Genomic DNA, 226,962 nt, shown 5'->3' with positions numbered 1-226,962 from the left:
GAGTTGACGACAGCTCCGACCGATTATGTGAGCTTGCCGATGCCGGTCGACCCGCGGCTCCGGCGCATCGCCGAGGCTCTCGTCTCGAATCCTTCCGACAAGGCGACAGCGACGCAATGGGCGTCTCGCGTCGGAGTCGGGGAACGGACGCTTTGCCGGCTGCTGCATCGGGAGACGGGCATGAGCTTCGGTCGCTGGCGCCGTCAACTGCATGTCCTCATTGGTCTGCGTCGGCTGCGCGCCGGGCAGACGGTCGACACCGTCGCCTTCGAGCTCGGCTATGAGAGCGCCAGCGGCTTTACGGCGATGTTTCGGAAGACCGTCGGCAAGCCTCCGGTGCGCTATCTCACGGATGGCTACGGAGCCGTCGCGCACACGTCTTGATCATCGCGGCGCTCTGAATCCGGCGATATCCGGCGCGCGTGCGCCTGTTCGGCGCGCCGCGAATGCTTTGCGCCGACAGGGCGACAAGCCGGCCGCCGCCCGCCGAAACTGCGACGCAGCGCTACAGCAGATAGTGGAAATTGGCGGACGCGCTCGACGCCGGGCCGGTCGTCGTGTCGTCAATGACGACGTCATCGCATCTCTTTTCGAACGAGGCGCTGCCTCGCCAACCAATGGTCCCGCGATCAGCTGCGGCCCTCGACGCTGGGTGCGCTGCATCATCCGATCCATTTCGAAGCCGATGCGCCGCCGTGTCGGCGCCGTCTCAGAAGACCGCTGTTGGTCGAATGACGATGTTCTCCCGAGTCCGTTTTGCGAAATGAATTGTCGTTGCGGTGCAATGCAGCGTGAGCATCGCGCCGATAGCTTGACGGGATCGGCTCGGAAACCTGTCGAGACTATCGGATCGCTGATGTCGCGCGGCTGTCGCCGTATCCGCGCTCGGCGCTTCGCTCGCAGACTTTGTGGCGGCACAAGCTCAGTGGCATCGGAATCGCTACCTCAACGCCTCGGAAAAATGGTGCGCATCGCTCTCGCAGAGGCTTTCGGAGTGCGACGCGGGCCCAAGACCGCTGCGGCCGAGGCCGCATTCGCGCCGCCGCGGATCGTGTTTCGACGACGCTACGCGAATGTCGTCGAGCTGAAGCGCCGTTTCGGCGACGATCCCGGAGAAGCCTCGAGAGCAATTCGCATCGCAGCCGCCGACGGCATCCCGGCGGCGCAGACGGTGTGGGGGCAGTTGTTGCTCGACGGCGAACTCGTCGTCCGCGATCCGGTCGCCGCATTCCGCGCTTTCTCGATCGCCGCGGACCGAGGCGATCTCGAGGCGCTGAACATGCTCGGCCGCTGCCACGAGCATGGCTGGGGCGTCCCTGCAGACCAGGACCGCGCGGCCGATTGCTTTCGACGAGCAGCGGCGCGCGGACATGTTTGGGCGAAGGTCAATCTCGCCCAGATCCTGATGCGTCGGGGCCTTATCGAGGACCGCATGCGCTGTTATGAATTGTTTCGCAGTGCGGTCGCCGCCGGCAATCTGAAGGCCAAGAATTCACTCGCCCGCTTCCTCGAAGAAGGCTGGATCGGCGAGCGCGACCCCGCCGGCGCGGCCCGTCTCTATCGCGAGGCGGCGGAGGAAGGCGATCACTGGGCGCAATTCAATCTCGCGACGATGCTATTGTCGCAGAATGCGCACGCCGAGGCGCTCGAATGGCTGACGCGCGCCGTCGCCGTCAGCGACAACGGCTTTCGTCGACGCGTGGCGCCCATGCTGCTGGCGCAAAGCCGGCCGGCCGTCCGCAACCTCGGCCTCGACGCGCTCGCGCGCTGTGCCGCAGCCGGCGATCCCCGCGACATCGAGGCTTACCGAGCAGCGCTGGCGGCCCGGTCGTCGGACGGTCTTCATCTCCACCTAGGCGCTCGGTCGAATCCTGCGCAGACCGCCGGCGCGTCGATGGCGTCGACGCTCGAGCGCGGCGCTTCGTTCGACCAGCGCTCGACGTTTTCGGGAACTTGGGAAAGGGACGACACATGAGGCAAGCACAGACTTTACGACAACTTGCTTCCGGCATGAAGGTCTCGGCGGGGGTCGCGCTCGCATTCACAGCGCTGCGCGCCGATGAGGCCGAGGCGCAGGAGGCGTTGCCGACGATCGACATCGGCGCCAGTCCGACGCAGACGATCGACGTCGACGCCAGCTCGGCCTCCGCCAACACGCTGCGATCCTCCACCGGAATCGATCGTCTTCCCGGACCGGTTCAGAGCATTCCACAATCCATCACGGTCATCCCGCAGACCGTCATTCATGAACAGCAGGCGACGACGGTCAGCCAGATCCTTCAATACGTGCCCGGCGTCACAGTCGCGACAGGCGAAGGCGGTGGCGGCATCACCGGCGATCAATTCCGTATCCGCGGCTTCGACGCGTCAGGCGATGTCTATGTCGACGGCCTGCGCGATTTCGGCTCCTACATTCGTGACAGCTTCGCCACCGAGAGCATCGCCGTGCTCAAAGGACCGTCCTCACAGACCTTCGGCAATGGCACGACAGGCGGCGCGATCGCGCTCGAAAGCAAGAAAGCGCATCTTGGAAACGAGTACTCGTTCGAAGCGATCGGCGGCTCGGGCCCCTATGGTCGCGCCGTGCTCGACGTCAATCGCCAGATCGACGAAACAACGGCGGCGCGGATCGTCGCCATGGGCAACAAGCAGGATATCGTCGATCGCGACCACGTGTATTCGAACCGCTGGGGCGTTCTCGGCTCGCTCGGCTTCGGGCTCGGCTCCGAGCACAGCGTCATCGTAAACTATTTTCACCAGCACAGCTCAGCCCGCCCTGATTTCGGTGTCCCCATAGTGAGCAATGGGACGGCGGTCGGCGAGCCCGTCACGGAATATGGCGTGCCGCGCTCCAATTTTTTCGGTCGCCAGAGCGATCACGACGTGATGGACGCCGACGTCGCGAGCGTCCTCTACAAGGGCGAATTCGGCAATTGGCTGACCATCACCAACAATGCGCGTTTTGGAAATTACACGCGCAATCTCAGGATGACGCCCGTCAAGTGCTCACAGGGCAATTTCCCGATTACCGCAGCCAGCACTTGCGCCGTCGACGTGCTCGCAGGCAACCTCGACACCGCCTACGAGATCTGGCCGTTCGCCGGCACGAAGCAGACCAGCTACGGAGGCGAAAATGTCACCACCGCGATCCTGCGGTTCGATACCGGAGGCTTCCGGCACCAGCTCATCGCAGGCGTCGACGTGTACGTCCAGCGCGCGAGCACTGACTTCTACGCGCCCAGCGGACCGGAGCCCGCCGGTACGCTGCTGACCCCGATCTATCAGAACTCGCCGGGATTTTCGGTTGTCGTGTCTGCTGGCCGGGGCGCCGCGACGCGGAGCTGGGATGTCGGCCCCTTCATCAGCGACAGAATATGGATCACTCCCCAAATATCCGTTCTGGGCGGAGTGCGCTGGGATCATTATCACGTCCAGGGCGTGACAGCCGGGACGCCGGTGCGAACCACCACGGAGTTCGCCAGCCCCAAGGCCTCCTTGATCTGGGAGCCGACGTCGCAGCAAACTTATTATTTCAGTTTCGCGCGGTCGTTCACGCCCCGCGGCAACAATATCACCTCGCTCAGTTCCCCTCTTGGTCTTTCCCAGTTCGGCACGCTGGCGAATCTGCAGCCCGAATCTGACGACACGCTCGAAATCGGCGGCAAATGGAGCTTGCTGGATGACCGCCTCGGGGCGACCGCGGCGCTCTTTCGCGTCGACAAGGACAACGCCACCTACACAGATCCGACGTCAGGCCTAAAGTCGACCACAGACGACAAGGTGCGGGTGCAGGGGATCGAGGCGGGGCTCACGGGAAATGTCACGGACGCCTGGAACGTGCAGGCGTCCTACACCTATCTGGACGGCAAGATTCGTTCGTCTTCGATCAACGCCTTCAATCCGGCGCCCACCGACGGCAACAGGATGCCCTATGTCTCGCGGCACGGCGCTTCTCTGTGGACGAGCTATGACGTCGCGCCCCTGATCCGCGGGCTTCCTGAAGCCCGAAATCTTCCCGGTCGGCTTCTCGTCGGCGGCGGCCTCAACTATCGTTCCGACTACTATGTCGATAACGCCAACCGGCTGCGCATTCCTGCGGTGACCACGGTCGATGCGATGATATCCTACGATTTCGACCGACTTCATTTCGCGGTGAATGTAACCAACCTCACAAACCAGCTCGCGTACAACTCGGCATTCGGCAGCGGCTACGCCACTCCCGTTTCGGGACGTGCGGTCACGGCCACCGCCGGCGTCAAGTTCTGATACGGCGCGCGGGTCGAGGCCTATGGGCTCGTCACAGCGGAGCGCCGCAGCCTCCGCCGTTTGGCGGGGGCTGCGAAACAAGCATGATAGGCAACATATGTTGATCCAGATTCCCGACGTGCTCACCGCCGACGAAATTGCGAAGGTGAGAGGCGTGATCGAGGCCGCCACTTGGATCGACGGCAAGGTTACGGCGGGCCAGCAGGCAGCGCAGGCAAAATGGAATCTGCAAATTCCAGAAGACTCCGCTGCCGCCCGAGAGGCCGGCGAGGTGATCCTGCGCGCGCTCGGACGCAACTCCGTCTTCAACAGCGCGGCTCTGCCGCTGCGAGTCCTGCCGCCGCTGTTCAATCGCTACGACATGGGCATGAAGTTCGACGTTCATGTCGATGGCGCCATTCGCGCCATCCCGGGCGCCGGGATGCGCATGCGCGCCGACATTTCCTCGACGCTGTTCCTGACGCCGCCGGAGGACTATGATGGCGGCGAGCTGGTGATCGAGGATGTCTACGGCAGTCAGGAGGTCAAACTGCCGGCGGGGCACATGGTCGTCTACCCGGCGACCAGTCTGCACAGGGTCAATGCGATCACGCGTGGCAGCCGTTGGTCGTCGTTCTTCTGGACCCAGTCCATGGTGAAGGACGATGGACGCCGGACGCTCCTCTACGATCTGGACAGGGGCATCATGGAAATGCGCCATCTCCTGCAGGGAGAAGCGCATGCGACCGTCGCTCTGACGAGCGTCTATCACAATCTCCTGCGGCATTGGGCGGAGCTGTAAGCCGCCGCGCATTCGTCCGCAGTGAGGATCGACGCGAGCGTCGCAACGCCGGCCTCGATCGCCGCGCCCCTTCCACTGCAGCTTCTGGTACCTCGCGCGGAGAGGAGAACCAGCCGCCCCGCCGGCGTCGCCTCGGCGCGCTGCGCGGCGAATTTCCATGCCGGGGTCCGTGGCCGATCAATGGCCGGTTTCAAATATAACCAGGCATGCTTGCGCAATGACGCCATGACGCAACTCCGCTATGAACTCGATCTGCATTTGCAAGGTCAATCCCGGGCAAGGAGTCGATATGACGGATTCGTTGAGCGCCACGCCAGATTCGGAAGCGCCCGGCCGGCTGACGGCGCTGCTGGTGAGACTGCTGTTCCGGCAGGCGACGGTCTCGAAGGTGGAGACGTTGTCAGAGCATTTCCGGCGGATCACTTTCGTCGGCGACGCGCTGAAATCTGTCGCCTGGGCGCCCGGCGCGAAAATCCAGATCAGCGTTGGCGGAGGCGCGAACCGCACCTACACGCCCATCAACTGGGACAGTGTCGCGGGCCAGACCCAGATTCTCGTCTTCACGCATGGCGACGGTCCCGGCTCGGCCTGGGCGTCGACGGTGCAGGAGGGCGAGGCGTGCGCGTTCTTCGGGCCGCGGCGCTCGCTCGATCTCGAGCGCGTCGGAGACGACCTGGGCCTCCTGTTCGGCGATGAAACCACTTTCGGCTCGGCGCTGGCGTTCGCCTCGAGTTATGGCCCGGAGGGCGCCCCCATCTTGCTGTTCGAGGTCTCTTCGGTGGCGGAGTCGGAGCGGGTCTGGCGGAGTTGCAGCCCGCTGCGCGCCACCTTCATTCCCCGCGCCGCCGGAGAAACGCATCTGAACGCCGTCGCAGCCGAATTGCGGACGATCATCTCCGACTGGGCGCCTGATGCCTACATCTTGTCGGGTAAGGCCTCCTCGATCCGCCGGGTCCGCGGCATCCTCGAGGAACATGCCATCGCGAGGGCGCAGACCAGCGTGAAAGCCTATTGGGCGGCGGGAAAGAAGGGGCTCGACTAAAGCGATCCTACCCCCGGCAGCTCTCCCGCCGCACTCGCTTTCGACGAAATTCAGGGCTCGAGATTGAGAGAGATGTCGCCGCTCTGCTGAGCGGCCGCCATGCCGCGAGAATTCGTGACGTTCTCGAGCAGCGCGGCGTCGTCGTACTCGACGGGCTCCATCTCGATGACGCGCAGCAACACGCCTTCACCAGGACTATTGGCGAGCTGCTGCTTTCGTATCAACAGCGCGCGGAATGAAGCAAAAGCTCCGTCCGCCCAGCGATCCTTGGTAGGGAGCCTGGCGGCTGTGACGGAATAGTCGAAATTGCACGGATGTGTTCGGCACCGCCAACGTCAAAGACGCCTCGTCGGCGGCGATGATATCGACTTCGAGCGCCTCTCCTGGGCGGTCTATGTCAGTGAGAGTTATTCTTCTTTCCACGATAGATGCTCCCAAAACGAATTTTTGAAATTGATCAACGTCAATCGTGCTGCTGATCAGGAAACGTTAGCTCCCGATGGCGCAAGCGCAATGCGTCGCCGCAGCCGGCGCACCGAGAACGCGATCGACTAACTGTCCGTTCGTCGCATTCTCATGTTTTCCAACGCCTCTCGTATCATTTCGTCGACCGCGAAGCGGACATTGCTCTCGAGCGCGTCGAGCCCGTCTCTGCCGATCAGATAGAGAGCGTCGTCGACGTGCGACTCAAGGAAGTAGCGGGAGATGATCGGCTGGTCGAAACCCGCGCCTCTCGATCTCGCTCTGATGCTCGCCATTGCTGCGTCACGCAGCGCGCGAGCGAACTGCTCGCGCGTGCTCAACAAAATCGTCGCCAAAGAGACGGCGTGACCCAGATGCTTCTCACGCATATTCGGACTCTCGGTCGTTTACGGACTCGCCCCCTCTGCCGCGCCGGCGCTTCCCCTCCTCGAACCGGACGCTACCATTTGTAGAGTATACTCCGTAGCTAAATACTCTTCAAGCTGGCTGGTTCTCGTCATGAAAATGCGAGAGACGCTGGCGCGCAATCTGAGGAAATATCGACGGGCACAACGCCTGTCGCAGGAGGAGCTCGGCCATCGGGCGGAGCTCGACCGCACCTATATCAGCTCGATCGAACGCTGCGTCTATTCGGCGACAGTCGACGTGGTCGGTCGCCTCGCCGACGCTCTCGGAATCCCGGCGCTCGAGCTTCTGAGGCCTGCGAGCGAAACTGCGGAAGCGAAATCGTCGTCCACGACATCGACTGAAAGCGCGAGCACGAAGGCGCAGCCCAAGAAAGGCGCGAAGCCGGCTCGCAAAAGTGCGGGGCCGGCGCAAAGACGGCACATTCGGAAGAAGCCGGGTCCATAGCCGAGCGACCATGGACCCGAGCGCGAGGATCACATCGGCGAGACCGCCGCCTCCGGCGACGCCAGCCGGGCGATATCTGCGAGCGCCGAGCGCAGTTCGGGCCAGGGAAATTCGGCATCTGTCGGGCTCGGCTCGCCGAGCTGAATGAGGATAGCGAGCTTGGCCGCGACACCCGGCAGGCTGGCGGCTTTCGTCTTCGGGACCGACGCTACAAAATCGCGCTCCTTGCCGAGAGCGGCTCGAAGTTCGGCGTCGACGGCGTCGAAGCCGAGCGTCGCCGCCGCCTCGTCCCATCGCTTTTGCCGCTCGTCGAATGCCGCGAGCAGCGCTTCTCTCTCGATCGCGGGCTCATTCGCGACCAGCTCCTCGATCTCGTCGACCGATTGAGCGATTTTCGGCTCCTCCTCGCCCGAAATGCGGATCGCGACCTCGGGGATGCCGACCGAGTGAATGAGCTTCTTCTCGATCCGCTGCCACTGGCGCGTCAGCGCGATGACCTCAGTGTGATTGGCTTGCCAATTCCGCCAAAGCTGCAGCGCAGGGTCGGACGGCGCCCCTCCAGTCGTCTTCCCGGACGGCAAGACGCCGGTTCCTCGCAAAATGGCTCGCCAGCTAACGGCGGGCGGAGTCGTGCTATCTTCAGAATCAGCCATGATCCAGGCTCCTCAGAAGCGTGGGTTGTGGTCAGGCCGGGCGGGATGTTGGTAGCATCCCGTTCGGCCGCTGCTCATGAAATTGCAGCCGGGAAAAGGTAAGCCGGCTAGAACATTTTAGCAACGCATATTGGAAAACGCGGGCCTCCATATCTTTGCGCCGCAGAGCGGTCGGGCTGTTCGGGACGGCGCATCGATTGAGGAGGAATCGGGTCCGTTCGCCGAAAAACCTATAGCTTGCAAAGCGATAGCCGCTCGATAGGCGGCCTTTAAAAGGCCATTTATTTTCAATGAAGTAGGAAGCATTAGAACGGCCGATGGCGGCCCTGTCGCCGGCATATCCGATTCTGGAAATCAGCTTGTGAAACCGGGCTTTTCAGGTGAATTCGGAGCTTCGAGATCTGAAATGGGCTCTTGTCGCCTCGCGGCATCGAAGCCTCCGGCAAGCGGCGGAGACGCTGAACACGCGTCAATCCACCCTCAGCCGTCGATTGCACGATCTCGAATGTGAGCTCGGCGTGGATTTGTTCGAGCGCACGACCGGCGGAACGAAGCTCACCCCGGTCGGTCGGGAATTTTTGGATTTGGCGCGGCCCCTCGTCGACGAAGCGGACCGCCTCTTCCTCACTTTCAAAACGCGACGCAATGGCGGACGCAGGCCATTGCGAATTGGGATCTGCTCGTCGCTCTCAGCGGGCAATCTGCGGGAGACGCTCGCGGAGTTGCGCCGCCAGATCGCGGATGCGGATATTCTCTTGGTCGATGGCGCCAAGGAGGGATTGCTCGGCGAGCTCGTCGCCGGCGCGATCGACGTCGCCATATTGACCTCCGGCGGCGGAAGGTGGAACGACCGCGTTCTGCCGCTCTGGGGCGAACGGGTCGTCGTCGCCGTTCCGGAACATCACCCGCTCAACAATCGGCCAGCGATCAAATGGCGGGAGCTTTGCGACAATCGGATATTGCTGACGCGGAGCGGCGTCGATTCCGAGCTCGAGCAATTGCTGAGCGTGAAGGCCGGCGGCTCGGATTCTTTGCGTATCAGCTATCAGGATGTGAGCCTCGACAGGCTGCTGAGCCTCGTCGGCGCCGGCTATGGCGTCGCGCCGCTGCTCGAAGGCGCCGTCGGCTTCGTCTGCCCCGGAGTGGCCCATCGCGAGCTGCATGGCGACTGTGGGCAAATGCGGCTTCAGTTCGCGGCCTATTGGAAAGAGACGAACGGCAGTCCGATGCTGCAACCATTTCTCGATCTGTTGCGCGCCCGCTATCCCGACCTTTCGGTTTCCGCGACATCGGATTGAGGTTTCGTACGCGTTCGAGTCTTCGCGAAGGCTCTGTCGGTCGCGATGAAGCGCTGAAGCATGGGTACGATCAGCTTGAGTGGATCGGCGATGTTTTGCCCATTGGCTCTGCCGAGCGCGTCCGCATAGGCGGTGAGATCGCGATGCAGAGACGCGGGAATCTCGACGGTGATTTTGACAGGCTTGTCGTCGGCGAGCGGACCGAGCTTCAATTTCGTCACGGCGCCGTTCCTTCCTTGTATGGAGCCAATAGAAGATCCCGCGTCACCAGCACACGGACGGGGAAACCCGGCCGGATGGTGAGAGTGGGCTGGACATTGAGCTGGCGTTGAATGAGCAATTGCCCGGTCTGGCTCGCGCTGTTGGAGCCGCCGCGGCGGATCGCCTGGATGAGGCTGTTCTCGCTGTTCGTCGTTCCGGCTTCGGCGCCGACGCTGAAAAAAGTCGAGAGCGCGGCTCCCTTGAGCAGCATGTCCCAATGATCGTCGACCTCGTCCTCGAGGCCGGCATAGCCCGCCGCATCGGCGCCGGGCTGCCGCTCCAGCACGATCGAGGTTCCATTGGGCATGATGAGCCGTGTCCAGGCGAGGAGCACGCGCCTTTGGCCATAGGCAACGGAACTGTCATATTGGCCGATGAGCTTCGCGCCCTGGGGGATGAGCAGAAATTTCCCCGTGGGACTGTCGTAGACCGCCTCGGTCACTTGGGCGGTGATCTGTCCGGGCAGATCGGAGCGGAGGCCGGTGATGAGCGCGGCCGGGATGACAGTGCCGGCCTGGACGATGTAGGGCGACGCAGGCTTGGTGAGCCGATCGGGACTGACAGTGCGGCGATCGGTGGAAGCAGTCAGAAAAGCGGTCTTGCGATCCTGCATGTTCTGGGCAGAGCCGGCGTCGACAGAAGACGGCGCCGCGACGCCGGCGTCGGCCGCGGAAATCGTGGTCGGAGCGATCGGCGTGATCGGCCTCTCGCGCTCACTCGTCTGAGCAAAGAGCCGGCTCACGCGCGCAGCCTCACCTTCCTGCGCGCGGCGCTGCGCTTCGGGATCGGAAGCCGATGCGCCGACGATCGTCGTATTGGCGGCCACGCCAGCATTCAGAATGGGCCGGCCGAGATCGCCCGGCAGAGGCGGTCCGAGCGGCGGCGCCGGGCGCGGCAATCCGGTATAGTCCTTGGGCAGATTCGCGAGGCCGTCGGCGGCGGGACGATTTTGCGTGTTGTAGAGTTCCTGGGTCGCGCCGGTCCTGTCGCGAGGCTGCAGAGCGTAGCCGAGCGCGCTGGCAATCGCGAGGGCGACGACGCCCGCCATGCCGATCAGCACCTTGCGCGATAGCCGCGTCACGCGCGGACGTTCGCCTCGCAGGCGAAGGTCCGGCGTGACCGGCGGCGACGCGGCGAACCGCTCGTCATTCGAGTTCGACGTCATGACCGAGGCCTTCCGTCGGTGCGGACGATGCGCACGCGCCGTTCGCTGTCCGCATCGCCGAGGCGCAGTTCTGCGGCGGCGAAGAGGCGATCGACGATGTAGTAATTGCGGCTGACACGATAATTGACCAGCTCCGAGCCGCCGGCCGGACCGATGACAAAGAGCGGCGGCGTCTCGCCCTGGCGAATGCCGGTCGGGAATTCGATATAGACCTTCGATCCGTCGTCGAAGGCGCGCAGCGGCCGCCAGGCGGGAGTGTCGCCCTGGATCGCGTAGCGGAAGTTCAGCGCGGAGACGTCGACCCCGGTTGCGATCGGCACAGCGGACTCCGCAATGGCGTTCTGACGGCGCAGAGCGATGAGCTGGTCTTCCGGGTATTGCCAGGAGACCGAGGCCATATAGGTCTTCTCGGTCGATCGCAGCTCGAGCAGATAGGTGCGCCGATCTGTGTTGACGACGAGATTGGTGACGAGGTCCCGCCGCGTCGGCTTGACGAGGATGTGAATTTTTTTGGTCGCGCCCGCGCCGCTCTCCGTGTCGCCGATGATCCAGCGGACCGTGTCGCCGGCGGCAACCGGTCCGGAGCCGACGAGCTGCTCGCCCTCCTGCAAGGCGACGTCAGTGATCTGTCCTGGCGCGGCATAGACCTGATAGAGCGCGCCGCCCGAGAAGGGATAGACCTGCACGGCATTGATGAATCCGTCGCGTATAGGCTGCACGCGGGCGGCGGCGTTGGCCTGATTGACGCGCACGGCCGGATCGGCAGGCTCGGGCGGCGCCTTGCCGCCATGCAGCGGTTTCAATTGCCCAGGCAAGGGAAGCGGCTTGGCGAGGGTGACGATTTTCACCGGCGCGGGCGGATCGGCGGAGAGCCGCGCCGGCGCGGCGTCATCATAATCGATATCCGGCGGAATGAATTTCGCGCATCCGGCGAGCGAAGGCGCGGAGATGAGGAGAATCGCAAAGCCGGCTTTACGGAAAGACGCGTTTCCTTCTTTCCGAAAGCGCATGTTCACGGCAATGCGCAGAGCCGGATCGCCGGCATTCAGGAAATTCGGCCGGGTCATTGTCCGAGCTCCTTGGACCAGTTGATGGCGTTGACGTAGACGCCAAGAGGATTCTTTCGGAGGCGATCGGCATCGGTCGGCGGCTGGATTATGATCGTGAGGATCGCCGTCCATCGCGTGGTGTCGGCGAGCGTGCCGTCCTGATAGCGGCGCTCGATCCAGGCGACGCGGAACGAGTCGGTCGAGGCGCGGATGACGCTGGAGACGTCGACTGCGATCTGCTGCTTGCCGAGCTTGGCGAATGGATCATTGGCGCGGGCGTAATCGTTGAGCGCGGCGGCGCCGGCCGTCGTCGTGAAGTCATAGGCCTGCAGCCAGCTCTGTCGGACGACGACCGGGTCGGCGGGCGCGGCGCGCACGTCCTTGATGAAGCGGGCGAGATACCAGGCGATTTGCGGATCGGACGGCGTGTAATCGGCGGTCGCCGGCGCGATGGCGCGCGCCTCGCCGAGCCGATCGATTTCCACGACCCAGGGGACGACGGTCCCATGGGTCGACTGCCAGACGAGACCGGCCGCGAGGCCGCTGGACAAGAGCAAAGAGCCGAAAGCCATCAGCCGCCAGTTCTTCGCCTGGACGCGTGCGGAGCCGATGCGCTCGTCCCAGACTTGCGCGGCTCGCTGATAGGGCGTTTCCGGTTCTGGCGTGCGCCCATAGCGCACCGAGGCGCGTCGGAACATGGTCTATTCCTCTTGTGAGAGATCGACGGAATGGCCGCCGCCGTGGCTGTCGCCGGACTGAATGACATGCGCGGCGGTCGTCGCGCCGTGGCTTGCGAGCTGATTGCGCTTCATGCGCCGCGCCCAGGCGGGCGGCGCATTCCCGGGCGGAGCGCTGATTGCTCCGTCACCACCTGCGCCTGTGGTCGCCGAGCCGCCGGTCGCCGTGAAGGCGGCGCGGGCGCCGGCGGAATAGTTCTCGGCCAAGGAATTCGTCGCGCGAGCGGCCGCGCGCCGGAAGGGAGCCGCTGCGACGGCGCCCGCCGCCTTGCCGACGCCGGCGAGCCCTGCGGCGACAGCCGAAGGCCCGGACTCCCCGGCCGAGCCGAGCGCATAGGCCGACGCCGCTCCGCCGGCGAGCCTCGCGCCGCCGCGCGCGGTGGCGGCGGCTCCCGAGGCGGCGGCCGTTGCTCCCCTTCCGGCGAGGCCGAGCGCCGCGCCTCCGAGCATTCCTGCGCCTGCGACGGCGACGCCGGTTCCGACCGCTGCGCCGGCGCCGAGCTGCGGCGCGCCGGAGACGAGGCCGGTGGCGATGCCGGGACCGAATATGCCGAGACCGAGCATGGCGAGCGCGGCGAGCACGACGGAGAGCGTCTGCTCGATCGTCGGCTGCTCGCCGCCGTAGCTCGTCGTGAATTGTGAGAAGAGACCCGAGCCGACGCCGACGATGACGGCGAGCGTCATCACCTTCACGCCCGACGCCACGATATTGCCGAGCACCTTCTCGGCGAGAAAGGCGGTCTTGTTGAAGAGCGCGAAGGGAATGAGCACGAAGCCGGCGAGCGTCGTCAGCTTGAACTCGATCAGCGTAACGAAGAGCTGCACGGAGAGAATGAAGAAGGCGATGATGATCAGCAGCCAGGAAATTATCAGCACGGCGATCTGAACGAAATTGGCGAAGAAGGACGCAAAGCCCATCATCTGACTCGCCGCGTCGATCAGTGGCTGGCCGGCGTCGAGACCGACCTGGGCGAGACGGCCGGGCCGCAGGAAATCGGCGGTCGACACCGAAGAGCCACCGGCCTCGAGGCCGACGCCAGCGAAACTATTGAAGACGATTCCCGAGAGCTTGTTGAAGTTGGTGATCAGGAAAGCGAAGAAGCCGATGTAGAGCGTCTTCCTCACGAGCCTCTGGATCACGTCCTCGTCGGCGCCCCAGGCCCAGAACAGGCCGGCGAGCGTGATGTCGATCGCGATCAGCGTGGAGGAGAGATAGGCGACCTCGCCCTTCAGCAGGCCGAAGCCGGAATCGATATAGGTGGTGAAAGTGTTGAGGAATGTATCGATGACGCCGACATTGTTCATGGCGCGGCGCCTTTCGATTTGGAGGGGGACGTAGAGGAAACGGCCGGCGCGGCCGTGGGAGGCGTCGGCCGCGCCGGCCTGCCGAAGAAGCGGCGGCGGTTCTCCGTCCAGACCGCCTCACAGCGCTCGTCTTCGGCATCCTGGAGACCGAGCGCGCTGCATCGGCGCAGCTCGGCGGAAAGATCGTCCGGATCGATGGCGAAGGCCGTGCTGGCGTCACGAATGATCGGCGGCGCATCGAGCGCAGAGAGCGTCGCGACCAATGTGGCGATCAGAATGAGGATCGCGCCGGCGCGCCATACGTCCCATCGTTCCATGGCCGCGCCTCAATTGCCATGGAACATGGTGACATTGCCCGGCTGATAGCCGGAGCGCGTCGAAAAGCGCCGGTATTGCTCCCGTCCTTGCGACTCCGTCGCCGTGATGCGCGATTGCTCGAGCGCATCGGCGCGGCTCTTCGCCGCGACCACGGCGACGAGATCGGAGAGTTGCTGCGATTGCAGAGCGAGCAACTGATTGCCGGCCTGGGCCGCTTGCAGCGTATCCCTACGCCGTGGGCCGCCTTTTCAAAATCGATGGAATAGAGCGAAGCTGCGCAGCTAAGTCGGCTTTATGAGCGAGGCAAGCTGCACAGCATGGGTCGGATGACATTGATCACGGGCGGCGAACGACGGCGCCGATGGAGAAACGAAGACCGGACGCGGATATTGGCGGCGATCGCCGAGCCGGGCGCGGTGGTCGCCGATGTGGCGCGGCGCGAGGATGTTTGCACGAGCCTCGTCTACAAATGGCGGCGCGCGGCGCAGCGGGAGGCGAGCGCCGCTGTGTGCGGATTTTCGCCGGTGATCATCGAGCCCGCTCCGCGAGTGGCGACGTCACAGGAACAGCCGCTGCAAGAATCCGCGGCCGGCGTCGTCGAAGTCGAGCTGAACGACGTGCGTGTGAAGATCAGCGCCACGGCGCCGTCTTCCGTGATCGCTGCGACCTTGAAGGCGCTGCGCTCATGATTCCCTTGCCTGCGGGTTGCCGGGTCTGGATCGCCACCGGCCATACGGATATGCGACGCGGCATGCAGGGCCTGGCGCTTCAGGTTCAAGAGCAGTTGCAACGCGATCCTCACGCCGGTGACCTCTACATTTTCCGCGGGCGCCGCGGCGATCTCGCAAAAATCCTCTGGCACGACGGGCTCGGCCTGTCGTTATACGCCAAGCGGCTCGACCGTGGAAAGTTCATCTGGCCCTCGGCGAGCGCGGGCGCGGTGTCGATTTCGGCCGCCCAGATGGCCTATATGCTCGAGGGAATTGATTGGCGAAATCCGCAATCGACATGGCGTCCAGCAAGCGCGGGATGAGCGAAAAAGCTGGGGTCGGACGCATTTTGGGGCGCCACAAATCGAAAGATTTGTGATTCACTCGCTATATGGACGCCATCGGCAAAGCCCTGTTGGACGAAAACGCCGCGCTGAGAGCCGAGCTCGCCGTCGCGCGCGCGAAGGCGTCGGAAGACATGGCGCTGATCGCCGCGCAGAAGCTTCAGATCGCCAAGCTGGAGCGCCAGATATACGGGCAGAAATCGGAGCGGTCGGCGCGTCTTCTCGAGCAATTGGCGCTCATGTTCGAAGAGCTGGAAGCGAGCGCGACGGAAGACGAGATCGCCGCGGAACAGGCGGTCGCGAAGACGACGGCGGTCGCCGGCTTCGCGCGCAAACGGCCGGAGCGCAACACCTTCCCGGAACACCTGCCGCGCGAGCGCGTCGTGATCGAGGCGCCGACGAGCTGCGCCTGCTGTGGCGGCCAGCGCCTGCGCAAGCTCGGCGAGGATGTGACGCAGACATTGGAGACGACGCCGCGTCAGTGGAAAGTGATCGAGACCGTGCGGGAAAAGTTCTCCTGCCGGGACTGCGAGAAGATCACGCAGCCGCCGGCGCCATTCCATGTCGTTCCGCGCGGCTGGGCGGGGCCGAGCCTTTTGGCGATGATCGCTTTCGAGAAGTTCGGCCAGCATCAGCCGCTGAACCGTCAGGCGGATCGTTATGCGCTCGAAGGCGCGCCGATCGCTTTGTCGACCATGGCCGATGCGATCGGCTCCATTTGCGCCGCGCTCGAGCCACTGCGCCTTCTCATAGAAGAGCATGTTCTCTCTGCCGAGCGCCTGCATGGCGACGATACGATCGTGCCCGTGCTGGCGAAGGGCAAAACCGACACCGGCCGCTGCTGGGTCTATGTGCGCGACGATGCGCCCTTCGACGGCGCCGGACCGCCCGCTGCGATTTTCTATTACTCGCGTGATCGCAAAGGCGAACATCCGCAGACCCATTTGGCGAACTACTCCGGCATTCTGCAAGCGGACGCCTATGACGGCTACAACAAGCTGTATGCAGCGGAGCGCAAGCCTGGTCCGATTCTCGAAGCGGCGTGTTGGGCGCACGCGCGGCGCCCGTTCTTCGTCATGGCCGACATCGATGCGAACGTCCGTCGCAAGGCGGCGGGGAAAAAGGAGATTCCTTTGTCGCCGATCGCGATAGAGATCGTGCGCCGCATCGATGCGCTGTTCGAGATCGAGAGGTCGATCAACGGCAAGAGCGCGCAAGAACGCCTCGCCGTTCGCCGAGCGTCGAGCCGACCTCTCGTCGACGCGCTCGAGAGCTATATGCGCGAACAGGTCGCCAAGCTCTCGCGTGGACATGATCTTGCCAAAGCGATGCAATATATGCTGAAGCGATGGCCGGCCTTCACGCTGTTCCTCGACGACGGGCGCGTTTGCGTCTCGAACAATGCAGCCGAGCGTGGACTGCGGGGAATTGCTCTGGGACGAAAATCATGGCAGTTCTGCGGGTCTGACCGTGGAGGCGAGCGCGCCGCCGCTATGTATGGGCTCATCGTCACAGCGAAGATGAACGGCGTCGATCCGCAGGCCTGGCTCGCCGACGTCCTCGCGCGCATCGCCGCGCATCCGGCGCATCGGCTCGATGAATTGCTGCCGTGGAACTGGCGCCAGAAGGATAAAGCTGCGCCGGCGCTGGCGGCCTGACCATGCACGTCAACAAGGTCTCTCACGTCACGACCATCGATCGTATCGCTGCGCAGCTCAGCGAAAGCGTCGACTTCCTCCATGACGTCGCCAATGAAATGGAGCCCGAGGATGGCGTGATCTGGGTCTATGGCCTCGGCGACCTCGAGATCCTGGCATTCACCGACTTCGGCATCGAAAACCTCGTCGAACTCATCAAAATCCACAAAGAGATGAAGTTGCCTCGAGAGCGCTGACGCGACGGTCCTGCGGCCCACGGCGAATGCTTACGGCTCTGCAGAAGCCCGCGACGTGAAATATCCTCGGCCAGCTCCTCGACTGAGACGCCGGCCTTCACCTTCCGCACATTGGCCTGCGAGAGGGTCAGCTTGTTGAAGGGGATATCCTGCGACTGGTTCAGGACGATTTTTGCTTGGGCAGTTGTCATAAGAGGTCTCCATGACGGGCCAGCCGAAAGACTCTCTCTCGACCTTCAACCCTGTCATCGTGGCCCCTTCCTCCTCTAACTCTTCAGTCGACGACGCCATACGTCGGCAAACGTCGGACGCTTGTCGCTTCACCCACGCTTCAACAAGCCGCGCGCCGACGACTTCGGCAGCTGCGGGCACAGTGCCCGGCGCGGCTCATGTGTTGACCGGAATCTCCACGACCGGTCGCAGAGCTTCCAGTTGCTTGGCGTATTTGCGGACGACTCTATCGTAAAGATCGCCGAGATGTTTGGCATGAACACTCACGACCAGCGCGTAAGGCAAGGCTTCCTTGGGCGCAAAGTCACGGCCTGCCTGACGGGCGTTATAATGTATGTCGAGTACCGGGTTCCGCAGGGTCTTGCCCATGAAGGTCACGCTGGTGTGAAGGCAGTTTTCCCATTTCCACGCGTCGCGCCGCAGCTCGTCCTCCATCAGCCCGCTTTGCGTCTTGCCGAAAAAGCCTTTGCTATCCGGATGCGCCTGCTTGGGGTCCTTGCGCTTCTGGTCATGGGGCCTGAAGGTCGGCTCAAGGCCGGCGCGCGTGTAGTTCCCCGGATGATGCGGATCGACCCCGGTCGGGTAGCAGAGCGTTGCGGTGATCGTGACCTTGCCTGGAATGGTGCCGGACGGCACCGGGATTGGCGCACGGATGTAGCGCGCGGGCGCAATGATGCCTTGATAGACGACGCGCACCGTGTCGTCGTCACAGAGAACAATCTCGTCCAGAGAACGGGCGACGCGGCCACGGCCAACGTCTTCGCAGGGAAAGTCCGACGGCTCTGTCGTGTGAACCAGCAGCGCGCGAATGGCAAGGATACCGAGGTTCGTGCCGAAATGCGCCCGCACGCCCGCGCCAAGTCGCATCACCGACGGCGCGGAAAAAGACGTGCCCTCGGTTGCTTCCAGCGCCAGCTCTCTGCCGTCATGCACGACGATGAAGGGACGTTGAAGATTTCCGCCGAACTCCACGAAGTCAGGCTTGACAACACCGGGACTGCGGCCCGGGCCAACGGAGCTGTAGACGCAACGCTGCCACGGCGTCTCGTAATTGTCGCAGGCACCGACCGCGAGCGCGTTGACGCAATCGGAAGGAACCTGGATGCGATTGAGTCCGTCCTTCGCTGGGCGGCTTCCGTTATTGCCGACGGCGATGGTCGCAAGCGTGTCGCCGTGCGACAGGCGATCATCCAGCACTGCCGTCCAAGCGTGAACGTCGTCGTCCTCGACGGGGGGATATGGGCCGATGCTGAGGTTGATGAAATCATACTTCTTATTCACCAGTACGCTGTCGATGCGGCCAAGGACTTCATAGAGCTCGTGCGGATCCTGGCCCGGCATCGTGTCGAGAACGCGGTAATGATCCACCGGCGCATAGGGACGGCCGAGCGGCTTAGATGGATCAATGTGTCCGAAGAGAAACGCCGAGGTCACGCCGACGCCGTGCTTTTGAAATTCGTCCCATGCAGCCCCAATACCAGGTGGATCAATCGGCTTCGCCCACTTCGTCACCGGATGGCCCTTGGGAAGACCACCGTCGAAAATGGCGACGCGGATGCTTGGATCAACGGGACCTTTCGTCGAAAGCTCAATCGTCTCCATCGGAACACGCGATGAACGAAAGCTCGGGCGCAGGATACGCAGCATCGGCATCTGCCGCACGGCGCGGACGGGCGTGAAGGTCGCGATACGCTCGACCGCCTCCACAGGCGCTTCAAGCTCAACGAAGGATAGGCCACCGGCATCGAAGCGGCGGCCGAGCGGCTGCTCGAGCCCAATCTTTTTCAGATATTCCTGAAATTGCGTGACGACACCCTTCACGCCGCCGCTGCTGTGCAGGACAACCTCGAAGACAACCTTCCCTGTTTTTGGCACGCGGCCCTTGACCTTATCGCGCGCCGTCGGCGCTGATATCTGCTCAATGGACGGCAAGTCTTTGGCGCCAACAGCGTCCTCGGCGAAGTTGACCAGCTGCGAGCGCCAGGCGCGAAACGCAGACCGTGGCCCCATGACGAACAATTCCGTCGTGATCGCCTCCTCGGGTTCGCGGCCTTTCGATCGCTTCTCCGGCGTGATGCGGCGAGGCCGGCTTCCGACCGGCTCCAGCCCGACCGCCTCAAGGAGTTTTTCAGGGAAGTAGGATTTGGCGATGTATTCCGGGTTGAGCGTTACCGCCGCGACGGCGGCATCATTCGGGCAGGCTTCCGGCGGCAGGTGATCAATCCCGCGCACGACGCGGGCTAGCATCGGCACAATTCGGTCTTTGGCTTCCGCGAAAGTGTAGGGGTGGCTTTTGGGCGCGCCGCCGCGCACGCCCGCGACGTCTTCAACGAGGCGTTCGCCCTTGCCGAGCAGGAAGTTCCGCTTCGCCATCGCCTAGCTTCCTTCTTTCGGTTTTGCCTTCGTCTTCGAGGCGGCAGTCCGGCTCCGGATCGTATCCCGCGCGACGCCGGTGAGTTCGCGGGCCCGGCGCTGCGAAAGCAGCCCCTGATCGACGAGCGCCGTGGCCAGATTGATCCGCTTGCTTCGCGCAATGGATTTGCCCGTCACGAGGCCCGCAAGACTCTCTTCCAACGGCATACCCCCGAGCGCCGCGCTGCGCCGTGCTGCCGAAAGACCGCGCTCAATGTCGCTGAACGAACAACCGTCGAACGCCACCGCGAGCAGACTACTCCACTCCCCGGCGGCCGCGAAATACGGATGCAAGGAGCTTTCGACGAAGCGTACGATCGCCTCCTGGTCGGGAAGCGGAAACTCCACATGCAGTTCGAAGCGACGCCAGATCGCGGGATCGAGCAAATCGGGGTGATTCGTCGCCGCCAGCAATACACTTGACGACGGCCAATCATCTATTTGCTGGATGAGCACCGTGACAAGCCGCTTGAGCTCGCCGATCTCGCCATGGTCGTCACGCCGCTTGGCAATCGTATCCAGCTCATCGAGAAGCAGCACGCAGTCGATTGTCTTGGCATATTCAAGGACGTGCCGCAGGTTGATGCCCGTCCGCCCCAAGAGGCTGCTCATCACCGCCGCGAGATCGAGGATGAGCAGCGGGCGCTTGAGTTCGCGTGCGACCCATCGCGCCGCCATAGTCTTGCCGACGCCGGGGGGACCGAGGAACAGCGCCGCCCGCGTCGGATCAAGGCCCGCTCGCGCGAGCGCCTGCGGATTTTTCCGCTCCTCGATCAACTGGCGGAGCGATACTTCTAGGCTCGGGGCGAAGACCGGCTCGTGGTCGAGCACGGGGTCGGCCTCGACGCGCATGAGGTGAAGCCGCGAATCGAGATCAACCGGGAGGGGGATCTCGGCCTGTCGGCGCAACGGCGAGGCCTGCGAGGGCGACTCGTGCAGAAGTGTCGTCAATGCTTCCGCAAGCGCGGGCATAAGGAGATGATACCGCTTGACGACCCGGCGCAAGATGACATGGACATCCTGCGGCCGCCCGGACAGCGCGATGCGGGCCAGCTGCAGAAAGTCGCTTTCAATATCCATCTTCTTATTCTCTTGGGTCATCGGCCTTCCGGGTCTCAAACTATGGGATACGGCATGTTAGAGACCGGTGGACGAGTTTTCAAACATTGATTCATAAGTCGCCCATAAAATAGATAACTCACTTAACTCCAGCTAGTTATAACCGGACGAAATTGGCGCCGGCTTTCATCCGGCGCGCCGGCGCAAGCGATTCCACATCCTTCGCCACCATGAGACCGGTGGCGCGGCGCTGGTTGGCGCAGGTTTCGGCCGTGGCCGCAACGCCTGCGTGCGGATATCGAACATGGGGTCGCCCGTCTCATCGGGTGGATGGTGCGAGCACACATGATTCTTCAAGTGATCCATGCGCTGGTTGCGATTAATGGTTCCGCGATTGCCGTCATAATCGAGAAAAACGAAGCTCGGCGGATTCGGGTACCAAGCGGTCAGTAACTGCGTGAGCAATCCGACCGCGGTTGACGCCAGCACGCCGTTCGACCACACGACCTGCGGTCGCGAGCCGGCCGCGCCATAGAGCTTGGCCTCCTGCGCCAGCCTCTCATCTGTGATGAAGCCACAACAGCGCATGCAGGGCGCGCCGGGCATCGACAGGATTACCTGCCCACTCACGAGAAATCCCTTTCCGCCAAGCTCGTGCACATCCATGCCGATATCGATGTACGGAATAAGGTGTCGGCGTGCAAATCGCTCCAGTTGTTCACGCTCCTTAAAGCTGTCCACCGCGCCAACGATGACGTCGCAAAGCTTCAGGTCATCAACAGCGGCGCGCCAGTCCGCCTGCACCGACACGATCCGCGCCGCGGGCTGCAAGCCGCGGATCAAGCGCTCGGCAATCGCGACCTTCGGCACGTCCGTCGCCACATCGGCCAAGGTGCCGCCGATCAGGCGGTTGGTATTGGTGTCTTCGATGAGGTCCGGATCGGCGATAACGAAACCGCCGATGCCCATATGCGCGGCTTGCTGGCCGACGTGTGAGCCACCGCCGCCCAAACCCACAATGCCGATGGTGGATGCTTCGAGGATGGCGTCGCTTTGCGGGCCAAGGAAGCTTTGCCGGTCAAGGCGGCTCATGCGGCTCTCCAGGTGCGAATAGGCGTGCCGACTTCGGAGAAGACGGTGATGAAGGGCTGGGGCGATTTCCGATCCAACCATACTTGACCAAAGGCGGCGGTATCACTCAGCACGATGGCGCCATGCGCGCTGTGCGGCGCGACGGAAACGAAATTCGGAATAAACTTCGCATTCTCCCGGATATCCGTACCACTAAAACCGGGAACGCCGAGCCCGCCGTGCGTATGGACATGAAATATCGCGGCGCGGTCATTCATTGCCCACTGCCGGGCGCGCCGGATGGCCTCGGCACTCATCATGGCGCCGACGCTCGAATCACGGAGGTATTCGTCATCGCGCACTGGCTGATAGGCGCGCGCCAAAATGAGTAGCTCATCATGCGCTGCCGCCATGCCCGCCGCGATGAAGCCGACACGCTCGTGGGCAAAGGGATGCGGGCGCTGAAGATCGATACGGATGGTTGCGAGCAGCGCACGCGTAATCTTGAAACGGATATTCATTCGACAGCCCTCAAATGCGCCAGCAACATCTGTGTCCATCGCAGCGAGGCCGGCACATAGTTCCACGACGGTGCCCACCAGTTCCGCTCGACCAGGCGATGCTGAGTCCAGTTGCTTCCCCGGTCAGCGATCTGCCGCTCGAAGAACAACCGCGTGACGTAGCCCGAGTGCATGAACGGCACGAGCAAGAGGTCCATGCGGAAGGCTTTCCCGCCGGCGGCGGTAAAGCCGAAAGTCGGCAACAGCGCAACCGGCTGGCCGCCCTCCTTAAGGAGGACGGCACTGCCATGCATCGCCTTTAGCTGCGCGAGTTCCTTGGCGCTGTCGCTCATGACGAGCCCCCGCACGGGACCTGCTCGAAGAACCGCATGCCGTTCTTGAGGCGGGTCTTCTCATCCGGCTTCAGCGGCGTAAGGTTGCCTTCCTCGTTAATGACTTCGAGGATATAGCCCTCCTGGACGCCGAACCGGATTTTCAGCTGCTCCGTGGTGTAGACGCCGCGGGGTAACTCGCGTAGCTCGTTTTCGAAGTACACTGTCACGAGAGTCTTTTCAGTCCGCAAGTGCTCTGTGCCGGCGCCGCCAAGATCGAGCACATCCGCTGCCGCGAGGTCCACGTCATGGCCTTCACGTTCCAGCACGATGATCTCATCGTCCGGCACATGCGCAACTGCGCGCAGTTCGGGCTCCGGGATATTGGCCACGCCCCACTCGAAGCCATGGCCATTGAGCGTGAAGCGGAAGATGCGGTCGCTTTTGAAGGCGCGGAACTCTTCAGCGCCTTCCACCGCTAGATCAACCGTCTCATCGAGACCTACCGACTGGCTGCTATGGCGCAAGAGCTGGATGAGGACGTAATCTCCCGCCGGCATGCACCCCGCTTTGTCGAGGACCCGCTCGCCCTTGGGGGTCGGCACCGAGAACTTCACGATTGTGCCGTTCACTTCGGTGAAGAACAGGCCGTCCGCGCCGGGGCGACGCGACACTTGGCAATTTGCCTTTTCATTGCGGCTCTGGCCGCTTGAAACCATATTTTCCATGGCGTTTTCATTCCTTTTCTTTCCCCGGCACCGCGCCGGACACAATGCTAAGATACGGCAGCACGCTAAGAGTGTCAAGCAAATATCAAGCGCGCTTGACATTTCAAGCAGAAAGGCGTAATTAGCCGTGGTGAAACAATTACCTAAATGGGAACCCTAACCATGGCCAAGAAGAGCGTGGGGGCCGAGATCAAGCTCACGCTGGGGCAGTATCTCGCCTCCATCCGCAATGACCGCGGGATCACGCTGCGTGAGGTGGAAAAGCGTACCGGCAAGATTGTCTCGAACGCCTACCTCAGCCAGATCGAGAATGATCAAATAAAGAAGCCAAACCCGAACATTCTTAATGCGCTCGCCGAACTTTACGCCGTTCCTTACGAAGAGCTAATGGAGCGCGCCGGCTTCGTCGTGCCGACACGATCGCGGGGCAGCGACCAACGCCATGGCCGCGTCGCGACCTTCGCTGGCCACAACCTCACGTCTGAAGAAGAGGCGCAGCTTCATCAGTTCCTCGGCTATCTGCGCAGCAGGAAAAAGCCGGATGGCCAAAGCTGACGACAGCAGCATTGATCCCGATGCGTTGCGCGCCGTGCACGTCGCTGCACGGCGCGCCCTCGACCGAGCCTCCGCCTGGGAGGTCTACCCAACGCCGACAGCCGTCATCCTGGAAGCCGCCAATCTCCGCATCGCCCCGGCAAGCGCATTCGATCCGCTTCGCCTCATGGAATACCTCGTCGGCAAGGCCGAGGCGGCAGCAAACGCACTCAAATCGGCGATCTCGAAAGTCTTCGGCATCTACGACGCTGGCGAAGACCTGATCCATATCGACGATACGGTCAGCGCCTCGAAACAAAATTTTCTCAAGCTGCATGAGGCTGGCCACCATGAGTTGCCGACCCACCGCAAGCTGTTTCGCTTATTCCAAGATTGCGAGAAGACGCTCGACCCCGAAACCTCCGATCTGTTCGAGCGCGAAGCCAACAACTTTGCGCGCTTCGTCCTGTTTCAAGGCGATGGCTACGCCGCACTCGCCGCGGATTGCAAGCTGGAGATCAGAACCCCGATAAAGCTTGCAAAAAAATTCGGCGCCTCCGTCTACGCGTCATGCCGCGAGTTCGCTCGTACCCATTCACGGGCGTGCGTCGTCTATGTCCTTGAGCCGATCACCTATTGCGATGGCGCAGGAACCCGTGCAGAGGTGCGACGCATCGAGGCCTCACCTTCCTTCCTTGAGCAGTTCGGCAGGCCGAGCGAACAGGTGATTACCCTTGATCATTCGCTTGGGCGCGTCCTTCCCATCGGGCGGAAAATGACGCGCCCGACCACCGTTTCGATCACCGATCGCAACGGCCAAGCACATGAATGCGTGGCCGAAGCGTTCGACACCACGTTCAACGTCCTCATTCTCGTTTATCCAATCAAAGCGCTCACCCGCAGCGTGATCATTTTCTAGCAAGGCCGGATGACGGGTTTTCGGCTCGCGGTGCCTCTGGAAGACACTCATGACGGATGACGCGCCAGAAGAGCCGGTTTTGAATTCGCCGACACCCTCAAGGACGGGCGAACTCTGCGCGACGATTGCACGGGCGAAAGTCGCGGACTTCTGGCACCCGCAATTCATTCCGCAGGCCGACGATCCAACGGCCACTGTCACGTTCTTTCTCGTCGGAGGTAAAATTTAAGCAGTCACGGCAGGACTTGTCCAAATCGGGGGCAGGAAGCTGCACAGTTCCGCAGTCGACGGGGCCTCGGACTTTCGACGATAGACATACGCCATGTCACCGATCATTTACATATTGACATGTCACCGTACGATGTCATATAAATATGTTATCGAATGGTGTCATTATGAATATCCGAACTGCCCTCGAACTAGGCGCTGCGATCCGCGAGCGCCGCCGCCAGTTGAACCTCGACCAGGATAGACTGGCGAAAATCGTTGGCGTGAGCCGAAAATGGATCATCGACGTCGAGAAAGGCAAGACGCGGGCGGAGATCGGGCTGATTTTGCGTACGCTCGACGCCCTGGGGATCAGTGTGTCGCTCGACACGACCGAAACCGGGGTGTCCGGAGCCAATACACCCGACGCAATCGAAACGCCCGACATCGACAGCGTCCTTGATCGGACGCGGGATCGCCGATGACAGCCGAACTCCTCGCTCTCGCCAATGGCCGCAAAGTCGGGCGCGTGATCCGCGACCCGCGCGGGCGTCTGGCCTTTATCTACGAGGAGACATGGCGCGCCGCACAGGGCGCCTATCCGCTTTCGCTCTCGATGCCGCTCACCGCAGAGAAGCACGGTCATCAGCCGATCGACGCTTTCCTGTGGGGGCTGCTGCCCGACAATGAAGCCGTGCTCGCCCGGTGGGCGCGGCGGTTTCAGGTGTCGGCGCGCAATCCCTTCGCGCTTCTCTCCCATGTCGGCGAGGATTGCGCCGGCGCCGTTCAGTTCGTCCGCCCCGACAGGGTCGATGCGATCCTCGGCGAGGAGCCGGGCGCGGTGGAATGGCTGAACGAGGCGGACATCGCCGAACGCCTGAGAACGCTTCGGGCCGACCATGCCGCATGGCGAACGCCGAGCGACACGGGGCAGTTCAGCCTGGCGGGAGCCCAGCCCAAGACCGCCCTTCTTTGCGAGAACGGGCGATGGGGCGTCCCGTCGGGACGCACGCCGACGACCCATATCCTCAAGCCGCCTACCGGCGAATATGACGGCCACGCCGAGAATGAGCATCTCTGCATGTCGCTCGCCAGCAGGCTCGGCCTGCTCACCGCGCGTTCACGCGTCCAATGGTTTGGCGACGAGGTCGCCATCGTGATCGAGCGCTATGACCGGGATTGGACAGATTCGGCGATCATCCGGGTTCATCAGGAAGATTTTTGCCAGGCGCTGGCGATCCCGCCGACACGCAAATACGAGAATGAGGGCGGACCGGGCGCACGCATGGCCGTCGATCTCCTGAGAACCGTGTCGGGCCGCCCCCAGGAGGACGTGCAACGCTTCGTCGACGCCATCATTTTCAACTGGCTGATCGCGGGAACCGACGCTCACGCGAAGAACTATTCGCTGCTGATCGGCGCCCAGGGGCGGGCGCGGCTTGCCCCGCTCTACGACATCGCCAGCATCCTGCCCTACGGCTTCGATCCCCACCGGGTGCGTCTGGCGATGAAAATCGGTGATACCTACAAGCTCCGCGACATCGGCGCGCCGCAATGGCGAAAGTTCGCCGGGCAGCTTCGGCTGAACGCCGACGAAGTTCTGCACCGCATACGGGAAATGGCGGCGATGCTCCCCGACCACCTGGCGGATGTGCGCCGAGCCGCCGAGTCCGACGGAATCGCTCATTCAATCGTGGCTAGGCTTTCCGACGCGCTGACGGAACGCGCCGACCGGTGCCGTCAGGTCATAGGTGAGTTATAGAAAGGCGTTCTATCGCTCATGGGGCGCATCCGGAAGGCGGTTTGATTCCGTTTGCGCGCGTAGCCGCACCCATCAAGGAAGCGGTTCGTGGCTCGAAAGCGGCCTAATAAGCGGACAAATCAAGGACTTAAAGAAGGGATGAATTTTCATAACTTATTGATATAAATATCATTATGACAGAAGCGAAAGCGGCCAAATAAGCGGACATTCAGCGGTCGTGGATCGTGGCGAACCCACCAGCCTGACGATGCCCATGCGTCTGCCGAAGGACTCGCGCCATCGCGGCGCATTGCTCGACCGGGCGGTGGAGCTGGCGAGCAAATCGGCAGGCTTTCGCCGAAGTCTTCCCAGCGGCGTCTTCGGGGCTCCATTCGGCCATTATGCCCTTTCGAGGCATGGCATTTCATAACTTTCCTGTACTTGAAGTACGCGAAAGTTAGAAACCCATGAGGCACTTCCAACCCCGTCCAACAGGAATGTCCCACGCGGCGTGCAACATGGGAGGAAGGGCGCCCGCGCAGGGCTCCGAATTCGGGTTAACGGCGGTTAACGGATGGGCTCAGGCGTGATTCCCTATCGGCGGAGTGATTCTGGAGCCGCCGTGATGAGCCTCGCCTTCGCAGTTTTCAAAGAGAAGTCGCGTCTGAAAGCGCTTCTCGACCATTTCTCGATCATTGACGACCCGCGCGAGCCCTGGCGCGTCGCGCATCCGCTTCGCGAGGTGCTGCTGCTCGTCGTCTGCGCCTCCATGGCCGATTGCGATCACTTCGACGCTATTGCATCTTGGGGCAAGGCCAACATCGGCTTCCTGCGCCGCTATTTGCCTTATGAGCACGGCGTGCCGGGCGGACGCTGGCTCACCCTGCTCATGAACCGCGTCGATCCGGCGCTGTTCTCGGCGGCCTTCACTGGCTGGGTGCGCGAGACCTGGCCGGAGCGACCCGAGCTCATCGCCATCGACGGGAAGACCTCGCGTCGCAGCCATGATCGCGCCGAGGACAAAGCCCCGCTGCATCTCGTTTCCGCCTTCGCCACCACGAGCCGCCTCGTGCTCGGCCAGGAGGCGGTCGAGGGCAAGAGCAATGAACTATCGGCCATTCCCGTCCTGCTCGATCGCCTTTCCGAAGGCGGCTCGCTGAAAGGCGCGCTCGTCTCCATCGACGCCATCGCCACCAACGCCAGGATCGCCCAGGCGATCGTGGACAAGGGCGCCGATTATCTGCTGGCGGTCAAAGCCAATCAGCCGACCCTGCGCGCCGAGATCGAGAGCGCTTTTTCCGCCGCGACGCGGATCGACACATGCGTCGATTTCGACAAGGGCCATGGCCGCATCGAGCAGCGCAGCGTGAGCGTCATCACCGAGATCGACTGGCTGAACGGCGAGCGCCGCTTTCCGGGCGAGCTGCGCCTGCCGAACGCCGCGACGATCATTCGCGTCAAATCGCAGGCCGAACTTGCCGACCGCGGCCGCTTCGAGACGCGCTATTACATCTCCTCGGCCCTTCTCCCAGCGAAGCGGGCGGGCGAGGCCGTGCGCGGCCATTGGGGCATAGAGAACCAGCTGCATTGGGTGCTCGACGTCGTCTTCGCCGAAGACCAATCCCGCTTGCGCAAGGGCCATGGCGCGAGAAACATGGCCGTCGTCAGGCATTTCGCCATCAATATGATCCGCACCGCCCCCGAGCCCGAGAACAAGCCCATGAAACCGCAGCGCAAGGCCACAAAGCCCACACGCACCAGCATCAAGCTCCGCAGAAAAATCGCCAGCTGGCGCGAGGATTATCTCGCCATCGCCTTGGAAGCCTCAGCCCGTTAACCCGGATTCAGAGCCCTGGGCGCCCGCGCAAGGCTGTTGATCTCGAACAACAACCGGTGTAAATAATGAGCGAAATCAAGCTCTTCGCCCGCTCCAAAAATCTCAATGAAAATCAAATGATTAAAGAGCGCCCTTCGGGGCGTTTTTTGCTTACATCGTCAGCGTGACGGCCTCATTTAAGCAATTTTGTAAGCAGGAGAGAGCATTTGCGGATATCGCGGTGCGGTTTTCCGGCGCGTGGAGCAGCGAGCCCCCGGTTGTAGTGGGTCGATGCGTTTGTCAGCCTGAGCAGGTCAATCCGTCGACGATCGACCGTATGAGCGTCGCTCTGGAGCATGCCGGCGTGGAATTCATTCGCGGGAATGGCGACGGCAGCATGCGGTTGAAGAAATATTTCCATCTACCAAGAAGCGTCACTTGATCTTGTCGAAAATGTAATCAGCCCTCGCCCTGTTGTCTCTCTGATTCGTATGCATCAGGTGGTTCCGAACTTCTACCAAGTAGCGACGCCCCCTTCCGGTTTCGGCCATCTCGTCGATTAGCGACATCGAGAGAGCGTCGTCGTCTGTTAGCCGGCCGAAAATCTCGGGATCGAGGTGGTCGGTGACGAACCTTCGTACCACGGTTGCTTTCAGCCGAGAGCAGTAGTCGGATTGAAACCAGCCGCCCCAGTCCAGACGCCACGTGACGAGGCGCTCGACATCGTCGTGGAGACGGTTCTGGTCCAGCGCGCGATACAGTTGGGTGTAAGCAAAGCAGATGAGTTCCGCGCGTGAGCGGGATCTTGGGCCGAGAGCCCGCGCCATCAAAAAAGCGGCAAGATAGTCTTCATCGCTTTGGCTGATTGGCTCCGAGGCGCTCCTCACGGCTATCAGCCAAGGATCCTCCCCATAATCGTTCGGCACTCCGTCCGGACCGCTCGCCCGTGCCAGAGCGACGAGCGTTGAACGGCGCGAGACCCGTCCGGAAGCCAGGACCGCCGCGGCCTTGTTGGCGTTGCGAAGCAGAGCCTCAAGCCATGCAGCCAAGACAAGCTCATCGGCTTCGCCCGACTCCAACGCCAGAACGAGATCGCCGGGATCGACCCGTTCAATGATCAGGGAAGCGGGCCCGAATCTTCCTGCCGCGAGCAGCGCGGCTGCGACTCTTCCTGCGGCGGCATCCTTCACGAGGCGAACTAGGCCCTCTTCGATGTCGGGGATCCGCCAGAAGTCGATGCGCTCAAGCAAGCAGGGCCTAGCCTCGACGATTTGCCGAGCGATACGTGGGTTCTCCTTCAGGCCGACGACCAGTTGGTCCGGATCAATGTCTGAGAGCGCATCCGCAGAAGCTCGACCCAAGACCCCGCCTGAAGTGATAGCCTCGACGATACGAAGGGGCGATCGTCGCCACAGTGCGGTGCCCAAGCCCTTGGCAAAAGCCGTATGCTCGTTTGGATTGCTTCCATGTTCGAGCGTATCGACCAGGAATTCGAAGACATCCTCGCTGACAGCGTCGACCTCGTCGATCGCCCTGCGAGCGACCATCGTCCGCACGGATCGCGCTTGGCGGGATCCTAGGCCGTCCAGGCTGCCGAGCGCCTTGACCGCCCTAGAAAGGTCTGGGGGGCTCGTCTCAAACATTGCCGAATATAGGCCGCACAGCGGCACCATCGCCCGGCGGCCTCCGTCCACGTCGCCGCCGGTTCGCCGAAGGAATTCGGCGCTTCCGAGTTCAGCGTCTCTTCTGGTTTCAAGGTCGACTTGTCTCGCGGCGACCGTGTGGGCCGGGTGTCGTCCGAATGGTTCTCCCGGCCGGACGACGAGCGATACCTGTCGTTGTCGGATCTGTTGGCCGCCGTTCGCGGCCGCTCCGAACGGAGCCACGTCCGAACGGTGGAGAGCGCGGCGATCCGGGTGGAGGCGCGTCGCGCCGACGCCGAGCGCCTTACGCTGATGCTGCCCGGCTCGGCCTCTCCGGTCGCGCCGACGCATTGGAGCTTCGGCCAGCTCTGCTCGATGGTCGGGGCGCCCGCCGGTTATCTGCGCGAGCTGCCGGCGCCGCTCGCCGGCGTCAATCTTCAGCACGGTCTGCTTTTCGCACCGCGCCGAGCTGGTCAAGACGCTCGAGGCGGAGGACGGCAGGATCGCGCTCCGTGCGGTCACCGGTCCGGACTACGGCCGTATTTGGGATCATGAACTCGTCGCCGCGGTGATGAAAATCGCTGGAAACGGCACAGGCAACACGCGCTGGAAAGTGCCCGGCGTTCTCGACTGGGCGACGATGACCTATAATCCGTTCGTCGACGTAACCAAGGAGACGACGACGCTCTATGCGAGCGATCGTGACGTTTTTCTCTTCCTCGTCGACGACACGCATCCGATCGAGGCCGGCCGTTTGCCGAACGGCGATCCGGATTTGTATTTTCGTGGTTTTTATTGCTGGAACAGCGAGGTCGGATCGAAGACGCTCGGCATCGCCTCGTTCTATCTACGCGCGGTTTGTATGAATCGAAATTTGTGGGGCGTCGAAGGATTCGAGGAGATCAGCATTCGGCACAGCAAATTCGCGGCGCAGCGCTTCGCCCATGAAGCGGCGCCGGCGCTCGAGAATTTCGCGCGGTCGTCACCGGCTCCATTCATCGCGGGCGTGAAGGCGGCGCGTGAACGCATCGTCGCCCGCAAGGACGACGAACGGGAGACGTTCCTACGCAAGCGCGGCTTCAGCAAGGCGGAAACGGCGAAAGTGATCGCCGCCGTTCTCGAGGAGGAAGGACGGCCGCCGGAGAGCATTTTCGATTTCGTGCCGGGCATTACCGCTGTCGCGCGCTCCAAGCCGCATCAGGACGCGCGGCTGGAGCTCGAAGGCCGCGCCAAGGCGCTTCTCGCGCGCGCCGCCTGACGGCCAGATATCGCTGCGCCGGATGCTTTCGGCGCAGCGCCTCGACGACATTGGTGGCGCAGCCCGAACCCGAGAGGTAGAGGGCTGCGCCGCTCTTCGTGACGAGCGCAGGATCGAGAGAAAGTCTCTCGGCCGCTCGTCGCGGAGTTGATCTCATGGCAACCGCGGTTCAGAAAACCCACCTCAGCGCCTCACGCGACATTCCCTTCAATAAGCTCCTCCTGTCCCAGTCGAACGTCCGGCGGATCAAGGCCGGCGTCTCCATCGAAGAGCTCGCCGAAGACATCGCCCGACGCACGCTGTTGCAGAGCATCACCGTCCGTCCGGTGCTCGACGCCGACGGCTCGGAGACCGGCGTGTTCGAGATCCCGGCCGGAGGCCGGCGCTATCGGGCGCTCGAGCTTCTGGTGAAACAGAAGCGCCTAGCGCGCACCGCTCCGATCCCCTGCGTCGTGCGCACCGACGGAACGGCCGAGGAGGATAGTCTCGCCGAGAATGTCCAGCGTGCGCCGCTCCATCCACTCGATCAGTTCCGGGCGTTCCTGACTCTGCGCGAGAAAGGTCAGAGCGAGGAGGAGATCGCCGCCGCCTTCTTCGTCGCCGTCGCCGTCGTCAAGCAGCGCCTGCGTCTCGCTTCCGTGTCGCCGAAGCTGCTCGATGTCTATGCCGAGGACGGCATGACGCTCGACCAGCTCATGGGCTTCACCGTGAGCCCTGACCACGAGCGACAGGAGCAGGTCTGGGACGCCATTCAGCGCTCCTACAATAAAGAAGCCTACCAGATTCGCCGCTTGCTGACCGAAGGCGCGGTTCGCGCCTCGGACAAGCGCGCGCAATTTGCCGGCGACGATTATGCCGCGGCTGGCGGCGCCGTCATGCGCGACCTGTTCCAGAGTGACGATGGCGGCTGGCTGCAAGACGTCGGCCTTCGCGATCGTCTCGTCGCCGAGAAGCTGGAGCGCGCGGCGGAGGGCATCCGCGCCGAGGGATGGAAATGGGTCGAGGTCGCGACCGACTTTCCTTACGGCCATACCTATGGGCTTCGTTGCATCCAGGGCGAACGTCCGCCTCTGACGCCGGAGGGGGAGGCCGCGCTCGAATCGTTGCGGATCGAAGCCCAGCAGATCGAGGCCGCCTTCGCCGACGAGGATCAAATTCCCGAAGATGTGGATCGTCGTCTCGGCGAGATCGAAACCGCCATGGCGGAGATCGAAGACCGTCCGGTGGCCTACGATCCTGACGATATCTCCCGAGCCGGCGCTTTCGTCAGCATCGACGGCTCCGGCCGGCTGCGCATCGAGCGAGGCTATGTTCGTCCCGAGGACGACGCGCAGATCGCTGAGCCGACAGTCGCCGATTCGGATGGCGATGCCAACGCCGACGCCTCTTCGGCGGTGGCGTCGGCGGCGTCCAGGGCGGTCGAGCCCGACGGCGACAATACGGTTCGATCGGAGCCGGCGGAGGAAGAGGACGAAGGCATTCGGCCTCTTCCCGACAAGCTTCTGACCGAGCTCACGGCCTATCGCACGCTGGCGCTGCGACGGGCCATCGGCGACGATCCGGGCGTCGCCATTCTCGCTGCACTGCATGTTCTCTGTCTCAAGCTGTTCTACCGCTACGGCTCGGACTCCTGCCTGGAGATCGAGCCGAAGAACGTCGCTTTCGGCAGTCTGGCGCCCGGCCTCGGCGACACGCCGCTCGCCGCCGCTGTCGATTCCCGCCATCGCGATTGGTCGTCGCAACTGCCCACGGAACCCGGAGATTTGTGGACTGCGCTGACGACGCTCGATGTCGCGGCGCGGCAAACGCTCTTCGCGCATTGCGTCTCGCTCAGCGTCAACGCCGTTCACGAGGCCTGGAACCGGCGGCACCGAGCCGTCGTCCATGCCGACCGCCTCGCGCAGACCTTGTCTCTCGACATCGCCGCTGCGGGCTGGACGCCGACCGTCGATAATTTTCTCCGCCGCGTGACCAAGGCGCGAAGCCTCGGCGCCGTTCGCGAGGCGAAGGGCGAGTCCTCGGCGCGAAAGATCGAGCATCTGAAGAAAGGCGACATGGCGGCTCAAGCCGAGCAGATGCTCGTCGGAACAGGCTGGCTCCCCGAGCCGTTGCGCACGCCTGGTCATGCGTTCCAGCAGTCCGAGACTGCCGACGCGACTCGTCACGATGATGAGCCGGTCGAAGAATCGGCGACGATCGAGAGCGAAATGGCTATCGACGAAGACACGGCGCAGAGCGATGCTGAGGCCGGGTCAACGGACGATCCCGAGACCTTCGCCGAATAGACCTCCCCGAGGCCGAACCGAGGGACTCGCCAGCAATGGCGGGTCCCTTTTTCTTTGGAGGAGGCCATGTTCGATTCACCGGCCGAGCTGGCGCAGCGTCTCGCGCGTGACGCGGAGGCGGTATGCCGCCATTATCTCTACGGGCGCCGCGAAGGTCGTTACTGGCTTGTCGGCGACGCCCGCAACACGCCAGGCCGCAGCCTCTTCGTTCGATTGATTGGTGCTGACAGCGGCAAAGGCGCAGCAGGGAAATGGGTGGATGCCGCCTCGGCGGAACATGGCGACTTGCTCGACATTATCCGTGCGAGCTGTCGTCTCTCCAATTTCCGCGACGTCGCCGACGAGGCGCGGCGCTTCCTCGCTATGCCGCGCTTTGAGCCACGTCCAGACCCGGCGCACCGCCGACCGCAGACCGCATCGAGAGGCTCACCCGAATCCGCACGCCGACTGTTCGCCATGGCTGAACCGATCCGCGGCACGATCGCGGAAACGTATCTCCGCAAACGCGGCATTACAATTTTGCACGAAGCCGCCCGTCTTCGCTTCCATCGACGCTGCTACTATCGCCGACAGAGCGACGGCGAGGTCGAGCCATTGCCGGCGCTCATCGCCGCCGTCACCGATCTTTCCGGAATCGTCACCGGCGTGCAACGCACATGGCTCGATCCGACTGGCGACGACAAGGCGTCGGTGGACACGCCGAGGAGAGCGATGGGCCGTCTCCTCGGCAATGGCGTCCGCTTCGGCGTCGTGGACGACATCATGGCGGCAGGAGAAGGCGTCGAAACCATGTTGTCGCTTCGCTGCGTTCTTCCCACTCTGCCGATGGTCGCAGCTCTGTCGGCCAATCACCTCGCCGCCCTGATACTTCCTCACACGTTGCGCCGTCTCTATGTCGCGCGCGACGACGATCCGGCAGGAGACATGGCGGCCGAGACGTTGAGGAAACGAGCGGCGGCGAACGGGATCGATGCGATGATTCTCTCGCCGACGCTCGACGATTTCAACGACGATCTGCGCTACCTCGGCATGGATGAATTACGGGCAGCTCTCCGCATCCAATTCGTGCCGGAAGACGTCGCGCGCTTCATGAGCCCGGCAGAGAGCGCCACGGCCGACCGAGCGCGAGTCGGCGCGACTCGACTTCGCGCATGATCGAATACCTGTCCCCCTTCGGAAGAGCCGCGTCCACGGCCTTCGAGAGGGGCTATGTCCCGCGGCAATCGATCCGGCCGTGCAACGGCGGGCGACGACAATTTTCCGCCGCCGGATAAATCCGGCTTTGCATCGCGACACAAAATTGCCGCCGCCCGCCGTCCTCCGCTCCGCTTCGGCCGCTCGGCGGTGCAAGCCGGCTCTGTCTTGCCGCTTCGGACGCCCACGAAGGCCGCGATGGGCGCGGCCGATCCGACAGAGGGCGACGCCATGACGATCAACCGCGACGATGCCGAATACGAGCCCCCGCAGGCCTCATCCCCGATCGACCGCGTTCTCACCGAGCTTCAACTCTATGGCCACCGTCCCTTCCAGGACGAGCCCGACAGTCGGCCCCTGCCCGAAGCCGCCGCCATTGCCGGCGCGACCGCGGACATGTTCGACGCGCTCGTCGCGACCCTCGCCGACACCCGACTCGAGCCCGATCTCGAAGACCTGCTCTGGTCGAGCGTCAATCTCTTCCACCGGCCCGTCAGGGCACCGAATCCAGGTTAACGAACTTCCGCTCCTAGGGCGATGGCGAGATAATCCTCGCGCCAGCTCGCGATTTTTCTGCGGAGCTTGATGCTGGTGCGTGTGGGCTTTGTGGCCTTTCGTTGCGGCTTCATGGGCTTGCTCTCGGGCTCTGGCGCCGTGCGGATCATATTGATGGCGAAATGCCTGACGACGGCCATGGTCCGCGCGCCATGGCCCTTGCGCAGACGCGATTGGTCCTCGGCGAAGACGACGTCGAGCACCCAGTGCAGCTGGTTCTCTATGCCCCAATGGCCGCGCACGGCCTCGCCCGCCCGCTTCGCCGCTACGGTATGCACACATCTCGGAGGTTCCAACCTTTGGCGATGGCGTGAAAATATTCCAGGCCGTGGCGCAGCGTGATCGGCCCTGGCGGTTTCGACGACGGATAGCCGTTCCAGCCGCCCAGGCGGGCGATGATCCAGGCGGCCCAGGCCAGGCTATGGCGCTGGTGCGGGTTCTTCTGCAGCGTTGTCCTGCCTCGGTACTGGCCGGCGAGGCCGTCGAGCACGGCGATCTCCGGCGCGCTGAAGGCGATCGTCGCCGATTCGCCGCTCTTGCCGTCGCGCGCCTGCACGAGCTGCAAGGTCGTCGCCGCCGCCTTGGCGGCGATGGCGGCGAGCTTGATCAGGCCCTCGGCGCTGGCGAGCTGGCTGTCCTCGAGCTGCAGGCCATGCGTCTTCATCAGCCGGAACAATTGCTCGATCGTCCAGCGCAGCCGGTACCAGTCGACGATTTGCCAAGCCGCCGCCACATCGGCGACCGCGTGGGTGGTGAGCAGGCGCCAGCGCACCGGCTCGACGCCTTCGGGCGGGTCGAGCTCGACCACCTCGACGACCCGCAACGACACCGTCTCGGGCAAGCCGCGCGCATCCGGGCCGTCGGGGCGCACCACCTCGGCCGAGGTGAAGCGCAGGCTCAGCACCGCTCGGCGCGCCTCGCGCTTGGGCGTGGCGAGCAGCTCGACGGCGCGCGTCGAAACGAAGTCGAGTTTCGCCATGACGCTCGACAGCGTGCCCCCGCAGGCGACGGCGCGGTCGTGCATGGCGCGCGCCAGCACATGAAAATCATCGCCCGGCAGGCGCGCCCAGCAGGCGTAGATGTCGCCCTCGCGGTCGTGCGTCACGGTGACCATGGCGGCCTGCGCCAGCACAGTCTCGGCCTGGGCGCCGGTTTCGATCCAGCGGCGCGATTCCTTGTCCTTCAGCGCGCGCTTGGCGTGAGGCGTCTCGACCCGGCCCTTGCTGCGCGTGCGAACCGAGCCGCCGACCAGGCCCAGGCAGCTGCCATTGTCGGCATCCACCGCCACCATCGCATGCACCAGCACGCCGCGGCCCGAGCCTTTGCCGATCTCGCCCAGGCCGCGCCGCCGGCCCGGCTTGGTCTTGAAGTTGATCTCGCTCGTATCCTGGATGGCCAGCACATGCCTTCCGGCCACCGCCGATCCTGTCTGCTCGCTCCAGCCCTCGATCAAACGCTCGGGCGTCACTTTCTCGTTGGCCAGGAAGCGGCCGAAGGCGACCTCCTGGGCGCGATCGCCCGCGCTGAGCCGACGCAGGCAGATGGTTTGGCGCACGAGGATGCGATCGAGCAGCACCGCCCCCTTTATCGAGACGGCAATCCCCGAACCGGCCCAACGACAGATTTTCAAGCGTCATGGCGACACCCCGAAATGATACGACGTGTCGAGGACAGAATCACACGCCAAGCGCGCGCCGCCAGCGGAATTTCACAGGTGAATCAATTTGCCGAGCTCAGCCGCCTTGTCGTCACCATAACGAGATGTGTGCATGCCGTAGCGCAAGCGGGGAGAGGAGGCGGGAGGCGTCGTCGCCTTCACCCGAACGCATCGCTCGCGACAACCGCATCGCGCGCGGCGCGGGAGAATGAACGCGCGGCGAGAGTCGGCGAATTGAGCAACATGAAAGTCACGTCTCGCCGTCGTCGGCGATCGGCAGATAAACCGTGAGCCGCGTCCCTCCTTCCGGCCGCTTCTCGATGGTCATGCGGCCGCCGAGCGCCTGCACGCGCTCGCGCATGCCGATGATGCCGAGCCCCAATTGCGGCCGCTCGGGAATGCCCTTGCCGTCGTCCTCGACGACGATGCGCAGCGCTGCGCCGCACTCCTCCTCCGCGTCGCCCTCGACCGACGATTCGAACGGCGCGAATTCGATGGCGACGCTGGCGCGGCTGGCGCCGGCGTGGCGAAACACATTGGTCATCGCCTCCTGCGCCACGCGATAGGCGGTCGAAGCGGTCTGCTCGTCCAGGGTCGTGAGATCATGCGGCGCGATCAGCTCCACCGCCACGTCGGGACGCGCGACCTTCCAGGAGGCGATGAGCCCGCCGAGCACGTCGCTGAGGCCGAAATCCGCGAGGCCGCGCGGCCGCAAGCGTCCGAGCAGCCCGCTGATGAGGCTCTGCAGCGCCTCGCAGGCCTTGCCGACATTGGCGGTGATCTGGCGCAGCCGGCCGAGGTCGGGCGCGTCGCTCTCGGCGAGCTCGCCGATCGCATGGGCGCCGGCGCGGATCGAGAACAGGCACGGACCCGCCTCGTCATGGAGATCGCGCGCGATCGCCTTGCGCTCGTCGTCCTGCACGCGCATCAGCTCGCCGAGCAGCGATCGGTTCTCGGCCTTCACCTGATCGAGCGTCGTCGCGAGCGAGTTGACGGCGCCGGCGATGCCGCGGAACTCGCTCGCACCGGCAAGCGCGACGCGCACATTGCTCCTTCCCGCCTCCAGCTCCGACAAGGCCTTTTGCATGTGGCCGAAGGGCGTCAGCGAGCAGCGGACGATGACGAGCACGATTGCGAGTATCGCCGATGTCGCGAGCAGGCTGACCAGAGCGAGCCAGGAGACGTCCGACCAGATCTCGGCGAGCTCGTCGAGCGGATTGGACATGATGGCGATGCGGCCGTAATCGACGCCGCGCACCCGCACCGGAATGATCGAGACGCGCGGCGGAACGTCGACCAGCGCGACGAACCAGCCCGGCAGCTCCGCCGCGCTCGCCGGCCGCCGCGCGAGCGGCTCGAGCGGCGAACCGCCCACTGGCAGAACGCGCACATCGACATGGCGCAATGTTCCGAGGCTCTCGTAGAAGCGCTTCAGCGCCGGGGCGGGATCGCTGGTCTCCTGGATGCTCGCGACCGTCATCAGCACGAGCTCGCGCGTCAACCGCAGGCTGGTCTCGTCCTCGGCGCGAATGCGCGGCCCCGCATGCAGGATCAGAATGCCGACATTCACCAGCAAGGTGGCGACGAGCACGACGCCGATGAGCCAGCTCAACCGCGCCTTGAGCGACAGGGATGACATGTGAGACCGCCGGGTTCGCCGAGGAGAAGAGTTGGACGCGGAGCGCTTCGGCCGGGCGCGCCATGAAGCTCGGCCATTCGTCCAAACATCGGAAGTTTATTGACAAGTCAGCCGAGATTTCAACATAGTCTTCCCGCAATCGCAAAGAAGGGCCACGATGCGCGTCCTCATCGTCGACGACCATCCCATGGTGATCGAGGGATGTCGCGGCATGCTCTCGGGGCAGGCCGATATAGAGGTCATCGAAGCGCATGACGCCGAGGCGGCGCTGAAGTCGCACGCTTCCTCCGCTCCGGACGTGACCGTTCTCGACATCAACCTCCCCGACGCTTCGGGTTTCGATCTTCTGCGCTCTCTGCTGGAGCGCGACGCTCAGTCCAAGATCATCGTCTTCACGATGAATGACGATCCGATGTTCGCGGCGCGCTCGATCGAGCAGGGCGCGCGCGGCTATGTGGCCAAGAACGAGGACCCCGCGAGCTTCGTCAAGGCCATTCGCGCGGTCGCCGGCGGCGAGCGCTATCTCTCCGGCGATCTCGCGCTCAAGGTCGCCTTCTCGGACAAGCGCACCGGCAATCCGCTCGACGTGCTCAACGAGCGCGAGCTCGACATTCTGCGCCATCTCGCCGACGGCAAGGACATGACCGAAATGGCCTTCGCGATGAAGGTGTCCTACAAGACCATCGCCAACAGCTGCGCGCTGCTGAAGCGCAAGCTCGGCGCGCGCTCGCGCTCCGATCTCATTCGCATCGCGGTGGAGAACCGCTTGTCGAAGAAGCTCGGCTGACGCGAACGAGCGAGCCTGAAGGCTCGCGGTCCAAGCGCCGAGTCTGGACCGCGAGCCTTCAGGCTCGCTCTTCGATAGACGCGCTAACGTTCCACCGCGCCGAAACGCTCCTTCAATATCCGCAGCGTCTCCGCTCTGTCGGCGCCGCCGCGGCGCAGCGAGAAGTAATAGCCGCACAGCTCGCCATAGGTCGCCTTGCCGCGCTTCGCGTCGACGACCGCCGAGAGCTGCTCGATGAGGCTCGCATAGTCCTCCTTCATGCCGGCCTCGGCGAGCATGTCGGCGAGCTGCGCGGTGCGATTGGCGACCATGCGCGCGGATTCGAGAAAGGACGCATCGGCGCGCGCCAGGGCTCGGTTGAGCGTCTCGACGCGCGGGTCCGTCGGCGACGCCGCCCGACCCTGCTCCTTGCTCGCCAGCCAAATTGCCGGATCGGCTTCGTCGCGCCGCAGCCATGCGCCCGGCGTCTTGTCCTCGACGCGAACCGCATCGCTCGACGGCGCGTCGTTCTTGCGCTCGTCGTCACACGCGCAGAGCGCGAGACCGACGAACGCGACGACGACGCGCGAACGCGATGTCACACGCGTCATTGCGAGGAGCGACGCGACGAAGCAATCCAGAGCCGCGGGGCGGCGTCTGGATTGCTTCGCTGCGCTCGCAATGACGGGACGTTGGAACGGTCGCGCTCCCATCGCGAGATACGCCTTATTTTCCTTCGACCTTGCGCTTCAATCCTTGCAGGCCCGACGACAGAAATTCCGACATCGCCGTGCGCGCCGCGTCGTCGCTCAGATTTTCCGGCGGCTCATTGCCGGTGTCGCCGCGATAGAGACGGCCATACCATTGCACATCGCTGCCGCCGCCGGCCGCCGGCTTGATCGTGAAGGTCACCGAATAGGAGCTGATCGGCAGCACGTCGAGATTGGGATCGGCCATGCGATAGGAATATTTGAACGCAGCCGGATCATATTCGTCGAGGCTCTCCTTGAGCACGCCGCCCTTGCGGAAGGTGAGCTCGCGCTCCGCGCCGACGGCGTCCCCGCCGGTCGCCTTCACGCTCGCAATGTCCGGATGCCAGGCGGCGAGCCCATCGAATTTGCCGGCGACGGCCCAGACGGCCTTCGGATCGGCGGCGATGGTGATCGACTCGTTCACCTTGATCGGCGTCGGACCATGCGCGAGCGCCGGCGAAACCAGCAGCGCGGCGAGCAGCGTCGTGACGATTGCTTTCATGTTTCTCTCCTTTCGGGGCGTGCGTTTCTGCTTCGACGCGCCGCCGACCATTCGAGCACGGGCGTCGCGAGAAAGGCGACGAGCAGCAGCGCGCTGGCCGACGCGCCGAAGACGGGACGCAGATCCAGCATCGCTTCGCGCCGCCGCGGCGTCGCGGCGGATTCATAGGCGCGCGCCAGCGCTGCGGCGCCTTCGAGATGCGCATAGGCGAGCCCGGTGGTCTGCGCGAGCGTGCGCAGATAGGGCTCGCGCACCGACGAGAGATGCTCGACGCCTGCCGCCATGGTCGCGCCGAAGGGCGCGTTGCGGGCGTTGTAGCCTTCGCGCTGCTCGGCGCCCGGCGGCGGCAGGCCGTGGCGATTCTCATGCGGCACGTCGTCCAGGCCGTAGAAGCCGATCTCGCGGCCTTCGTCGTTGAATTTCGGAATCGGCGACAATTCATAGCCGCCGACGCCGACGATCAGCCCTCGCGTCTCCCCCGGCGCGCCGTCGAAGCTCGGGCCGCCGGACGCCGGCAACGGCGGCGCCTCTTGTCCGTCGGTGAAGAACAGCAGATCCGCGTGCAGCTCCTTCGCCAAATCGATTGCGCGATAGAGACCGGCGGCGATATGGCTGTCGCCTTCCCAGCCCATGCGCCAATCGAGCGCGTCGATCGAGGCGCCGATGAGCGCGAAATTTCCGCAGGTCTCGATCGGCTCATAGAGGAGAAAGGGCCGGCGCTCCGCGAACACGCCGAGCGCGACGCGCGAGGCGCAGGGAAGGCCAGCGATCGTCTCGCGCAGCGCCGTCTTCACCGCGTCGAGCCGGCTCTGCGGACGACCGCCCGCGGCGTAATCGCGCGTGTTCATGCTGCCGGTGATGTCGACGACGAGCAGCGCGTCATAGCCCGGGCGCGCGACGGCGAGGCGCGGCGCGAGGAAGCTCGACGCCAGCAGCGCCGCCGCGGCGAGCAGCGACCAGAGCCGCGGATCGCGCCAATCGGGCCGCATCATGGCAGGCCTTTCGGCGCGCCGGGCGTGTCGGTCCAGAGCTTCTTGGGATCGGCTTGCAGCTCGTCGCCCTGCTCCTGCTGAAAGGCCGGATAATCGCGCACGAGGCGCGAGGCGACGTCGTAATTATATTTGGCGTCCCAGAAATCGGGAACCAGCTGCAGCGCGCGCCGATAATCGCGCTTCGCCAGATTGACGAAAGGCGGCGCGGCGTCGAGCTCGCCGCGCTCGATGAGCTCGAAGGCCTTGCGTAGCAGCGCATTGGCGACGAGATAGCGCGCGCGCGCGAGGAGGGTCGCGGCGGCGCCGCGACGCTCGAGCGCGTCGACCAGCAGGCGGGCGCGATCTGGCTCGTCGCGCTTGGTCAGAAAGGCGATACGCGCGAGGAGAGTTTCGGGCGCGGCGTCCTCGCCGACATCGATGTCATGGCCGGCGCGGAGGCGGTCGATCACGACATTGGCCGCGTGCGCGTCCCGCCAGCGCGTCGCTGCGAGCGCGGTCGCCGCCGCGAGCGCGCAGAGCGCGAGGACGAGCAGCGTCGAGCGCTGCTCCCGCCACAGGCTCGCGGCCGCGCCGCGCGCCTGCGCGAGCTGGACTCGCAGCGTGGCCGCGATCATGCGCGCTCCTCCCGCATGGGCAGGCGCGCTTCGCTCAGCTTGGCGAGTAGCAGCGCGAGCGTCGCAGCGAGCGCGACGGCGAGGAGGATGCCGCTCAGCTCGTCGCGCGGGCGCTTTTCGACATAGAGCACAGGGCGTCGCTCCAAACGGTCGATCTGCGCGATCGCCTGCTCCGTCGCCTCGGGGCCTTCCGCCTCGAAGGCGCGATAGGGAACGCGCAGCGATTTGAAGAAGAGATCGAGATGACGTTCGGGCGCGGCTTGCGGCGTGTCGAATTCTGGGTCCGGCTTGTCATAGATGCCGGCGCTGCCGGCGGTGCGCAGAAACAGCCAATAGAGATTGACATTGGCCTTCTTCATCTCCGCGCGCAGATCGTCCTGGATGCGCGGATCGATCACGCCGGCGCCGTCCGAGACGAGCACGATGGCGCGCGAGCGATCCGGCGCGCCGGAGCCGATCAGCGCCAGCGCCATTGCGAGGCCGCGGCCGATATTGGTGTAGTCGAGGCCCGGGCGGTCGACGGCGTCGATCGCCGCGGCGATGGCCTCGCGATGGTCCGACATCGGCATCAGCAGCATGGGCGCCGTGGAGAAGCCGACGACGCCGACGCGATCATGGCCGCGGCGGTCGACGAATCCCTGCAGCAGGCGCCTGGCCGCGGAGGCTTTGGATTCCTCGCTCCCCGAGGGCGTGCGGCCGGCGAAGGTCTCGTTCATGCTGCCGCTGCGATCGATCAAGAAGACGACGTCGGCGCCTTCGCCGACGCGCTCATATTCCGCGCCGGAACGATAGGGGCCGGCGGCGGCGAAGATCGCGGCGCCGAGCGCGCCCACGCCGAGCGCCTTGATCGCGATAGCAACGAAGCGCGACAGCGCGTCGCGCGGCGCGGCCTCGCTAGAAGAGATGCGCGAGGCGCGCAAGGGAGAGCGCAGCAGCGGCGCGAGAGCGAGAGGCAGCAGCGCCAGAACCCATATGTATTCGACGCCGAAGCCGGTCATCGCGCGCGCTCCCGCCGCGCGAGGGCGCGGGCGACCGCGGCGATCTCGGCCATGTCGTCGTCGCGCGCCGCAGCGTCGCCATAGAAGAGCCGCTCCGACAGATCGAAGAAGCGGCGCAGCGCCGCCTCCGCGGGCGCAAATTGTGGATGGGCGTCGAGAAAGGCCGGAAGGTCGGACGAGAGCACGCTTCGTCCCGCGGTCGCATCGATCGCTCGATGCAGGCTCTGCATCGCCTCGATGGTTTGCGCGGCGTCGGCCGGACGCCATTCCAACGGGCCGAGGCGCCGGGCGAGCCGCGCGAAACGGCGCACACTTCGTGAATGAAAGGGCGGAATGGCGCGGTCGCGCGCGACGAGGAGAAGAGCCAGCAACGTCGCTGCGGCGAGAGCCATGGTGACGCGCTCGCGCTCGCGCTCGCCGATGCGGGGCGGATCGCCATCGGGACGCAGATAATCGACCGCCTCTTGCGCTTTCGTCGGCGTGACCTCGCGCAGCGGCGCGACGCCGACCGACCAGGAGGGAACGGACAAGGGCTCGTCGCCGCCCGGACGCGCGACGATCAGCGTGAAGCCGGGGATTTTGATGTCGCGCACGTCGAGCGACACATAGAAGGTCTGATAGGTGAGATGGAGGCGCCAGCGCCGGCCCTCGGCGGCGGCGATGGGCTCGAGACGACTGTCGCGCAGATCGAGCGAGATGGTCAGCGGGCCGGGGCTCGGCAGCGAGGCGGGGCGCAGGTCGGCGTCCGCCTCGGCGCGAATGTCGACGAAGGCATGAATGAGATCGCCGACGAAATAGCCGAAGGGCCGCTCCGAATGAATCTCCGCGGTGGCCGCCTGCGCCGCTGCGCAGGAGACGGGGAGAGCGAGGAGCAGAGCAAGGAACAGCGTCGCCATTCGCATCGCGCGCCTCACGCCGCCGTCAGGCCGCGGCCGAGCTCGAGCGCATCGAAGCGATCGCGCAGAATGATCGGCGGACGCGCGCGACCATTGGCGAGGCGCGCGATCTCGGCGAAACGGCGGCGTTCGTCATCGATCCAGCGGGCCTGCAGCGCCGGGCGCATCACTTCGAGGCGGCGCGCGCCGGTCTCCGCGTCGACGAGCTCGAGCAGCCCCCAGCGCGGCGGCGTCTCCTCCGAGGAATCGACGATGGCGATGGGGATCGCATCATGCGGCGAGAAGGCCGCGAAGGCGCGGTCGATCAGCGCCGCCGGCCAGCGGAAATCCGAGATCAGAAACACGAGCCGCCGCGCGGCGCCGAGCGCGGCGGCGGCGTCGAGAACGCCCTGCGCCCCGTCGCCGCTGGCGCGCGCGGCGCGCAGGCTGTCGGCGGCGCGCAGCGCGAGCGGTCGCGATGCGCTCGCTGGAAAGAGAAGCTCTTGCCGCAATGCGCGATCACAGCCGATCAGTCCGAAGCGGTCGCCGATGCGATTGGCGGAAAAGGCCAGAGAGGCGACGAGATCGGCCGCGATGTCGTGCTTGGCGCCAAAGCCCATGGACGCGGACAGATCGACGATCGCATAGACGTCGATGGCCTGCCGCTGCTCGAAGCGCCGCACATAGGTTTCGCCGAAGGGATCGCGCAAGGTCGCGCGGAGGTCGATGCGGCGCGCGTCCGGGTGGCGCAGAAACGGCGTTTGATCGCGAAACACGCCGAAGCCGCCGACCTCGCTCGACGCATGCGCGCCGATCCGATTGGACAGGAACCGCCCGCGCGGCCGATAGGCGATGTCCTGCGGCGCGGTCATGGCGTCGGCGTCGCGTCGAAGACGGCGCGGCACAGCCGCTTCACCGGCTCGTCGCCGCGCATCGCATAGATCGGATCGACGAAGATGCGATGCGCCATGACCTCGATGAAGATCTCGCGAATATCCTCGGGGACGAGATAGTCGCGGCCTTCGAGAAAGGCGCGCACGCGCGCCGCGGCGACGAGAAAGGCGAGGCCGCGCGGGCTCGCGCCGCCCTTGACGAGATGAGCGACGTCGAGATCGGGCAGGGAGACGGAAGCGCCGGCGGGATCGAGCAGAGCGGTCCAGAGGCGCAGGACATAGCGTTGCAGCGCCTCGCTCGCCGTCACTTGTTCTTGAATCGCGCGCGCGACATCGACGACGGCGCGATAGTCGAACGAGCCGGGCTCGACGCGCCGCACCAGCGCGTCGGGATCGTGAAAGCGCGGGTCGAACAATAATTGCCGCCGCGTTTCCTCGTCGCGCGGCGCGGCGACGGCGATCTCCATGAGAAAGCGGTCGCGCGCCGCGGCCGGCAGCTCGAAGGTCTCCTCCCGCTCGATCATATTGCGGTCGGCGAAGACCTGGAGATGTGGAAAAGCATATTCGCGATCGAAGGCGGAGACGCTTCGCTCGGCCATCAGCCGCAGCAGCAGCGAATGCACTTGCGGACGGGCGCGGTTGATCTCGTTGAAGAAGAACACCGAGAGGCGATCGGCCTGGCGCAGCAAGGCTCCCGGCTCGACGCGCGGGCGGCCGTCGTCGGCGAGATAAGTGTGATAGAGCAGATCGGTCGGCATCATGTCGACCGTGCCTTCGACACGGACGAATTCGCCGCCGAGCGCGCGCGACACGGCGCGCAGCAATGTGGTCTTGCCGACGCCGACATCGCCCTCGAGCAGCACATGGCCGCGGGTGAAGATCGATATTGTGATGAGCCGGATCGCGCGTCGCTGGCCGATGACGGCCTTCTCGATCTCCTGCTCGAATCGATGGGCGCGTTCCCGCCATTGAGCGAGCGATCCGTCGATTGTCATGCTCACGCGCGCGCCCTTCGATCTGCATCGGCAGCGCGGCCACGATCTCGGGAAGGACACGATGCGTTGTTGTCGAATGACATCGTTGGTCCAGATCGTGGCCGCGTGTTCTCTCGTCCAGAGCGTTGACGCTCTAGCATTCTCTCGTTCGAGCGAATTCCGATCGATCGAACGAATCGATCGGAACGCGCTCTAATCATTCGCGGCGACGTCCGATCGCTCGGACGACGCCGTTCGGGCGAATGGCGCTCGCCGCGAAGGGTGATGATTTCCTTATTCGGCCGGGATCTTGTCGACCTCGTAGATCCATTTGCCGCTCTTCTTGAAATAAGCGATGCGCTTCTGATTGCGCGCTTCCATGCCCTGGATGGAGGTCTGCTGCTTGGCGAGTTCCTTGGGGTCATGCTTGGGATCGTATTTCGAGCCCGCGATCTTATCGGGGAAGCCGGGCTTGGGCTCCCAGCAATTGCCGGCGGCCTTGCATTTGGTGCCGTCATAGGCGAGCGCCGCTCCGAACGGAGCCGAGCACAGCGCCGCCGCGAGAGCGAGCGCGACTGTCCGATGCTCAAACTTCATTTGCTTGTCCTCCCTTTATGATACAAGCGAAAGCGCGCTCGACCCGCCGAGCGCGCTCTCCCTTATTTCCCTTTCGCCGGGGCGCAGAGGCCGGGGGCGTCGTCCGGGAATGTTTCGCCCTGCTGATAGGGCTTGTAGGCCTTCTTCTGCGCTTCGGTGAACCAGGGCGCATCGGCGACGCCGTCCTTGTAGAGGTGCCGGACCCAAGCCATCACCTTCAACATTTCGTCGAGCGTCAGATTGCCGTATTGCGGGCCCATCGACGCTTGCGCGCCGCCGAAGATGGTGGAGAACAGGCCCACATCGGTCGCATTGTCCGGATAGGTCCAATAGCTGTCGTTGAGGCCGGGACCGATCTTGCCCTCGCCGAGGTGGCCATGACAGCCGGAACAGGCGGAGAGGAAAATCTGCTCGCCCTGCTTGAGACAGCTCTTGTCCTCGATATAAGGATCGACGCCCGTCTCCAAGAATTTCTTCACGCCGGGCGTGTCGCGCCCTTCCGGTAGAGCCTCGTTGAAGTCGAGGGGCTCGCCGGTGACCGTGTTGTGAAAGCCGAGTGACGACGATTGGCCGAGGGCCGTTGTCGCAATCGAGCTCATCAACGCGCAGCACAGCAGAATGGACGCGCTTTTCTTGTTCCTGGTCACGATATTTTTCTCTCCCTGCTCTCGATCCGCAAGATGGCTCGATCCGATATTGCTGGATCAATCAATGAGCGAGCGAGAGAAGCGGAACGCCTTCCGCTTCGAGAATCGCGTCGATCTTCGGCTTTGCGGTCGTCAACGCAGCGTCGATCTGCGCGAGCAGCGCCGTGTCGTCGCGGCGCACGCCGACCGACTGATCGAATTGCTGCGGAACTTTCTCTCCATTGCTCTTGGCCGCATCGTCCGCGATCGATTCGACGCGCAGAGCGGTCGTCGACGATTTGACGTAGCGCGCGACGTCGGGCGCGAAGGCCACGGCGATATCGGCCGAGCCGGTCGCCACCTCCTGCACCATGCGGCTCGGATCGATCTGCGTGTACTGATTGCGCGCCGAACGGAAGTTCACGAGCGAATAGAGGTAATTCATATTGTTCTCGTAGAGGCCCATGTCCTTCATCAGGACCTCGCCGGGCGAGCCGAAGGCGACAGCCAGATGGCCGAGGCTCTTCAGCCGCGCGTCGTTCCAGGACTTGATGTCGAGTCCCCGATCCGCGCGCGTCACGAACACATAGCCGGCGCGATAATAGGGCTTGGAGCTGGCGACGCGCGGATCGCCGGTGTCGAGGCCGATGACGACGTCGCAGAGCTTCTTGTCGAGAAGGTCGCGCACGACATAGATGGCCGGCCGGTCGGTCCAGACGAATTGCGGCTTGCGCTTCATCGTTTCGGCGACCACGACCGCGATCTTGTTCTCGAGGCCGGTTTCGTCGGCCATGGACAGCGGCGGCTGATTCTTCGATGCGCAAATCCGCAGCGCGTTCGGATCGGATGGCGGCGCGAGGGAGGTCGACGCAGACGGGGCGGGCTCCGCATTCTGAACGCCGAGAGACGCGGCCCCGGCGGTCGCGCTCCACAGCAGCGTCGGCAGGCAGAGCGTCGCGATCGAGCAGATGTTACGAGTCATAGGTCACCCCGGAAGCCATTCGCGGCACAGGCGTCCGGACGCGAAAGCGCCCGGACGCGAATCTTCTTGCCGATGCGATCGGCGGCGATGCGGCGAAGGGTCAGTTCGCCTTGTACTCGCCGAGGTTCACGTCGTCATAGGGGCCATTGCCGTTCAGCGAGAACACCATCACGCCGCCGCCCATCTGCGTGTAATTGGCGAGCTGCTTGAAGGCGCCCACCGCGCCGAGGCCAGCGGTCGGGTCCTGAAGGTCGAACACGAGGCCCACTCCCGGCCAGCCGCCGACGCCGTACAGGATCGCGACATATTCGACGCCCTTGTGCTGATAGACGATCGGATGGCCGATGACGCCGGACGGCAGCTTGAACTTCCACAGCAGATCGCCGGTGTCGCTGTTGCGCGCCTTGATGAAGCCGTCGAGCGTGCCGTAGAACACGACATTGCCCGCGGTCGCCGCAGTGCCGCCCCAAACGGCGAAGCGCTCCATCTTCTCCCATTTGAACTTGCCGGTGATGGCGTTGTAGGCCTTGATCTGGCCGAGACCCTCGCCCTTCTGCCGATCGCCCTTCGGACCCGGAAACATGTTGAGCGTCGCGCCGACGAAGAACTGACCCGCGCGATAGGGAAGCATGAAGGGCTCCCAATCCATGCAGATGTGGTTCACGCCGAGGAAGAACAGCTCCTTGGTCGGATCATAGGAGTCGAGGCCCTGGTTGTGATAGCCCATGGCCGAGGGGCACACGTCCTTGGCCAAATGATCCATGCGCGTGCCATATTCCGGATCGCGAACCGGCAGGCCCGATTTCAGATCGACCTTCTTGAACACATTGACCGTGTCGTCGATCTTGTCGGCGGAGACCAGCGTGCCGTCGGTGCGGTCGAGCGTGTAGACGATGCCGTTGCGGTCCGGATGGGTCAGCAGCTTGCGCAGCTTGCCTTCCTTGTCCTTCTGCTCGCTGAGCATCATGAAGTTGATGCCGGCGTAGTCCCACTCGTCGTGCGGCGTCTTCTGATAGCCGAACTTGGCTTCGCCGGTCTCGAGATCGCGGCCCCAAATGGTCATCGTCCATTTGTTGTCGCCCGGGCGCATCGTCTCGTTCCACGGCGCCGGATTGCCGCTGCCGTAATAGACGAGATTGGTGTCCGGATCATAAGCGAACCAGCCCCAATTGGTGCCGCCGCCGATCTTCCAGGCGTCGCCTTCCCAGGTCGCGGTGCCGAGGCCCTTCTGGCCATAATGCGGATTGGCCTTGTTGAAGTCGTCGCCGATCAGCACGTCGGAGTCCGGGCCGGTCGCATAGGCGCGCCACTTCTGCTCGCCGGTGCGCACGTCATAGGCGGTCATGTAGCCGCGCACGCCGAGCTCGGCGCCCGAGGAGCCGATGAGCACGATGTTCTTATAGACATGCGGGGCGACGGTGAGCGTCGAGCCGACCTTATAATCGGAGTTCTCGATCTTCCACACCAGCGCGCCGGTCTCGGCGTTGAGCGCGACGACATTGCCGTCGAGCAGCGTCTTGATGATGAGGGAGGGCGTGAAGCCGTCGGTCGGCCAATAGGCGAGGCCGCGATTGACGATGTCGCAGCAGGCGACGGCGCGGGCCGCGGCGTTCTGCTTCGGCTTGTCCTGCCAGAGGATGCGCGTCGGATCGTCGAGATTGAGCGCGAAAGTGTTATTGGGGAAGGAGGTGTGGATATACATCTTGCCGTCGACGACGATCGGCGAGCCTTCGTGGCCGCTGAGCAGGCCGGTCGAGAACGACCACGACACCTTCAGATTCTTGACATTGTCGGTGTTGATCTGGGTCAGCGCGCTATAATGATTGGCGCTGTAGTTCTTTCCCTGCATCACCCAATTGTCTTCGCTCTTCGTCAGAGCCTCGAGCTTGTCCTCCGCGCGCGCCGGGGCGGAGAGCGCGAACGGCGCCGCGAGCAGGACGCTCACGAGGGATACGGAATTCAGCAGCTTCCTCATCGACGAGTCCTCCTGCGACGGGCGCACGCGCCTCGTGGCGCTTTCGTCGAGCGCTTTCGTCGCCTCGTAAAAATAGATTTGACGGTCGTGTGGTCCGAAACCGTCTTGGTTTTTGCGTCCATCCCTTCTCCACTGGGGAGCTCGATGACGGAATGGGTGGACCGCGAGCATATAAGTTTAGCCGCGTTGCTCTGTCTGCATGATTTATCGGTCATGTCGGACGGGAAAAACATGCAATAAAGACGGAAAATCTCTCGCATCGCCGCGCCGCGCAAAAACGGCTAAATTTGCTCATGAAATCGCGACGCGCACATGCGATTCGAGAAGCAGACGAGGAAGTTCGAAGCATGAGCTCGAGGCGTTCGCCGGCTTTGGCGCCGTTGTTTCTCACCACGCCGGCGCGGCGGCTCGGCGTTGTCGTTTCATCGATCGCGACACTGCTCGCCGCCGCGATCCTCGCTTCGCCGGCTCGCGGCGCCGGATCGGCCGCGATCGAGGAGGCCGCGCTCTATCCGCGCGATGATCGGCGCATCTTCGGGCGCGCCGATGAGGAGCGCTTTCGCGGCGCCGGCGTGCTGATGTGCTACACCGACGCCGGGACGCTGGAGCGCGCCGCGGCCGGATGGCTGATCGGCTCGCGCGATCTCGTCGTCGTCAACGCGCACAACTTCATCGATCGCAGCGGCGCGCCGACGCGCCCCGTGGGCGACTGCTTCTTCCGCATCGCCGGGCTGGACCTCTATTTCGATCCCGAGACGCTGCGGCTCGGGCCGCCGCAGGGCGCGGCGCTCCACATCACCGATGATTGGGCGCTGCTGCGGCTGCTGTGGCCGGCGCCCGAGGCGGTCGAGCCGCAGCCGGAGCCGGATGCGAGCGGCGTCGCCGCCGGCGCGCCCCTGCGGGTGGTCATGGTTTCGCCGGCCGGACATGGCAACACGCGGCTCGCCGCGACGCTCGAGGATTGCGCCATCCATCGCATCGACGAGGCGACCGAAACCCACATTCGCCGAGCCCGTCACGATTGCAACGACGGCTATGGCGGCTCGGGCTCGGGTCTGTTCGACGAGAAGGATCGCCTGATCGCCATGCACAGCGCCTCGCTCGATATGAATGCGCGGCGCGCCTTCGACATCGAGACGCATTATGGCTCGGCGCTGCTGTTCGAGGGCGATCTGCTCGCGGCGATAAGGGAGCAGCTGCGCGCGCCGAGGTGATGCGCGATTGAGACGATAGGCGAAATGGTGGGCGGCACAGGGATTGAACCTGTGACCCCTCCCGTGTGAAGGGAGTGCTCTCCCGCTGAGCTAGCCGCCCGGGATGGCCCACCTGTACGAGACGATCCCGCCTCCCGTCAAGTGCGCGCTATCGACGAAACCTCGCCTTTCTCCCCGGCCGCGCGTGCTATAGGCGGGCGATGAGCTTTCCGCCCCCTTCCCGACGCAGCGCCGTCGCGCCCTTCATCGCCATGGACGTCCTCGCCGAGGCGCGCGCGCTGGAGCGGCAGGGGCGGCGCATCGTCCATATGGAGCTCGGCGAGCCCGGCGCGCCGGCGCCGCAGGCCGTTCGGGCGGCGGCGGAGCGCGCGCTGCGCGAAGGAGCCATCGGCTATGCCGAGGCGCTGGGGCGGCCGGAGCTGCGTCGGCGCATCGCCCGCCATTACGCCGACGCCTATGGCGCCGAGGTTTCGCCGGAGCGCGTCGTCGTCACCACCGGCTCCTCCGGCGCCTTCGTGCTCGCCTTTCTGGCGGCGCTGGACCCGGGCGCGCGCGTCGCCCTCACGGCGCCCGGCTATCCGGCCTACGCCAATATTCTCGCCGCGCTCGGGCTCGAGCCGGCCTTCATCGAGATCGCCCGCGAGACTCGCTTCGCGCCGACCGCGGCGGCGCTCGAGGCGGCGCATCGCCAGCGGCGGCTGCAGGCGGTTCTGCTCGCGAGTCCGGCCAATCCCACCGGCGCGATGATCGAGAGCGGGGAGCTCGCCAAAATCTGCGCATTCTGCGCGGAGGCGGGGGTCGTTCTCGTCTCCGACGAGATCTATCACGGCCTCTCCTATGCGCAGCCATGCGAGACCGCGCTGACGCATTCGCGCGAGGCGATCGTCGTCAATTCCTTCTCCAAATATTACGCCATGACCGGCTGGCGGCTCGGCTGGCTCGTCGCGCCGGAGGGGCTGGTGCGGCCGATCGAGCGGCTGCAGCAATCGCTCGCCATTTCGGCGCCGACGCTGGCGCAGATCGCCGCGCTCGACGCCTTCGAGGCGACGGCGGAGCTGGAGGCGGTGAAAGCCGGCTATGCGCGCAGCCGGGCGCTGATGCTGGAGCGTCTGCCGCAGCTCGGCTTCGATGATTTCGCGCCGCCGGACGGGGCGTTCTATTTTTATGTCGACGTCTCGCGCTTCACCGCCGATTCGGCCGCCTTCTGCCGGCGCATGCTGGAGGAGGCGGGCGTCGCGGCGACGCCGGGCGTCGATTTCGACCGCGCGCGGGGAGGGCGGGCGGTGCGCTTCTCCTATGCCGGGCCGGAGGCCGAGATCCGCCTCGGCCTCGATCGCCTCGCGAATTGGCTGGGCAAGAGCGGGGACGCGGCGTTATGACGCGTCGTCGACCGGCCATTCGCCGGAGAACACGCCGCCCTCATTGTCATGCGCCTCGACGCGGATCGTCCTCGCGCCATTGGGCTTGTAGGAGAAGCGGAAGGCCGGGTCCTCGGAGAGCGAGATGCCGCCCTCCATCGAGAAGATCAGCGCGTCGCCCTGGCGCACCTCCACCCGATCGATGAAATGGGCGGGGATATAGGCGCGCGAGATCGGGTCCATCTGCAGGCCGGAATTATTGGGATGGCGGATCATAATCTGCGCCTCGCGGCGGGCCGGGTCGGCGCTCGAGAAACGGCGGAACTTCATCTTGCCGAGATTGGCGGCGGCCTCGTCCTGATCCTTGATCGCCGGCGCCGAGCAGCCGCCCGAGGCCTTCACGAATTTGACCACCGAATGCAGCGCTCCGTCGGCGGTCTCGGCGACCACATGCACATTGGTGTAGGAATTGACCCGCACGCGAGTCTCGATGGAGGCGACGGCGGCGCCCTCGCCGATCGTGAAGGCCGCGGCCATGGGCATCGGATTTTCGTCGATGACGAGCGTCGCCTTGCGCACCGCGGGGTCGACGAGCGTGATGGTCATCGGCACGATGGCCGCATCCTCCGCCCGCACCGGCGCCTGCAGCGCCACGACGCCCTCATGCGCCGCGATCGGCCGGTCGTGGAAGATGTCGGTGACGAGGCCGGGCCAAGGATCGATTTTGGGCGCCTGCGCGAACGCCGCGCCGGCGAGCAGGCTGGCCATGACGGCCGCCGTGAGGCGGAGCGCGGTCCGCGAGCCTTCCGGCTCGCCGCCGCTGCGAGGCTTCCGAGCCGGAAGGCTCGCGGTCCGGCGGATCATCTCTTTCCTCCTCGTTTTCGCCAATCTACCTCTCGATAGGGAGCGAGCTCAAGGGCTGTCCCATTCGAGCTCGGCGAAGCCCGCCGTGGCGTTGCGGACATTATAGTCGTGGAAGAGGCTCCAGGCCGATTTCTCACTCTGCGCCGCGCTGGTCGCGGCGGCGCCGAGGCTCTCGCCCGCGGCGATGGCGGCGCGCAGATCGCGGGTGAGCCGTTGGAGATAGGCGGCCTGCGCGTCGAGCGCCTGCGGCCAGGGAGCGACGGCCGGCCCATGGCCCGGCACCACCCGCCTCGCGTCGATGCGCCGCAGTTCGTCGACGACGGCGAGGAAGCCGAGGAGGCTCCCGTCGACCACCGGCACATGGCGCAGGAACAGCAGATCGCCCGCGAACAGCGTGCCGCTCGCCGCGTCGAGCACGGTGAGATCGGCGTCGCTATGCGCCGTGCGCCAGGCGCGCAGCTCGATGCTGCGGCCGCCGAGATCGAGCGTCGTCACGCCGTCGACGGTGAGGGTCGGCGCGATGAGCGCCACCTCGTCGATCAGCGGGCCGAGCGCCGCGCGGAAAGAAGAGAGATAATGCGGGCCGCGCGCGGCCAGCGCCCGCGGCAGGTTCTTATGGCCGACGAACAGGGCGCCCGTGTCGCGGAAGGCAATATTCCCGAAAATATGATCGGGATGGACATGGGTGTTGATGACGTAGCGAAGGGGCTTCGTTGTGCGCTGCTGCAGTGCAGCGAGGAACGCGCGACCCTCCGCGGCGCTGCCGCCGGTGTCGATCACCGCGACCGCCTTCTCGCCGACGATCGCGCCGAGATTGGCGATGTCGCCGGAGTTCTCCTGCGTCATCAGGGCGAGCTGTCCCTGATGGACGAAGACGCCCGGGGCGACCTCGTTCAAATCGAACGCGCCGGCGCTGCGCGCAACGAGACAGAAGAGGGCGATGGCGAGCGCTGTTCGAGTGCATTGCAGCATGGTCGAGTCTGCGTCCTTTCTAGATGTTTCCCGCAAGAAACGAGGAAGTTTCGGCATGGCTTTTGGGGATTGCGCTTCAATCCTGTGCGACATATTATCCCGCCGTTTCCAACCCAAAAGACGGTCTTCGGCCGGGAACCGAAGGTCGTCTCGACGGAGATACGGCGGGGCTGCGGGCGCGGCGTTTCCGCCTCGTCGCAGTGGTGCGAGCCACGAGGAAACGGCTTCCCAAAGCCAATGGGCGTCTTCGAAAAAGGCGCGATGACGGCGATGTGACCGGGCCATGCGCGCGGTGATGTCGTCAGGAGGAAAAGCTCATGCAAAAGCTGTTGTTGTCGACTTCGGTAGGGATCCTCGCGCTGTTCGGAGCCGGCGTGGCGTACGCCGCCGACGAGCTGCTCGAGCTCCAGAAGAACCCGAAGGATTGGGTCGCGCCGACGGGCGACTACGCCAATCTCCGCTATTCCAAGCTGAAGCAGATCACCACCGAGAACGTCGGCAAGCTCGCCCCGGTGTGGAGCTTCTCCACCGGCGTGCTGCGCGGCCACGAGGGCGCTCCGCTGGTGCTCGGCGACGTGATGTATCTGCATACGCCGTTCCCCAATATCGTCTATGCGCTCGATCTCAACAACGACGGCAAGATCATCTGGAAGTATGAGCCGAAGCAGGATCCGAGCGTCGTTCCGGTGATGTGCTGCGACACCGTGAACCGCGGCCTCGCCTATGGCGACGGCAAGATCTTCCTCGCTCAGGCCGACACCACGCTCGTCGCCCTCGACGCCAAGACCGGCAAGCTGGTCTGGTCGGTGAAGAACGGCGATCCCTCCAAGGGCGCCACCTCGACCGCCGCTCCGCATGTCTTCAAGGACAAGGTGTTCGTCGGCATCGCCGGCGGCGAGTTCGGCGTGCGCGGCAGCATCACCGCCTATAACATCAAGGACGGCTCGCTCGCTTGGCGCGGCTACTCCATGGGCCCGGACAGCGACACGCTGATCGACGGCGAGAAGACCACCCATCTCGGCAAGCCGGTCGGCAAGGACTCGGGGCTGAACACCTGGGAAGGCGACCAGTGGCAGATCGGCGGCGGCACCACCTGGGGCTGGTATTCCTATGACCCCGAGCTGAACCTCGTCTATTACGGCTCCGGCAACCCGTCGACCTGGAACCCGTCTCAGCGTCCGGGCGACAATCGCTGGTCCATGACCCTCTGGGCGCGCGATCTCGACAAGGGCACGGTGAAGTGGGTCTATCAGATGACCCCCCACGACGAGTGGGACTATGACGGCATCAACGAGACGATCCTCGCCGACCAGACCATCGGCGGCCAGGCTCGCAAGACGCTCGTCCACTTCGACCGCAACGGCTTCGGCTACACGCTCGATCGCGTGACCGGCGAGCTGCTCGTCGCCGAGAAGTATGATCCGGCCGTCAACTGGGCGACCAAGGTCGACATGGACAAGAGCTCGCCGACCTATGGCCGTCCGCAGGTGGTCGCGAAATATTCGACGCAGCAGAACGGCGAGGACGTCAACACCAAGGGCGTCTGCCCGGCGGCTCTCGGCTCCAAGGACATGCAGCCGGCGTCCTTCTCGCCGGACACGGGCCTGTTCTATGTGCCGACCAACCACGTCTGCATGGACTATGAGCCGTTCCGCGTCAGCTACACCGCGGGTCAGCCCTATGTCGGCGCGACGCTGGAGATGTTCCCGCCGGCCGGCGAGACCAACATGGGCAATTTCATCGCCTGGGACGCCCGCGTCGGCAAGATCGTCTGGTCGAACAAGGAGCAGTTCTCGGTGTGGTCCGGCGCGGTCACCACGGCCGGCGGCATCGCCTTCTACGGCACGCTCGAGGGCTATCTGAAGGCCGTCGACCTGAAGACCGGCAAGGAGCTGTATAAGTACAAGACTCCGTCGGGCATCATCGGCAATGTGATGACCTATCAGCACAAGGGCAAGCAGCATGTCGCGGTGCTGTCCGGCGTCGGCGGCTGGGCCGGCATCGGCCTCGCGGCGGGCCTGTCCAAGAGCAATGAAGGCTTGGGCGCGGTCGGCGGCTATAAGGCGCTGTCCGACTACACCGCCCTCGGCGGCGTGCTGACGGTCTTCGCTCTGCCCGACTCCGCTCTGCCGATCATCGCTCCGGCGAACTGAGGCGGCGGCAAAACGTTCTGGCGCTCGGCGAAACGCCTCTCGGCGCGTCGCCGGGCGCCCGTGTCTGTGTAGAAGAATCATCGGGAGGATGAGGTAATGAGACTGCCGCTCGTCGGGGCCCTCGCCCTGAGCGTCTGCATCAGCGTTGGAACTGCCGCGCGGGCCGAGCCGCCGGGAGACCCGACCGCGGTCAAGGAAGTGGACGGCAAATTTTTCGACAAGAACGGCGACCCGACCTACAAGGTCCAGGACGACGGCACGGTCGATTGGTACACCTTCTCCGGCTATCGCCGTTATCATGCCGAATGCCACGTCTGCCACGGCCCCAACGCCGAAGGCTCGACCTATGCGCCGGCGCTGAAGAATTCGGTCAAGAACTTCAATTACGCCGAGTTCTACGGCATCGTCGTCAGCGGCCGCGAGAACAAGGTGGCCGGCAATGACAGCGTGATGCCCGCCTTCGCCGACAACAAGAACGCCATGTGCTACATCGACGACCTCTATATCTATCTGCGCGCCCGCTCGACCGAGGCGGTCGGCCGTGGCCGTCCGGAGAAGAAAGCGGCCAAGCCCGCGACCTTCACCGAGGCCGAAGCGAAGTGCATGAGCGGCAATTGAGCCGAGGGCGGACGGCCGGCGGCGGCATGGGCCGGAGATTCGCTTATGACGATGCGTGAGATCGCTTTCTCCCTGGTCGCCGTCGCGGGCCTGCTCGCGACGGCGACCGCGAAGGCGCAGGCGCCCGAGCCGTTCGGGCGTCCCGGCGCGAGCGACGCGAAGGGCGCGATCGAGCTGATCGACCCCAAGGTGCTGCGCGTCTGCGCCGACCCCAATAATCTGCCCTTCTCCAATCGCGCCGGCGAAGGCTTCGAGAACAAATTGGCGCAATTCCTCGCCGGCAAGCTCGGCAAGGATCTCGCTTATGTCTATTATCCCGGCGCGACCGGCTTCATCCGCAACACGTTGAACGCGCATCTTTGCGACGTGGTGATGGGGATGCCGCAGGGCGACGATGTCGTCCAGCCCACCAATCCCTATTATCGGACCTCCTATGCGATCGTCACGCGCGCCGGCGCCGATCTCGACGGTCTGAAGACGCTGGCCGATCCCCGCCTCGCGCAGAAGGGCCGCCACATCGGCCTCGTCGCCAACACGCCGCCGGGCAATGTGCTGGCGCGCCTCGGCCTGCTCGCCGCGGTCAAGCCCTATCCGCTGGTGGTCGACACACGCGTCGACGCGCCCGGCGCCGATATGATCCACGATCTCGAGGCCGGCGCCATCGACGTCGCTATTCTCTGGGGGCCGATCGCGGGCTATCATGTCAAGCGATCCAATGGTCGGCTCGTCGAGACGCTGCTGACGCAGGAGCCGGGGGCGCGCATGAGCTTTCGCATCGGCATGGGCGTGCGTCATTCCGATCAGGAATGGAAGCGCGAGCTCAATCGGCTCATCGCGCAGAATCAGCGCGAGATCGACAGGATGCTCGCCGACTATGGCGTGCCGCTCATCGACGAGGCCGGCGCGCCGATCGCCGTCGAGCCATGAAGCTCGGGGCCGTCGCCGCCGCTCTCGTGCTCGTCTTCGCGGCGACCGCGGCCGCGCAGACGCCGGCCGAGCCGCCCGGCTATCGTCTCGACGATTATCGCGCTCCCGTTCCCGCGACGCTTCGAGGAGCGCGCGTGCTCTCCACCGACGAGGCGCTGGCGCTGTGGCGCGACAAGACCGCCGCCTTCGTCGATGTGCTGCCGCGCGCGCCGAGGCCCGCGGGGCTGCCGAAGGACGCGGTGTGGCGCGATAAGCCGCGCTTCGACATTCCGGGCAGCGTCTGGCTGCCGGACACCGGCTTCGGCGCCCTGTCCGATGCGACGTTGCGCTATTTTCTCGCCGGGCTCGCGCGTGTGACCGCTGGCGACAAGAGCCGGCTGATCGTCTTTTATTGCCTCGCCGATTGCTGGATGTCCTGGAACGCCGCCAAGCGCGCCCTCACGCTCGGCTACGCCAATGTCGGCTGGTATCCGGAGGGCGCGGACGGCTGGGAAAAGGCGGGACATCCGCTGGAGCCGCGCGCGCCCGAGTCGCGAGGGGATTGACGCCTTCGCCGATGCGATGCAGTCCAAATTGATTGGAGAGCGCGCCCGAAGGGTCGCTCTTCTGGACGGGTCCCTGGATGCATATTAAGGGGCCGCCTCGCCGCTCCGGCTTGCTTCGCTCGGCTCGATATTTTCTGACGGCCGCCGCCTTGCCGGCTTCGCTTTTGCGCGCCCGTATCAAAGGCTTGACCATGCGCGCTATTAGCATTACATACAGTTACATGAATATCCCGAGACGACGCCCCTATCGCCAGACGGCCCGCGCCGCCGCGTCGCAAGACATGGCGCAGGCGATCCTGCGCGCGTTTCGCAATTTGCTGCATGAGCGATGGTATGACGAGATCTCGCTCGACGATGTCGCCGCCAAGGCCAAGACCACGCGACAGACCGTCATCCGCCGTTTCGGCGGCAAGACCGGCCTCCTCTCCGCCTTCACCACCAGCATAAGCGGAGAGATCGAAGCCAAGCGCTCGATCGCGCCCACCGGCGATATCCGCGACGCCGTCGCCGTCCTCGTCGCCGATTATGAGCGCAATGGCGCGATGGTGCTCCGCTTTCTCGCGCTCGAGGGCCGGCTCGAGGAGGTCGAGCCGATGCTCGAGACCGGCCGCAGAGGTCATAGGCGCTGGGTCGAGAGCACCTTCGGCGCGCGCCTCGATGCGTTCGGAGAGGCGGAGCGCCGCGACCGGCTCGCGCAGCTGCTGATCGCCACCGACGTCTGGAGCTGGCTGCTGCTGCGCCGCACTCAAGGGCATGACGTCCCCGAGACCGAACGACTGCTCACCGCGATGATTTCGAAGCTTCTCGTTTGACAGGACTTCCCATGCGCAATGACGATTTCCCCAAGGCCCGCATTCTCGTGCTCGGATGGGAGGGAGGCGGCAATGTGCCGCCGATCCTCGCCGTCATTCGCGCGCTCGCCGCGCGTGGCCATGATCTGCGCTTCATCGGCGACGACTGCCTCTTGGCCGAGGCCCGCGGCGCCGGCGCGCGCGCCCAAGCCTGGCGGCGCGCGCCGAACCGGCCGGACCGCTCGGCCTCGAGCTGCTTCGTGCGCGAATGGGAGCAGCCTGACGCTCTGGCGGGCGTCCGCGCCTGGGCGCGGACGATCTTCCTCGGGCCGGCCGAGCTCTACGCCATGGATGTGGTCGACGCCGCGCGAGAGGAGCCGACGGACCTCGTCATCGGCGCCGATCTGCTGTTCGGCGGCATGATTGCGGCGGAGGCGCTCGGCCTGCCGCTGGCGCTGCTCTCGCCCAATGTCAGCATCGTCCCGCAGCCGGGACATCCGCCTTTCGGCCCCGGCTTCACGCCGGCGACCAATGAGGCGGAGCGCCAGCGCGACCGGGAAGCAGGCGCGATGGTCGAGCAGATGTTCGACGGCTTCCTGCCGCAGATCAATGCGGCGCGCGCCCGCTTCGGCCTTTCGCCGCTGCCGCGAACGCTCGACCAGTTCCGAGCCGACCGCCTGCTCCTCGCCACCTCGGGCGCCTTCGATTTTCCGGTCTCGCGCCTGCCGGATCATGTCCGCTATGTCGGGCCGATCCTCGAGCAGCCGAGCTGGGTTTCGCGCTCGACCCCGGTCGCGCCGGGCGACCGTCCGCTCGCGCTCGTCTCCTTCAGCACCACTTATCAAAAGCAGGAGGCGGCGCTCGAAGCGACGCTCGACGCGCTGGCGACTCTGTCCATGCGCGGGATCGTGACGCTCGGCAAGGCGCTAGCCGGTCACGAAATGACGGCGCCTCCCAATGTCGAGATTCGGGACGGCGCCTCGCATGACGACATACTTCCTCACGCGGCCTGCGTCGTCACCCATGGCGGGCATGGCACGACGCTGCGCGCGCTCGCCGCCGGCGTCCCGGTTCTCGTCCTGCCTATGGGCCGCGACCAGAACGACAACGCCGCGCGCGTCGACTATCACCGCCTGGGGCTGCGCCTGCCGCCGACCGCCTCCGCCGAGGAGATCGCGCGCGCGCTTCGACGGCTCGTCGAAGAACCGCATTTCGTCCGCAACGCGAAGAGGTTCGCACAGACGATCGCGGCGGAGGGCGGCGGCGCCGAGCGCTGCGCCGACGAGATCGAGGGGCTGATCCGCGCCCCCTTTCTTCGCCACGCCGTCGGCATGTAGAAGCCCACGCGGCAGTGGACTGGAACGATCGCTCACGCCCCGCGCGGCGGCGTGAGCGGCCGGCCCTCGACGTGTCGGGAGCGCAGCCGGAACGCCAGCATCAGCTCGACGATGCCGATCGCGATGGCGTAGGCGCCGATCCACCAGGCCAGCACCACCGCGCCGATCACCGGCGACAGCGCCACGAACAGGCCGAACACGATGGAGAGAATGCCGGTGAGCGCGAGCAGCCAGCGGCCGTGATCCTCTTTGAGGTCGAAGGCCGAGCCGAGGAACAAGCCGCCGGCGATGATCTCCTCCACGCCGAACAGCAGCACGAAGACGAAGGCCGTGATGCCGGGCCAGAAGGCCGCAAACAGGCCGGCGGCGATCTTCACGAGGCCGGCGAGGAAGATGAAGAGCCAGGCCTCGCCACGCCTCGCCGCGCGCGCCGCCGAGACGATGGTGGCGACGCCGTCGACGAAGGCGAAGGCCGCGAACACCAGCACCAGCGAGAGAATGGTGACGCCGGGCATGAAGAGAGCGATGAGGCCGAAGATGATCGCCGCCAGCCCGCGCAGGGCGACCGCCCACCAGTTGCGGGCGAGAGTGGCGTTCTTGGCGGTCAGCCGGTCCATGCCGAACGGTCCGCCGGGGAACGGCTGGTCGAAAGCGCTGCTCGTGCTCATGCGTCGTCTCCGCGGAAAAACTCGGGGAGGGTCGATGAAAAGCCGAGACGCCGGGACGCGCCATGACATCCGTCAGTTTTCAGTGGGCCGACGTGAAAAAACACGGTGTGCGGGCCGCCCTCGATGCGAAGGACGCGGTCTGCGTCACTGCGCCGCGCCGCCGGCCCGCGCCGGCCATTTTCGTCCGAATCGGAGGGCGAATGTCGGTGTTTTGTCGCAGCACATTGCAAAGGCCCAGTTTTCCCCGGCTGTTTGCCTCGAGACATTTTCGCAGCCCTGTTGCCGAAGTGACACAGCTGCAAAGAAAGAACAGTGAAAGGACGAGTTTTTGACCTAGATCAAATCTTCTTTCGTCGATTCGAGGCAATTTGACGTCCGACTCGGGCATACGGCATCCGACTCGGATCGCGACGCGTCGCATCCCAGAACAATCGACGGGGGACCCTGATGAGAGCACTGTTGCGCGGCGCGCTCGCCGCACTGATGTCGGGCGCCATGGGCGCGGCGGCCTACGCCGCCGATCTCGGGGCTCTCAAGGAGCCGCCGCCGCCGCCTCCGCCGGCCTTCGACACCTATCAGCCCTTCCAGATCCGCGTGCGCGCCTCGGCCATCGTGCCGGACAGCGGCGGCGCGACCGTTTATGACAGGCTGGGTCTCGTTCTGCCGTCGGTCGGCCTCAGCGCCGGGGCGGGCAGCGTCGTTCCGGGCGCCACGACCAGCATCTCCTGGTCGGTGGTCCCCGAGCTCGACGTCAGCTATTATCTCACCAAGAACATCGCCATCGAGGCGATCTGCTGCATCTCGCGCCAGCATGTCCAGGGCACGGGCACGCTGTACGGCGCGAGCTTGGCACGGACCTGGGTGTTCCCGCCGTCGCTGATCCTGCAGTATCACTTCACCAATTTCGGGGCCTTTCAGCCCTATGTCGGCGTCGGCGTGAACTACACCGCCTACTTCTCCGAAGCCGGCAATAATCTCTGGTGGCTGAACACGCCGAGCGCCGGCGTCCTCCCCGCCACCTTCACCTCGCTCAGCATTACTCCTTCCTGGGGCGTGGTCGGCCAGGTCGGCTTCGACTACATGTTCACGGAGAATTTCGGCTTCAACGTCGATCTCAAGCGCATTCTCATGGAGCCGAATGCGCATGGCGTGATCAATGTGCCGGGCACCGCCATCTATGTTCCGATCGACGCCAAGGTGAATATCGATCCCTGGATCGCCAGCGTCGGTCTGACCTTCCGCTTCGGGGCCGGCCTCGTGCCGCCGGTTCTCGCCAAATACTGAGGCGGGAAGACGAGCCGCTCGATTTCGAAAACCGGCCCTTCACGGCCGGTTTTCTTTTGGTTTCTTCCGCGAAGACATCGCGACTTGTTCCGCGCCGCAGGGCGGCGTTAATCTTTCGATAGTACGTGTTCGATTCGGTTCGTTCCCATCGTCGCGGGCGTGCGACCCTCGGACCTTCGAAGGATCAGAACATGGAACATTCGAGCGACGGCGCTTTCACGGTCGACGCCGCCGAGGAGCCGGTCCCCGTCGCGGACGAGGCGCCGAGCCCACGCGGCTTCGTCTCCGCCCCCGCCTTGCAGGTCACGCAGGGCAAGCGACGCTTCTATTCGCTCGTGCTGCCGAGCCGCGTGCTCGCCGCGACCTGCGCCGTCGAGGCGCGGCTCGAGAATCCTCTCGATGGCTTCCAGCGCCTTCTCGACAAGAAGCGGGCGCGCGAGATCGCCGATTATGTCGACAGCGGCTTCGGCAGCGTGCCGAGCGCGGTCATCCTCTCCGCCCAGCCGCGCGCCGAGCTGCGCTTCGACAAGCGCCAGGGCGAGCTGAGCTTCCGCAGGCACAAGCGCTCCTTCCTCATCATCGACGGACAGCATCGCGTCTTCGGCTTCAATCTGGCGCAAAAAAGCGTCGAGGTGCCGGTCGTCGTCTATAATCGGCTGACGCGCGCGCAGGAATGCCAGCTGTTCATGGACATCAACACCAAGCAGCGGCCGGTGCCGCCGGAGCTGCTGCTCGACATCCGCCGCCTCTCGGAGACCGAGTCCGAGTCCGAGGCGCTGCTGCACAATGTGTTCGATCGTTTCGCCAATGAGGCGGACAGCGTCCTCGCCGGCCTGCTGAGCCCGTCGGAGCGCCGCAAGGGCAAGATCTCGCGCGTGACCTTCAATTCTGCGCTGAAATCGATCGACGGAGCCTTTGTCGACGCCGACGCCGCCGACGTCTATCGCGTGCTCAACACCTATCTGCAGGCCTGCGTCAACGGGCTGGCGCTCCACGGCGTCGCCGACAATATCGTCAATCCGGCGCTGTTCAAGGCGCTGATCCTGCTGTTCGCCAATGTCGCCGAGCGCGTCGCCGACCGCCATGGCGGCAAATATACGCTGCAGAATTTCGAGGAAGTGCTGGGGCCGTTCTTCCGCCGGCTGAAGAAGAACGAGCTGCCGCGGCCCTCGACCGGACATCTCGCGCTCTATGAATCTTATCGCAAGACGTTGAGCTCGGGCTTCTCGCTCAAGCAATGGCTGTTCGCCTGAGCGGCTCGCGTCAGTCTCGCTCCTCCGGCGCCTCGCCACCACCGGCGAGACGATGCGCGTCGTGCCGCTTCTGCTCGAGCTCCGCAGTGGCGGCGGCGAGGTCGCGCTCGCTCTTGGCGCGGCCGAAGGCGAGCCGATTGGCGGACGCCTCGGCCTCGCGCAGCCGGCGCGCCTGGTCCTTGCGGGCGCGTCGTAGATTGACGATCTCGCCCATGCGCCCTCAAGTTTTCTTGCGGAAGGCGTCGATGGAGACGATCTTCGCCTCCTCCTCGCCCTCGGGCGCAGCGCGCTCGGCGGCCTTGGCCGGTTTGGGCGCCGACGGAACCGCCGCAACGCCGGGCGGGCGCGTCGGGAAGGGCGCGGGCGTCTCGTCGCGCGGGGCGGAGGAGGACGCTTCCTCGACCTCCCATTTCAACCCGAACTCCACCGACGGATCGGAGAAGACGGTCACCGCCTCGAAGGGGACATAGAGCTGCTCGGGAATGCTGCGGAAGGAGAGGCACACCGAGAAGCCACGCTCGTCGACGACGAGATTGGAATATTGGTGCTGCAGGATGATCGTCATCTCATGCGGCCATTGCTCGGCCAGACGGCTCGAGATTTTGACGCCCGGCGCCCGCGTGCGGAAGCTGATGGTGAAATGATGGTCGCCCGGCAGACGTCCGGCGAGAGCGGCGTCGGCCAGGACCTTGCGCATCACGCCGCGCAACGCATCCTGCAGGAGAAGATCATATCTTATGAGGTCGGTGGACATGTGGACCCGAGCCGAAATCCTCTATTGGGCGCAGCCCAGCCAGTGAGGAAGTGGAGGCTTCTGTTGCCAGGCGCCTCCGAGCCCCGCCTAGAGGTGCAACCCCCTAGGGCTTTGAACCCAGTACCTTCACCGCATTACGCGGCGACGGCCACCGGAGCATAGTTGTCGTTGGCAACTATAGGATTGACCCGATAACGGCGGTATCATGCCGAGCGAAAAAACACCCTTTACACCCTCGTCGATCCTATTTCGCCCCCGCCCCAGGCCGCATCGCGCACACTGCATTCTGCAGGTCACGGCCTCGGGTGGAGGCGCCGGGTACCGCCCCCGGGTCCGATAGGCTTATTCCGATGCTCGTTTATCGCCATAGCCGCCGCGAACGACGGCAATGGACAATATACGCATCCATGGGCCGCTCGGAAAGGGGCTGACGAACAAAGCCTTCCGGTCCTCCCCTATTTTCGTCGGCGACAGCGCGCGGCGAAGCGCCCGCCGAAGCCCGGCGGGCGCCCCCTTGTCCGGCCGAAGCCGAGCCGCCGTCAGTTCCGCTCGACGACGAGCGCGTCCTTCACCAGAGCGAATTGCGCGTCGGACAGGATCTTGTGCTTCACCAGCTCCGTCGGCGCCTTATAGGGGCGGCCTTTGACGATCGCCTCGGCGAGCTTGCGGTCCAGCCCGTGGGTCGCGGCGAGCTGCTCCACCGACGCCTTGTTGATGTCCAGCGTGACGGCCGCGTCATGCTTGGCCGGCGCCGGCGCGACCAGCGGATTGGCGCTCTTGGCTGCGGGCGGGGTCGCGGTCTCGGCCAGAGCCGGGGCGGCGGCGACGAACATGGCGATGGCGAGAATAGCGTTCGGCTTCATGATGACTTGGCTCCTCTGATCGGGACGATCTCCCGATCGACGAGACGCATCATGCTGCGCGCCGCTTGAACCGGCTTTGAATGCGACGTTCAGCCGCAATTCATCGGCGCGGGCCGCGCGTCATTTGGTCTGAAGGCAGGAGACTGCTGCGGGCAGACAGGCGGCGCCCACCATGGAGCAGGCGGCGGCGCCGTCGTCCTGCCGCGCGCAAACGAGGCAGCCGTCGGTCCATTCGAGGCAGGACGGGTGGTCTTCGCCATAGGCCTGCGTCGGCTTCTCTTGCACCGGCTGCTCTTGCGACGGCGCATCCTCGCCGCGCGCGGGCGCGATCAGCAGCGCCGAGATCAGCGCGAGAAGCGCCGCGGGCCTCATGCCTCGCCGACGCGCTTTTGCGCGCTGAAGCCGGCCGCGTCCATGGCGAGATGAATCTTGTTCTGCAGCCCGGCGTCGTCGCGCTTGGCGATCAGAGCCGCATTGTCCGCGAGCGCGTCGCAGAGCGCGCGGACCCAGGGCTCCTCGCTCTTGGCGAAATCATTGAGCACATAGGAATGGACGAGCGCCTTGTCGCCCGGATGGCCGATGCCGAGGCGCAGGCGCTTGAACTCGGCGCCGATATGGGCGCCGATCGAGCGTAGCCCATTGTGGCCGGCGGCGCCGCCGCCCGTCTTCACGCGGCATTTGGCCGGCGGCAGATCGAGCTCGTCATGGAGCACGACCACATCGCCTATCGTCATTTTGTGAAAGCGCAGCGCCTCGCCGACAGCGCGGCCCGACTCGTTCATATAGGTCTGCGGCAGCAGCGCCAGCACGCGTTCGCCGGCAATGGTCCCCTCGCGGACGAGGCCCTGGAAGCGCGTGCGCGGCGGCGAGAAGCCATGCGCGTCGGCGATGGCCTCGACGGCCATGAAGCCGATATTGTGCCGGTTCTTCGCATAGGCGCGGCCCGGATTGCCGAGGCCGACGAGCAGCAGCATGGCCTTGGGCTCCTCGTGGTCCGCTGCATCGAATTCGCTGGGTTCAGAGAGCGAGCCTGAAGGCTCGCGGTCCAGTGACCGCGCTTGGACCGCGAGCCTTCAGGCTCGCTCTTTTTGCCCCGTCGGCAGCGGCGATAGGCAGTCGGCGGCGGGTCGAGCCCGACTGCCCGATGCCGATCGCCGACTGCCGATTTCATTATTTCTTCTTCGGGGCCGGGGCCTTGGCGGCCGGAGCCGCCTTCGCAGCCGGAGCCGCCTTGCCGCCCTTGCCGCCCTTGCCGGCGGCGGGCGCCGCGGCGGCAGCCTCTTCCACGACCAGCGGCGGCGTGATCGAGACCACGGTGAAGTTCTTGTCCGGATTGGTCGGCTTGCAATTCGGCGGCAGGGTGAAGGCCGAGATATGCAGAGCGTCGTTGAACTCGAGCCCGGTCAGATCGCCGGTGATGCCGTCCGGAATATTATCCGCCGGCACCCACATCTCCACCGAATGATAGACGACGTTGAGCGAGCCGCCGCGCTTCAGGCCGGGCGACGCCTCGTGATTGATGAAATGCACCGGCACGTCGATGCGCAGGCGCGAGCCGGCGCGCAGGCGCAGGAAGTCGACATGCAGCGGCGTGTCCTTGACGACATCGAGCTGATAGTCGCGCGGAATGGCGCGCTCGGTCTTGCCGTCGATGTCGAGCTCGAAGATCGTCGTGAGGAAGTGACCGGCGTAGATGAGCTTGGTCAGCTCCTTCTGATCGAGCGACAGCGGCGTCGGCGCGTCGCCGCCGCCATAGATCACTCCTGGAATACGGCCCTCACGGCGAACGCTGCGGGCGGCCCCCTTGCCTGTCCCGCTGCGCACCGCGGCCGCGAGTTTCTTGACCTCGGCCATTTCGGTGTCCTTTCAAAGAAAAACGCGCCCATCGCCTCCAGGGGTGTCGGAAAGCAGGCGCGCGGCGCAGCTTATAGGCAAGGCGCGGGACGGTGGCAAGGCGGGGGAGTGGTCTCGCGACGCCTGGGCCGCCCTCATTGCGAGTGAAACGAAGCAATCGAGAGCCGTCGGGCGAGTCTTGGAAGGTTTTCGCCCCGCGGCTGCAGGATTGCTTCGCCTTCGGCTCGCAATGACGGGCGCCGCTGGTGGAACCAAAGCGGTTTCACACGAGCTCCGCCACCGCCCGCTCCGCCTCCTCGATCGCCGCCATCGTTCCGACATGCAGCCATCTGCCGTCGAGCGGCGCGCCATAGAGGCGGCCCTGTGCGGCGGCGCGGAAGAAAAACGGCGCGAGCGGAAACACCTCGTCCGACACATCGGCGAAGAGCTGCGGCTTCACGACGCCCACTCCCGCATAGACGTAATCGGCCGTCTCTCCGGCGCCGCGCTTCGTCAACCGCCCATCGGCGTCGCGATGAAAATCGCCGGCCCAGTCGACGCCGACGCTGCCCACGCGCGGCGCGAGCAGGAGCGCGACGTCCATTCTGTCGCCGTCCCAGAGCTCGGCGAGGCGAAGGAGATTATCGGCGCGCGCGCCGATCCAGAAGGCGTCTGTGTTGCAGATGAAGAAGGGCTTTTCTCCGATGAGGGGCAGGACCTTCTTGATCCCGCCGCCCTGATCGAGCAGCAGCTCGCGCTCGTTCGAGATCACGATGCGCGGCTCCGTTCGGCCCTGCAGACGATCCTCGATCTGGTCGGCGAGGTGATGCACATTGACGATCGCCGTGGCGACGCCGGCTGCGGCGAAAGCGTCGAGCGAACGATCGAGAAGGCTGCGGCCGGCGACCTCGACGAGCGGCTTGGGAACGCTGTCGGTCAGCGGCCGCATGCGCGTCCCGCGCCCGGCGGCGAACACCATCGCCGTATCAGGAACGAAACAGCGCGGGGAGATGAGCGACATACCAGGCCTCGAGATCGGCGAGCGCGGGATGGCGCAGGCCCTTGCGCAGATAGGTTTCGACGCGGGGAAGATGGGCGAGATATTGCGGCTTGTGGTCGCGCTGGTCGAGCCGCGCGAAAATGCCCAGAATCTTCGTCGCCCGCTGCGCGCCGAGAATGGCGTAGGCGCGCGCGAAAGCCGCCATGTCGAAGCCGGGATCGGCCTCGCGCCGCAGCCGCGCATAATGGCCGAGCAGCCGCATCTCCAGCTCCTCGGGAACGTCGACGCGCGCGTCCTGCGCCAGCGAGGCGACGTCATAGGCCGGATGGCCCAGCACCGCATCCTGAAAGTCGATGACGCCGACGCGCGCCAGCCCCGCGCGATCCGCGAGCCAGATGAGATTGGGCGAGTGATAGTCGCGCAAGGTCCAGGTCGGCGCCGCCATCACGATCTCGATCAGCGACTGCCGCCAGAGATTGACGAAGGTCGCCTTGGAGCCGGAGGAGAGGGTCGGCCCGCCGAGGCGGCTCGCATACCATTCGACCAGCAGCTCGATCTCGATCAGCAGCGCGTCGAGATCGTAGGAGGGCAGGCGATAGGAGCCGCCGCCGGGAAGCGGCAGCACGTCGGGAAGATCGCGCGAATGCAGCGCGGCGAGCACGGCGACGGCCTCGACATAGCGCTCGCCGATGGGCGCGCCGGCGGCGAGGACGCCGTCTCTTCCGAGATCCTCGAGCAGAACGAATCCGGCCTTCAGATCGAAAGCATAGATCTCCGGCGCGGAGATTTTTTGCGCGCGCAAGGCCTCGGCCATGGCGACGAAGGGCTTCACCGTCTCGGCGAGCTTGGCGATCGCGCTATAGGATTTGCCATAGCGGATCGGCGGCCCGTCGGGCTTGGCCGGCGAGATCATCAAGATGGCGCGCTCGCCGCCGGGCCTGCGCAAGGTCTCATAGACGCGCGAGGAGGCGTCGCCCTGCAGAAAGGCGCGTTCGGCGTCGCTCCAGCCGGCGCCGGCGAGAAAGGTCTCCAGCGATTTGAACGCGGCGAAGCGGCCGGCGAAAGCGCCATGCGCGACGATGGCGATGCGGCGCGCGTCGGGCGCGTCCGGCGAGACGAAAGACAGATCGACGGCGAGCCGGTCTCCCGAGAAGAATGTGGGCGCGCGCTCGGGCCATTCGACGAGCACGATGGCGTCCTCGCTCGCCTCCTCGAAGCCGAGCGCCTCGAGCTCCGCCTCGCCGGAAATGCGATAGAGGTCGGCATGCAGCAGCCGATAGTCCTCGCCTTCATAGGTCTGCATCAAGGTGAAGGTCGGGCTCGGCGTCTCCAGCGTCGGATCATCGGCGAGAATGCGGATGAGCGCGCGGGCGAAGCTCGTCTTGCCGGCGCCGAGATCGCCCGAGAGCGTCACGAGGCGCACGCCGTCGCGAATGATCGGCGCGAGACGACGCGCCAGAGCCGCCGTCTGCGCCTCGTCGGCGACGTCGATGATCCATTCGGCGGCGTCGCTCATGAGGCGCGTCCTCGCTCGCGCGTCTCGTCCGGCGTCGCGGCGCTCTGGTCGGAGCCCTCGTCGGTCGGAAAGATGCAGGTGACCGTGGTTCCCTCGCCGAGAGCCGAATCGATCAGCACGCGGCCGCCGTGCAGCTCGGTGAAGGCGCGCACGATCGAGAGGCCGAGGCCGACCCCGCGATGGCGCGAGCCCGCCGTATGGGACTCAAATCGATCGAACACTTTTTCCAGAGCCTCCGGCGCGATGCCGCGCCCGCGATCGGCGACCTTGAGCACGATCTCGCCCTCGCGGCGCAGCGCGGCGAGGGTAATGGTTTGTCCCGGCCGTGAAAAGCCGATGGCGTTGGAGAGCAGATTGAAGAGAATCTGCCTGATGCGCTTGGCGTCGCCGCGGAAGCAGCCGACGTCGCCGGTGGCGACGATCTTGAGCTCGATCGTATTCTCGGCGAGCCGGTCCTGCACGCCCTCGGCCGCCGCGCGCATCGCATCCTCGACATCGACGTCGCCGAGCTCGAGCGCCATGGCGTCGCTGTCGATCGTCGCGAGATCGAGAATGTCGTTGATGATGGCGAGCAGCGCCGCCGATGATTTGCCGACATAGCTCAGATATTCGAGCTGCTTGGCGTTGAGCTCGCCGGTCGATTTCTCGCCGAGCAGATGGCTGAAGCCGATGATGTTGTTGAGCGGCGAGCGCAGCTCATAGGAGACGTGATGGACGAAGTCGTTGCGGATCTTCTCCGCCGCAATCAAGGCCTCGTTGCGCTCGGTGAGCGCGCGCTCGACATTCACGCCCGCCGTCACATCGACGAAAGTGAGCAGCGCCGCGCCCTCGGGAAGCGTCTGCGCCGTGCAGTCGAGCACGCTGCCGTCCGAGCGCGCGATGCGGCGGGTGAAGCCCTTGCGCATTTCCTGCAGGCCGGTGACGAAGCCGCGCAATTCGCTCCAGGTGTCCTCATTCGCATGCAGCTTGGCGCAGAGGCCGGCGACGGCGTCGAAGCGCGGCTTCTCGTCGAGCGCGTGCTTGTCGAGCCGCCACAGAGCGACGAAGGCGGGATTGCAGAAACGCAGGCGCCCGTCGGCGCCGAACACGGCGACGCCCTCGCGCAGATTCTCCAGCGTCTCGTTCTGCATGCGGTCGAGCGCATGGAAACGCGTCTCGAGGAAATAGCGCTCGCTCACATCGTCATAGAGATAAGTGACGCCGCCCTGCGGATTGACATTGACGACGACGCGCAGCGTGCGCCCGTCGGGCATGTGCCAAATGTGCTCGTGATGCTCCTCGGAGGAGCGATAGGCTTCGAGCAGGCGCGATTTCCAGGCCTTGTAGTCGGTCTCCACCGGCAGCCGCTGCTCGGCGCGCAGACGGTCGAGAATCTGGCTGTCGCTCGGGCCCTGATCGAGAAAGGCGCGGTCGAGCGGCGGCCACAGCCGCTCATAGGCGGCGTTGCGATAGACGAGCCGCTTGCGCCGGTCGAAAATGGCCACGGCGATCGGCAGCTGATCCATCGTGCGCGCATGCGCCTGCATCTGCTGCTCGAGATCGGAGCGCATGGCGTCGATCTCGTGGCGGTCGAGCGCGAGCGCGGCGGAGGCGCCGTGAAAAGGCGCCTCGACGACATCGAGCCCGTGCCGCTCGCCCGCGACGACAGCGGTGACGCGCGCGCGAAACACCTCGTCGCGCGTGCGCGCGACCGTGGCCTCGGCCCGCGCCTGATGGTCGATGAGCTCGATCTGACGGCGCAGCGCGTCGGCCGGGCTCTCCGCCTCCACGGCGGCGGCGTAAGCGGCGTTGACGAAGGAGAGGCGACCGTCGGCGGAGCGCATCCACACCGGCGTCGGCAGCGCCTCCAGCATGGCGTGCAGCCCTTCCGCCTCGGCGACGCAGCGCGCATGGCGCTCGCGCAGCGACAGCAGCTCCAGCCGATCGCCCGAGACCTCGCGAATGCGCAGCACGGCGCGGCCGGCGACGGCGCGGCCTTCGGCCTCGAAGCGCCTCCCTTGCGGACTGGCGACGGCGAGGCGGAAGCCTTCGCCGCTCTGGCGCAGCCAGCCGATCCTCTCCTCGAGCTCGCGCGCGTCCTTCATCGTCAGCCAGGTGCCGAAGGCGAGCGGGCGGCGCGCGAAGGCGGCGTCGCCGAGGCTGTTCTCCACATCCGGCTCGCTGGCGGCGCCGTCCCAGGAGACGAGCAGCTGCGGCTCGCTCGCCAAGAAGGTCTCGGCGCGGTCGAGCTTGCTGCGCGCGGCCTCCAGCTCCGCGGCCAGCCGCGCCTGCCCGCGGCTCCATCGCTTTCGCTCCGTCAGATGCGCGAGGGCGACGACGCTAGAGAACAAAACAAGTCCGAGGCTGAGCGCGAGATTGGCGAACTCGCCGCTGTCGCCGGCCGCCAGCAATCCCGCCAGCGCCTGCGCGCGCGCGGGGCGCGCCAGCAGCATTCCGCCGGCCAGCGCCAAGGCCGCCGATCGCCGAAGCGCGCCCGCTCGGCGGCTCCGCCGGCGCTCGGCGGGCGGCTGCGCTTTCGGCCCGAAGGCCGTCCTGTCGTGCATGCGAACCGGTCTCCACGTTCGATTGCAAAGGCTCATCGCAAACAAACGCCGCAAGCCGTTCGCGCGCCCGAGCGACGCGCCCTCCCGAATCGTCACCAATCTATGACGCGTTGATGGAAAGGGAAACGCGCGACGCGACCGGGAGCATTCTCACGTAAGGGTTTCGCCGAACTGGCGTCGGCGTCGCCAGGCGAAAAAATTTCGCCGCGGCGCAAGGGCCGCGCCCGCTTCATATACCGGTCTCGCCGATCATGGTATCCCTCTGGCATGAGCACGAAGATCGAACAGACGCGCGAGCGTCGCCTCGAGATGCTGCATATGCAGGTGATCGAGGGCAATCCTCTGACGCACGAGGAAATCGTCGGCCTCTCCCATCTTCGCGCGATCGCCGTCTGTTTCGAGATGTCTACTGCTGGGCCGGCTAGACGGCACGGACCGCGAGCCTCCAGGCTCGCAAAGATCTCGAACAAATCAGCCTGATTGCGGATAAAGGCTCATATTCCCGGTTCATCGGAGCGCGCGGCCATGACGACGCGGAGATCGCCGAGGGGATGGCATTGTCGCGGCTATCTTCCCCATTTCGAGACGCCGGAGCGCGCGCAGCATGTTGTTTTTCGGGTGGCTGGCCCTCTGCCCAAATTCGTCTCGACTTGCTCGAACGATGCGGAACGGATGCGCCGATTCGAAGAGTGGCTCGACAGCAGCGCTGACGATGGCGCGCCTCTTCTGCAGCCCGACAATGCGCATCTCGTGTCGGCGTCGCTACGCGCCTTCGACGGCGAGCGGTATGACCTGCACGCGTGGTGTGTCATGCCCAACCACGTGCATGCGCTGGCGACGTTTCGAGAGGGCACGCGTCTCGGCGACGTCGTCAAAAGCTGGAAGATCTTCACCGCGCGCCGCATCGTTCGGGCCGATGGCGATGCGGGAGCTTTCTGGGCGCGAGATTATTTCGACCGCTATATGCGCAGCGCGCGCGATTTCGAAAGCACGGTCGGCTATATCGAGAACAATCCGGTCGTCGCCGGACTCGTGTCGCGGCCGGAAGACTGGCCGTGGTCCTCCGCCGCGCAGAGTCGAGGATAGGGCGGCGCGAGCGTGAACGAGTTGCGCGGCGATGCGAGCCTGGAGGCTCGCGGTCCACTTGCCTGCGAAAAGCCCCGCTTCCGAAAGAAGCGGGGCCGCATCGTCAATACCGATAATGCTCCGGCTTGAACGGGCCGTTCTGCGGCACGTTGAGATAGGCGGACTGCTGCTCCGTCATCTTGGTCAGCTTCACGCCGATCTTGGCGAGATGCAGCGAGGCGACCTTCTCGTCGAGATGCTTGGGCAGCGTGTAGACGCCCACCGGATATTCGCCCTGCTTGGTCCACAGCTCGATCTGCGCCAGCGTCTGATTGGTGAAGGACGCGGACATCACGAAGGACGGATGGCCGGTTGCGCAGCCGAGATTCACGAGGCGGCCTTCGGCGAGCAGGATGATGCGCTTGCCGTCGGCGAACTCGACCTCGTCGACCTGCGGCTTCACATTGTGCCATTTGAGATTGCGCAGGCCGGCGACCTGAATCTCGCTGTCGAAATGGCCGATGTTGCAGACGATGGCGCGGTCCTTCATGGCGCGCATGTGCTCGGTGGTGATGACGTCGACATTGCCGGTCGCGGTGCAGAAGATGTCCGCGCGCGTCGCGGCGTCTTCCATCGTCGTGACCTCATAGCCTTCCATCGCCGCCTGCAGCGCGCAGATCGGATCGATCTCGGTGACGAGCACGCGGCAGCCGGCGTTGCGCAGCGAGGCGGCGGAGCCCTTGCCCACATCGCCATAGCCGGCGATGCAGGCGACCTTGCCGGCCATCATCACATCGGTGGCGCGGCGGATGCCGTCGACCAGCGATTCGCGGCAGCCGTAGAGATTGTCGAACTTCGACTTGGTGACCGAATCATTGACGTTGATCGCCGGCCACAGCAGCTTGCCTTCCTTGTGCATCACATAGAGACGATGCACGCCGGTTGTGGTCTCCTCGGTCACGCCCTTGATGGCCTCGGCGTTGCGCTTGTAGAAGCCCGGATTGGCCTTCAGGCGCTTCTTGATCGCGGCGAAGAGGACTTCCTCCTCCTCATTGGTCGCCTTGTCGAGGAAGGCGGTGTCGCCATTCTCGGCGCGCAGGCCGAGGTGGATGAGGAGGGTCGCGTCGCCGCCGTCGTCGAGAATCATGTTGGGCGTGCCGCCGTCGCCCCATTCGAAGATGCGATGGGTGTAGTCCCAATAATCCTCGAGGCTCTCGCCCTTGATGGCGAAGACCGGCGTGCCGGCGGCAGCGATGGCGGCGGCGGCGTGATCCTGCGTCGAATAAATATTGCAGGACGCCCAGCGCACATCCGCGCCGAGCGCCTTCAGCGTCTCGATCAGCACGGCGGTCTGGATGGTCATATGCAGAGAGCCGGCGACGCGCGCGCCCTTCAGCGGCTGCGACGGGCCATATTCGGCGCGCGTCGCCATCAGGCCGGGCATCTCGGTCTCGGCGATATCGAGCTCCTTGCGGCCCCATGCGGCGAGGCCGATGTCGGCGACGACATAATCGTTGAAATGCGTGGTCATGACGCTCCCTTCTGGCGTTGCCTCGCGCGGGCGGCGAGCGCTGGTGCTGCCGCCGCCTATAGCAAGACGGGCGAAGGGATGCAATAAAGATATAAACAAGTCTTTATGTGGGCGGATGAGGAGGGGCGGGTGGCCCCGCCGCGGCTTCACGACCGGCGTCGTCCTCCGCTATCCGTTATTGTGGTCGCACGAGGCCGACTCGGTCTGGAAAACCAGCAAAAGCTTTACTTTTGCAAAACTACCATTCTGGAGCAACTATGTTGAAAACGTCTTTAGCGTACGCACGTAAAACGGTAGCGCTTGAGTTGGTTATTTCAAGCCGATGCGTGCCCGGATTTTGCGGGCAACGTTCCGTAATCAACCTAAAATAGTTTGCGTCAGTTACGACCAGACAGTCCCCATATCTTTCATCAGGCCATGCTGCTAGTCGGGTCAAATTTGTCGGGACATTATCAGCGAAATCGAACCTCGAATTTGGAAGCTGGTGTTTTTGTAAAAAGGCATCACTAATCCAGCTCTGCAAAGTAGCAATGGTGAGAGCATCAGATTGGTCAGCAGCAGCCTTCAAGTCATCATTGGTCTCGTCATCAGGAAATAAGAGAGTAACATCCACTCCCATATCGACAAGAGCGCTAACTAACGGCTTGAAATCGAGGTCTCCAGTTATGAGCGTACACGATGTAAATAGCCCGCGGCTTGCCATCGAAAGAGCGTCAACCGCGAGCTGAACATCCACCATCTTTTGCTCATTACCTCGCTTGCGGCGATGTCGAGCTTCACCAGTACGAACGTGATATCTTGGTTGCCTGTCAATTTCAGATAATTCCGAATTCTTTGGTACCGCTCGCGCGTTAAATATTGCCTCGTCCTCTCCGGCTTTTGGAACGGGAATGGCATCGTAATAAAAAATCTTACGACAAGAGTCGCCCAAACGCCGCCAATCAAGAGGCGGCCTTGCGCCAGAAAAGTACGTATCGCCTATTTTACTAACGATACGATTTAGGCATTCTCCGTCAATAAACATATATCTGATGTTTATTGTGCTTGGCATTACCATCACAACGCCTCATAGACTTGTGGACTACAGTTTCACGCGGATAGCCTCGAAATCCTTCTCCTGCTCGCATTCAACCATCACGCGAGGTCGGCTTGCGTCGCCTACCGGAAAGGCGAGGGCAAACGGGCCTCCCCATGTGGACGTCACGCTCCCTGGCGCGGGAGCGTCCCTCGGCCGGTGCGGGAGCGGAGCAGCTTGCGCTCGAATTCAGCAAGTCCGCGGACTTCCGTCAACATCAATCAGCTGCGGCGTCGTCGTGTCCGCCCCTTGCAACCCTCGCAGAGCCGGAAGTCACGCAGCACCTGCCTCACCCGCTTTCAGAAACGAAAACTGACAGCATCCCGACAAACCTCACGGCGTCTGCAACAGCTTCGGCGGCATGTTCGTTGGAGATATGCGAGCCCGCGCCGGTCTCGTAATCGGCAATAGCTTTCAGATTGTAGGCGCGCCCGAGAAAGGCGCGGAGGTCGAGGTCGAAGCGCGGATCGTCTTTCACCAAACGCGCGAATTCGCCCTGAACGCTCGAATGCTTCTTGAAAACACGGTCGTGCCTCTCGAAGATCAGTGCTTGCGCGGCATGGAAGCCGGCGAGATAGGCGGTGCGCCCAGCGGCTTCGTTCAAGCTGACGCCCAGCATCGTCTCGGCCTGTCGCAGAAGCTCATTCGCTTTTTCGAGAAAGGCGCCGGTCTGGGGCTTCATAAATCGAGCCCTTCCGCGCGGATTTCATGCATCAAAGGCATGCGCACGTCGTCGTAGGTCGTGGCCGGATAAGGCAAGGCGTGAATGACTCCGCCGGTTTCGTAGAGAATCGCCGTGCCGAGATCGGCGAGCCGGTTCATCTCCACGAAGCGGTCGGGCATGTCGCGCAAGAACACGGCAATGTCGTAATCGGAATCCGGTTGCGCTTCGCCCCGCGCACGGGAGCCGTACAAGACAGCGCGCGCCAGCCGGTCGCCATAGGTCTCGGCAAGCGCGGTGCGAAAGCGCGCGAGGATCGGGTCGGTCGGGCGCGGGGTGGGCATGGGGAAAGAATGCCACAAGCGGGTGATGGTTCACACCAGAAAGCCGCACCAACACTGATTTTCAACTCACCCGCCCCGCTTGACGCCCGCCCCCCATTGCGCGACCCTCTCCTCGCCCGGGGGAGCCTCGCCCGGCCGCTCCGGCGGCCGCAGGAGGCTGAGAGGCCGATGAGCGACAGCGGCTCGGCGACCCTTCGAACCTGATCCAGTTCGCGCTGGCGTAGGGAGGTCGCATGCACCCGATTTTCGAGCCGAAGGGCTCGCGCGCGCCATGCTGATCCGTGTGATCGGCGCCGGCGTCGCCGGCCTTTGCGCCGCCTTCGAGATCGCCCGCGCCGGCCTCGCCCGCAGCGCCGCGGTCGAGATCGTCGAGGCCGCGGCCGCGCCGGGGCTCGGCTGCTCTTTTCACGCCGGCGGCATGATCGCCCCCTGGTGCGAGGCGATCGAGACCGAGCCGCTGGTGGCGAAGCTCGGCGAAGAGGCCCTCGCTTTCTGGACGCAAGACATTCCGGTCGCGACGGTCGCCGGGACCCTGCTCGTCGCCCATGAGCGCGACCGCGGCGAGCTCGCCGATCTCGCCCCGCGCGCCGCGCATTGCGAGCGGCTGGGCCGCGAACGGTTGGCGGCGCTGGAGCCGGCGCTCGCCGACCGCTTCTCGCAGGCGCTCTATTTTGCGCAGGAGGCGCATCTTTCGCCGCGCGCCGCCATGCGCGCGCTGCATGAGCGCCTGTCAGCCATGGAGAATGTGACGCTGCGCTTTTGCGCGCCGGCGACGGCCGAGGCGCCACGCGCCGATTGGACCGTGGATTGTCGCGGCTTTGCCGCGCGCGACGCGCTCGAGGATCTGCGCGGCGTCAAGGGCGAGATGCTGATGCTGCGCAGCGAGGAGATCGAATTGTCGCGGCCGGTGCGGCTGCTGCATCCGCGTCATCCGGTCTATATCGTGCCGCGCGGCTCCGGCCTCTATATGGTCGGCGCGACCATGATCGAGAATGAGGAGCGCTCGCGCGTCACCGCGCGCTCGCTCGTGGAGCTGATCAATTCCGCTTTCGCCATTCACCCCGCCTTCGCCGAGGCCGAAATCGTCGAGACCGGCTCGGATGTGCGGCCGGCTTTTCCCGATAATCTGCCGCGCATTTCGCAACGCGGCAAAATCCTCTATATAAATGGTCTCTATCGTCACGGCTTTCTGCTCGCGCCGGCGCTGGCCCGCCGCGCCGCCCAATTTATTTTCAACGGCCATATTTATCCGGAGGTGATGCATGCGGATCAGGGTGAACGGAGAGTCGATCGAGATCGAAGCGCCGACGCTCGAGAAGCTGCTCGATGAGCTGGGCTATGGCGACAAGACCGTCGCGACGGCCGTCAATCAGAACTTCGTGCGCAACAAGGACCGCGGCGAGACGCTGCTGGTGGAGGAGGACATGGTGGAGATCGTCACGCCGCGGCAGGGTGGGTGAGGCGAGACCGAACCGAATAACGTCACCCATTCTATTCATGAGAGCGAGCCTGAAGGCTCGCGGTCCAGTGACGCGCGCGGACCGCGAGCCTTCAGGCTCGCTCTTCGCTTCCTCATCACCCAGCGGAAAGCTGCTGCTCCTTGACCAATGAAACGGCGTCTCTCCTCCTCTACGACATCCCCGTGGCCTCGCGCTTCCTGCTCGGCACGGCGCGCTATCCCTCGCCCGCCATTCTCGCCGAGGCGATCCGCGCCGCGGGCGCCGAGATCGTCACCGTGTCGTTGCGGCGCGAGGCCGGCGCCTCGCGCGCCGGCGAGAGCTTCTGGTCGCTCATTCGCGAGCTCGGCGTGCGCGTTCTGCCCAACACCGCCGGCTGCCGCACGGCGAAAGAGGCCATCGCCACCGCGCAAATGGCGCGCGAATTATTCGCCACCGATTGGATCAAGCTCGAGGTCATCGGCGAGGAGGACACGCTGCAGCCCGATGTGTTCGGGCTCGTCGACGCGGCGCGCGCGCTCGCCGACGATGGCTTTTCCGTCTTTCCCTACACGACCGAGGATCTCGTCGTCGCCGAGCGGCTGCTCGACGCCGGCTGCCGCGTGCTGATGCCCTGGGCGGCGCCGATCGGCTCGGGCCGCGGCATCAATAACCTCTTCGGCTTACGCGCCTTGCGCGCCCATTTCCCCGATGTGCCGCTGATCGTCGACGCCGGCCTCGGCGCGCCGTCGCAGGCTGCCGCGGTGATGGAGCTCGGCTTCGACGCGGCGCTGCTCAACACCGCTGTTTCGCGCGCGCGCGATCCGGTGGAAATGGCGCGCGCTTTCGCGCTGGCCATCGACGCCGGCCGCGCGGCGCATGTCGCCGGGCTGATGACGCCGCGCGACATGGCCGAGCCGTCGACGCCGGTGCTCGGCCGCGCTTTCGACGAGGGGCGCAAGTGACGCTCGATCCGTTCTATCTCATCGTCGACGACGCCTCCTGGCTGGAGCGCCTGCTGCCGCAAGGCGTCCGCCTCGTGCAATTGCGCGTGAAGGACCGCGAGGAGAGCGAGCTGCGCGCGCAAATCGCGCGGGCGCGCGATCTCTGCGCGGCGCATGGCGCACAGCTCGTCGTCAATGATCATTGGCGCCTCGCCATCGATCTTTCCTGCGACTACGTCCATCTCGGCCAGAGCGATCTCGACGCCGCAGACATCGACGCGCTGCGCGCCCATGGCGTCAGGCTCGGCGTCAGCACGCATGACGACGCCGAGCTCGAGCGCGCATTGTCGCTCGCGCCCGATTATGTCGCGCTCGGGCCGATCTATCCGACGCTGCTGAAGCAAATGGCCTTCGCGCCGCAGGGGCTGGAGCGCATCGGCGAATGGAAGCGCCGCATCGGCGCCGTTCCGCTCGTCGCCATCGGCGGACTGACGCCGGAGCGCGCCCGTGCGGCGCTCGCCGCGGGCGCAGACAGCGCCTGCGTCGTCACCGATATTTTGCGCGCGCAGGACCCGGAGGGGCGGACGCGCGAATGGATCGCGGCGACGCGGGCGTAGGGCGAGCCTCGATCTCGAGGCCAGCGCAGCGATGCTGGGGCCGTCTTTGCGAGCGAAGCGAAGCAATCGAGAGCCGCGGGGCGGCCCCTCTATTGCTTCGTCGCTTCACTCCTCGCAATGACGCCGTCCCAATCGTCGCTGCGCGCTCCTTTGCGCCTACCGCTCGACGATGCGCGAGGGCGTGCGCATCGTCACCAGCTCCTCGGCGAGCGAAGGATGCAGCGCCATGGTCTGATCGAAGTCGCTCTTGCGCGCGCCAAGGCGCAATGCGATCGCCAGCAATTGCGCCATCTCGCCGGCCTCGGGCCCGAGAATATGCACGCCCAGAACCCGGTCGCTCTCGCCGTCGACCAAGATCTTCATGAACACTTTTTCCGCGCTCTTCGACAGGGTCGCGCGCATTGGGCGGAAGCTCGTCTCATAGACGAGGAGGCGCTTCGTCTGCGCGCCCGCCTCCGCCTCGGTGAGGCCGACCGTGCCGATCTCCGGCGTCGTGAACACGGCGGTCGGCACCAGCGCATGATCGACCGCGACATCGAGCCCGCCGAATGCCGTATCGGCGAAGGCGTGCCCCTCGCGAATCGCCACCGGCGTCAGATTGAGCCGATCGGTGACGTCGCCGACCGCATAAATGGAGGGAACGCTGCTGCGCGAATAAGCGTCGACCACGATCGCGCCATTCTCCTTCAGCGCGACGCCCGCCGCTTCGAGGCCGAGCCCCTGCGTCAATGGCGCGCGGCCGGTCGCGACCAGCACGGCGTCGACCTCGAGAGTCTTGCCGTCATCCATGGCGACGGCGAGGCAGTCCGCCCGCTTCTCGATGCGCGTCGGCAGCGCGCCGGCGTGCAATTCGACCCCGGCCGCGACGAGCCCGTCGCGCAGCAGCCGGCGCAAATCCTCGTCGAAGCCGCGCAGCGGCAGATCGGAGCGCATCGCAAGATGCGTCTGCGCGCCGAGTCGCACGAACACGCTCGCGAATTCGACGCCGATATAGCCGCCGCCGATCACCAGCAGGCGCCGCGGAAACTCGGCGAGATCGAAGATCTCATTGGAGGAGATCGCATGCTCGATCCCCGGTATTTGCGGATGCACGGTGGGCGCGCCGCCGGTGGCGACGAGAATATAGCGCGTCGTGACCCGGCGGCCGTCGGCGAAGGCGACCGCATTCGGCCCGGCGACGACGCCGCGCTGGCGAATGATCTCGACGCCGGATTTGTCGAGATTTTGCGCATAGAGGCCGGAGAGGCGGGTGATCTCCGCCTCCTTGGCGGAAACGAGCGTCCTCCAGTCGAAGCGCGTCTCGCCGACCGTCCAGCCGAAGCCCGCGGCATCGGCGAAGTCGTCGTGGAAGCGGCTCGCCATCACATAGAGCTTCTTCGGCACGCAGCCGCGGATCACGCAAGTGCCGCCGATGCGGAACTCCTCGGCGACGGCGACCTTGGCGCCATGGCCGGCGGCGATGCGCGCCGCGCGCACGCCGCCCGAGCCTGCGCCCAGAACGACGAGATCAAAATCATATTCCGTCATGTCGAACCCCGATCTCGGGCCCGCCGGCGCTCACTGGACCGCGAGCCTCCAGGCTCGCTCGACCCGGCCCGGACGCCTAGAGCTCGTGGCCCTTCTTGCGCATCTCTTCGCGCACGCGCGCCATCATGTCGACGGAAATCTTCTGCGACCACGCCTGCATGGCGACGAACATGTCGTTCATCAAAAAGGGCTGCGAGCCCACATATTTGCGCCCCGACGGGCTCTTGAAGAAGGCGGAGACGTCCTCGAGCTCCTTTTGCGTCAGCCGCTGCGCGTAGAGATGCGCGGCGCTGTCGATCATCTCGTCGACCTTCTTGTCGAAATCCGGCCGGATCTCGGCGAGCACCAGATTGAGGTCGGCGACGAGCTCCGGCCGCGTGCGTGTGACCGAGAGCGCGATCTGCTCGAGATATTGCGGAATGATCAGCTGGAAAGAGGAGGAGATGCCGGAATCGAGGATGACGGCGCGGGCGAGCGCGATCTGCGCCGGGGTCGCTGCGAGCGGCGCGGCGGAGGAGGAGACGGGCGGCGCGACCGCGGCGGCGGGCGATGCGGGCGGGCGCTTCTCGGCGCCGTGAGCCAGAGGAGTCGCGAGAAGGAAAAGAAAAGCCGCGCGCAAGAACACCTATGACGTCTCCATGCCGAAGAAGAAAAAACGCCTGCCGGCGTCAATCGAGCCGGCCGAGACTCTCCACGCCGCCCGGGCCGGCGACGACCACCGCCGTCGCGAGCCCGAGAAACAGCCCATGCTCGACGACGCCGGGAATGGCTGCGAGCCGGTCGGCCAGGGCCTCGGGGGCGGGGATCGCGCCGAAAGCGCAGTCGAGCACGAGATGCCCGCCGTCGGTGACGAAAACATGGCCGTCGGGCCGCGATCGCAGCCGGACCTCGCCAGAAAGGCCGAGCGCGGCGGCGGCGCGCTCGACATGGCCGCGCGTGGCGCGGGCGCCGAAAGCGTCGATCTCCACCGGCAGCGGAAAGGCGCCGAGCGTTTCGACCCGCTTCGTCGCATCGGCGACGACGATGAAGCGGCGCGACGCCGCGGCGACGATTTTTTCCCGCAGTAGCGCGCCGCCGCCGCCCTTGACGAGGCGCAAGGAGGAATCGAACTCGTCGGCGCCGTCGACCGTCAAATCCAGCTCCGGCGCCTCGTCGAGCGTCGCCAGCGGAATGGCCAGCGCCTCCGCCTGCGCCCGCGTGCGCTCGGAGGTGGGCACGCAAAGGATGTCGAGCCCCTCGCGCACGCGCTCGCCGAGCAAAGCGACGAAATGGGCGGCGGTGGAGCCGGTGCCGAGCCCGAGCCGCATGCCGGGCGCGACCGCGGCCAGCGCCGCGGCGGCCGCGCGCTTCTTCATGTCATCGGCGGCGTCGACCGGCATGGCGGCTCTCCTGATGCGTGGCGGCGCAAGGGCGATAGTCGGTTCGGCGGCGTAAATCAATGGCGGCGCAGGCCGGCTTCGTCGCTGCGCTCGCGAAGACGGCCCAATGAAGAAACATGACACTCGCATTCGCGCGCGTCCGCCTCATTTTAGCTTTCGACGAACCCCTCGCTGCGAAGCCGGAGCCGATGATGAGCAGCACAGCCGATTGTTTCAGCCGATCCTATGACGAAGCGCGCCACAAATTTCGAGCCGCCGCCGAGGCGGCCGGCGCCGCGCTCGATGTGTTCGAGCATCCGGGTCGAGGGCCCGAGGGCGAGGTCTTGACCACGGATGTCGCTTGGCTCGGCCCTCCGGACGCCGATCGCGCGCTGGTGCTGATGTCCGGCACACATGGGGTGGAGGGCTATTGCGGCTCCGGCGCGCAGATCGACTTTCTGCGGCGCGGCGAAACGCCGGGCGTCGGCGTCCTGCTCATCCACGCCATCAACCCCTGGGGCTTCGCCTGGACGCGGCGCGTCAACGAGGACAATATCGATCTCAATCGCAATTGGGTCGATTTCGCTACGCCGCCTGCGTCCAATCCGGGCTATTCGGAACTCGCCGAGGATCTCTGCCCGTCGCTGTGGACGCCGGAGACGCAGCAAGCCACGACCGAGCGACTGCTGGCGTGGCGAGCGGCCAAGGGAGAGCGCGCCTTTCAAAAGGCTGTCAGCATCGGTCAATACACGCATCCGCTCGGCCTGTTCTATGGCGGAACGGGGCCGAGCTGGTCGCGGCGCACGCAGGCGGCCATCCTCGCAAAATATCTCGCCGCGGCCCGCCGCGTCGCCGTCATCGATTATCACACCGGCCTCGGGCCGGAGGGCTATGCCGAACTCATTCTCTGCGCGCCTCCCGGCAGCGCGGAATTCGCCCGCGCCGCCAGCTGGTATGGCGCCGCCGTCACCTCGACCAAGGGCGCCGAGGCGACGGATGCGGCGCAATCGGCGTCGGAGGATGTGATGGGCGACAATCTGGTCGGCTCCGCGCAGCTTCTTCCCGGCGCCGAATTCACCGGCGTCGCCTTCGAGGTCGGCACGGCGCCGCTTTTCGAGGTTCTGCAGGCCCTGCGCGCCGACGCCTGGCTGCATGCCCATGGCGATCCGCGGTCCGACGAGGGGAGACGGATCGAGGATCGGATGCGGGCGGCCTTCTACAAGGAGACGGATTTCTGGAAAGGAATGGTCGCCGGCCAGTCGCTGGCCGCCATCCGCCGGGCGATTGCCGGCTTGACGCGTTAGGAATTGTGTCGGCCGAAACGAAGATGTTTCGAAGAGCGAGCCTGAAGGCTCGTGATCCAGAGGGCCGGGCTTGGACCGCGAGCCTTCAGGCTCGCTCTTCGGGGATTTCAGATGACGAGAGGGATTTCAGCATGATCGTCGAACAATCGGTCGGCCCGGTTCTGGAAGTGGCGCGGCTCGATGTGAGGCCGGGACAGGAGGCCGCGTTCGAGCGCGCGATCAGCGCGGCCCGTCCCCTCATCGCAGCGACGCCCGGCTTCGTCTCGATCGAGATCCGCAGATGTTTCGAAACGCCGTCACGCTATCTGCTTCTCGTCGCCTGGGAGCGGCTCGAGGATCACATGATCGGTTTTCGGCAATCGGATCGATACGCCGAGTGGAAGGCCTTGCTCCACCATTTCTACGATCCGTTTCCGGTCGTCGAGCACTATGCGGCCGCTCAAGATCTCGACGCCGGCGACTCGGCTCGAATGTGAGCGTTCGCCTCACTTCGCCGGCGGCGTGCACACCACCGAGCTCTCATTGAGCACGAAGCAGATGGACATCAGCCCGCTGCGCAGATCCACGCGGAACACGCCGCCCTCGCCGGTGTGGCGCGAGGCGATCAGCGCATATTCGCTGAAGGGACCGGCCTTCGCCCCCTCGCCCGGCGGATAGCAGAGCGTCACGCCGACCGCGGCGTTTTCCTTTAGCCCATATTGGCAGGCGCCGACCTCGCCGCTGGCCCGGTCGAGCCGGAACACACGGTTGAGATCGGTCTGCGGCGCGGCCAAAAACTCGTAATTGCCGGCCTGCGCGACGCCGGGCGCGGCGAGACAGACGAGGCCGAGGATGGGGAGACGAAAGGTCTGGCGCAAGGTTAAACTCCACCGGCGAATCACCTGCCGCAGTCTACACGCCGATGCGTCATTCGCGAGGCGCCGGCGGCATTGGAGCGATTTCCGATCGAACGGAAAGCGCTCGAACGAAAAAACTGGACCGAGGGGCTCATGAACGGCGCGCCGATCCTGGTGTTCGATCTCGACGGCACGCTGGCCGACACGGCCGGCGACCTCATCGGTACGCTCGGCGTCCTGCTGCGGCAGGACGGCCATCCGCCGCTCCCCGCCACGGCGGCGCGCGCGCTGGTCGGCGCCGGCGCCCGCGCGCTGATCCAGCGCGGCTATGCGGCGAATGGCGCCGAGCTCGCGCCCGAGCGGCTCGAGTTGCTGTTCCACCTGTTCCTCGCGCTCTATCGCGAGCGGATCGCGCTGGAGACGCGGCTCTTTCCGGGCGTCGAGGCGGCGCTCGAGCGTTTCGCCTGCGCCGGCTGGCGCCTCGCCGTCTGCACCAACAAGCCGGAGGAGTTGTCGATTCTGCTGCTCGAGCGGCTCGGCGTCGCGCAGCGATTTTCGGCGATCTGCGGCCGCGACAGCTTCCCCTTCCACAAGCCCGATCCGCGCGCGCTGACCGAGACCATTCTCCGCGCCGGCGGCGACTCCGCGCGCGCCGTGATGGTCGGGGATTCTCAGACCGATATCGACACGGCGAAAGCCGCCGGCGTGCCGGTCGTCGCCGTCGATTTCGGCTATACGCAGACGCCGGTGGCGGATTTTCGTCCCGACCGGGTGATCTCGCATTTCGACGATCTCTGGGAGCAGGTCGCCTCCCTCGCCGCGCCCGCCGTCGTCCGATAGGTCGGCCTCAGGCGGCGTCGACCGTCTCCCGCTCGCCCTGCGTCGCCGCGGCGATCGTCTCCAGATACCAGCGATAGGTCGCGGCGAGCCCGTTCTCGAGCGAGATCTCCGGCGCCCAGCCGAGCGCGCGGATGCGGCTCGAATCCATTATCTTGCGCGGCGTGCCGTCCGGCTTCGTGGTGTCGAAGACGAGGCGGCCGTCGAAGCCGACGACCCGCGCCATGGTCTCGGCGATCTCGCGGATCGCCACCTCGGAGCCGGCGCCGCAATTGATGTGCGGATAGTCGTCGTAATGGTCGAGGCAATGGACGACGCCGCGCGCGAGATCGTCGACATGCAGGAACTCCCGCAGCGGCGTCCCCGTGCCCCACACCACCACCTCGCGGGCGCGCGACAGCTTCGCCTCGTGCAGCTTGCGCATCAGCGCCGGCAGCACATGGCTGGTCTCGAGATCGAAATTATCGTTGGGCCCATAGAGATTGCAGGGCATCACGGAAATATAGCGGCGACCGTGCTGGCGCCGATAGGCCTGGCAGGTCATGATGCCGGCGATCTTGGCGATCGCATACCATTCATTGGTCGGCTCCAGCGCGCCGGTGAGCAGCGAGTCCTCGCGGATCGGCTGCTCGGCGAATTTGGGATAGATGCAGGAGGAGCCGAGAAACACGAGGCGCTCGACGCCGGCCTTGTGCGCGCCATGGATCACATTGCTCTGGATCGTCAGATTGTCATAAATGAAATCGGCCGGATAACGGCTGTTGGCGAGAATGCCGCCGACCTTGGCGGCCGCGAACAGGATCGCCGTCGGCTGGCTGGCGCGCAGCCAGAACTCGACCTCCGGCTGGCTGCGCAAATCGAGAATGGAGCGATCCACGGTGATGACATTGCGTCCCTGCGCGCGCAGGAGGCGCGTCAGCGCGGAGCCGACCATGCCGCGATGCCCGGCGACCCAGATCCGTTCTTCTCTCATCGAAAACCTCTCGCCGATCGCGACATGATCGCTTCTCTGCAAATGCATTGTCTGTGACTTACGTATCCTGGATCAGCAGTTCCCATCGATCGAGCGCATATCGGCGCGCGAGACGGGAATCGAGAAGCTTTCTGGCGTTCGCGCCGATGCGCTCTGCTCTGGCGGCGTCGCGCTTGTACTCGAGGATGGCCTCGGCGAGCCGGCGGTCGTCGCCTTCTGCGACGACGGCGCCGCAATCGTTCTCGGCGATCAGCGAGGCGAGCTCGCCCTGCGGATCGCCGATCGCGATGACGCCGCGTCCGGCCGCGGCGACGCCGTAGAATTTGCTCGGCACGATCAGCCCCTCCATGGCGGGGCGCAGCGAAATCCAGTGAATGTCCGGCAGCGCCAGCGACATCGGCAGCAGCGCCTCGTCCTGATAGGGGCGGAACATGAACATCGCCCCGAGCCCTCGCGCCGCGACCTCGGCCTCGAGATCGCGGGCGAGACGGCCGCCGCCGATGAGCAGGAACAGGAGATCGGCCTCGCCGCGCAGCCGCTCGGCGGCGTCGAGCACGGTGAGATAATCATGGGCGCGGCCGAGATTGCCGGAATAGCCGACGACGAACGTGTCGGCGAGGCCCCAGGCGCGGCGCAGCGGATTGTCGCGCCGCGCCCGCGGGGTGATGGCCTCGTCGTCGCACCAGTTGGGAATGATCTCTATGCGCTCCTCGGCGAGGCCGAGGGCGCGCAGCCGCGCGCCCATGCGCTCGCCGATGGCGACATTGCGCACGGCGCAGGCGAGGCTGTGGTCGCGCGCGGCGCGCAGCAGCGGCGCGGCAGGCGAGAGCGCGCGCATGCCGAGGCCGAGCGCCACCTCCGGATAAAGGTCCTGCAGCCAATTGACGAGGCGGGCGCCGCGCGCGCGCGCGACCGGGGCCAGGGCGGCGGAGAGCATGGGCGGATCGGTCTTGACGACGACATGATCGCCCGGCCGCGCGAGGCGCGCCACGGCGGCGGCGAAGCTGCGATACATTGCGAGGCAATCGAAGGCGCGGCCGGGAAGCGAGTGCCGGCCGAAGCGCGGCGCGCAGGTCCGATGCACGGCGACGCCGCGAATGGTCTCGACGGGCGCGAGCCGCGCGTCGGGATCGTCATAGAGCCCGCGGCTGGCGACGACGCTCACATTCATGCCGCGGCCGGCGAGATGAAAGGCGAGATCGGAGAGCATGCGGCTGGTCGCGGACTGGTCGGGCGCGAAGAACCGATTGACGAAGATGACGCTCTGCGCGGCGGTCATGGCGCGGCCTCGAGACGCGCGCCGGCCGCCGCCGACGGCGCATGCTGCCGGCGCATGGAAATTCCCTTTTGCGAAAAGGCGTTGTGAAAAGTCCTCAGCGCCGCCACTCTGCGCGCGGGGGCGCGGCGGCGAAAGCTGTGGGAGGCGCGATCAGGGCAAGTCCGGACGAACGCGGAAATCCGGGCCTTTTCCGACGCCTCGCGGGCGCGTATAGAAGCCGAGCGCGAGACAGCCGCGAGCGCGAGACCGCTCGCGGCCGCAGGGGCCGGTTTAGCTCAGCTGGTAGAGCAACTGATTTGTAATCAGTAGGTCGCGGGTTCGAATCCTGCAACCGGCACCAATAAAATCAATATCTTGTGAGCCTTTGGAAGGGTCGAGCAGCCAACGAGATTTATTTTTAGAAGCCGTTTAGAAGCCGGCGAGGATCGGGCCTTCCGGGGTGAATGATCTGCCCGAGCGGGCCTCCGTCAGGCGTCTCTCCTTTTTCCAGGCGACGCACCACGGCGTGGGCAAACAGTCGACGGAATGCAAAAGCAATCCGTCTCGAGTCGGCGCTCCCCATGCTCGAAGGCGAGGCGCTTTGCCGTTCCCGCAGCCCCAGAATCTCACTTGCGTATGATGGCTCCCGCGCTACGCGCTTCGGTTCCTCCAACACGAGCGCGCTAGCCATCGATGTGCAAAGAAGAGCCCGCGTGCGATTGGGCGAGCGCGGCGCGGGCGGTGGCCACTGCGCGGTCCACATCGCTCTCGCTCGTGCGCCAGTTCACGACGCTGACGCGCATGGCGCGGCGACCGCGCCATGTCGTGCCGGAAAAGAAGGCTTCGCCTATGGCGTTGATTTTTTCGATGATTTCGTCCGTGAAGGCGTCGTTCTCTTCGGGCGTGTCGCCAATGCGGTTGAAGCGCACGAGGCCCTGGTTCAAGCTCGCCGGAGACAGCACCTCCACTCCGGCGAGGGCGCCGAGCCCGTCCACCAGCGCCTCGCAATGCGCGCAGCAGCGATCGATCAGGGCTTCGACCCCCTCGCGTCCCAATTCCTTCAGCGCCGCATAGACGGGGACGCCGCGTGCGCGCCGTGACCATTCGGGATTCCAGTCGATCTGATCGCGTGCGTCCGATTGCGCCGCGATATAGGCGGCGCTGGTCGTCATCGTGGCGCGATGGGCCGCGCGATCTCTGACGATCGCGATCCCGCAGTCGAAAGGGACATTGAGCCATTTGTGGCCGTCGGTCGCCCAGCTATCGGCCAGCTCCACGCCCGACAAGCGATGGCGATGCGCGCGGCTCGCGCGTGCAAATAGCCCGAAGGCTCCGTCGATATGGACCCAGAGCCCCGCCGAATGCGCCATCGGAATGAGCTCGGCGAATCGATCGCAGGCGCCGATGTTGAGGTCGGCCGCATTCAAGACGAGGATCGCCGGACCGGTCGAGCGCGATATCGCCTGTTCCAACGCCGTCGGCGCGATCCTTCCCGAATCGTCGGTCGCGAGCGGCTGGATCGCCCGGCGGCCGAAGCCGAGAAAGCGCGCCGCGCGATCGATCGAGCCATGTCTTTCCTCACTCGCCAGAATGGTCAAACGAGGTGCGCCGAAGAGTCCGTCCTGCTCCACGTCCCATTCGGCGCGCTTCAGCAGCGCATGGCGCGCAGCGGCGAGGCAGGTCGTATGCGCGAGCTGACAACCGGTCGTGAAGGCGAAGGAGGATTCGCCCGGCAGATCCAGTAATTCCTTGATCCATGCGCCGGCTACGTCCTCGATGACCGAGGCGGCCGGGCTGCAGGCGTAGAGCGCCGCATTCTGGTCCCATGTCGAGACCAACCAATCCGCGGCCAGCGCGGACTCCACGCCGCCCCCGATGACCCAAGCGAAAAAGCGGCCGCCGGCGCTGCCGAGCATTCCGTCGCCGGCATGACGCGTCAACCATTCGACGACCTCTTCCGAACGTGTTCCGAGCTCCGGCAGCGGTCCGCCGAAGATCGCGGCGAGGTCGTCGAGCGTCGCGCGCGCCGCTGTCGGCCGCTCGTCGAGGCCATCGATCCACGCGGTCGCGGCGCGGTAAGCGCGGTCCAGAGCTTTGCTCATGTGTTGCGGTCTCTCGTGAGCGTGTCGGTTCGCTCGCGAGCTTAGGCGTCCGACCGGAATGCGCACTCCGGAACTTGTGGTCAAATCGCGGTCGTCGTCTCGTTTAGGCGGCCGGACGGATTTGGCGGCAGGAAGCGGAGCGGCGATCCTCATCCTTCGAGCTATGTTTGCGGCGAGGACAGTTCGGACAAAAATGAAAATGGATCGACCAGCTCTCCATGCTGAAGAGATGCTTCGGGCCGTGGCGATGCGCGACAGGGCCTATGAGGGCCGGTTCCTCTATGGCGTCGAAACCACGCGAATATTCTGCCGCCCATCATGCCCATCGCGCGCCGCGAAACCGGAAAATCTCCGTTTCTTCGCGGATGTTCCAGAAGCGCAGGCGGCGGGCTATCGCGCGTGCAAACGTTGCAGGCCCGAGGAACGACCTTTCGATGTCGAGAAGGCGCAGGAAATCGCCCGCCTCATTGAAAAGCGCGCGGAGGAAGCCTTACCGCTCTCCCGACTCGCAGCCGCGGTCGGCTTATCCCCGACCCATATGCAAAAGCTCTTCAAAGCGGTGTTCGGCGTCTCGCCCAAAGCATATCAGGATGGTCTGAGAGCGAGACGTTTCAAGGAGCTTCTACGAGACGGCGACGGCGTAACGGGCGCCATTTACGAGGCCGGCTATGGCTCGCCGAGCCGGGTCTACGGCGAAGGGCGGCGCAATATCGGCATGGCGCCATCGGCTTATCGAGCAGGCGGCGCCGGCGAGACGATCAGCTACGCGTGCCGGCATTGCGCGCTCGGCCAGCTCATGATGGCCGCCACCGATCGCGGCGTCTGCTTCGTCATGTTCGGCGAAAGCGAAGCGGCGCTTTTGGACGCCTTGGCCGCCGAGTTCCCAAAAGCGCGGCTGCAAAAGTCGATCGAGGCCGATGGCGAACGGTTGAGCCGGTGGATCGACGCGCTCGACGCGCATCTTTCGAGTCGTGGACCGCGCCCCGAGCTGCCACTCGATCTTCGGGGAACGGCCTTCCAGCTGCTCGTCTGGCGATTTCTGATCTGCATTCCGGAAGGGAATGTCGTCAGCTACGCCGATGTGGCGGCAGGAATAGGCAAGCCGAAAGCGCATCGCGCCGCGGCGTCGGCCTGCGCGGCCAATCGCTTGGCGGTACTGGCGCCGTGCCACCGTGTGCTTCGTGGGGACGGCGGCCTCGGCGGTTACCGGTGGGGCGTCAACCGAAAGCGAGCGCTCCTCGATATGGAGCGCGCCGGCCTTCCCGAGGCGAGAAAACGATAGGTTCGGATATCGCGAATGCCTCCTGCGGGTCCTGGTCCGGTCGGTCAGGCGGCGTCGGCACGACGCATCGGCTGTTTATATTTTGGGGAAATGTTACAGAGTCGGCTGGCCAGCCGACTGACGGCGACGGCTTGCGGGAATGGCTGCGTAAGCTTTGGTTGCGGCGCTATCGAAGAGCAGGACGGATGACGATGTCGATAGCGGCGGGCGGCACAACTCGGGTGCGCTCCGCGCTGAAAGGCAGCTTGGTCGAATCCTGCGCGGCGAACCAGTCTAAGACCGTCTGCGCGGGCTTAGGCCGCATCAGCTCGGAGACGACGTTGGTGTCGAGCAAGATGATGGCGTCGCTCATGAGATTTACGGCGGTTTGCGGATCGGCCCGCGCTCGGGAAGGTCCAACCCCACGCCGCCGATGGCGGCAAAGCGCGCGTGAATAGCTTCACCGAGATTTTCATTCGCGAATTATAGGCCTATTTTATAGTGTTAAAACAGATACCTGTTAGAAGTAGAAAAAATCGTAGCAAGGCACCAGCAAGGGGGGGCCTGCCGAGCTTCTGAATCGGCCGATATGCGGTTGTCGGTAAGAGCCAGCGGCGAGGGTTTGCCGAAAATGGCGCCACCGATTGATCGAGTCGAAGACGCCGGCGAGGCGTAAGCGGCTGCCTTGCCTTCGCGCAGACCACGTTAGGCGACACTACGAAAATGCCGGCGATCTCGGCACCCCAGACGCGCCACTCGTTGTAGTCGTTCGGCGCGACATTGAAGGTGTCTTCAAAGCTTTCCAGTGTCAGCGGCACGCCGCCCGACGCTTCTTCGCGGCCAGCGAACTGGGAGGAGCCGAATCCGGTCTTGGCCACCGACAGAATCTGGTCGGTTGCCGTCGGCCGAAAGATCAGTCCGACTTCGCCGGGGAGGCCCATCTCGTGGCCGGGCCAGACGACGCAACATGAAAGAGCCCAGAGGTCCTTGTTGGCGATGGCCGCCAGGAGGTCGGTTGGAAACGTCCCTCCCTCGCGCATGTTCGCCTGGTGGGGAAAGTGGACGATCAGCGCGCGCCGTGTCGCGCCAGCCCCTCAAGTAGCGACTGAAGGTCCATGCACGATTGCTACTGTAGGCAGGTGAAGGTCAGTCCACGCGCCTTCGCCCAGCCGTGGATGAATTGCCGAATCTCTTCGGTCCGGGCGACCGGAGGAACTTTGCCGTCGCGTATCGACACTGTAGCGCTGTGACCGAGTAGCCAGGGCGTGAGCCCCAGACGGTCGTAGCTCTCGCCAACGTCGTTGCGCCCCGGATTCAGCCATTGGACAAAAAGATCGAATTTCTCCTCGACGACATAGTCGAGGGTCTTCCGAACCGCCTCAGTGTATTGAATCGAGCAGATTACGATGCGGCAGTCTTGGTTCTCAAGGATATCGCTGGCGTAGAGTTGGCGTTCCTCCGGGGATCCGCTGATCAGGAAGACCTCGACGCCCTCCCCGCCGTGGAGGTTGAGCGTGCGTGGGTACTGGCCCGTCCGGACCGTCGCCCCAAACAAGGTGTTCCAGGTGGTTGACTTGCCGGAGTTCCGGTGGCCTAGGACGCCAACGAACAAGCGCTCTGTCATGACTGCCTCGCGGTAGGGGGCCGATAGTGACCTTCGAAACGACATGTTTCAACCCTCGGTGATCGGATCGGCGAAATTCTTAAGGTTGCCCCGACCGCGCCCGCGCAGGACCGCCAATGTCCGAAATTGACATCACCGCCCTCAAACGCCGCGGCCTCTCTTTTCTTCGACTGAGCGCCGCGGAGTGGCGCGAGCTTCAGGAAACCCGAGGACGCGGCACCAAATTCACGTCGGTCTTTCCTCACGCTACCGCCCGAGCCGGAAGGGCCAGAGCGCCTGCGATTCTGTTGATCGAAGGCGGGAAGGCAGGCGCCGGCGGGATGCTCGATCCGACTGAAGAGGTCGATCCCCAGCTCAAGCTAGCCTGGATCAAATCGATCCAGGCCGTCGCCACCTTAGAGTCGCGGGTCTCCTTCGACTACGTCCTACCGGTAGTCCCTGCAACTTTGGAGGCCCTGATCGGGGACGACGTGCCGAGCCGACACAAGGCGGCCGCTTACCGCCATCTCCGTTCAAGGAGTGCATTTGAGGAGGTGAGTCCAAAATTTGGCGAGTGGCTGTTGGGTCGGCTTGCCGGCCGCGAGGAAAACTATCGCGCCTTCCGCCGTATGATGACGCTCGTTGCACCTCCGCGCCAATTTCGTAACGGCGTAGCACTCGAACAGGACGCCCTCGGCCTCGCGTTGAAAGCGTTCGGGGTGCAAACCGCCGAGGCAACCGCCCTGGCCCTGAGCGAACGGCCGACTGCTCTCGCTGGCGCTCGTCTGCAAGAGGATGTTGTGATCGAGCACGATGCTCGCTGGATTTCCGGCTGGACGCTCGACTCCAGCGACGTCACGGGCCGTGCGGTCTTCACCCAGGGCCACGAAGAGCTTCAGGTGTTCACCGCCAACAAGCAACCACTCGAGCAGCTGTTCGGCGTCGACCTCATTTATTTGAACGAGATGCGGCGCTCCATCGTCATGGTACAATACAAAATGATGGAACCCGTGGAGCGCACGAAGCGCCAAATCGACACGGGCCTAGGAATAATCACACAAACGGACGAACCGGAATGGGTCGTGCCAATCGACGACCAGTTTCGCGAGGAGATGGCGCGGATGGCTTTGTTCGATCAACCAGACAGCCCTAGTAGATCTTATCGAATGACCCCCAGCCCGTTCTTCTTCAAGCTGGTCCGCCGATATGGCTCGACGGGGGGGGCCGGTATTCTGCTGAGTCTTCGCCATCTGCAGCATCTGATCGAGGAAGGCCAGCTCACCGGGCCGCGTGGCGGCTTACGGATACTCTACAGCGAACTCAACGGCCATTACCTCCGCAGCGAGACCTTCGTGGATCTGATCCGCTCAGGATACATCGGTTCCCACAGCGCGACCACGGATCATCTGGAGACGCTGATCACAGTCGCCCTTGCAGAGGGCCGAGGCGTGGTAGCCGCCATCCAGCGGGTTCTACCTGACCCGCGGCATTCGGATTTCGCTACGATGCCCGATGAGCACTAGACCGGCGAAACCTACATGTGGATGTCCTCGGACGCGTGCGATGGCGCCGATCCGGCAATCGGCTTCCATGATCGGTTGCCCAGCCGCCCGAGGGCTCGCGGCGATGGCCGCGTAAGCCTTCGCTGCGGCGCTGTCGAAGGGCAGGACGCGGCCCGCGAAATCCTCGGTGATCATGATGTCGATGGTGGCGGTCAGACTGTCGCGGCGCTTGCCGGCGGGAAGGATCGCCGCGCCCGTGTGCAGTTCGGCCTCGCTCACCGCGCTGAAAAACAGCTTGGTCGAGTCCTATGCGGCGAACCAGTCCAAGACCGCCTGCGCGGTTCATAGGCCGCATCAGCTCGGAGAGGGCGTTGGTGTCGAGCAGGATGACGGCCTCGTTCATGAGAACGATGGCGGTTCGCGCATCGGGCCGGGCGCGGGAAGCTCCAACTCCACGCCGGCGATAGCGGCGAAGCGGGCGTGAATAGCCTGGCCGAGATTCTTCGGCGCGATGACGCCGCCGATCGCGCGACGCAGGATTTCCCGCGCTTCTTCTTCCATGGAGCGGCCATGTTCAGCCGCGCGCATACGTAAGCGCCGCTTCAAATCGTCGTCCAGATTGCGGATTGTGATGCTTGCCACGACAGCCTCCAGCATGGCGTCGTCAGCAACATGGGCAATGATTGCGCTGCAATCAAGTTTGGCGTTGCCGGATGGATCGCGCGACGTGAATTTCGCTGGTCGCTTCACGCGGACCTTTTCTGGCCTCGCCAGCAAGGGGAACGAAGCAAAAGCTCCGTCCGCCCAACGATCCTTGATAGGGAGCATTGCGGCTGTGGCGGAATAGTCGAAATTGCACGGAGGTGTTCGGCACCGCCAGCGTCAAAGACGTCTCGTCGGCGGCGATGATATCGACTTCGAGCGCCTCTCCAGGGCGGTCTATGTCAGTGAGAGTTATTCGTCTTTCCACGACAGATGCTCCCAAAACGAATTTTTGAAAGTGATCAACGTCAATCGTGCAGCTGGCTCCTGATGGCGCAAGCGCTATGCGTATGCCGTCGCCAGCGTACCGAGACCGCGCTCGACTAATTATCCGTTCGCCGCATTCTCACGTTTTCCAACGCTTCTCGTATCATTTCGTCGACTGCGAAGCGGACATTGCTCTCGAGCGCGTCGAGCCCGTCTCTGCCGATCAGATAGAGAGCGTCGTCGACGTGCGATTCGAGGAAATAGCGGGAGATGATCGGCTGGTCGAAACCTGCGCCTCTCGATCTCGCTCTGATGCTCGCCATCGCAGCGTCACGCAGCGCGCGAGCGAACTGCTCGCGCGTGCTCAACAAAATCGTCGCCAAAGAGACGGCGTGACCCAGATGCTTCTCACGCATATTCGGAACTCTCGGTCGTTTACGGACTCGCCCCCTCTGCCGCGCCGGCGCTTCCCTTCCTCGAACCAGCGGCTACCGTTTGTAGAGTATACTCCGTAGATAAATACTCTTCAAGCTGGCTGGTTCTCGTCATGGAAATGCGAGAGACGCTGGCGCGCAATCTGAGGAAATATCGACGGGCGCAACGCCTGTCGCAGGAGGAGCTCGGCCATCGAGCCGAGCTCGACCGCACCTATATCAGCTCGATCGAACGCTGCGTCTATTCGGCGACGGTCGACGTCGTCGGGCGCCTCGCCGACGCTCTCGGAATCCCGGCGCTCGAGCTTTTGAGGCCTGCGAGCGAAAGCGCGGAGGCGAAATCGTCATCCGCGACATCGGCTGAAGGCGCCGGCACGAAGGGGCAGCCCAAGAAAAGCGCAAAGCCGTCTCGGAAAAGCGAGGGGCCGGCGCAAAGGCGCGCCACTGCTCGAAAGAAGCCGGGCCCGTAGCCAGCCGAGCGACCACGGACCCGAGCATAAGGATCACATCGGCGAGACGGCTGCTTCTGGCGACGCCAGCCGGGCGATATCCGCGAGCGCCGAGCGCAGTTCCGGCCAGGGAAATTCCGCATCTGTCGGGCTCGGCTCGCCGAGCTGAATGAGGATGGCGAGCTTGGCCGCGACACCCGGCAGACTGGCGGCTTTCGTCTTCGGGACCGACGCCACAAAATCGCGCTCCTTGCCGAGAGCGGCTCGGAGTTCGAGGTCGACGGCGTCGAAGCCGAGCGCCGCCGCCGCCTCGTCCCATCGCTTTTGCTGCTCGTCGAACGCCGCGATCAGCGCTTCTTTCTCGATCGCCGGCTCGTTCGCGACCAGCTCCTCGATCTCGTCGACCGATTGCGCGATTTTCGGCTCCTCGTCGCCGGAAAGACGGATCGTGACCTCGGGTATCCCGACCGAGTGAATGAGCTTCTTCTCGATCCGCTGCCACTGGCGCGTCAGCGCGACGACCTCAGTGTGATTGGCTTGCCAATTCCGCCAGAGCTGCAGCGCGGGGTCGGACGGCGCCCCTCCAGTCGTCTTCCCGGACGGCAAGGCGCCGGTTCCTCGTAGAATGGCGCGCCAGCTAACGGCAGGCGGAGTCGTGCTATCTTCAGAATCAGCCATGATCCAGGCTCCTCAGAAGCGTGGGTTGTGGTCAGGCCGGGCGGGATGTTCCACCATCCCGTTCGGCCGCTGCTCATGAAATTGCAGCCGGGAAAAGGTAAGCCGGCTAGAACGTTTTAGCAACGCATATTGGAAAACGCAGGCCTCCATATCTTTGCGCCGCAGAGCGGTCGGGCTGTTCGGGACGGCGCATCGATTGAGGAGGAATCGGGTCCGTTCGCCGAAAAACCCATAGCTTGCAAAGCGATAGCCGGTTGATCGGCGGCCTTGAAAAGGCCATTTCTTTTCAATGAAGTAGGAAACATTAGAACGGCTGAGCGCGCCCTGTCGTCGGCATATCCGATTCTGGAATTCAGCTTGTGAACCCGGGCTTTTCAGGTGAATTCGGAGCTTCGAGATCTGAAATGGGCTCTTGTCGCCTCGCGGCATCGAAGCCTCCGGCAAGCGGCGGAGACGCTGAACACCCGTCAATCCACCCTCAGCCGTCGATTGCACGATCTCGAATGTGAGCTCGGCGTGGACTTGTTCGAGCGCACGACGGGTGGAACGAAGCTCACCCCGGTTGGCCGGGAATTTCTGGATTTGGCGCGGCCTATCGTCGACGAGGCGGACCGTCTCTTCCTCACATTCAAGACGCGACGCAATGGCGGACGCAGGCCATTGCGAATAGGGATTTGCTCGTCGCTTTCGGCCGGCAATCTGCGGGAGACGCTCGCGGAGTTGCGCCGCCAGATCGCGGATGCGGATATTCTCCTGGTCGACGGCGCCAAGGTGGGATTGCTCGGCGAGGTCGCCGCTGGCGCGATCGACGTCGCCATACTGACCTCCGGCGGCGGAAAGTGGAACGACCGCGTTCTGCCGCTCTGGGGCGAACGGGTTGTCGTCGCCGTTCCGGAAAATCACCCGCTCAATAATCGGCCAGCGATCCAATGGCGGGAGCTTTGCGACAATCGGATATTGCTGACGCGGAGCGGCGTCGATTCCGAGCTCGAGCAATTGCTGAGCGTGAAGGCCGGCGGCTCGGGTTCTTTGCGTATCAGCTATCAGGATGTCAGCCTCGACAGGTTGCTGAGCCTCGTCGGCGCCGGCTATGGGGTCGCGCCGCTGCTCGAAGGCGCCGCCGGATTTGGCTGCCCCGGAGTGGCCCATCGCGAGCTGCATGGCGACTGTGGGCAAATGCGGCTTCAGTTCGCGGCCTATTGGAAAGAGACGAACAGCAATCCGATGCTGCAACCGTTTCTCGATCTGTTGCGCGCCCGCTATCCCGACCTTTCGGCTTCCGCGACGGGTTGAGGTTTCGTACGCGTTCGAGTCTTCGCGAAGGCTCTGTCTGTCGCGATGAAGCGCTGAAGCATCGGGACGATCAGCTTGAGCGGATCAGCGATCGTCTGCCCATTGGCTCGGCCGAGCGCATCCGCATAGGCGGCGAGATCGCGATGCAGAGAGGCGGGAATCTCGACGGTGATTTTGACCGGCTTGTCGTCGGCGAGCGGACCGAGCTTCAGTTTCGTCACGGCGCCGTCCCTTCTTTGTATGGAGCCAATAGGAGATCCCGGGTCACGAGCACGCGAACAGGAAAGCCTGGGCGAATGGTGAGAGTGGGCTGGACATTGAGCTGGCGTTGAACGAGCAGCTGCCCGGTCTGGCTCGCGCTATTGGAGCCGCCGCGACGGATCGCTTGGATGAGGCTGTTCTCGCTGTTTGTCGTTCCCGCTTCGGCGCCGATGCTGAGAAGGGTCGAGAGCGCGGCTCCCTTGAGCAGCATGTCCCAATGATTATCGACCTCGTCCTCGAGGCCGGCGTAACCCGCTGCGTCAGCGCCGAGCTGCCGCTCCAGAACGATCGAGGTTCCATTGGGCATGATGAGCCGGGTCCACGCGAGGAGCACGCGCTTTTGGCCGTAAGCGACGGAGCTGTCGTATTGGCCGATGAGCTTCGCGCCCTGAGGAATGAGCAGAAACTTTCCTGTCGGACTGTCGTAGACTGTTTCGGTCACCTGGGCGGTGATCTGTCCCGGCAAATCGGAGCGGAGGCCGGTGATGAGCGCGGCAGGGATGACAGTTCCCGCCTGGACGACGTATGGCGATGCGGATTTGGCAAGCCGATCGGGACTGACGGTTCGCCTGTCGGTCGCAGCAGTCAGAAATGCCGTCTTGCGATCCTGCATGTTCTGGGCAGACCCGGCGTCGACAGATGGCGTCGCGACGGCGCCAGCGTCGCCCGCGGCGATCATGGTCGGAGCGATCGGCGTAATCGGCCTCTCACGCTCACTCGTCTGAGCAAAGAGCCGACTCACGCGCGCGGCCTCACCTTCCTGCGCGCGGCGCTGCGCCTCGGGATCGGACGCAGATGCGCCGACGATCGACGTATTGCCGGCCGCGCCGGCATTCAGAATGGGCCGGCCGAGATCGCCCGGCAGAGGCGGTCCGAGCGGCGGCGCCGGACGTGGCATTCCTGTATAGTCCTTGGGGAGGTTCGCGAGACCGTCGGCGGCGGGACGATTCTGCGTGTTGTAGAGTTCCTGGGCCGCTCCGCTCCTGTCGCGGGGCTGCAGCGCGTAGCCCAGCGCGCCGGCGATCGCGAGGGCGGCGACGCTCGCCATGCCGATCAGCACCTTGCGCGACAGCCGCGTCACGCGCGGGCGTTCGCCTCGCAGGCGAAGGTCCGGGGTGACCGGCGGCGATGCGGCGAACCGCTCGTCATTCGAGTTCGACGTCATGACCGAGGCCTTCCGTCGGTGCGGACGATGCGCACGCGCCGTTCGCTGTCGGCGTCGCCGAGGCGCAGTTCTGCGGCGGCGAAGAGGCGATCGACGATGTAGTAATTGCGGCTGACACGATAATTCACCAGCTCCGAGCCGCCGGCCGGACCGATGACGAAGAGCGGCGGCGTCTCGCCCTGGCGAATGCCGGTCGGGAATTCGATATAGACCTTCGATCCGTCGTCGAAGGCGCGCAGCGGCCGCCAGGCCGGACTGTCGCCCTGGATCGCGTAGCGGAAATTCAGCGCGGAGACGTCGACGCCCGTCGCGATCGGCGCAGCTGACTCCGCAATGGCGTTCTGACGGCGCAGAGCGATGAGCTGGTCTTCCGGGTATTGCCAGGAGACCGAGGCCATATAGGTCTTCTCGGTCGATCGCAGCTCGAGCAGATAGGTGCGCCGATCTGTGTTGACGACGAGATTGGTGACGAGGTCCGGCCGCGTCGGTTTGACGAGGATGTGAATTTTTTTGGTCGCGCCCGCGCCGCTCTCCGTGTCGCCGATGATCCAGCGGACCGTGTCTCCCGCAGCGACCGGCCCGGAGCCGACGAGCTGTTCGCCCTCCTGCAGGGCGACGTCGGTGATCTGTCCGGGCGCAGAGTAGACCTGATAGAGCGCGCCGCCCGAAAAGGGATAGATCTGCACGGCGTTGATGAATCCATCGCGCACCGGCTGCACACGGGCGGCGGCGTTGGCCTGATTAACGCGCACGGCCGGATCGGCGGGCTCGGGCGGCGCCTTGCCGGCGTGAAGCGGTTTCAATTGCCCAGGCAAAGGAAGAGGCTTGGCGAGAGTGACGATTTTGACCGGCGCCGGCAGATCGGCGGAGAGCCGCGCCGGCGCGGCGTCATCATAATCGATATCCGGCGGAATGAATTTCGCGCATCCGGCGAGCGAAGGCGCGGAGATGAGCAGAATCGCAAAGCCGGCTTTACGGAAAGACGCATTTCCGTCTTTCCGGAACCGCAGGTTTGTGGCGATGTGCGAAGCCGGATCGCCGGCTTTCAGGAAATTCGGCCGGGTCATTGTCCGAGCTCCTTCGACCAATTGATGGCGTTGACGTAGACGCCGAGCGGATTCTTGCGGAGGCGATCGGCGTCGGTCGGCGGCTGGATGACGATGGTGAGGATCGCCGTCCATCGCGTCGTGTCGGCGAGCGCGCCATCCTGATAGCGGCGCTCGATCCAGGCGACGCGGAACGAGTCGGCAGAGGCGCGGATGACGCTGGAGACGTCGACGGCGATCTGCTGCTTGCCGAGCTTGGCGAAAGGATCATTGGCGCGTGCGTAGTCGTTGAGCGCCGCGGTGCCCGCCGTCGTCGTGAAGTCATAGGCCTGCAGCCAGCTCTGCCGGACGACGACTGGATCGGCCGGCGCGGCGCGCACATCCTTGATGAAACGGGCGAGATACCAGGCGATCTGCGGATCGGACGGCGTGTAATCGGCCGTCGCCGAAGCGACGGCGCGCGCCTCGCCGAGTTGGTCGATTTCCACGACCCACGGGACTACGGTCCCGTGCGTCGACTGCCAGACGAGGCCGCCCCCCAAGCCGCAGGACAAGAGCAGCGAGCCGACAGCCATCAGCCGCCAGTTCTTCGCCTGGACGCGCGCGGAGCCGATGCGCTCGTCCCAGGCTTGCGCGGCTCTCTGATAGGGCGTCTCCGGTTCGGGCGTGCGCCCATAGCGCACCGAGGCGCGTCGGAACATGGTCTATTCCTCTTGTGAGAGATCGACGGAATGGCCGCCGCCGTGGCTGTCGCCGGACTGAATGACATGCGCGGCGGTCGTCGCGCCGTGGCTCGCGAGCTGATTGCGCTTCATGCGCCGCGCCCAATCGGGCGGCGCATTCCCAGGCGGAGCGCCGGTTGCGCCGTCGCCGACCGCACCTGTGATTGCCGAACCGCCCGTCGCGGCGAAGGCGGCGCGAGCGCCGGCGGAATAGTTCTCGGCCAAGGAACTCGTCGCGCGAGCGGCCGCGCGGCGGAAGGGAGCCGCTGCGACAGCGCCCGCCGCGCGACCGACGCCAGCGAGCCCGGCGGCGACAGCCGAAGGCCCGGACTCGCCGGCCGAGCCGAGCGCATAAGCGGAGGCGGCCCCGCCGGCGAGCCTCGCCCCGCCGCGCGCGGTTGCCGCCGCTCCCGAGGCGGCGGCCGTCGCTCCCCTTCCGGCGAGGCCGAGCGCGGCGCCTCCGACCATTCCGGCGCCCGCGACGGCGACGCCGGTTCCGACGGCTGCGCCAGCGCCGAGCTGCGGCGCGCCGGAGACGAGGCCGGTCGCGATGCCGGGACCGAATATGCCGAGACCGAGCATGGCGAGCGCGGCCAGCACGACGGAGAGCGTCTGCTCGATCGTCGGCTGCTCGCCGCCATAGCTCGTCGTGAATTGCGAGAAGAGTCCCGAGCCGACGCCGACGATGACGGCGAGCGTCATCACTTTTACGCCCGAGGCGACGATATTGCCGAGCACCTTCTCGGCGAGAAAGGCGGTCTTGTTGAAGAGCGCGAAGGGAATGAGCACGAAACCGGCGAGCGTCGTCAGCTTGAACTCGATCAGCGTGACGAAAAGCTGCACGGAAAGGATGAAGAAGGCGATGATGATCAGCAGCCAGGAGATCATCAGCACGGCGATCTGAACGAAATTGGCGAAGAAGGACGCAAAGCCCATCATCTGGCTCGCCGCGTCGAGCAGCGGCTGGCCAGCGTCGAGGCCGATCTGGGCGAGCCGGCCGGGCCGCAGGAAATCGGCGGTCGACACAGATGAGCCGCCGGCCTTGAGGCCGACGCCGACGAAGCTATTGAAGACGATTCCCGAGAGCTTGTTGAAATTGGTGATCAGGAAAGCGAAGAAGCCGATATAGAGGGTCTTCCTCACGAGCCTCTGGATCACATCCTCGTCGGCGCCCCAGGCCCAGAACAGGCCGGCGAGCGTGACGTCGATCGCGATCAGCGTCGAGGAGAGATAGGCGACGTCGCCCTTCAGCAGGCCGAAGCCGGAATCGATATAGGTCGTGAAAGTGTTCAGGAAGGTGTCGATGACGCCGATGTTCATGGCGCGGCGCCTTTCGATGCAGCTGCGGCCGGCGCGGCCGTGGGAGGCGTCGGCCGCGCCGGCCTGCCGAAGAAGCGGCGGCGGTTCTCCGTCCAGACCGCATCACAGCGCTGGTCTTCGGCATCCTGAAGGCCAAGCGCGCCACAGCGGCGCAACTCGGCGGAAAGATCGTCTGGAGCGACGGCAAAGGCAGCGCCGGCGCCACCGATGAACGGCGCAGGCGCATCGAGATCGATCGCAAAGAGCGTCGCGATCAATGTGGCGATAAGAACGAGGATCGCGCCGGCGCGCCATATGTCCGATCGTTCCATGGCACGCCTCAATTGCCGTGGAACATGGTGACATTGCTCGGCTGATAGCCGGAGCGCGTCGAAAAGCGCCGGTATTGCTCCTGTCCTTGCGACTCGGTCGCCGTGATGCGCGATTGTTCGAGCGCATCGGCGCGGCTCTTGGCCGCGACCACGGCGACGAGGTCGGAAAGCTGCTGCGATTGTAGCGCGAGCAGCTGATTGCCGGCCTGCGCCGCCTGCAGCGCGCCCGTCGCCGTCTGGCTGGCGGAGGTCAGCGACGACATGGTGGAGCCGTTGCTCGAGATGTTGCCGACGACGCCAGCCTGTACCTTCAACGAATCCTCGAAGGCGGCGACGGAATTGCGCCAGCGCGTCTGCGCCGTGGCGATCAGTCCAGCGCTGGAGGCGCTGGTCGACGCCGAACCATAGGTCGTCACGAAGGCGGTCTCGATCTGCTGGACATCGAAGGCAATGTGCTGCGCCTGGGCGAGCAGCGACTGCGTCTTTTGGATGGTGGTCTGGAGCTGGCTGAGCGTCGAGAGCGGCAGGCTCGCGAGATTGCGCGCCTGATTGGTCAGCATCTGCGCCTCATTGGCGAGGCTCTGGATCTGATTATTGACCTGCTGCAGTTCGCGCGCGGCGGTGAGCACGTTCTGCGAGAAATTGCTCGGATCGTAGACGACAATCTGTGCGGACGCCGGATTGGCGACGAGTGAGAAATAAAGAACCACGGCACGGAATATGGCGGCGCGACGGCAATGAGGAGCGACCATCAGGAAAACTCCAGATTGGTGATGTCCGGGATGAGGTCTGCGGCCCATTCGAGGCCGCGCTCGATCAGCCATCCACGCAGGAATCCATCCGGCCCGTGCTCGGCGAGGATGCGCTGGATCTCGGCGTGGTCGCTCTTGGAGGAGGCGGCGCAAAGAGCGAGGCCGATCGGTCCGAGCCCCAATTCGAAGAGGCGATTGCCTCTCCGCGATTGGCAGTAATAGTCGCGCTTCGGCGTCGCTCGGGCGATGATCTCGATCTGGCGATCGTTGAGGCCGAAGCGGCGATAGATCGCGGTGATCTGCGGCTCGATCGCCCTTTCGTTCGGGAGGAAGATGCGGGTCGGACAGCTCTCGACGATCGCCGGTGCGATCGGGCTATTGTCGATGTCGGAGAGCGACTGCGTGGCGAAGACGACGGAGGCGTTCTTCTTTCGTAAGGTCTTCAGCCATTCGCGCAGCTGACGCGCGAAGGCGGGATCGTCGAGAACCAGCCAGCCCTCGTCGATGACGAGCAAGGTCGGACGACCGTCCAGGCGCTGCTCGAGGCGATGAAAAAGATAGGTGAGGACCGCTGCGGCGGCGCCGGCGCCGATGAGTCCTTCCGTTTCGAAGGCCTGGAAATTGGAGTAGCCGAGGCGCTCCTCTTCGGCGTCGAGCAGCCGCCCGAACGGACCACCGACACAATAGAGCTGAAGCGCCTGCTTCAGGTGAGTCGATTGCAACAAGACGGCGAGACCGGTGAGCGTGCGTTCATCGGGCGGTGACGAGGCGAGCGAGGTGAGCGCCGACCAGATATGTTCTTTCGCCGTCGGGTCGACAGCGGCGCCTTCCTTGGCGAGGATCGCGGCTGCCCATTCCGCCGCCCAGGCGCGCTCGGCCGCGTCGTCGATGCGGGCGAGCGGCTGCAGCGACACGCTGTCCTCGGAGCCTGCCGACAGGCCGCCGCCGAGATCGTGCCAATCGCCGCCGCAGGCGAGCGCCGCTGCGCGGATCGAGCCGCCGAAATCGAAGGCGAAGATCTGTGCGCGCGCATAGCGGCGAAACTGCATCGCCATCAGCGCCAGCAGCACGGACTTTCCGGCGCCGGTCGGACCGACGATCAGCGTATGGCCGACGTCGCCGACGTGCATCGAGAAGCGGAAGGGCGTCGAGCCCTCGGTCTTGCTGAAGAGCAAGGGAGAGGCGCGAAGGTGCTCGTCTCGATCTGCTCCCGCCCAGATGGCGGAGAGCGGAATCATATGTGCGAGATTGAGCGTCGAGATCGGCGGCTGGCGGACATTGGCGTAGGCGTGACCGGGAAGAGAGCCGAGCCAGGCTTCGACCGCATTCACGCCTTCCGCTATGCAGGTGAAGTCGCGGCCTTGGATTGCCTTCTCGACGAGGCGCAGCCCTTCGGTCGCGATCGCCGGGTCGTCGTCCCAGACGGCGACAGTGGCGGTGACATAGGCCTCGCCGACATCGTCGGCGCCGAGCTCCTGCAGCGCGACATCGGCGTCGGCGGCCTTGTTCGCCGCATCGGAATCGACGAGGGTCGAAGTCTCGTTGGTCATCACCTCCTTGATGATGGCGGCGACGGATTTGCGCTTGGCGAACCACTGCCTCCGGATCTTGGTCAGCAGCCGAACGGCTTCCGTCTTGTCGAGCAGTATGGCGCGCGTCGACCAGCGATAGGGGAAGGCGAGACGATTGAGCTCGTCGAGAATGCCGGGATGGGTCACGCTCGGAAAGCCGACGATGGTCAGAATGCGCAGATGCGCGTTTCCGAGCCGGGGCTCCAGCCCGCCGGTGAGCGGCTCGTCGGCGAGCAAAGCGTCGAGATGCATCGGCGTTTCCGGGACGCGGACGCGCTGTCGATGCGTCGAGATCGTCGAATGCAGGAAGGTCAGCGTCTCGCCGTCGTCGAGCCATTCCGCCTCGGGCATGAAGCTCTCGACCAATTGCAGCACGCGGTTCGTGCGATCGATGAAGCCGCGCAGCAGTTCCCATGGATCGACGCCGTCTTGCGCGCGGCCTTCATAGAGCCAATTTTCGGCGCGGGACGCGTCCTCCTCCGGCGGCAGCCAGAGGAGCGTCAGGAAATAGCTGCTCTCGAAATGCGCGCCCGCCTCCTCGAAGGCGTTCTGTCGCTCGAGGTCGACGAGCGCCGAGGCTGCGTCGGGAAAGCGGTCGTGCGGATAATGCTGCGCCGGCGCCCGATCGGCTTCGACGAAAACGGCCCAGCCGGAGCCGAGGCGGCGCAGCGCATTGTTGAGGCGGGCGGTCACGCCGACGAGCTCGGCGGGCGTCGCGCTGTCGAGATCGGGGCCACGGAAGCGCGCGGTACGCTGGAACGAGCCATCCTTGTTGAGGACGACGCCTTCGGCGACGAGGGCGGCCCAGGGCAGGAAATCGGCGAGGCTCGTCGGGCGGCTGCGATATTCGGCGAGATTCAGCATGGCGGCCTCACACGCCGAAATAAGCGGGATAGCGAAGGTGGCGGCGCACGACCTCGACGAATTGCGGATCGCGCTTCGCCGCCCAGACTGCGGCGCTGTGACTGACCGCCCAGAACAGAGCGCCGGGAAGCCAGAGGCGGAGTCCGAGCGCGATCGCCGCGGCGAGCGTGCCATTGGCGATGGCGACCGCCCGCGGCGCTCCGCCGAGCAGGATCGGATCGGTCAGCGCCCGATGCACGGGGACGAAGAAGCCGGGAACGTCCTCGGCGCTGTTGAACCCGCTCATCAGATCAGCGCTCCTCCGGAGAAAGAGAAGAAGGAGAGGAAGAAGGAGCTGGCGGCGAAAGCGATCGACAGGCCGAAGACGATCTGGATCAGACGGCGGAAGCCGCCCGAGGTGTCGCCGAAGGCGAGCGTGAGGCCGGTCACCGTGATGATGATGACCGAGATGATCTTGGCGACCGGGCCCTGGATGGATTCGAGAATTTGGTTGAGCGGCGTCTCCCACGGCATGGAAGAGCCGGAGGCGTGGGCCGAAGAAGAAGACATCACCGCACAGGCGACGATGGCGGCGAGAATGCGTCGGCCAAATCGGCTATTCGGAGCAAAGGGCGTCATGATTGGTCTCCTGCGACATGTGCGGCGATCGGAAGGACTCGGTAATCGCCGGTGGATGGATCGAGGCCGGCGACGGTCACGAGCTCGGCTAGGCGCCGCTCGCCGCCGCGGCCTTGCAGAACGGCGATGACATCGATGGTCTCGGCGATCAGCGCGCGCGGCACGGTGATCACGGCTTCCTGAATGAGCTGCTCGAGGCGGCGCAGCGCTCCGAGCGCCGTGCCGGCGTGAATGGTGGCGATTCCGCCGGGATGTCCGGTGCCCCAGGCCTTCAGCAGGTCGAGGGCTTCCGCGCCGCGAACCTCGCCGATCGGAATGCGGTCTGGCCGCAGTCGAAGCGACGAGCGGACGAGATCGGAAAGGGAGACGACGCCGTCCTTCGTGCGCAGAGCCACCAGATTCGGTGCGCGGCATTGCAGCTCGCGCGTGTCCTCGATCAGCACGACTCGATCGGCCGTATGCGCGATCTCCGCGAGCAGCGCATTGGCGAGCGTCGTCTTGCCGGTCGATGTGCCGCCGGCGACGAGAATGTTCTTGCGGTCCGCGACGGACTTTCGAAGCGCATCCGCCTGACTGGAGGTCATGACGCGGGCGCGTGCATAGTCGTCGAGCGTGAACACCGCGACCGCTGGCTTGCGGATCGCGAAGGCGGGCGCCGCGACGACGGGCGGGAGCAGTCCTTCAAATCTTTCCCCCGTCTCAGGAAGTTCCGCCGAGACGCGCGGCGATCCGGGATGCACCTCCGCGCCGACATGATGGGCGATGAGCCGCACGATGCGCTCGCCATCAGCGGCCGACATTTTGCAGCCGCTATCCTCGAGGCCGCTCGACAATCTGTCGATCCAGAGACGGCCGTCTGGATTGAGCATGACCTCGACGACGGACGGATCTTCAAGGAAGCTGGCGACGGACAGTCCGAGCGCGGTGCGGAGCATGCGCGCGCCGCGCGCGTGAGCCTGTGAATGGAGAAGAGAAGCCGCCAAATCCGCCCCCGCTTCGGTCGATCGCGCGAGGGCGATCCACCGTGGGGATGATTAGAAAGGACAGGAAACCGGCGTAATCAACAAGGCTTCGGTCCTCGTAGCAACCCGTCGTAGCCCAGCGAAAAAATACTTGCTTCCTATTCGCGAGGATCGCTCGGAGTCTCGTCGGCTTGCTCTTTGCGGAGCATGTCTTTTGGAATCTCGTCGAGCAGCGTCCGCCCCTGATTGATTCGCCGCCCCAGCGCTTCGATGAAGCCTTCGTAGCGTTCCCGCCCTTTCACCTGGGCGGCCGCTTGCGCCTCCGGCGGCAAGGGTGGCGTGACGGTCAGCCAGAAGCGGACGAACAGCGCGAGCGCTTCGGTCGAGAGCCCGCTGTTGCGTTCGAGGCGTTGAACTTGACGCGTCAGCCGGTCCAGCCGCCGCGTGAAGGCGGCCTCCATGCGATCCGCGCCGTCGGGCGACAGGAAAGATGCGACCGCGGCCTCGACGATGGCGGAGCGCGTCAGACGCTTCTGCGCGGCGAGCTCGTTGATCCTCGCGATCATCTCCACCGGAAGCGAGACATTGAGGCGGTCGCGCATTATCGCCTCCTACAGATCGAGGCCGTCGGCCGGGTCCATCGTACCCTGGCGTGCGAGGCCGCTCATGCGCTGCCGGATGAGTTCTTGCTGGCGCGCCGCCTGCTCGGGCGTATCGTCGATGATGGCGAATTCATTCGCGTCGCGGCGCGACGGCGTCGTCTCCTTCACAATCGCGACATGATCGGGCAGCTCCGGCTCGCGTCGTAACCCGCCATTGGCTTCGTCCTCGGCTGTCGACCGCGCGAGGAGGTCGGTTGCCGGGCGCTGGATTGGCAGGGCGGACCAGTCATCCGGCCGGTGCGCGTGAGGCGCGTCTTTCGGCGGCGGCAGAATCCGCTCGGCGAAGCGGCTGTCCTCATAATAGCGCGCTTTCTTCGCGCGGATCGGATGCAGGCCCGACATCATGACGATCTCGTCGGATGGCGGAAGCTGCATGATCTCGCCGGGGGTGAGCAGCGGGCGAGCCGTCTCGGAGCGCGACACCATCAAATGACCGAGCCAAGGCGAGAGCCGATGCCCGGCGTAGTTCTTCATCGCCTTCATCTCGGTCGCGGCGCCGAGCGCGTCGCTCACGCGTTTCGCGGTGCGCTCGTCATTGGTCGCGAAGGACACTCGCACATGACAATTGTCCAGAATGGAGTTGTTCGCCCCATAGGCCTTCTCGATCTGGTTCAGCGATTGCGCGATCAAGAAGCTCTTGATGCCGTAGCCGGCCATGAAGGCCAATGCGCTCTCGAAAAAGTCGAGCCGTCCGAGCGCCGGGAATTCGTCGAGCATCAGCAGCATGCGGTGACGGCGGCCCGTCGGGCGCAATTCCTCGGTCAGGCGTCGTCCGATCTGATTGAGCACGAGTCGGATCAGCGGCTTGGTGCGGCTGATGTCGGAGGGCGGCACCACGAGGTAGAGCGTGGCCGGACGTGGGTCGGAGACGAGATCGGCGATCCGCCAGTCGCATTGGCGAGTCACTCTCGCCACAACCGGATCGCGATACAATCCGAGGAACGACATGGCGGTGCTGAGGACGCCCGAACGCTCATTGTCGGATTTGTTGAGAAGCTCGCGCGCCGCCGAGGCGACGACGGGGTGCGGTCCGGCGTCGCCGAGATGGCGCGTGGTCATCATCGCCCGCAAGGTCGTCTCGATCGGCCGGTTCGGGTCGGATAGGAAGGCGGCGACGCCGGCGAGCGTCTTGTCGGCTTCGGCGTAAAGGACGTGGAGGATGGTGCCGACCAGCAGTGAGTGGCTGGTCTTCTCCCAATGGTTCCGGCGTTCCAGCGATCCCTCCGGATCGACCAGAACATCGGCAACGTTCTGCACGTCGCGGACTTCCCACTCGCCCCTGCGCACTTCGAGCAGTGGATTGTAAGCGGCCGAGTCGCCGTTGGTCGGATCGAACAGCAGCGCGCGGCCGTGTTGCGCGCGAAAGCCGGCGGTGAGCTGCCAGTTCTCGCCCTTGATGTCGTGGACGATGGCCGAGCCCGGCCAGGTAAGCAGCGTCGGCACGACGAGGCCCACGCCCTTTCCGGATCTGGTCGGGGCGAAGCAGAGGACATGCTCTGGCCCATCGTGCCGCAGATATGCGGTGTCATGCTGGCCCAGCACGACGCCGTCGGGGCCGAGCAGGCCGGCGGCCTTCATCTCGTCGGGCCGCGCCCAGCGGGCGGACCCATAAGTCTCGGCGTCGTCGGCCTCGCGCGCGCGCCAAATCGACATGGCGATCGCCACCGCGATGGACAGTGGTCCGGCCGAGGCTGCGATATAGCCGCCTTCGACGAAAATCGCGGGCGCATAGGCGTCGAAGGCATACCACCACCAGAAGAAGGCGGGCGGCGGATAGACGGGGAAATGGGCGAACTCGAACCAGGGATGTCCGAGCTGCGGCTGGAAGCCGAGGCGCCACGCGGTCCATTCGGTCGCCGCCCATATCGTCGTCAGCACGATTAGCGATATGACGAGGATCTGGCCCCAGAGAATCCTGGTAGCGGACAAGGACGCCTCCATTCGAATAGAGCGAGACGTCGAGACAAAGACGCGGTCCGAGCGCATTCAAGCGTGTTCGCGTCGCGATCGTAGCGTGGCGAACCGAGACGAAAAAATACTGGCGTCGTGAACTGGCGGTCGACGCTCGCCGAGCATTATAAGCCCAATCCTCGTTTTCGGCCGATGCTCCATTCGATGCCGCCGCCGTCTCGCGCCGTCCCGGAGACATGCTGGCCGAGCTTTTTCTCGAGCGTGGGCGACCAGGGCACGAGCTGGAAGCCGAGACCGTCGTCGATCATGGCGAAGTGCCCGGAAGCGAGCACGAGGCGCTGCCGATAAACGCCACAGATTTGATTGCCAGCCGTGGCCTGGGTGTGCGGAAGGTCGGTCTCGGCGGAAAGCTTCGCAGCGGCGTCATTCAGCTCGCGGCCGCGCAGCGTCGCAAGCAGGTCGCGCTGGAAAATGACCTGCCCGCCTCGGCGCTGAGCCAGTCCTTCTGCGATGAGATATTCGGCGCGCGCCTTCATGGCCTCGCGGACCTCGCCGCCGAATCCACCCATCGCCAGCGGCGTCGGCGCGCGCTCGATGAGACGGTGATCGAGCCATGTCGCCCCCAACGCACCGATCTGGCGATCCAGATCGAAATCCGAGCGTGTCGCCAGCACGAGCGTCGGCTGCGGATCGTCGGCGCCGCCGAAGCGCCGCACCTCGACGACGCCGCCGATTGGCGGGGCATGTTCGAACGCCTCGACGCCGCGGAAGCGGACATGATGAGCGCGGCCGTCGGTCCCATCGATCACGGCATAGGCTTCTCCGCTCAGCTCGTCGTGCAGTCCTTTGTCGACGAGCCGCCCAAGGATCGGCGTCTCCGAGGGTCCCGCGTCGACGACATAGTCGGCGACGCCGCGATCCTGGCCGCGCTCGCCGAAGGCGCGATGCATGGTTTTGATGATGTCGCCGCGCATTCCGAGATCGCGCAGCGCGCGTTCCGCCCCCAATCCGATCATCCATCGGCCTGGATCGGCGGAGGCGGCGAGTCCCATTCGTTCGAGCTTCTGGGCGCGGCCGACCATCAGGCGACGCAATTCAGGATCGTCTGGACCAGGATTCGCTGGGCGCAGATCGACCAGACCCGTTTCGTCGGCGGCGAAGCGGATGGCGGCGTCCAGCCGCGTCCAGCGATCGGCGTCGACCTCGCGCTCGAGCGCCGAGCGGATCGCATGTTCGGGGCGTGGACCGAGTTCGACGGCGACGAGGTCTTCCGCGCGCGAGCGCAGGCCACGGCTGATATAGTCGCGGGCGATGACGAGATCACCGCCGGTCTTGTCGACGCCACGCACCAGCAGATGGACATGCGGGTTGTCGGTGTTCCAATGATCGACGGCGACCCAGTCGAGCTTCGTTCCAAGATCAGCCTCCATCCGGCCGGCGAGATCGCGAGTGAAGGCTTTGAGGTCCGTCATCTCGCTGGCGTCCTCGGGCGAGATGATGAAGCGGAAATGATGCCGGTCGTCTTCGCATCGCTCGGCGAACGCCCGGTCGTCGGCGCGATCGTTCGCGGCGTCGAACATGACGCCCTTCTCTCCGTCGCGGCTGACGCCGTCGCGTTTCAGATAGGAAAAATGCGCGGACAGCGGCGCCGATCGAAAGCTGCGGCCCTTATGGCGAACGACGCGCGCCTTGACGATGACGCGGCGGCCCGGATCGAAGAGGCGGGCGCGGCCGAAGGCGGCGCGCCCGCGCCCGAAGCCGGAGCCGCCTGCGGCAGCGGATCGCGCGCCGCTATGCGGCGTCGCAGGTCCGGCCTTGCGTGCGGCTTTCAGAACCTCAGCGACGAAGCTCTTCGGCTTCGGCGCGCGCGTCGTGCGGACCCGCCCCGGCCGGACGCGGAAGTCTTTCTCCTCCCGGCTCATCGGATCGCCTCGCCGAGGCGAACGGCAGCCGTCAGAACGTAGTGTGCAGGTCGAAACCTTGAAACTCCATGTGGATTTGCCGAAACCCGCCAACGACCGACCGGCCTGCCCGACGAAAGACGAGTCGCGACAGCGACTTGTCTGCCGGCGTGGCAGGCGCTTTTATCTCGCCTTAGCCCGGTCGTGTTCTGCGCTGAATTGCCTTCTGCCGTTCTCTCTTCGTGACATCGCGCTCTGAAACGCTGGAGTACGAAGCCGCCGCGAATGGCGCTCACAATGCGTTTGCACGTTTTCAACGCCGGGCGAAGGACGGCGATGAAGCCCGTCGATGCGCGAAGGTCGGCAGTTCGACTGCAATAGCGGTGTTGATTCATTGCGCGTGCTCCGTCGACGAGAGCGCGACGAACAGGCCGTCGGAGCGAGGCGCGATGGCGGACATATCACGCGTGGCGGTGACAGCCCCCGTGTCGGACGCTGTCCGAATTGGCGTCGGATGATTGAGGGCGCGATGGCCGTCGTTCTTCCCGACGAACAGCGGCGCCTTTATCCACAGCGACAGACCAGAGACGAAGCGAATGGCGGGTCGAGCGCTATCATTTCCCTCTATGAGAGGAACGAGCGTCGCGACATAGGCGACGGTCTCGGATGGCAATGAACGACGCCCGTCGAGATAATCCTGGTAGCGGCGCGGTCCCGCATTATAGGCCGCGAGGAAGCCCGGCGAGCCGTAGCGATCGTGCAATTCGCGCAGGTACGCGGCGCCGGCGAAAATGTTGTCGTGTGCGTCGAAAGGATCGCCGGCAAGAGTGTAACGGCTGCGCAGTTCCGTCCAAGTGTCCGGCATGATCTGCATGAGCCCGATCGCGCCCTTGGGTGAGATAACGTCTCGTCGGGCGCGGCTTTCGATCGCCATGACGGCGCGAATCCATGCCGCGGGAATGCCGAAGCGCCGCGCCGCGTCTGTGACGTGGACGGCATAGGGCTCGCCATCGGTCGAGCGCTCGATCGGCGCTGCCTTTGCGGGCAGGACTCCGCCCAGTGTGCAGGCCGGGGCGAGGCGGATAAGGAGAAGAAGCGTGAATCGCGCGCGCGTGCAGGCGCGGTTTGGTCGGACCGATTTGCTCATGAGCGGGAGTGCGGAGCGCATGTGGTCAGTCCCGCTCGCTGCGCTTCTGGAGTCGGGTCCAGTGCAGAAGCCAGCTGGACTTGTCTTCGCTCGACTGGAACAGATTGGCGCGGATCGGCTGCGCCAGGGCTGGATCGTCGAGGAGCAGCGAGACATAGTCGCCGGCCTTTTCGCCGACGCGTTTCCATGCTGCGCCGATCTCTGGTCCTTCGTCATCGTCGAGCAGGATGCGATAATCCGGCGCGTTCTCCGCACCGCCGTGGTCGGAGAGAACGAGAATGATCTGAGCGTCGAGCGATAGCGTGCGGATGGCGCCCGAATAGCCCGACGTGGTGCGCGTGAATCGACCAATCTGCGTCATCGGAATTCTCCGTTGCTGGTAGGATCATGGGGTCGTCACTCGACGGCGGCGCGCCAGACAAAACGGCTGTCGCCCTCTTCGTCGGTCCAGATAGGAACCGCGCGAGCGACGATCGACGCGGCGGGGAATGGACCGAAGTAGCGGCCGTCGAGGCTGTCCTGGACGGTCGGATTCATGAGAAAGACCTCGCCCACCCGCAGCGTTCGGCAGCCGGTCCATCTCGGCAGCGGACGACCGAAGCGATCACGATCTCGCGCTTCGCCGACGTCGACGCCATCGACGGTGACGGCGAGGCCGGCGCGGCATACAGACTGTCCGGGGAGCGCCAAGACATGCTTCAAGAGCAGCACGCCTTTCGGCAGGAAGCCGCCGTCAGCGAGGAAGCTCACGATGGGTTCCGGCGGGCGAACTGCCACCAGCTGCATAGCCCGGAGTCGGCCCGTGGCCTGAAGCGCATAGAGCCCTGTCGGCGTGCTCGCCGTGGCGTTCCAGACGAGCCATGGCGTGACAGGAACCAGGGACTGGCCGCCGATCAGTAGCACGGAGGAGAGCGTCGCCGTGACATAACCGATGCGCATCATGGCGCGACGCTCCGGCGCTTCAGCCAGGCGTCATGCTGCTCGCGCGTGTAGGCGCGCGGCTCGTCGCCGACGGCGAGACGGTTGTGCAAATGCCGCCAATAGTCGGGCGACGCGTCCGCGGGATCGACGCCGATCGCCTCTATGGCGTCGATCGCCTGGAGCGCTCGCTCGACCCTCGGCCATGCGTCGACGCGCAGCAGGATCTCGCCACCGGGCCGCACGAAAGGCAGCGTCTGATAGCGCTCGCCGGCTCCGACGGCGCGCACGACGTCCATCCGCGAAATCACCGTGCCGTAGTCGTTCGACGCCCATCGGACGAAGCAGAAGATGCTGCCGGGAGCGAAGCTGGCGATGCGGCGGCGGCGGTCGAGAACCTTGTCCGCTGCGCGATGGCCGAAGCGAATTCGGAACTCGATCTTCTTCTCGATCCAGGTCAGCTCGACATGGGTGAGAGGCGCGGCGCCGCGACGCGGCGCCGCTTCGACGCGAGCGGATTGCGGCTCGTTGTCGTTCATGATGTCTCTCCGGGATCGTCGGGAAATTCGCGCGCGAGCAGGTCGCGCAGCATGTCGGCGACGGTGACGCCGCGCCGAAAAGCGGCGACCTTGATGCGGCCGCGGAGCGCCGGAGTGACGTCGATCGTCAGGCGTGCGGTGAATCCGCTGGCGTCATTTGGGCGTCGGGCGGGAGCGTCGGCCGATCTGATCCAGCCCTCGGCGTCGCCGGGACGCGCCGTGAAGCCGCGCTTTGCAGGGCGCTCGTTCATGCGGCGCCTCCGTCGACGAACCGCGAAGCGTTGCGTGCATATCCCGCGAAGATCGTCACGGCGCGATCCTCCCGACCTCGGCCGCGAGCGCGACGATTTCGCGCGCCGCCGGCGTGTCGTCGGCGAGCTCTGAGACGAGACGGCCGGTCTGCGCGGCGTCGGCGAAGGCGATGCGTTGACCGATGGTGGCGGAGAGCGCCGGTGGATCGTGATCGGCGAGCGTCTCGACCGTCTCGCGCGCGATGACGGTGCGCGCGGCGTAGCGATTCAGGACGAAACGGGCGGCGAGTTGCGGACGATAGATGCGCGCCTCGCCGAGCAGGGCCAGCATCTCGGCCGACGCCCAGCCGTCGAAGGGCGACGGCTGCACCGGGATCAGCGCGAGATCGGCGGCGAGCAGCGCCGAGCGCATCAGGCCGGCGACGCGCGGGGGACCATCAATGACGAGATGGTCGACGCCGCGCGCCAGCTCGGGCGCTTCACGATGGAGCGTGTCGCGCGGCAGGCCGACGACGGTGAACAGCCGCGGGAGGTTCTCGCGCGCTCGCTGCTGTGACCAGTCCAACGCCGAGCCCTGAGGATCGGCGTCGATCAGCGTGACGCGCTTTCCTTGCCGAGACCATTCGCCGGCGAGATGCAGGGCGAGCGTCGTTTTGCCGACGCCGCCCTTCTGGTTCAGCAGCGCGACGATCATGACGCGTCTCCTTCCCTCTCGTCGAAGGGAACAGGCGCCTCGAAAGTCGCATCGTCCGTAAAGCCGGATTTACGGAAAGTCGTATCAGGCGTATTCTTTTCAAACGGATGTTTCGGTGCGCGCGAACGCTCGGATGTGATTTCCACACCGGCCGGGCGCAAACAAAAGTTAGAGTCTCTGTTAGACTCTAAGTTAAGAGCCGGGATTTTTTCTTCGGGCCAGAGGGTTAGCTGCCCTCCGCGCGCCCGAAGTCCCGATAGGGGTGCGCCCGAAATCCCGATACCAAGCGCGCCCGAAGTCCCGAGTGTTTCCACAGGTTTATCCACAGGGGCTGTGGATAAGTCGATCGGCAGGATGTGCAGCAGCTCGCGCCGACCCTCGTGTTCGATCCGCAGGCGATAGCCGGGCAGCGACTGCCGGCGCACGATGAGCCGGATGTCGATCGCGAAATCCCTGAGCCTCGCGAGGCTGCCGGATTTTTGATGCAGATGCGGGATGTCGAAGTTCCAGCCCTGCTTCTGGCGGCCGGCGTGCTTGCGGGCGACGCGATAGAGCCAGCGCTCGACGCCGCCCGTCAGCCGGAAATAGGCAGGGTCGATGGCGAGCACGAGCGATCGGTCGATGACGCCGCGGTAGAACCATTCCGGGAGAACGAATTCCATGCCTTCGACGCGGCCGTCGCGCGTCACGCACTCCTCCCACTCGTTGATCCAGGAGAACTGGCTTCGACGCCAGTGCTCGCCGTTGCGAATGGTGGTGCAGATCGCGGTCGATTGCAGGCGGGTGAGCGCGCCCTTCAGCAGCTTGTAGTCGCGGGCGCCGGTCGCGCGTCCGACCGCCTTGAGGAGCTGATAGGGCGTGAAACGCAGGAATCGGGACGTGGTGAGTCCCTGGTTCTCGGCCTCGACGATCTGGCTCGCCGCCCAGATCAGCACGTCGGCGTCCCATATGGTCGCCATGCCGTGCTCTGGCATGGCGAAGACTTCCACGCGCGCGCCGGCCGCCTCGTAAAGGATCGGCGTCGTGCGCTTCGCCTTGGCGAGCGAGAAGAACGGCCGCTCCATGAGATCGCGCTGATCGCGGGGGGATGCGTCCCCCGTCGCTATGACGAAGGGGTGGAGCCGGCTTCGCTCGCTCGAGATGACGGGGAGGCGGCGCGACATGGCGGCGTCGCCTCAGCGGTGGGAGTTCAGGCGGGCGATGCGCACGCCGGTGTCGACGCGGACGGCGTCGCGCGCTTCGACATATTGCGGATCGGACGTGGAGCGGCAGGCGGCTCCATCGGCCCAGGCCTGCAGGTCTTCGATCGCATAGACGACGCGCCCGCCGAGCTTGCGGAACGTCGGGCCGGCGCCGTGACAGCGGTATTTTTCGAGCGTGCGCGCGGAGAGGCTGAGCATTCGCGCGGCTTCATGCGTCCGGACGAAGCGCGTGGCGGCCTCGGGTGATTTGTCGCGCAAGAGACGCCTCCGTAGCGGTGAGGTGCGCCGCAGGGAGGTCGCGGCGTTTCGAGATCAACCTGGCGGAGAAGAGAAGCGCAGGGGGAGGACGAAGTTTTGAGGTCGGTCCGTGTCCCCCCTTCCGCGAGGCGCACGCTGGATGTCCTAGGAAACGGAGAATGCGGAAGGGCCGTCAGCCGCCGCGCAGCAGCCGCTTGTAGCCGCCGTTCATCAGCGCGATGGAATCATGGATGAGACGGTTCGCCTTGCGGCGCGTCGCCGAACTCTTCCACTCGAGCGCGGGAAGCGCAGCGTCCTCGGCGTCGATCAGGGATGCGGCGATGTCGCGTGGCCCCGCGCCGCCGAGCCGGAAATCCAGCGTGTGCAGCAATAGGATGAGACGCGCGCGCCGCTGCGCGGTCAATTGTAGCGCGCGAGGTAGCGGCCCTGCGGCGCCACCCTGAAGGCGGCGAACGAATCGCGACGCGACTTCGAGCCGGATTTCGAGTGACGCGTCGAGCGGCAAAATGATCGCGGGACGGCTCGGCGCGCGTTCGTTCATCCAGACATGAATCTCGCCTCGGGCGTCGCCGATCACGACCTGCCTGTCCCCCTCGTCGGACCTGTCCGCGACGACTTTGCCGAAGGCGGTCGGATCGAAGGTCCCATCCGCCGCGAAGCGGGGCGGCGCCGAAGCGATGATCAGCGTGCCAGGGTCGATCTCAGGGAGCCAGAGCGCAGGTTCCCTTCCTGTCGGAGTTTCCGGGTCATGAGCGAAACTGCAACCCCCAGCGACGCGCGAGGCTCGAAAGGGCGGTCGCTTCGTCGACGGCGCCGCGTTCGATCCGCCTCAGCGTCTCGCGATGATCCTGGCGATATTCCGGGTTTCTGCGCAGGAATTCGAGCGCGAATCCGGAACGGTCGAGATCGTTCAATTGCTTGACAGAATCGGGGGATTTCCAAAAATTCGTCGGCATGAAGCGCTCCTCGGCTTGGCCTCGTAGCTCGAGCGGCGACTTCGACGATTCCGGAATGGCAGAACCAAAACTAGCCCAAAGCGTTGCATCGCGTGCCGCGAGCGCCCGTGACCTTTTTATGGCAGGCGAGAAGAGAGCCTATTGCGGGCGCGCGCCCAAAAGCTGCCGATAGCCGGCTGCGGACATCCATCTCGCCCTGGCCAAATGGCTCTCATGGACGATCTTCGCCCGTTCCGCCTCGCGCTCCGGGTCGATCCCGAATATCACCGCGATGACCTCGCGCCAGTCGGCGCCTTCGTCGGCAGCGTCGAGCAGTCGCAGGTAGGTCGTGAGGTGACGTTCGTCGTAGGCGTTCACGTGCTCGGTGAGAGGCGGACGATCTTCGAAGGCTGGCGTGCTCATTGCGGACCTGCCTGTCGCTCTATCCCGGCGAATTAATGGCGGGATCGCAGGATTATATCCCAGGATTGGTTGGGGTTCTATTCCAATGGTGATGCAATCGGCGCATCGCGTTGTTCGCTGGGAATGCTGACTCGCAGGTTCGGCAAAGGTCGAGCGTAGCTCTGTCGCCAACGAATAGGAATGTTCGTTCCTGGAATGAACGTTCTTGACTCGATTTCCATGCCACCATGGAAATCGAGGAGGTCATAGCGACAAATGTGCGTCGCCTACGCAACGCCAGGAAATGGACGCAGGAAGCGCTCGCCGAGAAGGCGCAGCTGAGTTCGCGCTATGTCGGTGCGATCGAGCGCGCCAATGTGTCGGCGAGGGTGAAGGTCATAGGTCGGATCGCTGATGCATTTGGCGTGGAGCCCGCCGAACTTCTCAAGCGCAGCAAGCCGAAAGCTCGCGGCTGAGTTCGGCAGACGACCGAAGGCCGGCCGGAACTAGCGCAACGGCTATTTGGCGCAGGAGCGGCCATTCTCGACGGACAGACTGAACACCTATCGTCTTCCTGCTCTGGAGCTACTTTGCTCTCTTGAGCGGGCTTATTTCGCCGACATCTGTGAAGCCGAGGGTTTCGCCCGAGTTCAACCGCACGCGGCAAGACCCAAAACGGAAAGTTCGGATCGAATGGAAATATCATGCTCTCGACATTTTAGGGCAATCCGCTTGCCCCTGCCCGGGTCCTTCACGTATCATATCGAATGCTCATTATTCGATGCTCGTACATGAAGCTTAGGAGATCGCTGTGCAGTATAAATCGATAAGTCGGCGCGATGTATTACTTGCCGGAGCAAGTTTCACTTTTCCGCGTACCACGCCCGCAGCTGCCCAACAATCCAAGAAATCGGATTTCATGAGAGCCGCTATTGCTGACATTAACGGCCACAACGAAAAAATTGATAGAGATTTGGCTCGCGCGGTCAAGGAAACAGGCAAAGCGCCCTTATTTGTCAAAATCCCCAAAGTCACGCCATTCATTGACTGGGACTATTACTTCCTTGAAGACAATCTGGAATGGATTCCAAACCAAGGGCAGAACTTCTCTGCGGTTGAGGTTCCAAAGGGTTTTGTTACTGATTTGGCGAGCGTTCCGGCGGTCCTTTGGTCCATCTTTCCAAAAACGGGACGCTATGCCTATGCGGCAATAGCTCACGACTATCTCTATTGGACGCAGACAGTTCCGCGCGAAGAAGCTGACAGTGTCTTAAAGGCTGCCATGGAAGATGCGAAGGTGGACCCCGTTAGCGCGGTTAGTTTCTACGCAGCTGTTAGGACGTTCGGAGCCTCTCCGTGGGAGCATAATAGGAAGGCAAGAGAGGCGGGAGAGGCCCGCGTGCTGGTTGAATTTCCGAGTGACCGATTAATCAGTTGGGAGACCTGGAGAAAGAGGCCGGGCGTTTTCGGTCAGCGTTAGCGCTGCCGCTCTTGTAAGGTGACCGCATTGCTTCGTGATCTATTTCGCGCCTGGACCGGAAGGAAACAGCAATCCTCTTGGCGAACCCGGCTGGTCGCCGCTGATTTGGAGACCTGCAAGTGCATCCACGTCTCCGTTGCCCAAGCAGTTTCCGGTAGCGTAGGTGCCGGTCATAATCTCTTTGTTGCCGGTGTCACTATCCCGCAATCCGATCCAATGGCCGGTCTCATGAAGAGTGACGCGGAGCAGATCGATAGCCTGAGGCCCATCGCCCAAAATTACAGATTTATCGCGGTAGTCAAAAAAACGGTACATTCCGGCATTCAGTTGAATGCCTCGTCTCGGCAACCCGCAAGCGACAACATTTTCGGAACGACATTCACCCCCGTCTTTAACGATCTCCAGCTCATACTGCGAAGCCGTAGGGTTTGCGGAACATAGGCCTTGCCAAGCGGCCGCCAACCTAGTGTCGATCGCGCCCGGCTCTTCGGCACAAAGTCTTTTGACGGCGGCGTCGCTCTTTTTAACGCGGACATAGTCGCTAAGCTGCATGCCATCGCGTCGGCGCCGTCCTGGTCCTGTATCGGCAAGGCGCTTAACTCGGAGTAACTCGTTGAGTGTCGAGCCGACCCGAGCGCCTACGACAGGGATTTGAAACGGTGGCTGCGGAGCAAGCGAGTCAGCTTGGTCAAGCGCAGCAACGAAACTGCCAATTACCCAAAAATCGTCACCAACGCTGATGATGGCTGCCGTTTGAGGTGGGCAACTTGCGCACGCCAAATACCACAGTCTGAGGCTGGCCACCAAATGGTCGATGATCTTCTGTTGAACTTCACTTAACACATCCCGGAATGATAGTCTGATCAGCCTCGCACGAGTAAAGAAGTGTTCCACCCCGGCCTCCAACGGTTGCACGGGTCCTTTTGAGGCTAATGCCTTTAGCTGTGCAAGTTTGTCATAGCAAACATATCTGTCGAGAGTTGCTCCAAGCGTGTATTCCCGCACTTGAGAAACTCCTTGCGGCGAGCTTAGACAGATACAAAAAAACTAAACGCAACTAGATTTGACAAACGTGGCGTCATCACCGGCTCCTTAAGCGCACGAAGAGCGGTACGAAATCTTGATCCAGCGAGATATGACCAGTCAGTCGAGGCCTCATTCTAACCACGAAAGCTGCCATTCGGCAATCCGATACGCGCCCCGCCGGGAAGGCGGGGCGCGATATCGATCAGTCGCCGTTGCGGCGGCTCGGGCGGGACCAGATGAGGCTATACCCTTCGCCGCCCTCGTCGTCGAACAGGTTCGCGAAGATCGGGGCGTTGAAGCTCGGATCGTCGAGCTTGAGGCCGAGATAGTCGCGTCCCTCATTGGAGCGCTTGGACCAGGCGGCTCCGATCTCCACTCTGCCGACATACACGCGGTGGCTGGGCGCATTCTCGCCGGAGCGGCTGGTTTCGGGAATGATGCGAACGTTCTTGGCCTGGACGGAAAGGGTGACGATTTCGCCGGTGAACTCGTTGTTGCCGGTCTTCTTGAAGGTGCCGATGGTCGCCATTTTAAATTCTCCTCGATCTGAAGTTCCGAGCCCGCGCCATTGCGGCCTCGATGGGGATCGAAGGGCCGGAGGCGATCGGCGCGGCATCGCTCGCGACCGCAGCGTCAGCGGAGGATGGCGCGAGAGCGACTTTGTTGTTTCGCGAGGAATGACGGCGCAGCCGGTCAGGGGAAGAAAGTCGATCGGCGCCATTGCCGCATAGGCGATCGAGGCGCAGCCGGCCTTCGGCCAGATCCGCCCATCAAAGAGGCCGCTATGGAGCGCTCGGCCTGACGGGTATCGGGAGAGTTCAGCGACGGCGTACGACCGCAAGGATCCGGCGACGAGTGCCGATGATGATGACAATCCTCTGTCCGGCTACAAAGTTTCGTCGGCGCGTTCGACCCGCATATCGAAATGCCTCCCGCCCCGCTGATTGTCGGACGGCAATGAGGTCGCTCTTGCAAAGGATAGCTCCGATGAGCATCACAAATTCGGCCGCCTCGCCACGACGATTCGAACTTGCCGCCATCATTACCGCCGTGTCACGACGCTGAACTCGGAGAGATGCAGATCGACATGCTCCCATAGGAGCAGCTGCAACGGCGTCAGGCCCGCGCGAGACGCGTTTCTTCCCGTCCCGGCGGGGTGGCTCCAGTGATGCGGATAAAAGCGGTGATGCCGACTGCGGCTGCGCCGACGAGCGAGAAAATCATCTGCCATGTCGCAGACGGCATAGCCATCTGGGCAATTCCGTGCGTGGCGTAATAGCCGGCGACCGTCGCCGGCGCAGCATAGACGATTACGATGGCGAGCCGGAGCCAGGTCCAGGGAACGAAAGCGAGGGCCAGTTGCCCGACGCCGAATGTCACGCCAGCGGCGATGACGCCAACGATTGCGCCGCCGAGCCAGCCGGCGCCCGTGTGAAAAGCCCAGCTGCCGACGGTCAGGCCGGCGTAAAAGGGGAGCGCGAACACGGCGAGCGTGAACAGCAGCCAGCAGAAAAAGCCGATGCCAGTGATGACGAGCAGAGGTCCGAAGATGATCATGGCGGTGGTCTCCGTGAGACAAAGGTCTGACGAGCGCGCCTTCCACCACCACCACGGCGCAGCGGCGAGTCTAGCCGGAAAAATGAGACAGGGCGAGCGAAAATCCCCGCGGGATTTTCGCCGCTCATGGTCGCAAATTCCTTCATGATTGGAAGGGATCGAATTCGTAAGCAATTGCGTCCAGGTCGCCGTCGTATTCGGTCGACGGCATGACGCCATAGTCTCCGGCGCCGTCATGGAAGACGACGACGCAGATCATGAGGGTGTTGGCGAGATCCCAACCGCGAGCGTGGGCGAATGTGAGGTTTCGAGACATCGATCGGCTCCTGTGCTGAGGCGGGGGGGCATCCCCGCGCGACAGGCGCCCGATGTGTCCGGCCGATGGCCGCGATCACCGCGCAGGTGAAACCGAAGCGGCGGCACGCTCGCGTAGCCGACCCCTCGTGGGTTGATGGCGTCAGGCCATCGGTCGGATAGAGGATCAGCGCCGATCAGAGCGGTGTGGCGCTCGCCGACAGGAGTCGATTGCTTCGAAATCATGAAGCCCGGTCGCGGATCGCGCGAACCTCGTCTATTGTCGGCCGACCACAGTGCATCTGTGGAGCGAACGGCTCGGGAGGTCGGCATGGCGGACGGGACGAGATCTCCATCTCGTGAAGAAGGCGCTCGCCATCGCGGCGCTGGCGATCGAGGGGCAGCCGGGGCCGTTTCAGTCCGGCTCCGATCTGAGAGACATGAAGGCGCTGCTCGACGAGATCATCGAGCACGATACGGAATTGGCGTATGACGCGTCGCGGCGAGGATCGCCGTGATCGGCGGGCCCGACTGAAACAAGGCTTTACGGAAAGGCGGCGATACGGTTTTGCGTTTCGGCGCATTTCCGGCTCTGATGGTCGGCGGCGCTCACGCGCCGCCTGCTCCGAAACGCCAAACCGGAATGCCGAGCTTGCGAGCCTTGTCGGCGAGGTTCTCCTGGATGCCGGTTCCGGGAAAGACGATGACGCCGATCGGCAGGATTTCCAGCATTGCGTCGTTGCGCTTGAAGGGCGCGGCCTTCGCGTGCTTGGTCCAGTCTGGCTTGAAGGCGATCTGCGGAACCTTGCGATGATCGGCCCAACGGGCGGCGATTCGTTCGGCGCCTTTCGGACTGCCGCCATGCAGCAGCACCATGTCCGGATGCTTGGCGCGGACCTGATCGAGCTTCGCCCAGATCAGGCGATGGTCGTTGAAGTCGAGGCCTCCGGTGACGGTGATCTTTGGACCGGGAGGCAACAGCACCTCGTTCTCGGAGCGTTTCTTCGCTGCGAGGAAGTCCCGGCTGTCGATCATCGCCGAGGTGAGATTGCGGTGATTGACCATCGATCCGCCGCGCGGTCGCCAGGACGATCCGGTGTGGCGCTCGTAATGCTCGGCGGCCTGATCGCGCATCAGCTCGAAAGCGTCCCGGCGCTCGAGGAGTGTCTGACCTTCGGCCGTGAGGCGCTCTAGCTCGACGGATTTCACCTCTCCGCCATCCTGCTCACGCTGCGATCGGCGTTGCGCCTGCTCATTATCATCGAGCTCGCGCTCGATCCGCTCCACGGCGCGGTGAAAGAGATTGACGGTCGACCAGAGCAAGTCGCCGAGATCCGGTTCGAGGCGGGTGTCCTGCAATGCCGCGATCAGCGCGTCGAAGATGTCGGCGACGGCTCCCGAGACGATGCGCCCTTCCGGCAATGGCCTCGGATCGGGCTCGTCCTGAAAGGGGCGATAGCCATAGAGCTGGAGTTCCTGGAGGATATGGTCGGTGGGGGATGACGCGTGCGGCGGCTCCTGGCGGTCATCGTCGCGATCGGTGATCATGGCGCTTCCTTTCGTCGGATCGACCGCGCCCATCGCGGCCTTCATGGCGACGAAAGCGGCGGGCGGAGCGGACCTGCACCCGCAGCGAAGCAGAGGGCCGGAGCGCAGCGGAGGACGGCGGAGGCCGGCTATTTTGTCTCGCGATGGAAAGCGGCCGCAGGGCGCGCCGGAAAATAGCCGGCCGCAGCCGTTGCCGATCCGAGCCGCCCGCCGATCGATCGCCCTCTGAAGAAGGCCGTGGGGGCGGACCTCTCCGACAATTCAGGAAGCCTCATCATCATCGTGACGTGAATCCGCCGGCGACGAGCGTCCGCCCTTCAGCCCGAGCCTATGCCGCCAGCTCCATGAAGCGTGCGACGTCCTGAGGGGAGATCTGCACCCGTATGGCCGCTCGGAGCGCATCGAGCCCGAGCAGCCGCAGGTCTTCATTGAAGTCGCCGAGCGCCGGAGACAGCACGATCGCCTCGATCCCCAGCTGCTGCGCCCGGTCGATCAATGTCGTCACCGCGCCGTCTCCGGCCGGATCGTCGTCGCGCGCGATATAGAGTCGGCGCAACGTATCGGAGAAAAGGATGGCGGAGAGATGCGCCGCCGACAGAGCCGCGGCCATCGGCATGGTCGGAAGCGTCGATCGCAGCGACAGAATGGTTTCGACGCCTTCGCCCGCCGCCATGACCTCGCCTGCCACGCCGAAGCGGACCGCATGGCCGTTGAGATCGCCCATCGCCCGTCTCGGCGTTTCGATCGGCGCCTTTCCGAGCGTCGTCTCAGAGAAGCCACGAGGATCGAGCCAGGTGCGATGCACACCGGTCAGGCGCCCGTCGAGGTCCGTGACGGCGGCGATCATTGCCGGCCAGATCTCGGTCGGGGAATGCTCGTCCGGTCGGTGATAGCATTGTGGATGAAAGCGGAGCGACGCGGTTTCGTGCAAAGCCGTAATGCCGCGATTGCGCAGATACGCTTTTGCGAGAGTCCCGGAAATCGGCTGCGATATTGCGAAGAGCCGTCTCGCCGACTCCCGCGTGTCGGAAGGTGTCGAACGTGATCTCGTCCTCTTCGTCATCGGCTCGGGCTCAGGGCGCGACAGTCTCAGGAACGAGTGCGCCTCGTCCACAGTTTCCTTGAATTCGGCGAAGCCGCAACTCTCCCGGATGACGTCGAGCAGATCACCGTGCTCGCCGGTCGCGGCGTCGGTCCATTTGCCTGCGGCGCCCTTGCCACCCTTCGTCCCGATCAGCCGGACGAACATGGAGCGGCCCGGCGTGTTCCGAACATCGCCGACCCGCCAATAGCGGCCTTCGCGATGACCATTGTGAAGATAATGACGGCACACCGCCTCGGCCTGACGGCCGAGACGCTGCGCGAGATCGAAGGCGTCGGGACGGACCATGTCACGCTGCCTCCCTTTCGCTGACGCGCTGGAGCGGATAGCGCTCCATCAGCTTCGCGAGGATCGCCGGGCCGCTCGCGTCGACCGGCACGAACATGCGCAGCTTCCAGGAGATGATCTCGTGGAATAGCCCATAGGCGGAGAGACGCTCGCGCATGGCGTCGGTGAACCCCGACAGCTCGATGCGGTGCGCGCCCATGACGCGGACGCGGCGAAGCTGGAGATCTTCGGCAAGGTGGAGGATGGCGCGGCCATCCGTCAGAGCAGCGAATGCGTCCTCCGCCGACAGTTCGGCGGCGCCGTTCGCGAGAGCTCCGGCGACCCAGGCGGCCGTGACCCGGCGGCCGATGATGCGCTCGCCGTCATCGGTCTGGAGGCGATAGACCCGCGTCGAATCCTTCGGCAGCCGTTTCCAGATCGGCAGCAGCAGGCCCGCGACGATGTGAATCGTGCTGTCGGAAAATTCCGGAACGGCGGCGACCTCGGTGCTCCATGCAGCGGCGAAAGCGTGCCGGTCGGCCTCGATCCAGTGGCTTTCCTCCATCATCTTCAAAGACGCATAATGCTGCTCCATCGGTCGGATCAGGCGCACGCGCTTTTCGATCTCGCCATCATCGAGCATCAGCGACGGCGCAGGCAGTTGGATTGCCGCTCGTCCGGAACGCTCGTTGACGAGCGGCGTGGCGCGCCGATCGGCGAGAAGTTCGAGCCCCCGGTCGAGCGTCAGGGGATGATTGCGCTCGCGCTGCATGATCGTCAGGAGGCGTGTCTCCGCGCCTGTGCCGGGATGGACGTAAATGGTCCGGCGATCGGTGACGAGGAAACTCTCGGCCCGCAGCGTCTCGAGTCCGACGTCATAGACGCCGGCAGCGATGGCGCCTTCGACCTTGGTGTTCAGCAATTGCTCGAAGGCTGTGAACAGCACGCCCTGGAGCTGGATGGTCAGCGCCAGCAGTCGGTTGAGGAAGGTGGTGATCGGCGGCAGTTCGTCTTTGATCCCATTGGAATCCGTCAGCGACAATCCCGTCGCCTCTTCGAAGCTCTGCAGGGAGCAGCCCTCGATCTTGCCGCGGACGAGCAGCAGATAGAGCTGGCGCAGGGCGTCACGGGCGTAATGGCTCTCCAAATTGTCCTCCGGGCGGAACAAGCCCTGGCCGCCCGTCTGACGCTGCCCGCGCGTGATCGCGCCGAGCGTGTCGAGCCTGCGCGCGATGGTCGAGAGAAAGCGCTTCTCCGCCTTCACATCGGTCGCGATCGGCCGGAAGAGCGGCGGCTGCGCCTGATTGGTGCGATTGGTGCGACCGAGGCCCTGGATCGCCGTGTCGGCCTTCCACCCCGGCTCGAGCAGATAATGGACGCGAAGCCGCCGGTTTCGGGCGGAGAGTTCCGCATGGTAGCTACGCCCGGTGCCGCCGGCGTCGGAAAAGACGAGGATGCACTTCTGATCGTCCATGAAGGCGGCGGTCTCGGCGAGATTGGCCGAACCGGCGCGGCTTTCGACGGCGAGGCGCTCGCCTTTTCGTACAATTCGCCGCGAGCGCCCCGTCACCTCGGCGACCATGTCGGTCCCGAAGCGCTGGACGATCTGGTCGAGCGCGCCGGGAACCGGCGATAAGGAGGCGAGCTTTTCGATCAGCGCAGTGCGGCGAGCAACAGCTTCGCGACTCTCGACCGGCTGGCCGTCGCGAAACACGGGTCGCGACGACAGATTGCCCTCGCTGTCGGTGAACGGCTCATAGAGCTGCACCGGGAAGGAATGGGCGAGATAGTCGAGCACATATTCCCGCGGCGTGATGTCGACCTGGACGTCGTTCCATTCCTCGGTCGGAATCTCCGAGAGGCGACGCTCCATTAAAGCCTCGCCTGTCGAGACGATCTGGACGACCGCGGCGTGACCTTCCTCCATATCGCGCTCGATCGAGCGGATCAGCGTCGGCGTCTTCATGCTCGTCAGCAAATGGCCGAAGAAGCGCTGCTTGGCGGATTCGAACGCCGATCGCGCGGCGGCCTTGGCCTGCCGGTTGAGCGTGCCGTTCGGCCCGGTGATATTTGCCGCCTGCATGGCGGCGTCGAGATTATTGTGGATGACGGCGAAGGCTTCAGCGTAAGAATCGTAGATACGGCTTTGCTCCGCCGTCAGCCGATGCTCGACCAGCTCATATTCGACGCCCTCATAACTGAGCGAGCGCGCCGTATAGAGGCCGAGGGCGCGAAGATCGCGGGCGAGCACCTCCATCGCCGCGACGCCGCCGGCTTCGATCGCCTCCACGAATTCTGCGCGCGTCGCGAAGGGAAAATCCTCGCCGCCCCAGAGGCCGAGGCGCTGGGCGTAGGCGAGATTATGGACCGTGGTGGCGCCCGTCGCCGAGACATAGACGATGCGGGCATTCGGCAAAGCGTGCTGGAGACGAAGTCCTGCGCGGCCCTGCTGCGACGCGGCCTGGTCGCCGCGCTCGCCCTTGCCGCCGGCGGCGTTCTGCATGGCGTGGCTCTCGTCGAAGATGATCACCCCGTCGAAATCGGGGCCCAACCATTCGACGATCTGCCGCACGCGGGAAGACTTCTCGCCGCGCTCGTCGGACCGCAGCGTAGCGTAGGTCAAAAATAGGATACCTTCCTGCAGCGAGATCGGCTTACCCTGGGGAAAGCGCGAGAGCGGCGTGACGAGCAGCCGCTCCATGCCGAGGGCCGACCAGTCGCGCTGCGCATCTTCGAAAAGCTTGTCGGATTTGGAGATCCACACCGCCATGCGGCGGCCCTGCATCCAATTGTCGAGAATGATGCCTGCCGCTTGGCGGCCTTTGCCGGCGCCGGTTCCGTCGCCCAGCATGAAGCCGCGGCGGAAGCGAACGGCGTTCTCGGCGTCGTCACGCGCGGCGGTGACGACGTCGAAGGTCTCGTCGAGCGTCCATGAGCCGGCGAGAAACGCCGAATGGGCTTCCCCGGCGTAGATCACTGTTTCGAGCTGAGCGTCGGAGAGAAGGCCGTCGGAGATGACGTTCGCCGGCAAGCGCGGCCGATAGCTCGGTTTCGGCGGCGCGACCGAGGCCATGGCGACGGATTGCACTAGCGTGGTGGGATGCGCCTGAGAGCCGGGAATACGGATCGACTGCAATCCGTATTCTTCATAGATCGCATCCGTCAGGCGTGCGCCTTCCGGCGGCGTCCAATCGACGATCTCATAGGTGAGCGCGGCGCCCTCGGGCGCGCTGGCGGGCGTCTCTCGGCGAACCGGCGCGCTTCGAGTGGATGCCGTCGGCGCCGTGCGTGGCCGCGGACTGCCGACCGGCTCGGACAGAAAGGCCACCGGCAAGCGCGGTGGCGCCAGTTCGCCGATCCAGGCGAGGAGTGTCGCGACATCGGGTGCCATGCCGGGCGACGCCGGAAAGAAGGTCGGGTCCTCCGCCGGCAGCTTGTCGATGATCGTCAGCCGCGTCTCGATTGATGTGCCATGCTTGGCGTAGACGGCGCCGTCTATCACGGCGGAAAACACGACGCGGCCGCGCCGCTGAAGGCCGATGAAGGCGTCTCGCCAAGCCGGCGCGTCGGGCGCGAAGCTCGCGCCCGTGATCGCGACGAGGCGCCCGCCGTCGGCCAATCGCGCCAGCGCGGAGGCGATGTGTCGATAGGCGGAGTCCGCCATTCGGCCAGAGACATTTGCCACGGCCGAAAATGGCGGGTTCATCAGCACGACGGAAGGAACGATCGCCGGGTCGAGATGGTCGTCGATCTGCGCCGCGTCGAAGCGGGTGACCGGGACGGAGGGAAAAAGAAGCGAAAGAATGTCCGCGCGGGTCTCGGCGAACTCGTTGAGAAAGAGGGATGCGCCGGCCATCCCGGCGAGAGCGGCGAGCAGTCCCGTGCCCGCCGACGGTTCGAGAACGCGGTCGGCGGGCGAAATCGCCGCTGCGGCAAGAACCGCGAGGCCGAGCGGGATCGGCGTCGAGAATTGCTGAAAGGTTTCGCTTTCCTCCGATCGGCGCGTATGCGTCGGCAAAAGGCCCGCGATTTTCGACAGCATCGGAAGTGCGGCAGCCGGAGAGCCGGCTTTGCGGAAAAGCGCCTTTCCGTATTTGCGCAGGAACAGAACCGTCGCCGCCTCGCAGGCGTCATAGCCCATTTTCCAGTCCCAGGCGCCGGAGGCGTCCGACGCGCCGAAAGCTGACTCCATCGCCGTGCGCAGGATTGCGGCGTCGACGCGTCGGCCGTTTTCGAGATGAGGAAGAAGACGGCGAGCCGCGTCGGCGATCGCGGAGCCGGCAGAAGCGTGACAGGCGAGCGTCGACGCAGCCGCGTCGGCGGCCACAGGTGCAGACATTTTGGACATGGAAGAGGTCTCGGGAGAGCGGAAGCGACGAGCCGGCTGGCGCTCTCTCTCGGACCCACCGGCTCGCCTCCCTTCCGGCCGGACTCTTCCTCTCCCGGCGTCTCCAACGGGCCGCGTACGAGCGGCTCATCGGGCATCGCGTGATGGCGGGGTCTCGAGCGCTTGACGATGGAGCTCTCGATCGCCGGCATGAAAAATGGCGGAGCCCTTTGCAGCGCTCCGCCGAACGATCATTCAGCCGCAATTGGAATCGACACTCTCGTTTGCGTCATCGTCCGAGAGAAATTCAGGCAGCTCTTCGGATTCGTCGGCTGCTTCGTCCGCTTCGATATCAGCCAGTCCGACGTCGTCGAGCCGCAAAGGCTCCGGCAGCCAGCCGGAGTCGACGAGCAAGCGTTCGGCTTCGACCGCCATCTCGCCCTTTTTCAAATGTTCGATGAGCTGGACGGCCCGTTCGCCCTTGGCCTCGCGGACGGCGTCCAGGATTCGTCGCTTCGGTACGCGACCGAGATAATTGTCGACGGTCGGCTTCCAGCCGGCGTCGACCATGTTCAAGCCGACTGCTCGAGCGAGCCGGTCGGCATTCTTCAGACGCTGCTGCACCGAATGCGCTGTGACTGCGCCGCCGCCATAGCGGTCCGTCTTCTGATGGAGGGCGTTGACGCCATGGCTGACGCAATGCGCGAGCAGCGCCAGGCGACGCGTGTCGTCGAGGCCGATGAGCCAATCCCAGAGCTCCTGATCGTCCCTGGGAATGCTCGATTTCCACGCGTCCTGCCGCTCCGCAATCGCCTGTGAGCTGGCGCTGTTCTTCAGATCCGTGGGCTGGATCGGAAAGGCGATCTGCCGCAAGGAAATTTCCAAGCCGGACGTCGAAATTGACGCATAATGGAAGCTGTCGGCGACGAACTTATGCAGGAGCGCCGTCATGCCGACACGCGGATTGTTCGCGACGGCGTTCTGCAGCGCCAATGTTCTGTGCGCGGTCAGCTCGATCATCAGCCGCTCGGGTAATGGCGCGAGCGTGTCGGTTTCATCTTCTTCCGATTCGAGCGGGCGGCCTTCGACGGTGATTACGGCCTGCTGCGTCGCAGGAGCAATGGCCGGTGAGAACTCGTCTGCGCCCGCGTCATCGTTCGTGCTTTTCTCATGAGCGGGCGGCTCGTCCTCGGGCCGCACATAGCCGCGATCGACAGATAGAAGGCCATCGGCGTCGATGCTGACGAATGCTCCAGCGCGCGCGACGTCGGCCGGGTCGAAGCTCCGCGGTCGATTTTGCAGCTCGGCGAGCGCCGTTTCGATCTCGCCCAGGCGCCGGTCGACATCCTCCGGCAGTTCATCGACTTTTTCATATTCGGTCTCCAGGCTCTCATGTTCGGCCTCGAGCGAATCGATCGTCGCCTGTTCGTCGTCGGTCAACTCGGTGGACGCGCCGACGAGCTCTCTCAGCCCATTCGTATGTCCGAACGGAAACGAGACCGCGACCTCGATCCATTTCCAGCCCTCGGCGGCGACCGCTTCGGCCGCTGCCTTCAACTTCTCTATTACGAGGCTGTCGAGCAGCGCGACATTTTCCAGCCAGCCGCCGTCGTCGTGCTGAAACAGGTCGCGCATGACCAGTCCGCCCGCGGCTTCATAGGCGTCGAGGCCGACGAAGACGGCTCGTCGATCGGCGGCGCGCACGGCTTTTTCCGTCAGCATGCGCCGGATATGATAAGGTTCTTTCGACCACGACTTTTCCAGCGTCGCCCAGACCTGCTCCTGGCGAGCATGGTCCGACGAGACAGTGAAGGCCATCAACTGCTCCAGCGACATTCCGTCTTCGGCATAGATGTCGAGGAGCTTCTCCGACACGGTGGTCAGCCGCAGGCGCTGCTTCACGACATTGACGCCGATGAAGAAGGCCGCAGCGATGTCCTCCTCGGACTTTCCCTTGGCGCGCATCGCTTGGAAGGCGCGGAACTGATCGAGCGGATGCAGCGGCGCGCGCTGGAGGTTCTCGGCAAGCGAGTCGTCTTCCGCGAGGATGTCGCTCGCGGGATCCCGGACGACGCAGGGGACGGGCGCCGTTTTGGCGAGCCGCTTCTGTTTGACCAGAAGCTCGAGCGCCCGATAGCGGCGGCCGCCCGCGGGAATCTCGAACATGCCGGTCTCGGCGCCGTCGGCGTCGAGCACGGGGCGGACGCTCAGGCTCTGAAGCAGGGTGCGCCGCGCAATGTCTTCGGCGAGCTCCTCGATCGAGACGCCGGCCTTCACCCGCCGGACATTGGCCTGCGAGAGGACGAGCTTGTTGAAAGGAATGTCGCGCGAGGACGACAGGGTGATCTTTTGAACGGCGGTAGCCATAGGGATAAGCTCCGTGACGGTGGCCGAGAGCCTCTCTCTCGGCTTGAACCGTCACGAAGCGCGGCGCCGCCCTCTCACTTTGAGGACGGCGCCGCGGAATCGATGATCAGCAGATGCGGAAAGGCGCGGAACCGGTGACACGGATTTCCGTATCTTCGGCTTTCCGGAATTCAGGCTGCGCGATCGAGGAGCTTCTTGGCGCGCGCCTCCAGATCGAGACGCGCGTCCTGGTGAGCTTTGTTCCGCGCGACGGCGGTGATGCCCTGCACGAAATCGAAAATGCTCTCCGGCTTTCGGCCTTCCTCGGTCAAGACGGTCTCGATGATCTTCGCCGTCTCCTTCTTGGAAAAGCCACGCCGTCGCAGAAACTCGTCGCGGTCCTCGTCGGTGCGCGCGACGATTTTTTCCCGCGCCGCCTTGATGCCGTTCACGAATGGCATGGGCGAAGAATCGGCGAAGCGCGTCAGCGCCGGCGCTGCCTCATGCGCGAAGCGGGAGGCTGCGTATTTTGAGTGGCGGATGGTGATCTCCTCGAAATCTTCGACGCCCCACAGATTCCTGTTTTGACATACCGCGCGGAGATAGAAGCTCGCCATGCCCAGCGTCTTTGCGCCGACTTCGGAATTCCAGCAGTAGAAGCCGCGGAAATAAAGATCGGGCGAGCCGTCCGGCAGCCGACCGGCTTCGATCGGATTGAGATCGTCGACAAGGAAGAGGAAAACGTCGCGGTCCGAAGCATACAGGGTCGTCGTGTCCTGCGTGATATCGGCGTGCGGATGGTAGACGCCTGTCGACCAGTCGAGCACGCCCGGCACCTTCCACCGCGTATCGCCGGTGCCGTTTCCCGCGATCCGCTGCACGGCCTCGACAAGTTCGTGGTCATAGATGCGGCCATAGTCCGGGCCGGTGACGGCGCGCAGCTCGACGCGTCCGTCTTCGATCTCCAACGTTTTGACCTGTTCCGCGCGATTCGAGGTCAAACCGTATTGGAGATTAATGCCGGCGAGCGGCGCCGGGAGCTGGCGGAGGTAGGCGGCTGGCGCGCCGACCAGGCTCGCGAGCTGACCGAAGCTCCAATGCGTCGGCGTGACCGACGCGTCGGCGCCGGGCAGCGTCAGCGTCAGGCGCTCAGCGTTGTCGCGGTTCGCCTCCACTCGGATCGCCGCGCTCTCAACAGTCCGGGTCCGGCTGCGCTCGGTTCGGTCGCGCACCGCTGTGTAGAGGTCCGACAGGGATAGGTAGCGCTCGTCCGGTGGCCGCGAGAACCATTCGGAGGACACGCGCCCATTTCGGTCGCCTCGATGCGCATCCACCTTGTAGCCACTGCGGTAATTGCGAGCCGTGTCTGGAACTTCCACCTGGGTCATGGGATGTCTCCATGACGGGTGCCGGAGGCCTCTCCTCCAGCCCTCGAACCGTCACGGAACACAGTCCGCACTCTCGCCCTCGGGTACCATTGCGAGGCGGCCGGCTCTCAGAAGAGGGCTGGCGTCGGCTGAGAGCAGATGCTCAGCCCTGGGGAAAGGCTTTCCCCTCGTCGACGGCAAGGGATCGTGACCGCTGTTCTTCGATCCGGCGAAAAGACGCGAGGAGGGAAAAGCCCGCCTGCAGAACCAGAAGCAAGCCGACAAGATTGCCGAATGGGTTCGCGTGATTGGCGTCGAGAACGAGGACATCCAGCCGAACCATGGCTGGTGCCACTGGTTCAACTGGGTCGCGCAAATCGTCGGCAACACTCCCAGGTGCACGACGCCGATCGAGGGCCACGCTCCGCGCAAAGAGGGCGAGCGATATAGCGGCTACATGCCACTGGATCCGAAATGGGGAGCTATCAAGACGATGCCGCGCTACGAGGTCTCCGCGCCCATCGGACGGAGGCCCGTGACCGAGACGGCCAAGCGGGCCAGCGTGAAACGCATGGAGACGGCGAAGCGCGCGAAGGCGAGGAAGATTCTCGCCGGCGAATCGCCGCGCAAAGCGAAGTGTGCGCCGACGGAGCCTCCAGGACGATTCGTGACCTCAATCCTCGTCCTCTCGGACCTGCGCCTCGAGAACCGACCCTATCGGCGGTGACAGCGATAGTCCCAAGCTTCAACGCGATTCGCGCTCGCTCGAGGCAGAAGCCGAGGTTGTTTGCACACCAGAAAAGCGATAATGAGGCAAGCAGCATTTCACTACCGACGCGCAGAAGAGATGAGTGAAAAAATTGGCCGGGACCCGGAGCTTTGGGAAGCAGGCTGCTCCAAAGATCACGTTCGAAACACCTTTATAATTCCGGACCTTGTCGCCCGGATAAGTCGGCTATGCCCCGTCCGTATCGCGGATGTCGGCAGTGGAACAGGATATATGTCTCGAAATTTGGCATCCCGACTTCCCAACTGCCATACATGGTCTTTGCTCGAAAACGACCCAAATATGCTGCGATTTTCAGCTAATATAGTTGGATCTGATAAACATATAGGAGTAGTATCATTTGATATATTCCAACCAAATGAGATTGTTTGCAACAGCTTCGATCTTGTATTCAGCGTGTTCTCGACGCTGGATTTTGGTATGAATCAACGCGTTGCATCCAATTTGGTTGGTTTGCTCCGCCAAGGAGGCACGCTGTTGATATACGTGCCAGATCTACTCGAAGAAGTCTCTCAGATGTGCGCTGTGATGTCCAGCTTGGAGCCCCTAGAGGAATACCGACGTGGAAAGACCGATATAAGGAAACCCGACCGCTTTACGAAGCGAGTCGAGCCATTCGTGGCCCACCGGGTCGAGTTATGTGTAGCACAGGTATTGGCGGCAGGCACAAACCTCAGACAGCTTAACTTCTTAGAACGCACGCACGATAGACGCCTGATTGTCCTGGAGTTCGAGCGCAACGCATGAAACCTGTCCCTCGAATCTACATACATTTTGCGGATTATTATCACATTGAGCGCGCGCGTTTGAATAGAGTCGGTGCCGCACAGATCCGTAACTCTCTTTCTAACGCAATGCGCTTGTGTTTGCTCTTCGCCGACGAAGTGATTTTTCCTTTGTCGTCATTGTATGAAAGTCTCGAATGCCAGCGGCTAATCACGGAGTTCCCTGAATTTCGAGAGCACGGGATACTAAAAGTAGCCGCAGGTGACGCGAATATATTTGACCATCTTGAAAGCAAAAAGCTTTCATATAATGAGACGTCAACAAATCATTTTTTGAATGCATACAGAAAAAAGAGATCTTGTGTAATAATGCCAAGTTATATACAACGCAATGGGTCATCTACCGGTGTAATTCGCGCTGCCTGGGCGCAGACAGCGCGCGACGGTGAAGTGTTTAGATGCCTTCGCGACTCAGGAAATATCAGTCTACCTCCAAGATTCGAGCAAATCTGGTCTCATGTACCAGATGCGCTTGGAGAGCAGGCATTTGTACCCATACATACGGTTGATGTGCTCAGAAAGCAGGGATTTCATGGTTCAGCACTTAAACACGTGGTTGCTCCGCCGATCGAAAGTGCGTACGTCGATGGCTACGTCTCCTCGCTTCATACCTATATACTTCTAGATGTTCCTTATTTAGCTTATGAAGCCCTGGAGCACCGACTGCAATCCCGAGAACGGTTGCGCTACCGAGACCTTGTAGCCGGCCTCACGCGGTATGGATTGGTAGAGCCAATCCTTGAGGCTGATTCGCGCGCATTGTTTCGCTTGCGGAGCGAACCAGCATGGGATGAATTAGCCGAGAGCGTGAGATCGGGACGCTCGCATGAGGATGCATCCAAGCAAGCGAAAAGGGTCAGTGAAATCCTGAACGATTCGAAGGTAAGTAGCAGGGCGACGCCGCAGCAATTAGAGATGACAACTGCGATGAATAAGTCAGAATCTACAAATATAACTACAAAATTCGACACCGCCATCATCACGGCTTTGCCGATTGAAATGGCAGCGGTCGAGCTACTGCTTAGTCCTTCAAAACAGCCCCTGCGGATTGATGACGATCCCAACTCTTATAAAGCCACGTCGATTAAACTCCCTGACGGCACGGAGAAACAGGTCCTTCTGTGCCTGCTGAACCGCATGGGGAACAACTCCGCCGCAACAGCCGCTACGAACCTACTGCGCTCATTCGATGTGCAGCACCTATTCTTCTGTGGGATCGCGCTCGGCGTGCCTCGTCCATCCGAGCCAAGCAAGCACGTTCGGTTGGGAGACGTGGTAGTCAGCGATCGACGCGGGGTGATTCAAATCGACCATCGAAGCCTGGGTCCAGAAGGGGAAACCAACCGCAGTATGCTGCCTCCCCCGCCAGCACCGATCGCCCGCGCCCTGAACGAACTCACTACCAACGAATATCTGGGACACCGCCCGTGGGAGCCTCGGATCGACTCTGCCGTGAAAGCGGCGCCGCGCTTTGCTCGTCCCAATGCGTCGACCGACATTCTCTTCGATAGTGACGGGAAAACGGAGCTTCCGCATCCGTCCGATGCCAGCCGAGACCCAGGCCATCCTAAAATGCACAGGGGACAGATCGGTTCCGCGAACACACTCGTAAGGGACGCCAAATTCCGCGATGAAAAGGCAAAAGAGCATGACCTATTTGCAATCGAGATGGAAGGGGCCGGCGCGCAAGAAGCCCTGTGGAACTTCGGCCAATCCGCCATGGTCGTCAGAGGTGTTTGTGACTATGGTGTCGGCAAGAACGACACATGGCACCACTACGCTGCGTTGGCTGCGGCGGCGGTAACAGTGACTCTGATAATCGGGATATGAATGAGGACGGACCCCATGGGCGATACGCCGGCTCGGGACTCAAGCGACCTCATTGTAGAGGACGTCGATATTCTGTTTGAGATCGGAACTTTGCGCCATATCCATCGGTCATGGCGACAGTTCGGCGGTCTGCCTTTCGCCAACGTCGCGGAGCACTCGTTCCGCATGGCGTTCATCGGCATGGTCATTGCCGTGCATGAAGGGGCCAACGTTGATAGAGTCGTCCAATTGGCTCTGGCTCATGACTTACCTGAGAGTCGGACGGGAGACGCGAATTACGTGCAGAAAATGTATCGGCACGATGATGTAGAAGCAGCCGCGCGAGAGATGGATGGACGCTCGGCGTTGGCGACCCACTTTGACGCTCTTCGTACCGAACTCATGGCGGGGATTACCATTGAGGCCAAGATAGTCAAAGACGCTGATAACCTCGACTGCGACTTTGAATTGAAGGAAATGCGGGACAAAGGCGCCAACATAGCGGAGGCTCTTGCCCCGACGCGCGAAGCCGTGAAACGTACCCTGCATACCGACACGGCCCGCCGCCTGTTCGATACGGTCAATATGCGAAGTAGCCACGCTTGGCACCTGAATGCTCGCAATCGGTTCAATGCAGGCGACTGGAAACAGGAGGAAAAGTGAATTGGAAGCCTTCTCTAAGCTTCAAGGCTCAACATTATGCCCCTTCGCTGCCAAGGCTGAGATTGAGTATGGTCCACCATGGTGTGAAGAACTCGGCTTCGATGATAACATTATTGCGAACGCGCGACGCCTTGCCGCACACATTGCTGAGGGGCGCTTGAGGCGAACAAAAGGGTTCGTCTCACAAATCAATCTTTGTGATGCGGTAGACTTCGAGAGCACAGTTGTTCTTTTTAGAAGATTTGTATTTGGTCTTGCGATACATGATGTATCTTGCAAGCAGTCGTTAACTCGTGACTTAGGCGCAGTCGGGTGGAGCCTGATGTTCGCGGAAGAGCCAATATTTCTCAATTTGTTTGCGCCATGCTACCCAAGGGCTCATTCCAAGCACATTGAGAATGATGGAAATTTGTATGTTTTTATTCAGCCAGAATATACATTTGACTTTTGCGAAATAAACAGGACAAAAGTTAAACTAAAGGAGCAGATTCGAGAAAGATTCGCTGAGGCAGGCATGCCTTATGATAGCTCGACGATCGACACGCGTAGAAAAGCTCTCAGCTTTGTGTTCCCAGTCCATCATGGCGACCCGCCGATACGATGGTGGGAATCTACGCTTTCGAATGAGTGGTGCGCCTCTGGCCCGTGCAAGAAGGTGGATTCCTAGATGACTAGCTTGTATCTCGAAGTGGCCGAACGAGTGTTGATCCTTTCAGATCGACCGCTTTCGGCTGCAGAGATCATCAGCCAAGCGCAAAGGAGCCGACTATTACCGAAGCACCTTTATGGTTTTCGGCAGGATCGTACGCTTCAAGCTCGGCTCAGCGAGGACATCGCACGTCTGGGCTCCAAAAGCCGCTTCTTTCGCACCAGCCCAGGGCGGTACTTTCTACGAGATTTCAACCACAAGGGTGCAAATGAAATCGGTGAGTACTATGCAAAACCAAGACGCAAGGAGCTTGATCAAAATGATATACTGACCTTGAATACAAACATAGATTCGATCGAGAGGAATGGTGGGCCGATAGTACCGCTCTCATTTGTACTGGATCAACTAAAGTCTGGTCATTACTCGTACCGGTCCGCGCAAGATATACTGCGGAACGACGCCTGTACTGCAATCCACAGCTTCGTCGTTGTGCACGACGGCTCACGAATTCTTTCTTTTCGATGCGGTAAGTTTTTCCCGCGCAGCGATCCTCTATTCGGACGCCGAACGATTGGCCTGAGCGGTACCGTTACCGCGGACCAAGTCGATATGCTGTTCGAGAGCCTATTTGGGATCATTGGGAACGCCATCGAAGAGTTGTGCTCCGGGATTGGATTGCCCCGCCATTTTGCTGAGCGCGCCCGCTATGGCGGCGAGATTTTGCCATGGTTCGGCGTCAAGAGTGCGCGCGCCGCGAACACGCCGGCGATCTTGCATATGGTGCTCAGCTATAAGTGCCCCCCTAGTTTCAGGCCGACAAGGGCCGCTCTCTCGGTAAATGACCTGCGATGGATCGACCCACACAATCCCTTGAACACTTTGCAGGACTTCGATTCGACATCTAAAATTCTTTTGTCGGAAGGTCATGCACGTGACCTTGTACGCATACATACGTCTTCCAATCGAACATCGGAAGTTTGAGGCAAAATCCGCAAGCTGCGGCCATGCGCGCTCCTAGTCCGCCAGCGATAACTTTCCGCGTTTATATCAGGAAGTTTGGCGTAGATACCTGTTGCAGATTCCTGCTCAATTGAACCTCCCCAACGGCGGGAATGCCGGACTGCCCGGCGTCCAGAATTCCACGCTGTCGGAATGCTCTTCAAAGAACGCGGGGTCGACTGTCACTCGAATGGGTTCCGGCAGATCGCCGTCTTCGTAGCGGAAGTCCGAGCCGTCCAAAGGCTTCGCTTCCCTGCCTGGCGGCATTAGGCGCGGCTTGCTCAGAATTTCTCGCAAGTCCGCCAACGTCAGCGCAGGGTCCGGACGTTTAGGCATGGTCAAGTCGAAGTCCGCGAACTCATCGAGGTCGATTGCGGTCGCTCGGCCTTCCTCGATCGCGCCCTCCAAAGCCCGCACCGCCTCCGCGCTTTTTTCGGACTCGTCGCCGGCTCTCGACAGCACGGCGTCCGCGATCAGTTCCGGAATCCGACTGAGGATCGGCTGGAGCCCTCCGACGACATTCGTGAACACTGAAATGCGCTGTTGAAGCGCCTGATAGACGTCGGCTTCGACGGTGTCGCGGTAGTGCAGATTGGTGATGCGGATGTCGGCGAAGCTCTGACCGAGGCGGTCGATGCGGCCGATTCTCTGCTCGACGCGCATCGGGTTCCACGGCATGTCGTAGTTGATCAGCGCGCCGCAGAACTGGAAGTTCAGGCCCTCCGCCGCGGCATCGGTGCAGACGAGAACGTCGGCGGCCCCCTTCTTGAAGCGCGCCTTGACCTCTTCACGCGATATCTGCTTCCAGCCCCCGTCATGAGCCCGGATCTCGCCGCCGCGGCCCGAGAAGCACATCACGACCTTCCCGGTCGCGTCAAACAGGTGGTCCCGCAGATAATCCATCGTGTCGGTGTACTGCGTGAACACGATGACCTGACGGTAGCCGGCAGCCTCGAGATCACGGATCTCGTCGACCAGCTGACGGGCCTTGGTGTCCGTCGGCAATCTCGCGATGGCCCCGACGATCGCGTCGATCGTGTCGACCTCCTCCGCCGCCAGCACCCTGCGTTCGGCCTCCGTGAGTTTTTCGGTCGCGTCCTCGTCACCGGCTTCCACATAGTCCGCGACATCCTCGTCGACTCGAACATCGTCGATGTTCGCAAGGGAACCCGAGACGCCGGTCCGACGCGCTTCCAATGTGGTCCTCAATGCGTGGAAGCTGGAGGCGAGCCGCCGGCGATAGATCGTCATGACGAAACCCACGGAGTTCTTCTCGTCCGGCGACGCCTTGTTGTAGGTCTCGGATATGTAGTCCTCGACACGCCGGTAGAGGGTCTGCTCGTCGGGGGATAGATCGATGAAGCTGTCGGCGACCCGCCGGGTCGCGACCGACGTGTCGATCAGGCCGGCCTTGTGATAGCGACGGAGCAGCTCTCGCGTGTGTCGGGAGACGAGGGCCCGCACCGGCGACGAGCGGGCCATCAGCTTGGCGGCGCCCCGTCGCTCTTCGGGCGACAATTGGCGCCGCGGCGTCGAAGCCTGGTCGCGCAACGCCTCGAGGACCCTTCGCAATTTGATCTTGCCCAGCCCAGTGAACCGGGCGGCGTCCTCGGAACTGGTCTGGCCGTAATAGATCTCATACGCCCGAAACAGCGCCGCGAGCCATTCGAGACGCTCGTTCGGCATAGCATCTTGGCGGACCTCCTCGAAGAACCGGACGAAGGCCGTTTCGGTCCACGCTGCGGGCATGCCGAGAAGCGAGAGAAGGTCCCAAAGCTCGACGGGGTGGACCTGCATCGGCGTCGCGGTGAGCAGGACCAGCCCCTCCGTGTTGTCCTTCAATCCGCGCAGCAGCCGCAGAAGGGCGTTGGGCCGGTTGTCCTGCCCGGTTCCCGCCGCGCGGCGCCGGGCATGGTGCGCCTCATCGACAATGACCAGATCCCATTTTTCCGCGGAAAGAAGCTCGGACTGCCTGTCCCGCCGGCGCGCCAAATGGCTGGACATGATGACAAACGGCTCCTTGTGCCATTCGTCCCGTCCCACCTCGCGCTCGACGTTGTGCCGTCGCGCCGGAGACGGACACCAAGCGAGCGTCTGGCCGTCGTAGATCGGCCAATTCAGGTTAAATTTTTCCCGGAGCTCGATCTGCCACTGCTTGCACACCGACTTCGGCGCCAGAACTAGGATGCGCTTCGCGCGACCCGCCAGCCATGCCTGACGAAGGAGCAGACCGGTCTCGATGGTCTTCCCCAAGCCGACCTCGTCCGCGATGAGCAGCTTCGGCGGCCAATGGCGATACATGCGATCGAAGGCGCGAATCTGATGCGGCCAGGGTACGATGGCGGACGTCGCCTCGCCGACCCGCTCGCCGCCATTGGGCAGCGTCGCCGCTTTGGCAATCCTCTCCCAAACCGCTTGGCGGTCGCTTTCCGTGACCGCAGCGTCGACAGCCGGGCTATTCGTCGAAGGCTCGATAGGAGCCGCCGGACTGCGTTGCCCTGCTCCTGCGAGCACCCCGTCGTTTCCCTCGAGTCGGCTGGGCAATCTCTCGGGGTCCGGCAGGAATTGGAGAAGTCGATCCTTGACCGCAGAGGGAACGTCGATCGTCAGGAGCGTCTGTGCCCGGTTGGCCCAGACCTTGGCGAAATTCTCCTCCTCGATCTCGACCCTCTCCAAATCCCGCCATGACGTGAAGACCGAAAAGCTCTCCCAGTTCCGCATCCAGCCTTGCAGCGTTTCGTTGATACTGCCGGCGAACGCGATCCGATCTCCGGTCTTGTCTTCGATGACGCCGGACTTTTCGTGGAATATGACGTCCTGCGCGATAGGACGCCGGTCGAGATCGCAAGGGATCGAGAGACGAACAGCGAGATGATCATTGGCGATCATCCAAGCGAGCAATTCCAAGGCGTCGATCTGGGCGGGGTCCGCCGACCATTCCGGCATCGCCAGCAGCCGGCGTTCGACCGTCTCGCGCAGCGACTCGCCCCGCTCGATGGCCTGCACCTCGGCCTCCCCTAAGGTGCAGCCGACTAGCAGCCGCATCCTGCCGCCGTTGAGCACGATGTTCTCGATCCCCCTCGCGGCCAAGGCGAGGGCCGGTGCCGTGAAATAGCCGGTCTTGCGATCGTAGCGCGTCGCCGAATTCAGCGCAGGGACGTAGAACTGCCGGGCGAGGTTTCCATCGTCCGGAGTGTATTTGAGCTTCCAAGCGTGATCCCGAAGGAGCGTCACGCGGCCTCCTCTTCGAGTTCGAGCTCGAGCTGCCGAAGCTGCTCGGGCTGGTCGATCTTGTCGCTCAAGGCGAGACGGCGAAGCTTTTCCAACACCTCGAAGTCGTTTGCCGCCGGCTCCGTTTCCTCGCTCGTCGAATTGACTTTGGTGAAGGTCTTGGACGCCGGCAGCACCTCCAAGACAGCTTCCAGGGCGCTCAGGAAGGCCGGCTCATCGAGGAGATGCTGCTCTTCGAGCAGATCGCGCGCATTGTCGATCGTGCGGGTCCGCGCGCGCTGGGCGATGTGATGAATGGCGTCGATCATCGCGCGTGAGCCATCGGCGGAGCCGAGGGTTCCCTTCGCCGAACGCGCCGCGCTGTCCCAAAGCTTCAAGTCCGAGCCCTTCTTTTCGCAGAGCTTCCCGACAATGTCGCGATCGAGATCGGCGCCGACGGCGCGCGCCAAGCGCAGGGCTTCATCATAGGCGAAAACAGGAGCCTTGAACGCGTCCCAAGCGAGCACGAACCACGAGGTGACGGGATCGAGATCGGCTTTGCCGCGCAGGTGGGTCAGCTTGTTCAGCCGCCACGTCTTGACCTCGCGCCGCGCCGCCTCGAGTGCGTCCTCCGGACTGACGGCGTAGGGATCGAACTCCTCCTCGAACAACTCGGACTGGGCTCGCCGCCTCTTCGATTGCGGTTCCGGACGAGGGGTTCCGCGCTTCAATGGCCAATGCTTGGAGAACTCCTCGAGCGCGGGACCGAAACTCGCGAGATAGAGATCGACTCCGCCAATGCCGGCCTTCTGAAATTCCTCGACCCGAGCGCGCACCGCCTTGGCGACGAGCGGCTCGACATCCTCCCAATAAGCGGGCTCCACCGATTGAGCCGAAACGCGAGGGCGGCAGACGAGGAAGATCGTCGAATTGGCCGCCGCCTTGTCCTTGATATGGAGGGATCCCTCGGCCTCCGTATTGATCGGCCAAGAGGCCGTGATCGTGAAGCCGGCCTCAATCAGTCCTTTGGTGAGGGCATCCCATGCTCCGGAGGCCTTGTGCGTGAACATGAGCGTCATGATGCCGTCGGGCTTCAGGACACGACGGCACTCCTCGAAAATGCGCTGCATGCGATCGCGATAGTCACGTCCCGCGAGAGCCTTGGCTCCTTTTTGACCCGAGAACTTGGCTGGATTGGCGACGGCCTCCCCGTCCTTGTCGGTTAAGCGTCTCGTGAAAAGCTCCGGCACGACGAGTCCGGCGGTGCGCTTCAGCCAGACATAGAAAAAGTCCGACAGCTCCGCGTACATGACGTTATCGTAATAGGGCGGGTCCATCACGACTGCATCTACGGAGCTGTCGGCGATGTGATCCAGCGAATCTCCAGACTTGCAGGTGATCGTTATCTCGGGTCGCTTGTGTGTCTCCAAGGTATCGAATAGCCCCCCACCCCTCGCCTCATCTTGCCCTTCGATGAGCTTTCTGAGTTCATCGATGCATTTGGCAGTTTGCTCGATCGCCCAATCATAGCCGAGCCCCTCGATAAGAGGCACAATCTCAGCATGTGACCAACAAAAGGCGAAATCGTGCCGATTAAAAGTGTTCGCAACTACCTCTCGCGTCGACATCCAAACCGACATCCGCGAATTATAATTGAGCATCTTGTCTATGGTGAGCGCGACATAGACTAAAGACGCCCGAGAGATTTCGCTTAGTCCTTTTTGTTCCTCCTCATTAACCAAGTCACGAAAAATTTCGACCGCCATTCCATGTCCGAGAAGCTGACGAGCCGAAAACATATCTCGCCACAATGGCATGCCATATTGAATTGGGCGCTCGTCGTTCGATACTTCTGGGTATTTCTCGTTCGGGATGACATCGAGCGCCTCCCACTCTGCCAGCCTCTTGTCGAGTTCTGCCTTTACCAATTCGGAAACATCGTCCTCGGGCCGCGGGGCACGGTAGCCACGCACCCATTTATCTCGGCCCCGCTTTCCCGTCTTGGTTCTGGTTTCGACGCGACACTTGAAGACGATGCAGAAGAGTTGCTCGCCCATCTCCCCGGCTTGCGCCTGCCGTTTGATTTCCTCGCCCGTGACGACTCGGTTGCAGTCCGCAAACGGGCAGATCGCGTCGCCGTCAGAAACCGTTCCTTTCGATTGATCGGCGACCTTCGCCACGATCTCGAAGTCGCAGACGCGACCGGATGAACCAGGTCCCATTCCGATTTGAGGCGTAAGACGGACGCCCGTCCCATCGGGCGCGAGTCTCCAGTTCGGAGACAATGGGACGAGCCCGTCGCAATGGGGGCAGCGTATGGTTCGAGCCCAAATGAAATTGGTCGGAATAGCGTTCGAGTCCGGCTCGGACGGGAAAAACGGAGACAGTCTCGATTCACGGCGTTCGACGAATTTCCTGGCAAGTCGTTCGAATTCCGACTTCAAAGCATCGCCAAACCTCGCTGGATACTCGATTGTCGCACGCTCGATCAGTGCAGCCACCGGATTCAGATCGTTGGCATGCGATGACAGCCCGAGACGAAACGCTTCGAATGGGATGCTTCCGCCACCGGCCGTCGGGTCGAGAACCTTTGGCACAGCGGATTCAGTGGCCGTATGCGATGCGATAAATGCCCGGTCTTCATCGGTTGGAACGTGGTTGAACGCACGTGGGTAAGAGTACGCGTCGCCCTCGAAGCGTTCACCCTTGCGTTTCGCCGCGTCGATCCTACGACGGCTCGCAATGGGATCACCAAGAATCCCCAAAGCATGCATGAATTTCTCGCGATCCGCATCCGCAGGCAGAAGGGCCGCAAGGATCGCCGCCCTCGACGCGACGAGAGGACGACGCGCCCACCAGACGTGCAGATAGTATGTCGGCGGCAGCGCGGTCATCGATCGGCGTTCGCGGACGCTCTCTTCTCCGAGCGCGGCAATAGGCAGCCACCGTTCGATCAAACGTACATCCGACATCAAAAATATCCTTCGATCACTTGCGCTTCGGATCAGTCAAAAGAATTCGCAGCGACGTCAAGACGCGGCGCGGGTTCTTTCGATGGACCGACATACCTAGCCAATAGGCCGCCTCCTCCTTTCCCATTTCGTCGATGCCTTCGGCAACGAGACGCATGGCGTCGCGGCTCCGCATAGGCGCCAAGGTGCGGAAGAGGAGAGCCAAACGAAGCGCGATCTCCTCGTTAAGGATAGAGCCCAGGCCCTCGATCGGCAGGATATCAACCCTGACGCCGACCTCCTTCAATCGTCTCAGCACCCGGTGCTCGACGAGTTCATAATTGCGACCACGCAGGCCGGCGAGGCGGATGGGGGCCTTGATCTGAGGGGTCGCCGAAGACGGCAATTGCCAGACCTCCAGCTCGGTGTTGCCGGGGCCATGCCGGCGAGCCCGAAGCTCGTATTTCGGCAGCGTCTTCGGCGGCATGGAATAATCCTCTCGGCGCAACGCACGCATCTCACTTCACCTCCGCGGACGCCTCGACGAACGCCGTCGCGCTCCCGAATTTAGTCAGCTTCTCGATGAACGCCTCGGCGACGGTCTCCTCCACGGACATCCCGCCATCGAACGCGAATTCGATCCTTGATTTCAGTTCCGATTCCTTTGCGGCGCGGAACTGCGGCTCCAGATACTCCTTGATGAGCCCGGCGTCCTTCGCCGTGCCGCTGAATTCGAACTCCATGTGCGAGTCGTCCACGGTGAAAAATTCGCCGCTGATCTCGATCGTTTTCCGAGCCCCGGAGATCCCGCTCGCGAGCGGGATGAGCCTGAAAGCGTCGGCGAATTCGAAAACCCGAATGGACAGCGTGTCGACACGCTCGATCCTCACGGATCGGACCTGTTCGAACACCCGGCGCAAGGCCTCCTTGAGGACGCCCTCGGCCACGAATCTGCGGACGTCGTCGTCCGCAGCCTCGGTCGTCGGTGCAGCGATGGGCCCCTCGCGGAAGCCCGAGGGCGCGGAGCCCGACGAAAACAAGGGCGGGCTCACGACGACGGGGTCGGGCGCCGCGGTGGCGGCGGCCTCGCGATGCGGAGCCGGCCGCGGCCAGATGCCGCTCGATTTGGCGAAGTCCATTGTGAAGACGACGGACTCGGCATCGATCTGGATCGAGGGGATCGGATCTCCCTGCCCGGCGACCAGCGCGCCGCGCCGGTAGATGTAGGTCCCTTCCTCTATGCCCTTGACGATCGCCTTGCGGAGCACGTCGTCGGACAGGAGGATCGCCAGCCCCGGATCGCGCCGGAACTCGTCGCGGAGATCCTGCGTCGTAATCTGACCCTTCTTCAGGGGCGTGCGGTCACGGATGTATGATGGCGAATCGGGCTGATCGGTCGCAGACCGCAGCTTCGCCTGCGCTTGAAGCTGTCGGACGACCTGCGTCTGGCCGGACCCGGGCTTCTCGGAGGCGTTCTGAATGTCGATGACCGAATGGGCGAGCTGCACCGCGCCTTCCCCGACGCCATTCTTGGCCGGATAGAGGACATGGCGAAAGCATTGTTGGATCGAGATCGCCACCTCGGTCTCCGCGCGCTTCTCGAGCTCGAGGATCTTCTCCCGCTGATGGTCGGCGAGTTCGTTCAGCCGCTCCGGGCGCTTGAGCTCGAGCAGCGCGAGGCGACGTTGGATCGAACGCTTCATATCCGAAAGGCGGGCGTCGTCGGCGACGACGAACACGACGTTGTTGCGAAGGGACCGAAGTCCGGAGCCGTCCGCGTTCTTCCTCTCGAATATCTTGGCGACGAGATCGGGAACGGCTTGTAGGTTGGAGCCGATATCGACGGCGTCGTAGGACATGACCACCAGCTTCGGCTTGCCGTCGCCGACATCGTCGCTCACGTCCCATGGTCCGCCGGGAAACGCGACCATCTCGAAGCTGTCGCCCTTGAAGATGTCCTTGATGCGATCGTTGAGCTGCGTGCGCGCGTCGCCGGGATCGACGTTCCGCTCTTCCCGCCCGATGATCTGGGTGAGATTGGCCTCCGCGCTGAAGCGTAGCGGGGCCGTCGGTCGGTCGTCGAGATAGGCGGATTGGGCCCGGAACTTCGTTCTCGCGTCGTCGACGAAGGCGGCGTCGGCGCCGGGCCCGAGGAGCGAGTAGCGGAGATGCTCCGGCGTCAGGCCTTTCAGGTCGTTGTTGAACGCCAGCGTGTGCACGAAGATCGTGCGGGCGACATAGGAGCCGTAGGGGAGCAGACCTCCATAATGCTTGGCGTCGAGCTCCTGCGCGAGCGCCTGCTTGCCGTCGGCCGACGCGATGTCGTTGTTGATCGCGGGAATGAACGCCTGCTGTTGCAGGCGGGTCGTGAACTCGCGCCGGATCGCCTCGTCACCAAGATCGAGGTGGTGGACATGGATCGCATAGGCGTCGCTCGGACGCCGGGCCCACATCACGGCGATGGTCTTGGCGAGTATCCGCAACATTCCGCGCACGCGCTGGAAATTTGCGAGCGTCGCCGTCTTGTCCTTCAGGGTGTCGAGCAGATCCGGATGGAACGGATAGGACTCGGCGAATTCCTTCGATGTCTCGGGGCGACGGGCCGGCTCGGAAAGCGAATTGCGATCCCGATTCCATATCTCGCGATAGGCCTCGACGACCTCCGCCGCCCCAGAGTCGTCGATGCGCGAGAAGAGACGGCGGCGCAGGACCTTCTCCGTCTCGTCGTCCTTCGTGGGATTGAGGTTGGTGGCTTTCCGTCCCGACACGCTTTCGAGTTCCGCCATCGCATTCGCAAGGAACTCGTTCTCCTCGGCGAAGGCGTCGACTCCCTTTCCATCCGCGCGGACGGCGAGTGTGAACACGACGGCGGCCCTCGGATTCCCCTCCACCGCAGTGAACAGGGCCTTCAGGAACGCGGTCAATTGGTCACGCCCGCCCATGTGCTGCACGCGGCGAAGATATTCGCCCATCTCGTCGAGGACGACGAGAACGGGATCGGATCCGAAAAGTTCGGCAATCGTGTCCGCGCCGGGGGCGACCATTTCCTCATCCGACCGACGGACGATCTCGAATCCGGGCTTTCTCGCGAGTTGGAAGGCAATCTCGCCCCAAGGAGTGCGCGCCCTGACGCCGTCGCCCATGGGCCGTCCGTTCGCCGGATCGGCGTCCTCACCGTCGAAGGCGGCGATCCTCACCTCGCCGTCCGGAAGGCGGTACGGATCGACGAACTCCGCGATGTTCGGGACGGACCGGCCGGACTTCGCGGCGTGGACCAGCGCGATCAGCCCGTGAGTCTTACCGCCGCCGAACGAAGTGTCGAGACGAAAGACCGACGAGACCGCGTCGCCCCTACCGGACAGCCGGGCGCATACGTTGGCGATCAGCTCCTTCAGCCCTTCGGTGGGATAGGTGTTGGCGAAGAAGCGCTCGGGCTTTCGATAGTCGGGCGACGCCTTGCCGTTCAAGACGTGGGAGAGCTTGGCTGCGAAATCGCTGTCCGACACGGCGCCCTTCAGCACGTCGTCCTGCGGAGTGCACAGACTGAAAATGGTCGGCTGGGTCGTCATGATTCTTTTTCCCGATGAACGAAACGCACCGATCGGAAACGGATACGCTTACAAGCGCTCTCACGAGATTTGGTATTTCGGCAAGCGCGAATTTCACATTGGGCCGGATCCTGCGATCTTTTCGCGGATCGTATCCTCACCGCGCGGTCGTTAACCGTCTTTGCAGAATTCACCGTTGACTTGTTCATTGTTCGTTCTGTAAGCCTCTCCCCATGAGTGCAGCCGCGCAGCTCCATTCGTCCTCCGCGGTGCCCGCCGCCGATAGGCGCGCTGGAGGACGCGCTCGTCGAGTACCCCGTGATCGTGCACAACGCAGGCGATCGAAACCTCGAGATCGCGCATGTCGCAAAAATCCGAGAGCCCCATGCGCCCCGGTGGATGCTCCTGCCGGAAAATCACTCCTGCTCGGGACCATGGATGGCGCGCCAGCTTCGAGCGCCGCTCCAGCGTGCGTCGCACTCTGGAGTCCAGCGCCGCGTGCCGACGGCGCAGCCCTCGAACACGCCGATCGGCCGGGTGCCGCTCTCAGCATGGGACGACCTCGCTCTCCCACACCTCTTCGAGCGGATCTGGCTGCCAGCGGGCGCGCGGCGCCTTTTTTTGGGAGGGCGCCGCGAATCTCCGGCCGCGAAAAGGTCGCGGCGACGAGCGCGAGCGGCCGCTCTCAACTCAGGCGATCGGCGGGCGCGACACGGTCTCCGCGCCGGTGGTTTTGATCCGAGTGCATAGATTCCGCTGAGCAACCGAGAGTTCAAGCATTCTAAGCAGAAATGGCTTCGAAGGGCCATTGTCAGCTACTTGATTTTCATCGCGATTTTTTGGAGCTGGCGAAGGGATTCGAACCCTCGACCACAAGCTTGGCAAGGTTGATCCTTGGCTACCAGTTTGCGCGTCAAAACCGCCATTATGACGTTGAAAATACTGGGATACTAGAGGTCGGCGGCCTGCGGCTGGACTCGCGGTTGCACCACAAAAACAAAACCCTTAAATCATTGACTGTAGGTGTTATTTGCGCGACCGACGGGAGCGATCTGATGTTTTTGATTTTCATTAGCAATCTCGAAGGACGCCCTTGCATTTTGGCCAGCAGCGGGGCTGAACTCAGGTTATCGAACGCGCTCAACGGCGAGCATATCGGGACGTCGATGCGACACGACGGCGTCGTTCGAGGGGCGCTGTTCGTTGCCGACCTCGCTGGTATTCCGCGAATACTCGCCTGGTCAGAAGATGGCGTGCTTTGCTGGTGGAACGCGCGGACCACCGAGCCCATCGGCGCGGCGATGCGGCATGACGACGGGGTCAATGGCGCGCAGTTCCTGCCCGACGTCGAGGGCCGCCCCCGCCTCCTCAGCTGGTCGGATGACGGGATCCTGCGCTGGTGGGACGCCTTGACCGGCGAGCCCGTCGGCGCGGCGATGAGGCACGACAGCGCGGTCTTGGGTGCGCTCTACGCGCCCGACTTTCCGGGCGGCGCGCGCCTCCTGAGCTGGGCGGATGACGGCGTGACACGCTGGTGGGATGCGCTGACCGGCGAGCCGATCGGCATGCCGATACGCCATTGACGCTAGCAAAGAGACCCGTCGGGAGACTGATTTCAGGAGAGGAAAGTTGGATAAGCTCGCGGGGAATGTCGGGCGGCTGCTGCGCCTGCTGGATGATGCGAGCGCGGATGACCGAGTATTGCAATACATACGACAGGTCGTGCGGCGATCGCAGCATGTGCTGCGCCGCGATCGCCGACAGTTAACAGCGCAATTGAAACTACGCGCCGATGCTGCGATACTTGAGGACATCGCACGGACGCTGCTCGAGCCAGAGCGGCTGGCTCGAGGGCTGCGGTTCTCGCCGGTTCAGCAGTCGGAAGACGATGGCTCCTCCGGCCTGATCATGATCGTCGGGGAACATCACAGCGGGGTCCGTGGCGCTGATTACATTCCCGATGTCGGCGGCCGCCCCCGCGTGCTGAGCTGGTCTCAGGACTACTCTATCCGCTGGTGGGACGCGCTGACCGCCGAGCCAATCGGCACGATAATGGAGCATAGTAATTGGGTCATGGGCGCGCAGTTCGTCCCCGATGTTGACGGCCGCCCTCGCGTGCTAAGCTGGTCCATTGACGGCACCATCCACTGGTGGGACGCGCTGACCGGCGAGCTACTCGGCGCGATGGTGGAGCATGACGACGCGGTCGAAGGCGCGCGGTTCGTGCCCGACGTCGGCGGCCGCCCCCGCGTACTAAGCTGGTCGGGGAACACCATCCGCTGGCGGGACCCGCTGACCTTCGAGCCACTCGGCGCGATGATGGAGCATGACAACGCCGTCAGAGGCGCGCAGTTCGTGCCCGATGTCAACGGGCGCCCGCGGGTGCTGAGCTGGTCTCAGGACACCACTATCCGCTGGTGGGACGCGCTGACCGGCGAGCCCGTCGGTGCGATGATGGAGCATGACGACGAGGTCGAAGGCGCGCAGTTCGTGCCGGACGTCAGCGGCCGCCCTCGCGTGCTGAGCTGGTCCATTGACGGCACCATCCACTGGTGGGACGCGCTAACCGGCGAGCTACTCGGCGCGATGGTGGAGCATGACGACGCGGTCGAAGGCGCGCAGTTCGTGCCCGATGTCGGCGGCCGTCCGCGCGTGCTGAGCTGGTCTCGGGACACCACTATCCGCTGGTGGGACGCGCTGACCGGCGAGCTCCTCGACGCGACGATGCCGTATAAATGCGGAGTAAACGGCGCGCAGTTCGTGCCCGATGTCGACGGCCGCCCTCGCGTGCTGAGCTTGCTCGGCAGAACCATCCGCTGGCGGGACGCGCTGACCGGCGAGCCGCTCGGCGCGACCATGCGGCATGACCTTGGGGTAGACGGCGCGAAGTTCGTGCCCGACGTGGATGGCCATCCCCGCGTGCTGAGCTGGTCTTTTCAAACCATCCGCTGGTGGGACGCGCTGGCCGACGAGCCACTCGGGGCGACCGTGCGGCATGAGAACTGGAGCAGAGGTGCTCAGTTTGTACGCGATGTCGAGGGCCGACCCAGCGTGCTGTGTTGGTCTATTGATAACACCATCCGCTGGTGGGACGCGCTGACCGGCGAGCCGCTCGGCGCAATCATACGGCACGACGCCGTCAGAGGCGCGCAGTTCGTGCCCGATGTTGACGGCCGCCCTCGCGTGCTGAGCTGGTCCGGTGATGGAGATATCCGCTGGTGGGACGCGCTGACCGGCGAGCTACTCGGCAAGACGATGCCGGATAAACACGGGGTAAACGGCGCGCAGTTCGTGCCCGATGTCGCCGGCCACCCTCGCGTGCTAAGCTGGGCATACAACGCCATCCGATGGTGGGACGCGCTGACCGGAAAGGCAATCGGCGCGACCATGCGGCATGACTTTAGTGTGGGCGGCGCGCAGTTCGTGCCCGATGTCGAAGGCTGCCCTTGCGTGCTGAGCTGGTCCGGTGATGAGGGAGTCATCCGCTGGTGGAACGCGCTGACCGGCGAGTCCGTCGGCGCGACCATGCGCCTTGTCAGCGCGACCAATCGCCATGACTGTAGGGTCGACGGCGCGCAGTTCGTGCCCGATGTTGACGGCCGCCCTCGCGTGCTGAGCTGGTCCGGTGATGATGGAGTCCTCCGCTGGTGGGACGCATTGACCGGCGAGCCCGTTGGCGCGACCATGCGCCATGACCTTAGGATAAAGAGCGCGCAGTTCGTGCCCGATGTCGCCGGCCGCCCTCGCGTGCTGAGCTGGTCCGCTTGTGGAATCGTCCGCTGGTGGGACGCGCTGACCGGCGAGCCCGTCGGCAAGACCATGCAGCATCGCGCCATTGTCATTGGCGCGCAGTTCGCGCCCGATGTCGCCGGCCGCCTCCTTGTGTTGAGCTGGTTCATGGACAAGACCATCCGCCTCTGGGATGCTGTCAGCGGTGAAGCCGCAGCGGCGATATGGCTCGACTCCGCGCCGGTCAGGGCCGAAGTCATCGCGCTCAATGGCGCAGCGCACCTCCTTGCCTTCACCGACCGTCCGCATCTCTTCCGACTGGTTTCCGCCTGACAAAGCACTTTTTTCGATAAATGGTACGACGTACCGCGTCGGTACCGCTGTTCAGTACCGTCGATTCCGTTTGGATTCTCCCGGGTCTACCACAACCCAGGAGGGTCTCATGCCGTTACTCGCCTCGATCGTCGACGCCGCGCCGAAATTCACCTTCGTTGCCTTCTTCACCACCGCGCTCTGCGCACTCGTTTTCGGCTGGCTCAATTACCGCCTGACTTGCCGCAAGGAACTCGAAAGCCGGCTCTCCGCGCATCTGGCGAGGCCCGAATTCTGGGCGCGGGTGGACGCGCTCGGCGCCGCCGATCCGAACCGCCTCGTCTTCGACGAGGATTTGCGGCGCCAAGCGCTCGAATGGCTGCCGGAAATGCGCCGTCTCGCCAAGGGCACGAGCTACCCCGATTGGGACCACGCCTGTGGCGGCCCCAATTTTCATCGCATCTGCAAGGCGGTTTCGGCCTGCCGCATCCTCATCCAGGTGGTGCGCCGCACCGACCTCTTCGTCCATCCCCATCCTGTCTGGAACGGCCATCGCACGCGCTTCTGCAACGAGTTGCTGCGCGCGCTGAAGATCGAGGCGTGAGCCATGACCCGCGCCTCGCTCACTGGGCGGCTCACGGCGTTTTTCGCCTCGGGCGCCCCATGCGATCCGACATCCGCGCTCCATGCCGACGTGCGCCGCTTCATCGGCTCGCTCATCGGTGCCGCGGCTGCCGAGCCTTTGCTGACGGCGTCGGACTCGACGCCACTCGTCAACCTCCTGTCCGGCTTCACGCCGATCTCGGAGGAAGCGGCCGAGGCGAAGGGCGAACTCGTGCTCGTCGCGAATTACTGGCGGCGGTTCTGCGCCTGGCAGGCTGAGAACTTCGACGCGTTGGAGCCGTCGAAGAAAAGCGCCCCGGAGCCGTCCGAAGCAAAGCGCCGGACCGCAGCCCCGAGCCCGCGATCCGATAGCGCGACGACAAAAGAACGATCGGGCGAGATTGTCGTGCCCATTTTCGTCGATGGCGCGCAGGGGCGCGGCCGCATGTGCAGCGCCGACGGCTCCTCGGATGAGCGGCGGGCGGCCATGATCGAAGCCCTGTCGCGCGGGTTGCCGGCCGGCGGCGCGGTCGATCGCTCCCGCCTCGAAGCACTCGGCGTCCGCTATCCCTGGTTCGCCGAGGCGATCGACGCCTACCGGGAAGCCGCGGAGCTCGTCGAGCTTTTCAGGGCTAAAGACTATCGGCCGCCAGCGACGCTGCTCGTCGGGCCGCCCGGCATCGGCAAATCCTCCTTCGCCGCCGTGCTGGCGGAGGCGCTCGGCCGCGGCGCCTTCGCGCAGCCGATGGCGGCGCTGTCGGAGGGAATGACCATCGTCGGGTCCAACCCCGTCTATTCGGGCGCTCAGGCCTCCTTGCCGGTCCGCGCCTTTCTGGAAACCGGCCAGGCAGACCCGATGATCGTTCTCGATGAGATCGACAAGACGGGGACATCCGCGCATCACGGTCAGGCGCTCGATGCGCTCCTGCCTTTGCTGGAGCCCACGACGGCGGGAAATTTTCGCGATGCGTTTCTCGATCGCGCAGTCGACGCCTCACGGATTGGCTGGATCGCGACCGCCAACAGCGTTTCGGACCTCCCGCTCGCACTTTCCTCGCGGCTGCGCGTGATCGTCTGCCGGGAGCCGGGGCGAGACGATCTCGACGCGATCGTCGCGGGGTTTCGCGAGCAGTTCGCGCGCGAGCTCGGCGCGCCGGCGGACGCCGTGCCGGAGCTCGACGAAGTGTTGCGCGCCAGGCTTCTCGCCGCCTTGAAGCATTCTGGGGATATCCGTAAGTTGAGGAGGATTTGGCGCGGCGAGATTATCGCCCGGAAGCGGGGCGGGGCCATGAGGCTCGAAGCTGTCGTTTCGGGAGAAGAAGTTTGAATTCGCTAACGGGCAATGCCGGGCGTTTGCTGCGCCTGCTGGATAATGCGAGCGCCGACGATCCGGCGCTGCAACATTTGCGCAAGGTCGTGCGACGGTCGGCGCATGTGCTGCGCCGTGATCGCCGGCAGCTGGTCGCGCAATTGGAGCTGCGCGCCCATCCAGAGAAACTTGCGAATATCGCGGCAGGGCTGCTCGAACCCGAGCGACTGGCTCCGGGGCTGCGCTTTGCGCCGACGCGGCGGTCGGAAGATGACGGCTCCTCTGGGCTGATCATGATCATCGAGGGGCATGAGGGGCCGGTCAGAGGTGCTCATTACCTGTCCGATGTCGACGGAAAACCCCGCGTGCTTAGCTGGTCCGACGACCACACCATCCGATGGTGGGACGCGATAACTGGTGAGCCGCTCGGCGCGACGATGTGCCACGATGGTGGTGTCAAGGACGCGCAGTTCCTGTCTGGTATCGGGGGACGCCCTAGCGTGATAAGCTGGGACGAGGCCAACTTCATTCGTTGGTGGGACGCGCTGACCGGCCAGCCCATCGGCGCGACGATACGGTGTGAGCAAGCATTCATTGGTGCGCAGTTTCTGGCCGATGTCGACGGCCCCCCCGCGTGCTGAGCTGGTCCGGTGACGGAATCATCCAGTGGTGGGACGCGTTGACGGGCGAGCCAAACGGCGTGACGATGCAGCATGACGCCTGGGTCTGCGGCGCACAATTCCTGCCCGACGTGGACGGGCGTCAACGCGTGCTGACCTGGTCCTGCGACAACACCGTCCGGTGGTGGGACGCGCTGACCGGCGAGCCAGGCGCGATAATGCGGCACGACGGCTGGGTCCTCGGCGCACAGTTCCTGCCCGATGTCGATGGCTGCCCCCGCATACTGAGCTGGTCCGACGACCAAACCATCCGCTGGTGGGACGCCCGGACCGGCGAGCCGATCGGCGAGGAGATGCGGCACGGCGGCTCGGTCCTTGGCGCGCAGTTCCTGCCCGATGTCGACGGCTGCCCCCGCGTGCTGAGCTACTCTCGGGACTGCACCATCCGCTGGTGGGACGCGCAGACCGGCGAGCCAGGCGCGATAATGCGGCATGACGGCTGGGTCCTCGGCGCGCAGTTCCTGCCGGATGTCGACGGCCGCTCCCGCGTGCTGAGTTGGTACGAGGACGGAGCCATTCAGTGGTGGGATGCGCGGACTGGCGAGCCGATCGCCGCGACGATGCAGCATGACGCCTGGGTCTGCGGTGCACAATTCCTGCCCGACGTCGACGGCCGTCCCCGCGTGCTGAGCTGGTCTACCGACTACACTATCCGTTGGTGGGACGCGCAGACCGGCGAGCCGATCGGTACCACGATGCGGCACGACGGCCCAGTCCTTGGCGCGCAGTTCCTGCCGGATGTCGACGGCGCTCCCCTTGTACTGAGCTGGTCATACGACCACACCATCCGCTGGTGGAATGTGCTGACCGGCGAACCTCTCGGGGCGACGATGCGGCATGATAATAAAACAAATGGCGCGCAGTTCCTACCGGATGTCGACGATTGCCCCTGCGTGCTGAGCTGGTCATGCGACCACACCACCCGCTGGTGGAATGTGCTGACCGGCGAACCTCTCGGGGCGATGATGCGGCATGACCACTCGGTCGTCGGCGCGCAGTTCCTGTCTGATGTCAACGGATACCGCCGTGTGCTGAGTTGGTCTTGGGACCACACCATCCGCCAATGGGATGCGTTGACCGGAGAGCCAATCGGCGCGACGATGCGCCACAACAACTGGGTCTTAGGCGTGCAGTTCGTGCCCGATGTAGAGGGTCGAGCCCGCGTGCTGAGCTGGTCTCGGGACCACACCATCCGCTGGTGGGACGCGCTGACCGGCGAGCCAATCGGTACGACGATACAGCATGACGACTGGGTCGTCGGCGCGCAGTTCTTGCCAGAGGTCGACGGCTGCCCCCGTGTGCTGAGCTGGTCGGCGAACAAAATCCGCTGGTGGAACGCGCTGACCGGTGAGGCAATCGGCGCGACGATGCGGCATGACGACTCGGTCGTCGGCGCGCAGTTCCTGCCCGATGTCGATGGATACCCCCGCGTGCTGAGCTGGTCTCGCGACTGCAGCATCCGCTGGTGGGACGCGCTGACCGGCGAGCCAATCGGTACGACGATACAGCATGACGACTGGGTCGTCGGCGCGCAGTTCCTGCCCGATGTCATCGGCCGCCCGCGCGTGCTGAGCTGGTCTCGGGACCACACCATCCGCTGGTGGGACGCGCTGACTGGCAATCCGCTCGGCGCGACAATGCGGCATGACGATGAGGTCTCTGGCGTGCAGTTCCTGCCGGATTTCGCCGGCCGTCCCCGCGTTCTGAGTCTGGGTCAGGATAAAGCCATTCGCCTGTGGGAGGCTCTCGGTTGTGAAGCCGCAGCGCCGATACGGCTCGACTTCGCGCCGGTCATGGCCGAGGTCGTCTCACTCCATGGCGCGCCACACCTTGTCGCCTTCAGCGATCGCCCGCATCTTTTCAAGCTTGTGAATCGACGAAAATGATTGAAGAAGCGAATCCGCTCGTCAAGGCGATCGTCGAATTGATCGAGATAGCCGCCACCCTGCCGCAGACCGAGGCAGCGCGAGAATTCCGCTCTTTTTTCGTTGAAACAACAGGGCGGCGAAACGTCTGCGCATGGCTCGGTTGGAATGCGAAGGAGCAACAGCAGCTCAAGCCGTCGAAGGCGGATCAGTTCAACAAGGCCAAAGCGGAAACGTTGCGTGTTAAAATCTCGCAACTTTTGAAGTGCGACCTCCAGCTTGATGCCGAACCCGAATGGCCTCCGAAGCCAAAGCGCAACGCAGGCAACGAGCGCCGCGCCTATCTCGACACGATGCGAAAAGCCCAAATTGATTATCTTGACGCCTTGCTGAAAGCGACGAAAGCGGAAGCCGCAAAAGTCGCCGAGGCCCGCTCCGCAGAGCCGCATACTGTGTCACATCTCCTTTGGAGGCGCGTTCCGCGGCAGAATCTTCTCGATGTCCTCGAAAAAAAGCTTCAAGCGACGGGGCGCGTCGCCATAGTCGGCATGAGCGGAACCGGCAAATCGTTTCTCGCCCGCGATTATTTCAATCGCTTCGACTCTGAGCGCCGCAAATTCTTTTCGGCGCCGAAGCCCAGCGACGACATGAACAAGAGAAGATTCGAAGACGCCAATATCGGAAGGCAATGGATTGACCTCGGCTTCGATATATTGAGCTGGATCGGCCGCAAAATCCCGGCACCATCGGAAGATCGCAAGCTGCGGGCCGCCTTGATTCGGCTGCTCCATGTCGATGCCACGAAGGCCGAGGATCTGCAAAATGAACGTCGATATGCTGATTTTTTCGAGAAATTTTTGGAGGAGTTCTATCTCAGGACCGACCGGAGCATTGCCGACACTGCTTCGGCGATTCGGTCGATCATCCAAGCGGCGCCCACCCTGTCGTCGACGAAAAGCCTACTCATCTTGATCGACGACCTTTGGAATCCCGATCACCCAAAGATCAAGGAACTGCTCGACGCGATCACGCAATCCGGCGACTCGCGCCCGATCCGACTGCTCATTACGTCCCAGCGGCGCTATGCAGCGTTTTATGGCAACGCGCCACTGCGCGATGGAGCGATCGATCACAATAAATTCCAGTCGCATACGCTCGAGCTCGACAAGGATGACCACGACCGGGAAGAGTTCGCATGGTGGATCGTCGCGGCCTACGCCGTCAAAGACTGCGAGGATCTGACGCCGTCCGAAGGACTGGAGCGCATTCGGGATTTCGCTCGGAAAGTTCTGCGGATCGACCAGAGATTGGAGAAATCCATAGCTGCCCCTGCAGCTCGAGATTACGCTTACGATCTCGGGCCCATCGAGAGCGTTATTCGGAAACTGAATTATCACCCGCTCGCGCTGGCCGCCTTTGCGAGCGCGTGGAGGATGGCTGGACTGGAAAAGCATTTCTGGTCGAAAATGGGCAATGCGTTGGACTCGAGACCGCAACTCGAAATCAGCTTCCTTGATCTCGAGGGCAATTCAGAACTGCCGGAGGAATTCAATCCCGATCATAGGATCGTGACGCGGGCGCTGCTCCTCGCCGCCGACGAACTTTCCCCGCTCGAGAAGCAGTTGTATTACGATCTGGCGATCGCGCCTCGCTCCAATGAACATCTTGCTCTCCAGGTTTTCAGATACTATTGGTGGCGATCCGGTGCATTTACGGCCCGCAACTGCGAAGAGATTTTCGGGAGAGACGCATTCAAGGAACGTGAGCCGATCAGGGACATTTTCGCGCAACGTATGCTGGTGCAGTCGACCGAAAAGAATACCTTCGTGCTGCATGATATGCATTATATGTCGATCCGCAGCGCTCTGGATGACGTTGGGGAGAGCGTGTTCGCCGAACGTCATCTCGATTTTTTGAAATCTGCCGGATGCATCTCCGACAGCGGAGCGTGGGCGCTCGATTCTTTCGAGGATTTCGTATTTCAACCGGACGGAAGCGGATTGCCGTGTTCCGATCGAATGGTATTCATGCCCCGGTTGCTCCGAGACAAGAAAGGAGAGGCGCCAACCGGCGATGAACGGAAAATATTGGCTTCTTACCTACTCGACCATGCGCATTTTCACGTGAAGGGGGTTAGAGCACTGCCGACATTCGAGACTATTGAGCGACAGTTCTTTTCTTGTTTCGCCTTTTTGCAAGCTCTACTCGATCTAGAGGAAAGTGAGGATCATGCAGGGAACGTCACCCTGGCACCGCGAGCCATAAATGACGTTTCCGACTGACGCAGGCACGCAAGGAGCAAGTTTGTCACGCCGAGTAGCAGCGGCAGGCGGGATGAATCAAACAGCGACACGTGTTGTCATTTCAATCAGTTTTTTCGGAACGATGTTCTCGCTTTCCAGGTGTTCCTGCTAACGCCGAGGCGATTGAAGTCGAAATGGCGTTTGCAGCGTGACGCAGAGGATCGGCGTCGAGATGCGCGTATCGGTTCGTGGTTGCGGGTTGCGAGTGACCCAGGAGCTTCCCGACGATCGGCAACCCCAACGAGGCGCCTGCTCCTACGCTGGCGAAGGAATGGCGTAGATCGTAGAGGCGCACACCCTCGAGCTTGGCGTAGCGGCGGACTGCCACCCAAGGCCGGTTCAGATCAGCGCGGGGCTTTTCGAGGCTGCGACCAGCGATCACGAAAGGGCACTTTTCGACGCGTGGAAGTTCGCTGAGCACTCGGAGTGCCGGTCCGCCGAGGATGACCGTCTTACGTCCCGTCTTGCTGTCGGGAAGAAACAGTGCGCCGCGTTCGAAGTCGACGTGACCCCACTCGAGGTTCAAGACCTCGCGCGGGCGCATGCCTGTAAGAATGAGAAGGCGGATTGCCGCCACGGCGAACGGATCGAAAATGCTGCGACGGTTTTCGGGTTTTACCCCGTGCTTCGACTGCGGCTCCTCGTCCATCCAAGGAATCCCTTCGGTTTCGGCGCGCTGTAGCGCTTTGCCGAGGCGTCCCATTTCCTCGCTCGACAGGTAGCGTTCCCATCGCCTTTCCGGGAATCGCTCCAGTCGGGTCGCGGGGTTCTTGCCGAACTCTGTTTCTTCTCGCCGCGCGGCCCAGCCCCAAATCGCAGAAATCACGGAGACGGCCGCATTCGCTTGGCGCGGTGTGGTGCCAAGATTCGAATGAAGGCGTGCGACATCGGCGCGGCCGATCTCGACGATCCGCTTGGCGCCGAGTTCTGGCAGGACGTATTTGTCGAGCAGACAACGATAGGATTCCGCCGTTCTCGGCTTTCGCTTGGTGAGAACGTGTTGGGCCATGAAGTCTTCGGCGACTTGACGAAAGGTGCGAACCGCGCGCGCCGCGCGCCGTTCGGCGACAGGATCGGCGCCGGCCTCGATAGCGCCGAGAAGGTTCAGCGCCTGAGCGCGCGCCTGTTCAGCCGTTGTCGGACCGAAGACTCCGATCTTGACCTTCTGCGAGCGCCCGTTGCGTTTGCATTGCACGATAAAGGTTTTGCGTCCCGATGGAAGAACGACGACGCCGAAGCCCCGCAGGGCGTCGTCCCAGAGGACGTCCATCGACTTGTCGACGGAGCAAACGAGCCGGTCGACGTTCGTCTTGTTGATTCTGCCTTTCGCCACGTGATCCTCCGGCAGGCCTGGAAGAGGCGATTTCGACGCCGGATTTTAGAAGCCAATTAGAAGCCGATCAAACCCGAGCCGAGGGTATCCCAGCGAGCGGCTGCGTAAGTCAATCGCCATAATCTATTGAAATAGCGCGATCAGTGCGACTGTGGCGTAGACGGGCGTAATCGATTTTCGCTCTTTGTAAACCGAAGGTCGGGGGTTCAATCCCCTCATCCGGCACCAGTTTCCTGTAAGATTCTGCTGGGACCGAGGTCTGTCGTCCCGTGGAATTGCACAGCAAAATTTGACCCGTTGCAGGCGTCGATTGGGCGGATGGAGAAGGTCTGGAATGGGGCTGCAACCGGTCCGGCAGATTTACGAATAGCCGTCTAATTTGGTCACGTGCAGGATGATGACTTCAGGGCTAGGGACGAGTTCGGAACAACATGCTAACCCCTGGCGAAATCTACTCTAATCTCGACGATCTCGCCGCGAATCCTCCGGCAGGCGGTGGGTTCGGCTTGGCGCTTATGGAGGCGGTAGGAGCTCCGCGCTCTACGATCACGAAACTCCGCGACATCGCGAAAGACGGTGCGTTCACCTGGACCCGGATGCTGCGCTTTGAGGCGACTGAGCCGGGCGGGACGGATGCGGCGCTAGATCGGATGCGCGCAGAAGCAGAGGCTTCGGCCAAAGGGCGGCGCCCCCGGATATTGCTCGCCTACGATGGCGAACGGATAGCCACCTGCGATACGAGGTTCGACGAGGATCCCCTCTCCGCGTGGGGCTCGACATGCTCTCATTGGAGGGCGACGTATTCTTCCCGCTCGGCGGGCACGAGCGCTACGTTCCGAAAAAGGAACGCATGGCCGACGTGCGGGCGACGCGCTTTATTTCGCGTTTTCACGATGCGGTGCGCGATGCCAATCCGGCTTGGACGAAGGAAGCCGAGCGGCACGCACTCAATATCTTTATGGCGCGCGTGCTGTTCTGCCTGTTCTCGGACGATGTCGGTATCTTCGAGAAAGACGCATTCGAAACCGCCGTACGCAGGTCAACAGAGGTAGGCGGGACGGCAGGGCTCCGAATTCGGGTTAACGGCGGTTAACGGATTGGGTCAGGTGTGATTCCCTATCGGCGGAGTGATTCTGGAGCCGCCGTGATGAGCCTCGCCTTCGCAGTTTTCAAAGAGAAGTCGCGTCTGAAAGCGCTTCTCGACCATTTCTCGATCATCGACGACCCGCGCGAGCCCTGGCGCGTCGCGCATCCGCTTCGCGAGGTGCTGCTGCTCGTCGTCTGCGCCTCCATGGCCGATTGCGATCACTTCGACGCTATTGCATCTTGGGGCAAGGTCAACATCGGCTTCCTGCGCCGCTATTTGCCTTATGAGCACGGCGTGCCGGGCGGACGCTGGCTCACCCTGCTCATGAACCGCGTCGATCCGGCGCTGTTCTCGGCGGCCTTCACTGGCTGGGTGCGCGAGACCTGGCCGGAGCGACCCGAGCTCATCGCCATCGACGGGAAGACCTCGCGCCGCAGCCATGATCGCGCCGAGGACAAGGCCCCGCTGCATCTCGTCTCCGCCTTCGCCACCACCAGCCGCCTCGTGCTCGGCCAGGAGGCGGTCGAGGGCAAGAGCAACGAGCTGTCCGCCATTCCCGTCCTGCTCGATCGCCTCTCGGACGGCGGCGCGCTGAAAGGCGCGCTCGTCTCCATCGACGCCATCGCCACCAACGCCAGGATCGCCTAGGCGATCGTGGACAAGGGCGCCGATTATCTGCTGGCGGTCAAAGCCAATCAGCCGACCCTGCGCGCCGAGATCGAGAGCGCTTTTTCCGCCGCGACGCGGATCGACACATGCGTCGATTTCGACAAGGGCCATGGCCGCATCGAGCAGCGCAGCGTGAGCGTCATCACCGAGGTCGACTGGCTGAACGGCGAGCGCCGCTTTCCGGGCGAGCTGCGCCTGCCGAACGCCGCGACGATCATTCGCGTCAAATCGCAGGCCGAGCTTGCCGACCGCGGCCGCTTCGAGACGCGCTATTACATCTCCTCGGCCCTTCTCCCAGCGAAGCGCTACGGTATGCACACATCTCGTTATGGTGACGACAAGGCGGCTGAGCTCGGCAAATTGATTCACCTGTGAAATTCCGCTGGCGGCGCGCGCTTGGCGTGTGATTCTGTCCTCGACACGTCGTATCATTTCGGGGTGTCGCCATGACGCTTGAAAATCTGTCGTTGGGCCGGTTCGGGGATTGCCGTCTCGATAAAGGGGGGCGGTGCTGCTCGATCGCATCCTCGTGCGCCAAACCATCTGCCTGCGTCGGCTCAGCGCGGGCGATCGCGCGCAGGAGGTCGCCTTCGGCCCCTTCCTGGCCAACGAGAAAGTGACGCCCGAGCGTTTGATCGAGGGCTGGAGCGAGCAGACAGGATCGGCGGTGGCCGGAAGGCATGTGCTGGCCATCCAGGATACGAGCGAGATCAACTTCAAGACCAAGCCGGGCCGGCGGCGCGGCCTGGGCGAGATCGGCAAAGGCTCGGGCCGCGGCGTGCTGGTGCATGCGATGGTGGCGGTGGATGCCGACAATGGCAGCTGCCTGGGCCTGGTCGGCGGCTCGGTTCGCACGCGCAGCAAGGGCCGGGTCGAGACGCCTCACGCCAAGCGCGCGCTGAAGGACAAGGAATCGCGCCGCTGGATCGAAACCGGCGCCCAGGCCGAGACTGTGCTGGCGCAGGCCGCCATGGTCACCGTGACGCACGACCGCGAGGGCGACATCTACGCCTGCTGGGCGCGCCTGCCGGGCGATGATTTTCATGTGCTGGCGCGCGCCATGCACGACCGCGCCGTCGCCTGCGGGGGCACGCTGTCGAGCGTCATGGCGAAACTCGACTTCGTTTCGACGCGCGCCGTCGAGCTGCTCGCCACGCCCAAGCGCGAGGCGCGCCGAGCGGTGCTGAGCCTGCGCTTCACCTCGGCCGAGGTGGTGCGCCCCGACGGCCCGGATGCGCGCGGCTTGCCCGAGACGGTGTCGTTGCGGGTCGTCGAGGTGGTCGAGCTCGACCCGCCCGAAGGCGTCGAGCCGGTGCGCTGGCGCCTGCTCACCACCCACGCGGTCGCCGATGTGGCGGCGGCTTGGCAAATCGTCGACTGGTACCGGCTGCGCTGGACGATCGAGCAATTGTTCCGGCTGATGAAGACGCATGGCCTGCAGCTCGAGGACAGCCAGCTCGCCAGCGCCGAGGGCCTGATCAAGCTCGCCGCCATCGCCGCCAAGGCGGCGGCGACGACCTTGCAGCTCGTGCAGGCGCGCGACGGCAAGAGCGGCGAATCGGCGACGATCGCCTTCAGCGCGCCGGAGATCGCCGTGCTCGACGGCCTCGCCGACCAGTACCGAGGCAGGACGACGCTGCAGAAGAACCCGCGCCAGCGCCATAGCCTGGCCTGAGCCGCCTGGATCATCGCCCGCCTGGGCGGCTGGAACGGCTATCCGTCGTCGAAACCGCCAGGGCCGATCACGCCGCGAGCTCTCCCGGCCCCTCACCTCACCTCGCCCCGCTCGCGGGTCTGCGAGCGGGGAGAGGAGGCGGCCGGCGCCGTTGGCAATGCGGTCGTCGCGAGCGATGCGTTCGGGCGAAGGCGACGGGGCTTCCCGCATCTCTCCCGCATGTCTGCCCGGGGATGAAAGAAGGACACGTCCTTTTCGTCGACGGACCGCCTACAGCAGCAGCGCCAGCGCCGCCGCGGGCGCGCAATCGGCGGCGCTCGACGCGGCTTGCGGCGCCGTGTCGATGAATTCGGCGACGTCGCGATAGGCGCGTCCCTCCGCGTCGGCGAGCCGCGCGATCAGGCCGCGGCCGACGCCGGCGCCGACGATCGGCGCGTCGTCGCGCATCGCGCCGCGCGAGCGCAGCAGCGCGATCTGGTCCTCGATGATGCGGATCTGCGCCCGCGCCAGAAAGGACGCGAAGGCGCGCCATTGCTCGGGCGAGGCCTCGGCCGCATCGCGGCCCGCGAGCCGGGCGAGCCGCGCGATCGAGGCCTCCACTGTCTTGGGGCGGCCGTCGGCGGCCGGCTCGCTGTCGACGCCTTCGGGCAGCGCGCCGAGCAGCCGATGCACATCGGCCATGGTGGCGAAATTTTCGCGCAGCAACGGCGTCCAGCGGCCGCCGAGCGGGGCGAGAGCGATGGTCGCCGCCGGGTCGCCGCGCAGCAGTCCGGAATAGACGAGCTCGCCATTGGCGAGCCGCTCGGCGTCGCCGCCGCCGAGCGCGTTCACGGCGCCGCCGGAAATGGGAACGAGATCGGCGGTCGTCGAGCCGATGTCGATGAGCAGCGCCTCGGGAATGCGCCGGGCGACGATCTCGGCGCTGGCGCGCCAATTGGCGGAGGCGACGGCCGCCGCCGCCGCGGGCAGCGCGCCATAGGGGACGAGCCCCTGCGCGCCGGCGTAGAACAGCGCATGAGTCGCGCCGGAATGGCGCAGGAAGATCGCGGCGATCGAGGCGACGCCGGCGGCGCGGGTCTCGAAGGCGTCCGACAGCTCCGCCGTCATGGTGACGGCGTGACGTTCGGCGGGACCGAGCCGCTCGCGCGCGGCGGCGATGGCCTCCTCGAGCCGCGCCAGCCCATAATGCGGATTGCAGGGAAGCTGCACAGCGGCGACGATCCGTCCGCCCTCGGCGCGCGCAGCTTTCAAATTCGCGCCGCCGATGTCCCAGCCGATCGCGCTCGTCATGTCGAAACCCTCCGAAAGTTCAAAAGCGCGCGACGTGTCGATGATACGAAAGTTTCGAGGCGCGCTCCGCGCCCCCCGGGGAAGGGGGCGAGCGGCCACGGGCGTTCTTGCGGGACGCCCTGTGGCCATTGGTGAATGTATCGACGCCAGGGACGGGGCTCGGCCGCGTCCCCGCGGGGTCAGACCAGCTCGCGCGCCAGCGCGAAAGCGTGGCGGAAGTCGAGGCAGAGCGGCTTGTCGGAGGTGGTCATCTGCTTGAACAGGCCGGTCTCGGTCCCGTATTTGATGTCGCCGATGGCCAGCGCGCCGATGCCGAGCGCGCCCGAGGGCAGCTCCACGCCCTTGTCGTGCAGGCCGACGCCCTCGACGCCGAGCGGCGGCACGGCGTTGACGTCGGCGGCGATCAGCAGCGTGGATTTGGCGGCGGCGAGGTCGTCCTTGGACAGAACCTGCACGCCGGCGCGCGCCGCGCACAGCGCGATCTCATGCTCGACCAGCAATGCGCGGACATGCTCGGCGGTGCTGCCGTCGGCCGGCTTCACCTTGACGCCGAAGCGCTTCTCGATCTCTTCCGCCTGCTTCACGACCCGGTCGAGCCCGCTATAGCCGACGATGGTCACCTCGGCGCCCTCGAGCGCGGCGATGACGGCCGAGGAGAAGCCGACGACGCCGGTCGCGCCATAGACGACGACCTTGGCGCCTTTCAGCTCGCGATTCTTCTTCTCGCGCAGCACCTTCTCGACGAAGGCGACCATGGCGCCGGCGGTGGTGAAGGAGCCATAGGGGTCGGCGAACAGCGAAATCTCGAAGGGCTTCAGCAGCGCGCCCTTGGCGGCCTCCAGCATGTCGAGCGCCAGGATCGCGTCACGGCCGGCGAAGAAGATTCCGGTGCGCAGGGCGGCCGAGGGGGCGCGCGAGAACATCGCGTCCTGCACCAGAGCGGTCACCTCGTCGAGCGTCACATTGGTGTAGGGGATCGCCGCGTCGAACCCTGCGTCGAGCGCCATGTTGACGTCGAACGGGCTCATATGCTTCAGCGTGCTCAACATATGCAGGATCGCTTTGGCGGCCATGGGCAATTCCTAACCTTTCTGTGGCGCGCGCGGACGCCGGGGAGGCCGCCCGGACGCGCGAATCCCGGGACGGCGGGCGCGCGGCGGGCCCGGTCGTGCGAATGGCGAGACGCATAGACCGCAGAACGGCGCGATTGTCCAGCCTCTTGTCCCGCCATAGGACGGGCGTCCTCGGCGTCCGGTCTATTCCGCGATCGGGACGAGCAGGCCGCGCGAAGCGACGCCCCGCACCCGAGCCACCCTCGGGCGGGCCGGATAGGCCGCTCTCGGACCCGTGATTATGATCGAGCGCGACTGTCGGCCGGCGGCGGACGCGCGCCGCGCGCCAGAGCTTTCAATGATCGATTTCACCGCCGAAGGAGTTCCGCCCAATGCCGTTTCCGATGCCGCATGCGCTGGCGAGCTGCGTTCTGGCGCTCGTGGTCGCCACTCTCGCAGCCGAAGGCGTCGGTCGCCTCGGCTTTCCGATCGAGCCGGCCTCCAAGCGCATCGGTTGTCTCGACGGCCTGCGCGGCTATCTCGCGCTGTTTGTGCTCGTCGGCCATGCGATGATCTGGGTCAACGTCCTGCGGGGAGACGGCCAGTGGCGTGGCGCGCCGCTCTACCCCTTCGGCGGCGTCGGCGCGGCCGCCGTGCCGATGTTCTTCATGATCACCGGACTTCTGTTCTACCCGCGCGCGCTCGCTGGAATCCAAAATGTGAATTGGACGGCGACCTTCATCGGGCGCGTTTTTCGCATTTTGCCGCTGGTCGCCGTCTCCGTGCTGGCCGTCTGCTGCCTGATCGCGATGCGGCATGGCGCGCCGGCCGATTACTCGCTGCGCGAGCTCCTCCTCGCGACGACGAAATGGATGCTCACCCAGGAAGCGCCGATTTTCCGCGTCGCCGATTCCGGGCGCTTCAACGCCTATGTGCTATGGTCTTTGGAATATGAATGGATTTTCTATCTGGCGATCCTGCCGGCCGTCGCCGCGGTCGCGAGCCTGAAGCCGGCGCGCCTGCCGAGCTGGACGCTTCCCGCCCTCCTGCTCGTCGGCTCACTGAGCGCGCGTCTCGTCATCGATCGCCAGCTCGTGGCTTTTCTTCCGCTCTTCGCCGTCGGAATGCTCGCTTATGAGATCCGCCGCATCGAGAGCCTTCGAGGCCTCTTCGCCTCCGATCGGTTCTCCTGGGTGGCGCTGGCCGCCGTGCTGGCGGCGGCGGCGCTTCCGACCAGCGCCCTGTCGATCCCCAACATCATCCTCAACGGTCTGTTCCTGACGGCAGTGGCGTGCGGAAACAGCTTTTGGGGGTTCCTTCACAGGAAGGGGCCGATGGTGCTGGGGGCGAGCTCGTTCGGCGTCTATGTCATTCACGGCGTCGTGCTGGCGGCGCTCTATGGCGGCGGCGTGGTGGGCGATCTTCCCATCGATCGGCTGATTTTTCTGTTTCCGGCCGCCGCTCTCGTCGTCGTGCTGATCGCCGCGCTGGCGCATGTGACCATCGAGCGGCCGCTGATCGCGGTCGGCGCGCGCCTCTCGCGATATGCGTCGCGCACGAGGCGAGCCGCCGCTGTCGACGACTCTCCCTCGGAGGGCGGGGAAGCGGCGCGCCGCCGCCTCACGCCGGTCGGTTCTTGACCAGATCCTCCACCACGCTCGGATCGGCCAGCGTCGATGTGTCGCCGAGCGAGCCGAGCTCGTTCTCGGCGATCTTGCGCAAGATGCGGCGCATGATCTTGCCGGAGCGCGTCTTCGGCAGGCCGGGCGCGAATTGGATCACGTCCGGCGAGGCGATCGCGGAAATCTCCTTGCGGACGAATTCGACGAGCTCCTTGCGCAGCCGCTCCGAGGGCTCCACGCCGCCCATCAGCGTCACATAGGCGTAGATGCCCTGGCCTTTGATGGAATGCGGGAAGCCGACCACCGCCGCCTCGGCCACCTTCTCATGGGCGACGAGGGCGCTCTCGATTTCCGCCGTGCCGAGACGATGGCCCGAGACATTGATGACGTCGTCCACGCGGCCGGTGATCCAATAATAGCCGTCGGCGTCGCGCCGACAGCCGTCGCCGGTGAAATATTTGCCGGGATAGGCGGTGAAATAGGTCTGCACGAAGCGCTCGTGATCGCCGAACACGGTGCGCGCCTGTCCCGGCCAAGAGTCCGCCAGCAGCAGATTGCCCTCGGCCGCGCCTTGCAGAATATTGCCGCCGGCGTCGACGATCTCCGGCTGCACGCCGAAGAAGGGCAGCGTCGCCGAGCCCGGCTTCAGCGCCGTCGCGCCCGGCAAAGGCGAGATCAATATGCCGCCGGTCTCGGTCTGCCACCAAGTGTCGACGATCGGGCAGCGGCCCTCGCCGACGACGCGGTGATACCACTCCCACGCCTCCGGATTGATCGGCTCGCCCACCGAGCCCAAGAGACGCAGCGATTTGCGGCTCGTCTTCCTCACCGGCTCCTCCCCCGCGCCCATCAGCGCGCGAATGGCGGTGGGCGCGGTGTAGAAGATGTCGACCTTGTGCTTGTCGATCACTTCCCAGAAGCGCGAGACGGTCGGATAATTGGGCACGCCCTCGAACATCAGCGTCGTCGCGCCATTGGCGAGCGGGCCATAGACGATATAGCTGTGGCCCGTCACCCAGCCGACATCGGCCGAGCACCAGAACACCTCGCCGTCGCGATAGTCGAACACGAGTTCATGAGTGAGCGAGGCGTAGACGAGATAGCCGCCGGTCGTGTGCAGCACGCCCTTGGGCTTTCCGGTCGAGCCGGAGGTGTAGAGGATGAACAAAGGGTCCTCGGCCCCGACCTCGGCATAAGGACAATCGTCCGAAACTTTCTTCGCCTCGTCCTCGTAGCGAAAATCGCGGCCGGGCTTCATGTCGACCTTGGCGCCGGTGCGCGTGACGACGATCACGGTCTTGGCCGGCGTCTTCTCCAGCGCGGCGTCGACATTGTCCTTGAGCGCGATCTTGCGGCCGCCGCGCAAGCCTTCGTCGGCGGTGATCACCACATCCGATTGCGCGTCCTCGATGCGTCCGGCGAGCGCGTCCGGCGAGAAGCCGCCGAACACCACCGAATGCACGGCGCCGATGCGCGCGCAGGCGAGCATGGCGTAGGCGGTCTCCGGAATCATCGGCATATAGATCGTCACGCGATCGCCTTTGCGCACGCCATGAGCTTTCAGCACATTGGCGAAGCGGCACACCTGCTCGTGCAGCTCGGCATAGGTGATATGGCGCGAGAGCGACGGATCGTCGGCCTCCCAGATGATGGCGGTCTGCGCGGCGCGATGCGGCAGATGGCGGTCGACGCAGTTCATCGCGACATTGGTGGAGCCGTCGCCGAACCATTCGATCGAGACGTTATGCGTGTCGAAGCTGACGTCCTTGACGCGCGTGAACGGCGCGATCCAGTCGATCCGCCGCCCCTGCTCGGCCCAGAACCCGTTCGGATCGTCGATCGAGCGCCGATAGCCCCTCTTATTCGTGACGGTCCGATTTTTTGCATCGTCGGGCCGTTCGGCTCGCGGGCCGCGCGGGGGCGTTCGGCTTTTTCACCGCTTCGAGGATCGCACTTTCGGGAACGCGTTGGGAGGAATGGGAGAGACGAGAGGGGGCGCGCCGCCCCGTCGATCATGGTCCTGCGGGCATGAGCAGCGCCGCCGGCATGGAGCAGAAGAGATCGGCCTCGGGGCAGGCGGCGGCGAAGGCGAGGCGCACGCGGCTCGCGGTCTCGATCACGCGCGCGGCGATCTTCAGCAATCGCAGGCGCAGAGTCGAGAACTCGGCTTTGGCGAGGTCGCGCGGGCGCGGGATCGCGTCGCGCACGCCGAGCATCAGCCAATAGGCGGCGGTGTGCAGGACGAGGCGCACCTGATTGGCGAGCGCCGAACGACACGAGGTTCGATCGGAGCAAAGCTGCGTCTTGTGCAGCTTGATGAGATTCTCCGCCTGTCCGCGCGCGCAGTAGAGACTCTCATAGAGCCATTGCGGCGCGCCATGCGCGCGATTGGTGACGATGAAGCGAATGTCGAGGCCGAGCCGCGTCGCCTCGATGCGGGCGATCGCGCGGCGCTCTCTGTCCCAGGACTTGGCCCGGTGACGCGTCTCGGCATAGCCTCGCACGACGTCCTTGTCGTCGAGGGCGCGCTCGACGCGGACGGCGTCCGCCGTCTCCTCGACCTTCTTGGACAGCGGCTTGGTTCCGGGAAGGCCGAAGACGTAATCGACGCCGTGATCCTCGCACCAGGCCATCGCCTCGGGCCGCGCATAATGCCCGTCGCCGCGAAACAGGATGCCCGTCGTCGGCCAAGACTTGCGGATATGCCGCACGAGCCGGCGCAGATGCGCTCTCACCTCGACGCCGGACGGCGTCTTGCCCGGGCGCAGGATCATAACGACGGGACGGCTCTGCTCGGTGTCATAGACATGGATCGGCAGAAAGCAGCGCTCGTCATAATGGGCGTTGAACAACGACAATTGCTGATGGCCATGCGCGATGTCGCAGGTGTCGTCGATGTCGAGTGTGACCGAAGATGGCGGCTTCTCGTAGGAGGCCATCCATTGGTCGACGAGCGCATAGGTCAGGCGGATCACGTCGCGCAGGGCCGGCGCGTTCTCGAGCCGCGACAGCGTCGGCTGCGAAGCGAGATCGCGGCCCGTGTCGGGCAGGCGCCCGCAGGCGAGCTTGAACGCCGGATCGGAGCGCAGAAAATCGAGATCGTCGGCGTCCTCATAGCCGCAGCCGATCGCGAAGATGCGGGCGCGGATCATATCGGCGAGCGTGTGGGTGATGCGCGCAGGATCGCGGCGATCGGGAAAGCAGCGCGCCAGCCGTTCGGCGACGCCGAGCCGGCGCTCCGCCATGGCGAGCAGCATGACGCCGCCGTCCGAGGAGATGCGGCCGCCGTCGAAAGCGGCTGTGATTTTCTTGCCCTGGACGGCTGGAAACGAGAAGGCGGGGAACGTATCGTCTGTCATGGCGGGCGTGGCAGGCCGGTGCAGCGGGAAAGGGTTGGTGTCAACAACCAAATCCTACGCCGTTTCAGTGATCTATGCTACGCTCGCCACCCTTCCAACAGCGCCTTCATGAATAAGACGGGATAGAGCGCCGCATAGGCCTCGGCGTCGACACGCGCGACCTTTTGCCACGCCTCCGGGACGGGATAGAGTTTTTCTGACATTCGAGCGTTCTCCCGATCGTCGGCGCCGCATGCGTGCGCCATTTTCTTTGTCGTGAATATGACTGGATTTGTCGCCACAGGCTATGGCCCCGTTCGCGAAGGGCGCCCGTCGTTTCGGCGCCGGGCGCCTCGTCTCGGGTCCGACGAGGCCGCCGCGCCGCCGCGACAACGGGTCGCAGATCGCGCGCAAGTCCTCCGTATTACAGGAGCTGCGCGTATGCCGCGAGCTGAATTTCGCCTTGCCGTGATCGTGATCGGCGCCGGATTTGCGGCTGTTTCGGCGCGACATTTCCCGACGAGGAGCGGACATGAAGAGAAACGGGTTTTCGTTCGACGCCGTCCTGCAGCTGTGTCTTCGCCGCTGCGACACGATCTTCTACACGCTCGTGGCGATCGTCGCCCTCGCCCGGGCGATCGTCGATGTCCAGCACGGCACGTTCAGCGTCGAGCTCTATTCTCCGCTCGTCAATCTCGTCGGCTATCGTGAGCTGCTGCGTCTCTTCCTGTGGGCGCGCGAAAATCCGCGCTATGCGATCGCCTCCCTCTATGGCGCGGTCGTCGCTTCGGCGCTTCCGGTGATGTTCACCCATCCGAGCGCCTTCCTGTTCGAGGCCACCGTCTATCTGCTGCTGCGTCTGGCCGCCGGCCTCTTGTTCGCGCTCGACGAGCGGCAAGTGGTGAAGCTCTATCGCGAGGTTCTGTTCGACTATTATAATCGCAAGCCGCCGAGCCCGCGCGACCGCAAGCGTCGCAAGAGCCTCATCGACCGTCTTGCGATCGACGACGGCCTCGTTCCCGACGCGACCTGAAGCGGCGACGCTTCGTTTCTTCAGTCATCTCGACCTCGAGTCGGCGCGGCGGCGTCTTCGGCCTCCTCCTGCGCCCGCCGCGCGAGCCGCGCCGCGCGCTCCTTCAGCGCATCGTAGATCGGCTCGTTGCGGCAGGCCGCGGCGGTCGCCATCGCGGCGAAGCAGGCGGCGAGCATGGGCAGCAGCAGCTCGGAGCTGTTCGTCATCTCGGTGATGAGGATCATGCCGGTGAGCGGCGCGCGCACGACGGCGGCGAAATAGGCGGCCATGCCGACGATCGCATAGGCCATGCCCTTTTCCTGGGCGTCGGCGCCATGCAGAACGAGGCCGATGAAGAAGCCGAGCTCGGCGCCGAGCGTGAGCAATGGCGCGAACAGTCCGCCCGGCGTGCCGGCAGCGTAGGAGACGACGCCGAGCAGGAAGCGAAGAGCGAAAATGATCGGCAGAGCCGCGAGCGCGAAATCGCCGTCGAGCGTGCGCTGCGTCAAGGTCTCGCCGCCGCCGACGACGCCGGGCGCGAAAAAGGCCAGCGCCCCGATCGCCGCGCCGACCAGCGCCGCCTTGCGCTCGATCTTCCACGGCAGATCGTCGGCGAGATCGAGCGCGCCGAGAATGGCGCGATTATAGGCGAGGCTCACGAGACCCGCCGCGACGCCGATGAGAAGGCTCGCCGCAATGTCGAGCGCGGCGACGTCGAAATGCGGCGCGACGCGCAGCTCCGGCGTCGGGCCGACGATGAGCCGCATCACCGCGATGGCGCCGACCGAGGAGCCGAGCGCGACGGTCGCATGACGCATGTCGAAGCGGCGCAGCAGCTCCTCGAGCACGAAGGCCGAGCCGGCGAGCGGCGCGTTGAAGGCGGCGGCGAGCCCCGCTCCGGCGCCGGAGGCGAGCAGCGCCTCGGCGTCACGCCATTGGCGGCGAAACAATCGGGCGATCTGATGCGCCAGCGTCGCGCCCATCTGCACCGAAGGCCCCTCGCGCCCGAGCGCCAGACCGGCCCCGATCGCCAGCACGCCGCCGATGAATTTGACCGGCAGCAGAATGGGCGAGGCCGGCGGCTCCTGGCGATGCAGCACAGATTCGACATGGGGAATGCCGCTGCCGACCGCCGAAGGCACGATGCGCCGCACCAGAAAGGCGGCGAGCCACGTCGCTGCGGCGGCGCCGAAAATCATGATCGCGCAGCCGAGCGCCGGCCGATCCTGCATCCAGATCGGTATCGCCGAGCGCATCGCGTCCGCCCACTGCAATGCGAGGCGGAAGCCGCCGCAGAGCAGCCCCACCAGCACGCCCGAGAGAATGGACAGCAACCCGAGAGGAAACAATCCGGCGAGCTCGGAGGGCGGCGCGGGCGGCGCCTCCTCGACCAGCGCCGGCGGCGCGTCATCGATGCGCGGCTCGATCACGAGATCCGTCGCGCCGCCGAGCAGAACGAGCCGCTCGCCAAAAGCGTCGCGCGTCAAGGCCAGGCGCCGACCGCCACCGAGCGAGACGAGATCGGTCGCCTCGGCGAGCTTCTCGCTGCGGCGACGCGGTCGGCGCCCCTGCGCGAGCCGCAGCATTACCGGCAAGGTCATGCAGCCGAGAACGACGAAGGCCGCGAGCAGCAGGTCCGTGTCGTCGTCCATCTCGCCTCGTCGCCTGCGATTCGCGCGTTGAAGTCGCGCCAGCATAGCGCCGCGGTGGCGGAAGAGAACGCCCCAAAGAGCGAAAGCGACGGGGCGCCCCTTGGCGAAACAGCGATGTTAATGTATATAACATTCACATCGGCCGCGATCGAAAGGCGATCGCGCGGCGCCGATGATCCAGGAACCGGAGCGTCCGAACATGGGCTGTCATCGTCACCACCGCATGGGTCCGACCCCGAGCGGCGCAGGCTTCGACCCGCATGAGCGATTCGGCGGCTGCGGACGCGGCTTCAAGCCGGTCGAGCTGCTCGTCGTGATCCTCGGCTTCATCGTCTTCTGGCCGATCGGCCTCGCCCTCCTCTTGTTCAAGGTGTGGCAGCGCAAATTCGGCTATGAGGGCGACGTCTTCGCCTTCGCGCAGGAGCGCGCCGCCGATCTTCAGACGCGCTGGCGCGAGGCGAGCGGGCAGGGCCGCACGGATGGCTGGCGCGGGCCGGGCTTCATGCGCTCCTCGGGCAATGTCGCCTTCGACGATTGGCGCGAGAGCGAGCTCGCGCGCCTCGAGGAGGAGCGCCGCAAGCTCGCCGAGGCGGAGCGCGAGTTCGCCGAACATATCGACGAGTTGCGCCGCGCCCGCGACCGCGAAGAGTTCGAATCTTTTATGCGCGCTCGGCGTAACGGCGAGGCGCCGCAGGGCTGACCGGATCGAAGCGCGTCGCGGTCCCCGGGGCCGCGACGCGCTGCGTCACCGCCGTCCCGAGAAAACGTCGACGGCGACGGTCATTTCCCGCGGCGGCGGAGGGAAGGGGCTGGCGGCGCGCACGGTCTTCATCGCGTCGGCGTCGAGCTGCGGATGCCCGCTGCCGGCGATGATGCGCAGGCTGCTCGGCACGATTTGTCCGCTCGCGGCGATGGTGAAGGCCACTGTCGCCGAGCCGCGCAAGCCGGCGGCGTGCGCCTTCGCCGCATAGGCGAGGCGCCGGATGCGCTTGGCGAGCTGCTTGGCGTAGAGATTGACGGGATCGTCGTCCTGCTTCTCGTGCTTGGCGCTCGTCTGCGCCTTGCGATCCTCCTCCTCGCCTTTCACGTCGCGTTCGCCGGTCTCGGCCTTTTTCGTCTGCGGCGGCGTGTCGGTCGCCTGCTTGGCGGCCTGCGCGATCTCGCCGTCGGCGTTCTGCTCCGGCGTCGGCTCCTTCGGGCTCGCGACGTCCTTGGGCGGCTGCGCGTCGGCCTTGGTGTCCTGAGCGGTGGCCTCTTCCGTCTCGCTGTCGGAAAGCGCGCCTTCGAGATCGAAGACCAGCGGCAACGCCGCCTCGCCGTCATCCGGCCAAGCGTCGGCGACGAAGGGCAGCAGGCACAGCGCGCCATGCAGCGCGATCGACGCCGCTATTCCATGGGCGAATGTGAAGCGGTGTCGCGCGCGTAGCGCCGGATCGAGCATGCTGATGACGGTCATGTCTTTCGCACTCCAGCATTCCTTCGCTCGAGCGCTTCCGTTCGATCGGAGAGCGCTCTAAAAAGTGAATCCGATCTGCACGAGGCCCTTGGTGTGGCGATCATAGGCGGCGGCGCCGTGATTGCCGCCATAGCTGTGCGCGACCTCCGCCTTCAGCAGCAGGAAGCGCTTGTCGGAATATTCATAGGTCGCCGAATAGCCGGCGCCGACCGCGGCGATCTGCGTATAGCTGCGCTGCGACACGGTGTATGACCCGTCCTCGAGCCAGGCGGCGCCGATGTCGGTGAAGACGCCGATCGAGTGTCGATAGCGCTCGATAATCGGCAGCGCATATTTGAGCTCCGGCGTCACCACGAAGCCGCTGTCCCCGGCGAGGCCTTGATCGAAGGAGCGCACGCCATAGGAGCCGGCGACGCCCATCTGCTCGCTCGAATCGAGATTGCGGTTGAGCGCCTTTTGCGCGCGCAGCGTGGTGGAGAAGGAGACATTCTCGTCGATAGCCAGCGTGGCGTTCACCGACAGATTGACGCGATAATAATCCCCGGCCGTGTGCGCGCCGCGGATGTTGTTGCGATACTGCGTGGGATCGGGAAACTCGACGGAGCCGCCGGTGAAGGACAGCGACGAGCTGGTCACGAAAGGCAGGCTGAAGAGATCGCCGAGCGTGTCGTAATTGACGCCGACGGCGCCGAGCGCGAGCCTCCGCCCGGCGATCGTCTGGCCCGCGATCTTGTCGTTCAGCCATTTGTAGGTGAAGTTCGACCAGACATACACGCTCTCGTCGCGCTGGCGCAGCGCCGCATAGGTCAGCGTCGCGGTGACGGCTTCGGCGCGGCCCGTCGCGTCGAGCGCGTCATAGACTCCGGTCAGCGCATAGGTCGTGCGATAGGCGCCGATCTCGGCGCGCAATCCGTCCGGTCCGATCGGCAGAGAGTAGGCGACGCGCGCATTGGCGAGATTGGCCTGTTCCGACACGATGCCCGAGGCCGTGAGGCGATCGCCGATTCCAAGCGGCGAATTCACCGAGACGCCGCCGTTCAAGCGGTCGCGGCCCGTGTAGGGCGAGCCGACATTGTCGCCGAAGAGATAGCCGGTGACGCGATTTTCTTCCGGCACGTCGAAGACGAGATCGGACTCCCCCTGCGCGCGGCCGGGCGAGACCACGATGCGCGGCGTTGCGGCGCCGTGGAGATCGGACACGAGCAGCATGGCGCGCTCGAGCGCCTCCTTGCGGATGATCGGCGAGGCGTTGCGCGGCTGCTCGACGAAATCCTGCAGAATCTCGTCATCGACGAGCGAGTTGTTCTTCACCATGACGCTCCCATATCGCCCGGGGAGGAGCTTGATGCGCAGCGCGCCCTTGCGTGCGTCCTGCGCGGGCACATAGGCCTTGGCGAGCAGATAGCCTTTCGCGCGATAATATGCGGTGATCTGATCGGCGACCGCATATATCTGCGCGAGCGTCAGCTTGCGGCCCTCGTGTGGCGCGACGATCTCGCGCAGCGCCGCATCGTCCTCACTCGGGCAATCGTCGACGACGAAGCTTTTGACGAACAGCCTGTCCTTTCCCGAGAGCGTCAAACGCGGCTCCGCGAGCTGCGGCAGCACCGGGGCGGCGGCGGCGCTCGGCGGCGGGGCGCGCCGCGCCTCGTCCGCCTCGCGCACCGCGGAGCCGATGTTATAAACCGGCGTCGGAACGCTCTGAGCGAGAGCCGACGGCGCCGTCAGGGACAAGGCGCAGAGGAGGGCGGCGCGCGACGCGGCCATGCGACGAAACATCATTTGAGCGAAGACCTTTCGAGTTCCTGGAGAGCGAGCGCCGATCGATCGGACGTTTCCCTTTCGATCGGAAAATGCTCTAGCGATTTTTTGGAGCCGCCGAGCCGTCGTTCAGCTCGTAATGCTGTCCGCCGGCGTCGATGCTGCGAATGCGCGTGCCGAAGCCGCTTCCCTGACCGGCGCCGCGCGGCTTATGCGCAGGCGTCGCCGCCGCCTGCCGCTGCGGGCGCTTTTTCTCCACCGGCGGAGCGCGCGGCGGCGCCGGCTCCTCGATGTCTATTCTGTCGTCGAGCTTGTCCGCGGCGCGCGCTTCGACCGCGCGCTTGCCCGCCGTGGCGGCGACGGCGGAGCCGGACGGCGAAGCAGCCTCCGCCGCCGTCGCGGAGGCCAGCACATTGGCGACGCGCGGCGCCGCCTGCACCGCTTCCGCACGCGCCGCCGCGGCGTCCGCGACCGCCTGCCTCTGCGCCGTGGCCTGCTGTGTCGAATTCGCCGCTCGCTGGCGCGCGGCCGCCGCGTCCTGCGCGGTGGTCGACGTCGGGGCGCCTTGGCCGGACGAGGGCTCCGTCGAGGTGGTCGACTTGACGTCGTACGTCATTCCATCGGCGACCCGGCCGATGGAATTGCTCGGACCGGATACTCCCGGATGATATAGATTGCCGACCAGCTTGACGCCGGGGTCCATATTGCCGCCGAATACACCAATGACTTCAGTGTTGCTTTCAATGCCCTTGTAGATCGTGCCTGGAGTGGGCGCCGAAATCGTGCCGAGGAAGGAGGAGTTGCTGATGGTCGTGTTAGTGGCGGAACCGTAAAATCCTCCGACGAAATCTACATTTCCACCGAGGACGATCACGTTTCCGGTTGCCACCGAACTATCGATGATCGACGTGGCGAATTGACCCCAGTTCTGTCCGACGAAGCCGCCGACGCCGGTGATCGAAGTATCTTTGCTGCCATAGGTGTCGACCGTCACATTGCCGGAGGCCGAGGATCGATAGATCGATCCGGATTTGTTGGCTCCGGCGAATCCACCGATGGCGCCGCCGCCACAACAATAATTCGAGTTTGTCGCCGACACCCTCACGTCGCCGGAAGCGGTGGAGTCGAGAATGATGGCGGTCGTGTGGTTGGCGGGGCCGCCGAAATTGGTTCCGACGAAGCCACCGATACTGTTACCGTTGACGGACCTGATATCGACATGGGCGTGTGAGTTTTGAATCAAACCGCTGTTTTGACCGACCAGCCCTCCGGTGATCGAGGTGCCTCCCGTATCTGTCGTCACGAGGTCGATCGCGCCGTTCGCCGACACATTGAAGATTTGTCCAAACAAACCGTTGACGCCGATCAGAGCGCCGATCTGGTTTCCGGAGGTGTAGGCGAGGCTCACATTCGAAAGGCTGAGATCGCGAACAACGCCGCTGTTGTAGCGCAGGAGCCCGCCATTTCCATAGTCCGCGGCGATTCTCAGATTGGCGATGTCATGGCCGAGTCCCTCCAACACGCTTCCGTTGGAGAGAAAATCGATCAGGGGCGAGGAATAGGTCACCGCGGCGGCGCATGTCGCGCTCACGGCGCCGCAAGCATTGAGATTGATCGCGAGCGCGTAGAAGCCTTCGAGCGAGACCGCGTCGCCTTCTCCGGTGACCGAATTCTTGCCGTCGAGCATGTCCAGCTGGCTCACGCTGGTGATCAGCGTATAGGCGTTGCCGTTGATGGTCAGCGGCGCGGCGGCGCTATTGTTCACAAAGTCGATGCGGCCGACATAGGTTCCGGTCGCGCTGTCATAGAGCGGCTTGATGCCGCCCAAGGGCTCGCCATAGGTCGATGTGGCGACGCCGTCCGCGTCCAACGTCTGGTCGATCGCCGTATTATAAGTGGCGACGAGGCTCGCTTGATCGCTGGCGGTCATCACCGCATTGAGATTGATGAAGCTCGCCGCGTTCAGCGTCAGCGTGCCCGCCGACCAGTCGACTGTATCGTTGACATTGATGTTCGCGCCCGAGAAGCTCCAGGAGCCCGCGGTCGTCCAGTCCTGAGCGGCGTTGATATTCACATCGCCCCCGGCCGTCGCGACCAGCGAAGCGACTTGCAAGGAGGAGGGCGCGTTGACATTGACATCGGTCCCGGCGTTCAGCACGAGGCCTGAGCCGGTTCCGCTTCCCGTCAGCACGGCGTTGACATTGATGGCGTTGGTGGCGGTCAACGTCAGAGTCGTGTTCTGGGACCAGTTCACCAGATCATTCACATTGATGTCGCCGTCGGAGCCGCCGCCCGATGTCGAGAGGATCGTGACGTTGTTGGAGCCGAGCTGGCTCGACAACATTGCGCCGGTGATGTCGCCGCCCGCCGCCGCGATCGTGAAGCCGTCCGGGTCGATAACCCAATTGCCGTTCTGTCCCGTCGCCGAGGCTGTGGTGATCACCGCGCTGTCGGCGATCTTCACTCTGTCGCCGCTGGTGTCGATCTCGCCGCCTCTGCCGCCTTGCGGCGCCGAAGCGTCGAGCTTGCCGGTGACCTTCGTCGTCCCGCCGGACGCCAGCAGCTTGATCTTGCCGATCCGCACCGTTCCATGCGCCGCGGCGGCGCCGGTGAGATCGGAGAGCGTGCGCGCCTGCACGATCCCGCTATTGTTCACCTGCGCCGAGAGCACCGCATCGGCGGCCTTGGCCGTCATCACGACGCGGCCGCCGTCCGCCTGAATCAATCCCTTATTGGCGACGAGCGCCTTATAGGTCCCCTTGTCGATCGACACGTCGACGAGCGAATCGCCGCCGAAATTGAGCGTGATCTTATCGCCGGAGGCGAGCGCGATGGAGCCGAGCGTCGCGACAATGGCGCCTTCATTGGAGACGGTGCGGCCGAGCAGCGCGATATAGCCGCCGTCGCTCGCGCGAATATTGCCCCGATTGACGACGCTCGCGGCCGAGGAGCCGGAGAAGCGATAATTGCCGGCCATGAAGTCTGAGTTGGAGATGCCGAGCGTCGAGGCGACGAGGCCACCGACATTGACGGTGGCGTTGTGCGTGAACATCACGCCGGCGGAATTGACGAGGAACACTGCGCCATTGGCGTTGATGGCTCCGTCGATGACGCTGCGCTCATTGCCGATGACGCGGTTGAGCGTCGCCGAGAGGCTGCTCGGCTGATAGAAATTCACCGTTTCTCCGGCGCCGACGGAAAAGCTCTGCCAATCGATGATGGCGCGATTGGTCGATTGATGAATATTGGTCGTCGATCCGCTCTGCGAGATCGACGCCGAACCGTCGACGACGGTTCCACCCGCCGGATTGGCCAGCGCGCAACGCGGCGGCGCCAGCAGGGCCGCGATCGCCGTCATCGTGGTGAGAGCGCCGCGCCGCACGACCAGATCGAGAGCCTTAGTCGTCGGGAGATTTGCGGGACCTGGCGAGTCCTGTCGCTTTCTTTCGAATTTCATCATATCTGCCCTGTTGGATCGTGTTCGTCGCCGGCGCCGCAAATGCGTTCGAGGTCGGCGGCGCATCGCGCCGCCGACCCACTTCGTGCGAAATCAGGGAGCGGTGGTCCCGTAACAATATTGCTGCCGCAACCCCACCCCGTAGGTGGTGTTGGTGAGCAGAAAATTGATGAAATTGATGACCGCTGCTTTCGTCGCGGTCGTCTGCGCCGAACGTTGAAGCGCTATGCCGTTCTGCACGATCTGCGGATAGGTCTGTGAGGTCGTGCCGGTGTGGCCGAAATTCGGGGAGCTCGATCCATCATATTTATATTCGTAGAAATATTTCAGCTTTGTGCTGGTCGAAGGCGAGCCATTGGTGCAGACGTAGGACTTCGCGACGAAGCCATAGGCGTAGGACGGCGTCGTCGGGTCATTCAAAGCTGAATAGGTGGTGCTGATATTGGCCGAGGTGTAGACATTCGAGACCGGATATGTGCTGGTGGTCGTCAGTCCGAGGCTCCAAGGCGCCTCGTCGAGCACCGTCATCGCAGCCAAGCCGTAAGGCGCCTTGGACGGAGTCGCGATGAGCAGATGGCCCGTGAAGCCGCTCGGCACGCCGCCGGAGACACTGGTCGTCTTCGAGGCGAAGACGATGGAGCCGGTCGCATAGAAGAACGGCGCCTGCGTCGTTCCCGAATACACCATGCCCAAGGTCGACACCGCCGCAGGGGCGGCCGTATCGGCGGAGAGGAACAGGTCATAGGGATTGGTGGTGGTGCCGCCCGCGAGTATCGCGGCCTTCAAATTTCCGGTGGAATCGAAGTCGTACGAAATCGAATCCCCATAGTAGAGATTATACGCGGCGATGATGTCGCTGAGCGTATATTGGAAATTGGCGGCGACGCCGATCTTAATGGTCGCCGCGTGCGGTTCGGACGCGCCGAGCAACATGCAAGTCGCCGATGCGCCGAGAGCCAGCGCCGCTTTCGTCAGTTTCGACATGTCATATCCTCTTGGAAGAGCGTTTCGAGATGCTGGGTCTACCGCAAGCGACATCAGAAAGATTTGAAGCAAGCGCTCTCGATGATTCCGGTGCCGATCGTCGTCGTATTGCCGTTCGAATCCGCGACGCCGGTGAGGAAGGCGATGAAGTTGGAGAGCGCCGTCTCCTCTCCCGCCGTGCGCGCACGCGCAATTTTGATGCCCTTCATAAGAAGCTTGTCGGACGGATGATCTTCATCATTGGGCCGATAGACATGGTGGTAGCTGCCGGCCGGATAGGTTTTCACACCATCGTCGCCCTTGTAACAAATTGCCGAATTCGGAACGAAGCCATAGGCGTACACGCCGAAGTTGACCGCGATGTAGGACGAATTGGCGTTCGGCGCCGTGAACACATGGCCGCCGGGGATCGTCGACGCACTGATGTACCACGGATGGGACGAGAGCACTTCGGCGGCCGCCGCGCCATAAATATCCGTCGTGGGATCGGGGATCACGAAATCCGTGTCGAGCGTATAGGGGAGCCCCGCATGGATATTGACGGATTTCGAGTAGAGCGCGAGGAAGTCCTTGGCGTATTTGAACGGCGTCCCGACCACGAGGCTAGGATAGTCGTAGGCGAGATCATGCGGCTCCTTCTTGCTCGACGAGAGGAACAGATCGAAGGTCGGACTGGAGGCCCCGGCGATGATAGCGTCCTTCAGATTCGCCGCCGAATCGACGGAGACCGAGACACTGTAGGACAGTCCGTAATCCACATAATAGGCCTGAAACGCCGCGGCGAGATTATTCGCCGTCTTGGCGAAGCTCGACGCCACCGCGATCTTGAGAGTCTCCGCCTGCGCCTGCGGACTCGCGATCGCCGCCCCGGCGATCAAGCACAGCGCCAGCTTTTTCACGCTCATTCTGAACATGGATTTTTCCTTCTGCGCTATATATTCGAGGCGATCAATTGACAAGCCGCCCCGAAACGTTCGGCGATGTCGCCGACGTCCTTTCGCCCGCCCTCGCTGCGTATACCGGCGCGGCCGCCGCGACACCGCGCGGCGGCCGCGAACCGCGTCATTCGTCGAGCGGCTCATATATGTGATGAATCTATATAGCGCATCTCGAAATCACGTAATATCAAAAACCATGCAGTCCGTGCAAAAAATCGCCACGCCTTCGCCATTTTCTGGTCACGACCGAACTTTTCCTGTTATTTCAAATAACTGACCGAGGGCCGCGCGCAGAATCGCGCAGCGTTCGGCGACCCATCTATTTGACGCTGCCCCCATCCCCCGCCTAGAATGCGCCGATCGCAATTGTCGCGAGAGATTTCCGAAATGAGCAAGAGATCGGGCATGGCGGGGCCGGGCGCCGCTTATCCGAAGACGATCGAACCAAAGCATTTGCGCGCCCATGCCCCGCTTTTGACGATGGCGTCGCCCGTCGGGCTCGTGCGGCGAGGGCGGAAACATCATGCGAAGGGCCTGGAGCACGCGAAATCCGGTCGCTGGGAACAGGCCGCCCGGGAGTTCGACGCCGCGGTCAAATGTGCGCCGGACCAGCCGGATTTCAATTATGCGCTCGGCGGCGCGCTGGCGCAGCTCGGTCATGTTCGCGAGGCGATGTCCGCCTTCCAGCGCGAGCTCGCCATCCTGCCGGGCGATTCGGCGGCGCTCGCGGATCTCGGCACATGCCTCGCGCGCATCGGTCGGCTCGACGAGGCGATTTTGTGCCTGCAGACCGTCTTGCGGCGCAGGCCCGACATGCGTTTCGCACAATATAACCTCGGTCTCGCGCTGCTCACGCAAAAGCGCCGCGTGGAAGCCATCGAAGCGCTCGATCGCTCGATCCGCCTCGATCCGACTTATGGCGACGCCTATCGCGTGCGAGGACTCGCGCATGCGCTGGGCGGCGACGGCGAGAAGTCGGTCGTCGATTTCGAGGCCGCAGCCGGCATCGACGATAAGAACCCCGACGCCATGATCGCGGTCGGCGGCTATTTCAGCCGCAACGCGCGCGATCTCGAGGCCGGCCAGCTGTTCGAGATGGCGGCGCGAGTGGCGCCGAACATCGCTCTGCCGCAATCGGTGTTCGGCCATTATCTCATCGCGCATCGTCGCTACGAACTGGGCATGTCCTTCGTCGACCGCGCCATCTCGCTCGATCCGTCGCTCGCCGAAGCACATGTCGCGCGCGGCTTCGGTCTGCTCGGCCAGGGGCGCGTCGACGAAGCGGTGGCCGCCTATCGTCACGCCGCGCAATTGCGGCCGAGCGACGCCTACATCGCCGGCACGCTGCTGTTCGCGCTGCAGCACAATCCCGGCGTCACGCGCGCGCAATTGCTGGAGGCGCACAAGAGCTGGGCCGCGCTCTGCCGACCCGGCGCTCCGCGCGATCGCCTGTCCTTCGCCAACGAGCCCAGCCTGCGCAAGCTGCGGATCGGCGTCGTATCGGCCGATATGCGCCGGCACGCCGTCACCTTCCTGACGCTGCGCGCCTTCGAGCGATTGGCGGCGTTCGGACATGAGATCCATTGCTACAAGACCGACCGCAAGTTCAAGGACGATGAGTTCAGCGACCGCTACAAGGCGTGCGCCAAGACGTGGCGCGACGTGTCCGATCTCGACGATGCGGCGCTGGCGGCCTTGGTGGAAGGCGACGCGATCGACATATTGTTCGATCTCTCCGGCCATACCGCAGGCAATCGCCTGTCCCTGTTCGCGATGCGGGCTGCGCCGGTGCAGGTCAGCTGGGCCGGATATGTCGGCACGATCGGTCTCGACACTTATGACGGAATTATCGCCGACCCGGTGGAGATACCGCCTGATCACGAGCACTCCTATGTGGAGCCGGTGGCCCGTCTGCCGGATTGCTATGTGTGCTACCATCCGCCGCTGCAGGCGCCGGACGTCGGTCCGCTTCCGGCGATGCGAACGAACAGATTCACTTTCGGCTGCTTCAATCGTCCAGCCAAGCTCAATGTCGAACTGGCGCGCGCCTGGGCGCGAATATTGGAGCGCGTCGCCGATTCGCGCATCACGCTCGTCTATGGCGGTCTCGATGAAGACGGTACGCGCGAGGCGGTCTATCGCGTGCTGGAGAGCGGCGGAGTCCGACGTGATCGCGTCGATCTCGTCGGCGACAGCGAGCAGAAGGATCTGCTCGAGGCCTATTCTCGAAAGGTCGATCTCGCCCTCGATCCCTTTCCCTATTCGGGCGGCGTCACGACGCTCGAGGCGATGTGGATGGGCGTGCCGACCGTCACGCTCGTCGGCGATACATTCGCGGGACGCCATTCGGCGACGCATCTCACCGCGGCGGGCCTCGCCGCCTTCTGCACCTATTCGGTCGACGATTATGTCGAGCTCGCGGTTTCCTGGGCCCATCGGCGCGAAGAGCTCGCCGCCCTGCGCGCTCGATTGAGGGACAATGTCGCCGCCTCGCCGTTGAATGACGAGGTGAGATTCGCACGCAATCTCGAGGAGGCGCTCATGCAGCTATGGTCGCAGTGGCGAATCCTGCGCCGAGAAGCGACCGCCTGATCGAGCATCATCGCAGCTTCGGTCGCGGCGCCGGCGCGGAAGTCGCGACCAACGCATCGCTCATAATTCGAGCGCCCGTCACGCGCGCTTTCGCGTCACTCCAGTCGGACGCGCAGGGTTCCGCCGAAAGTCGTCGAATTGGGCGCTCTACCGGTCGACATCGCAATATTCGTGCGGTAGCGCTCTTCGAACATGTTCTTCACCCAGATAAAGAAATCATAGCGCTCGTCGTCGGTGCGAACGCCTATGCCGGCGTTGACGAGCGTGTCGGCTTGCCGTCGATCCGGTTGGTCTCGGCGCCGACTTCGTAATCCCAAGTGATTTCCGGCTTGATGATGACCGGCTGAAAACCCTTGAAATTGCTCGCGCTATCGAGGCTCGGACGGGCGTTGGCGTTGACCGCGCCGGATTTCTCGCCGCGCGCGAGGGAGCCATAGACCAGAACATTCTCATTGTAACGATAGGAGGGGTTGAACAAGTCACCTCGACCTCGTCGACCCTGGCGTCCGTCGCGTGAGCCCTGGATAAGACCACTCCGGCGACGCCGCTCGGCGCTGCCTATGGAGCGAACCGCGCGCTGGACAACCGACGATGACGTTTTGGTTCTCCGGTCATTTCGGCGCCCCTGCTTACATCTCTATATCTAATGAGTATGATTATTGCTGGAGGTCAAGGACAATATCCTCCGCGGCCCACCGAAACGGGGACGCCGCGACAATCGCAGACGCCTATTGCCGTTCGCACACAGGCGACCGAAAGGCGCACGTGCTCACTCCCCGGTCCGTTGCCCGAACGCGGCGCATTCGATGATCGACAATTCTTGCTTCAAACCTGTCGGCGGCGCGTTCGTCTGCCGGGGCGCCAGCCTTGCCGTCTCTCCCTCGCCTTGTTCCGACCCCGGCGATCCTTCGACGCCAGGAAGCTCCCCCGTCCCGGTACGGATGTCCCGTGTCGCGTCGATTCCCCCCGTATCATTTTCGTCCTTTTTATCTATGCATTCAGTAGACATATTTTGAAATCGGCATTAATGTGCCGCTACTGAGGCAAGCGAGAGGCCGCGACGCGGAAGCGGTTCCGATCGATGCCGCCGAACACTCCGTTAGTTTCACAAGCTCGATCGAGGCGCGCCAATGATGAAGCCCCTGAGACGATCCGCATACGCCTTGCTGCTGAGCGCATCGACGATTGTCCTCGCCGTCGCCGACGAACAGAAGCCTTCCCCCGGCGGCGGCGCCGAGTCGCCGACGCGCGCAACGAGATTGCATTGGGCGTGGCAGCCCGTTCAGCGCCCGCCGATTCCGAACGTCGAGAAGAAGGAATGGGTGCGCACGGCGCTCGACGCTTTCGTTCTCGCCAAGATCAACGCCAATGGGCTCTCTCCCTCTCCCGCTGCGGATCGTGCGACATTCATTCGCCGAGCCACGCTCGATGTATGGGGGCTGATACCAACGCCGGAAGAGGTCGCGGCCTTCGAGAGCGACCAGAGCCCCGAGGCCTATGAAAAGCTGATCGACCGTCTGCTCGCTTCGCCGCGCTATGGCGAGCGTCAAGCCCGCATGTGGCTGGATCTCGCGCGCTATGCGGACAGCTCGGGCTTCCAGAACGACGTCGCGCGGCCGAACATGTTCCGCTACCGCGATTATGTGATCAAGGCGTTCAACGAGGATAAGCCTTATTCGCAGTTCATCCGCGAGCAGATCGCCGGCGACGAGATCGCTCCGGGCAATCAGGACGTGCTGGTCGCGACCGGCTTTCTCGCCGGCTATCCGGACAACAGCAACTCACGCGATCTCGTTCAACGCAAATATCAGATCACGACCGACATGACCGACACGGTCGGCCAGGCGATCCTCGGCACGACCGTCGGCTGCGCGCGCTGCCACAATCACAAGAGCGACAAGTTTTCACAGAAGGATTATTTCTCACTGCAGGCCTTCTTCGCCAACACAGCCTTCGACGAGAAAATTCCCGCCCGCAAAGGCGAGACGGAAGCCGCCTACGAAAAGGATCGCGCGATCTACGACGAGGCGACCAAGGCGATCCGCGCCCGTCAAAAGGAGATCATCGATTCGGTGCGCGAGGCCGCCTATAAATATCATAAGGAGCGCTATCTCACCGACAGCCGCGAGTCGATCTTCAAGCCGAAGGAGCAGTGGAACGCGCTCGATCGCTGGGTCAATCACCGGCTCGACGCCGTGACCGACGATACGCAGCTCGGCGTCTATCTGCGCTACACCGCCGACGACAAATCGGCGCCGGGCTACAGCGCGGATATCGTCAAGAAGGCGGAGGAGTACCAAAAGCTCACCGCCGAGCTGCGCAAGCTCCAGAATCTGCGTCCGAGCAAAGGCTCGCTCAACTACACCGCGGCGACCGAGCTCGGCCACAATGATTCGCCGCCGACGCATGTGCTCTTCGTCGGCAATCACGAGAAGCCGCTCGAGGAAGTGCAGCCGGCCTTTCCGGAGGCGATGACCAGCGAGAAGCCGAACATCAATCCCACCGCGACCTCTTCCGGCCGCCGCACGGCGCTCGCCGACTGGCTGGCCAGCGAGAAGAACCCGCTCACCGCGCGCGTCTTCGTCAATCGCGTGTGGAACCAATATTTCGGCAAGGGCGTCGTCGGCACGGTCAGCGACTTCGGCAAGGCCGGCGACAAGCCGACCAATCAGGAGCTGCTCGATTTTCTGGCCTCCGATTTCGTTCAGGACGGCTGGAGCGTGAAGAAGCTGCATCGCGCCATTCTTCTCTCCTCCACCTATCGTCAATCATCCGCGCATCGCGAGGATGTCGCCAAAGCCGACCCCGACAACAAGCTCGTCGCCGTCTTCCCGCGCAAACGCCTCGAGGCGGAAGAGATCCGCGACTCCATTCTCGTCGCCTCGGGCGCGCTGAACGAGCAGATCGGCGGTCCGAGCGTGTTCCCGCCCATTCCGGCCAATCTGACCGGGGGCAGCAATTTCAACTATGATCCGTCATGGTCGACGGCCAAGGATCCGAAGGATTTCAACCGTCGCAGCCTCTACATCTTCACGCGGCGCAGCCTGCCCTATCCGATGCTCGAAACTTTCGACATGGCGAACTCGCAGCAGATCCACAGCAAGCGCGACGTGACCACGACGCCGCTGCAGGCGCTGACGCTCTACAACAGCGACATCGTGTTTCAATGGTCGCAGGCGCTCGCCGGACGCATCATCGCCGAGGCCGGCGCCGATGAATCGGCGCAGATCGAAAGGCTGTATCTCGTGTTGTTCAGCCGCAAGCCGACCGATGCGGAACGCTCCGCTCTGCTCGCCTTCCTCGATCGTCATCGCGAGACCATCGCCGGCAAGGCCGAAGACGGCAGGCTGGCGCTGGCGCTGCCGATCGTGAAGGCCAAATTCGGCGACCCGCTGCGCGCGTCGGCCTTCGTCGATCTCGTCCACACCGTGCTGAACAGCAACGACTTCGTCTATCGCTTCTGACAAAGGCTCCTCGACAGGAGGGAACCCGGATGCTCATCAAGACTTCACGCCGCGAATGGCTTCGCAACGCGGCCTATGGGGTCGGCGGCTTCGCCGTCGGCGGAATGATGCCCGGCGGCGGCTGGTTCGGCGCGCCGCTCGCCAATGCAGCGGGTTTCGTCGATCCGCTCGCGCGCAAGGAGCCGCATTTCCCCGCCAAGGTGAAATCGGTCATCTGGCTGCATATGGATGGCGCGCCCAGCACGCTCGATCTCTTCGACTACAAGCCCGAGCTCGAGCGGCTCGCCGGACAGGACATTCCCGCCTCTTTCCTCGAAGGAATCAAGACCAGCACGCAGGGCGGCGTCGGCAAGCTGTTCGCCTCCAAGCGCACATGGAAGCAATATGGCGCGAGCGGCGCCTGGTTCTCCGACTGGCTGCCCAATATCGCGCAGCACGCCGACAAGCTCACCTTCATCAAGTCGAGCGTCACCATCGGCGCGACGCACGACATTTCGATTCTGAAGCTCAACACGGGCGATGTAAATCCCGGCCGACCGTCGCTCGGCGCCTGGGTCGCTTATGCGCTCGGCGCCGCCAATCCGGATCTGCCGCCCTATGTCGTGCTCTATGGCGGCAAACGCGAGCCGCGCGCCGGCTCGGTGAATTGGAGCTCGGGATTCCTGCCGGCCGTGTATCAAGGCACGGCGTTCCGTCCCGGCGCGCAGCCCATCCTCTATCAGGCGCCGCCGGAGCTGATCGGTCTGCAGCAGCAGCGCGAGAGCCTCGATCTGCTCAAGACCCTCAATGATCTGCGCGCCTCCGCGCGCCCGGAAGATTCCGAGCTCGCCGCGCGCACCAATTCTTATGATCTCGCCTATCGCATGGAGGCGACGGCGCCCGAGGCGGTCGATCTCTCGAAAGAGACCGCGGCGACCAAGGCGCTCTATGGCCTCGATGAGGAGGCGACGCAGGACATGGGAACGGTGCTGCTGCGCGCACGCCGCCTCGTGGAGCGCAATGTGCGCTTCGTTCATGTGGTGTCGGGCCCGGTCGAGCAGGCTGGCGACGATGATCGGAGCTGGGACGCGCATCGCCAGCTCGAGCAGAATCATTCGGCGCATACGCGTGCGATCGACAAGCCGATCGCCGGCCTGCTCGCCGATCTCGAAGCCCGCGGACTGCTGGATCAGACGCTCGTCGTGTGGACGTCGGAATTCGGACGCACGCCCTATGGTCAGAGCGGCGACGGACGAGATCATAATCCCTGGGGCTACACGCAATGGCTCGCCGGCGCCGGAATCAAGCACGGGCTCAGTTATGGACGCACCGACGAGCTCGGCTTGAAGACGGTCGAGAATCCCGTCGACACTTATGATCTCCATGCGACCGTTCTGCAGTTGCTCGGGCTCGATCATCTGAAGACGATCTATCATCGCGCCGGGCGCGCCGAGCGGCCGACGGTCGTCTACGGAAAAATCGTCGACGACATTCTCGCCTGAGCCCATGCCGGGAAGGATCGACGGCGTCATCCGCGCTTCTTCCCGGCTCTCCCGCATTCGCTGTCAGTCTCGATGGCGCGCCGCGCGGCGCGATCCACGAGGGGGCGCCGCGTCATCCGGTCATGATGTTTGTTACGACATGAAAAATACGAAAAGCCGTCACAGAATGCTTCTGCGCGTTGGATCTTGCGTCCTCGCGCTCGCGACTCCGGCGTTCGCCGGATTGGACCTTCATGACTATGACGATGATCTGATGCGCGATCTCGACCGGACGATAAAGGTCTTCGAGCCCGACATCACCGCCCAGAATGCGGCCGCGGCGAAGGAAGACGCCGCCATATTGCTCGAAGGCTTCCGCTACACGGAAGACTATTTCGGCAAGAAAGGCGTCGCGGACGCCGTGGCGATTTCTCGCGACGGCTCCAGGCTCGTCGACGCCGTGCTGCGCAATGTCGACAAAGGCGATTTCGACGCGGCGGCGACCGCCGCTCGCGACGCTCCGCAGCTCTGCAAATCCTGCCATGACCTGTACAAACCCCGCCTCGGCCGCTGATCGGAAGTGAGAGACCCATGACGAGCAAGACCGCGAGAGATTTTCCGCCGGACGTTCTGAAGCTGTTCGATCTGTTCGTGCATGGCGATCTGGATCGGCGCGGTTTCATCGACGGCGCGAAGCAGCTGGCGATCGGCGCCGCCGCGGCCAGCGCCTTTCTCGACGAGTTGCGGCCGCGCTTCGCCGAAGCCGCGCAGGTCGAGAAGGATGATCCGCGCATCGCCGGACAGATCCTCGAGGTTCCTTCGCCCGAAGGATATGGAACGGTGAAGGGCTATTTCGTCCATCCGGCGAAAGTCGACGGTAAACTCCCCACGGTGCTGGTGATCCACGAGAACCGTGGACTCAATCCGCATATCGAGGATATCGCCCGGCGCCTCGCGCTCGAAAATTTCGTCGTGTTCGCGCCGGACGCGCTGGCGCCGCTCGGCGGCTATCCCGGCGACGAGGACAAGGCGCGCGCGCTGTTCCCGCAGCTCGATCAGGCGAAGACGCGCAACGATTTCATCGCGGCCTATGGCGCGCTGAAGAATTGCCCGATCGGCAATGGCAAGGTCGGCGCAATCGGCTTCTGCTACGGCGGCGGCGTCGTGAATTTTCTCGCGACGAAGCTCCCCGATCTCGCGGCGGGCGCGCCCTTCTATGGCGCGCAGCCTGCGGCCGAGGACGTGGCGAAGATCAAAGCGCCTCTGCTCATTCACTATGCCGGAATCGACGACCGCATCAACGCCGGCTGGCCGGCCTATGAAGCGGCGTTGAAAGCCGCCGGGGTAGATTACCAAAGTTTCATCTATCCGGGCGTTCAACACGGCTTCAACAATGACACCACGCCGCGCTACGATCAGGCCGCGGCGACGCTCGCCTGGAAACGTTCTGTCGACTTCTTCAACGCCCATCTGCGGGCGTGATCGAACCCGCCGAGGACGAACTGCCCAAGGAAAGGCCGAATCCGATGCGAGCGCTAACGCTCCTGCTCTCCCTCATTCTGTCGATTGCGGCGGCCGAGGCTGCCGATTCTCCAGCGGCGCCGAGCGCCGCGGCGCCGCCCGCGGTTTCCCCGGGGAATGATCCCGCTTACAAATACAAGACGCTGCGGCTCAACCGCGCCGCCTTCGACGCTCTGCTCGGAAAACCGGAAGACCTGCTCGTCCTCGATCTGCGTCGACCCGATGAGCTCGGCAAATATGGCGGATTTCCCGTCTATCTCAGCATTCAGACGGCCGACCTGCAGAAGAGCCTGTCTTACATTCCGCGGGATCGCCTCATCGTGACCGTCTCCAATCGCGCGCATCGCGCCGGCGCCGCCGGCGACATTCTGGCCGGGCTCGGTTATCGCGTGGTCGGCGCCATCGGCGTCCTCGACTACCAGGACGAAGGCGGCGCGCTGACGAAGATCGCTCCGCCACCGCCGAAGCCGGAACATGAAGCTGCGGCTACCGGAGGCGCCAAATGAGCGCGCTCCGCAATTCGACACATATCGCTGCGCTCTGCGCTGCGCTCGTCCTCGCCGGGCCTGCCGGCGCCGCATTGAAGCTCGGCGACGCGGCGCCGGACTTCACCGCCGCAGCCGCGATCGGCGGCAAGGAGTTCGTCTTCTCCCTGGCGGAGTCGCTGAAGAAAGGACCCGTCGTCCTCTATTTCTATCCGAAGTCCTTCACCAAGGGTTGCACGATCGAGGCGCATGAGTTCGCGGATCAATATGAGAGCTTCGCCGCTGTCGGCGCCTCCCTCATCGGCGTCTCCGCCGACACGATCGAGACCCAGCGCGAATTCTCGACCAAGGAATGCCGCGACAAATTCCCTGTTGCTGCAGACCCGAAACTCGCCATTATCGAGGCCTATGACGCCAAGCGCAGCGCGCCCCTGCAAAGCGGCGCGACAGTGTCGGATCGGATTTCCTATGTCGTCACGCCGGACGGGAAAGTCGGCTTGTCCCTGATCGACTCGGATCCTATCAAGCATGTCAGGGAGACGCTGGATTTCGTGCGCCGCTGGCGCGAGATCCACTCGCGCTGATCAAACATCGAAAGAAGGAACAGTCATGAGTTTGTCGTCGCAATGGGCGCGCGTCGTCGTCCTGGGAAGCCTCGCCGTCTCGGGATTCGTGGCGTCCTCTCTGGCGCAGAACGCGCCCGCCGGCGGTCCCTCGCCGGCCAAGCAGGCGGTCGAGAATCGCCGCGCCGCTTTCACCTTGATCGGGAATTCCTTCCGCTGGTTCGGCGCGGTCGCCAAAGGCGCGGCGCCCTATGACGAGGCGGAAGCGGCCAAGCGCGCTGCGCGCATCGGCTTTCTCGCCGGACAGCTCGACGGGGAGTTTCCGCAGGACTCCAATCTCGGCGATCCGGCCAGCAAAGCGACCGCCGATGTCTGGAGCAATCGCGCCGAATTCGACAAGAAGCTGGAGAAATTCAAAGTGGACGCCCGGGCCTTTCAAGAGGCGATCGCGAAGGAGAAGGGCGCGACCGACGGATTCAAGGCGGCGGTCGCCTCGCTCGGGCAGGACTGCAAAGGCTGCCACGACACCTACAAGGTGAAATAGTCGGACGAGCGACCAATGACCATCGTCGAGAAGCAGCGCGAATCCCGTTCTCCGCCGCAGAATGCGAAGGCTGAGCGGCTCGTGTGGGACTTGCCGCTGCGGCTCGTCCATTGGTCCTTGGTCGTCTCCTTTGTCGGAGCCTTCGTCACCAATCGGCTGGGCGTCGCCTGGTTCGATTGGCATGTGCGCTTCGGTTATGCGGTTCTGGGACTCGTCGCCTTTCGAGTAATGTGGGGATTCGTCGGCGCAAAGCATGCGCGATTTGCGAGCTTCCTCCGCTCTCCGGCAAAGACGCTGAGCTATGCGCGACGCCTCGCGCGCGGCGACGCCCCGAGCTATGTCGGCCATAATCCTCTCGGCGCTCTGATGGTCGTGGCGCTGCTTATCGGTCTCGGGGCGCAGGCGGGCGTGGGACTATTCGCCAATGACGAAATTTTCAATTCCGGTCCGCTCGCCGGCGCGGTGGCGAAGGAGACGAGCCTCGCGCTGACGTCATGGCATCGCCGCGGTTTCTATGCGCTGGCCATCGCCGCCGCCATTCACGTGGTGGCGGTTCTCGCTCATGTGTTCGTGAAGCGGGAAAATCTCGTGCGGGCCATGATCACGGGAAGAAAGCCGCAAGAGCTGGTTCGCGCCGACGATGAAATTTCGTCTTCGCGCCTGCGTCGCGCAATGGCTCTCATGCTTCTCGTGGCTGCGATGTTTCTCGCCGTCGGATCGTTCGTGACGACAACAGACGCGAGCCTCGACGCATTCTGACGCTCGATGTGCGTCTCGGGCTACCGATGCGTCATGAAAATCGGCTTTAATCATATTGCATCGATAGGAATAATCGTGTTCAATGAATCGACGCCGGCATAGGGGGAAGATCGATGTCGATGGCGACCGCACCGAGATATGCTCCCATTCTGGACGAGCTCCCGCTGCAAGACCGCGCATCGGGCGCGCTGGGACTTCTGCGTAGGCCCGCGCCGAGGGCGAACTACGCGGCCCGCTGCGGCGCCGTGGCGCTCTACGCGCTCGCTTTCGCAACGATACTGAAGTTCGGCTTCGGCGTGCAGCAGAAACCCGTCGAAGAGCAGAGCGTGATCGAGCTCGCGACGATCCCAACGGAAGAGGCTCCTGCGGAGGAAGCGCCGGCTCCGCCTGAAGAGCCCGACCTGCCAGAGCCGCCGCCGCCCGAGCCCGAAGCGGCGGCGCCGCTCCCGGAGGTGAAGCCTCCGCCGCCCAAGCCGGTTCAGAAGCCGAAGCCGAAGGTCGAGAAAGAGCGCCCGCGCCGCGAGGCTCGGCCCGCGCCGGCGGAGCGGGCGAAAGCGAGCGGCCCGCGTGTGGACGCTCCCGCGGCGCGCGCGCCCGCTCCCGCCGGCGCTCAGACATCCGCGATCGCCAATCATTTTCACGCCTGCATGCAGAGAGCGGCGAGCAACGCCTATCCCGAATCGCAGGCGCCGCGTCACGCGCGCGTCGGCTATCGCGCCGTGTTCGGTCCGACCGGCGCGCTCGTCTCCTATTCGATCACGCCATCGGGCAACGGCGCTTTCGATGCGATCGCCAATCGTCTCGGCGGACGTTGCGGCTCGGTTCCCGCGCCGGGCAAGTCCGTTTCATTGTCGGGCGCGCTCACCTTCAGTCCCTGACGCCCTCGGACCGTTTCCCTCGAGCTGAAAGGCCATGATTCCATGAGTGACGCTTCCGCCGTCTCGGCCGCATTGTCGCATTCGCTGACGCCGGTCGAATTGTTCCTTCAGGCCGATTCGATCGTCAAGACCGTCATCGTCCTGCTCATTCTCGCCTCGGCCTGGGGATGGACGGTGATCGCCGAAAAGCTGATCCGCCTCGGCGTGCTGCATCGGCGCGCGGCGAGGCTCATCGACAGCGTTCAGAAAGAGCTGCCCGTCGCCGACCTCCCGGCGTCTTTCGACGCCGCCTCGCCGGAGGATCCGCTCGTGCAGGTCTATCGCGCAATGGTCGACGAGAATGCGCGCTCGTCGGATTTGCAGCACAGCGAGACGCAGCGCGACGCGCTGCAGGAGCGTGTGCATCGGGTCGGCCAGCTCGCCGCGGCCAACGCCATCGATCACCTGCACGCCCGTCTGCAGGGCCTCGCGACGATCGGCGCGGTCGCGCCTTTCGTCGGGCTCTTCGGCACGGTCTGGGGGATCATGAATTCGTTCCAGGGCATAGCGGCGTCCAACAACACCAGCCTCGCGGTGGTCGCGCCCGGCATCGCCGAAGCGCTGTTCGCCACCGCCCTCGGACTCGTCGCCGCCATTCCGGCGGTGATCTTCTACAATCGCATCAGCGGCGATATCGGCGCCTATGGCAAGCGCCTCAACTCTTTCATCGGCGTGTTCGAGGTGGAGCTGTCCCGTCAATTGTCTCGCAAGGGAGATCGCAATGGCCTTCGCGCTGCGTAAGCATGATTCCGAATTCGACCCGCAACCGATGGCGGACATCAATGTCACGCCGCTCGTCGACGTCATGCTCGTCCTGCTCATCGTGTTCATGGTCGCGGCGCCGCTGATGACCGCGGGCGTTCCGGTCGATCTGCCGAAGACGCAGGCCAAGCAGCTCGACGATCAGCAGCCGCCGATCGTCGTGAGCGTGGATGCGAACGGCGCTTTCTTCGTCGACAAGCGCGAGGCCGGCGCCGCGGAGGGACTGCTGGCCCTGCTCGCGGAGAGCAGCGGCGGCGCCAAGGACCGGCGCGTCCATATTCGCGCCGACAAGGCCGTGCCTTACGGCAAGGTCGCCGAAGCAATGGGCCTCGTCAGCTCGGCCGGCTACGCCAAGGTCGCGCTCGTCTCCGAGGCGGCGAGGGGCGCCGCGCCCCGATGAAGCTCGTTCTGGCCAGGTTCACGCCAGACGCCGCGGAAGGTCGAGCTGCGCTTCGTCGAGCCGGCTTCGCACCGCCTTCGCGAGCGACCCGATGTTCGACGACGTGAAGAAGCGGCCATGCGCGCCATCGACGATGTCGACGGTGTAGCCTTGCGGATAGGCGGCTCGGAACCTCGCGTCGGGATCGCCTCCCCTCGCATAAGGATTGACCTTGCTGTCGCGGCCGAACAATAGCGCGACGCGACCTTCATAGGGACGAAACCATTGCTCCTCCATCAGCAGGAGCAGCGAGACGTCGCGATGGAGTTCGCGCAATCGGATCGCGACGCTATGCGCGATCAGCGCGCCCTGACAATTGCCGCCGAGCAAGAACGGGCCGTCCGGCTGCGTGGCGATCACCTCCTCGGCATAGCGGCAGGCCAAGGCCCGCAAGCTCTCCTCGGTGTAGTCCATCACCTGATGCCCCGAGCGCATGCCATGCACGGGCTGGTCGGGGCCCAGATGCTTCGCGAGCTGCGTCAATTCGCGATAGCCTTGCAGGCACCAGAACAATCCTCCTCGCGCGCCCCTCTCGTTCAGGCTCACGATGAAGGAGTCGGGCGTCGCTCTGGCGCCGGCCCAGGATGCCAGATAGGCCCGTTGCCGATCGAGAATCGCGTCGATCTCGTTCGTGCGCTGCTGTGGCGGCGCGGGAGCGTCGTCGCTCACGAGGCGGAGCAGAGCGTCGAATGTGGGCCGAACGAGGAATCGGTCCAGCGGCAATTGGCGCCGCAGACGCTGCTCGATGATCGTCGCCAGCGCCGCGGCGCGGAGAGAATCGCCGCCGAGCGCGAAGAAATCGCCGTCCCGGTCGAAATCGCATCGCAGGTTCAGCGCCTCCCTCCAGAGCGACGCCAGGAACGCGTCGACCTCTTCGGCAGTGGTCGCCGGGGGCGTAGGGCGCTTGGTCGCGAGATCGGCCATGGCCCTTCGATCGATTTTGCCGGTCGGCGTCGCCGGCAGCTCGTCGACGCGCAGGGTCGAAATCTGCACGGCGGCGCAGCCGTGGCGACGCAGCAGCGAGCGTTGGATCGCATCCATGGCGGCGGCGTCCAGCTCCTCGTCGCCCGAGACGATCGCCGCGATCCCGAGCCGATCGGTGACGTCGGCGTCGTCGCGGATGACGAAGGAGAGGATGTGGCGGCCAAGATCGTTCTGAAGATGCGCGTCGATCTCGTCGAGCGAAAATTTTCGTCCGCCGACGACGAGAACATGCTTGGCGCGCCCATGAATGGCGAGGCTGCCCGCGGCGATCAGGCCGAGATCGCCGGTCTTCCACCAGCCATCGTCCGTCAGCGCGTCGCGGCTCGCCTCGGCTTCTCCAAGATAGCCGGAAAACAAGGTCTGCGGCGCGAAAGCCTCGACGCGCCCGATCTCGTTCTCGCCGAGCAGCGCGCCATCGTCGTCGACGATTCGCAGCGAGACGCCGGCGGCGCAATGTCCGAGGAAGGGCGCATGCGACGGGTCGGGCGTCGCGACGCAAGGATCGGCGCCGGCGACGAGAGGCCCGGTCTCCGTCGCCCCATAGCCGGCTCGGAGCACATTCTGAGCGCCATTGCTTCGGAGCAGAGCGTCGAGGCGGACCGCGACCATTCGCGTCACCGCCTCGCCTCCCAGTCCGACGAGTTCCAGCGAGCGAAGATCATAGCTGCGGTCGGTCGCGGCCGCGCATTCGACGAGGCGCGCCGCCATCGAGTTCGTCATATGGATGGCGGTGGCGCGCAAGCTCTCGGCCGCTTCGAGAAGCCGCTGCGGGCGGGCGGTCATGACGGGCGGCGGCAGATAGGTCCAGCTCGCGCCGCGCAGGAAGGCGACGCGCAATCCGCTGATCCCTTCGAAGGGCAGCATGCTGAGGAAATGCTCTTTCGCCGGGCTCGCCGCATCGGCGAAATAGCGGTGCAGCATGGCGCTGCGGCCGAGCATCGCCAGCTTCACATTTCCGGTGGAGCCGGAGGTCGGCGCAAGGCAGACGATGTCGGCTTCCGCTTCTCGCAGCGCATGCGCCGGATTGCGAGGCGCGACATCGCCGAGACGCAGAACCGGCGCCCGCGGCGACAGAGCGATCACGCGCTCCAGCATCGAGGAGGGCGCGTCGGCGATGATCGCATCCGCATCGAGCCGCGCCGCCAGCAGCTCGAGCTGCTCCTCCATGGCCGTTTTGGCGATGGCGGCGAAAGGCGCCGCCGTCGCGCCGATGCGCAGGCAGGCCCAGAAGCAGGGAACGAAATCGAGAAGGTCGTGCGCGAGCAGCATCACGCGCATCTGCGGCCGGACGCCGAGCTCACACAAGGCGGAGGCGATGTCGCTCGACCGCCGCCAGGCCTGCGCATAGGTCGCTTCGCGCGGCGCGCCGTCGGACTGGAAGCTCCGCAATCGGCCGTCGGGCGTCAGCGCGACGCGTCGCGCTATATTGCCGATGACAGTCGGCGCGGCGCCATCTGCGATCCCGAGCGAAGGGCCGCGGAGGATGGCGCGGCCCGCGTCGTCCTCAGGCCGCCGCATGAGACATGTACTCGACGGTCGCGCGCAGCACTTTCTCTCCTGTCGGCGTCAAGATCGCCTGATCGGCGATCAATCTTGCTCCGTCGTCGAAACCGGCGGAGCGCTGCGCCAGTCTCGCCTCGAGCCGGCGCGGGCCCCAGTCGGCGAGAGCGGCGGGACGGCCATCGAGAAGGCGGCGATAGAGATAATGCAGTCGCGCGCACACGAAGGTCGCGTGATAGACGCCGTCCATCGGGCGCGCCTCCCTGCGCAGCGGCGAGGCGAAGCGCTGCGAGAGCGGGTTGCGCACGAGCGGCTCGTCCGCCGCATAGCCGAAGAGCAGCAGATGCGCGCCTTCATGCACGAGCGCCTCGAGAATATCGAGCGGCGTGCGATGATGCGCGGCGTTCAAAGTGACCGCGCCCCAGAGGGTCAGCGACGAGACGCCGCCGAAGCCCACCGACGCGTCGCGGGGCTGCGCGGCGATGATCTGGGTGACGAGCCCGCGGACTTCCGCCTCGAGCGCCGGAGCCGCTTCTTCGAGAAGCGCAAGCGCCTCGGCCAAATTCGCCTCGAACGCCGACCATAGAGCCGGGTCGGGGGGCGCGAAGATCGGCGCCGTCTCGGCGGCGTTCAGCAATCTGGTGAAGCGATCGGCGTCCTCGCCCAAGGCCTCTTCATTCAGCGGCGAGATTTCGAGGACGGCGGGCTCGGCGGTCGATGCGACGATCCGGCGCCAAAGATGCGCAGCCTCATCGTCGCGTCCCGCCTTCAGCGCGAAAACGAGCTCGAAATAGCAGGCGAAAACCGCTGGCTTCTGACGATGCGCTCGGATCGCGGACAGGACGGGGCCGATCTCGCCATCGACGCCGCCTCCCAACGCCGATCCGGCTCTCTCGAACAAATGCTCGAGGCTAGCCGCCAGCTTGCGGCGCAATTTATTGTCCAGGTCGGTGAGAACGCTCACGCTTTGCGGGAGGAACGACTGCATTCGTTACTTCGCCACATCGGACTCGGACGAGTTCGGCGACGAGTCCTCGCCGAGCCGACACCTGTTATGGAGCGGACGAGTCGGATCATGACGCTTTCGAGTCAGGATTCGCCTCGCCATCTCCACTCGAATGGCGCCTCACCTCGCCGCGAGACGCATCGCGCGCTCGCCGGCTTGCCGCATCTCGTTCGTGACCAGGCTTTCAAGGCCGACAGCGGCGTAATCGACGCAATAATAGTAGCCCTCTTTGTTGAGAGCCACCGCGTCCCGATAGCGCTCGTCGGCGAGAAGGTCCTGCGCCATCAACCCGCAGAATTCGCGATCATCGCCGATATAACGGAAGCGATACAATTTCAGTCCATTCTCCGTCTCGCCGATCGAAACGATATCCGTCTTCAAACGCCGATCCGACGGGAGCTCGCCGCGCTTGTTGAAGACGAGCCCGATGGCGTCCGCGGGTGAAACAGCGTGGTCGGCGACGATCTCGACCTGCTCGAATCCGAGCAATTTCGTATCGTCGAGCTCGTGAGCGAGAGCTTTCTCGGTCTGGTGATCACGGTCCTCGGACATTCGATGCTCCACTCGAAAAACGGCTCGGCGCGGGCTCCATGGCGCCGCCGGCTCCGAGTGATGTCGATATCGTACAATCAAGAGCCTAGCAATAAAGGCGAGCGCGCGCGCCGCGAATCGGCAATCATGTTTCTGTGCGGCAAACCTTGTTGCGGCCCGCTTCGGTCATGCCTCCCCGAGACTGTTCGCCCCCTGCGATCACGTCGCGCGCCTCTTCGATGAGGCGCCGACCGAGCGCGCTCGAGCGGGCCTGCTCCAGAATGAGCTCGCTTCCCTGCGCGAACCGACGCCGCTGCAAATCCGAGATTTCGGCGACGAGCGCGGCTTCCGCATCGCTCAGCCGCGCCCGCGGCCGCAGGATCTCGAACAGAGCGTGGATGCGGCCGGACACATAGGTCGAATGAAAGATCGCATTCATCGGCCGCGGCGTCGGCCGCAACGGCGTGCAGAACCGCTCGCGCACCGGATTCATCACCAAAGGCTCCGATCGCGCCAGGCCGAACAGGAGCTGATGCGTCGCCTCATGCGCCAGAACGGACAGGACCCGGATGCGGTCGGGCCGCGCGCCGACATCGATCAGCACCGCGCCCCAGAGCATCATCGACGATCCGCCCGACATCGACACGGCGTCGGCGGCCGGCCGGACGACGGCGATCACTTGGCCGATCAGGGCGCGGATCTCGGCCGCCCAATCGGCGTGAACGGCGTCGAGCAGTGCCAGGGCGGCCGACAGGCTCTCCCGCAGATGGGTGAGAGCGTCGTCGTCGGGTCTCGCGAATTGCGGCGCCGCCGCCAGTCCGATCGTGAACATGCGCTGGTAGCGTCCGGCGTCGTCGCCGAGGGCTTCCGCGTCGAACGGCAGCACCGCGAAATCGGCGGGCCGCGCCGCCTCTTGCGCGATCTCCCGCCAGAGCCGGGCCGCAGCGGTCCAGTCTTCGGTCTGCAGAGCGGTGACGAGATCGTAATAACGGCCGAAGACGCCCGGCGCGACGCGGCGCGACCGGATATCGCGGGCGATGGCGGCGGCGTCCGGCGCGAGCGGCAGAACGGCGCCGGCGCGCGCGCCGAGGCGCTCCAGGCTGGCGGCCAGATCCTCGCGCATCGCCCGATCGAGGCTGCGGGCGGGCGAATCTTCAACGGGAATAAACATCTGGCGGGTCGGTAGCGGCTTGACTCGAACGGAGGCGGAGCCGAGAGAATACGCTGTCGCGATCAACTCGGGTGACCCATGACTAGCGCCAAGGCCAAGACCGAAGCAACCTCGACCCGAGCCGGAGTGAAGATCGACGTCAGCGATCTGCTCGGCGTCAACCAGGCTTTCCTGCCCGAATATGACGAGGCGTTGCAGGCCGAGCTGATCGACGCCAATTGCAACAAGATCGGCACGGAGTGCTGCTGTTGCTGCTGACGGCGCAGCCTCGGTCCGCCATGCCAGCCGTCTTCATTCCCGCTCCGAACTCCTGCGTCCGGCGTCTCGACCAGGAGATGCGCGCCGACCTGGCCGCCAGCCTTGAGCGCTTGTCCAGCCGCGCGGCCGCCGTCCTGCCGCGCGACGTCGATATGGCGGCGGCGGCGCGCGACATCCGCGCCCATCGTGTCGACCCCGGCGTGTTCGCGGCCTATTATGACCTGATCCACGCCTTGCAGACCGGAGCCTTGGACCATGCGGCCGCCTCTTGGCGCGGCGTCGCGGCGGGCGCCGCTCGAGCCGTGCGGCTGGAGTGCCAGCCCTATGATCCGCTGTCTCTCGGAGACGACGCGGCGCGATTTCAGCGCCTCTTCGCCATGGGCTGGCAGGCGCCGGCGATGTTCGCTCCGCCCGATGACGCCGGCTGGAGCCGGTTTCGCGGCAATGTCGACGACGCTTTGTCATTGCTGAGCGTTGTCGCGCCGAGCTGGCGCGCGGAAGTCGAAAGCCTGGTCTCCCGCATCTTCGCCGCTCTGCCGTCCGCCGGCGAGGGACGACGCTTCGCCGGCGCTTCGTGCTTCATGGCCTGGGGCGCCGTGTTCCTGAACGTGCGGCGCAACGACGATCGTCTGCGGGTGCTGGCCGGGATCGTCCACGAGGCGACGCACCAGATGCTGTTCGGCCTGTCGCGGCGACGCCCTTTGACGGAAAATCCGCCGGATCGGCGCTACGCCTCGCCGCTGCGCCGCGACCCGCGCCCGATGGACGGCGTCTATCACGCCACTTACGTCTCCGGGCGGCTCTTCGCGCTCTATGATCTATTGAGCCGCCACGACGGATTGGAGCCCGCAGAACGGGCGACCGTCGTCGAGCGGATCGCGCGCCAGAAGCGCCGCTTCGCCGAAGGCTATGCCGTGGTGCGACGCGAAGGGCGATTGGCGCCGCTGGGGCGCGAATTGATCGAGGCGGCGGCGGAGAACGTCGCCGACGCGCTCGCGGCGTAACCGTGGGGGAGCCCGCGCTCTTTTCGGTCGCGCGCGGCGCCCCGCTGCCGCAGCGGCCCGATCTGCCGGCGACCCTGCTCGAGGGAATCCGCGGGCGGCTCGAGCGCCTCCCGGCGGCGCGTTTATGGACGGTCGACGCCGAGGGGCGGCCGATTGCGACCGCCTATAGCGAGCTGTGGCCGCGCGCCGATCGCATCGCCGCAGGCTTGGCCGAGGCCGGCGTCGGTCGTGGCGAGGCGGTCGCGCTCCTGGCTGGTTCCGTTCCGGACTTCGTCGCCGTCTTCTGGGCGTGCCTCATGGGCGGCCATGCCCTCCTGCCTTTGTCCGGGCGGGCCCGCCGGGCGCGCGAAACGGGGCGGTCCGACACGCTGCGCGCGCTGATCGACCAGCTGCCCGGGGCGCGGGTTCTGGCCGATGCGCAAGGCGGCGAGCTGGCGCGCGCCCTCGCCGGGAAGGAGGCGCTCGACCTCGACGCCGTCGAGCGGCGCGGCGCGGAGGCGAGGCTCGTGGCGCCGGCGCCCGCGGCCGAGCCGCTGTGCTGGCTGCCGACATCGGGCGCCACCGGGCGCGACAGGCTGGCCGGCCTCGGCGAGGCCGCCCTGCTGGCGCGGCGATTCCGGCGCCGCGACATCGGTCGATCGCCGGACGATGTGCGCATGTGGGTCTATGACCCGGATTCGGTGACCGGGCTGAACGCCGCCTTCATCCACGCCGCGGACTGGGCGCAGCTGTCGCCGACGCAGGTCCTGGCCCGGCCGGAGCTCGTCCTCGATCTGGCCGAGCGGCTCGAGGTGCGCCGCCTGGCCCTGACCTCGTCGCTGGCGCGTCTCGTCGCCGAGGCCGCCGAAACCGCTCCGCAGACGCGAAACCTCGCCGCACTCGTCAAGGTCGCCATGGGCGGCGAAACCGTCGACGCCGCCGTAGCGCGGCGATTGGCCGAGGCGCTGGCGCGCCATGGCGCCGCCCGGGTGCGGATGTTCGCGGGATATGGCGCGACCGAAACCGGCTCGCTGGTCCTCGGCGGCGAAATAGCGCGTCACGCTTCCGGGGTTGCGGCGCCCATCGTCCTGGGAGGTCCGGCGGCGGGCGTCGACCTGCGCATCGTCGACGAAGCGGGCGAGCCCGTGCCGCAAGGCGTGATCGGCGCGGTCGAGGCGCATTGTCCCGAGCTGATGTTTTCCGGCTACGCCAACGCCGTTGGAGCGGCGGCCGGGTTCGGTCCCGGCGGCTGGTGGCGCACCGGCGATCTCGGGCGGCTCGAGGACGGACTCCTGTCCCTGCATGGCCGCATCAAGCAGGTCATCGCACTGCGCGGACGCAAGCTGGCGCTCGAGGACATAGACGCGGCTCTCGCGCCAGCCGTCGGCGCGGAGCGGCGCGCCGTCGCCTGCCGCCTCGGCGGAGACGGCGAGGAGCGGCTCGGGGTGATGGTGTTCGGCGCGGCCGACGCCGCGATCGAACGCGCCATCCGTCGCGCCATCGGCGAAGCGTTCGGCGTTCAGCCGGCGCGGATCGGCTTCGCCGCCATGGCGGCGCTGCCCTTGGGGTCGGCGGGAAAGCTGCTGCGCTCGCCGGCGGCGGAGATGCTCGAAGCGGCGGCCGCGCCGCCGACGGCGCCGCGCGGCGTCATCGGCGCCGTCGACGCGCGGCTCGGCGCCCTGTGGCGCGAACGCCTTCCGAATGGGGAGGAGGTTTCGCTCGACAGCCATTTCTTCGCCGATGGCGGCGACTCTCTCGCCGCCCTGCGGCTGCTCGCCGGCGTCGAGGCGCAATTCGGCCAGAAGCTGCGCGCCGCTGCCTTCTTCTCCGATCCGACCTTGCGCCGCTTGACGGAGCTGATCGCCGGGCGGCCGACGGCGAAGGCGGCGGCTCCAGCGATGAAATGGCCGTTGCCGCCGGTGATGCACGAAAGGCTCGCCGCCGAGCTCGCGCGCTGGCCGGGAGAGCGGCCGACGCCGGATCGCTTGATGGCCGGGCTCAACGAGGCGGGGCGCCGGCCGCCTCTGTTCTGGGTGTTCCAGTCGGCGCAGGAATTCGCGGCGCTGGCCGCGCAGCTCGGACCCGATCAACCGCTCTATGGCTTCAGATCCGGTCATGGCGTCTATCGTTATGACGAGGACAGCCTGCAGCAAGTGGCCATGCGCTATGTCCAGGACGTGCTGGCGATCTCGCCGAACGGCCCGCTTTTCGTCGGCGGCAATTGCCAGGGCGGGCGGGTCGCGCTGGTCATGGCCGAGCATTTGCTGCGCCGCCGAGTCCATCTGCCCTTGCTGATCTTGATGGAGTGGGGCTTCGAGCTGACGTCCTATGGCGGCGATGTGCTGTTCCTGCATGGCCATGACAGCCAGGAGGGCCATCCGTGGCTGCGTCACGCGGAGCCCGAGCGGGCGTGGCGGCGCGCGCTGCGCCGGGTCGAGGCGGAGAGCATTCCGGGACGCCATGGCCGATATTTCCTGCCCGCCCATGCGCCCGGCCTCGCCGACGTGCTGATCCGGCGCATGGCCGAGGCTCTGGCGCGGCCGCCGGATATGCTGCCGAAGGCGGCGCGGTTGGCGGAGTTAAGGGCGCAGGCGCCGCCGGGGCGCATGGCCGCTGGACAAAGACAAATCCTGCAGGTCACGGTTCGCAATGCGAGCGCCATGGCTTGGCCGGAGGGGCTGTCGCTGGGCAATTATTGGCTGGACACTTCCGGACGGACGCTGCGCTGGCGCGACGGCCGCGTGACGACGCCGGCCCTGAAGCCGGGAGAGTCGGCGGATCTGAGCCTCGAAGCGACCGCGCCCGAAACGACCGGCGTCTATGATCTGGCGATCGACATGGTCGAGGAAGGCGGGCGCTGGTTCGATCGCCGGCGGCGCAGGGCCCCGGTCGCGCGGGTCGTCGTGACCTGAAGCGCAGCGCGGGATCCATGTCGTCTCGGCCTTCGCCGTCCGTCAGCGGCTGGTCGCGGTGAGAGAGAAAAGCAATAAGATCGTCGCCATTCCGACGCAGCTCGATATGAGGGTGAGCGCGCCCTCGAGGCGCTCTCCCCGATTCCGCGTCGCGGCGATTTCGTGCTCGTCGCCCTCCTTCCTTCGCTCCGACGCGACAATCGCGAGGGCGCTTGACTTGCGCGGATAGCGCGTTCTAGGAACAGAGCTGTGCTCGATCAAAGGTTCGCCGCCGCTCGATCGGTGTGCGCGGGATTGTTCGACATGGCGCGTTTGCGGGACCTGAGAGCCGTTCCCACGTCGGCGTTCGTCATACGCATCGTCGCCTTGCTGTCGATGCTGCAGGCCGTCGTCCTGACGGTCGCCGTCGCCGGACATTTGGCGCAGGGCGGACTGCTCGGCTCCACGGGCCTTCACGCGGCCGATTGCGTCGCCGCCTCTCATCATGACGAAGCCCCGTCTCCCGCCTGTCCTCGCCATCCGCACTGCTGCCTCCTCGCCTCGGCCGTTGGGTCGCCGCCGGACCTCTTCCGGGCGTTCGTCTTCCTTCGGCCCGAGCCTGACGAAGCGGATATCATCGGCGTCGTCGCCGAGGAGGATGAGCGCGGCCCGGATCCCTCGCCGCCCTGGTCGTCGCGCGCGCCCCCTCTCTCGGCGTGAACGGCGCGGCCGCTCGCACGCCGTCCGCCTCCCTCCCCCGGCCTCGACATAGCGCCATTTCGACCGCGCGGCGCTCCTCCTCGCCACCCCATGCCGTTCCCGGCTTTCGCGCCGGGCGCACAGGCCGTTGCCGGGCAACGCCGATGTCAGATGAGAAATCACGATTCGTCAGTCGACTGTTCAGCAACGGTCGACGCGAGCTGTTCGCTTATTTATCGCGGAAGGTGGGACGCGAGGACGCGTCGGACCTGCTGCAGGAGACCTTCGTGCGGGTGCTGCGGCACGGACGCTTCGACGCTGTCGCCGATCCGCAATCGCTGCTGAAGCGCGTCGCCGTCAATCTCGCGCGCGACCATGCGCGTCGGCGCCGGACCGAGGCGAGAGTCATCGATGTCGCGGCGGAGCCCGATCTCGCCGCTTCGACGGATCATCCGCCGGACGCGCGACTCGAGGCGGAGGAGAAATGGCGGCTGCTGTGCGAGGCGGTCGACGGCCTGCCGCCCCGATGCCGCGAGGTCTTCCTCCTCTTCATGACCGAGGGGCTCGATCTCGGCGAGATCGCCGCGCGTCTCGGCATCTCCCGCAACATGGCGCAAAAGCACATGCGGCTGGCGATGGCGCGCTGCTGGGCGGCGGTGGACTAGTTTTTTGCCCAGCCGGACCTCCCTTTTCGCGCGCTCGCGCGTGATAGGCTGCGAGGGTCGCCGTCTCGTCGCGGCGGCCGAATGCGCAGCGCCGCGACGGATCACGTCATGACCGAGAAGACATCCGCCGTCCCGCATGGCGTCCGCGAGGCCGCGATCGACTGGTGGCTGAAGCAGACCGGGGGACGGCTCACCAAGAAGGAGCGGTCGGCGTTCGAGGCCTGGCTCGCCGAGGATGATGCGCATCGGGACGCCTATGCGAAGCTCGCGGCGCTCGGCGACTTCATGACGTCGCGCTGGCCGGGCGCCGGCCCGCAGCGAAAGACGCGGCGCCGGCGGCGCCGATTGGCGGCGGCGGTGAGCGCCGCGGCGCTGGCGCTCTTTCTCTATGACGACATCTCGCTGCGGCTTCGATCCGATCTCCTCACCGGCCCGGGCGAGACGCGGCAGGCGACCCTCTCCGACGGCTCTCGCATCGAGCTCGACGCCCGCAGCGCCGTGGCGCTGAACTACACCGAGACGCAGCGGCGGGTCACTCTGCTCGAGGGCGAAGCCTGGTTCGATGTCGCGCCCGACGCGACGCGACCCTTCGTCGTCGAGGCGGCCGGCGGAACGACCACCGCTCTAGGGACCGCCTTCGACGTCGCCGTCGAGAATGGCAGGGCGCATGTGACAGTGACCAGCCATAGCGTGCGGGTCGCGAGCGGCGGCGGCGAGGTGATCGTCGAGGAAGGCCAGCAGAGCGCCTATGGCGCGCGCGAGGCGGTGCGGCCGGCTCAGGCCGCCAATGTCGATCGCGCGACCGCCTGGCGGCGCGGCAGGCTGATGTTCGAGGACCGGCCGCTCGGCGACGTCGTGCGCGCGCTCGCACGCTATCATCGCGGCTTCGTTTATTTCGTCGACCCGGCGCTGCGCGCGCGCCGCGTCACCGGCGTGTTCAACATCGAGGATCCGATCGCCGCTCTGGACGAGATCGAGACCTCGCTCGGCCTGCATGCGACGCATATCACTCGTTATCTCACGATTATCCACCAGTGAGGCGACAGCGCCGCGAGAAAAAAGTTTCGTGCCGACCTCCTTTTTCATCGCCTGCCGCGTGAGGAGCGGCAGAAGGGGCGAAGTTTCGTCCCGCGGCGGCAGAGGCGATGACATGGCGGGTCGGAACATTCGCACCAAATTCGGAAGCGGCGAAGGCAATATGGGATCGATACTGGCGATGGCGTTGGTGGCGCTCGGCGCGGGAGTCTCCGACTCGCCGGCGGAGGCCGCCATCTCGCCGCAGGAGCGCGCCGGCCTCGTGCAGAATTATCGCATTCCCTCCGGCCCTCTCCCGAGCGCGCTCAATTCTTTCGCTGAGCTGAACGGCCTTCAGATTCTCTATGATTCCGCAGTGACGAGCCGGCTGCGGACGATCGGCCTCGAGGGCGATTTTTCGGTTCACGACGGGCTCGACCGGCTGCTGCGGGGCACGGGGCTGTCCTGGAGCATCTCGGCCAGGGGCGACACGGTGTCGATCCTGCTCGCGCAGAATGATCGCGGAACGATGAACGACGCCGCCTCCGGCGCGACCGCGCTGCCGACGATCGACGTCGGCGCGGAGACGAAAAACCAGCAGGGGGCGCAGACCGGCCCTCGGGGGCCGGGCGACAGACATACGGGCTACAACGCCGGCTCGGCTTCTGCGACGTTGAAGATGGATACTCCGCTCCTGAAGACGCCGCTCTCGGTGCAAGTCGTCACGCGCCAGACCATGGACGATCGACAGGAGATCTCCGTCAAAGACGCGTTGATAACGAATGTCAGCGGCATTCAACTCACCCCGTCCTGGTTCGACACCATGCTGAAGATCCGCGGGTTCAGCAACACCGCGAGCACCTATAAGAACGGACTGATCGAGTACAGAATGCGCGCTCTCGACACGACGAATCTGCAATCGATCGACGTGATGAAAGGGCCCTCCGCAATGCTCTACGGACGCGTCGAGCCGGGTGGCCTCGTCGATCTGGTCGTCAAACGTCCGCTCGACACCCCCTATTATTCCTTGCAGCAACAGGTCGGATCCTATGGCTTGACGCGGACGACGCTCGACGCGACCGGGCCCCTCACCGCCGACAAAACCGTGCTCTACCGCTTCAATGGCGAATTTTACTACACCGACTCCTATCGCAATTTCGTCACCGACCGAAACGTTTTCCTCGCGCCGACGATCACTCTGCATCCGATCGAGCAGTTCCGGATGAACATCGATTTCGAATATCAGCGACGCGACTTCGTCGACGACTATGCGCTCTATCCCGCGGTTGGCGGAGCGCCTGCCAATATTCCGGCGAGCCGCTATCTTCAAGAGCCGTTTCTCAACACCAACGCGCCTGACAGATTAGACAAGAAGCGCATCGCCTACGATTGGACTTATGATTTCTCGAAGGATTGGAGCCTCACGAATCGCCTCGCCTACACGAACGCCGGCAATGGGCTCGCCGATACCTTCGGCGGCGTATTCAACCCTGTGACCGGCGTCTTGACGCGCTCTGCGAATTTTTTTCCCGGCTATACGGATAAGAATTTCACGACGAATCTCGATCTCAAGGGGAAGTTCGTCACCGGTCCGCTACAGCACTCGACACTCGTCGGCTTCGATTATTTCAACACCTTCACGCCCTTGTACACCTCGTACTTCAATATCCTGCCGTCGACCAACATCTATGCGCCGATCTATTGGACCCAGATGAATCGCTACCAGAACCCGAGCTTCAATCAGATTGGGCAAAAATGGACCGGCGTCTATGGTCAGGACATGATCTCTTTCCTCGACGATTCGGTTCATGTGCTGCTCGGAGGCCGCTACGATTGGGCAGAGACGAGCGCCAACACATCGCGCACCTCCGCCTACGCGGCGCAAGCCAGTTACACCACATACTACAACAAGGCGTTCAGCCCCAGGGTCGGAGTGGCCTATCAGCCGCTGCCCTGGGTGACCGTATACGGCAATTTCAGCCGATCCTTCGGACTGAACAGCACCGACGTACAAGGACGTCCAATCGCGCCGCAGCGTGCGGAGCAGTGGGAAGGGGGCGTCAAGGCGGAACTGCTCGACAAACGGCTCACCATGAGCCTGGTCTATTTCGACCTCGTGAAATCCAATGTGGCGGCGCGCGACCCAAATAATTCGGCCAACACGATGCTGATCGGCAAGGCGCGCAGTCAGGGAATCGAGTTCGATCTGAATGGCCGCATCGACGACAATTGGAGCGTCATCGCGAACTACACGCATGACGATGTGCGGACCCTTGTCGGAGAGAGCGTCGACCCCGCGAGCCAGCTCACGAAGCAGCGTCTCGTCGCGGGCTACAAGCTGCCGGCAAGCCCCCGGAATTACGGGAATCTCTGGGTCAAATATGATGCGGACGGCGCGTTCGCGGGGTTCAGCCTGGGAGGTGGAATATCGGTCGTCGAAAGTTCGCTGGGCGATAATGCGAACTCCTTCGTGCTGCCAGGATACACGCTGCTCGACGGCATGATCGCCTATACGACGAAGATCGAAGGCTACAATGTGACGGCGCAGCTGAACGTCAAGAACCTGACCGACGTCGCTTATTATCCGACGTCGGACTCCAGAACCACTATCCAGACAGGAACTCCCCGCACCTTCCTCGGCTCGCTGCGGGTGGAGTTCTGAACGAACGCCGGGAGAGGGGCCGCTCACGCGTCGAGACAGAAGCGTCGCTCTCCCGGACATCCATTTCGGCGGAGGAGTCGAGGCATGTGGTCATTGCGAAATGCATGAGATCGCCTCTCGGAAACCCCGGACCTGACGCCCGTTCAATGCAGGCGCGATGGCGCGCGAAGCTCTCGAACCGCGTTCCGAAGAGCCGACGCGCCTGTCAGGTCGGAACGACCGCGCGCCTCATTGTCGCCGCGCGTCGCGAAGCGCAGAGCCGATCCGCCGCGCCCGCAGAAAACTCGGCGAACGATTGCGCGATGACGATAATGGGCTCGATCTAAAAGCCGAACGCCGATAGAATGCGTAGCTTGCCGCCTCGTAATGCGGAACATCGAAGATGCGTCGAGTCGATTATTATTTGACCGCCGTCGGGCGCATTCGGCCGGGCGGGAATGGAAGCCGCCTGGCGAATGGCCGCCGAACGGCCCCTGCGCTCGCATTGGCGGCCTTGCTGATCGGCGCAGCGCTATGGCGCTTTTTCCCGGGGCTCTTTCCCCAGGCGACACAAACCGCTCAACCGGGCGCGCGCAGACCTGCGACGCCGGTCGCCGCCGAGGAGGCGCGCGTCGAAGATTTTCCCGTCGTTCTGACCGGCATCGGGACGGTCGTTCCGCTCGCCACCTCGATCGTCAAGTCGCAAATATCGGGGCAGCTGCTGGAGGTGAATTTCGTCGAAGGGCAAATGGTGAAGGCCGGCGATCTGCTGGCGCAGGTCGATGCACGCCCCTATCGGCACGCGCTCGCGCAGAACGAGGCGCAGCTGCAGCGCGATCTCGCCATTCTGCGCAACGCCGAGCGGGATTTGCAGAGATATCGCTCGGTGAGCAGCAAGGTGAAATATGCGGTCTCCACCCAGCAGATCGACACGCAGGAATCCCTCGTCTCGCAATATAAGGGCATTGTGGCGATCGACGAGGCGACCGTCGACGCCGCGCGGCTCAATGTCGCCTATTGCCGGATCATGTCGCTGATCGACGGCCGTGCGGGCTTGCGGCAGGTCGATCCGGGAAATTTCGTCGGTCCCAACGACCAGAACGGCGTCGTCGTCGTGACGCAATTGAATCCGATCACCGTCGTCTTCACTATTCCCGAAAACCGTCTGCAGCCGGTGTTGCAGCGCTTCCGCGCCGGAGCGAAGCTCGGCGTCGCCGCCTTCGATCATGGTCATGTCGTCGCCCTCGCCAAAGGGGAGCTGTTCGCCCTCGACAATCAGATCGACTCGTCCACCGGCACCGTGAAATTGCGCGCGCGCTTCGCCAATGACGACGAGAAGCTCTATCCCAATCAGTTCGTCAATGTCGATCTCGTCGTGGAGACGCTGCGCGACGCCGTCACCATTCCTCGCGCCGCCGTTCAAGGCGAAGCGCAGAATCCTTTCGTCTTCGTGATCGGGCCGGGCGACAAGGTCGGCGTGCGGCGCGTGACGCTCGGTCCCTCGGGCGACGGCCGCATCGTCGTCGAAGAGGGGCTGAAGGCGAAAGAGCGCGTCGTCACCGAAGGCGCGGATAATTTGCGCGACGGCGCCGTCGTCTCGGTTCCCGAGCCCGCTCCGGCGGGCCATGAGAAGCGAACGACGAAGAGCCCGGCGTCGTAGATTACGGCGCCGTCATTGCCCACCCCCGAGTCGTTTCGATGAATCCATCGCGAATATTCATATATCGGCCGATCGCCACCTCGCTGCTGATGGTCGCTCTGACGCTCGCCGGCGTCGTCGCCTATGGCCTGCTGCCGCTGTCGGCGCTGCCGAATGTGGACTATCCGACCATTCAGGTTCAGACCTTTTTCCCGGGCGCCAGTCCGGAAGTGATGACCTCGGCGGTGACGGCGCCGCTCGAGCGGCAATTGGGCCAGATGCCCGGGCTCGGCCAGATGACGTCGACGAGCTCCGCCGGAGCCTCGGTGATCACTCTGCAGTTCAGCGAGAAGCTCAGTCTCGACATCGCCGAGCAGGAGGTGCAGGCGGCGATCGACGCGGCCAGCAATCTGCTGCCGTCCGGACTGCCGACGCCGCCGATCTACGCCAAGTTCAATCCCGGCGACGCGCCGATCATGACGCTCGCAATCACCTCGCAGACACGCCCGCTCACCGAGCTCGCGAATCTGGCCGAGACGCGGCTCGCGCAAAAAATCTCGCAGGTCGCGGGCGTCGGTCTCGTCGGCGTCAGCGGCTCGCAGCGGCCCGCTGTGCGCATCCAATTCGATCCCCGCACGCTCGCCGGCTATCGGCTCCATATCGACGATCTTCGCACGACGATCGCCAACGCCAATGTCAATGGTCCCAAAGGCAGCTTCGACGGACCGATGCGCGCCTCGACGATCAACGCCAATGATCAGCTCACCGATCTCGAGGATTTCCGCAATCTCGTCATCGCCTATCGCGATGGCCGTCCGGTGCGGCTCCTCGATGTGGCGCATGTGGTCCTCGGGCCGGAAAACGACAAGCTCGCCGCCTGGGCCGACCGGACGCCCGCCATCATTCTCAACATTCAGCGCCAGCCGGGAGCGAATGTCATCGCGGTCGTCGAAGCGATCAGGAGCCTGCTGCCGACGCTCGAGGCGGCGCTGCCGAGCGCGATCGACGTTCGAATTCTCAGCGACCGCACGACGACCATTCGCGCCTCGCTCGCGGAGGTCGAGCTCGAGCTCGCTCTCGCGGTCGCGCTCGTCATTCTGGTGATCTTCCTGTTTCTGCGCAATCTGCCGGCGACGATCATTCCCGGCCTCTCCGTGCCCTTGTCGATCGTCGGCGCCTTCGCCGCCATGTATCTCCTCGGCTTCAGCCTCGACAATCTGTCGCTGATGGCGCTCACGATCTCGACCGGCTTCGTCGTCGACGACGCGATCGTGGTGATCGAGAACATCACCCGCCATGTCGAAGCCGGCGAGCGCCCTTTGCGCGCGGCGCTGCGAGGCTCGCGCGAGATCGGCTTCACCATCGTCTCGCTCACCCTCTCCTTGATCGCCGCGCTGATCCCGCTGTTGTTCATGGATGGCGTGGTCGGCCGCCTCTTCCATGAATTCGCCGTCACCCTCGCCGTCACCATCAGCATATCGGCGCTCGTTTCGCTCACGCTCGTGCCGATGCTCTGCGCCCGCCTGCTTCGCCACCGTCCGGCCGGGCTTCGCCATCGGCTCGACCTCGAAGCCGAGCGCGTCTTCGCGGCGATCCTCGCGACCTATTCGCGCGCATTGGAGGTCGTGCTGCGGCGTCAGCCGCTCGCCTTGTCGACGACGCTGCTGACGCTCGCCGCCACGATCGCGGCCGCCGCAGCGATCCCTAAGGGATTTTTCCCGGTGCAGGACACGGGTCTGATCGCGGCGGTCTCGGTCGCCTCGCCGACCGTGTCTCACAAGGCGATGGCGCTGCTGCAGACTCGCCTCGCCGACGCGATCCTGCGCGATCCGGCGGTCGCCAGCGTGAGCTCCTTCATCGGCGTCGACGGCGCCAATGCGACACCCGACACGGGCCGATTTCTGATCGATCTCGCGCCGCCCGATCAACGAGGCGTCGGCGCCGGCGAGGTGATCCGACGACTGCAGGCGGAGGTCGCGCATATCCCGGGCGTCTCGCTCGACATGCAGCCGGTGCAGGAGCTGACCATCGACGCCGCCACGAGCGGTCGCGCGCCATATCATTTCATTCTGCAGAGCGCCAATCCCGACGAGCTCGCGATCTGGACGCCGCGCCTCTTGCAGCGTCTCGAGCAGGCGCCTGAATTGACCGGCGTCGCGAGCGATGCGCAACAGCAAGGGCTCGCGGTCGATCTCGTCATCGATCGTGCGACCGCGTCACGCTATGGCGTCACGCCCGCGACCATCGACAACATGCTCTATGACGCTTTCGGTCAGCGCATCATCACGACGATCTACACGCAAGCTGTGCAATATCGCGTCATTCTCGAAATCGATCCCGCCCTGCCGCGAACGCTGGAGGTCCTCTCCTCGCTCTATCTGCCGTCCTCGGTGTCGACGTCCAACGGACAAACGCCGCTCTCTGCGCTCGTGCGCATCGAGGAGCGTCGCAGTCCTCTGGCGATTCATCATCTCGGTCAGCTGCCGGCGGCGACGATCTCCTTCGACATCGCTCGGGGATCGTCGCTCGGCGCCGCGATCGCGGCGATCGAGCGGGCCGAGCAGGACATCGGCCTGCCCAGGAGCTTCGTCACCAATTTCCAAGGCGCGGCCGGCGCCTTCCGCGCCTCGGCGACGAAGGAGATCCTTCTCATTCTCGCGGCGGTCGTCACGATCTATATCGTTCTCGGCGTCCTCTATGAGAGCTTCATTCACCCGATCACGATTCTCTCCACTCTCCCCTCCGCGGGCCTCGGGGCGTTGCTCGCCTTGGCGGCGACCGGCGGCGAGCTCGATCTCATCGCGATCATCGGGCTCGTCCTGTTGATCGGCATCGTGAAGAAGAATGCGATCATGGTCGTCGATTTCGCCATCGACGCGCGGCGCTCGCGCGGCCTTTCCGCTCGCGAGGCGATCTTCGACGCCTGCCTCTCGAGGTTTCGGCCCATTCTGATGACGACGATGGCGGCGATCCTCGGCGCTCTGCCATTGATGATCGATACCGGCGTCGGCTTCGAATTGCGTCGCCCGCTCGGCGTCGCGATCATCGGCGGGCTGCTCCTCAGCCAGGCGATGACGCTCTTCACCACGCCGGTGATCTATCTCTATCTGGATCGTCTCGAGGCGCGGCTCTCGGCCAGACGCTCGCGCGCAGCGATCGCCGTCGACGAGATTTCGGGATGAGCTTTTCGGCCATCTTCGTCATGCGTCCGATCGGCACGATTCTCATCACGATCGGGATCGTGCTGGCCGGCGCGCTCGCCTTTCTCGATCTGCCCGTCGCGCCGCTTCCGCAAGTCGATTTTCCGACGATCGTGGTGTCGGCGCAGCTCCCCGGCGCCGGGCCGGAGATCATGGCGACCAGCATCGCCGCGCCGCTCGAGCGGCGGCTCGGCCAGATCGCGCATGTGACGGAGATGACCTCCGCGAGCAGCCTCGGACAGACGCGCATCGTTCTGCAATTCGACATAGATCGCGACATCGACGGCGCCGCGCGCGACGTTCAGGCGGCGATCGATGCGGCCCGCGCCGATCTGCCTGCGACGCTCCATATGCGGCCGTCCTATCGCAAGACCAATCCCGCCGACGCGCCGCTCGTCATTCTCACCTTGGCCTCGAAGACGCTCGCGCCGAGCCGCTTGTACGAGCTCGCGAGCGATATTCTGCAGCAGAGATTGTCTCGGCTCGAGGGCGTCGGCCAGGTCCTCGTCGGCGGATCGAGTGCGCCCGCCGTGCGCGTCGAGCTCGATCCGAAAGCGCTCGCGCAATATGGCGTCGGCCTCGAGGATATTCGCGCCGCTCTGGCGTCGGCCAACGCCAATAGTCCAAAGGGCGAGATCGTCGACAGCGAGCGACGTTTCCAGATCTACGCCAATGATCGCGCGACACGGGCGAGCGATTATCGATCGCTGGTCGTGGCCTATCGCAACGGCGCGCCTCTACGTCTCGAGGAGATCGCAGAGGTCGTCGATTCGGTGGAGGATGTGCGCAATGAAGCGCTCATGAACGGCGAGCGGTCGGTCGCCGTCTATGTGTTTCGCCAGCCGGGATCGAACGTCATCGAGACGGTCGATCGCATCAAGAACGAGATGCCGCTGCTCGAGGCCGCCTTGCCGAGCACGATCGATCTGGCGCTCAAATCCGATCGCAGCAACACCATTCGGGCGTCCTTGCGCGAAACCGAGACGGCGCTCGTCGTCGCCGTTCTGCTGGTGACGCTGATCGTCTTCGCCTTTCTGCGCGACCTTCGCGCGACGCTCATTCCGACAGTCGCGATAACCGCGTCGATCATCGGGACCTTCGGCGCCATCTGGCTCGCAGGCATGAGCTTGAACAATTTCTCGCTGATGGCGCTGATCGTCGCCGCCGGCTTCGTGGTCGACGACGCGATCGTCGTTCAGGAAAACATTCAGCGTCACATCGAAGCCGGCATGGGATGCGTCGAAGCGGCCGTGCGCGGCGCGCGCGAGGTCGCCTTCACGGTGACCGCGATCAGCGTCTCGCTGATCGCGGTGTTCACGCCGATTCTGCTGATGGGCGGACTGCTCGGACGCTTGTTCCGCGAATTCGCCGTCACTCTGTCGCTGGCCGTGCTGGTCTCGCTGGTTCTGTCGCTCACGACGACGCCCATGTTGTGCGCGGTCTTGTCGAAAAGGCGCTCTGCTCATTCGGCGCCGCGGTTCGATGTCGTGGCCCCGCTTCTGCGCGGATATGGTCGGACGCTCGACTGGGCCTTGCGTCACGGCCGGCTCGTCCTCGCGATCCTGCTCGCGACGATCGGCGCGAACTATTGGCTGTTCTCGATCATTCCGAAAGGGTTCTTTCCGCAGCAGGACACCGGCCGTCTGGCCGGCATGATCGTGGCGGACGAAAGCGCCTCCTTCGAATCGATGCGACGCAAGCTCGCGCAATTCGAGGCGATCATTCAGAGTGATCCCGCGGTCGCCGGCGTCGCCGGAGGCGTGGGCTCCGGCAGCGGCCGGCCGAACACCGGCCAGGTGTTCGTCGATCTGAAGCCGCGGGATCGGCGCGACGCGAGCGCGGACGAGGTCATCGGACGCTTGCGCGGCAAGCTCGCGAAGGTGGCCGGAGCGCAATTGTTCTTGCAGTCCGTTCAGGAGTTCCGGGTCGGCGGCCGAGCGAGCAATGCGCAATATCAGTTCACGCTCTATGGAGAGAATACCGACGAGCTTCATCGTTTCGCGCCGCGTCTCGTCGCGGCGCTGCGCCAGAGCACGGCGCTGACCGACGTCAATTCCGACGCGCAGCGCAAAGGCCAGGAGACGCGCGTCGTGATCGACCGCGACCGGGCGTCGCAGCTCGGCGTGACGATGAAGCAGGTCGACGACGTGCTCTATGACGCTTTCGGCCAACGTCAGGCGTCGGTGATCTATGGGCCGATCACTCAATCGCATGTCGTGATGGAGGTCGCGCCGCGCTATTGGCAAGACCCCGACATATTGAACGATCTCTATGTCGCCGCGTCGGGCGGCGCGCCGAGCGGCACGGCGGTCAGCAACGCCGCTCCCGGCACGGTGTCGAAACTGTCATCGGGACATTCGATGCGCGATGCGGAACGGGCCGCGAGCGAATCGGCGCGCAATATGGCGACCAACGCTCTGGCCACGACGTCCCGAGGACCGGCTTCGGCCGGCGCGGCGGTGGCCACGCGGCGCGAGACGATGGCGGCGCTCGCCGCCTTCGGCCATTTCGGTTCGGGCGGGGCGTCGACCGTTGTCAATCATCAAGGGCTCTTCGCCGCCGTCACCATCTCGTTCAATCTCCGTCCGGGCGCGACGCTCGGCGAGGCGAGCGACGAAATTCGCCGGATCACGGCCGAGCTCCATATGCCCGGGACGATTCACGGCGCCCTCGCAGGCACGGCGCGCGCCTTCGAAGATTCGCTCGCCAAGGAGGGCTGGCTGGTCGCGGGAGCCTTCGTGATCGTCTATATCGTGCTGGGAATTCTCTACGAGAGCCTCGTTCACCCGGTCACGATTCTGTCGACTCTCCCCTCGGCGGGCGTCGGCGCGGTGCTGGCGCTGATGCTGTTCGGCATGGATTTCAGCGTCGTCGCGCTCATCGGCGTGATCCTGCTCATCGGCATCGTGAAGAAGAACGCGATCATGATGATCGACTTCGCGTTGGAGGCGCAGCGCGCGCAGCGGCTCGCGCCGCGCGAAGCGATCTTTCGCGCCGGCATGATGCGGTTTCGCCCCATCATGATGACGACAATGGCGGCGATCTTCGGCGCCATACCCTTGGCGCTGACCTTCGGCGACGGCGGCGAGCTTCGCCGCCCCTTGGGCGTCGCCATCGTCGGAGGATTGATCTTCAGCCAGCTGCTCACGCTCTACACCACGCCGGTCGTCTATCTCTATCTCGAGGAGTTCCGTCGCTGGTCGAAGCGGCGATGGCGTTCTCGCATTCGGTGACGAAGGCCCGGGCGGTCCGCCGCCGGGAACGGCGCGAGACCCTGTGGCGGCGCTTTGTCCAGCGAGCGAGATGCACTAAATGTCTCGAACGCAGTGAAACCAATCCAAGTCAGCGAGGCGAGCAAGGAATGACATTTTTCAAGAACGCCAACTTCAACGAGCGGCGAACCGCCGCAGAAACGGCAAAGAAAGCAGAGCTGGAAAGAGTCCGGGCCTTGACCGCCAAGATCAACGAAGGCGCGGCCGAACGGCTGATGGCCCGGCAGGCGATCAACGCCGCGCGTGACGTGCGAGCCGCCGAACGCGACGCCGCCCGGCTGGCCGCGGAAGCCCGCGCGGCGGAAGAATTGGCCGCGCAGGAAGCGGCTCTGAAAGCCGAACAGGCCGAACGCGACGCGCGAGCCGCCGAGCAGGCCGAGCGCGACCTTGCTGCGGCGGCCGAACGCAAGGCCGCCAGAGACGCCCGCTATGCGGCGCGAAAGGCCCGAAAATAGTCGGCCGCCACGACGCCTACGAGGCGCCGGCCGCAGGTCCGGCCGGGCGGCCGGCAAGATGCGCCGCCACGCTCGCATGCGGCCAGCGCTCGGGAGCGAAAGCCAGCCGAGCGCGCACAGGAAGGCGAGGGAGCGCAGCCGCAGCGCCGCGAGAAGATGCGTCTCGTCCAGCGCCGATGCGCCTCGCCGACGGCGCGCGAGAGCCCTTCCGGAGTTTGCGGCGCGAGGACGAGATGAATGTGGTTGGGCATGAGGCGATAAGCCCAGCAGGATGCCGCATTCGCCTCGCAGCACTCGGCCATGAGGTCGGGCGGTAGAGCGCATAGTCGCCCGCCTGCGTGAGCAACGCCTGCCGCCGGGCGCCGCGCTGCGTCACGTGATGCGGCAGACCCGGAATGGCGATGCAGGAAAGACGAGCCACGGACTCTTGTCGCGCTCCCCGAATAATTTAGCAATTCATATCATGTCACCGTAATTCATTTAGAATTGCTGGAAAACTGCGCAATTCGTATCCTGTCACCGTAATTCCACCGTAATTCCCCGTAATTCCCGGCTCTGTCCCCGCGCTCGACGAACGGCGGCTTCCGCCGGTTGCCACGTTGGGTGACATGATGCGGCAGTACTGAAACAGTGATGCGAGCAATGCGCGCCCGCATGCACCGAGAGTTATGTAATTCGTATCCTGTCACTGTAATCGAATCCGGGAGCAGCACACGGGGACGAGGGAACCGGCTACTCTCTCAAATGTCGTTGCAGAAGATCGACGACGTCGCCCACGGTGACGACCGTTGCCCATTCCGCACTCGGCACCCGGACTTTGAGCTTCCGTTCGAGGTCCAACGCCATTGCGGTCGCATCGTCAGAGAGTAGCTTGAGATCGTCAAGAATCCGGTGCGATCGCTCAATGGTTGTACCGCGCGGCGTCAGCGTTCTCAGGACGGCGAAAACTTCGTCCTCAAGGTTTTGTTTCATGTTTACCTCCCTTCGCCCGCAAAGCCGCCACATCCAGCGGTACAAATACCGATTGAGATAACGTCATAAGCGGCGAATCCCACCCCAACAAACGGCACGGCTCGACCCATGATACCGAACACGCGGGTGGTGCCGAGGACACGATAGGGAAGTCGAGGCTCGGATTCGCCCAATAAGAATCCAAGATAGCTGATCGGGTTGGTATTGGGACTGGCTTTTCCCACAACCGGCAAACCGAGCATCGACTTCGGGATGGGCGCTGAGCCTGCGAGGAGACCAGCGCGTGTGGCGATACCTCCGAGATCATAGTGGTCGCTGACACAAGCAGCAAAGCACTGCAGCCATGGCGGTGAGGCCGTTCCAGAGACTTTGGGCTTCGGCGTCGGCGGCTGCCCGGCTATATCTATCTTCGGCAACGCTTCCGCATCGTCCTTGCTCTCTGGGTCCAACCCCAACGGATCGATCGCATTGACTGGATTGTTGCCGGCATACGCATATGTGTTGATCCCGCCCGCCAGCCCGATGGGGTCGCTCTCGACATAGCGGCCGTGGGTCGGGGAATAGTCGCGGAACCCGTTATTGTGCAGGCGCGTCTCGGAATCGTAGATCTGGCCCGGGAAGCGCAGGTCGTGCGAGAAACCCGCGGCCGCCGTCGGCGTGCCATTGCCGAACGGGTCGTGGTCCCAGAACCACACGCGGGCGTTCGCCGCATTGACGATCTCATGCGGCGCGCCGCTCGCCTCGCGGGCCACTCCTCCTCACCGCCGAGCTCTCGACACGCCGCGCCCGCTTCGGCTAGCATCGCCGCATCGCGCCCGTCCTCTTCGCAACCAGCCATTCGAGCCACACATCATGAAAGCGGCAATTTTTTCAGCGGTCCTGATCGCCCTCCCCCACACCGTTCTCGCGCAATCCCTGTTCGGCTTCGGCGGGCCGGAGAAGCCCGTGCAATGCGGCGTCGATCCGGAGGAGAAACAATGGCGGCAGATCGTCATTCGTCAGCTGCGCGAGCGCACCCCGCGTCTGGCCCTCGGGCCCGGGACCGTCATCATGCGCTTCGTCGTCGATTACGCCGGGCGCATCACCAAGGTCGACTTCTCCAAATTCGAGAACAACGCTCAGGCGCTGGTCGCCGCCGGCGTCATCACCGCGCTGAAGCTGCCGCCGCCGCCCGAATCCGTCGAGAGACAGTGCCGCTCCTTCGAGCAGAGCTTTCGTTTCCATTAGAATCGTTCGATCGATGAGAATTCGCTCAAACAAAAGAACGCTAGAACGCTTTCCGCAGAGCGCTCGCGCCCGCCCGATCGCGACAATTTGCGCGCTCGGGCGTACTAACCCTTGTCGATAACTCGCAAATCGCCCCCCTCTCCAGCTTCCGCGCCACGAGTCGCGCCACATTTCGTCCCTATTTGGACCATTCGGTGATCGGGATTATGGTCCGATCCGCACCGCGGCCGGCCGGGCGCCCACCCTCGGCCGGGCAGAGGAACATGATGCGCACGAGACAGATCCGCCGTTTCGTCTACGCCCTTTTCGCCAGCGGCGCCGCCGCTGCGGCGCAGGCGGCGCCGTCGGTGGTGATCGACGTCGCCTCCGGGCAGATCCTCGAGCAGGAGCAGCCGACGCAGTCCTGGTATCCCGCCTCGCTCACCAAGCTGATGACCGTCTATGTCGCGCTCGACGCCGTGCGGTCGGGGCGTCTCTCTTATGACACGCCGCTCGTCGTCTCGCCGCGCGCGACGTCGATGGCGCCCTCCAAGATGGGCTTTCCGCCGGGCTCGGAGGTGACTTTGCGCAATGCGCTGGTCATGCTGATGGTGAAATCGGCCAATGACGTCGCCGTCACCATAGCGGAAGGGGTTTCCGGCTCGGTCGAGGCCTTCGCCGACGAGATGAACCGCGCCTCGGCGCGGCTCGGCATGCGCGAATCCTATTGGGTCAATCCCAATGGCCTGCCGGACGATCGGCAGGTCACCTCGGCGCGCGATCTCGCTCTGCTCGGCCGCGCGCTGCTGGTCGAGTTTCCGGAGTCGGCAGGCTTCTACAATATCGGGGCGATGAAGTTCGGCAGCCAGATTCATCCGACCCATAACGGGCTGCTCGGCCGCTATCCGGGCGCCGACGGCATGAAGACCGGCTTCACCTGCCCCGCCGGCTATAATCTCGTCGCCAGCGCCACGCATGGCGGGCAGAAGCTGATCGCCGTCGTGCTCGGCGCGCCCTCCGGGGCGGCGCGCACCGCCAAGGCCGCCTCGCTCTTGGACAAGGCCTTCACCAGCGGCTCGCCCGCCGGCGCTCTCGCGGCGCTGCCGAGCTCCGGCGTCGCGCCGGCGCCGGACATGCGCGACAGCGTCTGTCATCATCGTGGCAAGGCCAGCGCCGAATATATGGCCGAGGTCGAGGAGATGACCATCGCCATTCCGCATGAGAACGGCGAGACCGAGGCTGTCGATGTGAAGGCCATCGCGCAATTGCCGCGGGCCCATGTCGAGCCGACGCCGGTGCGTCTCGGCCGCGAGCCAGGCTATGACGGCCCTGTAGCGGGCCCGCGCGATCCGGGCTCGCCGGTCGGCTCGCCCACCACCATCACCGCCTTCGCGCCCGAGAAGCCGGCGCTGCGCGCCTCGCCGATCGGCCGGCCGGCGCCGGATGCGCTGTCGCTGCGCCGCCCCGTCGCACACAAGGCCGTCGCCCACGCCAAGGCCCCGACGGCCAAGTCGCACGCCGCAGAGTCGCACGCCGCCAAAACCTCCGCTGCGAAGCCGCATGGGCCCGCCAAAACCGCCAAGGGCGAGAAGCGCTCGATCGGCGACAATGAGCCGAAGAAAATCGATAGATGACCGATTCCGCAGACCGCCGCCGGCCGCCGCCGCCGATTCCGCTCACTATTCTCACCGGCTTCCTCGGCGCCGGCAAGACGACGCTGCTCAACCGCCTGCTCGCCGCGCCGGAGCTCGCCGACACGCTGGTGCTCATCAACGAGTTCGGCGAGATCGGCGTCGATCATCTGCTCGTCGAGAATGTCGACGGCGACATGATGATGATGAGCTCGGGCTGCGTGTGCTGCACGATCCGCGGCGATCTCGTCGCCGCGCTCGAGGATGCGCTGCGCCGGCTCGACAATGGCCGCATCCGCCCGTTCCGCCGCGTGGTGCTGGAGACGACTGGCCTCGCCGATCCGGCGCCCATCCTCCACACCATCATGTCCCATCCTTATCTCTTGCTGCGCTATCGGCTGGACGGGGTGGTGACGCTCATCGATGCGGTCAATGGCGAGGCGACGCTGGACGCGCATGAGGAGGCGGTGAAGCAGGCCGCGGTCGCCGACCGTCTCGTCATCGCCAAGACCGACACGCCCGAGGGCGCGGCGCGCCTCGCCGCGCTCGACGAGCGTCTGGCGCGGCTCAATCCGGCCGCGCGCCGGCTCGTCGCCGCGCGCGGGGAGGCGACCGTCGCCGCTTTGCTCGACTGCGGGCTCTATGATCCCTCAGGCAAGATTCCGCAGGTCGCGCGCTGGCTCAACGACGAGGCGGTCGCGGCCGCCCATGCGCACGACCATCATCACCATCACGATCACGGCCATCATCATCACGATCACGCGGCCCATGGCGATGCAAATCGCCACGACGATCACATTCGCGCCTTCTGCGTCGCGAGCGAGACGCCCTTGTCGCCGCAGGCTTTCGATATGTTCGTCGAGATCTTGCGGCAGGCGCATGGGCCCAACCTCCTGCGCGTCAAGGGCGTCGTCGGCCTCACCGACGATCCCGAGCGGCCCGTCGTCATCCATGGCGTGCAGCACATGTTCCATCCGCCGCATCGCCTCGCGTCCTGGCCGGACGGCGACCGCCGCACGCGTCTCGTCTTCATCGTCAAGGATCTCGACGAGAGCTTCGTTTCGGGCCTCTATCACGCCGTGGCCGGCGTTCCGGCGCTCGGCGCCCCCGACGCGGCGGCGCTCGCCGACAATCCGCTCACGCCGAAAAAGGCCGGGCTGCTGGGATAGAGCGCTTTCCGATCGAACGGAATCTTCCGAAAGGACTCTGGAGCCGGCTTCGTCGCCCTTCGCCAACCGAAACCGACCGTTCGGGGCGAGCTCACCCTGCGGCGACCGGGATGACAATCCCTTGCCTTCCATCAGGAGGAAGACAATAATTGCTCCGGCTCGAGCGTCGGAGGCCACATTCACAGCTCGGAGCTGGTTGCAGTGAACATGCGGAAGCGGCTCCCATGCATATTCTGTTGGTCGAGGATCGGAACAGCTTCGCGCATCTGGTGACGCGACATCTGGCGAGATCGGGCTACACCGTGGATCACGTCGGAACAATTCGTGACGCCTTGAAGGCGCTTTCGGATCGCGACTATTCCGCGACCCTCCTCGATCGCAAGCTGCCGGATGGCGACGGCATGTCGATCATCAAGGAGATAAAGCGCCGACGCAACGACACCCGCGTCCTGCTGCTCACCGCCATGGACGCGGTGGGCGACAAGATCGAGGGACTGGATTCGGGCGCCGACGATTATCTCGTCAAGCCGTTCGACCTCGAGGAGATGATGGCGCGCATCCGCGCTTGCCTGCGTCGCTCCGCCAGCGAGCCCCAGCCCATGGTGACGGTCGGGGCGCTCAGCTTCGATTGTGGATCGCGCACCGCGGCGGTGCGTGATCGGCCTGTTCTGCTCCATAAACGCGAGCTGGCTCTGCTGGAGGCGCTGGTGCAGCGCGCGGGAGTCGTCGTGCGCCATGAGGCGCTGATAGCGAGCATCTGGGGCGTCGACGATGATATTCAGCCCCATGCGCTGACACTGCTGGTGGCTCGCCTGCGCGCCCGGCTCGAGCAGCTCGACGCCGGCGTCGGCATTCATACGGCGCGCGGCGTAGGCTATCTGCTCGCGGCGAAATAGCGTTGGCTCGCTCTCCGTCGTTACGACTTCGCCTGGTCGCATTCATGTTGCTGGCGCCGCTCTTCGTCGGCCCCTTCGCCTGGGTCACGCATCTCTGGCTGCATGTCTCGGGCGTCGAAGGCTATCCTCGAGTCGCGGTGGCGGATCTCGGCTATACGAGCGCCAGTCGCCAGGTGATCGACTCGCTCGTGCGAACGCCGGACGGCTGGTTCGCCATCGAGCCGACCCCCGCGCTTCGCGAGCGCATAGAGCGTGAGCCCGACTTGCAGTTCGCCGTGTTCCAGACATGGGCCGGCGGCGCATTGCCGGGCTCGAGCGAAAAGCTCGCCGCAGCCCTCATCACCGAGTTCGGAGGCGAACGGGCGCTCAGATCGCATATCACGC

General features: G+C 64.5%; 207 protein-coding genes, 2 tRNA genes, 1 other RNA gene, 6 pseudogenes and 1 riboswitch (2 of these 217 cut by a window edge). Of the genes and pseudogenes, 98 read left to right on the top strand and 118 right to left on the bottom strand.

All coding sequences use genetic code 11. The features are described 5' to 3' along the window. From CQW49_RS14735 to CQW49_RS14695, 8 genes are all read left to right on the top strand, one after another. Nucleotides 1-384, top strand: partial view of an AraC family transcriptional regulator gene (locus tag CQW49_RS14735; protein ID WP_003614941.1) — the final stretch only. It extends 423 nt beyond the left edge of the window; the window shows 384 of its 807 coding nt (coding positions 424-807); its start codon lies off the left edge, out of view; it ends in the stop codon at nt 382-384. 610 nt (nt 385-994) lie between these two features. After that, complete coding sequence (locus CQW49_RS24655) at nt 995-1,975, top strand: tetratricopeptide repeat protein (protein WP_157926086.1); 981 nt, start codon at nt 995-997, stop codon at nt 1,973-1,975. Further along, nucleotides 1,972-4,266, top strand: coding sequence for a TonB-dependent receptor (locus CQW49_RS14725; protein ID WP_003614939.1), 2,295 nt, complete (start codon nt 1,972-1,974; stop codon nt 4,264-4,266). Before CQW49_RS24655 ends, CQW49_RS14725 begins: the two co-directional genes overlap by 4 nt. Before the next feature lie 97 nt (nt 4,267-4,363). Then, nucleotides 4,364-5,047 (top strand): Fe2+-dependent dioxygenase, encoded by a 684-nt coding sequence (locus CQW49_RS14720; protein ID WP_003614938.1) that lies wholly within the window; start codon nt 4,364-4,366, stop codon nt 5,045-5,047. Nucleotides 5,048-5,288: 241 nt separating this feature from the next. Beyond that, entirely contained in the window at nt 5,289-6,089 is an 801-nt protein-coding gene (locus CQW49_RS14715) for a siderophore-interacting protein (protein WP_051418684.1), read from the top strand. Then, entirely contained in the window at nt 6,059-6,328 is a 270-nt protein-coding gene (locus CQW49_RS24205; RefSeq protein WP_115840145.1) for a TauD/TfdA family dioxygenase, read from the top strand. The genes CQW49_RS14715 and CQW49_RS24205 overlap by 31 nt, the downstream gene beginning before the upstream one ends. Nucleotides 6,329-6,794: 466 nt before the next feature. Continuing rightward, nucleotides 6,795-6,920, top strand: a complete 126-nt coding sequence (locus tag CQW49_RS26105) for a hypothetical protein (RefSeq protein WP_274541223.1) — start codon at nt 6,795-6,797, stop codon at nt 6,918-6,920. Between the two features lie 150 nt (nt 6,921-7,070). Continuing rightward, nucleotides 7,071-7,424, top strand: a complete 354-nt coding sequence (locus CQW49_RS14695) for a helix-turn-helix domain-containing protein (RefSeq protein ID WP_024749636.1) — start codon at nt 7,071-7,073, stop codon at nt 7,422-7,424. A 29-nt stretch (nt 7,425-7,453) separates the two neighbouring features. Here the strand turns inward: CQW49_RS14695 and CQW49_RS14690 are convergent, their stop codons facing one another. After that, the gene (locus CQW49_RS14690; RefSeq protein WP_003614935.1) at nt 7,454-8,077 is read right to left on the bottom strand and encodes a hypothetical protein; all 624 of its coding nucleotides are present in this window, start codon (nt 8,075-8,077) and stop codon (nt 7,454-7,456) included. Between the two features lie 380 nt (nt 8,078-8,457). Between CQW49_RS14690 and CQW49_RS14685 the strand changes: the two genes are divergently transcribed. Beyond that, the gene (locus CQW49_RS14685) at nt 8,458-9,375 is read left to right on the top strand and encodes a LysR family transcriptional regulator (RefSeq protein ID WP_040566420.1); all 918 of its coding nucleotides are present in this window, start codon (nt 8,458-8,460) and stop codon (nt 9,373-9,375) included. Here the strand turns inward: CQW49_RS14685 and CQW49_RS14680 are convergent. From CQW49_RS14680 to CQW49_RS14650, 7 genes and pseudogenes are all read right to left on the bottom strand, one after another. Then, complete coding sequence (locus tag CQW49_RS14680; RefSeq protein ID WP_003614933.1) at nt 9,339-9,596, bottom strand: DUF2274 domain-containing protein; 258 nt, start codon at nt 9,594-9,596, stop codon at nt 9,339-9,341. The genes CQW49_RS14685 and CQW49_RS14680 overlap by 37 nt on opposite strands. Further along, nucleotides 9,593-10,801: a TraB/TrbI/VirB10 family type IV secretion system protein gene (locus tag CQW49_RS14675; protein ID WP_003614932.1), complete on the bottom strand. Its 1,209-nt coding sequence runs from the start codon at nt 10,799-10,801 to the stop codon at nt 9,593-9,595. The genes CQW49_RS14680 and CQW49_RS14675 overlap by 4 nt, the downstream gene beginning before the upstream one ends. Continuing rightward, the gene (gene trbG / locus CQW49_RS14670; RefSeq protein WP_003614931.1) at nt 10,798-11,868 is read right to left on the bottom strand and encodes a P-type conjugative transfer protein TrbG; all 1,071 of its coding nucleotides are present in this window, start codon (nt 11,866-11,868) and stop codon (nt 10,798-10,800) included. The genes CQW49_RS14675 and trbG (CQW49_RS14670) overlap by 4 nt, the downstream gene beginning before the upstream one ends. After that, the gene (gene trbF, locus CQW49_RS14665) at nt 11,865-12,548 is read right to left on the bottom strand and encodes a conjugal transfer protein TrbF (protein WP_003614930.1); all 684 of its coding nucleotides are present in this window, start codon (nt 12,546-12,548) and stop codon (nt 11,865-11,867) included. Before trbF (CQW49_RS14665) ends, trbG (CQW49_RS14670) begins: the two co-directional genes overlap by 4 nt. Nucleotides 12,549-12,551: 3 nt before the next feature. Next, complete coding sequence (trbL, locus tag CQW49_RS14660; RefSeq protein ID WP_065083637.1) at nt 12,552-13,892, bottom strand: P-type conjugative transfer protein TrbL; 1,341 nt, start codon at nt 13,890-13,892, stop codon at nt 12,552-12,554. After that, the gene (trbK-alt, locus tag CQW49_RS14655; protein WP_003616419.1) at nt 13,889-14,209 is read right to left on the bottom strand and encodes a putative entry exclusion protein TrbK-alt; all 321 of its coding nucleotides are present in this window, start codon (nt 14,207-14,209) and stop codon (nt 13,889-13,891) included. Before trbK-alt (CQW49_RS14655) ends, trbL (CQW49_RS14660) begins: the two co-directional genes overlap by 4 nt. A gap of 9 nt (nt 14,210-14,218) precedes the next feature. Next, nucleotides 14,219-14,431 (bottom strand): annotated as a pseudogene (locus tag CQW49_RS14650) (P-type conjugative transfer protein TrbJ); the annotation flags it as partial. Nucleotides 14,432-14,536: 105 nt separating this feature from the next. On the opposite strand from CQW49_RS14650, the gene tnpA reads away from it, so the two are divergent. The 4 genes from tnpA (at nt 14,537) to CQW49_RS14630 (ending at nt 17,158) form a co-directional block, all read left to right on the top strand. Beyond that, entirely contained in the window at nt 14,537-14,899 is a 363-nt protein-coding gene (tnpA, locus tag CQW49_RS14645; protein ID WP_051418692.1) for an IS66-like element accessory protein TnpA, read from the top strand. Next, complete coding sequence (gene tnpB / locus CQW49_RS14640) at nt 14,896-15,243, top strand: IS66 family insertion sequence element accessory protein TnpB (protein ID WP_024749862.1); 348 nt, start codon at nt 14,896-14,898, stop codon at nt 15,241-15,243. The genes tnpA and tnpB overlap by 4 nt, the downstream gene beginning before the upstream one ends. Before the next feature lie 68 nt (nt 15,244-15,311). Continuing rightward, the gene (tnpC, locus tag CQW49_RS14635) at nt 15,312-16,922 is read left to right on the top strand and encodes an IS66 family transposase (RefSeq protein WP_003616133.1); all 1,611 of its coding nucleotides are present in this window, start codon (nt 15,312-15,314) and stop codon (nt 16,920-16,922) included. Between the two features lie 2 nt (nt 16,923-16,924). Further along, nucleotides 16,925-17,158, top strand: a complete 234-nt coding sequence (locus tag CQW49_RS14630; RefSeq protein WP_003616132.1) for a hypothetical protein — start codon at nt 16,925-16,927, stop codon at nt 17,156-17,158. A 387-nt stretch (nt 17,159-17,545) separates the two neighbouring features. Here CQW49_RS14630 and CQW49_RS14620 read toward each other — a convergent pair whose 3' ends face one another. From CQW49_RS14620 to CQW49_RS14595, 6 genes are all read right to left on the bottom strand, one after another. Continuing rightward, a complete protein-coding gene (locus CQW49_RS14620) occupies nt 17,546-19,762 on the bottom strand; it encodes a S8 family peptidase (protein WP_003615456.1) in 2,217 nt (738 codons plus the stop codon). A 3-nt stretch (nt 19,763-19,765) separates the two neighbouring features. Continuing rightward, nucleotides 19,766-20,902 (bottom strand): AAA family ATPase, encoded by a 1,137-nt coding sequence (locus CQW49_RS14615; protein WP_003615458.1) that lies wholly within the window; start codon nt 20,900-20,902, stop codon nt 19,766-19,768. Nucleotides 20,903-21,046: 144 nt separating this feature from the next. Further along, nucleotides 21,047-21,952, bottom strand: a complete 906-nt coding sequence (locus tag CQW49_RS14610; RefSeq protein ID WP_003615460.1) for a HesA/MoeB/ThiF family protein — start codon at nt 21,950-21,952, stop codon at nt 21,047-21,049. Further along, the gene (locus CQW49_RS14605; RefSeq protein ID WP_003615462.1) at nt 21,949-22,452 is read right to left on the bottom strand and encodes a hypothetical protein; all 504 of its coding nucleotides are present in this window, start codon (nt 22,450-22,452) and stop codon (nt 21,949-21,951) included. The genes CQW49_RS14610 and CQW49_RS14605 overlap by 4 nt, the downstream gene beginning before the upstream one ends. Further along, a complete protein-coding gene (locus tag CQW49_RS14600; RefSeq protein ID WP_003615464.1) occupies nt 22,449-22,784 on the bottom strand; it encodes a hypothetical protein in 336 nt (111 codons plus the stop codon). The genes CQW49_RS14605 and CQW49_RS14600 overlap by 4 nt, the downstream gene beginning before the upstream one ends. Then, nucleotides 22,781-23,491: a multiubiquitin domain-containing protein gene (locus tag CQW49_RS14595; protein WP_003615466.1), complete on the bottom strand. Its 711-nt coding sequence runs from the start codon at nt 23,489-23,491 to the stop codon at nt 22,781-22,783. Before CQW49_RS14595 ends, CQW49_RS14600 begins: the two co-directional genes overlap by 4 nt. 162 nt (nt 23,492-23,653) lie before the next feature. Here CQW49_RS14595 and CQW49_RS14590 point away from each other — a divergent pair, with 162 nt between their 5' ends. The 6 genes from CQW49_RS14590 to CQW49_RS14570 all read left to right on the top strand — a co-directional run bounded on the left by CQW49_RS14590 (nt 23,654) and on the right by CQW49_RS14570 (nt 28,729). Beyond that, complete coding sequence (locus CQW49_RS14590) at nt 23,654-24,046, top strand: helix-turn-helix domain-containing protein (protein ID WP_003615468.1); 393 nt, start codon at nt 23,654-23,656, stop codon at nt 24,044-24,046. Then, nucleotides 24,033-24,944 carry an ImmA/IrrE family metallo-endopeptidase gene (locus CQW49_RS14585; RefSeq protein ID WP_003615471.1) on the top strand — a complete coding sequence of 304 codons (912 nt, stop codon included), beginning with the start codon at nt 24,033-24,035 and terminating at the stop codon, nt 24,942-24,944. Before CQW49_RS14590 ends, CQW49_RS14585 begins: the two co-directional genes overlap by 14 nt. Before the next feature lie 49 nt (nt 24,945-24,993). Further along, the gene (locus CQW49_RS24650) at nt 24,994-25,173 is read left to right on the top strand and encodes a hypothetical protein (RefSeq protein WP_155931260.1); all 180 of its coding nucleotides are present in this window, start codon (nt 24,994-24,996) and stop codon (nt 25,171-25,173) included. A gap of 166 nt (nt 25,174-25,339) precedes the next feature. After that, entirely contained in the window at nt 25,340-25,636 is a 297-nt protein-coding gene (locus tag CQW49_RS14580) for a helix-turn-helix domain-containing protein (RefSeq protein ID WP_003615472.1), read from the top strand. A 44-nt stretch (nt 25,637-25,680) separates the two neighbouring features. Further along, on the top strand, nt 25,681-26,913 hold the full coding sequence (locus CQW49_RS14575; protein WP_244441295.1) for a type II toxin-antitoxin system HipA family toxin: 1,233 nt from the start codon (nt 25,681-25,683) through the stop codon (nt 26,911-26,913). A gap of 604 nt (nt 26,914-27,517) precedes the next feature. Continuing rightward, the gene (locus CQW49_RS14570; protein ID WP_024749405.1) at nt 27,518-28,729 is read left to right on the top strand and encodes an ISAs1 family transposase; all 1,212 of its coding nucleotides are present in this window, start codon (nt 27,518-27,520) and stop codon (nt 28,727-28,729) included. 413 nt (nt 28,730-29,142) lie between these two features. On the opposite strand, the gene CQW49_RS14565 is transcribed toward CQW49_RS14570, so the two are convergent. Then, nucleotides 29,143-30,264, bottom strand: coding sequence for a hypothetical protein (locus CQW49_RS14565; protein ID WP_155931261.1), 1,122 nt, complete (start codon nt 30,262-30,264; stop codon nt 29,143-29,145). 207 nt (nt 30,265-30,471) lie between these two features. On the opposite strand from CQW49_RS14565, the pseudogene CQW49_RS14560 reads away from it, so the two are divergent. The 4 genes and pseudogenes from CQW49_RS14560 to CQW49_RS14545 form a co-directional block, all read left to right on the top strand. Further along, nucleotides 30,472-31,609 (top strand): annotated as a pseudogene (locus tag CQW49_RS14560) (DUF932 domain-containing protein). A gap of 155 nt (nt 31,610-31,764) precedes the next feature. Beyond that, nucleotides 31,765-33,894, top strand: a complete 2,130-nt coding sequence (locus CQW49_RS14555; protein ID WP_003615740.1) for a ParB/RepB/Spo0J family partition protein — start codon at nt 31,765-31,767, stop codon at nt 33,892-33,894. 66 nt (nt 33,895-33,960) lie between these two features. Next, nucleotides 33,961-35,049 carry a DUF7146 domain-containing protein gene (locus tag CQW49_RS14550; RefSeq protein ID WP_003615742.1) on the top strand — a complete coding sequence of 363 codons (1,089 nt, stop codon included), beginning with the start codon at nt 33,961-33,963 and terminating at the stop codon, nt 35,047-35,049. Nucleotides 35,050-35,319: 270 nt separating this feature from the next. Then, nucleotides 35,320-35,583, top strand: a pseudogene (locus CQW49_RS14545) (hypothetical protein); the annotation flags it as partial. 17 nt (nt 35,584-35,600) lie between these two features. On the opposite strand, the pseudogene CQW49_RS14540 reads toward CQW49_RS14545, so the two are convergent. From CQW49_RS14540 to CQW49_RS14530, 3 genes and pseudogenes are all read right to left on the bottom strand, one after another. Next, nucleotides 35,601-35,894 (bottom strand): annotated as a pseudogene (locus tag CQW49_RS14540) (ISAs1 family transposase); the annotation flags it as partial. Nucleotides 35,895-35,908: 14 nt separating this feature from the next. Then, complete coding sequence (locus CQW49_RS14535) at nt 35,909-37,219, bottom strand: IS4 family transposase (protein WP_244441296.1); 1,311 nt, start codon at nt 37,217-37,219, stop codon at nt 35,909-35,911. 331 nt (nt 37,220-37,550) lie between these two features. Next, entirely contained in the window at nt 37,551-38,939 is a 1,389-nt protein-coding gene (locus CQW49_RS14530; RefSeq protein WP_003611855.1) for a sensor histidine kinase, read from the bottom strand. Nucleotides 38,940-39,096: 157 nt separating this feature from the next. On the opposite strand from CQW49_RS14530, the gene CQW49_RS14525 reads away from it, so the two are divergent. Beyond that, a complete protein-coding gene (locus tag CQW49_RS14525; protein WP_003611856.1) occupies nt 39,097-39,726 on the top strand; it encodes a response regulator transcription factor in 630 nt (209 codons plus the stop codon). A gap of 83 nt (nt 39,727-39,809) precedes the next feature. On the opposite strand, the gene CQW49_RS14520 is transcribed toward CQW49_RS14525, so the two are convergent. The 12 genes from CQW49_RS14520 to CQW49_RS14460 all read right to left on the bottom strand — a co-directional run bounded on the left by CQW49_RS14520 (nt 39,810) and on the right by CQW49_RS14460 (nt 50,485). Next, on the bottom strand, nt 39,810-40,316 hold the full coding sequence (locus tag CQW49_RS14520) for a hypothetical protein (protein WP_024749660.1): 507 nt from the start codon (nt 40,314-40,316) through the stop codon (nt 39,810-39,812). Between the two features lie 115 nt (nt 40,317-40,431). Then, nucleotides 40,432-40,959 (bottom strand): SRPBCC family protein, encoded by a 528-nt coding sequence (locus CQW49_RS14515; protein WP_003611858.1) that lies wholly within the window; start codon nt 40,957-40,959, stop codon nt 40,432-40,434. Next, nucleotides 40,956-41,951: a vWA domain-containing protein gene (locus tag CQW49_RS14510; RefSeq protein WP_065083606.1), complete on the bottom strand. Its 996-nt coding sequence runs from the start codon at nt 41,949-41,951 to the stop codon at nt 40,956-40,958. Before CQW49_RS14510 ends, CQW49_RS14515 begins: the two co-directional genes overlap by 4 nt. Further along, nucleotides 41,948-42,565 (bottom strand): hypothetical protein, encoded by a 618-nt coding sequence (locus tag CQW49_RS14505; protein ID WP_003611860.1) that lies wholly within the window; start codon nt 42,563-42,565, stop codon nt 41,948-41,950. The genes CQW49_RS14510 and CQW49_RS14505 overlap by 4 nt, the downstream gene beginning before the upstream one ends. Then, on the bottom strand, nt 42,562-43,563 hold the full coding sequence (locus CQW49_RS14500; RefSeq protein ID WP_003611861.1) for a vWA domain-containing protein: 1,002 nt from the start codon (nt 43,561-43,563) through the stop codon (nt 42,562-42,564). Before CQW49_RS14500 ends, CQW49_RS14505 begins: the two co-directional genes overlap by 4 nt. Further along, a complete protein-coding gene (locus CQW49_RS14495) occupies nt 43,560-44,459 on the bottom strand; it encodes a hypothetical protein (RefSeq protein ID WP_024749662.1) in 900 nt (299 codons plus the stop codon). Before CQW49_RS14495 ends, CQW49_RS14500 begins: the two co-directional genes overlap by 4 nt. 14 nt (nt 44,460-44,473) lie before the next feature. Next, nucleotides 44,474-45,310 carry a DUF58 domain-containing protein gene (locus CQW49_RS14490; protein ID WP_003611864.1) on the bottom strand — a complete coding sequence of 279 codons (837 nt, stop codon included), beginning with the start codon at nt 45,308-45,310 and terminating at the stop codon, nt 44,474-44,476. Beyond that, nucleotides 45,307-46,326 carry an AAA family ATPase gene (locus CQW49_RS14485; protein WP_003611865.1) on the bottom strand — a complete coding sequence of 340 codons (1,020 nt, stop codon included), beginning with the start codon at nt 46,324-46,326 and terminating at the stop codon, nt 45,307-45,309. The genes CQW49_RS14490 and CQW49_RS14485 overlap by 4 nt, the downstream gene beginning before the upstream one ends. A gap of 273 nt (nt 46,327-46,599) precedes the next feature. After that, nucleotides 46,600-46,902 carry a methanol dehydrogenase [cytochrome c] subunit gene (locus tag CQW49_RS14475; RefSeq protein ID WP_003611868.1) on the bottom strand — a complete coding sequence of 101 codons (303 nt, stop codon included), beginning with the start codon at nt 46,900-46,902 and terminating at the stop codon, nt 46,600-46,602. A gap of 62 nt (nt 46,903-46,964) precedes the next feature. After that, complete coding sequence (moxG, locus tag CQW49_RS14470) at nt 46,965-47,549, bottom strand: cytochrome c(L), periplasmic (RefSeq protein WP_003611869.1); 585 nt, start codon at nt 47,547-47,549, stop codon at nt 46,965-46,967. 61 nt (nt 47,550-47,610) lie between these two features. Next, nucleotides 47,611-48,510 carry a methanol oxidation system protein MoxJ gene (gene moxJ, locus CQW49_RS14465; protein WP_003611870.1) on the bottom strand — a complete coding sequence of 300 codons (900 nt, stop codon included), beginning with the start codon at nt 48,508-48,510 and terminating at the stop codon, nt 47,611-47,613. 100 nt (nt 48,511-48,610) lie between these two features. Continuing rightward, nucleotides 48,611-50,485: a methanol/ethanol family PQQ-dependent dehydrogenase gene (locus CQW49_RS14460; protein ID WP_003611871.1), complete on the bottom strand. Its 1,875-nt coding sequence runs from the start codon at nt 50,483-50,485 to the stop codon at nt 48,611-48,613. A 347-nt stretch (nt 50,486-50,832) separates the two neighbouring features. Here CQW49_RS14460 and CQW49_RS14455 point away from each other — a divergent pair, with 347 nt between their 5' ends. Next, a complete protein-coding gene (locus CQW49_RS14455; protein WP_003611872.1) occupies nt 50,833-51,699 on the top strand; it encodes a trypsin-like peptidase domain-containing protein in 867 nt (288 codons plus the stop codon). A gap of 25 nt (nt 51,700-51,724) precedes the next feature. Here CQW49_RS14455 and CQW49_RS14450 read toward each other — a convergent pair. Next, nucleotides 51,725-51,799, bottom strand: a tRNA-Val gene (locus tag CQW49_RS14450). A gap of 100 nt (nt 51,800-51,899) precedes the next feature. Between CQW49_RS14450 and CQW49_RS14445 the strand changes: the two genes are divergently transcribed. Next, nucleotides 51,900-53,078: an aminotransferase class I/II-fold pyridoxal phosphate-dependent enzyme gene (locus tag CQW49_RS14445; protein ID WP_003611873.1), complete on the top strand. Its 1,179-nt coding sequence runs from the start codon at nt 51,900-51,902 to the stop codon at nt 53,076-53,078. Here CQW49_RS14445 and CQW49_RS14440 read toward each other — a convergent pair. Together CQW49_RS14440 and CQW49_RS14435 are read right to left on the bottom strand one after the other, a co-directional pair. After that, nucleotides 53,073-53,921 (bottom strand): quinoprotein dehydrogenase-associated SoxYZ-like carrier, encoded by an 849-nt coding sequence (locus CQW49_RS14440; protein ID WP_003611875.1) that lies wholly within the window; start codon nt 53,919-53,921, stop codon nt 53,073-53,075. The two genes, CQW49_RS14445 and CQW49_RS14440, sit on opposite strands and share 6 nt — an antisense overlap. Before the next feature lie 48 nt (nt 53,922-53,969). Beyond that, nucleotides 53,970-54,893, bottom strand: coding sequence for a quinoprotein relay system zinc metallohydrolase 2 (locus CQW49_RS14435; protein WP_003611877.1), 924 nt, complete (start codon nt 54,891-54,893; stop codon nt 53,970-53,972). Between the two features lie 317 nt (nt 54,894-55,210). Between CQW49_RS14435 and xoxF5 the strand changes: the two genes are divergently transcribed. From xoxF5 to CQW49_RS14405, 6 genes are all read left to right on the top strand, one after another. Further along, on the top strand, nt 55,211-57,046 hold the full coding sequence (xoxF5, locus tag CQW49_RS14430) for a lanthanide-dependent methanol dehydrogenase XoxF5 (RefSeq protein ID WP_003611878.1): 1,836 nt from the start codon (nt 55,211-55,213) through the stop codon (nt 57,044-57,046). Nucleotides 57,047-57,142: 96 nt separating this feature from the next. Further along, nucleotides 57,143-57,664 carry a c-type cytochrome, methanol metabolism-related gene (locus CQW49_RS14425; RefSeq protein WP_003611879.1) on the top strand — a complete coding sequence of 174 codons (522 nt, stop codon included), beginning with the start codon at nt 57,143-57,145 and terminating at the stop codon, nt 57,662-57,664. 45 nt (nt 57,665-57,709) lie between these two features. Continuing rightward, on the top strand, nt 57,710-58,591 hold the full coding sequence (locus CQW49_RS14420; RefSeq protein WP_003611880.1) for a substrate-binding domain-containing protein: 882 nt from the start codon (nt 57,710-57,712) through the stop codon (nt 58,589-58,591). Continuing rightward, a complete protein-coding gene (locus CQW49_RS14415; RefSeq protein WP_003611881.1) occupies nt 58,588-59,136 on the top strand; it encodes a PQQ-dependent catabolism-associated CXXCW motif protein in 549 nt (182 codons plus the stop codon). Before CQW49_RS14420 ends, CQW49_RS14415 begins: the two co-directional genes overlap by 4 nt. A 221-nt stretch (nt 59,137-59,357) precedes the next feature. Then, nucleotides 59,358-59,948, top strand: a complete 591-nt coding sequence (locus CQW49_RS14410; RefSeq protein ID WP_040566432.1) for a TetR/AcrR family transcriptional regulator — start codon at nt 59,358-59,360, stop codon at nt 59,946-59,948. A gap of 11 nt (nt 59,949-59,959) precedes the next feature. Further along, on the top strand, nt 59,960-61,264 hold the full coding sequence (locus tag CQW49_RS14405) for a glycosyltransferase (protein WP_003611884.1): 1,305 nt from the start codon (nt 59,960-59,962) through the stop codon (nt 61,262-61,264). A gap of 32 nt (nt 61,265-61,296) precedes the next feature. On the opposite strand, the gene CQW49_RS14400 is transcribed toward CQW49_RS14405, so the two are convergent. Then, nucleotides 61,297-61,932 carry an HdeD family acid-resistance protein gene (locus CQW49_RS14400; RefSeq protein WP_003611885.1) on the bottom strand — a complete coding sequence of 212 codons (636 nt, stop codon included), beginning with the start codon at nt 61,930-61,932 and terminating at the stop codon, nt 61,297-61,299. A 447-nt stretch (nt 61,933-62,379) separates the two neighbouring features. On the opposite strand from CQW49_RS14400, the gene CQW49_RS14395 reads away from it, so the two are divergent. Both CQW49_RS14395 and CQW49_RS14390 read left to right on the top strand, forming a co-directional pair. Then, nucleotides 62,380-63,216 (top strand): OmpW/AlkL family protein, encoded by an 837-nt coding sequence (locus CQW49_RS14395; protein ID WP_003611886.1) that lies wholly within the window; start codon nt 62,380-62,382, stop codon nt 63,214-63,216. Between the two features lie 191 nt (nt 63,217-63,407). Then, complete coding sequence (locus tag CQW49_RS14390) at nt 63,408-64,469, top strand: DGQHR domain-containing protein (RefSeq protein WP_003611888.1); 1,062 nt, start codon at nt 63,408-63,410, stop codon at nt 64,467-64,469. Between the two features lie 10 nt (nt 64,470-64,479). Here CQW49_RS14390 and CQW49_RS14385 read toward each other — a convergent pair whose 3' ends face one another. The 10 genes from CQW49_RS14385 to CQW49_RS14340 all read right to left on the bottom strand — a co-directional run bounded on the left by CQW49_RS14385 (nt 64,480) and on the right by CQW49_RS14340 (nt 72,978). Then, nucleotides 64,480-64,683 carry a DUF4169 family protein gene (locus CQW49_RS14385; protein WP_003611889.1) on the bottom strand — a complete coding sequence of 68 codons (204 nt, stop codon included), beginning with the start codon at nt 64,681-64,683 and terminating at the stop codon, nt 64,480-64,482. Between the two features lie 6 nt (nt 64,684-64,689). Continuing rightward, a complete protein-coding gene (locus CQW49_RS14380) occupies nt 64,690-65,223 on the bottom strand; it encodes an SspB family protein (RefSeq protein WP_003611891.1) in 534 nt (177 codons plus the stop codon). Nucleotides 65,224-65,272: 49 nt separating this feature from the next. Beyond that, nucleotides 65,273-65,650, bottom strand: a transfer-messenger RNA (tmRNA) gene (gene ssrA, locus CQW49_RS14375). Nucleotides 65,651-65,762: 112 nt separating this feature from the next. Continuing rightward, nucleotides 65,763-66,086: a ComEA family DNA-binding protein gene (locus CQW49_RS14370; RefSeq protein ID WP_003611892.1), complete on the bottom strand. Its 324-nt coding sequence runs from the start codon at nt 66,084-66,086 to the stop codon at nt 65,763-65,765. 120 nt (nt 66,087-66,206) lie between these two features. Then, nucleotides 66,207-66,458, bottom strand: coding sequence for a hypothetical protein (locus CQW49_RS14365; protein WP_003611894.1), 252 nt, complete (start codon nt 66,456-66,458; stop codon nt 66,207-66,209). After that, nucleotides 66,455-67,060: an aminoacyl-tRNA hydrolase gene (pth, locus tag CQW49_RS14360; protein WP_003611895.1), complete on the bottom strand. Its 606-nt coding sequence runs from the start codon at nt 67,058-67,060 to the stop codon at nt 66,455-66,457. The genes CQW49_RS14365 and pth overlap by 4 nt, the downstream gene beginning before the upstream one ends. Nucleotides 67,061-67,256: 196 nt before the next feature. Beyond that, a complete protein-coding gene (locus CQW49_RS14355) occupies nt 67,257-67,940 on the bottom strand; it encodes a 50S ribosomal protein L25/general stress protein Ctc (RefSeq protein WP_003611896.1) in 684 nt (227 codons plus the stop codon). Nucleotides 67,941-68,202: 262 nt separating this feature from the next. Next, a complete protein-coding gene (locus tag CQW49_RS14350) occupies nt 68,203-68,940 on the bottom strand; it encodes a nucleotidyltransferase family protein (RefSeq protein WP_003611898.1) in 738 nt (245 codons plus the stop codon). Next, a complete protein-coding gene (locus tag CQW49_RS14345) occupies nt 68,906-70,435 on the bottom strand; it encodes a bifunctional tRNA (adenosine(37)-N6)-threonylcarbamoyltransferase complex ATPase subunit type 1 TsaE/phosphotransferase (RefSeq protein ID WP_003611900.1) in 1,530 nt (509 codons plus the stop codon). The genes CQW49_RS14350 and CQW49_RS14345 overlap by 35 nt, the downstream gene beginning before the upstream one ends. After that, entirely contained in the window at nt 70,432-72,978 is a 2,547-nt protein-coding gene (locus CQW49_RS14340) for a sensor histidine kinase (RefSeq protein ID WP_003611902.1), read from the bottom strand. Before CQW49_RS14340 ends, CQW49_RS14345 begins: the two co-directional genes overlap by 4 nt. A 672-nt stretch (nt 72,979-73,650) precedes the next feature. Here CQW49_RS14340 and CQW49_RS14330 point away from each other — a divergent pair. Next, entirely contained in the window at nt 73,651-74,064 is a 414-nt protein-coding gene (locus tag CQW49_RS14330) for an REP-associated tyrosine transposase (RefSeq protein ID WP_157926085.1), read from the top strand. Nucleotides 74,065-74,167: 103 nt separating this feature from the next. Here CQW49_RS14330 and ahcY read toward each other — a convergent pair whose 3' ends face one another. The 4 genes from ahcY to CQW49_RS14310 form a co-directional block, all read right to left on the bottom strand. Then, nucleotides 74,168-75,574, bottom strand: coding sequence for an adenosylhomocysteinase (gene ahcY, locus CQW49_RS14325; RefSeq protein ID WP_003611907.1), 1,407 nt, complete (start codon nt 75,572-75,574; stop codon nt 74,168-74,170). Between the two features lie 238 nt (nt 75,575-75,812). Then, nucleotides 75,813-76,631 carry an NYN domain-containing protein gene (locus CQW49_RS14320; protein ID WP_003611909.1) on the bottom strand — a complete coding sequence of 273 codons (819 nt, stop codon included), beginning with the start codon at nt 76,629-76,631 and terminating at the stop codon, nt 75,813-75,815. Between the two features lie 307 nt (nt 76,632-76,938). Next, on the bottom strand, nt 76,939-77,331 hold the full coding sequence (locus tag CQW49_RS14315; protein ID WP_003611911.1) for a HEPN domain-containing protein: 393 nt from the start codon (nt 77,329-77,331) through the stop codon (nt 76,939-76,941). Beyond that, on the bottom strand, nt 77,328-77,654 hold the full coding sequence (locus CQW49_RS14310; RefSeq protein WP_003611912.1) for a nucleotidyltransferase domain-containing protein: 327 nt from the start codon (nt 77,652-77,654) through the stop codon (nt 77,328-77,330). The genes CQW49_RS14315 and CQW49_RS14310 overlap by 4 nt, the downstream gene beginning before the upstream one ends. Before the next feature lie 108 nt (nt 77,655-77,762). Continuing rightward, nucleotides 77,763-77,898, top strand: a riboswitch (TPP riboswitch). A 27-nt stretch (nt 77,899-77,925) separates the two neighbouring features. On the opposite strand from CQW49_RS14310, the gene CQW49_RS14305 reads away from it, so the two are divergent. The 4 genes from CQW49_RS14305 (at nt 77,926) to CQW49_RS14290 (ending at nt 80,651) form a co-directional block, all read left to right on the top strand. Further along, complete coding sequence (locus CQW49_RS14305; protein WP_003611913.1) at nt 77,926-78,984, top strand: FAD-dependent oxidoreductase; 1,059 nt, start codon at nt 77,926-77,928, stop codon at nt 78,982-78,984. After that, on the top strand, nt 78,929-79,114 hold the full coding sequence (thiS, locus tag CQW49_RS14300; protein WP_003611914.1) for a sulfur carrier protein ThiS: 186 nt from the start codon (nt 78,929-78,931) through the stop codon (nt 79,112-79,114). Before CQW49_RS14305 ends, thiS begins: the two co-directional genes overlap by 56 nt. A gap of 140 nt (nt 79,115-79,254) precedes the next feature. Beyond that, nucleotides 79,255-80,055, top strand: coding sequence for a thiazole synthase (locus CQW49_RS14295; protein WP_003611915.1), 801 nt, complete (start codon nt 79,255-79,257; stop codon nt 80,053-80,055). Beyond that, nucleotides 80,052-80,651, top strand: a complete 600-nt coding sequence (locus CQW49_RS14290) for a thiamine phosphate synthase (RefSeq protein WP_003611916.1) — start codon at nt 80,052-80,054, stop codon at nt 80,649-80,651. Before CQW49_RS14295 ends, CQW49_RS14290 begins: the two co-directional genes overlap by 4 nt. Before the next feature lie 156 nt (nt 80,652-80,807). On the opposite strand, the gene gor is transcribed toward CQW49_RS14290, so the two are convergent. From gor to rpiA, 3 genes are all read right to left on the bottom strand, one after another. Beyond that, a complete protein-coding gene (gene gor, locus CQW49_RS14285) occupies nt 80,808-82,178 on the bottom strand; it encodes a glutathione-disulfide reductase (RefSeq protein ID WP_003611917.1) in 1,371 nt (456 codons plus the stop codon). A 76-nt stretch (nt 82,179-82,254) separates the two neighbouring features. Beyond that, a complete protein-coding gene (locus CQW49_RS14280) occupies nt 82,255-82,803 on the bottom strand; it encodes a DUF2059 domain-containing protein (protein WP_003611918.1) in 549 nt (182 codons plus the stop codon). Nucleotides 82,804-82,846: 43 nt separating this feature from the next. Further along, the gene (rpiA, locus tag CQW49_RS14275; RefSeq protein WP_003611920.1) at nt 82,847-83,557 is read right to left on the bottom strand and encodes a ribose-5-phosphate isomerase RpiA; all 711 of its coding nucleotides are present in this window, start codon (nt 83,555-83,557) and stop codon (nt 82,847-82,849) included. 188 nt (nt 83,558-83,745) lie between these two features. Between rpiA and CQW49_RS14270 the strand changes: the two genes are divergently transcribed. Both CQW49_RS14270 and CQW49_RS14265 read left to right on the top strand, forming a co-directional pair. After that, complete coding sequence (locus CQW49_RS14270) at nt 83,746-84,840, top strand: M14 family metallopeptidase (RefSeq protein WP_197507797.1); 1,095 nt, start codon at nt 83,746-83,748, stop codon at nt 84,838-84,840. A gap of 131 nt (nt 84,841-84,971) precedes the next feature. Continuing rightward, the gene (locus CQW49_RS14265) at nt 84,972-85,316 is read left to right on the top strand and encodes an antibiotic biosynthesis monooxygenase family protein (RefSeq protein ID WP_003611924.1); all 345 of its coding nucleotides are present in this window, start codon (nt 84,972-84,974) and stop codon (nt 85,314-85,316) included. Nucleotides 85,317-85,325: 9 nt separating this feature from the next. Here CQW49_RS14265 and CQW49_RS14260 read toward each other — a convergent pair whose 3' ends face one another. Further along, nucleotides 85,326-85,697 carry a hypothetical protein gene (locus CQW49_RS14260; RefSeq protein WP_003611926.1) on the bottom strand — a complete coding sequence of 124 codons (372 nt, stop codon included), beginning with the start codon at nt 85,695-85,697 and terminating at the stop codon, nt 85,326-85,328. Nucleotides 85,698-85,829: 132 nt separating this feature from the next. Between CQW49_RS14260 and CQW49_RS14255 the strand changes: the two genes are divergently transcribed. After that, entirely contained in the window at nt 85,830-86,516 is a 687-nt protein-coding gene (locus tag CQW49_RS14255) for an HAD-IA family hydrolase (protein WP_003611928.1), read from the top strand. 7 nt (nt 86,517-86,523) lie between these two features. On the opposite strand, the gene fcl is transcribed toward CQW49_RS14255, so the two are convergent. Both fcl and CQW49_RS14245 read right to left on the bottom strand, forming a co-directional pair. After that, complete coding sequence (gene fcl, locus CQW49_RS14250) at nt 86,524-87,486, bottom strand: GDP-L-fucose synthase (RefSeq protein WP_003611929.1); 963 nt, start codon at nt 87,484-87,486, stop codon at nt 86,524-86,526. A gap of 58 nt (nt 87,487-87,544) precedes the next feature. Next, complete coding sequence (locus CQW49_RS14245) at nt 87,545-88,765, bottom strand: glycosyltransferase family 4 protein (RefSeq protein WP_003611930.1); 1,221 nt, start codon at nt 88,763-88,765, stop codon at nt 87,545-87,547. Between the two features lie 264 nt (nt 88,766-89,029). Between CQW49_RS14245 and CQW49_RS14240 the strand changes: the two genes are divergently transcribed. Next, nucleotides 89,030-89,105 (top strand) — tRNA-Thr (locus CQW49_RS14240). Nucleotides 89,106-89,427: 322 nt separating this feature from the next. On the opposite strand, the gene CQW49_RS14235 is transcribed toward CQW49_RS14240, so the two are convergent. Then, nucleotides 89,428-90,846: a pyridoxal phosphate-dependent decarboxylase family protein gene (locus CQW49_RS14235; RefSeq protein WP_003611931.1), complete on the bottom strand. Its 1,419-nt coding sequence runs from the start codon at nt 90,844-90,846 to the stop codon at nt 89,428-89,430. Nucleotides 90,847-90,904: 58 nt separating this feature from the next. Here CQW49_RS14235 and ada point away from each other — a divergent pair, with 58 nt between their 5' ends. After that, on the top strand, nt 90,905-92,128 hold the full coding sequence (gene ada / locus CQW49_RS14230) for a bifunctional DNA-binding transcriptional regulator/O6-methylguanine-DNA methyltransferase Ada (protein WP_338065178.1): 1,224 nt from the start codon (nt 90,905-90,907) through the stop codon (nt 92,126-92,128). 166 nt (nt 92,129-92,294) lie between these two features. Here the strand turns inward: ada and CQW49_RS25145 are convergent, their stop codons facing one another. The 3 genes from CQW49_RS25145 to CQW49_RS14215 all read right to left on the bottom strand — a co-directional run bounded on the left by CQW49_RS25145 (nt 92,295) and on the right by CQW49_RS14215 (nt 93,731). Beyond that, nucleotides 92,295-92,480, bottom strand: coding sequence for a PIN domain-containing protein (locus CQW49_RS25145; RefSeq protein ID WP_003611933.1), 186 nt, complete (start codon nt 92,478-92,480; stop codon nt 92,295-92,297). A 118-nt stretch (nt 92,481-92,598) separates the two neighbouring features. After that, the gene (locus tag CQW49_RS14220) at nt 92,599-93,147 is read right to left on the bottom strand and encodes a hypothetical protein (protein WP_003611934.1); all 549 of its coding nucleotides are present in this window, start codon (nt 93,145-93,147) and stop codon (nt 92,599-92,601) included. An 86-nt stretch (nt 93,148-93,233) separates the two neighbouring features. Continuing rightward, entirely contained in the window at nt 93,234-93,731 is a 498-nt protein-coding gene (locus tag CQW49_RS14215) for a P-loop NTPase family protein (RefSeq protein WP_003611936.1), read from the bottom strand. A gap of 116 nt (nt 93,732-93,847) precedes the next feature. Between CQW49_RS14215 and CQW49_RS14210 the strand changes: the two genes are divergently transcribed. Further along, the gene (locus tag CQW49_RS14210; RefSeq protein ID WP_003611937.1) at nt 93,848-95,233 is read left to right on the top strand and encodes a hypothetical protein; all 1,386 of its coding nucleotides are present in this window, start codon (nt 93,848-93,850) and stop codon (nt 95,231-95,233) included. 378 nt (nt 95,234-95,611) lie between these two features. On the opposite strand, the gene CQW49_RS26355 is transcribed toward CQW49_RS14210, so the two are convergent. Beyond that, complete coding sequence (locus CQW49_RS26355) at nt 95,612-96,040, bottom strand: FitA-like ribbon-helix-helix domain-containing protein (protein WP_420845612.1); 429 nt, start codon at nt 96,038-96,040, stop codon at nt 95,612-95,614. 411 nt (nt 96,041-96,451) lie between these two features. On the opposite strand from CQW49_RS26355, the gene CQW49_RS26100 reads away from it, so the two are divergent. Together CQW49_RS26100 and CQW49_RS14190 are read left to right on the top strand one after the other, a co-directional pair. Continuing rightward, on the top strand, nt 96,452-96,577 hold the full coding sequence (locus CQW49_RS26100) for a hypothetical protein (RefSeq protein ID WP_274541223.1): 126 nt from the start codon (nt 96,452-96,454) through the stop codon (nt 96,575-96,577). Nucleotides 96,578-96,728: 151 nt separating this feature from the next. After that, a complete protein-coding gene (locus CQW49_RS14190; RefSeq protein WP_003611946.1) occupies nt 96,729-97,085 on the top strand; it encodes a helix-turn-helix domain-containing protein in 357 nt (118 codons plus the stop codon). Between the two features lie 33 nt (nt 97,086-97,118). On the opposite strand, the gene CQW49_RS14185 is transcribed toward CQW49_RS14190, so the two are convergent. Both CQW49_RS14185 and CQW49_RS25140 read right to left on the bottom strand, forming a co-directional pair. Further along, entirely contained in the window at nt 97,119-97,742 is a 624-nt protein-coding gene (locus CQW49_RS14185) for a hypothetical protein (protein WP_003611947.1), read from the bottom strand. A gap of 12 nt (nt 97,743-97,754) precedes the next feature. Next, nucleotides 97,755-98,171, bottom strand: a complete 417-nt coding sequence (locus CQW49_RS25140; protein ID WP_162150801.1) for a hypothetical protein — start codon at nt 98,169-98,171, stop codon at nt 97,755-97,757. Here CQW49_RS25140 and CQW49_RS14180 point away from each other — a divergent pair. After that, entirely contained in the window at nt 98,121-99,035 is a 915-nt protein-coding gene (locus CQW49_RS14180) for a LysR family transcriptional regulator (RefSeq protein WP_040566434.1), read from the top strand. The genes CQW49_RS25140 and CQW49_RS14180 overlap by 51 nt on opposite strands. On the opposite strand, the gene CQW49_RS14175 is transcribed toward CQW49_RS14180, so the two are convergent. From CQW49_RS14175 to CQW49_RS14055, 25 genes are all read right to left on the bottom strand, one after another. Next, entirely contained in the window at nt 99,002-99,256 is a 255-nt protein-coding gene (locus CQW49_RS14175) for a DUF2274 domain-containing protein (RefSeq protein ID WP_003611949.1), read from the bottom strand. The genes CQW49_RS14180 and CQW49_RS14175 overlap by 34 nt on opposite strands. Beyond that, nucleotides 99,253-100,461, bottom strand: coding sequence for a TraB/TrbI/VirB10 family type IV secretion system protein (locus CQW49_RS14170; RefSeq protein WP_003611950.1), 1,209 nt, complete (start codon nt 100,459-100,461; stop codon nt 99,253-99,255). The genes CQW49_RS14175 and CQW49_RS14170 overlap by 4 nt, the downstream gene beginning before the upstream one ends. Continuing rightward, entirely contained in the window at nt 100,458-101,528 is a 1,071-nt protein-coding gene (gene trbG / locus CQW49_RS14165) for a P-type conjugative transfer protein TrbG (RefSeq protein ID WP_003611951.1), read from the bottom strand. Before trbG (CQW49_RS14165) ends, CQW49_RS14170 begins: the two co-directional genes overlap by 4 nt. After that, nucleotides 101,525-102,208, bottom strand: coding sequence for a conjugal transfer protein TrbF (trbF, locus tag CQW49_RS14160; protein WP_003611952.1), 684 nt, complete (start codon nt 102,206-102,208; stop codon nt 101,525-101,527). Before trbF (CQW49_RS14160) ends, trbG (CQW49_RS14165) begins: the two co-directional genes overlap by 4 nt. Nucleotides 102,209-102,211: 3 nt before the next feature. Then, nucleotides 102,212-103,549: a P-type conjugative transfer protein TrbL gene (gene trbL, locus CQW49_RS14155; protein WP_024749675.1), complete on the bottom strand. Its 1,338-nt coding sequence runs from the start codon at nt 103,547-103,549 to the stop codon at nt 102,212-102,214. After that, entirely contained in the window at nt 103,546-103,806 is a 261-nt protein-coding gene (gene trbK-alt, locus CQW49_RS14150) for a putative entry exclusion protein TrbK-alt (RefSeq protein ID WP_244441298.1), read from the bottom strand. Before trbK-alt (CQW49_RS14150) ends, trbL (CQW49_RS14155) begins: the two co-directional genes overlap by 4 nt. 62 nt (nt 103,807-103,868) lie before the next feature. Further along, nucleotides 103,869-104,612: a P-type conjugative transfer protein TrbJ gene (gene trbJ / locus CQW49_RS14145; RefSeq protein ID WP_003612047.1), complete on the bottom strand. Its 744-nt coding sequence runs from the start codon at nt 104,610-104,612 to the stop codon at nt 103,869-103,871. Beyond that, nucleotides 104,612-107,047, bottom strand: coding sequence for a conjugal transfer protein TrbE (trbE, locus tag CQW49_RS14140; RefSeq protein WP_003612048.1), 2,436 nt, complete (start codon nt 107,045-107,047; stop codon nt 104,612-104,614). Before trbE ends, trbJ begins: the two co-directional genes overlap by 1 nt. Before the next feature lie 7 nt (nt 107,048-107,054). After that, nucleotides 107,055-107,333: a VirB3 family type IV secretion system protein gene (locus CQW49_RS14135; protein WP_003612050.1), complete on the bottom strand. Its 279-nt coding sequence runs from the start codon at nt 107,331-107,333 to the stop codon at nt 107,055-107,057. After that, complete coding sequence (locus CQW49_RS14130) at nt 107,333-107,665, bottom strand: TrbC/VirB2 family type IV secretion system protein (RefSeq protein ID WP_003612052.1); 333 nt, start codon at nt 107,663-107,665, stop codon at nt 107,333-107,335. Before CQW49_RS14130 ends, CQW49_RS14135 begins: the two co-directional genes overlap by 1 nt. After that, nucleotides 107,662-108,648, bottom strand: a complete 987-nt coding sequence (trbB, locus tag CQW49_RS14125; RefSeq protein WP_024749676.1) for a P-type conjugative transfer ATPase TrbB — start codon at nt 108,646-108,648, stop codon at nt 107,662-107,664. The genes CQW49_RS14130 and trbB overlap by 4 nt, the downstream gene beginning before the upstream one ends. 137 nt (nt 108,649-108,785) lie before the next feature. After that, nucleotides 108,786-109,229 (bottom strand): ribbon-helix-helix domain-containing protein, encoded by a 444-nt coding sequence (locus tag CQW49_RS14120; RefSeq protein ID WP_003612056.1) that lies wholly within the window; start codon nt 109,227-109,229, stop codon nt 108,786-108,788. Between the two features lie 9 nt (nt 109,230-109,238). Further along, on the bottom strand, nt 109,239-111,218 hold the full coding sequence (locus CQW49_RS14115) for a conjugal transfer protein TraG (protein ID WP_003612059.1): 1,980 nt from the start codon (nt 111,216-111,218) through the stop codon (nt 109,239-109,241). A gap of 146 nt (nt 111,219-111,364) precedes the next feature. Beyond that, nucleotides 111,365-113,122, bottom strand: coding sequence for a relaxase/mobilization nuclease domain-containing protein (locus tag CQW49_RS14110; RefSeq protein WP_003612062.1), 1,758 nt, complete (start codon nt 113,120-113,122; stop codon nt 111,365-111,367). Nucleotides 113,123-113,492: 370 nt separating this feature from the next. After that, nucleotides 113,493-114,269 (bottom strand): lytic transglycosylase domain-containing protein, encoded by a 777-nt coding sequence (locus CQW49_RS14105; RefSeq protein WP_003612064.1) that lies wholly within the window; start codon nt 114,267-114,269, stop codon nt 113,493-113,495. Nucleotides 114,270-114,273: 4 nt separating this feature from the next. Then, nucleotides 114,274-114,609 carry a DUF736 domain-containing protein gene (locus CQW49_RS14100; protein WP_003612065.1) on the bottom strand — a complete coding sequence of 112 codons (336 nt, stop codon included), beginning with the start codon at nt 114,607-114,609 and terminating at the stop codon, nt 114,274-114,276. A 35-nt stretch (nt 114,610-114,644) separates the two neighbouring features. Continuing rightward, on the bottom strand, nt 114,645-115,190 hold the full coding sequence (locus CQW49_RS14095; protein WP_003612067.1) for a S26 family signal peptidase: 546 nt from the start codon (nt 115,188-115,190) through the stop codon (nt 114,645-114,647). Beyond that, nucleotides 115,187-115,705, bottom strand: coding sequence for a DUF2840 domain-containing protein (locus CQW49_RS14090; protein ID WP_003612069.1), 519 nt, complete (start codon nt 115,703-115,705; stop codon nt 115,187-115,189). The genes CQW49_RS14095 and CQW49_RS14090 overlap by 4 nt, the downstream gene beginning before the upstream one ends. Then, nucleotides 115,702-115,956: a hypothetical protein gene (locus tag CQW49_RS14085; protein WP_003612071.1), complete on the bottom strand. Its 255-nt coding sequence runs from the start codon at nt 115,954-115,956 to the stop codon at nt 115,702-115,704. Before CQW49_RS14085 ends, CQW49_RS14090 begins: the two co-directional genes overlap by 4 nt. Nucleotides 115,957-116,011: 55 nt before the next feature. Further along, a complete protein-coding gene (gene parA / locus CQW49_RS14080; protein WP_003612072.1) occupies nt 116,012-116,650 on the bottom strand; it encodes a ParA family partition ATPase in 639 nt (212 codons plus the stop codon). After that, nucleotides 116,647-117,813 carry a replication initiator protein A gene (locus CQW49_RS14075; protein WP_003612073.1) on the bottom strand — a complete coding sequence of 389 codons (1,167 nt, stop codon included), beginning with the start codon at nt 117,811-117,813 and terminating at the stop codon, nt 116,647-116,649. Before CQW49_RS14075 ends, parA begins: the two co-directional genes overlap by 4 nt. A gap of 12 nt (nt 117,814-117,825) precedes the next feature. After that, nucleotides 117,826-118,050: a DNA-binding protein gene (locus tag CQW49_RS14070; protein ID WP_244441372.1), complete on the bottom strand. Its 225-nt coding sequence runs from the start codon at nt 118,048-118,050 to the stop codon at nt 117,826-117,828. A gap of 232 nt (nt 118,051-118,282) precedes the next feature. Continuing rightward, the gene (locus CQW49_RS14065; RefSeq protein WP_420845622.1) at nt 118,283-118,789 is read right to left on the bottom strand and encodes a DUF2285 domain-containing protein; all 507 of its coding nucleotides are present in this window, start codon (nt 118,787-118,789) and stop codon (nt 118,283-118,285) included. A 67-nt stretch (nt 118,790-118,856) separates the two neighbouring features. Further along, nucleotides 118,857-119,066: a transcriptional regulator domain-containing protein gene (locus CQW49_RS14060; protein WP_003612076.1), complete on the bottom strand. Its 210-nt coding sequence runs from the start codon at nt 119,064-119,066 to the stop codon at nt 118,857-118,859. A 138-nt stretch (nt 119,067-119,204) separates the two neighbouring features. Continuing rightward, entirely contained in the window at nt 119,205-119,468 is a 264-nt protein-coding gene (locus CQW49_RS14055) for a DNA -binding domain-containing protein (protein WP_003612077.1), read from the bottom strand. Nucleotides 119,469-119,695: 227 nt separating this feature from the next. On the opposite strand from CQW49_RS14055, the gene CQW49_RS14050 reads away from it, so the two are divergent. Continuing rightward, nucleotides 119,696-119,923: a helix-turn-helix domain-containing protein gene (locus CQW49_RS14050; protein WP_003612080.1), complete on the top strand. Its 228-nt coding sequence runs from the start codon at nt 119,696-119,698 to the stop codon at nt 119,921-119,923. A gap of 335 nt (nt 119,924-120,258) precedes the next feature. Next, entirely contained in the window at nt 120,259-120,927 is a 669-nt protein-coding gene (locus CQW49_RS14045) for a DUF1353 domain-containing protein (protein WP_003612082.1), read from the top strand. A 39-nt stretch (nt 120,928-120,966) separates the two neighbouring features. On the opposite strand, the gene CQW49_RS24645 is transcribed toward CQW49_RS14045, so the two are convergent. The 4 genes from CQW49_RS24645 to CQW49_RS25135 form a co-directional block, all read right to left on the bottom strand. Further along, nucleotides 120,967-121,932 carry a hypothetical protein gene (locus CQW49_RS24645; protein WP_003612085.1) on the bottom strand — a complete coding sequence of 322 codons (966 nt, stop codon included), beginning with the start codon at nt 121,930-121,932 and terminating at the stop codon, nt 120,967-120,969. Between the two features lie 223 nt (nt 121,933-122,155). Further along, a complete protein-coding gene (locus CQW49_RS14040) occupies nt 122,156-122,482 on the bottom strand; it encodes a DUF736 domain-containing protein (RefSeq protein ID WP_003612087.1) in 327 nt (108 codons plus the stop codon). 587 nt (nt 122,483-123,069) lie between these two features. Continuing rightward, a complete protein-coding gene (locus CQW49_RS14030) occupies nt 123,070-123,510 on the bottom strand; it encodes a hypothetical protein (RefSeq protein ID WP_003612088.1) in 441 nt (146 codons plus the stop codon). 142 nt (nt 123,511-123,652) lie between these two features. After that, nucleotides 123,653-123,826 (bottom strand): hypothetical protein, encoded by a 174-nt coding sequence (locus CQW49_RS25135; RefSeq protein ID WP_003612090.1) that lies wholly within the window; start codon nt 123,824-123,826, stop codon nt 123,653-123,655. Nucleotides 123,827-124,163: 337 nt separating this feature from the next. On the opposite strand from CQW49_RS25135, the gene CQW49_RS14025 reads away from it, so the two are divergent. Continuing rightward, complete coding sequence (locus tag CQW49_RS14025) at nt 124,164-124,322, top strand: hypothetical protein (protein WP_003612092.1); 159 nt, start codon at nt 124,164-124,166, stop codon at nt 124,320-124,322. Between the two features lie 91 nt (nt 124,323-124,413). Here the strand turns inward: CQW49_RS14025 and CQW49_RS14020 are convergent, their stop codons facing one another. The 5 genes from CQW49_RS14020 to CQW49_RS14000 all read right to left on the bottom strand — a co-directional run bounded on the left by CQW49_RS14020 (nt 124,414) and on the right by CQW49_RS14000 (nt 134,782). Further along, nucleotides 124,414-125,352: a DUF2493 domain-containing protein gene (locus CQW49_RS14020; protein WP_003612094.1), complete on the bottom strand. Its 939-nt coding sequence runs from the start codon at nt 125,350-125,352 to the stop codon at nt 124,414-124,416. 328 nt (nt 125,353-125,680) lie between these two features. Further along, the gene (locus CQW49_RS14015; protein WP_003612097.1) at nt 125,681-126,742 is read right to left on the bottom strand and encodes a DUF7146 domain-containing protein; all 1,062 of its coding nucleotides are present in this window, start codon (nt 126,740-126,742) and stop codon (nt 125,681-125,683) included. 1 nt (nt 126,743) lies between these two features. Then, nucleotides 126,744-131,069: a strawberry notch family protein gene (locus CQW49_RS14010; protein WP_003612100.1), complete on the bottom strand. Its 4,326-nt coding sequence runs from the start codon at nt 131,067-131,069 to the stop codon at nt 126,744-126,746. 234 nt (nt 131,070-131,303) lie between these two features. Then, nucleotides 131,304-133,415, bottom strand: a complete 2,112-nt coding sequence (locus CQW49_RS14005) for a ParB/RepB/Spo0J family partition protein (protein ID WP_003612103.1) — start codon at nt 133,413-133,415, stop codon at nt 131,304-131,306. 170 nt (nt 133,416-133,585) lie between these two features. Then, nucleotides 133,586-134,782 (bottom strand): DUF932 domain-containing protein, encoded by a 1,197-nt coding sequence (locus tag CQW49_RS14000; protein WP_099831794.1) that lies wholly within the window; start codon nt 134,780-134,782, stop codon nt 133,586-133,588. Nucleotides 134,783-135,065: 283 nt separating this feature from the next. Between CQW49_RS14000 and CQW49_RS13995 the strand changes: the two genes are divergently transcribed. From CQW49_RS13995 to CQW49_RS13975, 6 genes are all read left to right on the top strand, one after another. Next, on the top strand, nt 135,066-135,488 hold the full coding sequence (locus CQW49_RS13995; protein WP_003612105.1) for a hypothetical protein: 423 nt from the start codon (nt 135,066-135,068) through the stop codon (nt 135,486-135,488). Nucleotides 135,489-135,569: 81 nt separating this feature from the next. Further along, complete coding sequence (locus CQW49_RS13990) at nt 135,570-136,295, top strand: class I SAM-dependent methyltransferase (RefSeq protein ID WP_003612107.1); 726 nt, start codon at nt 135,570-135,572, stop codon at nt 136,293-136,295. After that, nucleotides 136,292-138,163, top strand: coding sequence for a 5'-methylthioadenosine/S-adenosylhomocysteine nucleosidase family protein (locus CQW49_RS13985; protein ID WP_003612108.1), 1,872 nt, complete (start codon nt 136,292-136,294; stop codon nt 138,161-138,163). Before CQW49_RS13990 ends, CQW49_RS13985 begins: the two co-directional genes overlap by 4 nt. 15 nt (nt 138,164-138,178) lie before the next feature. After that, entirely contained in the window at nt 138,179-138,805 is a 627-nt protein-coding gene (locus CQW49_RS13980; protein WP_003612109.1) for an HD domain-containing protein, read from the top strand. A gap of 1 nt (nt 138,806) precedes the next feature. After that, the gene (locus tag CQW49_RS24200; protein ID WP_003612111.1) at nt 138,807-139,472 is read left to right on the top strand and encodes a YqcI/YcgG family protein; all 666 of its coding nucleotides are present in this window, start codon (nt 138,807-138,809) and stop codon (nt 139,470-139,472) included. Next, nucleotides 139,473-140,435: a winged helix-turn-helix domain-containing protein gene (locus CQW49_RS13975; RefSeq protein ID WP_003612113.1), complete on the top strand. Its 963-nt coding sequence runs from the start codon at nt 139,473-139,475 to the stop codon at nt 140,433-140,435. A gap of 105 nt (nt 140,436-140,540) precedes the next feature. On the opposite strand, the gene CQW49_RS13970 is transcribed toward CQW49_RS13975, so the two are convergent. From CQW49_RS13970 to CQW49_RS13955, 4 genes are read right to left on the bottom strand one after another with little or no spacing between them, the layout of a single operon-like run. After that, nucleotides 140,541-143,687: a DEAD/DEAH box helicase gene (locus CQW49_RS13970; RefSeq protein ID WP_003612116.1), complete on the bottom strand. Its 3,147-nt coding sequence runs from the start codon at nt 143,685-143,687 to the stop codon at nt 140,541-140,543. Beyond that, a complete protein-coding gene (locus CQW49_RS13965; protein WP_003612117.1) occupies nt 143,684-146,635 on the bottom strand; it encodes a DUF1156 domain-containing protein in 2,952 nt (983 codons plus the stop codon). The genes CQW49_RS13970 and CQW49_RS13965 overlap by 4 nt, the downstream gene beginning before the upstream one ends. 16 nt (nt 146,636-146,651) lie before the next feature. Next, nucleotides 146,652-147,101 (bottom strand): DUF7680 family protein, encoded by a 450-nt coding sequence (locus CQW49_RS13960; protein WP_040567152.1) that lies wholly within the window; start codon nt 147,099-147,101, stop codon nt 146,652-146,654. 31 nt (nt 147,102-147,132) lie between these two features. Next, nucleotides 147,133-150,183 carry an ATP-binding protein gene (locus CQW49_RS13955; protein WP_003612121.1) on the bottom strand — a complete coding sequence of 1,017 codons (3,051 nt, stop codon included), beginning with the start codon at nt 150,181-150,183 and terminating at the stop codon, nt 147,133-147,135. A 770-nt stretch (nt 150,184-150,953) separates the two neighbouring features. Here CQW49_RS13955 and CQW49_RS13945 point away from each other — a divergent pair. From CQW49_RS13945 to CQW49_RS13920, 7 genes are all read left to right on the top strand, one after another. Then, nucleotides 150,954-151,745: a WD40 repeat domain-containing protein gene (locus tag CQW49_RS13945; protein WP_024749681.1), complete on the top strand. Its 792-nt coding sequence runs from the start codon at nt 150,954-150,956 to the stop codon at nt 151,743-151,745. A 46-nt stretch (nt 151,746-151,791) separates the two neighbouring features. Further along, complete coding sequence (locus CQW49_RS13940) at nt 151,792-154,224, top strand: WD40 repeat domain-containing protein (protein ID WP_003612126.1); 2,433 nt, start codon at nt 151,792-151,794, stop codon at nt 154,222-154,224. Nucleotides 154,225-154,333: 109 nt separating this feature from the next. Continuing rightward, a complete protein-coding gene (locus CQW49_RS13935; RefSeq protein ID WP_003612127.1) occupies nt 154,334-154,807 on the top strand; it encodes a hypothetical protein in 474 nt (157 codons plus the stop codon). A 3-nt stretch (nt 154,808-154,810) separates the two neighbouring features. Further along, a complete protein-coding gene (locus tag CQW49_RS13930) occupies nt 154,811-156,133 on the top strand; it encodes an AAA family ATPase (RefSeq protein WP_003612128.1) in 1,323 nt (440 codons plus the stop codon). After that, nucleotides 156,130-156,756, top strand: a complete 627-nt coding sequence (locus tag CQW49_RS25610; protein ID WP_244593385.1) for a WD40 repeat domain-containing protein — start codon at nt 156,130-156,132, stop codon at nt 156,754-156,756. The genes CQW49_RS13930 and CQW49_RS25610 overlap by 4 nt, the downstream gene beginning before the upstream one ends. Continuing rightward, the gene (locus CQW49_RS13925) at nt 156,750-158,681 is read left to right on the top strand and encodes a WD40 repeat domain-containing protein (protein ID WP_244593384.1); all 1,932 of its coding nucleotides are present in this window, start codon (nt 156,750-156,752) and stop codon (nt 158,679-158,681) included. The genes CQW49_RS25610 and CQW49_RS13925 overlap by 7 nt, the downstream gene beginning before the upstream one ends. Continuing rightward, on the top strand, nt 158,678-160,942 hold the full coding sequence (locus CQW49_RS13920; RefSeq protein WP_003612131.1) for a P-loop NTPase family protein: 2,265 nt from the start codon (nt 158,678-158,680) through the stop codon (nt 160,940-160,942). The genes CQW49_RS13925 and CQW49_RS13920 overlap by 4 nt, the downstream gene beginning before the upstream one ends. Nucleotides 160,943-161,024: 82 nt before the next feature. On the opposite strand, the gene CQW49_RS13915 is transcribed toward CQW49_RS13920, so the two are convergent. Next, the gene (locus CQW49_RS13915; RefSeq protein ID WP_003612133.1) at nt 161,025-162,296 is read right to left on the bottom strand and encodes a site-specific integrase; all 1,272 of its coding nucleotides are present in this window, start codon (nt 162,294-162,296) and stop codon (nt 161,025-161,027) included. A gap of 766 nt (nt 162,297-163,062) precedes the next feature. On the opposite strand from CQW49_RS13915, the gene CQW49_RS13910 reads away from it, so the two are divergent. The 3 genes and pseudogenes from CQW49_RS13910 to CQW49_RS13895 all read left to right on the top strand — a co-directional run bounded on the left by CQW49_RS13910 (nt 163,063) and on the right by CQW49_RS13895 (nt 165,727). Further along, nucleotides 163,063-163,389, top strand: a complete 327-nt coding sequence (locus CQW49_RS13910) for a type IIL restriction-modification enzyme MmeI (protein ID WP_024749684.1) — start codon at nt 163,063-163,065, stop codon at nt 163,387-163,389. A gap of 54 nt (nt 163,390-163,443) precedes the next feature. Further along, nucleotides 163,444-164,355, top strand: a pseudogene (locus tag CQW49_RS25605) (ISAs1 family transposase); the annotation flags it as partial. A 205-nt stretch (nt 164,356-164,560) separates the two neighbouring features. After that, the gene (locus tag CQW49_RS13895) at nt 164,561-165,727 is read left to right on the top strand and encodes an IS4 family transposase (protein ID WP_051418702.1); all 1,167 of its coding nucleotides are present in this window, start codon (nt 164,561-164,563) and stop codon (nt 165,725-165,727) included. A gap of 270 nt (nt 165,728-165,997) precedes the next feature. Here CQW49_RS13895 and CQW49_RS13890 read toward each other — a convergent pair whose 3' ends face one another. Both CQW49_RS13890 and CQW49_RS13885 read right to left on the bottom strand, forming a co-directional pair. Then, entirely contained in the window at nt 165,998-167,017 is a 1,020-nt protein-coding gene (locus CQW49_RS13890) for a hydantoinase/oxoprolinase family protein (protein ID WP_004448481.1), read from the bottom strand. Between the two features lie 179 nt (nt 167,018-167,196). Continuing rightward, nucleotides 167,197-168,090 (bottom strand): NAD(P)-dependent methylenetetrahydromethanopterin dehydrogenase, encoded by an 894-nt coding sequence (locus CQW49_RS13885; protein ID WP_004448482.1) that lies wholly within the window; start codon nt 168,088-168,090, stop codon nt 167,197-167,199. A gap of 371 nt (nt 168,091-168,461) precedes the next feature. On the opposite strand from CQW49_RS13885, the gene CQW49_RS13875 reads away from it, so the two are divergent. Continuing rightward, nucleotides 168,462-169,709 (top strand): acyltransferase family protein, encoded by a 1,248-nt coding sequence (locus tag CQW49_RS13875; RefSeq protein WP_004448484.1) that lies wholly within the window; start codon nt 168,462-168,464, stop codon nt 169,707-169,709. Here CQW49_RS13875 and acs read toward each other — a convergent pair. From acs to CQW49_RS26095, 3 genes and pseudogenes are all read right to left on the bottom strand, one after another. Next, a pseudogene (acs, locus tag CQW49_RS13870) lies at nt 169,690-171,543 on the bottom strand (acetate--CoA ligase); the annotation flags it as partial. The gene CQW49_RS13875 and the pseudogene acs sit on opposite strands and share 20 nt — an antisense overlap. 160 nt (nt 171,544-171,703) lie before the next feature. Next, a complete protein-coding gene (locus CQW49_RS13865) occupies nt 171,704-173,050 on the bottom strand; it encodes an IS1380 family transposase (RefSeq protein WP_003616184.1) in 1,347 nt (448 codons plus the stop codon). A 77-nt stretch (nt 173,051-173,127) separates the two neighbouring features. After that, a complete protein-coding gene (locus CQW49_RS26095) occupies nt 173,128-173,253 on the bottom strand; it encodes a hypothetical protein (RefSeq protein WP_274541222.1) in 126 nt (41 codons plus the stop codon). 308 nt (nt 173,254-173,561) lie between these two features. Here CQW49_RS26095 and CQW49_RS13855 point away from each other — a divergent pair, with 308 nt between their 5' ends. Beyond that, a complete protein-coding gene (locus tag CQW49_RS13855; protein ID WP_004448488.1) occupies nt 173,562-174,062 on the top strand; it encodes a hypothetical protein in 501 nt (166 codons plus the stop codon). 20 nt (nt 174,063-174,082) lie between these two features. On the opposite strand, the gene clcA is transcribed toward CQW49_RS13855, so the two are convergent. Then, complete coding sequence (clcA, locus tag CQW49_RS13850) at nt 174,083-175,693, bottom strand: H(+)/Cl(-) exchange transporter ClcA (RefSeq protein WP_004448490.1); 1,611 nt, start codon at nt 175,691-175,693, stop codon at nt 174,083-174,085. 199 nt (nt 175,694-175,892) lie between these two features. Here clcA and CQW49_RS13845 point away from each other — a divergent pair, with 199 nt between their 5' ends. Then, complete coding sequence (locus CQW49_RS13845) at nt 175,893-176,393, top strand: DUF2852 domain-containing protein (RefSeq protein WP_004448491.1); 501 nt, start codon at nt 175,893-175,895, stop codon at nt 176,391-176,393. A gap of 45 nt (nt 176,394-176,438) precedes the next feature. Here CQW49_RS13845 and CQW49_RS13840 read toward each other — a convergent pair whose 3' ends face one another. The 5 genes from CQW49_RS13840 to CQW49_RS13820 form a co-directional block, all read right to left on the bottom strand. Continuing rightward, entirely contained in the window at nt 176,439-177,149 is a 711-nt protein-coding gene (locus tag CQW49_RS13840) for an energy transducer TonB family protein (protein ID WP_004448492.1), read from the bottom strand. Nucleotides 177,150-177,206: 57 nt separating this feature from the next. Continuing rightward, nucleotides 177,207-178,916: a ShlB/FhaC/HecB family hemolysin secretion/activation protein gene (locus tag CQW49_RS13835; RefSeq protein ID WP_244441301.1), complete on the bottom strand. Its 1,710-nt coding sequence runs from the start codon at nt 178,914-178,916 to the stop codon at nt 177,207-177,209. A gap of 91 nt (nt 178,917-179,007) precedes the next feature. Next, nucleotides 179,008-182,292, bottom strand: coding sequence for a two-partner secretion domain-containing protein (locus CQW49_RS13830; RefSeq protein ID WP_162150811.1), 3,285 nt, complete (start codon nt 182,290-182,292; stop codon nt 179,008-179,010). 168 nt (nt 182,293-182,460) lie between these two features. After that, nucleotides 182,461-183,351 carry a substrate-binding domain-containing protein gene (locus tag CQW49_RS13825; RefSeq protein ID WP_004448495.1) on the bottom strand — a complete coding sequence of 297 codons (891 nt, stop codon included), beginning with the start codon at nt 183,349-183,351 and terminating at the stop codon, nt 182,461-182,463. Nucleotides 183,352-183,404: 53 nt separating this feature from the next. Beyond that, on the bottom strand, nt 183,405-184,265 hold the full coding sequence (locus CQW49_RS13820; RefSeq protein ID WP_004448496.1) for a molybdate ABC transporter substrate-binding protein: 861 nt from the start codon (nt 184,263-184,265) through the stop codon (nt 183,405-183,407). A gap of 411 nt (nt 184,266-184,676) precedes the next feature. On the opposite strand from CQW49_RS13820, the gene CQW49_RS13815 reads away from it, so the two are divergent. Then, nucleotides 184,677-186,881 carry a tetratricopeptide repeat protein gene (locus CQW49_RS13815; RefSeq protein ID WP_004448498.1) on the top strand — a complete coding sequence of 735 codons (2,205 nt, stop codon included), beginning with the start codon at nt 184,677-184,679 and terminating at the stop codon, nt 186,879-186,881. A 244-nt stretch (nt 186,882-187,125) separates the two neighbouring features. Here CQW49_RS13815 and CQW49_RS13810 read toward each other — a convergent pair whose 3' ends face one another. After that, entirely contained in the window at nt 187,126-187,359 is a 234-nt protein-coding gene (locus tag CQW49_RS13810; RefSeq protein WP_004448500.1) for a TonB-dependent receptor, read from the bottom strand. 652 nt (nt 187,360-188,011) lie between these two features. Between CQW49_RS13810 and CQW49_RS13805 the strand changes: the two genes are divergently transcribed. From CQW49_RS13805 to tolR, 11 genes are all read left to right on the top strand, one after another. After that, complete coding sequence (locus tag CQW49_RS13805) at nt 188,012-190,345, top strand: DUF1549 and DUF1553 domain-containing protein (protein WP_004448502.1); 2,334 nt, start codon at nt 188,012-188,014, stop codon at nt 190,343-190,345. A 29-nt stretch (nt 190,346-190,374) separates the two neighbouring features. After that, on the top strand, nt 190,375-191,826 hold the full coding sequence (locus tag CQW49_RS13800) for a DUF1501 domain-containing protein (protein ID WP_004448504.1): 1,452 nt from the start codon (nt 190,375-190,377) through the stop codon (nt 191,824-191,826). A gap of 166 nt (nt 191,827-191,992) precedes the next feature. Then, the gene (locus CQW49_RS13795; protein ID WP_004448506.1) at nt 191,993-192,379 is read left to right on the top strand and encodes a hypothetical protein; all 387 of its coding nucleotides are present in this window, start codon (nt 191,993-191,995) and stop codon (nt 192,377-192,379) included. 17 nt (nt 192,380-192,396) lie between these two features. Then, the gene (locus tag CQW49_RS13790; RefSeq protein WP_004448507.1) at nt 192,397-193,287 is read left to right on the top strand and encodes a dienelactone hydrolase family protein; all 891 of its coding nucleotides are present in this window, start codon (nt 192,397-192,399) and stop codon (nt 193,285-193,287) included. Between the two features lie 44 nt (nt 193,288-193,331). Continuing rightward, nucleotides 193,332-193,832, top strand: coding sequence for a rhodanese-like domain-containing protein (locus tag CQW49_RS13785; RefSeq protein WP_024749688.1), 501 nt, complete (start codon nt 193,332-193,334; stop codon nt 193,830-193,832). After that, nucleotides 193,829-194,395: a peroxiredoxin gene (locus CQW49_RS13780; protein WP_004448511.1), complete on the top strand. Its 567-nt coding sequence runs from the start codon at nt 193,829-193,831 to the stop codon at nt 194,393-194,395. Before CQW49_RS13785 ends, CQW49_RS13780 begins: the two co-directional genes overlap by 4 nt. 25 nt (nt 194,396-194,420) lie before the next feature. After that, entirely contained in the window at nt 194,421-194,918 is a 498-nt protein-coding gene (locus tag CQW49_RS13775; protein WP_004448513.1) for a c-type cytochrome, read from the top strand. 15 nt (nt 194,919-194,933) lie between these two features. Further along, on the top strand, nt 194,934-195,677 hold the full coding sequence (locus CQW49_RS13770) for a cytochrome b/b6 domain-containing protein (protein ID WP_004448515.1): 744 nt from the start codon (nt 194,934-194,936) through the stop codon (nt 195,675-195,677). 119 nt (nt 195,678-195,796) lie between these two features. Continuing rightward, complete coding sequence (locus CQW49_RS13765; protein ID WP_155931264.1) at nt 195,797-196,555, top strand: energy transducer TonB; 759 nt, start codon at nt 195,797-195,799, stop codon at nt 196,553-196,555. 42 nt (nt 196,556-196,597) lie between these two features. Further along, nucleotides 196,598-197,335, top strand: a complete 738-nt coding sequence (locus CQW49_RS13760; protein WP_003616203.1) for a MotA/TolQ/ExbB proton channel family protein — start codon at nt 196,598-196,600, stop codon at nt 197,333-197,335. Beyond that, nucleotides 197,316-197,756 carry a protein TolR gene (gene tolR, locus CQW49_RS13755; protein WP_024749691.1) on the top strand — a complete coding sequence of 147 codons (441 nt, stop codon included), beginning with the start codon at nt 197,316-197,318 and terminating at the stop codon, nt 197,754-197,756. Before CQW49_RS13760 ends, tolR begins: the two co-directional genes overlap by 20 nt. An 18-nt stretch (nt 197,757-197,774) precedes the next feature. Here tolR and CQW49_RS13750 read toward each other — a convergent pair whose 3' ends face one another. The 4 genes from CQW49_RS13750 to CQW49_RS13735 form a co-directional block, all read right to left on the bottom strand. After that, on the bottom strand, nt 197,775-200,297 hold the full coding sequence (locus tag CQW49_RS13750; protein ID WP_003613586.1) for an AMP-binding protein: 2,523 nt from the start codon (nt 200,295-200,297) through the stop codon (nt 197,775-197,777). Further along, nucleotides 200,284-201,267, bottom strand: a complete 984-nt coding sequence (locus tag CQW49_RS13745) for an aKG-HExxH-type peptide beta-hydroxylase (protein WP_003613587.1) — start codon at nt 201,265-201,267, stop codon at nt 200,284-200,286. Before CQW49_RS13745 ends, CQW49_RS13750 begins: the two co-directional genes overlap by 14 nt. A 138-nt stretch (nt 201,268-201,405) precedes the next feature. Then, complete coding sequence (locus tag CQW49_RS13740; RefSeq protein WP_003613588.1) at nt 201,406-201,837, bottom strand: tail fiber domain-containing protein; 432 nt, start codon at nt 201,835-201,837, stop codon at nt 201,406-201,408. A 124-nt stretch (nt 201,838-201,961) separates the two neighbouring features. Further along, nucleotides 201,962-202,939 carry an aKG-HExxH-type peptide beta-hydroxylase gene (locus CQW49_RS13735; RefSeq protein ID WP_210201044.1) on the bottom strand — a complete coding sequence of 326 codons (978 nt, stop codon included), beginning with the start codon at nt 202,937-202,939 and terminating at the stop codon, nt 201,962-201,964. 126 nt (nt 202,940-203,065) lie between these two features. Here CQW49_RS13735 and CQW49_RS13730 point away from each other — a divergent pair, with 126 nt between their 5' ends. The 11 genes from CQW49_RS13730 (at nt 203,066) to CQW49_RS13670 (ending at nt 220,704) form a co-directional block, all read left to right on the top strand. After that, entirely contained in the window at nt 203,066-203,245 is a 180-nt protein-coding gene (locus CQW49_RS13730) for a hypothetical protein (protein WP_003613590.1), read from the top strand. Continuing rightward, nucleotides 203,227-204,249 carry an aKG-HExxH-type peptide beta-hydroxylase gene (locus CQW49_RS13725; RefSeq protein ID WP_024749692.1) on the top strand — a complete coding sequence of 341 codons (1,023 nt, stop codon included), beginning with the start codon at nt 203,227-203,229 and terminating at the stop codon, nt 204,247-204,249. The genes CQW49_RS13730 and CQW49_RS13725 overlap by 19 nt, the downstream gene beginning before the upstream one ends. 2 nt (nt 204,250-204,251) lie before the next feature. Continuing rightward, entirely contained in the window at nt 204,252-207,140 is a 2,889-nt protein-coding gene (locus tag CQW49_RS13720; protein WP_003613595.1) for an AMP-binding protein, read from the top strand. A gap of 303 nt (nt 207,141-207,443) precedes the next feature. Next, a complete protein-coding gene (locus tag CQW49_RS13710) occupies nt 207,444-207,839 on the top strand; it encodes a hypothetical protein (protein ID WP_155931265.1) in 396 nt (131 codons plus the stop codon). 143 nt (nt 207,840-207,982) lie between these two features. Beyond that, entirely contained in the window at nt 207,983-208,483 is a 501-nt protein-coding gene (locus tag CQW49_RS13705; protein ID WP_003613600.1) for an RNA polymerase sigma factor, read from the top strand. Between the two features lie 108 nt (nt 208,484-208,591). Continuing rightward, nucleotides 208,592-209,521 carry a FecR family protein gene (locus tag CQW49_RS13700; RefSeq protein ID WP_003613603.1) on the top strand — a complete coding sequence of 310 codons (930 nt, stop codon included), beginning with the start codon at nt 208,592-208,594 and terminating at the stop codon, nt 209,519-209,521. Nucleotides 209,522-209,633: 112 nt separating this feature from the next. Next, nucleotides 209,634-212,159: a TonB-dependent siderophore receptor gene (locus tag CQW49_RS13695; RefSeq protein WP_003613606.1), complete on the top strand. Its 2,526-nt coding sequence runs from the start codon at nt 209,634-209,636 to the stop codon at nt 212,157-212,159. Nucleotides 212,160-212,541: 382 nt separating this feature from the next. Beyond that, a complete protein-coding gene (locus tag CQW49_RS13685) occupies nt 212,542-213,798 on the top strand; it encodes an efflux RND transporter periplasmic adaptor subunit (protein ID WP_003613609.1) in 1,257 nt (418 codons plus the stop codon). 38 nt (nt 213,799-213,836) lie between these two features. After that, the gene (locus CQW49_RS13680; RefSeq protein WP_003613610.1) at nt 213,837-216,959 is read left to right on the top strand and encodes an efflux RND transporter permease subunit; all 3,123 of its coding nucleotides are present in this window, start codon (nt 213,837-213,839) and stop codon (nt 216,957-216,959) included. After that, complete coding sequence (locus tag CQW49_RS13675) at nt 216,956-220,210, top strand: efflux RND transporter permease subunit (RefSeq protein ID WP_003613611.1); 3,255 nt, start codon at nt 216,956-216,958, stop codon at nt 220,208-220,210. Before CQW49_RS13680 ends, CQW49_RS13675 begins: the two co-directional genes overlap by 4 nt. Further along, the gene (locus CQW49_RS13670) at nt 220,189-220,704 is read left to right on the top strand and encodes a DUF6481 family protein (RefSeq protein ID WP_244593383.1); all 516 of its coding nucleotides are present in this window, start codon (nt 220,189-220,191) and stop codon (nt 220,702-220,704) included. Before CQW49_RS13675 ends, CQW49_RS13670 begins: the two co-directional genes overlap by 22 nt. A 732-nt stretch (nt 220,705-221,436) precedes the next feature. Here the strand turns inward: CQW49_RS13670 and CQW49_RS13660 are convergent. Together CQW49_RS13660 and CQW49_RS13655 are read right to left on the bottom strand one after the other, a co-directional pair. After that, nucleotides 221,437-221,676 carry a hypothetical protein gene (locus CQW49_RS13660; RefSeq protein WP_003613613.1) on the bottom strand — a complete coding sequence of 80 codons (240 nt, stop codon included), beginning with the start codon at nt 221,674-221,676 and terminating at the stop codon, nt 221,437-221,439. A 2-nt stretch (nt 221,677-221,678) separates the two neighbouring features. Then, nucleotides 221,679-222,428, bottom strand: a complete 750-nt coding sequence (locus CQW49_RS13655; protein ID WP_003613614.1) for an RHS repeat-associated core domain-containing protein — start codon at nt 222,426-222,428, stop codon at nt 221,679-221,681. Between the two features lie 100 nt (nt 222,429-222,528). On the opposite strand from CQW49_RS13655, the gene CQW49_RS13650 reads away from it, so the two are divergent. The 5 genes from CQW49_RS13650 to CQW49_RS13630 form a co-directional block, all read left to right on the top strand. Further along, nucleotides 222,529-222,903, top strand: a complete 375-nt coding sequence (locus tag CQW49_RS13650; protein ID WP_003613616.1) for a hypothetical protein — start codon at nt 222,529-222,531, stop codon at nt 222,901-222,903. Nucleotides 222,904-223,166: 263 nt separating this feature from the next. Beyond that, nucleotides 223,167-224,516, top strand: coding sequence for a D-alanyl-D-alanine carboxypeptidase family protein (locus CQW49_RS13645; RefSeq protein WP_024749698.1), 1,350 nt, complete (start codon nt 223,167-223,169; stop codon nt 224,514-224,516). Beyond that, nucleotides 224,513-225,682, top strand: coding sequence for a CobW family GTP-binding protein (locus CQW49_RS13640; protein WP_003613618.1), 1,170 nt, complete (start codon nt 224,513-224,515; stop codon nt 225,680-225,682). Before CQW49_RS13645 ends, CQW49_RS13640 begins: the two co-directional genes overlap by 4 nt. Before the next feature lie 224 nt (nt 225,683-225,906). Further along, on the top strand, nt 225,907-226,578 hold the full coding sequence (locus CQW49_RS13635; RefSeq protein WP_003613619.1) for a response regulator transcription factor: 672 nt from the start codon (nt 225,907-225,909) through the stop codon (nt 226,576-226,578). A gap of 44 nt (nt 226,579-226,622) precedes the next feature. Further along, on the top strand, nt 226,623-226,962 hold the beginning of the coding sequence (locus CQW49_RS13630) for a sensor histidine kinase (protein ID WP_003613620.1). 1,028 nt of this gene lie beyond the right edge of the window; only the first 340 of its 1,368 coding nucleotides appear in the window; its start codon is at nt 226,623-226,625; the stop codon falls past the right edge of the window.

This window comes from Methylosinus trichosporium OB3b (assembly GCF_002752655.1).
Lineage (GTDB): Bacteria > Pseudomonadota > Alphaproteobacteria > Rhizobiales > Beijerinckiaceae > Methylosinus > Methylosinus trichosporium.
The sequence above is the reverse complement of the archived record's forward strand: the minus strand, read 5'-3'. Positions and strand labels throughout refer to the sequence as shown.

Bases quoted from the DNA above. Each gene is read 5' to 3' on its own strand.
- CQW49_RS14725 (WP_003614939.1), top strand. From the start codon at position 1,972: ATGAGGCAAGCACAGACTTTACGACAACTTGCTTCCGGCATGAAGGTC.
- CQW49_RS14720 (WP_003614938.1), top strand. From the start codon at position 4,364: ATGTTGATCCAGATTCCCGACGTGCTCACCGCCGACGAAATTGCGAAG.
- CQW49_RS14715 (WP_051418684.1), top strand. From the start codon at position 5,289: ATGAACTCGATCTGCATTTGCAAGGTCAATCCCGGGCAAGGAGTCGAT.
- CQW49_RS26105 (WP_274541223.1), top strand. From the start codon at position 6,795: ATGATCGGCTGGTCGAAACCCGCGCCTCTCGATCTCGCTCTGATGCTC.
- CQW49_RS14695 (WP_024749636.1), top strand. From the start codon at position 7,071: ATGAAAATGCGAGAGACGCTGGCGCGCAATCTGAGGAAATATCGACGG.
- CQW49_RS14690 (WP_003614935.1), bottom strand. From the start codon at position 8,077: ATGGCTGATTCTGAAGATAGCACGACTCCGCCCGCCGTTAGCTGGCGA.
- CQW49_RS14675 (WP_003614932.1), bottom strand. From the start codon at position 10,801: ATGACGTCGAACTCGAATGACGAGCGGTTCGCCGCGTCGCCGCCGGTC.
- trbG (WP_003614931.1), bottom strand. From the start codon at position 11,868: ATGACCCGGCCGAATTTCCTGAATGCCGGCGATCCGGCTCTGCGCATT.
- trbF (WP_003614930.1), bottom strand. From the start codon at position 12,548: ATGTTCCGACGCGCCTCGGTGCGCTATGGGCGCACGCCAGAACCGGAA.
- trbL (WP_065083637.1), bottom strand. From the start codon at position 13,892: ATGAACAATGTCGGCGTCATCGATACATTCCTCAACACTTTCACCACC.
- trbK-alt (WP_003616419.1), bottom strand. From the start codon at position 14,209: ATGGAACGATGGGACGTATGGCGCGCCGGCGCGATCCTCATTCTGATC.
- tnpA (WP_051418692.1), top strand. From the start codon at position 14,537: ATGACATTGATCACGGGCGGCGAACGACGGCGCCGATGGAGAAACGAA.
- tnpB (WP_024749862.1), top strand. From the start codon at position 14,896: ATGATTCCCTTGCCTGCGGGTTGCCGGGTCTGGATCGCCACCGGCCAT.
- tnpC (WP_003616133.1), top strand. From the start codon at position 15,312: ATGGACGCCATCGGCAAAGCCCTGTTGGACGAAAACGCCGCGCTGAGA.
- CQW49_RS14630 (WP_003616132.1), top strand. From the start codon at position 16,925: ATGCACGTCAACAAGGTCTCTCACGTCACGACCATCGATCGTATCGCT.
- CQW49_RS14620 (WP_003615456.1), bottom strand. From the start codon at position 19,762: ATGGCGAAGCGGAACTTCCTGCTCGGCAAGGGCGAACGCCTCGTTGAA.
- CQW49_RS14615 (WP_003615458.1), bottom strand. From the start codon at position 20,902: ATGACCCAAGAGAATAAGAAGATGGATATTGAAAGCGACTTTCTGCAG.
- CQW49_RS14610 (WP_003615460.1), bottom strand. From the start codon at position 21,952: ATGAGCCGCCTTGACCGGCAAAGCTTCCTTGGCCCGCAAAGCGACGCC.
- CQW49_RS14605 (WP_003615462.1), bottom strand. From the start codon at position 22,452: ATGAATATCCGTTTCAAGATTACGCGTGCGCTGCTCGCAACCATCCGT.
- CQW49_RS14600 (WP_003615464.1), bottom strand. From the start codon at position 22,784: ATGAGCGACAGCGCCAAGGAACTCGCGCAGCTAAAGGCGATGCATGGC.
- CQW49_RS14595 (WP_003615466.1), bottom strand. From the start codon at position 23,491: ATGGAAAATATGGTTTCAAGCGGCCAGAGCCGCAATGAAAAGGCAAAT.
- CQW49_RS14590 (WP_003615468.1), top strand. From the start codon at position 23,654: ATGGCCAAGAAGAGCGTGGGGGCCGAGATCAAGCTCACGCTGGGGCAG.
- CQW49_RS14585 (WP_003615471.1), top strand. From the start codon at position 24,033: ATGGCCAAAGCTGACGACAGCAGCATTGATCCCGATGCGTTGCGCGCC.
- CQW49_RS24650 (WP_155931260.1), top strand. From the start codon at position 24,994: ATGACGGATGACGCGCCAGAAGAGCCGGTTTTGAATTCGCCGACACCC.
- CQW49_RS14580 (WP_003615472.1), top strand. From the start codon at position 25,340: ATGAATATCCGAACTGCCCTCGAACTAGGCGCTGCGATCCGCGAGCGC.
- CQW49_RS14570 (WP_024749405.1), top strand. From the start codon at position 27,518: ATGAGCCTCGCCTTCGCAGTTTTCAAAGAGAAGTCGCGTCTGAAAGCG.
- CQW49_RS14555 (WP_003615740.1), top strand. From the start codon at position 31,765: ATGGCAACCGCGGTTCAGAAAACCCACCTCAGCGCCTCACGCGACATT.
- CQW49_RS14550 (WP_003615742.1), top strand. From the start codon at position 33,961: ATGTTCGATTCACCGGCCGAGCTGGCGCAGCGTCTCGCGCGTGACGCG.
- CQW49_RS14530 (WP_003611855.1), bottom strand. From the start codon at position 38,939: ATGTCATCCCTGTCGCTCAAGGCGCGGTTGAGCTGGCTCATCGGCGTC.
- CQW49_RS14525 (WP_003611856.1), top strand. From the start codon at position 39,097: ATGCGCGTCCTCATCGTCGACGACCATCCCATGGTGATCGAGGGATGT.
- CQW49_RS14520 (WP_024749660.1), bottom strand. From the start codon at position 40,316: ATGACGCGTGTGACATCGCGTTCGCGCGTCGTCGTCGCGTTCGTCGGT.
- CQW49_RS14515 (WP_003611858.1), bottom strand. From the start codon at position 40,959: ATGAAAGCAATCGTCACGACGCTGCTCGCCGCGCTGCTGGTTTCGCCG.
- CQW49_RS14510 (WP_065083606.1), bottom strand. From the start codon at position 41,951: ATGATGCGGCCCGATTGGCGCGATCCGCGGCTCTGGTCGCTGCTCGCC.
- CQW49_RS14505 (WP_003611860.1), bottom strand. From the start codon at position 42,565: ATGATCGCGGCCACGCTGCGAGTCCAGCTCGCGCAGGCGCGCGGCGCG.
- CQW49_RS14500 (WP_003611861.1), bottom strand. From the start codon at position 43,563: ATGACCGGCTTCGGCGTCGAATACATATGGGTTCTGGCGCTGCTGCCT.
- CQW49_RS14495 (WP_024749662.1), bottom strand. From the start codon at position 44,459: ATGGCGACGCTGTTCCTTGCTCTGCTCCTCGCTCTCCCCGTCTCCTGC.
- CQW49_RS14490 (WP_003611864.1), bottom strand. From the start codon at position 45,310: ATGACCGCGCCGCAGGACATCGCCTATCGGCCGCGCGGGCGGTTCCTG.
- CQW49_RS14485 (WP_003611865.1), bottom strand. From the start codon at position 46,326: ATGACAATCGACGGATCGCTCGCTCAATGGCGGGAACGCGCCCATCGA.
- CQW49_RS14475 (WP_003611868.1), bottom strand. From the start codon at position 46,902: ATGAAGTTTGAGCATCGGACAGTCGCGCTCGCTCTCGCGGCGGCGCTG.
- moxJ (WP_003611870.1), bottom strand. From the start codon at position 48,510: ATGACTCGTAACATCTGCTCGATCGCGACGCTCTGCCTGCCGACGCTG.
- CQW49_RS14460 (WP_003611871.1), bottom strand. From the start codon at position 50,485: ATGAGGAAGCTGCTGAATTCCGTATCCCTCGTGAGCGTCCTGCTCGCG.
- CQW49_RS14455 (WP_003611872.1), top strand. From the start codon at position 50,833: ATGAGCTCGAGGCGTTCGCCGGCTTTGGCGCCGTTGTTTCTCACCACG.
- CQW49_RS14445 (WP_003611873.1), top strand. From the start codon at position 51,900: ATGAGCTTTCCGCCCCCTTCCCGACGCAGCGCCGTCGCGCCCTTCATC.
- CQW49_RS14440 (WP_003611875.1), bottom strand. From the start codon at position 53,921: ATGATCCGCCGGACCGCGAGCCTTCCGGCTCGGAAGCCTCGCAGCGGC.
- CQW49_RS14435 (WP_003611877.1), bottom strand. From the start codon at position 54,893: ATGCTGCAATGCACTCGAACAGCGCTCGCCATCGCCCTCTTCTGTCTC.
- xoxF5 (WP_003611878.1), top strand. From the start codon at position 55,211: ATGCAAAAGCTGTTGTTGTCGACTTCGGTAGGGATCCTCGCGCTGTTC.
- CQW49_RS14425 (WP_003611879.1), top strand. From the start codon at position 57,143: ATGAGACTGCCGCTCGTCGGGGCCCTCGCCCTGAGCGTCTGCATCAGC.
- CQW49_RS14420 (WP_003611880.1), top strand. From the start codon at position 57,710: ATGACGATGCGTGAGATCGCTTTCTCCCTGGTCGCCGTCGCGGGCCTG.
- CQW49_RS14415 (WP_003611881.1), top strand. From the start codon at position 58,588: ATGAAGCTCGGGGCCGTCGCCGCCGCTCTCGTGCTCGTCTTCGCGGCG.
- CQW49_RS14410 (WP_040566432.1), top strand. From the start codon at position 59,358: ATGAATATCCCGAGACGACGCCCCTATCGCCAGACGGCCCGCGCCGCC.
- CQW49_RS14405 (WP_003611884.1), top strand. From the start codon at position 59,960: ATGCGCAATGACGATTTCCCCAAGGCCCGCATTCTCGTGCTCGGATGG.
- CQW49_RS14400 (WP_003611885.1), bottom strand. From the start codon at position 61,932: ATGAGCACGAGCAGCGCTTTCGACCAGCCGTTCCCCGGCGGACCGTTC.
- CQW49_RS14395 (WP_003611886.1), top strand. From the start codon at position 62,380: ATGAGAGCACTGTTGCGCGGCGCGCTCGCCGCACTGATGTCGGGCGCC.
- CQW49_RS14390 (WP_003611888.1), top strand. From the start codon at position 63,408: ATGGAACATTCGAGCGACGGCGCTTTCACGGTCGACGCCGCCGAGGAG.
- CQW49_RS14385 (WP_003611889.1), bottom strand. From the start codon at position 64,683: ATGGGCGAGATCGTCAATCTACGACGCGCCCGCAAGGACCAGGCGCGC.
- CQW49_RS14380 (WP_003611891.1), bottom strand. From the start codon at position 65,223: ATGTCCACCGACCTCATAAGATATGATCTTCTCCTGCAGGATGCGTTG.
- CQW49_RS14370 (WP_003611892.1), bottom strand. From the start codon at position 66,086: ATGAAGCCGAACGCTATTCTCGCCATCGCCATGTTCGTCGCCGCCGCC.
- CQW49_RS14365 (WP_003611894.1), bottom strand. From the start codon at position 66,458: ATGAGGCCCGCGGCGCTTCTCGCGCTGATCTCGGCGCTGCTGATCGCG.
- pth (WP_003611895.1), bottom strand. From the start codon at position 67,060: ATGCTGCTGCTCGTCGGCCTCGGCAATCCGGGCCGCGCCTATGCGAAG.
- CQW49_RS14355 (WP_003611896.1), bottom strand. From the start codon at position 67,940: ATGGCCGAGGTCAAGAAACTCGCGGCCGCGGTGCGCAGCGGGACAGGC.
- CQW49_RS14350 (WP_003611898.1), bottom strand. From the start codon at position 68,940: ATGTCGCTCATCTCCCCGCGCTGTTTCGTTCCTGATACGGCGATGGTG.
- CQW49_RS14345 (WP_003611900.1), bottom strand. From the start codon at position 70,435: ATGAGCGACGCCGCCGAATGGATCATCGACGTCGCCGACGAGGCGCAG.
- CQW49_RS14340 (WP_003611902.1), bottom strand. From the start codon at position 72,978: ATGCACGACAGGACGGCCTTCGGGCCGAAAGCGCAGCCGCCCGCCGAG.
- CQW49_RS14330 (WP_157926085.1), top strand. From the start codon at position 73,651: ATGCGCCGATTCGAAGAGTGGCTCGACAGCAGCGCTGACGATGGCGCG.
- ahcY (WP_003611907.1), bottom strand. From the start codon at position 75,574: ATGACCACGCATTTCAACGATTATGTCGTCGCCGACATCGGCCTCGCC.
- CQW49_RS14320 (WP_003611909.1), bottom strand. From the start codon at position 76,631: ATGGTAATGCCAAGCACAATAAACATCAGATATATGTTTATTGACGGA.
- CQW49_RS14315 (WP_003611911.1), bottom strand. From the start codon at position 77,331: ATGAAGCCCCAGACCGGCGCCTTTCTCGAAAAAGCGAATGAGCTTCTG.
- CQW49_RS14310 (WP_003611912.1), bottom strand. From the start codon at position 77,654: ATGCCCACCCCGCGCCCGACCGACCCGATCCTCGCGCGCTTTCGCACC.
- CQW49_RS14305 (WP_003611913.1), top strand. From the start codon at position 77,926: ATGCTGATCCGTGTGATCGGCGCCGGCGTCGCCGGCCTTTGCGCCGCC.
- gor (WP_003611917.1), bottom strand. From the start codon at position 82,178: ATGACGGAATATGATTTTGATCTCGTCGTTCTGGGCGCAGGCTCGGGC.
- rpiA (WP_003611920.1), bottom strand. From the start codon at position 83,557: ATGCCGGTCGACGCCGCCGATGACATGAAGAAGCGCGCGGCCGCCGCG.
- CQW49_RS14270 (WP_197507797.1), top strand. From the start codon at position 83,746: ATGATGAGCAGCACAGCCGATTGTTTCAGCCGATCCTATGACGAAGCG.
- CQW49_RS14265 (WP_003611924.1), top strand. From the start codon at position 84,972: ATGATCGTCGAACAATCGGTCGGCCCGGTTCTGGAAGTGGCGCGGCTC.
- CQW49_RS14255 (WP_003611928.1), top strand. From the start codon at position 85,830: ATGAACGGCGCGCCGATCCTGGTGTTCGATCTCGACGGCACGCTGGCC.
- fcl (WP_003611929.1), bottom strand. From the start codon at position 87,486: ATGAGAGAAGAACGGATCTGGGTCGCCGGGCATCGCGGCATGGTCGGC.
- CQW49_RS14245 (WP_003611930.1), bottom strand. From the start codon at position 88,765: ATGACCGCCGCGCAGAGCGTCATCTTCGTCAATCGGTTCTTCGCGCCC.
- CQW49_RS14235 (WP_003611931.1), bottom strand. From the start codon at position 90,846: ATGAGCAAAGCTCTGGACCGCGCTTACCGCGCCGCGACCGCGTGGATC.
- ada (WP_338065178.1), top strand. From the start codon at position 90,905: ATGCGCACTCCGGAACTTGTGGTCAAATCGCGGTCGTCGTCTCGTTTA.
- CQW49_RS25145 (WP_003611933.1), bottom strand. From the start codon at position 92,480: ATGAGCGACGCCATCATCTTGCTCGACACCAACGTCGTCTCCGAGCTG.
- CQW49_RS14220 (WP_003611934.1), bottom strand. From the start codon at position 93,147: ATGCGCGAGGGAGGGACGTTTCCAACCGACCTCCTGGCGGCCATCGCC.
- CQW49_RS14215 (WP_003611936.1), bottom strand. From the start codon at position 93,731: ATGACAGAGCGCTTGTTCGTTGGCGTCCTAGGCCACCGGAACTCCGGC.
- CQW49_RS14210 (WP_003611937.1), top strand. From the start codon at position 93,848: ATGTCCGAAATTGACATCACCGCCCTCAAACGCCGCGGCCTCTCTTTT.
- CQW49_RS26355 (WP_420845612.1), bottom strand. From the start codon at position 96,040: ATGCTCCCTATCAAGGATCGTTGGGCGGACGGAGCTTTTGCTTCGTTC.
- CQW49_RS26100 (WP_274541223.1), top strand. From the start codon at position 96,452: ATGATCGGCTGGTCGAAACCTGCGCCTCTCGATCTCGCTCTGATGCTC.
- CQW49_RS14190 (WP_003611946.1), top strand. From the start codon at position 96,729: ATGGAAATGCGAGAGACGCTGGCGCGCAATCTGAGGAAATATCGACGG.
- CQW49_RS14185 (WP_003611947.1), bottom strand. From the start codon at position 97,742: ATGGCTGATTCTGAAGATAGCACGACTCCGCCTGCCGTTAGCTGGCGC.
- CQW49_RS25140 (WP_162150801.1), bottom strand. From the start codon at position 98,171: ATGCCGCGAGGCGACAAGAGCCCATTTCAGATCTCGAAGCTCCGAATT.
- CQW49_RS14170 (WP_003611950.1), bottom strand. From the start codon at position 100,461: ATGACGTCGAACTCGAATGACGAGCGGTTCGCCGCATCGCCGCCGGTC.
- trbG (WP_003611951.1), bottom strand. From the start codon at position 101,528: ATGACCCGGCCGAATTTCCTGAAAGCCGGCGATCCGGCTTCGCACATC.
- trbF (WP_003611952.1), bottom strand. From the start codon at position 102,208: ATGTTCCGACGCGCCTCGGTGCGCTATGGGCGCACGCCCGAACCGGAG.
- trbL (WP_024749675.1), bottom strand. From the start codon at position 103,549: ATGAACATCGGCGTCATCGACACCTTCCTGAACACTTTCACGACCTAT.
- trbJ (WP_003612047.1), bottom strand. From the start codon at position 104,612: ATGGTCGCTCCTCATTGCCGTCGCGCCGCCATATTCCGTGCCGTGGTT.
- trbE (WP_003612048.1), bottom strand. From the start codon at position 107,047: ATGCTGAATCTCGCCGAATATCGCAGCCGCCCGACGAGCCTCGCCGAT.
- CQW49_RS14135 (WP_003612050.1), bottom strand. From the start codon at position 107,333: ATGAGCGGGTTCAACAGCGCCGAGGACGTTCCCGGCTTCTTCGTCCCC.
- CQW49_RS14130 (WP_003612052.1), bottom strand. From the start codon at position 107,665: ATGACGCCCTTTGCTCCGAATAGCCGATTTGGCCGACGCATTCTCGCC.
- CQW49_RS14120 (WP_003612056.1), bottom strand. From the start codon at position 109,229: ATGCGCGACCGCCTCAATGTCTCGCTTCCGGTGGAGATGATCGCGAGG.
- CQW49_RS14110 (WP_003612062.1), bottom strand. From the start codon at position 113,122: ATGAGCCGGGAGGAGAAAGACTTCCGCGTCCGGCCGGGGCGGGTCCGC.
- CQW49_RS14105 (WP_003612064.1), bottom strand. From the start codon at position 114,269: ATGCGCTCCGCACTCCCGCTCATGAGCAAATCGGTCCGACCAAACCGC.
- CQW49_RS14100 (WP_003612065.1), bottom strand. From the start codon at position 114,609: ATGACGCAGATTGGTCGATTCACGCGCACCACGTCGGGCTATTCGGGC.
- CQW49_RS14095 (WP_003612067.1), bottom strand. From the start codon at position 115,190: ATGATGCGCATCGGTTATGTCACGGCGACGCTCTCCTCCGTGCTACTG.
- CQW49_RS14090 (WP_003612069.1), bottom strand. From the start codon at position 115,705: ATGAACGACAACGAGCCGCAATCCGCTCGCGTCGAAGCGGCGCCGCGT.
- CQW49_RS14085 (WP_003612071.1), bottom strand. From the start codon at position 115,956: ATGAACGAGCGCCCTGCAAAGCGCGGCTTCACGGCGCGTCCCGGCGAC.
- parA (WP_003612072.1), bottom strand. From the start codon at position 116,650: ATGATCGTCGCGCTGCTGAACCAGAAGGGCGGCGTCGGCAAAACGACG.
- CQW49_RS14075 (WP_003612073.1), bottom strand. From the start codon at position 117,813: ATGTCGCGCCGCCTCCCCGTCATCTCGAGCGAGCGAAGCCGGCTCCAC.
- CQW49_RS14070 (WP_244441372.1), bottom strand. From the start codon at position 118,050: ATGCTCAGCCTCTCCGCGCGCACGCTCGAAAAATACCGCTGTCACGGC.
- CQW49_RS14060 (WP_003612076.1), bottom strand. From the start codon at position 119,066: ATGCCGACGAATTTTTGGAAATCCCCCGATTCTGTCAAGCAATTGAAC.
- CQW49_RS14055 (WP_003612077.1), bottom strand. From the start codon at position 119,468: ATGAGCACGCCAGCCTTCGAAGATCGTCCGCCTCTCACCGAGCACGTG.
- CQW49_RS14050 (WP_003612080.1), top strand. From the start codon at position 119,696: ATGGAAATCGAGGAGGTCATAGCGACAAATGTGCGTCGCCTACGCAAC.
- CQW49_RS14040 (WP_003612087.1), bottom strand. From the start codon at position 122,482: ATGGCGACCATCGGCACCTTCAAGAAGACCGGCAACAACGAGTTCACC.
- CQW49_RS14030 (WP_003612088.1), bottom strand. From the start codon at position 123,510: ATGATCATCTTCGGACCTCTGCTCGTCATCACTGGCATCGGCTTTTTC.
- CQW49_RS25135 (WP_003612090.1), bottom strand. From the start codon at position 123,826: ATGTCTCGAAACCTCACATTCGCCCACGCTCGCGGTTGGGATCTCGCC.
- CQW49_RS14020 (WP_003612094.1), bottom strand. From the start codon at position 125,352: ATGATCACCGATCGCGACGATGACCGCCAGGAGCCGCCGCACGCGTCA.
- CQW49_RS14015 (WP_003612097.1), bottom strand. From the start codon at position 126,742: ATGGTCCGTCCCGACGCCTTCGATCTCGCGCAGCGTCTCGGCCGTCAG.
- CQW49_RS14010 (WP_003612100.1), bottom strand. From the start codon at position 131,069: ATGTCCAAAATGTCTGCACCTGTGGCCGCCGACGCGGCTGCGTCGACG.
- CQW49_RS14005 (WP_003612103.1), bottom strand. From the start codon at position 133,415: ATGGCTACCGCCGTTCAAAAGATCACCCTGTCGTCCTCGCGCGACATT.
- CQW49_RS14000 (WP_099831794.1), bottom strand. From the start codon at position 134,782: ATGACCCAGGTGGAAGTTCCAGACACGGCTCGCAATTACCGCAGTGGC.
- CQW49_RS13990 (WP_003612107.1), top strand. From the start codon at position 135,570: ATGAGGCAAGCAGCATTTCACTACCGACGCGCAGAAGAGATGAGTGAA.
- CQW49_RS13985 (WP_003612108.1), top strand. From the start codon at position 136,292: ATGAAACCTGTCCCTCGAATCTACATACATTTTGCGGATTATTATCAC.
- CQW49_RS13980 (WP_003612109.1), top strand. From the start codon at position 138,179: ATGGGCGATACGCCGGCTCGGGACTCAAGCGACCTCATTGTAGAGGAC.
- CQW49_RS13975 (WP_003612113.1), top strand. From the start codon at position 139,473: ATGACTAGCTTGTATCTCGAAGTGGCCGAACGAGTGTTGATCCTTTCA.
- CQW49_RS13965 (WP_003612117.1), bottom strand. From the start codon at position 146,635: ATGTCGGATGTACGTTTGATCGAACGGTGGCTGCCTATTGCCGCGCTC.
- CQW49_RS13960 (WP_040567152.1), bottom strand. From the start codon at position 147,101: ATGCCGCCGAAGACGCTGCCGAAATACGAGCTTCGGGCTCGCCGGCAT.
- CQW49_RS13955 (WP_003612121.1), bottom strand. From the start codon at position 150,183: ATGACGACCCAGCCGACCATTTTCAGTCTGTGCACTCCGCAGGACGAC.
- CQW49_RS13945 (WP_024749681.1), top strand. From the start codon at position 150,954: ATGGCTTCGAAGGGCCATTGTCAGCTACTTGATTTTCATCGCGATTTT.
- CQW49_RS13935 (WP_003612127.1), top strand. From the start codon at position 154,334: ATGCCGTTACTCGCCTCGATCGTCGACGCCGCGCCGAAATTCACCTTC.
- CQW49_RS13930 (WP_003612128.1), top strand. From the start codon at position 154,811: ATGACCCGCGCCTCGCTCACTGGGCGGCTCACGGCGTTTTTCGCCTCG.
- CQW49_RS13920 (WP_003612131.1), top strand. From the start codon at position 158,678: ATGATTGAAGAAGCGAATCCGCTCGTCAAGGCGATCGTCGAATTGATC.
- CQW49_RS13890 (WP_004448481.1), bottom strand. From the start codon at position 167,017: ATGACGAGCGCGATCGGCTGGGACATCGGCGGCGCGAATTTGAAAGCT.
- CQW49_RS13885 (WP_004448482.1), bottom strand. From the start codon at position 168,090: ATGGCCGCCAAAGCGATCCTGCATATGTTGAGCACGCTGAAGCATATG.
- CQW49_RS13875 (WP_004448484.1), top strand. From the start codon at position 168,462: ATGCCGTTTCCGATGCCGCATGCGCTGGCGAGCTGCGTTCTGGCGCTC.
- CQW49_RS13865 (WP_003616184.1), bottom strand. From the start codon at position 173,050: ATGACAGACGATACGTTCCCCGCCTTCTCGTTTCCAGCCGTCCAGGGC.
- CQW49_RS26095 (WP_274541222.1), bottom strand. From the start codon at position 173,253: ATGTCAGAAAAACTCTATCCCGTCCCGGAGGCGTGGCAAAAGGTCGCG.
- CQW49_RS13855 (WP_004448488.1), top strand. From the start codon at position 173,562: ATGAAGAGAAACGGGTTTTCGTTCGACGCCGTCCTGCAGCTGTGTCTT.
- clcA (WP_004448490.1), bottom strand. From the start codon at position 175,693: ATGGACGACGACACGGACCTGCTGCTCGCGGCCTTCGTCGTTCTCGGC.
- CQW49_RS13845 (WP_004448491.1), top strand. From the start codon at position 175,893: ATGGGCTGTCATCGTCACCACCGCATGGGTCCGACCCCGAGCGGCGCA.
- CQW49_RS13840 (WP_004448492.1), bottom strand. From the start codon at position 177,149: ATGACCGTCATCAGCATGCTCGATCCGGCGCTACGCGCGCGACACCGC.
- CQW49_RS13835 (WP_244441301.1), bottom strand. From the start codon at position 178,916: ATGGCCGCGTCGCGCGCCGCCCTCCTCTGCGCCTTGTCCCTGACGGCG.
- CQW49_RS13825 (WP_004448495.1), bottom strand. From the start codon at position 183,351: ATGTCGAAACTGACGAAAGCGGCGCTGGCTCTCGGCGCATCGGCGACT.
- CQW49_RS13820 (WP_004448496.1), bottom strand. From the start codon at position 184,265: ATGTTCAGAATGAGCGTGAAAAAGCTGGCGCTGTGCTTGATCGCCGGG.
- CQW49_RS13815 (WP_004448498.1), top strand. From the start codon at position 184,677: ATGAGCAAGAGATCGGGCATGGCGGGGCCGGGCGCCGCTTATCCGAAG.
- CQW49_RS13805 (WP_004448502.1), top strand. From the start codon at position 188,012: ATGATGAAGCCCCTGAGACGATCCGCATACGCCTTGCTGCTGAGCGCA.
- CQW49_RS13800 (WP_004448504.1), top strand. From the start codon at position 190,375: ATGCTCATCAAGACTTCACGCCGCGAATGGCTTCGCAACGCGGCCTAT.
- CQW49_RS13795 (WP_004448506.1), top strand. From the start codon at position 191,993: ATGCTTCTGCGCGTTGGATCTTGCGTCCTCGCGCTCGCGACTCCGGCG.
- CQW49_RS13790 (WP_004448507.1), top strand. From the start codon at position 192,397: ATGACGAGCAAGACCGCGAGAGATTTTCCGCCGGACGTTCTGAAGCTG.
- CQW49_RS13785 (WP_024749688.1), top strand. From the start codon at position 193,332: ATGCGAGCGCTAACGCTCCTGCTCTCCCTCATTCTGTCGATTGCGGCG.
- CQW49_RS13780 (WP_004448511.1), top strand. From the start codon at position 193,829: ATGAGCGCGCTCCGCAATTCGACACATATCGCTGCGCTCTGCGCTGCG.
- CQW49_RS13775 (WP_004448513.1), top strand. From the start codon at position 194,421: ATGAGTTTGTCGTCGCAATGGGCGCGCGTCGTCGTCCTGGGAAGCCTC.
- CQW49_RS13770 (WP_004448515.1), top strand. From the start codon at position 194,934: ATGACCATCGTCGAGAAGCAGCGCGAATCCCGTTCTCCGCCGCAGAAT.
- CQW49_RS13765 (WP_155931264.1), top strand. From the start codon at position 195,797: ATGGCGACCGCACCGAGATATGCTCCCATTCTGGACGAGCTCCCGCTG.
- CQW49_RS13760 (WP_003616203.1), top strand. From the start codon at position 196,598: ATGAGTGACGCTTCCGCCGTCTCGGCCGCATTGTCGCATTCGCTGACG.
- tolR (WP_024749691.1), top strand. From the start codon at position 197,316: ATGGCCTTCGCGCTGCGTAAGCATGATTCCGAATTCGACCCGCAACCG.
- CQW49_RS13750 (WP_003613586.1), bottom strand. From the start codon at position 200,297: ATGCGGCGGCCTGAGGACGACGCGGGCCGCGCCATCCTCCGCGGCCCT.
- CQW49_RS13745 (WP_003613587.1), bottom strand. From the start codon at position 201,267: ATGCAGTCGTTCCTCCCGCAAAGCGTGAGCGTTCTCACCGACCTGGAC.
- CQW49_RS13740 (WP_003613588.1), bottom strand. From the start codon at position 201,837: ATGTCCGAGGACCGTGATCACCAGACCGAGAAAGCTCTCGCTCACGAG.
- CQW49_RS13735 (WP_210201044.1), bottom strand. From the start codon at position 202,939: ATGCGCGAGGATCTGGCCGCCAGCCTGGAGCGCCTCGGCGCGCGCGCC.
- CQW49_RS13730 (WP_003613590.1), top strand. From the start codon at position 203,066: ATGACTAGCGCCAAGGCCAAGACCGAAGCAACCTCGACCCGAGCCGGA.
- CQW49_RS13710 (WP_155931265.1), top strand. From the start codon at position 207,444: ATGGCGCGTTTGCGGGACCTGAGAGCCGTTCCCACGTCGGCGTTCGTC.
- CQW49_RS13705 (WP_003613600.1), top strand. From the start codon at position 207,983: ATGTCAGATGAGAAATCACGATTCGTCAGTCGACTGTTCAGCAACGGT.
- CQW49_RS13700 (WP_003613603.1), top strand. From the start codon at position 208,592: ATGACCGAGAAGACATCCGCCGTCCCGCATGGCGTCCGCGAGGCCGCG.
- CQW49_RS13695 (WP_003613606.1), top strand. From the start codon at position 209,634: ATGGCGGGTCGGAACATTCGCACCAAATTCGGAAGCGGCGAAGGCAAT.
- CQW49_RS13685 (WP_003613609.1), top strand. From the start codon at position 212,542: ATGCGTCGAGTCGATTATTATTTGACCGCCGTCGGGCGCATTCGGCCG.
- CQW49_RS13680 (WP_003613610.1), top strand. From the start codon at position 213,837: ATGAATCCATCGCGAATATTCATATATCGGCCGATCGCCACCTCGCTG.
- CQW49_RS13675 (WP_003613611.1), top strand. From the start codon at position 216,956: ATGAGCTTTTCGGCCATCTTCGTCATGCGTCCGATCGGCACGATTCTC.
- CQW49_RS13670 (WP_244593383.1), top strand. From the start codon at position 220,189: ATGGCGTTCTCGCATTCGGTGACGAAGGCCCGGGCGGTCCGCCGCCGG.
- CQW49_RS13660 (WP_003613613.1), bottom strand. From the start codon at position 221,676: ATGAAACAAAACCTTGAGGACGAAGTTTTCGCCGTCCTGAGAACGCTG.
- CQW49_RS13650 (WP_003613616.1), top strand. From the start codon at position 222,529: ATGAAAGCGGCAATTTTTTCAGCGGTCCTGATCGCCCTCCCCCACACC.
- CQW49_RS13645 (WP_024749698.1), top strand. From the start codon at position 223,167: ATGATGCGCACGAGACAGATCCGCCGTTTCGTCTACGCCCTTTTCGCC.
- CQW49_RS13640 (WP_003613618.1), top strand. From the start codon at position 224,513: ATGACCGATTCCGCAGACCGCCGCCGGCCGCCGCCGCCGATTCCGCTC.
- CQW49_RS13635 (WP_003613619.1), top strand. From the start codon at position 225,907: ATGCATATTCTGTTGGTCGAGGATCGGAACAGCTTCGCGCATCTGGTG.